We start from the raw sequence: 181,685 nt of genomic DNA on the forward strand, positions 1-181,685 counted from the left end.
CTGACCACCTTCGGCCGCCCCGGCTACTTGCGGGGGGCGATGGAGGCGGGCGCCTCCGCGTTCCTGGTCAAGGACGCGCCGGCCGCGCAGCTGGCGGCCGCCGTACGCAAGGTCCTGGCGGGGGAGCGCGTCATCGACCCGACGCTGGCGGCGGCGGCCCTGGCCGAGGGCGCGAATCCGCTGACGGAGCGGGAGCGGGAGGTTCTGCGGGCGGCGGAGTCGGGCGCGACCAACGCGGAGCTGGCGGCCCGTCTCCACCTGTCCCAGGGCACGGTCCGCAATTACCTCTCGACGGCGATCCAGAAACTGGCCTCCCGCAACCGAGCCGAAGCCATCCGCACGGCCCGCGAAAAGGGCTGGCTCTAACCGGTGCCCCGCGCCCCAAGCGCCGGCGGGGCTGAAGGATCGGGGCTCTGCCCCGTACCCCGCGCCTCAATCGCCGGCGGGGCTGGAATGGCTCTGCCCCGGGTCCCGCGCTGCCAGGGCCGGCGGGGCTGAAGGATCGGGGCTCTGCCTCGTGCCCCGCGCCTCAATCGCCGGCGGGGCTGGAATGGCTCTGCCCCGGGTCGCGCGCTGCCAGGGCCGGCGGGGCTGAAGGATCGGGGCTCTGCCCCGTGCCCCGCGCCTCAATCGCCGGCGGGGCTGGAAGACCGTGGCTCTGCCCCGCGCCCTGTGCCGCAAGGGCCGGCAGGGCTGAAGGACCGGGCTCTGCCCCGTACCCCGCGCCTCAATCGCCGGCGGGGCTGGAATGGCTCCGCTCCGCGCCCCGTGCCGGCGGGGCTGGGTGGCCGGGGCTCTGCCCGGCGCCCCGCGCCTCGAGCGCCGACGGGGGTGGGAGGAGCCTGGCGGTCGGCATCAGCGAAAATCAGCCCCGCCGGCGTTTGAGGCGCGGGGTCTGGGGCGGAGCCCCAGGTCTTTGAGCCGCGCCGGCGATCGAGGCTCGGCCCGGAGCCGGAGCCGGGCCCGAGCTGGGGGCGGGAGGCGGGGCACGGAGCCAGGGGCCGGGAGCTGGGGCCGGGCCCGAGCTGGGGGCCGGGAGGCGGGGCACGGAGCCAGGGGCCGGGAGCCGGAGCCGGGGCCGGGGCCGGGGCCGGGCCCGAGCGGGAGGCCCGGGCTCAGTTCAGCAGGGCGCGAGCGGAGACGGCCTCGGCGCGGATGCGGTCCGCCGCACCGGCATCCACCGCGGCCACCACATCGGCGTACGCCTCCAGTTCGGCCGCCCCCTCCCGAAACGCACCGCGTTCCACCAGCAGCCGCGCCCGCTCGAACCGCAGCGACGCCGGATGCGACGGCAGCAGCAGCGACAGGTCCAGCGCCCACAGCGCCACCCCCGACTGCTCCGGCCGGGCGGAGGCCCACGCCCGGATGTTGTTCAGGATCCGCAGCACGATGTCCAGCGTGCGGGCCGGCGTCCGCGGCCCCTCCGCCAGCTCCGCCGGCCCCGCTCCCAAGGACGCGCCGCCCGCGAACGGGTCGACCACCACTCCCTCCTCCGGGTCCCCGAACCCCACCACGAAGTGCCCCGGCAGCCCCAGCCCGTACACCGGCGCCCCCGCCCGCCGGGCGACCTCCAGCCACACCACCGACAACAGGATCGGCAAGCCCCGCCGACGCCGCAGCACCTCGTGCAGGAGCGAGGACGACAGCCGGTCGTAGTCCGCCGGAGTGCCGTGGAAACCGAGGCGGCCGCCAAGCAGTTCCGTGACCGCCGAGGCCCACGCCCGCCCGCCCCGCAGCCCGTACGGCAGCATCCCGGCCAGCCGGTCCAGCTCGATCTGCGCCCAGTCCATGGCGCGTTCGTCCAGGTCCGGGTCCGCCTCCGCCGCCAGCAGCAGGCACAGCAGCGCCAGGTCCGGCCGCTCCGACCGCGCCTCCGCCGCGAACTGCTCCCGCCGGGCCGCCGGACTCACGCCGCCGCCCGGTAGTGGTGGTACGCGTGGTGCGGCGCGAAGCCCAGCCCGTCGTACAGGGCCAGCGCCCCCGGATTGTCCGTCTCCACCTGGAGCCACGCCGCCGACGCGCCCTCCTCCAGCGCCCGCCTCGCCAGCGCCGCCATCACCGCCGTCGCCAGCCCCTCCCGCCGGTACGCGGGATCGACCGTCACCGCCGCGAAGCCCGCCCACCGGCCGTCCACCACGCACCGTCCTACGGCCCGGCCCCCGGGCAGCGCCGCGAACCACACCGAGGGGCCCTCGACCAGCACCCGCCGGGCCACCTCCGGGTCGCCGACCTTCCCGTAGCGCCCCAGCCACTCCTCGTCCGGGACCCGGGTCAGCCGTACGTCCCCGGCGGCGGGTGCGTCCACGTCGCCGACCGGCGCCAGCGCGCCGATCCGTACCTCCGCCGACACCTCGGCCGCCCAGCCCCGCCGTTCCAGCTCCGCGATCAGCAGCTCCTGGGTGCCGACCGCCCCCGTCGCGGCCTGCACGTACGCCGGAAGTCCTCGTTCCACGTACCAGGAGGTCACTCGCGCGAGTGCATCGTCCAGCGGTATCCCCGGATCGCCGAGCGGAAGCACCGAATTGGCCCGCCGGGTGAATCCGGCGGCCGCGCGCAGCGTCCACTCGCCCAGCTGCTCGCTCTCCAGGGGTTGCCAGGACCGCGCCGCGACCCGCGAGAGCTCCTCGAAGGAGGCCGCGGGACCCCGTCGGCGGGCCGGTGCGGGCGGCACGACCTTGCCCGCGACCAGCGAGGATTCCGCGATCCGGACGGTCTGGCCGTCCTTTCGTGTGATCAGCAGCACACCCTCGTTCCAGGATGTGAGAACCCCTACGGTGTCCGCGTACTCGGGAGCCCCGCTCCGCCCGCGCTCCACCCGTCGTACAGAGACTCGTTTACCCACGTCAGCCGGGGTAATACGGACTTCCAGCAGCCCACCGGCAGTGATTTCCACAGCTCTGTCCGCCCCTCCTGTTCGGATCGTGCCCGGGAACGGAGATACTAGGTGCGGGCATCGACGACGCCGCGCTCCCGCGCGATATGGAAAGCCCTACCGAGGAGGAACGAGAGCGTGACCTACGTCATCGCGGAGCCTTGTGTCGACGTCAAGGACAAGGCATGCATCGAAGAGTGCCCCGTCGACTGCATCTACGAGGGCCAGCGGTCCTTGTACATCCACCCGGACGAGTGCGTCGACTGTGGTGCCTGTGAGCCGGTCTGCCCGGTCGAGGCCATCTTCTACGAGGACGACACTCCGGAGGAGTGGAAGGACTACTACAAGGCGAACGTCGAGTTCTTCGACGAGCTCGGTTCGCCCGGCGGTGCTTCCAAGCTCGGTCTGATCGAGCGCGACCACCCCTTCATCGCGGCGCTGCCCGCCGGTATCAACGGCGAGCACTGACCTCTCACGGCAGAAGCGCCACTCGGTCCCGTACGGCCTGCCCGCCGCACGGGACCGAGGTGTTTTCCCGACCTCCGCGTCCAGCGCCCAGAGCGTCCAGCACCCAGAGAGAGCAGAGACCACCGTGGCCGCAGTATCCGACCGTCTTCCCGCCTTCCCCTGGGACAAGCTGGCGCCTTACAAGGCGACGGCGGCGGCCCACGCGGACGGCATCGTCGACCTGTCGGTCGGCACGCCGGTGGACCCGGTGCCGGAGCTGATCCAGCGCGCCCTGATCGGCGCCGCGGACTCCCCGGGCTACCCGACGGTGTGGGGTACGCCCGCCCTGCGCGACGCGATCACCGGCTGGGTGCGCGGGCGCCTCGGCGCGAGCGCCGCCGAGCACCGCAACGTCCTGCCGGTGGTCGGCTCCAAGGAGCTGGTGGCCTGGCTGCCGACGCAGCTGGGCCTCGGAGCCGGCGACAAGGTCGCGTACCCCCGGCTCGCCTACCCGACGTACGAGGTCGGCGCGCGGCTCTGCGGCGCCGAGGCGGTGCTCTACGACGACCCGACCGAGCTCGACCCGGCCGGCCTGAAGCTGCTGTGGCTCAACTCCCCGTCCAACCCCACCGGGCAGGTCCTCCCCAAGGAGGAGCTCATCCGGATCGTGGCCTGGGCGCGCGAGCACGGGATCCTGGTCTTCAGCGACGAGTGCTACCTGGAGCTGGGCTGGGAGGCCGAGCCCGTCTCCGTCCTCCACGACGACGTGTGCGGCGGCTCGTACGAGGGCCTCGTCGCCGTCCACTCGCTCTCCAAGCGGTCCAACCTGGCCGGCTACCGGGCGGCGTTCGTCGCCGGTGACGCGGACGTGCTCGGCGAGCTGCTGGAGATCCGCAAGCACAGCGGCATGATGACCCCCGCCCCGGTGCAGGCCGCCACCGTCGCCGCGCTCGGCGACGACGTGCACGTCGAGGAGCAGCGCGGCCGCTACGCCGCCCGCCGTGCGGCGCTGCGCGGCGCCCTGGAAGCGCACGGCTTCCGCGTCGAGCACAGCGAGGCGAGCCTCTACCTCTGGGTGACCCGGGACGAGCCGTGCTGGGAGACGGTCGCCTACCTCGCGGGGCTGGGCATCCTGGTCGCGCCCGGCGACTTCTACGGCGAGGCGGGCGCGCGGTTCGTGCGCGTGGCCTTCACCGCGACCGACGAGCGCGTGGAGGCGGCGGTCAAGCGTCTCGGCTGAGCCCCGCCCGCCGCGGGGGCCTGAACAGCCGGAAGCCGCGGGGGCCTGAACAGCCCGAAGGGGCCGGGAGTTCGTGCTCCCGGCCCCTTCGGTGTTCCCTCGGCGGATCAGCCGCCCAGCGGCAGCCCACCGGGCAGGCCGCCCGTCAGCCCACCGGGCAGGCCGCCGTCGGCCAGCGGCAGCTCCGGCGCGGCGGGCAGCCCACCGAGCAGGCCGGTCGCCTTGCCGGCCACGTCGGCGGCGGGGGCGGCGGCGGGCAGGGCCTCGGTGGCGGCGGCGGCGGTCTCCGTGGCGGCACCCGTCACGGCCGAGGCGTCGGCGGCGTCCGGGGCGGTGAGTGCGCCCAGCTGCGGCACGGACTCCAGACCTGCGGCGCTGGCCGTTCCGGCCGCACCGACCACGGGCGCTGCCCCGGCTGCGACGAGCAGCGCGGCACGGGCGATCCGACGGGTCAGGGGGAGAGACATGTTGCTCCTAAGCGGTAGCGGCTGAGTACGCCGTGTACAACCGCTCGGGGGGCGGGTGGAGTTGCGGATGCGATGGGTAAAGGATCGGTAACGCATCGTTTAATCGGCTTCCGCGACAAGAGCATTGGATGGGCGCTCACCAGGCGTTCTATGGGTCTGGGCCCCTCGCGGCCCGGTCGCCCGGCCACCCCCGTAGGAGTGATCACTCGTACGCCTGCACGGGCGCTCGGCGGGCCCCGGGCGGGGCTCGATCGGCCCTCGGCAGACCTCAGCGGCCTCAGCGAGCTCAGCGAGCTCAGCGCGCGATGAAGATCCGTACCTCGTCCGGCGCCGAGTCGTGCGGGTCCCCGGCACCGTCCTTCGCGCCGTTGCCGCCCGTGGACCGCCACAGGCCCCGGTCCTTGCCCCCGATCCAGGCGGACCGGTCGTACGACACCCGGGCGATGCCCAGCTCGTGCGACCGGGCCACCGCCCAGTGCGCCATCGCCCGGCCGCGCCGCGCCTCACCCGCGCCGCCGTCCCGCTTCAGCTGGAGGTTGACCTCGGACTCCTCGACCCGGTCCGGCACCGACCGGCCGCCCGGCGCACCGTTTCGGCCACCGCCCAGGGCCTCCTTGCCGAAGGCCCGTACCAGCTCCGCCTTCACCTTCTCCGGATCGCCGCGCAGCGGGGCCGGGCCCGAGCAGGACAGCGTGCCGCTCTCGCCGAAGGCCGCCGTCAGCACCGTGGCGTCCGACTCGTGCTTCGCGTACGCCTGCGGGAACCCGCTGCGCTGCACCTTCTGCGCCGCCACCGTCAGCGGCAGCCGCGAGTACCCCGGAACGTCCACGAGGTGCTCGTAGAAGATCCCGGCCGAGTACACCGGGTCCATGATCTGCTCCGCGGTGCCCCAGCCCTGCGAGGGCCGCTGCTGGAACAGGCCCAGCGAGTCCCGGTCGCCGTGATCGAGATTGCGCAGCGACGACTCCTGCATCGCGGTCGCCAGCGCGATGGTCACGGCCCGGTCCGGCAGCCCCTTGGAGATGCCGACGGCGGCTATCGTCGCCGCGTTCGCCGCCTGTTCCGGGGTCATCTCGTACTTCTGCCCGCTGCCGGCGGCCGCCGCGGCCGTGCAGTACGGGGCGCCCGCGCCGCCGTTGGAGTACCGCTGGACGACGAAATAGCCCACCACCGCGAGCAGGACGAGCAGACCCACGGCCGCACGGAGCGGCCTGCGGCGACGGGAGCGAGGATCACGGTTCTCGGGCACGCGGCCCACCGTACTTGAGGCATATGACGCGTCCAGCGGCCGGACGCCCAGGGCCCTGCCCCGGCCTGGGGCGTTAGGGTCGGTTCATGCCCGAATCCGAGCTGGACCTCACCCTGGACGCCGCCGAGCTGACCGCCCGGCTCGTCGACATCCCCTCCGTGAGCGGCGACGAGAAGGTACTCGCCGACCTCGTGGAACACGCGCTGCGGGCCCTCCCGCACCTCACCGTGGACCGCTTCGGCAACAACGTCGTCGCCCGCACGCACCTCGGCCGCGCCGAGCGAGTCGTGCTCGCCGGCCACCTCGACACCGTGCCGATCGCCGACAACGTCCCCTCCCGCCTCGACGAGAACGACGTCCTGTGGGGCTGCGGCACGACCGACATGAAGTCCGGTGTCGCCGTACAGCTGCGCATCGCGGCGACCGTCCCCGAGCCGAACCGCGACCTCACCTTCGTCTTCTACGACCAGGAGGAGGTCGCCGCCGACCTCAACGGCCTGGGCAAGGTCGCCGACGCCCACCCCGACTGGCTGACCGGCGACTTCGCGGTGCTGCTGGAGCCGTCGAACGCCGAGGTGGAGGGCGGCTGCCAGGGAACCCTGCGCGTCCTGCTCCGCACCGCCGGCGAGCGCGCCCACTCCGCGCGCAGCTGGATGGGCTCCAACGCCATCCACGCCGCGAGCCCGATCCTGGCCAGGCTCGCGGCGTACGAGCCGCGCAAGCCCGTCATCGACGGCCTGGAGTACCACGAGGGCCTCAACGCGGTGCGCATCGAGGGCGGCGTGGCCAACAACGTCATCCCGGACGCGTGCACGGTGACGGTCAACTTCCGCTTCGCCCCCGACCGCAGCATGGACGATGCGATCGCCCACGTCCGCGAGGTCTTCGCGGACTGCGGAGTCGAGGAGTTCGTGATCGACGACTTCTCCGGCGGCGCCCTCCCCGGCCTCTCCCACCCCGCGGCGGCGGCCTTCATGGAGGCGGTCGGCGGGCGCGCCATGCCGAAGTTCGGCTGGACGGACGTCTCCCGCTTCAGCGCGCTGGGCGTCCCGGCGGTCAACTACGGCCCGGGCGACGCCCTGCTGGCCCACAAGGTCGACGAGCGCGTGGAGACGAAGGCGATCCTGCACTGCGAGGAGCGACTCCGCGCCTGGCTGACCTCCTGAATTCCGCTTGTCGTCACCTTTGTGCGCCTACCCTGATCCAACGATCAGCAGGAGGGAGCACATCATGGGCAACCCCGAAGGAACCGCTCGTCGTCGGCCCGAGGAGCAGCAGCTCGGGCCGGTGCTGCGCAGGCGGAGCCAGGTCCAGGCGGGCAGTACGACGGACCAGCGGCTGCTGGATTCGGCCGGGCCCTCCGAGTGGGTGCACACCGATCCCTGGCGGGTCCTGCGCATCCAGTCGGAGTTCATCGAGGGCTTCGGCACGCTCGCCGAGCTGCCGCCGGCGATCAGCGTGTTCGGCTCGGCCCGTACCCCGGTGGACTCGCCGGAGTACGACGCGGGCGTACGGATCGGGCGCGCGCTCGTCGACGCGGGCTTCGCCGTGATCACGGGCGGCGGCCCGGGCGCCATGGAAGCCGCCAACAAGGGCGCGCGGGAGGCCAACGGCGTCTCCGTCGGCCTGGGCATCGAGCTGCCGTTCGAGCAGGGGCTGAACGAGCACGTCGACCTGGGGCTGAACTTCCGCTACTTCTTCGTCCGCAAGACGATGTTCGTGAAGTACAGCCAGGGCTTCGTGGTCCTCCCGGGCGGCCTCGGCACGCTGGACGAGCTGTTCGAGGCGCTGACCCTGGTCCAGACCCGGAAGATCACCCGCTTCCCGATCGTGCTGTTCGGCACGGAGTACTGGAGCGGGCTCGTCGACTGGCTGAAGAACACGGTGATCGCGCAGGGCAAGGCCTCCGAGTTCGACCTGCTCCTCTTCCACGTCACGGACGACGTGGAAGAGGCGGTGACGCTGGTCAGCAAGGAGGTCGGCGAGGGCTCGAACGAACGCGCCGCCCTCGGCGCCACCGAGGAGCTGGCCCGGGAGGCCGGCGACTAGGCGCCGGGCGGCCGGCCCGCCAGGGCCTGCGGCAGTGGCCCCGTCAGGGCCTTCGCGTCAGGCCAGGCCCCGGCGGGCGACCGCCGGGGGCCGGTGGCCCTGGATCGAGCGGACCATGTCGAGGATCTGCTTCGTCTCCGCCACCTCGTGGACGCGGTAGACCTGGGCACCCAGCCAGGCCGAGACGGCCGTCGTGGCCAGGGTGCCCAGCAGGCGTTCCTTGACCGGCTTGTCGAGGGTCTCTCCCACGAAGTCCTTGTTGGACAGGGAGACCAGGACCGGCCAGCCCGTCCCGGTCATCTCCGACAGGCGGCGGGTGACCTCCAGCGAGTGGCGGGTGTTCTTCCCGAAGTCGTGGCCCGGGTCGATCATGATCGCGTCCCGGCGGACGCCGAGGGCCGCGGCCCGCTCCGCCAGGCCGACCGTGACGCGCAGGATGTCGGCCATGACGTCCTCGTACTCGGTCCGGTGCGGCCGGGTCCGCGGCTCGACCCCGCCCGCGTGCGTGCAGACCAGCCCGGCCCCGTGGCGCGCCGCGACCTCCGCCAGCCGGGGGTCCACCCCGCCCCACGCGTCGTTCAGCACGTCCGCGCCGGCCTCGCACACGGCCTCGCCGACCTCGTGCCGCCAGGTGTCCACGCTGATCACCACGTCCGGATGGCGGCGCCGGACCTCGGCCACGAAGCCGACCGTGCGCCGGGCCTCCTCGGCCGTGTCCACGTGCTCGCCCGGGCCCGCCTTGACCCCGCCGATGTCGATGATCGCGGCGCCCTCGGCGACCGCCTGCTCGACCCGGTCCAGCGCCGGCTCGTCGCGGAACGTCGCCCCCTGGTCGTAGAAGGAGTCCGGAGTCCGGTTCACGATGGCCATGATCACCGGCTCGTGGGTGTCGAACTCGCGCCTGCCGAGTCGCAGCATCCTGGTCTTTCCTCCTTCGGCGGCCTTCGCGCCTCGCCTGCGACCTTAACCTGGTGGCCGGAGTCTCTCAGGGGAGTTGATCGTGTTCTTCTTCTTGATGATCGCGCTGGTCGTGGTCGTGGCAGCGGTCACCCTGGCGGTGATCGGAGGAGGCTCGGAGGCCGTCCTGCCGGAAGCGGAGCCGGACCGGGTGGCCGACGGGTTGCCGGAGACCCGGCCAGTCGTACGGGCGGACATCGACGCGCTGCGGCTGCCGGTCGCCCCGCGCGGCTACCGGATGGCCGAGGTGGACGACGTACTGGAGCGGCTGGCGGCCGAGCTGGCCGAGCGGGACGCGCGGATCGCGCAGCTGACGGCCGCGGCGGCCGGCCCGGCCGGTCCGGCGGAGGAGGCCGGGCACGTGGACCTCACCAAGGACGGTGAGCGATGACCGGCACGGTGGCGGGCACGGACGGGCTGCTGCGGTGCCCCTGGGCGCTGTCCACCGGGGAGTACGTCACGTACCACGACACCGAGTGGGGCCGTCCGGTCCACGGCGACGACGCGCTGTACGAGCGGCTGTGCCTGGAGGCGTTCCAGTCGGGGCTGTCCTGGCTGACGATCCTGCGGCGGCGGGAGGGGTTCCGTAAGGCCTTCTCGGACTTCGGGATCGCGGCGGTCGCCGCCTTCGACGAGCGGGACGCGGAGCGGCTGCTCGCCGACGAGGGGATCATCCGCAACCGGGCCAAGATCGAGGCCACCCTGGCCAACGCGAAGGTCCTGGCCGGCTGGGAGCCGGGCGAGCTGGACGCCCTGATCTGGTCCCACGCCCCCGAGGAGCCGGGCCCGGCCCCCCGCGCGCTCACCGAGGTGCCGGCGGTGACCCCGGAGTCCACCGCCCTGGCCAAGGCCCTGAAGAAGGCCGGCATCCGTTTCGTCGGCCCCACCACGGCCTACGCGCTGATGCAGGCCTGCGGCCTGGTCAACGACCACCTGATCGACTGCGCCTCCCGCGACCCGGCCTGAGCCGGGCCGCGGCGGGGCCGGGCGGCCTCAGCGGCCCAGGTACTCCGGGGGCTGCTTCGCGAGGAAGGCCTGGACGGCGATGGAGTGGTCCTCGGAGGCTCCCGCGCGGGTCTGCAGGACGTCCTCGCGCTCCAGGGCCTCGGCCAGGGAGTGGGAGGCCCCGTACGCCAGGGACTCCTTCAGCGCCGCGTAGGCGACCGTGGGGCCGGACGCCAGCGCGCGGGCCACGGTCTCGGCCTCGGCGTGCAGGGAGTCCGAGGGGACCAGGCGGTTGGCGATGCCGAGGTCGAACGCCTCCTGGGCCTTGAGGGAGCGCGGGAAGAGGAGCAGGTCGCCGGCGCGGGAAGCGCCGATCAGACGGGGCAGGGTCCACGAGACCCCGGAGTCGGCGGTCAGCGCCACCCCGGCGAACGAGGTGTTGAAGGACGCGGTGTCGGCGACGACCCGGAAGTCCGCCGCCAGCGCGAAACCGAAGCCCGCTCCGGCCGCGACGCCGTTCACCCCGGCCACCACCGGCTTCGGCATCTCCGTGAGCGCCCGGACGATCGGGTTGTAGTGTTCGGCGACCGTGCTCATCGTCAACGTGGAACCGGTCTCCCGGTCCGCCGCCAGGTTCCCGATGTGCTCCTTGAGGTCCTGGCCCACGCAGAAGGCCCGGTTGCCCGCCGCGGTGAGCAGGACGGCCCGTACCGCGGTGTCCGCGGCCGCCGCCGAGGCCGCGTCGCGCAGGGCGACCTTGGCCTCGGTGTTCATGGCGTTCATCGCGTCCGGGCGGTTGATCGTGATGGTCGCGAGTCCGTCGCTCACTTCGTAGAGCACGCAGTCGGCCATGGCAGGGGGTCCCCCTTCGTCGCGGGATGGCTACCGGCCGGTACCGGCCGGTGCAAGGGCCAGCATGGCGGACCGGAGCGCACGCGCACATGTGATGTGCGTCAAAGAAAGCGGAGCCGCTTCGCGGGGTGCGGCGGCGAAGTATCGCAGGCGGGTCCCCGAAATGAGTGGTTTTGGCCGAGCGCGTTGCCCAACCGTTCACGGGCGATGTTGGTCATCGGGTCCTGACATGCGGGATAATGGCTGGGAAGCAATGTGTTCGATGCCGGGTACTAGGCGCCTGAATGGGGCCGTCGGCTGACGATGAGCTGGTTTCAGGAAGGGGAACGAGCATGGCGGCCATGAAGCCGCGGACGGGCGACGGCCCGCTCGAGGTCACCAAGGAGGGGCGGGGCATCGTCATGCGCGTACCGCTCGAGGGCGGCGGTCGGCTTGTCGTCGAGCTGACGCCGGACGAGGCGGACGCCCTGGGTGACGCCCTGAAGAAGGTCGTCGGCTGAATCGTCGGCACCATCTGCGTTCTGCATTCTCTGCGCTGCCCCGTCCGCGATCAGCGGCCGGGGCAGCGTTGTGTCTTCTTCCGGGCCGCGCCCCGGCCCTTCCCCTTCCCGGAGCCACGCCGTGACCTTCTCCCCGCCCGCGCCGCCCGCCTTCGCCGAGTGCACACCGCGTGAGAAGGCGGCCCGGGTCCTTTCCGACGTCCTGGCGCCGGCGAACCTGGTGGTCGCCCTGCTCCTGCTGATCGGCTGGCACAGCACCACCTCGTGGTCCGGCCTCGGCTGGGGGCTGCTCGGCGCGCTGTTCTGCGGTGTGGTGCCGATCGGGATCATCGTGCTCGGCGTGCGGCGCGGGGCGCTGACCGACCAGCACATCCGCGTGCGGCGCCAGCGCGTGGTCCCGATGGCCCTGAGCCTGGTCTCCGTCGCCGCCGGGATCACCCTGCTGCACGTACTCGGCGCCCCCGAGGACGTCTTCGCCCTCGTCGTGGCGATGCTCGTCGGCCTCGTGTCGTCCCTGCTGGTCACCGTCGGCTGGCAGATATCCATCCACATGTCGGTGGCCGGCGGCACCGTGATGATCCTGGCGCTCGTCTTCGGTCCGTCCGTGCTTCCCGCGGCGCTGGCGGCCGCCGCCGTCGGCTGGTCGCGGCTGGTCCTGCGGGCGCACACGGCCGCCCAGTTGCTCGCCGGCACCGCCCTGGGCGGGACGGCCGCCCTCACCTTCGCCCTGCTGCGCTGAGGCGTAGGTACGCGGGTCCGCGAGGGGCGCGGCTGACGGCTCAGCGCCGCACGGCGCACAGCAGCCCGTCGCCCACCGGGAGCAGGGCGGCCTCCAGGGCGGGGCTCTCGCGGACGCTGCGCAGCAGTTCGCGGACGCGCAGCACCTCCACCGGCTGGGCCGCGGAGTCGACCGTACGGCCGTCGGAGAAGACTCCCTCGAAGCACACCAGCCCGCCGGGGCGCAGCAGGCGCAACGATTCAGCGAGGTAGTCGAGGGACTCGGCCGGGTCGCCGTCGCAGAAGACGAGGTCGTAACCGCCGTCGGCGAGGCGGGGGAGTACGTCGAGGGCGCGGCCCGGGATGAACCGTGCGCGGTTGCCCGCGAAGCCGGCGGCGCGGAAGGCCTGGCGGGCGAAGGCCTGCCGGTCCGCTTCGGGATCCACCGTGGTCAGCACCCCGTCGGGGCGCATTCCGTGGAGCAGGTGGATGCCGGAGACGCCCGTTCCGGTGCCGATCTCGGCGACCGCCTTGGCGTCCGCGGTGGCTGCCAGCAGGCGCAGCGCGGCCCCGGTGCCGGGAGAGACGGAGCGCAGGCCCGCTTCCCTGGACCGGTCGCGGGCCCATCGCAGAGCGTCGTCCTCGGCGACAAACGCGTCGGCGAACGCCCAGCTCGTCTGCCGGTTGCCGGTAATGACCCTCTCCTGTCCCCATAGTTGGCGCAACGGTGACTGTATCCGTTGACGTCGGGAACCCGCAGATGGGACCGGGCGTTGTGAAGGGTGTGGGCGGGATCAGAAGGGACGGCGCCGGGCAGATCGGCAGTCCGGGGCCGCTCCGGGGCTTAAGACTCGCGTAAAGATACTGCAAAAATGCTTATCCGGAGCTGACAGAGGGGGTGGCTATGGTAGGGACTCCACTGGACACCACCAGAGCCGACAGGGGAGGTGCGGCTGCGCCTGTGGATCGTGGAGGCGTATTCAGACGCCTCTTCTGGTCGGCGGGTGAGCCGAAATCCGTGACCGACATTGCTGACAGCTTCCACACCGCCACCGCAACCACCGCGACCTTCGCCGCCGATGCGGGCTCCCAGGCGTGGACCCCTCCCTCGTGGGAGGAGATCGTCAGCACGCACAGTGCGCGGGTCTACCGCCTCGCCTACCGTCTGACGGGTAACCAGCACGACGCCGAGGACCTGACCCAAGAGGTCTTCGTCCGCGTCTTCCGCTCGCTGTCCACGTACACGCCCGGCACGTTCGAGGGCTGGCTGCACCGCATCACCACGAACCTGTTCCTGGACATGGTCCGCCGCAAGCAGCGGATCCGCTTCGACGCGCTCGCAGACGACGCCGCCGAGCGGCTGCCCAGCCGCGAGCCCTCCCCGCAGCAGGTCCTGCACGACACGCACTTCGACGCGGATGTCCAGCAGGCACTGGACACCCTCGCGCCCGAGTTCCGCGCGGCAGTGGTGCTGTGCGACATCGAGGGCCTGTCGTACGAGGAGATCGCCGCCACGCTCGGCGTGAAGCTCGGCACCGTGCGCAGCCGTATCCACCGGGGCCGTTCGCACCTGCGCAAGGCGCTCAAGCACCGCTCTCCCCAGGCCCGCGCGGAACAGCGCGCGCTGGCCGGAGTGGCCGTGGGTGCGCCGGGCGCCGGAGGAGAGGGCGGAGCCGAGTGAGCGGAGTCAGTCCGTCCCCCGCCGAACAGCACCTGGGCGACCGGCTCGCCGCCCTGGTGGACGGCGAGCTGAAGCACGACGTGCGCGAGCGGGTCCTGGCCCACCTGGCCACCTGCGCCAAATGCAAGGCGGAGGCCGATGCCCAGCGCCGCCTGAAGACCATGTTCGTGGAGAGCGCGCCACCGCCGCTGTCCGCCGGGCTGCTGGCCCGGCTGCAGGGGCTGCCGGGTGGCGGCCTCGACGGGCCGTCCGGACCGCCGGGCTCCGCGGGTCCGCACGGTCCCTCCGGTCCGCACGGTCCCTCCGGTCTTTCCGCCAATGACCCGTTCGCCACGTTCGCGTACGCGCTGCCCACGGCCGCCGGGCCGCGGCAGGAGGGCTTCCGGATCCACGAGGTGGGCCGTCCGCGCCGCCGGTTCGCCTTCGTCGCCGCCGGGGCCGTGTCGCTGGCCGCGATCGCGCTGGGCGGCGCGATGCCGCTGGAGGGGGTGGACCCGAACGTGCGGGGCGAGTCGCCCGCACCCGCATCCAGGCCCGGCCCCGCCGTGTCCGCGGCCGACGCGTCCGTCCGAGACCGGCTGCCCACGCCGGCCGCCGTACCGTCCCTCCTGTCGACCGCCGTGACCCCGCTCCCGCCGCTCCACCCCTCCGCTCCGAGTTCGGCCCGCCCGGTCTCGCTGCTGCGCTGACCGGGGACCTGGTTGAATCTGCGGCACATGCGGATAGGTACGCGGGGAGCGCCCATGGCCGACAGGCAGCAGACCGATCCGGCTCCACAGTGGTGGAGCCGGCCCGAGGGCACGGCGCAGGGCCGTTCGGCCGGGCACCGCGAAGGGGTTCCCTCCCAGCGGGCCGAAGACGCGGGCGACGGCGCGGGTGAGGGCGAAGCCCAGGGCGAGGTCCAGGCCGCGCCCCCGTCCGCGGGCGTGTTCGCGGCTCCGGCACAGGCCCCCGGGCAGGCGGCGGTCCGCGCGGTGCGCTACGACCCCTGGGGCGACCAGCCGTTGCAGGCCGTGGACCGGGGCAGGCAGGGCCGCGGGTTCCGGCTCTGGCAGGTCGCGGCCCTCGCCGCGGGCACCGCCCTGCTGGCCGGCGGGATCGGCGGCTACGTCGGCGTGCTCGCCGAGCGGCAGAGCAGCACCCGCCTGGAGCTGCCCCAGGCCGGTGTCGCCGACAAGGGCCGCGCGCCCGAGAGCGTCGCGGGCATCGCGGCCACCGCGCTCCCCGGGGTGGTCACCCTGCACGTGCGGGGCGCGTCGAGCAGCGGCACGGGCACCGGCTTCGTACTCGACCAGCAGGGCCACATCCTGACCAACAACCACGTCGTCGCCGACGCCAAGGAGATAGCGGTCACCTTCAGCACCGGCGAGAGCGTCACCGCCGAGCTGGTCGGCCGGGACTCCGGGTACGACCTGGCCGTGGTCAAGGTCAGCGGCGTACGGGGGCTCCGGCCGCTGAGCCTCGGCAACTCCGAGAACGTGAAGGTCGGCGACCCGGTGGTGGCCATCGGGGCCCCGTTCGACCTGTCCAACACCGTCACCGCCGGCATCATCAGCGCCACCGGCCGGCCCGTCACCGCGGGCGGCGACAAGGGCGACGGCAGCGACATCAGCTACGTGGACGCCCTCCAGACCGACGCCCCCATCAACCCCGGGAACTCCGGCGGCCCCCTCCTCGACGCCAAGGCCCACGTGGTCGGCATCAACAGCGCGATCCGGGGCGCCGACAAGGACGATCCCGCCCGCCAGGGCGGCTCCATCGGACTCGGTTTCGCCATCCCGATCAACCAGGGCAAGCGCGTCGCCGAGGAGCTCATCCGCACCGGCCGCGCCACGCACCCCGTCATCGGGGTCACCCTGGACATGGACTACACCGGCGACGGCGCCCGGGTCGGGGACAAGGGCGAGGACGGCAAGCCGGCCGTGACCGCCGACGGACCGGCAGCCCGCGCCGGGGTCAAGGCGGGCGACGTGATCACCAAGGTGGACGGCCAGCGCGTGCGCGGCGGTGACGAGCTGATCATCAAGATCAGGGCCCACCGGCCGGGTGATCCACTGACCCTCACCGTGCTCCGCGAGGGCCGCGAGCGGACGCTGGAAGTGGTCCTCGGATCAGCGAACGGCTCTTAGGAGCACTGGGGTACCGTGTGTCGGGGCCCGCAGTGAAGAGAGCCGAGGAGCGGCAAGGTGTTCAACGACATAGGCGCACTCGAACTCGTCACGATCGTCGTGCTCGCCATTCTCATCTTCGGCCCGGAAAAGCTGCCCAAGGTCATTCAGGACGTGACGGGTGTCATCCGGAAGATCCGCGCGTTCTCGGACAGCGCGAAGCATGACATCCGCTCCGAACTGGGCCCGGAATTCAAGGACTTCGAGTTCGAGGACCTGAATCCGAAGACCTTCATCCGCAAGCAGCTGACCGAGAACGAGGACCTCAAGGAGATCCGCAGCAGCTTCGATCTCCGCAAGGAGCTGAACGACGTCACCGACGCCGTCAACAGCAAGGAGGCGGACCCCGCACCGGCCTCCGCCGGCCCCGCCGCCACCGGCCCGGACCTGCTGAAGAAGTCCGCCGCACCCGCTGCGGACCAGCGCGCGCGCTTCGACGCCGACGCCACCTGACGCGCGACCTGCCCGGCGATCCGGGGTCGGATGGCTATCCTCCATGAGTCCGGATCCAGGACGCCCGTGGGGGGCGGGCCGTTCCGGACCCCACGGAACGAGAGGCCGCTCAGATGGAGACGACGAGCAGTAGTCGGGTAGGGGCGCGGACCGCCGAAGCACCCGCCCCCGCCGCCGCACCCGCGCAGGAAACGCAGACCGCGCCGCAGACCGCCCCGCCGAGCGAAGCACAGCCGCAGGAGGCCGCCGCTCCCGTCCCGGCGGCCCGCCGGACGGCCGAGCGGTTCCTGGCGGCCGACTTCCCCTGGTACGGGCTGGACGGGGCCTTCACCGGCCCCCGCTGGCTCATGCAGGTCGGCACCGGAGCCGACGGCACGGTCGAGCACGGATCCACCGGGCACGGCGACGAGCCGTCCGCCCGCGGCGAGATCGCCACCGGCGAGAAGGAGCGCTTCGCGGTGGTCGTCACCGTCGCGAGCAACCCGGTCCGCCGCAGCGGCGACGGCACCGGAACCCTGGAGGCCACCTCGGTCTCCTCAGCGGCCTGGCTGGCCGGCTCTGGGCTGCTGGCCTACAGCTGGCCCGGGCAGATGGACCACTCCCTGCGCAGCGACTGGCTCGACCAGCAGACCGAGGCCGCGTGGGAGCTCGCGGACGATCTCGGGGGGCCGGACTGGTCGACGCTGTCGCTGCCGGTGGACGGGGAGCCGACGCAGTTCCACTACCGGGAGTCGGAGTTCGGCTGGGTGCTCGCCGGGTCCACCAGCAGCGGCGTGCACCTCGGGGCGTACGGGCGGGGCATGAGCGCGTACGGCCTCGGCTTCTCGGTCATCGGCGACCTGTCGGCGTACGAGTAGCGGCCGCGCCGGCGGCAGCCGGGCCGGACACGCGAAGGGGCGCCGCTCGTCGAGCGGCGCCCCTTCGCGTGCTTGCGGCAGATCAGAACTTGTTGCGCGGGGTGATGCCCAGCGACATGCCCGACAGGCCGCGCGCGCGGCCGCCCAGCTTGCCCGCGATCGCGCGCAGGGCCGCGCCCGCCGGGGAGTCCGGGTCGGACAGTACGACGGGCTTGCCCTCGTCGCCGCCCTCGCGCAGCCGGACGTCGATCGGGATCGAGCCCAGCACCGGCACCGTCGCGCCGACCGTCTTCGTCAGTCCGTCGGCCACCTTCTGACCGCCGCCCGAGCCGAAGACGTCCACCATCTCGTCGCAGTGCGGGCACGGCAGGCCCGACATGTTCTCGACGACGCCGACGATCTTCTGGTGGGTCTGCACGGCGATCGAGCCCGCCCGCTCCGCGACCTCGGCCGCCGCCTGCTGCGGCGTCGTGACGACCAGGATCTCGGCGTTGGGCACCAGCTGGGCCACCGAGATCGCGATGTCACCGGTGCCCGGCGGCAGGTCGAGCAGCAGCACGTCCAGGTCGCCCCAGTACACGTCCGCCAGGAACTGCTGGAGGGCGCGGTGCAGCATCGGCCCGCGCCAGACCACCGGCGCGTTGCCCGGGGTGAACATGCCGATGGAGATGACCTTCACGCCGTGCGCCGACGGCGGCATGATCATGTTTTCGACCTGGGTCGGGCGGCCGTCCACACCGAGCATGCGCGGCACGCTGTGGCCGTAGATGTCCGCGTCGACCACGCCGACCTTCAGGCCGTCCGCCGCCATCGCCGCGGCCAGGTTGACCGTGACCGAGGACTTGCCGACGCCGCCCTTGCCGGACGCGACCGCGTACACGCGGGTCAGCGAGCCCGGCTTGGCGAAGGGCACCTCGCGCTCGGCGGTACCGCCGCGCAGCGAGGCCGCCAGCTCCTTGCGCTGCTCGTCGCTCATCACGTCCAGGCTGACGGCGACCGAGGTGACGCCCGCGACCCGCTCGACGGCCTCGGTGACGTTCTTGGTGATGGTCTCGCGCATGGGACAGCCCGACACGGTGAGGTAGACGGTGACGGCGACGGCGCCGCCGTCGCCGATCTCCACCGATTTCACCATGCCGAGCTCGGTGATCGGCCGGTGGATCTCGGGGTCGTTCACCGTCGCCAGCGCGTCGAGGATCGCGTCCTGCTCAGGCACTGCGGCGGCGTCGGCGGAGCTTGTGTCGGTAGCCATGCCCCGATGGTACGGCTCGGTAGCACGGCTCAGGAAAGCCCGTCAGCGGTCGCCTTCGTCACGTTCCTGCGGGAATAGCCGCCGCTCGTCCATCTCCTTGATCAGGTCCTGGAACTCGGACCTGATCCAGTCGCGCGTGGCGACCTCTCCCAGGCCCATCCGCAGGGCCGCGATCTCCCGCGTCAGGTACTCGGTGTCGGCGATGGAGCGCTCGTTCTGCTTGCGGTCCTGCTCCAGGTTGACCCGGTCGCGGTCGTCCTGTCGGTTCTGCGCGAGCAGGATCAGCGGAGCGGCGTACGAGGCCTGCAGCGACAGCATCAGCGTCAGGAAGATGAACGGGTACTGGTCGAACCGCAGGTCGTCCGGCGCGAAGATGTTCCACAGCACCCAGACGATGATGACGACCGTCATCCAGACGATGAAGCGCCCCGTGCCGAGGAACCGCGCCACCCGCTCCGACAGCCGCCCGAACGCCTCCGGGTCGTACTCCGGCAGCAGCCGCCGGCGCGCCGAGCGCGGCAGGTCGAGGCGGGCCCGCGAACGCGTCAGCGCGCTCGAGCCGGTCGACGGGCCGAACTGGCCGGCCTTCGCCCGCTCGCCGCGCTCGAAGGACGAACGTTCCACCCGCTCCGCGGCCGCCTCCGCCAGCCCGTGCTCGCGCGCCTGCAGCCGCGCCTGCTCGCGCCGCTCCCGGATCTGCTCGCGCCGCCGCTCCCGTGACTGGTCGCCGCGCCCCCGTTCAGTGGCCACCCACGACCTCCTCCGAGTGGAAGTCCGTCTCGCGCCAGTCGTCCGGCAGCAGGTGGTCCAGTACGTCGTCCACCGTCACCGCGCCCAGCAGCGAACCGCTCTCGTCGACCACCGGCACGGCCACCATGTTGTACGCGGCCAGGTAGCTGGTCACCACCGGCAGCGACGCGTCCGGCCGCAGCGGCGCCAGGCCCGTGTCCACGATCGAGCTGACCAGCGTGAACGGCGGATCCCGCAGCAGCCGCTGGAAGTGCACCGTGCCCAGGTACTTGCCCGTCGGCGTCTCGTCCGGCGGCCGGCACACGTACACCTGCGCGGCCAGCGCCGGCGACAGGTCCGCCTGCCGTACGCGGGCCAGCGCGTCCGCGACCGTCGCGTCCGGCCGCAGCACGATCGGCTCGGTGGTCATCAGACCGCCCGCCGTCCGCTCCTCGTAGGACATCAGGCGCCGCACGTCCGCCGCGTCGTCCGGCTGCATCAGCGTGAGCAGCCGCTCCTTGTCGTCCTCCGGCAGCTCGGACAGGAGGTCGGCCGCGTCGTCCGGGTCCATCGCCTCCAGGACGTCGGCGGCGCGCTCCTCCTTCAGCTTGCCGAGGATCTCCACCTGCTCGTCCTCCGGCAGCTCCTCCATGACGTCCGCGAGCCGGTCGTCGTCGAGGGCGTTGGCCACCTCGGCGCGCCGCTTCGGCGACAGGTGGTGCAGGACGTTCGCCACGTCGGCCGGGCGCATCTGCTCGAAGGTGGCGACGAGGTTCTCGGCGCCCTGTCCGTGCTCCTCCAGCGAGAAGCCGGTGACCGCGGACCACTCCACGGTCAGGGTCTCGCCGCGGCGGCGCAGCGCGCCCCCCTTGCCCTTCCGTACGAAAATCTTGTCGATCTCCCAGTCCCGGCGGGCCGGCAGCTGCTGGATGGCCACGTCCAGGACGGTGACCTCCTCGCCGCCCGCGACCAGCTTCACGCGGCGGTCCAGCAGCTCGCCGAGGACCAGCCGCTCGGTGGGCCGCTGCTCGAAGCGCCGCATGTTCACGACACCGGTGGTGATGACCTGCCCGGACTCCACGCCCGTGACCCGGGTCATCGGCAGGAAGATCCGGCGCCGGCTGACGACCTCGACCACCAGCCCCAGCAGCCGCGGCGGGCGCCCGCCGACGCGCAGCATCGCCACGAGGTCGCGCACCCGGCCGACCTGGTCGCCGTTGGGGTCGAAGACGGGCACACCCGACAGATGCGAGACGAAGATCCGCGGGGCGCCTGCAGCCATCCGAGCGCCTCCTAGAGCGTCAATCAACAGTCCTGCCGCCCCTCAGGCTAGCCCGTGCCACCGGCAACCGTCCTGGTGGGGCAGTCCGCCCGGGGTCCCCCCGGGGGCCTGGTGGCTGTACGCCTACGGGCAGGTACGCTGCCTGCTGCTCGAAGAGGACCGACGAGAGGCACCCGCACGTGACCGCCTACTTCCCTGCCGCGCGGCTGCGCCGGGCCGCGTTCATCGGTGTGTTGTGCGCGGGCCTCGCCGTCACCGGTACGGGTTGCGGGGACGATCCCGACGAGGGGACGAACGGGGTCGGCAAGTTGTCCGCCGACAAGATCGAGGCGAAGGCGAAGGCGGCCGCCGGCGAAGCGGAGTCGGTGCACCTGTCCGGCACCCTGGTGAGCGGCGGCAAGTCCTTCACCGTCGACATGCGGCTGAAGTCCGACGGCGGCTCGGGCGAGGTCAAGTCCAAGGACGACACCTTCCAGCTGCTGCGGGTGGGGGAGCAGCTGTACCTGAAGGCGAGCGCGGCGTTCTGGGGCAAATCCGACTCGGCCGGCAAGCTCGGCGACAAGTACGTGAAGGTGCCCGAGGGCGACCCCTCGTACAAGCAGTTCCGCGGCTTCACCGACATGGACGTGCTGCTGGACGGCCTGCTCGGCCTCCAGGGCAAGCTCGCCAAGGGCTCCTACACCAAGATCGGGCACACCCGCGCGGTCCAGGTCACGGCGGACGCGGGCAAGGGCGGCAAGCTGTCGGTCTCCCTGGAGGGGACCCCGTACCCGCTGCTCATGGAGCGCGCGGGGGGCGCCGGCCGGGTGGAACTCGCGGAGTGGGGCAAGCCCTTCCCGCTCGTCGCGCCCGCCCAGGACCAGACCGTCGACTACGGGTCCCAGCTGCCGACGACCAAGGAGGGCGAGACCAAGGAAGGCGAGACCAAGGGCTCGGGCCAGGGTTCCAACCCGACCAAGCCCTAGGGAGGGCGGGGGTCGCGTCTAGCGCGCGGCCTTCTTCCGCTTCAGCAGCAGCTTCGGCAGGTGCGCCGGGATCGGTCGGCGGGTGATCGCCGGCGAGGCCAGCGGGGCTGCGGCCAGGGAGCCGCCCGGCAGGGCCGACACCGCCTCCGGCTCCAGCCGCAGCAGCCGGCACTCCCGCGCCCACCGCTCGGTCATCTCCTCGGAGTCGGGGGCGTTCAGCCGCTTCCCCTTGAGCTCGGCGACGGCCGCCGCCCACTCCTCGCCGCGCGGCGGGAGTTCCCGTACCGTCGCCGTCCAGGCCACCAGCCGGCCGCCCTTGTCCTTGCTCCGCACGGTCACCTCGACGGTCGCGCCGTCGGCCAGCCCCGGGAACGGCTGCTCGCCGGGCCCGTCGCCCAGTACGTGGGCCGCGCCGTCCACCCAGGCGTGCCACAGGGCGCGGTCGGCCCCGGCGCCGCGGACCCAGATCAGGCCGGACTTCTTGGTGGCCTCCTCGACGAGGGCCAGGTCGAGCGTGCTGAGAGTCATGCGGACAGGGTAGGGGGTGCTTCCCCCGGTGCTACAGCCAGCCGTGGCGGCGCAGGGCGCGGTGGATGGTGAAGCAGATCCCGACGATCGAGGCCATCACCATCGGGTAGCCGTACTTCCACTGGAGCTCGGGCATGTGCGTGAAGTTCATCCCGTAGACCCCGCAGATCATCGTGGGGACGGCGATGATGGCCGCCCAGGAGGTGATCTTGCGCATGTCCTCGTTCTGGGCGACCGTCGCCTGCGCGAGGTTCGCCTGGAGGATCGAGTTCAGCAGCTCGTCGAAGCCCACGACCTGCTCGTGAACCCGCGCCAGGTGGTCGGCGACGTCCCGGAAGTACTTCTGGATGTCGGGGTCCACCAGCCGCATCGGGCGCTCGCTCAGCAGCTCCATCGGCCGCAGCAGCGGCGACACGGCCCGCTTGAACTCCAGTACCTCGCGCTTGAGCTGGTAGATGCGCCCCGCGTCACCGCCGCGAGTACCGCCCTTCGCCGGCGCGGCGAAGACCTCGCTCTCCACCTCGTCGATGTCGTCCTGCACGGCCGCCGCGACCGCGATGTACCCGTCGACGACGTGGTCGGCGATGGAGTGCAGCACGGCCGACGGGCCCTTGGAGAGGAGGTCCGGGTCGTCCTGGAGGCGGTGGCGCAGCCCCTTGAGGGAGCCCTGACCGCCGTGCCGGACGGTGATGACGAAGTCGGGGCCGGTGAAGCACATCACCTCGCCGGTCTCCACCACCTCGCTGGTGGCGGTCAGTTCGGCGTGCTCGACGTAGTGGATCGTCTTGAAGACGGTGAAGAGCGTGTCGTCGTAGCGCTCCAGCTTCGGCCGCTGGTGCGCGTGCACCGCGTCCTCCACGGCCAGCGGGTGCAGGCCGAAGGTCGCCGCGATCCCCGCGAACTCCGCCTCGGTCGGCTCGTGCAGGCCGATCCAGGCGAAGCCGCCGTCCTCGCGGACCCGGCGGATCGCCTCACGGGGCGTCAGACAGGCCGGCCCCAGCACGCGTCGGCCGTCGCGGTACACGGCGCAGTCGACCACGGCGCTGCTCGCCGACGGGTCGCGGGTGGTGTCGTATCCGGGCTGGGCCGGGCTGGACTTGCGCAGTGCCGGACGGACGGCGGCACGGATGTAGGGCAGCATCGACATGGCAGGCTCCTTCGCGCGCACGGCTGCGGACCGTACGGGTGGGAGGCCTTCCGGAGCGCGGGCGGGCAGGCCCGGCGGACGGAAGGAAGCAGGACGGGAGGACAAAGTTCTGCCGTCGCTCTTCTACTGATCAGAAGATCAAAGGGGGCAGGAAGCGCCCGGCACAGAAGTGGAAGAGCGATTGGTACTGCACGATCGACTTCGATCCACCGCAGCCCCACCTCCTCCGGCCGGTCCCCCGTGAGAGACGTCCTGTCGTCCGGAGCCTTGAAACAACGCTTCTGCGTGCGGCCCGAACCAGCTGTCAACACTATCAGCCGACGGATGGTCAAGACCCGCCCTTTACCCGGCTGATAGGAGTTCTATGCTCGCTTCATGGCAGAAATTCTGGCCCTCGTGGAGGCTCGGCTGCGCACCGCGTTCGGCGTACCCGACGCACGCGCCGCCGTCACCTTCCTGGGCACCGACCGCATCGAGGTACTCCGCTTCACCGAGGGCGACCTCGTGCGGTACGCGACCCTCGGAATGTCCGCGCACCCGATGACCGACCCGACCGCCGTCGTCGCGGACCCCGTACGCGGGCCGCGCGCAGAGCTGGTCCTGACCGTACGGGGCGGACTCGCGCCCACCGACAAACTCCTCAGGCCGCTCGCGGTCCTGGCCGCCTCCCCGCAGGTGGAGGGGCTGATCGTGGCCCCCGGCGCCTCCCTCGACGTGGGCGAACCACTGTGGGACGGGGCCGCCTTCAGCTCCGTCCTGGTGGCGGAGCCCGGGGGTCTGGTGGAGGACCTGGAGCTCGACGAGCCCATGGACCCCGTGCAGTTCCTGCCGCTCCTGCCCATGACCGCGAACGAGGCAGCGTGGAAACGGGTGCACGGCGCGGCCGCCCTCCAGGAACGCTGGCTCGCGCGCGGCACGGATCTGCGGGATCCTCTGCGTACCGCAGTCGCACTGGACTGAGCCCGGACGGGTGATCGCGTCTTGACGGCGCGCCGGGCGGGGAGGAGCGTGGCTTCTTATGAGGGGCGAACCGAGTTGCCCGAAGTGCGGTGGCCGGGTCAGGGCGCCCGGTCTCTTCTCCGACTCCTGGCAGTGCGCCGTGCACGGCACTGTCCACCCCCTGCAACCCGTGATCCCACCCAGCGTCGAGGGACTGGGCGTGGTCGTCCACAGGACTCAGGTGCCGGTGTGGATGCCGTGGCCCCTGCCGGTGGGGTGGCTGTTCACCGGGGTGGCGTCGGCCGGTGACGACCGCAGCGGGGGGCGGGCGACGGCGGTGGCCTGCTCGGGCCCCGGTCCGCTCGGCGGCATCGGCGAGCTGCTGCTGGTCGCCGAGGAGCTGGGCGTGGGACTCGGCGCGCGGTTCGCGGGCATCGACGGCCCGGACCCCGGCTCGTACATCGACGTATCGGCTCCGCCGCACGCCAAGGTGGTCGCGGCCGGCCGCCCGACGCCGCTGTGGCACGTCAACGGAAGCCCCGACGACCGGGCCGTCTTCGCGGGCGAGGCGCGGGGCCTGTGGCTCTGGGCGATCGTCTGGCCGGAACAGTCCGGCCTCCTGATGTACGACGAGCTCGTCCTCACCGACCTCCGCGACGCGGGAGCCGAGGTCGAACTCCTTCCGTGCGGGGCCCTGAGCCCGCGCATCCTCGGCCCCTCGTAGGCACGCTGATCAGGGGGGACCTCCGGCCCGGTTATCCTGGAGTGCCCCCCGTCCGTACGTACGAACCCTGGAGCCCGGCTGTGCGCATCGACCTGCACGCCCACTCCACGGCTTCCGACGGTACGGACACCCCCGCCGAGCTGGTGCTGGGCGCCGCCGCCGCGGGACTGGACGTGGTCGCGCTGACCGACCACGACACCGTGGGCGGGTACGCCGAGGCCCTTGCCGCGCTGCCCGCCGGGCTGACGCTGGTGACCGGGGCCGAGCTGTCCTGCCGGCTCGACGGGGTCGGGATGCACATGCTCGCGTACCTCTTCGACCCCGAGGAGCCGGAACTCGCCCGGGAGCGCGAACTCGTACGGGACGACCGCACCCCCCGCGCCCAGGCCATGGTCGGCAAGCTCCGGGCGCTCGGCGTGGACGTCACCTGGGAGCAGGTGGCCCGGATCGCCGGCGAGGGTTCAGTGGGCCGGCCGCACATCGCGACCGCGCTCGTCGAGCTGGGCGTCGTACCCACCGTCTCGGGCGCCTTCACGCCCGACTGGCTCGCCGACGGCGGCCGCGCGTACGCACAGAAGCACGAACTCGACCCCTTCGACGCCATCCGCCTGGTCAAGGCGGCCGGCGGCGTCACCGTCTTCGCCCACCCCGCGGCCGTCAAGCGCGGCGAGTGCGTGCCGGAGTCCGCGATAGCCGAGCTGGCGGCGGCGGGCCTGGACGGCATCGAGGTGGACCACATGGACCACGACACCGCCACCCGCGCGCGTCTGCGCGGCCTGGCGGCGGACCTCGGGCTGCTGCCCACCGGGTCCAGCGACTACCACGGCAGCCGCAAGACCTGCCGTCTCGGGGACTTCACGACCGATCCCGAGGTCTACGGCGAGATCACGCGCCGCGCGACCGGGGCGTTCCCCGTGCCCGGCGCAGGCGGAGGCGTCCGCGCGTAAGCGCCGCTCCGCCCTTCCCGCTTTTTCTTCACACCCCTCACTGCAAGGCATCTCTGTGTTCGACTTCGCCGTCTTCGGATCCCTTTTTCTCACCCTTTTTGTGATTATGGACCCTCCGGGGATCACGCCGATCTTCCTCGCCCTGACCTCCGGCCGCCCCGCGAAGGTGCAGCGCCGGATGGCCTGGCAGGCCGTCTGCGTGGCCTTCGGCGTCATCGCGGTCTTCGGGGTCTGCGGCCAGCAGATCCTGGACTACCTGCACGTCTCCGTCCCGGCACTGATGATCGCCGGTGGTCTGCTGCTCCTGCTCATCGCGCTCGACCTGCTCACCGGCAAGACCGACGAGCCGAAGCAGACCAAGGACGTGAACGTCGCCCTCGTCCCGCTCGGCATGCCGCTGCTGGCCGGGCCCGGTGCGATCGTGTCCGTGATCCTGGCCGTGCAGAAGGCCGACGGCGTCAGCGGGCAGCTGTCCGTCTGGTGCGCGATCATCGCCATGCACGTGGTCCTGTGGATCACGATGCGCTACTCGCTGGTGATCATCCGCGTCATCAAGGACGGCGGCGTGGTCCTCGTGACGCGGCTCGCCGGCATGATGCTCTCCGCGATCGCCGTCCAGCAGATCATCAACGGTGTGCTCCAGGTGGTCCGGGGCTCCTGACCGCACGGCACAGGACGCGAGAACGCCCCCGCACCGGAATCGGTGTCGGGGGCGTCGACGTGCGTGCGGTGGGTGAGGCGTCAGCAGGACGCCGTCTCGGCCGGTCGGATCAGAATGCGCTGGCCGACAGCGGCGGCCTGCTGCACGATCCGGTTGACGGAGGCCGCGTCCACGACGGTGCTGTCCACGGCAGATCCGTCGACGTCGTCCAGGCGCAGAATCTCGAAGCGCACGGGGCTTCTCCCTTCGTCGGTGTTTCTCCTTGCAGAGGGTTCAACGAAGTGTAGGAGGAAAACATTCCCTACGCTAAGGAAATTTTTTCACTGGCTAACGACTGTGAGTGGTCCACAGGGTGCAGGAGTCCCAGAACGCGGCCAGCGCGCCAGCTGTGACCTGCTGATTCTCCGCGTTGGGAGAGTGTTCGGCCCCCTCGACGACCACCCGCGACGCACCCAAGCGGTCCGCCATGTCGTCCATCAGCGGCACCGGCCAGGCGTAGTCCACCGCGCCGGACAGCACCAGCTTGGGGAGCGGGACGACCGCCAGCTCCGCGACCCGGTCCGGCTCCGAGATCAGCGCCCGGCCCGTGGCGATCAGCTGCTCGGGGACGGTGGCCAGCCACCGCTCGCGCAGGAAGTCCGTCAGCTCCGCAGAGTCCGGGACGGCGTCCTCCGGATCCTGCGCCCGCATCGCCGCCCACACCGCCGGCATGTCCTCGCGCAGCGCCTCCAGGGCGGCCACCAGCAGCTTGGTGCGCGCTTGCTGCTCCTCCGAGATCGCGGCGGGCCCGCTGCTCATCAGGGTCAGCGAGGCGAAGGGCGCGGGATCGCGCAGTACGGCCGCGCGCGAGATCAGCCCGCCGAGCGAGTGGCCGAGCAGGTGCACGGGCCCGGCGTCCAGCGCGCGTGCCTGCGCGAGGAGGTCCAGCGCCAGCGCCTCCAGGGCGTACGCCGACTCCTCGCGCGGGCCCGGGGTCTCGTACTGGCCGCGCCCGTCCACGGCGACCACCCGGTAGCCGACGGCGGCCAGCGGCTCCAGGAGGGCGATGAAGTCCTCCTTGCTGCCCGTGAAACCGGGGACCAGCAGGGCGGTGCCGCGGGCGGCCTCCCCCGCCTCGTGCACGGCGAAGTCGCCGCGGTCGGTCGAGAGGCGGCGGGCGCGGGCGACGGACGGCAGGGTGAGGCGCGGCGGCTTGCTCATGGGCCCGAGGTTACCGGCCCGTACGAACGGGTGCGGAGGTGGATGCACCGATGGCCCGGCCCCCTGCGACAGGGGACCGGGCCATCGGGAGGTGCTCACGCCGCCGGGCTCACGCCGACGTACGAACGGCGGCGTGCTTGCGCCTCGGTGCCTACGCCTCGGGCGCGGCCGCGACCTTGCGGGTGCGGGTGCGCTTCGGCTTGGCCGGAGCGTCCTCGGCCACTGCGGCGGCCGGAGCCTCCGGGGCGGCCTCGGCGACCTTGCGGGTCCGGGTGGTACGGCGGGCCTTGACCGGCTCCACGGGCGGGGCCATCTGGAAGTCCGGCTCCGGGGCGGCCGGGGCGACCTTGCGGACGCGTGCCCGGCGGGGCTTCTCCGGGGCCTCCTCGACCACGGCGACCGGGGTCACCGGAGCGGCTTCGGCGACCTTGCGGACGCGGGTGCGCTTCGGCTTGACCGGGGCCTCCTCGGCCACCGCGACCGGGGCCTCGACCACGGCCGCCTCGGCGACCTCGGCGACGGCCTTGCGGGTGCGGGTGCGCTTCGGCTTGACCGGAGCCTCCTCGGCCACCGCGACGGCCCCCGGAGCCTCGACCACGGCGACCGCAGCCACCGGGGCGGCCTCGACCACGGAGACCGCGGTCACCGGGGCGGCCTCGGCCACCGCGCCGGCGGGGGCCGGGACGACCGCGGCACCGGCGGATACGCGGGTCCGGCGACGGCGCGGCCTGCGCGGCTCGTCGGCGGCCGGAGCCTCCGCAGCCTCGGCCGCGGGGGCGACGGCGGCGGACTCGGCGCCCAGTTCGGACCCGCCCCGGGTACGGCGGCGCTGGCGCGGCGTACGGGTCCGGGCCGGACGCTCCTCGGCCACGACGACGGCCGCGGCCGGGCCGGAGCGACCACCACGGCCACCACGGCCGCCGGTCTCGCCCAGGTCCTCCACGTCCTCGGCCTTCAGGCCGGCCCGCGTGCGCTCGGCGCGCGGCAGGACGCCCTTGGTGCCGGCCGGGATGTTCATCTCCTCGAACAGGTGCGGGGACGTGGAGTACGTCTCGACCGGGTCGTGGAAGTCCAGCTCCAGCGCCTTGTTGATCAGCTGCCAGCGCGGGATGTCGTCCCAGTCGACCAGGGTGACGGCGATGCCCTTGTTGCCCGCGCGGCCGGTGCGGCCCACGCGGTGCAGGAAGGTCTTCTCGTCCTCCGGCGTCTGGTAGTTGATGACGTGCGTGACACCCTCGACATCGATGCCGCGCGCGGCGACGTCGGTGCACACCAGCACGTCGACCTTGCCGTTGCGGAACGCGCGCAGAGCCTGCTCGCGCGCGCCCTGGCCCAGGTCGCCGTGGACGGCGCCGGACGCGAAACCGCGCTTCTCCAGCTGCTCGGCGATGTCGGCCGCCGTGCGCTTGGTACGGCAGAAGATCATGGCCAGGCCGCGGCCCTCGGCCTGCAGGATGCGGGAGACCAGCTCCGGCTTGTCCATGTTGTGCGCACGGAAGACGTGCTGCTTGATGTTGGCGACGGTCACGCCCTCGCCCTCGGGCGACGTGGCGCGGATGTGCGTCGGCTGCGTCATGTACCGGCGGGCCAGGCCGATGACCGCACCCGGCATGGTCGCCGAGAACAGCATGGTCTGACGCTTCGGCGGCAGGTAGTTGATGATCTTCTCGACGTCGGGCAGGAAGCCCAGGTCGAGCATCTCGTCGGCCTCGTCCAGGACCAGGGCACGGACGTGCGACAGGTCGAGCTTCTTCTGACCGGCCAGGTCGAGCAGGCGGCCCGGGGTGCCGACGATGATGTCGACGCCCTTCTTGAGCGCCTCGACCTGGGGCTCGTACGCGCGGCCGCCGTATATGGCGAGCACGCGGACGTTGCGGACCTTGCCCGCGGTCAGGAGGTCGTTGGTGACCTGGGTGCACAGCTCGCGGGTCGGAACCACCACGAGCGCCTGCGGGGCGTCGGTCAGCTGCTCGGGCTTGGCCCGGCCCGCCTCGACGTCCGCGGGGACGGTGACCCGCTCCAGCAGCGGAAGGCCGAAACCGAGCGTCTTGCCGGTTCCGGTCTTGGCCTGGCCGATGACGTCCGTGCCGGAAAGGGCGACGGGGAGGGTCATCTCCTGGATCGGGAAGGGGGACACGATGCCGACGGCCTCAAGGGCTTCGGCGGTCTCGGGGAGAATCCCGAGGTCTCGGAACGTAGTCAGGGTGCTGCCTCTTCTGTGAGACGCGGCGCGAGGCGGCGAGGGGGGTCGTACCGTGCCGGGCTTGCAGTACTGCGACGTACATACGAAGCTGCGCGGGACCACTAAGCCTTCGCTCAAGCGCTTGTGCCGCTGAGGGGGCCCCTCAAGGGTGGCGGCACATGAACGCACGCACCACGCAGAGGGCGGGTCGGTTGGAGCCGATCGGGCCACCGACCGGGCATCCTCATTCGGATGGCCCGCCGAGTATCCGGCAGGCGCATTACCACTGTACCCCGGAATCGCGCAGCTGTGTCGGGCGAATTCACCGGCTCGGCGCGTTTACGTGGACGGGCGGTGTGGATGTGTGGTGGCGTGGGCCGCCATGCGGACGGCTATTGTGCGGAGCATGTCGACCGTTGAAAACGCCTCGCCCGCCGACGACGGCGCCCCCGCCGAAACCGCGGGCATCGCCGCCCAGGACTGGGCGACCGCCTCTGCCTCGCCGCAGTACCGGGCCGCCGTCGTGGACCTGCTCGGCGCGCTCGCGTACGGCGAGCTCGCGGCCTTCGAGCGCCTCGCGGAGGACGCGAAGCTCGCGCCCACCCTCGACGACAAGGCCGAGCTCGCCGCCATGGCCTCCGCCGAGTTCCACCACTTCGAGCGGCTGCGCGACCGGCTCGCCGCGATCGACGCCGAGCCCACGGCCGCGATGCAGCCGTTCGCCAAGGGCGTGGACGACTTCCACCGCCAGACCGCGCCGTCGGACTGGCTGGAGGGCCTGGTCAAGGCGTACGTGGGCGACTCGATCGCCAGTGACTTCTACCGCGAGGTCGCCTCGCACCTGGACACCGACACCCGCGCCCTCGTGCTCGGCGTGCTCGACGACACCGGCCACGGCAACTTCGCCGTGGAGAAGGTGCGCGCCGCCATCGAGGCGGACCCGCGCTGCGGAGGCCGCCTCGCACTGTGGGCGCGCCGGCTGATGGGTGAGGCCCTTTCGCAGGCCCAGCGCGTGGTCGCCGAGCGCGACGCGCTGTCCACCATGCTGGTGGGCGGCGTCGACGGCATGGCCGCGGGCTTCGACCTCGCGGCCGTCGGCGAGATGTTCACCCGGATCACCAAGGCGCACACCAAGCGGATGGCGGCCCTCGGCCTCGCCGCGTAGAAGCCCGTACGTACGTCGGCCCCGGTGCGGAGGGTTCCGCGCCGGGGCCGACGTGCGTGAAGGGTCAAAGATCAGGGCTCAGGATCAGAGCGGGGCTCAGGATCAGAGCGGGGCTCAGGATCAGAGCGGGGCTCAGGATCAGAGCGGGGCTCAGGATCAGGACGGGGCTCAGGATCAGGGGTCAGCCCCGCGACGGGAGCGAAAACGGAGTCCTGTGCGAGGGCCTGCGGGGCCCGGCGGCCGGCCGGAGCAGCAGGGACAGGACCACGGCCGACACCAGCACTGCCCCGATGAAGGTCGCGGTCAGGGTGTTGTGCCCGGGGCCGAGCGCGAAGTGCGTCAGATACGCCCCGAACAGCGCCCCGAGCACCCCGCTGACCAGCACCACTCTCGGATCGGGCAGGCGGCTGGCGAGCACGCGCGCGGCTGTCGCGGACAGGGCGAGCCCCAGCAGAGCCGAACCGAACGTCTCCATCAGCAGCATGAAATCCCTCCCACACGTCGGGGCAAACCGAGTCACTGCGGTCCTACCCGAAGCGGAGGAAACGGAAACGGCCTGGTGGATTCAACCACCAGGCCGTTGCACGCAGTTCCCGGCACGTCACGTGCCGCCGCGTCAGAGCGCGCCGAAACCGACCTTGCGCGCGCTCGGCTCGCCCAGGTCGACATACGACAGGCGGTCGGACGGCACCAGGACCTTGCGGCCCTTTGTGTCGGTGAGGCTGAGCAGCGGCGCCGTACCGGACAGCGCGGCGGCGACGATGGTCTCCAGCTCCTCGGCGCTCAGGTCGCTCTCCAGCACGATCTCCCGGGGTGCGTGCTGCACGCCGATCTTGACCTCCACGGCTTTGTCCCTCCGACGATCCGGTTCGCGCGATCAGCCGCGCCGTACGCGGTCCACATTAGCCCGGAGAGGGGACGCGGACCGCTCAGAGCGGACACGCTGGCAGCGAACAGCAGCGAACGGCTGCTCAGCCCTCGGAGCCGTGCAGCGGGAATCCGGCGATACCGCGCCATGCGAGCGAGGTCAGCAGGCCGACCGCCGTGTCCCGGGCGACCGGGCTCTCGCTCGACAGCCAGTACCGGGCAACCACCTGCGAGACCCCGCCCAGACCCACGGCCAGCAGCATCGACTCGTCCTTGGACAGCCCGGTGTCCTCCGCGATGACGTCCGAGATGGCCTCCGCGCACTGGAGCGAGACCCGGTCGACGCGCTCGCGCACCGCCGGCTCGTTCGTCAGGTCGGACTCGAAGACCAGCCGGAAGGCGCCGCCCTCGTCCTCCACGTACGCGAAGTACGCGTCCATCGTGGCGGCCACACGCAGCTTGTTGTCGGTCGTCGACGCGAGCGCGGTGCGCACGGCGAGGAGCAGGGCCTCGCAGTGCTGGTCCAGCAGCGCCAGGTAGAGGTCGAGCTTGCCGGGGAAGTGCTGGTACAGCACCGGCTTGCTCACCCCGGCGCGCTCGGCGATGTCGTCCATGGCCGCGGCGTGGTAACCCTGCGCGACGAAAACCTCCTGCGCCGCGCCCAGGAGCTGATTGCGCCGGGCTCGGCGCGGCAGTCGCGTGCCCCGCGGACGCGCTGCCTCGGTCTGCTCGATGGCTGTCACGCCGCCTCCCACTTTCTCTAAGAACACAGTGCGCTCTGCGCCGCGCCGCCATCGTACTTTTCGGTAACCGAATCTGGTGGGTTCAAGCCGAGTTTTCTCGCGGTACGGACCGGTCGGATGCGCTGGTCAGCGGTAGTCGTCCTCGTCCAGTGGCACCACCCTCGCCTGCTCGACCGCGTCACCGTCATTGGCCTCGCCGCGCTCCACCCCGGTGACCCGGTCGTCGTCCTCCGACGGCCCCACCTCGGTCTGCTGCTCCGCCAGGTCCGCCTCCGGGGCCTCGGGGTCGATGGATTCGGGAAACGGCTCCCGGAAGGTGTCCGGCTCCGCAGGGTCGACAGTCATACCACTCCCCTCGCTTCCTTCTTCACCTATGAGCCTAGGAGGATCGCGGATACCCCGCTATGCGGATCCGTATGCCGCTGTGACGGCGAACACAAGAAGTGGAGTGTGATCGTCTCGTAACATTGCCCGCATGTCTTCGACCGAGCTGCCCGGCGTACGGTCCACCGACGAGGCGACCTCCCCGGCGGGAGCCGTCCGCGTGGCCGACGGGGAGCAGCTGCGCACCGTCGCGCTGCCCGGGCTGGAACTGGCCGTCCGGGTGCGTCCGCCCGTGCGCGCGGACCTGCCGCCCGCGCTGTTCGTCCACGGACTCGGCGGTTCCTCACAGAACTGGTCGGACCTCATGGCCCAGCTGGAGGACACCGTCGACGGCGAGGCCCTCGACCTGCCCGGCTTCGGCTGGTCCCCGCCACCCGCCGACCGGGACTACTCCCTCACCGCGTTCGCCCGCGTGGTCATCCGGCACCTCGACGCCGCCGGGCGCGGGCCGGTCCACCTGATCGGGAACTCCCTCGGCGGCGCCGTCTCCACCCGGGTCGCCGCCGTCCGGCCCGACCTCGTGCGCACGCTCACGCTGGTCTCACCCGCCCTGCCCGAGCTGCGCGTGCAGCGGGCGGCCGTACCGACCGCGCTCCTCGCCGTACCCGGGATGGGCGCGCTGCTGGGCCGGCTGGCGCAGGGGCTGACCGCCGAACAGCGCACCCGGGGAGTGACGGAGCTCTGCTACGGGGACCCCGCGCGGGTGACACCGGAAGGCTTCCTCCACGCCGTGGAGGAGATGGAGAGGCGGATGGCCCTCCCGTACTTCTGGGAGTCCCTGACCCGCTCCTCGCGCGGCATCGTCGACGCCTACACCCTCGGCGGGCAGCACGGACTGTGGCGCCAGGCGCAGCGGGTGCTCGCGCCGACGCTGCTGGTCTACGGTGGCAAGGACCAACTGGTCTCGTACCGTATGGCCCGCAAGGCCGCCGCCGCCTTCCGGGGTTCGCGGCTGCTGTGCCTGCCGCAGGCCGGGCACGTGGCGATGATGGAGTACCCCGAGGTGGTGGCATCCGCCTTCCGGGAGCTGCTCCTGGACACCGACGACGGCAGAGGCTGAGGACCGTGGGACGACATAGTCGCAAGGACCCCGCCCCCGCGCCCGCCCCTGCCCCGGCCCGTACGGCGCCGGTGTACGAGGAACCGGTGGCGTACGAACAGTCCTTCCCGTACGAGCAGCCCCCGTCGTACGAGCACTCCTTGCCCCGCGAGGACCCGTTCCCGTACGCGGATTCCTTCCCGTACGAGGAGCCGCGCACCCGGCGGTGGCCCGAACCCACCGTCACCCACCAGGGTTACGTGCGCCAGCAGCGGCCCGTTCCGGGCGGCCACCCCGAGCAGCACGAGTCCGGCGGCGCCTGGGGTGCCTCGCCCGACTCCGGCTCCGGCTCCGTGTACGGGGACTGGCGCGGGGTCCCGCGCGCCCGGACCGCGACCGCCCTGCTGCACGGCGACACCCCGGCCTCCGGCACCCCTGCGGTGGGCTTCCCGCAGGTCACCCTGCCGGAGCCCGCACCGGCGCCGGTGCCCGCGCGGACGCCCGCACCGACGCCCGACCCCGATCCCGTCACCTCCACCGGCTCGCACCGCCGCGTGCCCGGCCCGCGCAAGCCGGCCGACGCCGTTGCGGAGCAGCCCGGTTCCGATTCCGGCTCCGGCCGTGGTCGCAAGGTCCGCACCTACACCGTCACCGCCGCCGTGGCCGTCACCGCCGTCGTCGCCGTCGTCGTTGCGAGCCAGGTGCTCCACCACGGCGAGATCGCCCAGCACGGCACCCTCGCCGCCGGCGACGACGGCCGGGCCGAAGCCCCCACCTCCCGCTCCGACGGCCGTCCGACGCCGGACGCCCCCGCGGCCTCGCAGCCGGCCGCGCCGGAGCTGACGTACGAGCAGAAGATGGCGCAGCAGCTGCCGATCGACGAGAAGCTCGCCGGGCCCGGCACCTTCGACACCGTGCCCGGTGTGGCCAAGGCCCCCGGCAAGGGCAAACTCGTGCGCTACCGGGTCGATGTGGAGCAGGGCCTCGGCCTGGACCCGCAGCTGTTCGCCGAGGCCGTCCACCGCACCCTCAACGACGACCGCAGCTGGGGCCACGGCGGCACGAAGACCTTCGAGCGGGTGCCGGGCGGCGAGGCCGACTTCGTGATCACCCTGGCCAGCCCCGGGACCACCGGGACGTGGTGCGCGAAGTCCGGGCTGGACACCACCGTCGACAACGTCTCCTGCGACTCCGCGTCCACGGACCGGGTGATGATCAACGCGTTCCGCTGGGCCCAGGGCTCGGCCACGTACGGCCCCGGCCAGATGCTCGCCTACCGCCAGATGCTCATCAACCACGAGGTCGGCCACCGGCTCGGACACGGCCACGTGAACTGCCGGACGCCGGGAGCGCTCGCCCCGATCATGCAGCAGCAGACCAAGTCCCTCGACATCGACGGCATCCAGTGCCAGCCCAACCCATGGGTTTTCCCCGGTAGTTGACCCGGCCCGTCCCGATCTCCGTGCAGGGCACCCCCTTTTCCTAGCGTGCTCGAACGCGAACCGTACGGGAAAGTTACGACTCTTCACCCCTTCCGGTGGCGCGACGGACAACCGTCCGTCGCGCCTTCGGTATATCCGCTTGAGTTTCTTCCGCGGCGGGTCGCCGGACCGACGACGACCGCCTGAACGGGAGATCGGGGGTGCCACTCGTGCGGATCGGACTGCTCACGGAAGGTGGTTATCCGTATGCCACCGGAGAGGCGAGGCTGTGGTGCGACCGGCTCGTGCGCGGGCTCCCGCAGCACGAGTTCGAGCTCTACGCACTGAGCCGCAGCGCCGAGCAGGAACGCACCAGGGTCCTCCTGCCCGAGCACGTCACCCGCGTCCGGACCGCCCCCCTGTGGGCTCCGGCCGACGACGGGCGTACGTACAGCCGGCGTGAGCGCCGGCGTTTCGGCGACTGTTTCCGGGAGCTGGTCCACGGGATCTGCGCCGGCGAGGCATCCGCCTTCGCGGCCGGGCTCTACGGGCTCGCCGGACTCGCCCGCGACCAGGGCGGTCTGTGCGCGGCACTGCGCTCCGAGTCCGCGGTGCGGGCGGTCGAGTCCGCCTGCCGGGCACCCGGCGCGGGACGCACCGTACAGGCGGCACAGGTGCCGGACCTGCTGGAGTTCGTGGACGAACTGGAGCGCATGCTCCGGCCGTTGTCCCTCGACTGGTACGAGGAGCCCGGCGGTCTCGGCGCGGTCGACATCTGCCACGCGGCCGCGGGCGGGGTGGCGGCGCTCCCCGGACTGCTGGCCAAACGCTTCTTCGGGGTCCCGCTGCTGGTCACCGAGTACGGGGTCCAGCTGCGGGCCCACTACCTCGACCAGAGCCAGGAGGCCCGGCCCGCCGTACGGGCCCTGCTCGCGGCCTTCCACATCCGGCTGGCCGGCGAGATCTACGCCCAGGCCGACCTGCTCACCCCCGGGAACGCGCACGCCCGGCGCTGGCAGGAGCGGTGCGGGGCGACCCGGGACCGGCTGCGGACGGTCTACCCGGGGATGGAGGCGGACCGATTCGCCACCGTCGGGGAGGCCGCCGACTGCGGGGACCCCGAGACCCTCGTGTGGGTCGGCCGGATAGAGCCCGCCAAGGACCTCATCGCGTTGCTGCACGCATTAGCGGAGGTCCGCCGGACCGCGCCGCGGACCCGGCTGCGGATCTTCGCCACGGCCGTGGCCCCCGGCTACCTGGCCGACTGCCGGTCCCTGGCCGCGCAGTTGTTCCCCGACGAGGCCGCCGACGCCGTCACCGCCGGGGAGAACCCCGTCACCTTCGAGGAGATCGGCGGCCCCGAGGCGCCCTCCCCGGCCGAGGCGTACGGCGCGGGCCGCGTGGTCGTCCTGTCCTCCGTGATCGAGGGCTTCCCGATCACCCTGGCCGAGGCGATGTTCTGCGGCCGGGCCACCGTGTCCACCGACGTCGGCGCGGTCCGTGAGGTCATCGGGGGCACCGGTCTCGTCGTACCGCCGCGCAATCCGCGGGCCCTTGCCGAGGCCTGCCTCTCGCTGTTGCGGGATCCCGAGCGGGCGCAGCGGCTCGGGGCCGCCGCCCGGGCACGGGCCCTGGAACTCTTCACGGTCGAGCAGAACGTGGCCGCCTTCCAGGAGGTCTACCTGCGGCTGCTGGCCGGCGGATCCGCCCGGCCGGACGGGGAGATCCCCTTCGCGCAGCCCGCGGAGGCGCGTGTGCCGGGGCACTGGACCAGCCCGTCGTGGGCCGCGGCCCCGGCTGCCTCGGCCGCCTCGGCTTCGGAGGCCGCCGTATGACCACCGTCGACCCGCACGCCGTGGCGGGAGAGAGCGCGGGTGCGGCGCCGCTGCCGGGGCTCCGCCCCGGACCCCGCGCCTCACAGGCCGGCGAGGCCGGATGTGCCGGTCAGCGGCCCGGGACGGCCGGCGAGGGTGCATTTGCCGGCGGGGCCGAACGGGCCGGGGGTGAGGCTCCGGCCGAGAAGGTCCGGCGGCGAGGCGGCGGGGATCCCGTCAAGGCCTTGCTGCACCGGCATCGCGCGCTGTGCGAACGGGCCGTGGATCCGTTGGAGATCGCCGCTGGGCTGGAGGCCCACGGGATCACCGACCGGACCGCCGGGCGCTTCCGCCACCGGGACGTGTTCTCGCTCGCCGAGGAGTTGTACGCCCGGACCCCGCACGGAGAGGCTCCCGCCGCCGCGACCGCGCGGATCCCGGCCCGGGCCCCGGCGTTCCGGGGGTTCGGGTACGCCCTGCTGCCCGGCGCCCTCGCCTTCGCGGCGGCCGCCGCCGGGCAGCCCTGGGCCGGGCCCGCCGCCGTCGCCGCGGTCGTCGGCGCCCTGGTGTGGCCCGGGCGGGCAGCCGGGGGCCGGTTCCCCTACGCCGCGCACCTGCTGGCCGCGGCCGCCGCCGGCTGGGCCGCGCACCGGCACGGCGCCGCCCTCGCCGTCGGCCTCGCGCTGGCCGTCGCCCCCGGCCACCTGACCGCCGCCGCGTTCGCCGCGACGGCCCGGGCCCGGCTCGCCGGGAGCCGCGCGCTGGAGGACTTCGCCGACCGGGCCCGTCCGCTGCTGCTCGCTGCCGTCGCCGTGTTCACCGCGGCCGCCGCCGGAGCCGCCGCGCTCGCAGGAGCAGCGGTCACGGCAGCCCTGCCACTCGCCGTACTGCTCTTCCTGACCAGGCTCCTGCTCCGGCACGGAGCGCACCGCGGACCGGTCGCCGCCGCCCTGGCGCTCGCCCTGGTCCCGGTCCCCGCTGCGGCCCCCGCCGCAGCGGCGGGACTCCTCGTACACGCAGTCCTCGCGCTGTCCCGCGCATCCGCCCATGCGCGGCCCCATCCACCCACCCGCAAGGAGAAACAGAAGATGACCGGCCAGCCAACCGACCAAGGGGCCACGCGATGAGGGTGCTGCTGATCGGAGCCAACGGATACCTCGGCCGCTACGTCGCCGACCGCCTGCTCGCCGACCCCGCCGTCCAGCTCACCGCGCTCGGCCGCGGCGACGACGCCGACGTCCGCTTCGACCTCGCCACCGGCAGCCCCGGCGCGCTCACCCGCTTCCTCGACGCCGTCCACCCCGGCGTCGTCATCAACTGCGCCGGCGCCACCCGCGGCGGAGCCCGGGAGCTCACCCGGCACAACACCGTCGCCGTGGCCACCATCTGCGAGTCGCTGCGCCGCAGCGGCTGCGGGGCCCGCCTCGTCCAGCTCGGCTGCGCCGCCGAGTACGGACCCAGCCAGCCCGGATCGTCCACGGCCGAGGACGCCGTGCCGAGACCCGGCGGACCGTACGGAGTCAGCAAGCTGGCCGCCACCGAGCTGGTCCTGGGGTCCGGACTGGACGCCGTCGTACTACGGGTCTTCTCGCCCGTCGGGCCCGGCACCCCCGCCGGATCCCCGCTCGGCCGGCTCGCCGAGGCCATGCGCCGCGCGATGCAGTCCGGGGACGGCGAGCTCAAGCTCAGCGGGCTCGGCGTCCAGCGCGACTTCGTGGACGTAAGGGACGTGGCGCGGGCCGTGCACGCCGCCTCCCTCTCGGCCGCCCAAGGCGTGGTCAACATCGGCACCGGCCGTGCGGTCCGGCTGCGCGACGCGGCCGCCGTCCTGGCCCGGGTCGCCGGGTACGGGGGCGCCCTGCACGAGCTGGACGTACCGCACGGTGGGCCACAGCAGTCGCACGCGCACCCCGGCCGCCCGGCCGGGCTCGCCGCCATCGGCTCCCCCCGGTCCGAGGCGACGGCCGAACAGCTCGCGGCCGCGGCCCCGCAGCCGTACCCGTACCCCGACGGCTGCGGGGCCTGGCAGCAGGCCGACGTCCGTACCGCCCGCGACCGGCTCGGCTGGCGGCCCCGGATCAATCTGGAGGAGTCCCTCGCGGACATCTGGATGGAGGCGGCGTGCCGTATCTGACCACCCCGCCCGGGGCCCCGGCGGCCGCCGCGACCGAGGCCGGCCGGCTCGGCCTCGGGATCCCCGGCTACGCGCACCCGTTGCTCGCCCCCGTCGAATGGGCCGAACTGACCCGCCCCGGGACCCCGCTGCACTGGGCGGTGCTCAACGTCACGGACGGCCCGGGCGGGCGGCCCGACCCGCACTGCACGGAGGCGTCCGCGAAGCTGCGCGGGGCGGGCGGCACCGTCCTCGGCCATCTCGCGATGCGTGACGGCGAGCGGTCCTTCGGGGAGCTGATCTCCGACGCCCACCGCTTCCGCGACTGGTACGGGGTCGGCGGTTTCTACCTCGCCGGCGCGCCGGCGGACAAGGCGGAACTCGCCACGGTGCGCCGGGTCGCGGACACCCTGCGCGGCCTCGGCGAGGACATCCGTATCGTGCTCGGGCACGGCACGCACCCGTACGAGGGCTACGTGGAGGCCGCGGACCAGCTGGTCACCTTCTCCGGGACCTGGGCCGACTACCGCTGGTCGCAGGTGGCGGAGTGGACCACCGACCACCCGGCGGAGCGGTTCTGCCACCTCGTCCACGGGGTGCCGCGCACGCACCTGGAGGAGGCGATGCGGATCGCCCGCTGGCAAGGCGCGGGCACGATCTGGTTCACGGACCGGCGCGGGGCGGGGGACGCGGATCCATGGGCGTCAATGCCCGCGTACTGGGACGAAATCGTCTCACGGATCGGGACGGGTGTCTTGGAATGAAGACGGGCGTGGCAGTGTTACGGAGAGAACCACCGTTAAGACGTAACCATCTACGGAGTCCCCGTGTCGCTGCCACCCCTGGTCGAGCCAGCTGCTGAGCTCACCGTTGACGAGGTCCGTCGGTACTCCCGCCACCTGATCATCCCGGATGTCGGGATGGACGGCCAGAAGCGCCTCAAGAACGCCAAGGTGCTGGCCGTGGGCGCGGGCGGCCTCGGCTCGCCCGCCCTCATGTACCTGGCCGCGGCCGGTGTCGGCACGCTGGGCATCGTGGAGTTCGACGAGGTCGACGAGTCGAACCTGCAGCGCCAGATCATCCACAGCCAGGCGGACATCGGCCGTTCCAAGGCCGAGTCGGCCCGCGACAGCGTGCTGGGCATCAACCCGTACGTGAACGTGGTCCTTCACGAAGAGCGGCTCGAAGCCGAGAACGTGATGGAGATCTTCAGCCAGTACGACCTCATCGTCGACGGCACGGACAACTTCGCCACGCGCTACCTGGTCAACGACGCCTGCGTGCTGCTGAACAAGCCGTACGTGTGGGGTTCGATCTACCGCTTCGACGGCCAGGCCTCGGTCTTCTGGTCCGAGCACGGCCCTTGCTACCGCTGCCTGTACCCGGAGCCCCCGCCGCCGGGCATGGTCCCGAGCTGCGCCGAGGGCGGCGTACTGGGCGTGCTCTGCGCGTCCATCGGGTCCATCCAGGTCACCGAGGCCATCAAGGTCCTCACGGGCGTCGGCGAGCCGCTGGTCGGCCGCCTGATGATCTACGACGCCCTGGAGATGCAGTACCGCCAGGTCAAGGTCCGCAAGGACCCCGACTGTGCGGTCTGCGGTCCGAACGCGACCGTCACCGAGCTCATCGACTACGAGGCCTTCTGCGGCGTCGTGTCGGAGGAGGCCCAGGAGGCGGCCGCCGGCTCGACGATCACTCCCAAGCAGCTCAAGGAGTGGATCGACGCGGACGAGAAGATCGAGATCATCGACGTCCGTGAGAAGAACGAGTACGAGATCGTCTCGATCCCGGGCGCGAAGCTGATCCCCAAGGGCGAGTTCCTGATGGGCACGGCCCTCCAGGACCTGCCGCAGGACAAGCGCATCGTCTTGCACTGCAAGACGGGTGTCCGCAGTGCGGAAGTCCTCGCGGTCCTGAAGTCCGCCGGTTTCTCGGACGCGGTCCACGTCGGCGGCGGCGTGATCGGCTGGGTCCACCAGATCGAGCCCGAGAAGCCGGTCTACTAGTCACGCCCGGTCGTACCTGAGCACGCCCCGAAGGGGCCGCACCCGCGAGGCCGGGGCGGCCCCTTCGGCACGTCCGGGCCCGGAAGTGCCGGATTCGGCACTTCCGGGCGCGGCTCGTACCGGCGCGCGGGTCAGACGGGGGCACCGGTCGGGGCTCCGGTCGGGGCTCCGGTCGGGGGGCCGGTCGGGGTCGCGCCCGCCGTGCAGACCGCGCCGGCCGCGGGGGTCTTCCCCTCCAGCAGGTACGCGTTCACCACGTCCTGCACGCACGTGTCGCCGCTGTTGTAGGCGCCGTGCCCCTCGCCCTTGTAGGTGAGCTCCACACCCACGCCGGGGCCGAGCCGCTCGACCATCTTGCGGGCGCCCTCGTACGGGGTGGCCGGATCGCCGGTGTTGCCGATCACCAGGATCGGGGCGGCTCCCGGGGCGGAGACGTCCGGGGTCTCCCAGGCACCCGCGACGGGCCAGCCGGTGCAGGCCAGCATCGCCCAGCCGAGGAAGTCCCCGAAGACGGGCGAGGCCGAACGGAACTCCGACAGCTTCGCCTTGGTCTCCTCCACCGAGTAACGGTCCTTGGAGTCGGCGCAGTTGATCGCGGTGTTCGCCGCGCCGATGTTGCTGTAATGCCCCTGCTGGTCACGGCCGTTGAGCGCATCGGAGAGCGCGAGCAGCAACTGCCCCTGCCCGCCGTCCGCCTCGTCGAGGCCCTGTTCCAGCAGCGGCCACAGCTCCTGCGAGTACAGGGCCTGCGCGATGCCGTTGGTCGCGGAGCTCTCGGTGAGCTGCCGGTCGCCGATGCCCGGGATGGGCTTCGCGGCGAGGTCCTTCTGGAGCTGGATGACGCCCGCCTCGATCTCCTTGGCGGTGCTGCCCGGGAGGCGGCATTCGTCGCCGCGGTCCACGCAGTCCTGGGCGAAGTTGTTCAGGGCGAGCTGGAAGCCCTTCGCCTGACCCAGCGCCCCCTCCTCGGAGGTCTTGGTCGGGTCCACGACGGCGTCGAAGACGGCCCGCCCCACGTTCTTCGGGAAGAGGTGGGCGTAGACCCCGCCGAGTTCGGTTCCGTAGGAGATCCCGAAGTAGTTCAGCTTCTCGTCGCCGAGGGCCTGGCGGATGCGGTCCATGTCGCGGGCGGTGTTGGAGGTGCCGACGTAGGGGAGGACCTTCGCGGAGTTCTTCTGGCACGCCTGCTGGTACGTCCGGATGTTGTCGGCGTAGGCCTTCTCCTCCTGCGCGGTGTCGGGGGAGGAGTCCTGGGCGTAGTACGTGTCCAGCTGCTTGTCGTCCTCGCAGCGGACGGGGACGCTGCGGCCCACCCCGCGGGGGTCGAAGCTGACCAGGTCGTAGCGGGCGCGCAGGGCCTCGTACTCCTTGGCGGCGCCGGGGAGCGTGGTGATGCCGGAGCCGCCGGGGCCGCCGAAGTTGAAGACGAGCGAGCCGAGGCGCTTGTCCTTGTCGCGGGCCTTCGCGCGGATCAGGGCGATCGGGATGGTCTCGCCCTCGGGCTTCGCGTAGTCGAGGGGGACGTCGAGGGTGGCGCACTGCCAGTCCTTGGGCGGGGCCTGGCCGCCGCCCTCCAGGGGGGTGGGGGTCGGACACTCGCCCCACTTGAGGGGCCGCGCGCCCTTGGTGCCGTCGGCCTTCGGCTGATTCCCGTCGCCGTCACCGTCGTCGGAGCAGGCGCTGGTGGTGAGCAGCGCGGCGGCGAGCGCGGCGGTGGCGGTGACCCGCAGGACGTTTCTCGGCATGTCCCCATCCTCCGTGCCCTCCGCCACCCCCGCCCCCGCGCTGACCCATCCGGGGGTCCCCTCGGCCCGCCGGAGCAAACCCGCCTCAACCGGAGCCGAACTCAGCCCCGCCGGCCTTTGCGCGGGCGCGGAGCGCCGTAGGGGGTACGGCGCGCGCCCCACCGGGCAGCAGGACAGCCGGGCCCCACAGCCCCGGTGTGGGGCAGCGCCCCACGGGCGGACGGGGTCCCGGACCCCGTCCGCCGAGCCGGAGGCTAGATGGCTTCCTTGCGGGTCAGGAAGTTGAACGAGATCCACCCCGGCAGCACCGGCAGCCAGAACGTCATGAGCCGGAACAGCAGTACCGCCGAGATGGCGACCTCCTTCTCCAGCCCCGCCGCGATCAGGCCCAGCGTCAGCGTGGTCTCGACCGCGCCGATGCCGCCCGGCGTCGGCGCCGCCGACCCCAGAGCGTTGCCGGCCAGGAAGACCACCGCGATGCTCGCGTAGCTGATGGCCTGGCCGCCCCCGAAGGCGCGGATCGACGCGTCCAGGCACATCACGAAGCAGCCCGTCAGCAGCAGCATCCCGCCGATGCCCGTCATCAGCTTCTGCGGCCGCTGGAGCACGTCCAGCATGCGCGGGACCACGCCCGCGAACAGCGCCCGTACCCGCGTCGCCACGAACTTCCGCATGAACGGGACCGCCGTCACCACCAGCACCAGCACCGCCACCGTCAGCAGACCCGCGATCACGGTCCGGGACGGGGTCATCTCCGGGGTCTTCTCGGTCCCGGTCAGGTAGCCGAAGGACAACAGCAGCAGGATGTGGCTGGCCAGCCCGAACAGCTGCGAGGCGCCCACGCTCGCCACGGCGAGCCCCGGCCGGACCCCGGCCCGCTGGAGGAACCGCGTGTTCAGCGCGACACCACCCACCGCCGCCGGCGCCACCAGCTTCACGAAGGACCCGGCCACCTGCGCGACCACGGTCCGCAGGAACGACACCCGCTCCGGCACGAAGCCCAGCAGGCTCATCGCCGCCGCGAAGTAGCTCAGCGCCGAGAAGGCCAGCGCCGCGCCGACCCAGCCCCACTGCGCCTCGCCGACGATGGTCGCGAAGTCCACGTGCGCGAGCTGCGTCAGCAGGAAGTACGCGCCGAACGCGCCCGCGATGAACGACACCAGCGTGCGCGGCCGGATCCGCTCCAGCCGGGCCGGCTCCACCGGCGCCTGCGGGCGGATCAGCAGCACCTGCTGGCGGATCTGGCTCAGCAGGTCCTCCTCCCGGGCCCCTTCGAGCGCGTCGTCCAGCGCCTTCTTCTCCGCCTTGCGGTCGGCGGCGGGGCTGGCGGCGGCGTCCGCCTCGCGCGCCGCCTTCGCCGCCCGCGAGGACTCCAGTACGGCCTCCCGCTGGCGCTCCGCCCGCTCCCGCGCCAACCTGCGCAGCGTCGCCCGCGTCGAGCGGCTCAGCGCGATCGGCTGGAGCAGCGGCAGGCAGTCCGCCACCGCGTCCGGGCCGAGCACCGACACCGCCGAGGACACCGACCGCTCCGCGCCGACCCGCAGGCCGAGCGTGGTCAGCAGCTGCGCGATGTCCATCCGGAGCACCAGGTCGCCCGCGGCGATCTCGCCGCCCCGCAGGTCGGTGAGGATGACGTTGCCGGAACGATCCACCACCAGGGCGTCCCCGGTCAGCCGCCGGTGCGCGATCCGCCGCGACTGCAGGGCCCGTACCTGCTCCCACGCGTTGCGGCACAGCTCGTCGGTGATCTCCTCGTCGGAGAGCGTGTCCAGGGTCCGGCCGCCCAGGTGCTCGTACACGAGCATCACGGCGTCCGGTCCGAGCTCGGAGGTGGCGATCAGCTTAGGCGCGTTCGCGCCGGCCGCGATGGCGGCGTACGCGAGGAGCGCCTCCTGCTCCAGCGCCTGGCGCAGCGACTGGAGGCTGCGCCCGGTGGTGATGCCGCGCAGCGTGAGCCGGCGCCAGACCCGGTAGAAGAACCCGTGGGCCTGCTGCTCCCGGTCCACGACGGTGACGTCGAGCGGCGGGCCGTCCTCCAGGGTGACGTGGTAGCGCCGGCCCCGGTCGCTCACCTCGGTGGCCTCGGGGCCGTCGGGCGTCTCCGCGCGCATCGCGCTGACCGGCTGGAAGCCGACCCGGCGCAGTCCGGCGAGGAGGTGCTGCCCGGTGGGGCGCACATTGGGCGAGCCGACGGCGTACAGGGTCCCGTACGCGACGCTCCAGCCGATCAGCACGGTCAGGATGATCGAGAAGGGAGTGGTGTAGCCGCTGACGAGCATCGTGAACGCGTCGAGCAGCAGGACCACCCACAGGGCGACGCGCCAGTGCGGCCGCCGGGTCATCCCGACGGCCGTCATGTACGCGATCACGGGTGCGAGGTAGCCGTGCACCGGATCGGTGAGCGCCCCGTCGGCGCCGGCGGACCGGGTGAGGGCTTCCTGGATGGTGTCGGGGGCGGCCTGGGACACCCACAGGTCGGTGGCGAGGGTGACCCCGTGCGCGAGGACGGCGGCGAGCACGCCGTCGGCGATGCGCAGGCCGTCGCGCTTGATCAGCCGCTCGATGGCGAAGGCGACGGGCAGCAGGAGCACGGCGATGCTGGACACCAGTGCGGCGACCTTGACCAGCAGGTCCGGCGCCTGGCCGGTGCCCTTGTTGATGTCCTCCTCCAGGCCGACGGTGGTGCCGTGGGCGAAGGCGGCGATGGCGAGGACGACGGCGATGCCGAGCAGGCCGACGAGGAGGCGTACGAGGTCGGACGGGCGGTGTACGCGGGCGGCGAGCAGCGGTTCGTCGACCTCGACCTGGTCGGAGGCCGTGGGGGCGTGCCCGTGCGGGCCCTCGGTGCCGTCGCGGTCGCGGTCGCCGTTGCCGTCGCGGTTGGCATTGCCGGAGCCGTTGTCGGTGGCGCTGCCCTTGCCGGGGCCCCCGCTCCCGGCGTCAGGGTCACGGCGGCCGGTGCGGGCGTCCGTGCGGGCGTCCGGGACGGCTTCGGGCCGGGCTTCCGGGCGTGGGGCGGTGCCGTCGTCTGGGCGCGCGTCGTCGTCCGCCGCCGCGCCGTCCGGAGGGCTCACACCCTGCTCCTTCGTCGTCACATCCGTCTCTTCTTGATCACGTATCACCAGTCACCGCCCGGAAGATGGTGGCACGGACCGACGGGGGAGCGGGGCATCAGGGTGCGCGCCGGTGCGGAACCTCGTCTTCCGCCGGCGGAGGGCCGACGTGCTGCACCATGGGCCGAATGAGCGAGGAGCTGCCCGCCTACGCGGAGCACGTGCTGGAGCTGGCCGAGCGCATTCCGCCCGGCCGGGTGATGACGTACGGGGACGTGGCCGAGTGGCTCGGCGAGGGAGGGCCGCGCCAAGTCGGGCGCGTCATGGCCCTGTACGGAGGCGCCGTGCCCTGGTGGCGCGTGGTGCGGGCGGACGGCGTACCGCTGCCCGGCAGCGAGCGGCGCGCCCTGGAGCACTACCGGGCCGAGGCCACACCGCTGCGCCTGACGGCGGGCGGAGAGCCACGGCTGGACATGCGCCGGGCGCGCTGGGACGGAGCCGAGGGAGACAGTGACGCTGACGGGGACCGCGACGAGGCTCACATCTGACAGCTTCGGCCATGCGCGGCCCGCGCGGGCGGTCGAGCGCCCGTGCGAAGGCCCGTCCGAGGGACGGAGAGGAACTGCGCGGCGTCGGCCGGTTGCCGTAGCGTTGCCTCTTCGGCTCGGGCCGCAGCCGTCACGGCGGCATCCGGACCCACCGGAAACGCAGCAACACCCGCAGACCCACCAGGACCGGCAGCTCACGTGATCACCTCTTCCTCCGACCGCACCGAACGGCGGCGTACGCGGACCCCTGACGCGTACCGCCTCGTGCGCACCGGGCCGGAACGGGTGGATCCCCCTGTCCTGGACGCAGCGCAGCGCGCGGTGGTTGACCACACCGGCGGACCACTGCTGGTCCTCGCCGGACCGGGCACCGGGAAGACGACCACGCTGGTCGAGGCGGTGGCAGCGCGGGTCGAAGCGGGGACGGACCCCGGCCGCATCCTCATCCTCACCTTCAGCCGCAAGGCGGCCGTGGAACTGCGCGACCGGGCCGCCCTGCGGCTCGGCGGCGCGCGGGCTCCGCAGGCGACCACCTTCCACTCCTTCTGCTACGGCCTCGTCCGCGCCCACCAGGACACCGACCTCTTCGCCGATCCGCTGCGGCTGCTGTCGGGCCCGGAGCAGGACGTGATGGTCCGCACGCTCCTGGAGGGCCAGCGCCGGATCCGTTCCATCCGCTGGCCGGACGACCTGCGGGCCGCGCTGACCACGCGCGGGTTCGCGGACGAGGTCCGCGCCGTCCTGGCCCGCGCCCGCGAACTGGGCCTGGGCCCCGGGGCACTGTCCGACTTCGCCGGGCGGATCGGCCGCCCGGACTGGCAGGCGGCCGCGGCCTTCCTCTCCGAGTACCTGGACGTCCTGGACATGCAGGGCACCCTGGACTACGCGGAACTCCTCCACCGTGCCGTCCTGCTGGCGGAACGCACCCCGTCCCTCGCCTCCGCCTACGACGTGATCTACGTGGACGAGTACCAGGACACGGACGCCTCGCAGCTGCGGCTGCTGCGGGCGCTGACCGGCACCGGCGGCACGCTGGTCGCCTTCGGCGACCCGGACCAGTCGATCTACGCCTTCCGCGGCGCCGACATCAACAACATCCTGGACTTCGAGTCCTCCTTCCCCGGCGCGGCGGTCAAGGCCCTGACGGTGGGCCGCCGCTCGGGTGCGGCCCTGCTGGCCGCCACCAGGCTCCTGACGACCCGCATGCCGGTCCCCCGGCTCCCGGCCGCGGCGGTCCGCGCCCACCGGAACCTCGAACCGGTGCGGGAGGGCGGCGGGGTGGAGGTGTACACGTACCCCACGGCCGGGGCCGAGCTCGACAACATCGCCGACATCCTGCGCCGGGCCCACCTGGAGGACGGCGTGCCCTGGCAGGACATGGCCGTCCTGGTCCGCGCGGGCGGCCGTACCCTCCCGGCGATGCGCCGCGCCCTCATCACGGCGGGCGTCCCGGTCGAAACCGACGGCGCGGACACCCCCCTCCGCCACGAACCGGCCGTCTCCCCCCTCCTCACGGCCCTCCGCACCACAGCCACCTCCGCCGCCGGCCTGCCCGCCCCTTCCCCCGCCGACTCCGCAGCTGCCCCGGCCCCGGCGGCCGCGGCCTCAGCCGACCCCGCGTCGCCGGAGTCCGGCGACCCGGAGGTCCCGGCCGACGGCGCGGCAGACGCGGACCGGCCCGCCGTCGGCGAGCACCCGGCCGAGCCGCACTCCGTGGCGGCGTCCGCCCCGGCGGGCCAGCCGGCCGGATCTTCCGCCGACCCGGCGGTGCCGGACCCGGGCGAGCCGGTGCTCCCGGCCGACCGGCCCTCCGCGGCCGCGGCCGAGCCGGAGTTCGGCGACCCGGTGGTTCCGGCCGACGGCGCCGCGGGCGCGGACCCGGCCGGCCGGTCGGCCGCAGGCGAGCACCCGGCCGAGCCGCACCTCGTGGCGGCGTCCGCCCCGGCGGGCGGCGGCGACGTGGGCGAGTTCGCCCAGGAGTCCGGGGCGGGTGGGCCGGAGACGGCCCCCGGGCACGCCGAGCCCGACGCCGGGTGGATCGGCGTCGAGGCCGCCCTCGCGCTGCTCGCCTCCCCGCTCGGCGGGATGGACGCCGCCGACCTGCGCCGCCTCGGCCGCGCCCTGCGCGACGAGGAGCGCGCCGCCGGCGTCAAGGTGCCCGCCCCCTCCGACGTGCTGCTCGCCCGCGCCCTCGCCGAGCCGGAACGGCTCACCGCCCATGACCCCGCCTACGCCCGCGGCGCGCAGCGCCTCGGCCTGCTCCTGCGCAAGGCCCGCGAACTGCTCCAGGGCGGCGGCACCGCCGAAGAGGCCCTGTGGACCCTCTGGGACGGCACCCCCTGGCCCCAGCGCCTGGAGCGCTCCGCCCGCCGCGGCGGCACCGCCGGCCGCAACGCCGACCGCGACCTCGACGCCGTCTGCGCCCTCTTCGACACCGCCGCCCGCGCCGAAGAACGCACCGGCGGCCGCGGCGCCCTCAACTTCCTCGAACAACTGGAGGCGGAGGACATCGCCGCCGACACGTTGACGACCCGCGCCACCCGTCCCGACGCCGTCCGCCTCATGACCGCCCACCGCTCCAAGGGCCTGGAGTGGTCCCTCGTCGTCGTCGCCGGCGTCCAGGAGGGCCTGTGGCCCGACCTCCGCCGCCGCGGCTCCCTCCTGGAGGCCGACCGTATCGGCCGCGACGGCCTCGCCGAGCCCCTCACCCCCGGCGCGCTCCTGGCCGAGGAACGGCGGCTCTTCTACGTCGCCGCCACCCGCGCCCGCGACCGCCTCGTCGTCACCGCCGTCAAGGCCCCCGCCGACGACGGCGACCAGCCGTCCCGCTTCCTCACCGAACTCGGCGTACCCCCGCGCGACGTCACCGGCCGCCCCCGCCGCCCCCTCGCCGTCCCTGCCCTCGTCGCCGAGCTGCGCGCCACCACCGTCGACCCGGACGCCTCGCCCGCCCTGCGCGACGCGGCCGCCCGCCGTCTCGCCCGCCTCGCCGCGCTCACCGACGACGAGGACCGCCCGCTGGTCCCCGCCGCGCACCCGCAGCGCTGGTGGGGCCTGTACGAACCGACCCGCAGCAGCGTCCCGCTGCGCGACCGGGACCGGCCCGTCGCCCTCTCCGGCAGCGCCCTGGACCAGCTCGCCAACACCTGCTCCCTCCAGTGGTTCCTGGGCCGCGAGGTCAAGGCCGACGCCCCCTCCACCGCCGCCCAGGGCTTCGGCAACGTCGTCCACGTCCTCGCCGACGAGGTCGCCTCCGGCCGCACCCCCGCCGACCTGGCCGTCCTCATGGAACGCCTCGACTCCGTCTGGGACGCCCTCGCCTTCGACGCGCCCTGGAAGTCGGCCCAGGAGAAGGAGAACGCCCGCGCCGCCCTGGAACGCTTCCTGCGCTGGCACACCACCGACCGCGGCGGCCGGGCGGCCGTCGCCACCGAGCACGAGTTCGACGTCACGCTCGAAGCGGGCGAGTACGCCGTGCGGATCCGCGGCTCCATGGACCGGGTCGAATCGGACCCCCAGGGGCGCGCGTACGTCGTCGACTTCAAGACCGGCAAGTCCTCGCCCACCAAGGCCGAGGTCGACCGCCACCCCCAGCTCGCCGTCTACCAGCTCGCCGTGCGCGAAGGCGCCGTCGACGAGGTCTTCGACGGGCTGCGCCCCACGCCCGGCGGCGCCGAGCTCGTCCAGCTCCGCCAGCCCGCGCCCAAGAAGGAGGGCGGCGACGCCGTCCCGAAGATCCAGGCCCAGGAACCGCTGCCGGGCGGCTCCTCCGGCGAATGGGTCGGCGACCTGCTGGCCACCGCCGCCGGCCGCGTCCTGGACGAACGCTTCGCGCCCGCCGTCGGCAAGCACTGCGACCACTGCTCCTTCCGCAGCTCGTGCAGCGCCCGCCCCGAGGGCCGCCAGACGGTCGAGTGACGCGGGCGACGCCGCAGCGGGCCCGAGGCGTCCGGGAGTGTCAGCGGGGGCGGCTAGCCTCTTTACGTGTCCGCGCGTGCACCCGTCCTCACCGACCCCGAGCAGCTCAAAGAGCTCCTCGGGATCCCTTTCACGCCCGAACAGCTGGCCTGCGTCACCGCCCCGCCCGCCCCGCAGGTCATCGTCGCCGGCGCCGGGTCCGGCAAGACCACCGTCATGGCCGCCCGCGTGGTCTGGCTGGTGGGCACGGGCGCGGTCGCGCCCGAGCAGGTCCTCGGCCTGACCTTCACCAACAAGGCCGCCGGCGAGCTCTCCGAGCGCGTACGCAAGGCCCTCGCGCGGGCCGGCATCACCGACCCCGACCCTTCCCCGGCCGAGGCCGACGCGGCCGGCGGCGAGCCGCGCATCTCCACGTACCACGCCTTCGCCGGCCAGCTCCTCAAGGACCACGGCCTGCGCATCGGCCTGGAACCCAGCTCCCGCCTCCTCGCCGACGCCACCCGCTTCCAGCTCGCCGCCAAGGTGCTGCGCGAGGCCCCCGGCCCCTACCCCTCGCTCACCAAGTCCCTCCCCGACCTGGTCAGCGACCTGCTCGCACTCGACGCGGAGCTCTCCGAGCACCTGGTCGAACCGGAGCGGGTGCGTGCTTACGACACCGGTCTGCTCGGCGAGCTGGCCGACGCCAAGCTCACCAACGAGGACCTGCGCAAGATCCCCGAGGCCGTGCGCGGCCGTCTGGAACTGCTGGAGCTCGTCAGCCGCTACCGCGCCGCCAAACGCTCCCGCGACCTCTTCGACTTCAGCGACCAGATAGCCCTCTCCGCGCAGCTCGCCACCACCCGGCCCGAGGTGGGGGCTCTGCTGCGCGACGAGTTCCGGGTGGTCCTGCTCGACGAGTACCAGGACACTTCCGTCGCGCAGCGGCTGCTGCTGTCCGGCCTCTTCGGCGCCGGCAGCGGCCACGCCGTGACCGCCGTCGGCGACCCCTGCCAGGCCATCTACGGCTGGCGCGGCGCCTCCGTCGCCAACCTCGACGACTTCCCCGCGCACTTCCCGCACGCCGACGGGACCCCCGCCACCCGCCTCTCGCTCAGCGAGAACCGGCGCAGCGGCGGCCGCCTGCTCGACCTGGCCAACGGGCTCGCCGCCCCCCTGCGCGCCATGCACGAGGGGGTGGAGGCGCTGCGCCCGGGGCCGGGAGCCGAACGCGCCGGCCAGGTCCGCTGCGCCCTGCTGGAGACCCACGCCCAGGAACTCGACTGGCTCGCGGACTCAGTCGCGCACCTGGTCCGCACCGGGACGGAGCCGCGCGAGATCGCCGTACTGTGCCGGTCCGCCGGGGACTTCGCGCGGATCCAGGCCGTCCTGGTGGCCCGGGACGTGCCGGTGGAGGTCGTCGGCCTCTCCGGGCTCCTTCACCTGCCGGAGGTCGCGGACCTCGTCGCCGTCTGCGAGGTCCTCCAGGACCCGGGAGCCAACGCCTCCCTCGTGCGGCTGCTCATCGGGCCGCGCTGGCGGATCGGCGCGCGCGACCTGGCCCTGCTGGGGCGCCGTGCCCGGCTGCTGGTGGGCCGGGCCCCGTCCGAGGCCGACCCGGACGAACGGCTCGCGGCGGCCGTGGAAGGCGTGGACCCGGCGGAGATCGTGTCGCTGGCCGACGCCCTGGAGACGTTCCTCGACGGCGCCGGACAGGCCCCCGACGACCTGCCCTTCTCGGCGGAGGCACGGGTCCGCTTCGCGCACCTCGCCCAGGAGCTGCGCGACCTGCGCCGCTCCCTGGCCGACCCGCTGATGGACGTACTGCACCGCGTCCTGTCCGCGACCGGCCTGGAAGTGGAGCTGTCCGCCTCCCCGCACGCGCTGGCGGCCCGCCGTCGCGAGACGCTGTCGAACTTCATGGACGTGGCGGCGGGCTTCGCCGCGCTGGACGGCGAGGCGACCCTCCTGGCCTTCCTGGCCTTCCTGCGCACGGCCGCCCAGTACGAGAAGGGCCTGGACCACGCCCTGCCCGGCGGGGAGAACACCGTCAAGGTCCTGACGGCCCACAAGTCCAAGGGCCTGGAGTGGGACGTCGTCGTCGTCCCGGACCTGTGCGCGGGGTCCTTCCCCAAGGAGAAGGCGCCGGAGGCCTGGACCTCGTACGCGAAGGTGCTCCCGTACGCCCTGCGCGGCGACGCCCCCACCCTGCCGGCGGACCCGGCCTGGACCTCTGCCGGTCTGAAGTCGTTCAAGTCCGCGCTGAAGGACCACAAAGCGGTGGAGGAACTCCGCCTCGGCTACGTGACCTTCACCCGCCCGCGTTCCCTCCTGCTGGCCTCGGGCCACTGGTGGGGCCCGACCCAGAAGAAGCGGCGCGGCCCGTCCTCGTTCCTGTCCGCCCTGTACGAGCACTGCGCGGCCGGGTTCGGCGAGATCGAGGCCTGGGCGGAGGAACCGGAGGCGGACGCGGAGAACCCGGCCCTGTCCGCGGACTCCACCCCGGACCACTCGTGGCCGCTCCCGCTGGACCCGGCCTCCCTCGCCCTGCGCCGCGCCGCGGCAGCCCTGGTCGAGTCCTACCTGGCGACCCGGCCGTCAGGCGCCGCCCCGGCCGGGCCGGCCCGGGAGGTCCCCCCGCCGCGGTCGGCACCCGCCCGCGACGAGGAAGACTCCTACCTCTGGCCCCCGGACTGCGAGGACCCGTCCTACGAGGACGAACCGTGGCCTGACGACGGCGCCTGGCCGCTCGACGCCCCCTGGTCCGACGACGCCCCCTGGCCGGACGCCCCGGACCGGGCGGCCGGGGCACCGGCCGTGCCCTTCGCCGCCCCGACCCCCCACGCGGCGGAGCCGCACACCGGGACCGGGCCTGCCGGTCCCCACGACGACGACCTCTGGCCGGAGGCCGCCTCCCGGGTCCCCGCGGCCCGGGCGGGCCACGACGCCGCCGGGACGCAGGGATGGGGCGGCGACGCCGACGGGCTGGTGCCCGAGGAGGCGCGGGCCGTGGCCTCCTGGGACCGGGATCTCGACGCCCTGGAGGGCGAGCTCCGCCGTGCCCGGGCCGCCGTCCGCGACGTCGAGCTGCCCGCCGCGCTCTCCGCCAGCCAGCTGCTCCGGCTCGCCGCCGACGAGCAGGGCTTCGTCCGCGACCTCGCCCGGCCCATGCCCAAGCCCCCGCAGCCCGCCGCGCGCCAGGGCACGCGCTTCCACGCCTGGGTCGAGTCCCGCTTCGACGAACTCCCGCTCCCGCTCCTCGACGTCCTCGACCCCGTCACCGAGCTGCCCGGCTCCGATCAGGAGGTCGCCGACGAGGCCGACCTGGCCTCCCTCAAGGCCGCCTTCGAGCGCAGCCCGTACGCCGACCGGCCGCCCCACCGCATGGAGGCCCCGGTCCAGCTGACCCTCGCCGGCCGCGTGATCCGTGGCCGGATCGACGCCGTGTACAAGACCACCACTGCCGAGGACGGCGACTCGTACGAGATCGTCGACTGGAAGACCGGCCGCACCACCGAGGCCGACCCCCTCCAGCTCGCCGTCTACCGCCTGGCCTGGGCGGAAGCCACGGGCACCCCCCTCAGCCAGGTCACCGCCGCCTTCCTGCACGTCCGCAGCGGCCGCGTGATCCGCCCCCGCGACCTCCCCGACCGGGCCCGCCTTGAGCGGATCCTCCAAGGCAAATCGGGCACCGGCGGTGACCCTCAGGTGGACGGCTAGGCTCGGGGCATGAGCGACAGCCAGCCGGACAGCGTCGTCCGCACGTACATCGACACCCACCGCGCCGCCTTCCTCGACGACCTCGCCGAGTGGCTGCGCATCCCCTCCGTCTCGGCGCAGCCCGAGCACGCGGGCGACGTACGCCGCAGCGCCGAATGGCTCGCCGCGAAGCTCAAGGAGACCGGCTTCCCGACCGCCGACGTCTGGGAGACCCCCGGCGCCCCGGCCGTCTTCGCGCACTGGCCGAGCGAGGACCCGGCCGCCCCCACCGTCCTCGTCTACGGGCACCACGACGTGCAGCCCGCGGCCCTCGCGGACGGCTGGCACAGCGACCCGTTCGAGCCGGTGGTCCGCGACGGCCGGATGTACGCGCGCGGCGCCGCCGACGACAAGGGCCAGGTGTTCTTCCACACCCTGGGTGTACGGGCGCACCTGGCGGCCACCGGCGCCGCCGCCCCCGCCGTGAACCTCAAGCTCATCGTCGAGGGCGAGGAGGAGTCCGGCTCCCCGCACTTCCGCGCCCTCGTCGAGGAACGCGCCGCCGAGCTCGCCGCCGACGTCGTGATCGTCTCCGACACCGGCATGTGGTCCGAGACCACCCCCACCGTCTGCACCGGCATGCGCGGCGTCGCCGACTGCGAGATCGACTTCTACGGCCCGGACCAGGACATCCACTCCGGCGCCTTCGGCGGGGCCGTGCCCAACCCGGCCACCGTCGCCGCCCGCCTGGTCGCGGCCCTGCATGACGACGACGGGCGGGTCACGGTCCCCGGCTTCTACGACGGCATCGCCGAGCTCACCGACGCCGAGCGCGCGCTCATCGCCGAGCTGCCCTTCGACGAGTCCGAGTGGCTCCGTACGGCCAAGTCCCACGCGGCCTCCGGCGAGGCCGGGTACTCCACCCTGGAGCGCGTCTGGGCCCGCCCGACGGCCGAGGTCAACGGCATCGGCGGCGGCTACCAGGGCCCCGGCGGCAAGACCATCGTGCCGGCCTCCGCCCACCTGAAGCTGTCGTTCCGTCTGGTGTCCGGACAGGACCCGTACGACGTCGAGGCGGCGGTCACGGAGTGGGTCGCGGCCCGCGTCCCGGCCGGAATCCGCCACGCCATCACGTTCGGCGCCCCGACCCGCCCGTGCCTGACCCCGCTGGACCACCCCGCGCTGCAGTCGGTCGTACGGGCCATGGGCCGCGCCTTCGGCCAGAAGATCCGCTTCACCCGCGAGGGCGGCTCCGGACCCGCGGCGGACCTCCAGGACGTCCTGCACGCGCCCGTCCTCTTCCTCGGCATCTCCGTCCCGTCCGACGGCTGGCACTCGCCGAACGAGAAGGTCGAGCTGGACCTCCTCCTCAAGGGCGTCGAGACGACCGCCTACCTCTGGGGCGACCTGGCCGCGTCCCACCGCACACCCGCTGACGCGTGATGCCTGACGCCTAACGCCCGACCCACACGCCACCTGAGTCACTGAGCCTGCCTGTCCCACCACCGGGGGAGTTGGAAGTACCTGTGAGCATCCATACCGAGCGCCCTATCTCGCTCACCGCGCCCAGCGGGGTCGACCGCGCCGCGCACCACCGCCTCGACGAGGCCTGGCTCGCCGCCGCCTGGAGCCACCCGACGACCCGTGTGTTCGTCGTCTCCGGCGGCCAGGTCCTGATCGACGACACCCCCGACGGGGGCACCGGCATCGTGATGACCCCGGCCTTCGAGGCCCCGGTCACCGAGACCCACCGCTACTTCCTGGGGACCGACGAGGACGGCGTACGGTACTTCGCGCTCCAGAAGGACGCGCTGCCGGGCCGCATGGACCAGTCGGCCCGCGCGGCCGGCCTGCGCGAGGCCGGACTGCTGCTGAACCCGCGCGACGCCGGGCTGATGGTGCACGCGGTGGCGCTGGAGAACTGGCAGCGCATGCACCGCTTCTGCTCCCGCTGCGGCGAGCGCACCGTGGTCGCGGCCGCCGGGCACATCCGCCGCTGCCCGGGCTGCGGCGCCGAGCACTACCCGCGCACCGACCCGGCCGTGATCATGCTGGTCACGGACGACCAGGACCGCGCGCTGCTGGGCCGCCAGGTGCACTGGCCGGAGGGCCGCTTCTCCACCCTCGCCGGGTTCGTGGAGCCGGGCGAGTCGATCGAACAGTCCGTCGTCCGCGAGGTGTGGGAGGAGGCGGGCGTCAAGGTCGGCGAGGTCGAGTACGTGGCCAGCCAGCCGTGGCCGTTCCCGTACAGCCTGATGCTGGGCTTCACGGCCCGCGCCACCAGCTCCGAGATCACGGTGGACGGCGAGGAGATCGAGGAGGCCCGCTGGTTCTCCCGCGACGACCTGCGCGCGGCGATCGAGGCGGGCGAGGTGCACCCCCCGGCCGGCGGCATCTCCATCGCCGCCCGCCTGGTCGAGCTCTGGTACGGCCAGCCCCTCCCGAAGCCGCCGGCCGCCTGACGGGCCCGCGGGCGGGCAGGGCCTGCGACGCCGCGGAGACGCAGAGCCCGATGCCTCGGAGACGCAGAGGGCCTGATGCCTCGGAGACGCAGAGGGCCCGTCGCCCCGGAGACGCAGAAGGCCCCCGCCAGGGCGGGGGCCACTCCGATGCGCGGGGATCAGACGGCGAGGGCCTGCTTGACCTGGGCCAGGCTCGGGTTCGTCATGACGGACTCGTTGCCGGCGGCGGACTTCACGAGCACCGTGGGAACCGTCTGGTTGCCGCCGTTCGCCTTCTCCACGAACGCCGCGGACGCCGGGTCGAGCTCGATGTTGATCTCGTTGTACGCGATGCCTTCCCGGTCCAGCTGGGTCTTCAGCCGGCGGCAGTAGCCGCACCAGGTCGTGCTGTACATCGTGACGGTGCCCGTGTCCTGCATGCTGCGCGCTCCTTCGTGGGGTCTCGGTGGTCCGAGTACTCGAACGTACGCCACAGCGCGGCCATTCCCGGGCGGCAGGTGGGACACGTACCGATGTGACAAGTACTACGGATACGGGCGACCTGTGGACAACTTTCCCACCCGCCCCTCCGGACCTGGCAGCATGGCGGGGTGACAGCAGCAACGCACTCCCCCTCCTTCTCCGCCGCCGACTCGGCCGACTCGGCCGACTCGGTGCTCCTGGGCCTGGACCCGGAGCAGCGCGAGGTCGCGACGACCCTGCGCGGGCCGGTGTGCGTGCTGGCGGGCGCCGGCACCGGCAAGACCCGTGCGATCACCCACCGCATCGCCTACGGAGTCCGGTCCGGCCAGCTCGTACCGGCCAGTGTGCTCGCCGTCACCTTCACCAACCGCGCCGCCGGAGAGATGCGCGGCCGCCTGCGCGGGCTCGGCGCGGGCGGGGTCCAGGCCCGCACCTTCCACTCCGCCGCCCTGCGCCAGCTCCAGTACTTCTGGCCCAAGGCGGTCGGCGGGGACGTGCCCAGACTCCTGGAGCGCAAGATCCAGTTCGTCGCCGAGGCCGGCGCACGCTGCCGCATCCGCCTCGACCGCAACGAGCTGCGCGACGTCACCGGCGAGATCGAGTGGGCCAAGGTCACCCAGACCGTGCCCGCCGACTATCCGGCCGCCGCCCTCAAGTCGGACCGCGAAGCCCCCCGGGACCTGGCCGAGATCGCGCAGATCTACGGGACGTACGAACAGCTCAAGCGCGACCGCGGCATGATCGACTTCGAGGACGTGCTGCTCCTGACCGTCGGCATCCTCCAGGACCGCCACGACATCGCCGAACAGATCCGCGCCCAGTACCAGCACTTCGTCGTGGACGAGTACCAGGACGTCAGCCCGCTCCAGCAGCGGCTTCTCGACCTGTGGCTCGGCGAGCGCGACAGCCTCTGCGTCGTCGGCGACGCCAGCCAGACCATCTACTCCTTCACCGGCGCCACCCCCGACCACCTGCTGAACTTCCGCACCCGCTACCCGCAGGCCACCGTGGTCAAGCTGGTCCGCGACTACCGCTCCACCCCCCAGGTGGTCCACCTCGCCAACGGCCTCCTCAACCAGGCCAAGGGCCGGGCCGCCGAGCACCGCCTGGAGCTGATCTCGCAGCGCGAGACCGGCCCCGACCCGGTCTACGCCGAGTACCCGGACGAGCCCGCCGAGGCCGAGGGCGTCGCCGCGCGGATCCGGGACCTGATCGCGGCGGGCGTACCGGCCGGCGAGATCGCCGTGCTGTATCGCATCAACGCCCAGTCCGAGGTGTACGAGCAGGCCCTCGCCGACGCCGGGGTCCCGTACCAGCTGCGCGGGGCCGAGCGCTTCTTCGAGCGGAACGAGGTCCAGAAGGCGATCCTCGCGCTGCGCGGCGCCGCCCGGTCCGGCGGGAACGACCCGCTGCTCGACGATGTCGTCGAGCTCGGCTCCCAGGTCCGGGCCGTGCTCAGTTCCACCGGCTGGACCACCGAGCCGCCGGCCGGCTCCGGCGCGGTGCGCGACCAGTGGGAGTCGCTGGCCGCCCTGGTCCGGCTCGCCGAGGACTTCGCCCGGGCCCGGCCCGGAGCCACCCTGGCGGACCTCACCATCGAACTCGACGAGCGCAAGGCCGCCCAGCACGCCCCGACCGTGCAGGGCGTCACCCTGGCCTCGCTGCACGCGGCCAAGGGCCTGGAGTGGGACGCCGTGTTCCTCGTGGGCCTCACCGACGGCATGATGCCGATCACCTACGCCAAGACCGACGAGCAGGTCGAGGAGGAGCGCCGGCTGCTCTATGTCGGCGTCACCCGGGCGCGGTTGCACCTGAACCTCTCCTGGGCGCTCTCCCGGGCCCCGGGCGGCCGGGCCTCCCGTCGCCCCAGCCGCTTCCTGAACGGCCTGCGGCCGGGCTCTGCGGCCCCGGGAACGGGGCCGGGCGGCCCGGCCGACCGCGCGGCCCGCAAGCGCGGGCGCCGCGGGCCGGTGCTCTGCCGGGTCTGCGGCAAGACCCTGACCGACGCCGGCGAGCTGAAACTGATGCGCTGCGAGGACTGCCCGTCCGACATGGACGAAGGACTCTACGAGCGGCTGCGGGAGTGGCGCCGGGCCCAGGCGAAGGAGCAGGGCCTGCCCCCCTACTGCGTCTTCACGGACAAGACGCTGATGGCGATCGCGGAGGCCGCGCCGTCCGAGGAGGGTGAGCTCTCGATGATCTCCGGCGTGGGAGGACGTAAGCTCGAGCGGTACGGAGCCGACGTCCTGGCCATCTGCGCTGGTCAGGAGCCCGGGTCCGAGGATTCTGACGACGCGTAGAAACTCGTCGGAAAAATAGTTTGCACATGCCCAGCGAATCCCCATAGGTTCTTAGCAACGGAAACGGTGGCTTCTCCGAAGCCCTGGATCCGTGCTGTACTTATCCGAATACGCATGGGACAGGCCCCCGGGCCCCGTCCCCGAGACGCCGAGAGGAGGCGAGACCAGTGACCAGCTTCATGACCTTCACCAAAATGACCGATCGCTCGGTCGACGCTTCCTGCCTGCTCGGTTCCGTCTCCCTCCTGGGTACCGGTGTGTCCGCGATTTCCGCTGACAGCCCCGCCCTGCTGGCGACCCGTCCGGTCAGCGAGCGCAATGAGCGACCGACCCAGGCACCGGTGGCAGTACTGGCAGCAGAAGCTCAGGCGCATGGCGCCTATGGCTTCGCCGCCGCAGCCGGTGCCGGATCCCAGAACAAGCAGACGACGAAGCAGCAGCACCACCTGATGTGGGCCTTCCGTGGGCTCGAACCCTGGAGTGATCCAGCCTGATCGCACGATCAGGCCGGCGCCTTCAGGGCCGCGGAACCCCACCCGGGATCCGCGGCCCTTTTGTTTGTCCCCGAACGGGGACGGCACGCGAAGGGCCTCGGGACTGAAACGCAGCCCAGCCGGACCCGGCCGACCAGCCGGAACGACTAGCCGACCAAGACGAGGAAGAAACCACCGTGCAACTCGAAGCGCACGCCCCGTCCGTACCGCAGACCCAAACGATCTCCCCGCCCGCAGTCCCGGAGGACCACACCTTGACCCCGCTCACCGCGCTGACCGCGCTCGACGACGCCATCGAGAACCTCGGCGTACCCGTCCCGTGCCGCACCTTCGACCCCGAGGTCTTCTTCGCCGAGTCCCCGGCGGACGTCGAGTACGCCAAGTCCCTCTGCCGCACCTGCCCGCTGGTCGAGGCCTGCCTCGCCGGGGCGACCGAGCGCCGCGAGCCCTGGGGTGTCTGGGGTGGCGAGCTCTTCGTCCAGGGTGTCGTCGTCGCCCGCAAGCGGCCGCGTGGACGTCCGCGCAAGAACCCGGTTGCGGCATGACCGCCCACGGAACCATCGACCGCCCCCTCACGCACGACCCCCTGAAGCAGGCCCTCATGACCGCCCACTCCACGAGCGAGCAGCCGCACGGCTCCGCCACCGCAGACTTCATCACCGCAGGCGCGATCACCTCGCGTCAGAACAGGACCCGCGAAATGCAACTCATCCCAGAAGCCCTGGCCCGTGCCCATATGGGCGACCGCATGCGTGAGGCGGACGCCGAGCGTCACGCCGTGCGCCTGGTCACCGCCCGCCGCATGCAGCGGCGAGCCGAGCGCGTCTCGCTGCGCGCCCGGCGCGCCCTGGCCATGGCCGTCATGCACTAAAGAGCCCTGAGGCTCTGAAGAACAGTGAGAGAACCTCCCGGGGGGACCGGTCCGAACGGACCGGTCCCCCCGGTGCGTTGCGCAGGGCTGTCCGCCCCGTACGGGGATATCGTCTGGAGGTGGACCAGCCGACCCCCCACCCCGCCAAGCCGGGATCCGAGGCCCAGCCCGTCGTCTGCGCGCGCTGCGGTGCCCGGTCTCCGGACGGCGCTCCGATCACCTGGACCTGCTCCATGGAAAACGGCAGCAGGCACTACTTCTGCCACGACTGCGCCCGGGCCAACATCCGGGCGATCGAGGGCAGGCTCGACTCCTCCTGGTGGTGACCCGGCGCCGGACCGCCCGCCCCTACGTCACTCCGCGGACGGGAACCCCGGCAGCCAGGAATCCAGTTCGTCCCGCAGCCGTACCGTCGAACCCAGCTGGCACAGCACCCCGATCGTGCTCAGCGTGACCCGGTGGATCAGCAGGTACGAGGGCGGCAGGTTGATTTGCCGTCCCAACTGGTGCGCGGGGGACCGTGGATCGGCGATCCGCGCCGCCTGGCCGCGCAGCCACGCCCGCGTGAAGGTGAACTCCTCGGCCTCGGCGGGCTCGATGATCGGCTTCAGGTAGTCCAGTACCGCGTCGGGGTCCAGTTCGACGGAGTCCTTCACGAACCCCTCGGCACGCAGGTGCCCGTAGACCCCCTCGGCATCACCGTCCAGCGTCATCCGCAGGGACCTGCCGATGGGCTTGGGCCAGCCGCCCGGCAGCCGGTCGACCGTGCCGAAGTCCAGCACGCCCAACCGCAACCGGCCCTCCGGCCCCGATATCAGCCGGAAGTTGCCCGGGTGCGGATCCGCGTGCAGCAGCCCGGTGCGCGCGGGACCGGAGAAGAGGAACCGGGCCAGCAACTGCCCGGCGCGGTCGCGTTCCTCCTGAGTGCCGTCGGCTATCACCTCCGACAGCGGAGTCCCCTCCATCCACTCGGTCACCAGCACCTGGTCGCCCTGGTGCACGACATCCGGCACCACGACATCGGGGTCGCCCTCGAACGCGTCCGCGTGCGTCCGCTGCGCCTCCGCCTCCAGCTCGTAGTCGAGCTCCTCCGAGACCCGGTCGCGCAACTCCTTGATCAGCGGCTTGATGTCCATGCCCGGTACCAGCGGGCCCAGCAGACCCGCGAAGCGGCCCAGCTGCTTCAGGTCGGACAGCAGAGCCTCGCCGGCCCCCGGGTACTGGACCTTGACCGCCACCTGCCGGCCGTCGTGCCACACCGCCCGGTGCACCTGACCGATCGAGGCCGCCGCGGCCGGCTTGTCCTCGAACTCCTCGAACAGGTCCCGCCAGTCCGCGCCCAGCCGGTCCGCCAGCACCTGGTGCACCGTGGCCGCGGGCAGTGGCGGAGCCGCCTCCTGAAGCTTGGTCAGCGCCGCCCGGTACGGCCCCGCGACCTCCTCGGGCAGGGCCGACTCGAAGACCGACAGGGCCTGCCCGAACTTCATGGCACCGCCCTTCAGCTCCCCGAGGGTCCGGAACAGCTGCTCGGCGGTGCGCTGCTGGAGTTCGCGCGCCACTATCTCGGCCGACTTGCCACCGATCCGCTTGCCCAGCCCCCAGGTTGCCCGACCCGCTATGCCGAGCGGCAGCGCGGCCAGCTTGACGGTACGGGTGACTGCCTTCCGGGGAAGATCAGACATACGCCCCTCCATTTCCCAGACAGCTGCGCCGCAAGCGGCGGTTCGGGAAGACCCCTCCGACTCCACGCATCCTGTCATGGCCCCTCCGCGGGATCCCCGCCCGATCCTCCTCCTACGCGCTGGAGCAGAGCTGGACGACCGGCGCCCGCGCCGCAGGGGCAGTCGGGGTGCGGCCCGACCGGGTTGCGCTGCCAGTGCAGGGCCGGGAGCGCGGCCTCCCAGCGGGAGGCGGTGGAAGCGGGCAGCTGGCCGTCGAGGAAGGACAGCGCGTGGGCCGCGGCCAGGCCGGCCACCGCCGTGGCCAGGCCCAGATCACACGCTGCGCCCACCCGGCGGCGGTGGGCCGACCGCCACTGCACCAGCATCCTCGGCCAGGCCGGATCCAGGTCCACGCGCTCGCGCTCCATGCACCCCGCGCACGCCGTCGCACCCGGCAGCACCAGGGGCCCCACCAGCCCGGTGCCCTCCAGCACCCCCGCGTACAGGTGCGGGATGCCCGTCGCCACCCAGCCGGCCGCGGTGTCCGGATCGGGGGCCCAGGCCTGCAGCCCGTCGCGGGGCGCGACCACCACCAGGGCGAGCCCGGGCTCCGGGCCATCGTTCTCCCCGGCCCGCGGCGCGCGCCCCGGCGCCGACTCGCGCACCAGCCTGCCCGCGGCCTCTGCCCGCAGCCGCCCCACGCTCCCCGGCCCGAGCCCGCCCGGCGCCACGTCCCCCGGCTCCACCCGGCCACCGTCGAGCACGTCGACCCCGCCCACACCGGCTCCCGACAGGACCGCGGCGATCAACGCGCCGACCCGGCCGCCCCCGCGCACCTGGACCCGTATCGCCCGGCGCGCGGCGATACCCGCCAAGTCACCGCCCGGCTCCCGGCGGACCAGGGAGAGGGAGCCGAGATCGGGCGCCAGCCGCTCCAAGGTCTCCGGACGCTTGCGCACGGCCTGGGCGCGCGGGCCGCCCGCCGTGGCGTCGTCGAGCAGGCCGGCCCCCGCCAGCCGCCGGACCAGTTCGTCGGCCTGGCCGTCCGGCAACCCCATCCCCGAGGCCTCGGCCCGCAACAACTCCATCCGCCGCGTCCCGTCGATCCGGTCGATGAGCGCCCCCGTCGCCGTGTCGACGGGGCCGAGCACCACCGCGTGGGCGGGTGTCACCCCGAACTGAACCGTCTGAAGATCCCGCCAGGCCCGCGCCAGTGCCGGCTTCACCTTCGGATACACGGCAATCCCCCCTCGATTTCACGTGCGCAACCGCGCCGCTTCTTTCCGCTCTCCCGCAACACTGCCCGTCCTCCGCATTCCGTGCGGGAATTTGTCCACAGGCGAGGTGTATTAGGCATATGAGATGGAGAAATGGGGTGTTCCGGATGGCGGCTGTGACCCGATCACGTTCGACCCCCGGACGGGCGGGACTTCCGCCACGGCTACCGGGTACCGTCGTGGCGTGTCCGCCGACCCACCGCAGCGCGCCGTCGAAGTCCGCCGGAGCGCGCGCCGCCGCAGGACCGTATCCGCCTATCGCGAGGGTGACCGTACGGTCGTCCTCATCCCTGCCCGGATGTCGGAGGCCGAGGAGCAGCGCTGGGTGGGCGTCATGCTCGACAAGCTGGCCGCGCAGGAGAGCAAGCGCACCCTCGGCGACGCGGAACTGACCGAGCGCGCCGAGCGTTTGTCCGAGCAGTACTTCAGCGGCCGCGCCCGCCCCCGCTCGGTCCGCTGGGTCACCAACCAGAACACCCGCTGGGGCTCCTGCACCCCGGCCGAAGGCAGCATCCGGCTCTCCCACCGCCTCCAGGGGATGCCGGAGTACGTCGTCGACTACGTACTCCTGCACGAACTGGCCCACCTGCTCGTACCCGGCCACGGCCCCCGTTTCTGGGAGCTGCTGGAGGCCTACCCCCGGACCGAGCGCGCCCGCGGATATCTGGAGGGAATCGTCGCCGCCGAGCGCCTCCCGAAGGTCCCCGCCGCCCGCGACGAATAGCCCGGCTCCCACCGGCCCGTCACTCACGGTGATATGTACCGGGTCGGTACCGACTTGGCCGGATGTCGGCAGTTGCCGTTAGCCTGAGCGGCACGCAATCACAGTCGGGATGGGGGACGGTCGTTACGTATGGGCAGGGAATTCCAACGGGGCCACAAGGCCAAGATCAGTGATCTGACGGCGGGCACCGATCTGTACGTGGGCGTCAAGATCGCCGGGCCCGGTCTCACCTTCGACATCAGCTGTTTCGGTCTCGACGCGAACGAGCAGCTGTCCGACGACCGTTACTTCGTCTTCTTCAACCAGCCGAAGTCGCCCGAGGAGTCCATCCAGCAGCTCGGTGCGCAGGCCGGAGACACCGAATCCTTCCGGGTGACCCTGGACCGCGTGCCGGCGTCCATCCACAAGCTGTCGTTCACCGCCACCATCGACGGCGCCGGGCAGATGGCGCAGATCGGCCCGGGCTACATCCGGATCGTCGCGGGCGGCGAGGAAGTCGTCCGGTATGCGTTCACCGGTGCGGAGTTCACCACCGAGCGGGCCGTGATGCTCGGCGACTTCTACCTCAAGGACGTGTGGCGCTTCGCCGCCGTCGGCCAGGGCTTCGACGGCGGACTCGCCGCTCTGCTCAAGAACTTCGGCGGCGAGGTCGCCGAAGAGGAGCAGCCGCAGCAGCAGGCCCCGGCGCAGACGGGCGCCTCGCCCGGGTTCGCCCCGCCGCCGCAGGCGGCCGCGCCCGCCCCGCAGGTTCCGGCGCCGTCGTTCGGCGCCCCCGCGCAGGCCCCGCCGCCGCAGGCCCCGGCCCCCGCACCCTCCTTCGGCGCGCCGACCGCTCCCGCGCCCGCCCCGCAGCCGCAGGCGTACCCGCAGCACAGCGCGCCCACCATGGCCGCGCCGCTCGCCCCGCCCGCCCCCGCGCCGTACGGCCAGCCGCCGCAGCAGCCCTCGTACGGCCAGGTCCCCCCGCCCGCTCCGGCCCCCGCCCCTTACGGGCAGCAGCCCTCGTACGGGCAGATGCCGGGGCAGGTCCCGGGTCAGTTCCCCGGACAGGCTCCCGGCCAGTACCCCCCTGGCGGCCAGCAGCCCGGCTACGCACCGCAGGGCGCCGCCCCCGCCGCGGCCGGTCTCGCCGCCGCGCTCCAGCCGTACAAGGAAGCCCCCACGGGCGCCCGTTGGACCCCGCAGAACCAGCAGCTCATGCGCGTCGACCTGTCGATGGGCGGCCAGGCCGTCCTGGCCCGCCAGGGCAGCATGGTCCTGTACCAGGGCAAGGTCGACTTCAGCTACAAGGGCGCGGGCTTCGCCGGCCGCATCGTCGGCAACGCCACCGGCCAGGAGATGCAGCTGATGCGCTGCACCGGCCGCGGCCAGGTATTCCTCGCCGAGAACGGCGCCCACCTGCACGCCATCGAGCTCCAGGGCGACGGAATCTGCGTCTCCGCCGAGAGCGTCCTCGCCTTCGACGAGTCGCTCCAGCACGAGGTCCGCCGCATCGAGGGCCACGGCATCCCCGGCGGCGCCCTGTTCACCATGCAGTTCCAGGGGACCGGCACCGTGATCGTCAAGACGCACGGCGTCCCGGTCGTCCTCCCCGTCACCCCGACCACCTTCGCGGACAGCAACGCCATCGTGGCGTGGTCGGCCGCTTCACAGGTGATCATCTCCAGTCAGGTCCGGCTCCGGCGCAATGCCTACCCCGGCCACAGCGGGGAGACCGTGAACCTCCAGTTCCGCGGCGCTCCCGGCAACTTCATCGTCGTCCAGCCGTACGAGGTCTGAGGGAGCCCGACATGAACGCAATGAACCAGCAGCTCGCGGGCTACGCCCCGACCCCCGTCACGGCCCGCATGGAGAACCACGGCCGGGCCATGCTCAAGGTCGCCATGCAGAGCGGCCAGGACCTCTTCGCCCGCACCGGCTCGATGGTCGCGTACGAGGGCTTCGTGCAGTACGAGCCCAACCCGCCGGCCGTCCGCCAGATGGCCTCGCAATGGCTCACCGGCGAGGGCGCCCCGCTGATGAAGTGCACCGGCGACGGCCTGCTCTACCTCGCCGACTACGGCGCCGACGTGGTCGTCATCAACCTCAACAACGACGCCCTCTGCGTCAACGGCACCAACCTGCTCGCCTTCGACGCCCACCTCCAGTGGGGCGTCGAGCGGGTCAAGGGCATGGCGAAGTTCGCCGGTCAGGGCCTTTTCAACGTGCAGGTCGCCGGCTCCGGCTGGGTGGCGATCACCTCCCGCGGCACCCCGATCGTGGTCGACTGCGGCCGCGGCGAGGACGAGACCTACGTCGACCCGGACGCGCTCGTGGCCTGGTCGCCGAACCTCAAGGTCAAGGGGAAGCGCAGCTTCAAGGCCTCGTCGATGATCGGCCGGGGCAGCGGGGAGGCCTACCAGATGGCCTTCTCCGGCCAGGGAATCGTCGTCGTACAGCCCAGCGAGGACAGCACCGACCGGCTCCGGGCCCGGGGCTGAGGGGGAGCGGACACATCATGCAGAGCGCACTTTTCGCCCACGCCGAGGCGCAGTCCCAGGAGCGGTACGCCGTCCAGAACCCGCAGCTCCTGCGGGTCTCGCTGACCGGCCACGACGACGTGCTCGCCCGCAAGGGCGCGATGGTCGCCTACCAGGGGATCGTCGACTTCGACGGCGAGTACCAGAGCACCACCCAGCGCACCGCCCGCGCCCGCACCGGCGAGGGCCTCGACCTCATGCGCTGCTCCGGGCAGGGCACGGTCTACCTCGCCAACCTCGCCCAGTACGTGCACGTCGTGGACGTGGACCAGGACGGCCTCACGGTCGACAGCAGCTACGTGCTGGCGTTGGACTCCACCCTGCACACCGAGGCCATCGCGGTGGACAGCCAGTACGGAATCTCCGGGTCCGGCAAGTACCAGCTCAACATCACCGGCCGCGGCAAGGTCGCGCTGATGACCTCCGGGCAGCCGCTGATGATGCAGGTCACGCCGGACAAGTACGTCAACGCGGACGCGGACGCGATCGTCGCGTGGTCGACCTCGCTGCGGGTGCAGATGCAGGCCCAGACGCACTCCACCGGCGTCTGGCGCCGGCGCGGCAACACCGGCGAGGGCTGGGAGCTGAGCTTCCTCGGCACCGGGTTCGCCCTCGTGCAGCCCAGCGAGGTGCTGCCGCCGCAGAACGCCCAGCTCGGCCAGGGCGCCGCGGCGCAGTTCGGCATGGGCCAGCACGGCTCGCACGCGCAGAACCAGAACAACGCCTGGAACTAGCCGCACGGCGAAGGCCGGTGATGGTACGGAGAGGGGGCGGTCCCGGGCATCCGGGGCCGCCCCTTCCTCATGTCACGGTGTCGCGCGATGTCACGGTGACCCGCGCGATCTCACGCGCCGAGCCGCGCCAAGGTCGCCTCCAGCAGCCGCACGACCGAGGTGTCGGCCACCGCCGCCACCTCCTCGTACGGGAACCAGCGCAGGTCCAGGGACTCCTCGCTGATCGCCGCCTCCGCACCGGCCGGCGCCAGCGCCGCGTACTGCACGTCCAGGTGCCAGTTGCAGGGCGCCGGGATCGGATGCCGGTCGAGGCGGACCGGCCCGCCGGGCAGCAGGCTCAGCCCGGACACGATGCCCGACTCCTCGCGGGCCTCGCGCAGCGCCACCCCGGCGAGGGTGGCGTCGCCGGGCTCGCAGTGGCCGCCCATCTGCAGCCACATGCCCAGCTTCTTGTGCAGGGTCAGCAGGACGCGCTCCCGCTCAGGGTCGATCACCAGCGCGCTGCCGGTGATGTGCCCGGCCCCGCAGGGCTTGTAGACCCCGTCCGGATGGGCCGCCAGGTGCCCCAGGTAGACATCGCGGAGCTCGGGCTGGTCCTCGTAGCCCTTGAGTACGAGGACCGCGTCTTCGTGCAGGCTCACTTCTTCTCGTCGCCGTCCTCGTCGCGCTTCCGGGCGGCCTCGCCGAGCATCTTGTCGATCTCGGAGAAGTCGAGCTGCTCGCGGTGCACGAAGCCGTCCGGGTCGTCCAGATCGGAGGCCGTCGGCAGCATGTCCGGGTGCTCCCACAGCCCGTCGCGGCCGTCCACACCCCGCGCGTCGGTGAGCGAGGCCCACAGCCGCGAGGCGTCGCGCAGCCGGCGCGGGCGCAGCTCCAGGCCGATCAGCGTCGCGAAGGTCTGCTCCGCCGGGCCGCCCGAGGCGCGCCTCCGGCGCATGGTCTCGCGCATCGCGTCCGCCGAGGTCAGGCGCGGCTTCGCGGCTTCGTGCACCACCGCGTCGACCCAGCCCTCGACCAGCGCCAGCGCCGTCTCCAGGCGGGCCAGCGCGGCCTTCTGCTCGGGGGTGTCCTGCGGCTGGAACATGCCGCCCTGCAGCGCTTCCTGCAGCTGCTCCGGGTTCGACGGGTCCAGCTGGCCGACCACGTCCTCCAGCTTCGAGGTGTCGACCTTGATGCCGCGGGCGTAACCCTCGACCGCGCCGAACAGGTGCGAGCGCAGCCACGGCACGTGCGCGAAGAGCCGGGCGTGGGCCGCCTCGCGCAGGGCCAGGTACAGCCGCACCTCGTCCGCCGGGACGCCCAGGTCCTTGCCGAAGCTCTCGATGTTCAGCGGCAGCAGCGCGGCCTTGCCGGCCGGGCCCAGCGGCAGCCCGATGTCGGTCGAGCCGACGACCTCGCCCGCGAGCACGCCCACGGCCTGGCCGATCTGCTGGCCGAACATGGCCCCGCCCATGGAGCGCATCATCCCGAGCAGCGGGCCCGCCATGGCCTGCATCTCCTCGGGCAGCACGCCGCCCATGGCCGCGCCGACCCGCTCGGCTACCGGGTCCACGAGCTCCTTCCACACCGGGAGGGTCGCCTCGACCCACTCGGCGCGGCTCCACGCGACGGCCGTGGCGGCGCCCGAGGGCAGCGAGGTCACGCCGTCCAGCCAGTGGTCGGCGAGGCGCAGGGCCTCCTGGACGGCGGACTTCTCGGCGACGCCGACGCTGACGTCCTTCACGCCGTCCGCCGTGCCCTGGGCGACCGTCTGGCGGGCGATGTCCTTGGCCATGTCCCAGTTCACGGGACCGCCCTCGTAGCTGAGCATCTGGCCGAGCTGCTGGAAGGCCGCGCCGAGGTCGTTCGGGTTCATCGAGCCGAACATCGCCGCGAACGGGTTGTCCGCACCGCCGGGACCGCCCGCGCCTCCGGGCAGGCCCGTGCCGGCGAACCCGAACGGATTCGCCGGGCCGCCCTGGCCGCCCTGATTGCCCTTCTTCTTGCCCTCGTCGCCGTCTTCCGGCTCCTCCGGCGGAAGGCCGAATCCGAATGGGGTGTCGCTCACGGGTTTCCTCGGCTCGTAGGGCCGCCGGCGGGTGCCGACGGGCAATGGTCCGACAACACCACCCAGCGTAGACACCGGAGCCGCTTACGGGCTCGGTGCTCCGCCGACTCCTGGGCTGCGGCAGGATGGACATCACCTGGTGGGTACGCGTCACGGCGCGTCCCTACTGAAGACAACCGCTGGAGACGCCCGGTGAGTTCCCCAGATCCGCACCCTTTGGACAAGTACAGCTCGGATAAGGACAGCCGCGTGACGCCCGACCCCGAAAACCGCCCAGAGCGTGACAACGCGCACGACGTTCGCCAGCCGCGAAACCCGGCCGTGCGAGGCCCGGTGATCGCCGTGACCGGCGCCGCGTCGGGCGTCGGCGCGGCCCTGGTCAGCCGCCTGGTGACCTCCGCCGAGGTCAAGCAGGTCGTGGCGATCGACGAGCGGCGCGGGGACTGTGCGGCCGCGCAGTGGCACGTCCTGGACGTACGGGACCCGGCGATCGCCGAGAAGCTGCGCGGCGCCGACGTCGTCGTGCACCTGGCGCTGGACCTGGATCTGGAGACGGACCCGGCGGCCCGTACGGCGTACAACGTGCGCGGGACCCAGACCGTGCTGACGGCCGCCGCGGCGGCCGGGGTGCACCGGGTCGTGCTGTGCACTTCCGCGATGGTCTACGGGGCCCTGCCCGACAACGACATCCCGCTCTCCGAGGACTCCGAGCTGCGGGCGACGGCGGAGGCGACCGGCGTCGGGGACCTGCTGGAGATCGAACGGCTGGGCCGGCGGGCCCCGCGGGCGCACCCCGGCCTGAACGTCACCGTGATCCGCCCCGCGGTGCTGGTCGGCGGCACCGACACCGCCCTGACCCGGTACTTCGAATCCCCGCGCCTGCTCGTGGTCGCCGGATCCCGCCCCACCTGGCAGTTCTGCCACGTCGAGGACCTGGTCAGCGCGCTGGAGTACGCGGCGCTGGAGAAGGTCGAGGGAGAGCTCGCGGTGGGCTGCGAGGGCTGGCTGGAGCAGGAGGAGGTCGAGGAGCTGAGCGGGATCCGCCGCATGGAGCTTCCCTCGGCGGTCGCCCTGGGTGCCGCGGCCCGGCTGCACCGGATCGGTCTGACGCCCTCCCCGGCCGGGGACCTGGCGTACACGATGCACCCGTGGGTGGTCAGCGTCAGCGGGCTGCACGCGGCGGGCTGGCGGCCGCGGTGGACCAACGAGGAGGTGCTGGCCGAGCTCCTGCAGGAGGTCGCGGGTCGGCACACGGTCGCGGGTCGGCGGCTGGGGCGCAAGGACGCCACCGCCGCGGGTGCCGCGGGGGCGACGGTCGCGCTGCTGGGTGCCGCGGCGGTGGTCCGGGCGGCCCGTCGGCGCCGGGGGCTCTGACCCGGCCGCCGAGAGGCCGGGGCGGGTCCGGGCCCCTGCGGCGCGCTTCCCGGGCTGCGCCCGGGCTTCCGGGCCCCTGCGGCGCGCTTCCCGGGCTGCGCCCGGGCTTCCGGGCCCCTGCGGCGCGCTTCCCGGGCTGCGCCCGGGCTTCCGAGCCTCCGCCCCGTGCCCCGCGCCGAAATCGCCGGCGGGGCTGGAAGTGGCCCCGGTCGGGCTCAGGGCGGGCGGGTGGGAGCGGGCGGTACCAAGCGGGTTTCTGTAGGAGGCTCCCAAGCAGGCGGACGCGGCCCGGGCGAATCAGCTATTTCGCCTTGTCAGCGGCTAGGGCACGATGAAGGCATGGCACCGCACTTCGATCACCCCGGCGAGCAGGCCGCGCAGGACCCGATCCGGCTGCTCGCGATCCGTGACACCCCGCTCTCGATCGACGAGGTCTTCCAGGCCGTCGGCGACGACGCGACGGGCGGTACGACGCTCTTCGTCGGCACGGTGCGCAACCACGACAGCGGGGCGGACGTGGACTCGCTCGGCTACTCCTGCCACCCGACGGCCGAGGCCGAGATGCGCCGGGTCGCCGAGCGCGTCGTGGCCAAGTACCCGGTCCGTGCCCTGGCCGCCGTGCACCGCGTGGGCGACCTGGCCGTCGGTGATCTGGCCGTCGTCGTCGCCGTGTCCTGCCCGCACCGCGGCGAGGCCTTCGAGGCCTGCCGGATGCTGATCGACGACCTCAAGCACGAGGTCCCGATCTGGAAGCACCAAACCTTCGCCGACGGCACCGAGGAGTGGGTCGGCGCCTGCTGAGCCGCGCCCGAACCCCCGGTCGTGGAGCTGCCCCCGGAAGGGGGTAACCTCGCACCCGTCCGGCCGCGCAACACGCCCTCGATTTGCGTAACCCCTTTCCGGGCAGCAGCGTTGAAGCCACCAACGACACGTACTTCGGGGTAGGGAGGCACGCCCATGGCGTCACTGGCGTGGTTGCTGATTCCGCTGTTCGCCGCGATCGGAGCGGCGATATGGGGCAGCTGGGCGGCACGCGACCGCACGCAAGGCGACATATCCGAGCTCGCCGGCTACGCCCGCTTCCGCGAAGCCATGGGAAAGGCCGAAGAGGCCAGGCAAAAGGCAGACGCCCACTCCGGTTCCGACGCCGTCTGACGCGTCCCGTGAGGGGCCCCGGGACCACCGGGAGCCCGAGGGCTCCGCGCACGCCCCGTACGGACCGGCCCCACGGGCCGCCCGCCAGGACCGTCCCGTACTGTCGGATGCATGCCACGCCGCACTGCGACGATGCTCGCCTCCACCCTCATGCTGTTCGCGCTGCTCTGCGCAGGGGTGTTCATCAAGGTCCCGTACTCCGAGATGAGCCCCGGTCCGACCGTGAACACGCTCGGGGACTCGCACGGCGAGCCCGTCCTCAACATCTCGGGGCGCAAGACGTACCCGACGAGCGGGCACCTCAACATGACGACGGTCCGCGTCACCGGCGCGGACTACGACATGAACCTGGTGGAAGCGGTGTACGGGTGGCTGGCCGGCGACAACATCGTCGTGCCGCACGAGAACCTCTACCCGAACGGCAAGACGGACGCGGAGTCCACCCAGGAGAACGCCGAGGAGTTCAGCCAGTCGCAGCAGAGCGCCAAGGTGGCCGCTCTCAAGCAGCTCGGCGTCCCGGTCTCCGCCCGCGTCATCGTCTCCTCCGTGGTCAAGGCCAGCCCCGCCGACGGCACGCTGCACGCCGGTGACGTCATCAAGGCCGTGGACGGCGCCCCCGTCAACGCTCCCGAGGACGTGGCCAAGCTCGTCACCAAGCACAAGGCCGGCGAGCCGGTCGAGTTCACCATCGTGCCCGCCGCCGAGGCGGCCGAGGCGGCGAAGGCGAACCGGGAACCCGCCGGTTCCACCAAGGTCACCATCACCGCGGGCAAGGCGGAGGGCGACGGGCACGCCATCGTCGGCATCCGGGCCGGGACCGACCACACCTTCCCGTTCACGATCGACATCAAGCTCGCCGACGTCGGCGGCCCCAGCGCCGGGCTGATGTTCGCCCTCGGCATCGTCGACAAGCTCACCCCGGAGGACCTGACCGGCGGGAAGTTCGTCGCGGGAACCGGCACGATCGACGACGCGGGCAAGGTCGGGCCCATCGGCGGCATCCAGATGAAGACCATCGGCGCCCGCCAGGCCGGCGCCGAGTACTTCCTGACCCCGGCCGAGAACTGCGCCACCGCGGCCGCCCACGTGCCCGACGGGCTGACCCTGGTGAAGGTCTCCACCATCGGCGACGCCACGCAGTCACTGGAGAAGATCAGCAAGGGGGACACGGCCGGGCTGCCGCAGTGCAGCGCCAAGCCCTGACCGGCCCCCGGGCCCCCGCTACGAGAAGGTCGCCGCCAGCGCCTCGGCCAGTCCGGGCACCAGGTTCCCGCCGGTGAGGACCTCGGTCGAGGAGTCCTTCTCGCGCAGCCGTACGGCCGACTCGCGCGAGCCGTCGCGCAGTACGGCCACCGTCAGGCGCACCTCCTGCCGCTCCGGGTGCCCGGCGACCCACTTCGCCAGCTGCTTGTCGCTCAGCCCCTCCGGTACGGAGGCCTCGGCGGACGGCGGCAGCATCAGCCGCTCCACCGTCAGCGCGCAGCCGACGACGGCGTCGGGCCAGGCGATGGTGCCCAGGAACTTGTCGAGCGGGGTCCCGGCCGGAACCTCGTCCTGCTCGACCGGAGTGAGGGAGGACTTGCCTGCGTCGTCCTGATCGAGACCGAGCTGGCTCGCGAGGCGCGGCTCCTGCTTCTTGAGCCGGGCGGTGTCGACGAGCGCGAACAGCCGGGCGGGCTTGTCCCAGCCGAGGCCGGCCGCGTACTCGTCGATTTCGAGGCAGGCACGGGTCAGCGGGCTGGCCGCCATGGGCGTGCCGGGGGAGGGGGAAACGTTGGACATGGACAACATCCTGCCTCCTTTCCACCCGATAACGGGAACTGACTAAAGCCTCAGTAAGTTGCATGAGTGGGCTCTACGATCGGGGGCCCGTTCATTACCAGTAGCGACTTTCGAGGTGCGCACCTTGGCTTTCCAGATGCCGGACCGCGGCGGAGGCCCTTCCGGGCCACGGATGAGAGTCGGCCGCCCGTCCCGGCGAGCCCGCACTCTCCTCATGACCTTGGGCGTGCTGGCCGTCCTGGCCATGCTCTTCATCATGTTCGCGGGCTTCTGGACGGACTGGCTCTGGTTCCGCTCCGTGAAGTACTCCAGCGTCTTCACCACCACCCTGTGGACCAAGATCGGCCTCTTCGCCGTGTTCGGTCTGCTGATGGCGGGTGCCGTCGGGTTCAACATCTGGCTGGCGCACCGGCTGCGGCCGCCGCTCAGCGCGATGTCGATGGAGCAGCAGAGCCTCGACCGCTACCGGATGAGCATCGCGCCGTACAAGATGTGGCTGCTCCTGGGCATCGCCGTGATCGTCGGCCTCATCGCCGGCGCCTCGGCGGCCGGCCAGTGGAAGACCTGGCTGATGTACGTGAACGGGGTGCCCTTCGGGCAGAAGGACCCCGAATTCCACCTCGACGTGTCGTTCTACACCTTCGACCTGCCCTGGTACCGCTTCCTGCTCGGCTTCGGCTTCGCCGCGGTCGTGCTGTCGGTGATCGCCGCGGCCGTCGTGCACTACCTGTACGGCGGACTGCGCGTGACCAGCCCCGGCGCCCGGGCCACCGCCGCGGCGACCGGCCACCTGTCGGTGCTGCTCGGCCTCTTCGTCACGCTGAAGGCGGTCGCCTACTGGCTCGACCGGTACGGCCTCGCCGTGAAGTCCAGTGACTTCAAGGCCGCCGACAACTGGACCGGCCTGCGCTACGTCGACGCGAACGCGTACCTCCCGGCGAAGACGATCCTCGTGGCCATCGCCGCGATCTGCGCCGCGCTGTTCTTCGCGACGCTGTGGCGCCGCACCTGGCAGCTGCCGGTCATCGGCTTCGGCCTGATGGTGCTCTCGGCGATCCTGATCGGCGGCCTGTATCCGGCGATCGTGCAGAAGTTCCAGGTCCAGCCGAACGAGCAGGCCAAGGAATCCCCGTACGTCGAGAAGAACATCAAGGCGACGCGCGACGCGTACGGGATCGCCGGCTCCGAGGTCAAGGACTACCCGGGCGTACCGGCCGCGGGGACGGACAAGGGCCAGCTGCGCAAGGCGGCCGACACGACCGCCAGCGTCCGCCTCCTCGACCCGAACATCGTCTCGCCGGCCTTCCAGCAGCTCCAGCAGGTCAAGGGCTACTACGCCTTCCCGTCCACGCTCGCCGTGGACCGGTACAAGGGCCAGGACACCGTGATCGGGCTGCGCGAGCTGAACATCGGCGGCATCCCGAAGAACAACTGGATCAACGACCACTTCAAGTACACGCACGGCTACGGAGTGGTCGCGGCCAAGGGCACCACGGTCGGCGACCAGGGCGCGCCCGACTTCACCCAGTCCGACCTGCCCTCCAAGGGGATGTTCGGCACGGACTTCGAGCAGCGCGTCTACTACGGCGAGCAGACGAAGCAGTACTCGATCGTCGGCGGGCCGCAGAAGGAGCTCGACTACTCGGACGACCTCAAGGGCGAGAAGGAGACGAGCTACACCGGGAATTCCGGTGTCAGCCTCGACAACCCGGTCAACCGGGCGGCGTACGCGCTGACCTTCAACGAGCCGCAGATCCTGTACTCCGGGGCCATCGGCGATGGCTCGCGGATCCTGTACCACCGCACGCCCAAGGAGCGCGTCGAGGCCGTCGCGCCGTGGCTGACCATCGACGGCGCCCCGTACCCGGCGGTCGTCGACGGCCGGATCAAGTGGATCGTCGACGCCTACACGACGACCAACGGCTACCCGTACGCCTCGCGCACCACGCTGGGCCAGAGCACCGCGGACTCGCTGACCAACAGCCAGCGCGCGGTGGTGGCGCAGGAGAACCAGGTCAACTACATCCGCAACTCGGTGAAGGCCACCGTCGACGCGTACGACGGCACGGTCAGCCTGTACCAGTGGGACACCCAGGACCCGGTGCTGAAGACCTGGATGAAGGCGTTCCCGGGCACGGTGAAGCCCAAGAGCGAGATCTCCAAGCCGCTCATGGACCACCTGCGCTACCCGCAGGACCTGTTCAAGGTCCAGCGCGAGCTGCTGACCCGCTACCACGTCACCGACCCGCAGACCTTCCTCAGTGGCAGTGAGGCATGGGCCGTCCCCGACGACCCGACGACCAAGGCCGGCACGGCGGTCCCGCCGTACTACCTGTCGATGAAGCTGCCGGGCCAGACGGAGAAGGAGCAGGTCTTCTCGCTCACGACGACGTTCACGCCGAACGAGCGGGACAACCTGAGCGCCTTCATGGCGGTCAACGCCGATCCGGGCACCCCGGACTACGGCAAGATCAGCGTCCTGAAGCTGCCGACGAGCAAGCCGGTCGACGGCCCCAAGCAGGTCCAGAGCAAGTTCCAGTCCGAACCGAAGATCGCCGAGTCCATCCGCCTGCTGCGCGGTGGCGACTCGGAGGTCGAGTACGGAAACCTGCTCACGGTCCCGCTCGACGGCGGAATGCTCTACGTGGAGCCGGTGTACGTGCGCAGTTCGGGGCTGAAGTACCCGCTGCTGCGCAAGGTACTCGTGACCTACGGCGGCCAGACCGCGTTCGAGGACACCCTGGAGAAGGCGCTGAACGTGGTCTTCGGGGCCGAAGCTCCGACCACGCCCGTGCCTCCGGCGCAGCCGCCGGGCGACGGCACGACGCCACCGGCCGCGACGGACCCGACGGTGAAGGCCGCGCTCGCCGATGCGCAGAAGGCCATCGAGGAGGCCGAGAAGGCCAGGCAGTCCGGTGACTGGGCGGCCTTCGGCAAGGCGCAGGACGAGATCAAGGCGGCGTTGAAGCGGGCGATCGACGCGGAGGCGAAGCTGACCGCGCCCAAGCCGGGCGGCTAGCGATAAATCGGTAATGGCCCCGTCCCGCGTCGTGATACTGTGGTTTCACCGACGCGGGGTGGAGCAGCTCGGTAGCTCGCTGGGCTCATAACCCAGAGGTCGCAGGTTCAAATCCTGTCCCCGCTACTGAAGATGAAGGCCCGGATCCATGGGATCCGGGCCTTCGTCATGCCCGGGGGTGGACACGCGGTAACCAACAAGGGTGAGTTGGGGCGGGAGCGTGTTTGACTTGGCTCTCTATGGGCATGTCGACAAAACGCTGTAGTGACCTCACTGGCTGCGACATACCAGGTGTACGCGGGTAGCAGGTGATGCGACGATGGGATTTATGGGGGACAGGTCAACTCTGCTGGAGACAGGGCGGTTTGTGAGGGCGGAGGCCGAGCCGGGTACGGGAGCCGGTGAGTCGGCTCCCGTTGTCAACGCGCAGACCGCGCTGACCGATGCGGATTTCGTGGAGGAAGTGTTCGCCGAGACCGACACGGCGAGCGACGCCGAGCTGGAAGCCCGGCACCGGGTGGCCGCCGACAAGGGCGACCCGGGTGCCATGAGCGTGCTCGGGGCGCTGCTGCTGCGCCGCGGTGACCTCGCCGGCGCCGAGCCGTACCTGCGCGGCGCCACCGGCGAAGGGGACCGCGCCGCCGCGAACAACCTGGGCGTACTGCTGCACCAGCGGGGCTACCCCGAGGAGGCGGCCGGCTGGTGGCGGGTCGCCGCCGTGGCCGGATCCGCGCCGGCCGCACACGCCCTGGGCCGCCACTTCCGCGAGCGCGGGGACGAGCCCGCCGCCGAGTACTGGCTCCGCCAGGCGGCGGAGTCCGGCCACGCCCTGGGTGCGTACGGGCTGGCCGACCTGCTGGAGCACCGGGGGGACAAGGGCGTCGAGCGGTGGTTCCGCGCCGCCGCGGAACAGGGGCACCGCGAAGCCGCGTACCGGCTCGCGCGGCACCTGAGGAAGGGCGACCCCGCCGAGGCCGAGCAGTGGTACCGGCAGGCCGCAGCACGCGGCCACCGCCGTGCCGCGCTGCACCTGGGCGCCCTGCTGGAGGCGCGCGGGGAGCTCAAGGAGGCCGGGCGCTGGTACCTGACCTCCGCCAAGCAGGGCGAGGCCCGGGCGGCCTGCGCGCTCGGTTTCCTGCTGCGCGACGCCGGGGACGAGGACAGTGCGGCCGCCTGGTGGCACCGGGCGGCGCAGGACGGGGACGGCAACGCCGCGAACGCCCTGGGCGCGCTGCACGCCGCGCGCGGGGAGACGCAGACCGCGGAGCGCTGGTACCGGACCGCCATGGACGCGGGCGATCAAAACGGGGCGTACAACCTTGCTCTGCTGTGCGTCGCACAGGACCGGACCGCGCAGGCAGAGCAGTGGTACCGGCGCGCCGCGTACGCCGGACACCGCGAGGCGGCCAACGCGCTGGCCATCCTGCTGCTCCAGGGCGGCGACGCGGAGGGTGCCGAGCCGTGGTTCTCGAAGGCGGCCGAGGCGGGCAGCGTCGACGCCGCGTTCAACCTCGGCATCCTGTTCGCCAGCCGCGACGAGGACCGTACTGCGCTGAAGTGGTACGAGCGGGCGGCGTCGGCGGGACACACCGATGCCGCGCTCCAGGTCGGCATCGCGCTGGTCCGTGACGGCGAGGAGCGGGCCGCCGAGCGGCACCTGCGGTGCGCGGCGGGCGGCGGCAGCGCGGAGGCGGCCTTCCGGCTGGCCTCGCTGCTGGAGTCGCTGGCTCCGCCGCCGGAGCCCGTGGCGCTGGGCGAGCCGGTGGGCGGGGTGCCGCGGACCGAGAGCGAGGAGTGGTACGAGCGGGCCGCCGAGCTGGGGCACCGCCGGGCCCAGGTGCGGGTCGGCATGCTGGCCGCCGCCCGGGGCGACCTGGCGGTCGCCGCGCGCTGGTACCGGGAGGCGGCCGAGGCAGGGTCCCGGAACGGGGCGTTCAACCTGGGGCTGCTGCTGGCCCGCGAGGGGAGCGAGCCCGAGGCCGCCCTGTGGTGGACCCGTGCGGCGGTGGCGGGCCACGGGCGCGCCGCGCTGCGGCTGGGGTTGCTGGCGGCGCGGCACGGGGACCTGGCGGAGGGGCAGAAGTGGTGCGTGCGGGCCATGGAGTTGGGGCCGGAGGAGGTTTCCGAGCGGGCGGCCCGGCTCCGGGAGGCGCTGGCGGAGGAGCTCTCGGCCTGATCCCTGGCCGGGGGCTCGCCGTGGCTTCGGGTGCGGCGCCGTTGCTGGGGTTCGGCGGGCTGAGAGATCGGGGCTCCGCCCCGCGCCCCGCGCCTCAAGCGCCGGCGGGGCTGGGATGTGCCCGGCGGGGGTGGGTTGTCCGGCTGGGCTGAAGGATCGGGGCTCCGCCCCGGGTCCCGCGCCTCAAGCGCCGGCGGGGCTGGGATGTGCCCGGCGGGGGTGGGTTGTCCGGCTGGGCTGAAGGATCGGGGCTCCGCCCCGCGCCCCGCGCCTCAAGCGTCGGCGGGGCTGGGATGTGCCCGGCGGGCTGGGATGTGCCGGCGGGCTGGGTGTGCACGGTCGTGCTGGGATGTGCCGGCGGGGTGGGGTGTGGACGGTGGGGCTCAAGGATTCGGGCTTCGCTCCCGGGCCCGCGGCTCAGCGGTAGAGCCAGGACGTGGCGCGGGCGTAGGTGTGGCGGAAGACGAAGGGCATCAGCAGGTCGTTGACGCGGCGCTGGAGCGTGCCCGGGGTCTTGGAGTCGCGGTTGGTCGCGGCGGCCTTGGTCATGCGGGCCGCGCGGGGGCGGCGCAGGCGGGTGTACGCGGACAGGGCCGACGGGATGTCCGGCGCCTCGGCGACGCACCCGGCCAGGGCCACCGCGTCCTCGATCGCCATCGACGCGCCCTGACCGGCGCCCACCGGGTGGGCGGCGTCGCCGATGAGCACGGTGCGGTCGTCGTGCCAGACGGGCAGCTCCGCCAGCCGGTGCATCGGCATCGCGCGGTCGACCCGCGTCGCCGCCCGCAGTACGTCGAGCGGCGTCCGTGAGGTGCGGTACGAGTCCGTCAGCAGGCCCAGGGTGACCTCCGCCGGGTCCGGGGGCTCCGGTGAGGCCACCTGGGCCGACCACCACACCGTGCCGTCCGGCGCCGGGATGTACAGGAACGCGCCCCGGTGGCCGAAGACCATGTGGAAGGTGCCCGGGGCGAGATCCAGGCCCTCGGAGACCCCCGACACGCTGTAGAGGCCCGCGTACTCGACGGCCGGCGCCGCCGGGTCCAGCGCCGTGCGGGTCGCCGACCAGATGCCGTCCGCCGCCACGACCAGGTCTCCTTCCGGCGCCGCCGGATCCACCCGCTGCCCCGTCACGATCCGGGCCCCCGCCCGCTGCGCCTCCGCACGGAGCACCTCGACCAGCCGCCCGCGCAGCAACGTCGTGCTGTGCAGGGTGTCCGAGGCCAGCCGGCCGCGGGGCACCTTGCCGAGGAGCTTGCCCGACGCCGACCACATCAGCTGGTCTGCGACCGGGAACCCCGCCGCCTGGACCTGGGCCAGGCAGCCCAGCTCGTCCAGTCCGCGCAGCCCGTTGACGGCGAGGCTCAGGAACGAGCCCACCTGCCCCGCCGGGTCCTCGTACGCCTCGTAGACCGTGACCTCGGCGCCCGTACGCCGGCGCAACGCGATCGCGCTCGCCGCTCCGGCCACTCCGCCCCCGATGACTGATACGCGCATGCGATCCGGCCCCTTCCCCGTTCGGTGAATTCTTATTCACTGAATTTAGATTCAGTGAAACTGGGTTCAGTATGATGAAGCCGCCAGCACGGAGTCAAGAGGGAGCGGGGATCGCGGTGGGAGTGCGCAAGGAGCGGGCGGCCGGTACGGAGGCGGCGCTCAAGGAGGCGGCGCGGGCGCTCTTCCTGGAGCGCGGCTACACGCAGACGAAGATCACCGACATCACCAAGGCGGCCGGCCGCTCCACCGGGTCCTTCTACGAACACTTCGCGGGCAAGGACGAGCTGCTGAACGCACTGCTCGCGGACATGGGGGCCCAGGTGGACGCGGCGGTCGGGGCCGGCGGCCACCCCCGCGACCACGACCTCGCTGACCGCGCGCAGCTGCGTGCGCACGTGGCGGCCACCTGGGGGGTCTTCCGGGATCACCTGCCCGTCGTGGTCGCCCTGTTCCAGAAGTCCATGGCCGAACCGCCCCGGTCGGGGCGGGCCTGGGAGCGGCTCGTGGGGGACACCGCGCCGCTGCGGGAACACCTGGAGTACATGCGCGAACGCGGCCGGCGGGTGCCCGGTGACCCGGAGCTGGTCGCCGCGGCGATGGGGGCCATGGTCTCGATGCTGGGGTACGCGGCGATGACCAGCGGGGGCGCCTTCGACGACGACGAGGTGGTCGACACCCTCACCGCGCTGCTGCACCGGGGACTGGCCGGCTAGGGCCCGTACTCAACCGATTTGCATCTGCTGTGCGGCCTCACGTAAAGTCGTGTTTACCGACGCGGGGTGGAGCAGCTCGGTAGCTCGCTGGGCTCATAACCCAGAGGTCGCAGGTTCAAATCCTGTCCCCGCTACTGAAGACTGAAGGCCCGGATCCTCTGGATCCGGGCCTTCAGTCGTTTTGAGCCGTCAAGCAATGAAGGAGTACGGAGAAGGGGCCGGGAGCGTCAGCTCCCGGCCCCTTCTCCGCGTTTCGCGGTTCGCGGATGCTCGGCCCGGTCGGTCAGGCGCCCGCGCAGTTCGGGCACACCCCGCGGTACGTCACCTCGACCGCCGATACGACGAAGCCGAAGCGCTCCGTGTCCGGCAGGTCGGCCAGCGGGTTGCCCGCCGGGTGGACGTCGCGGATCGCGCCGCATTGGGCGCAGACCAGGTGCTGGTGCGGCCGGTGGGCGTTCGGGTCGTAGCGCTTGGCGCGGCGGTCCGTGGAGACCTCCAGGACCTCGCCCAGGGTCACGAGCTCACCCAGGGTGTTGTAGACCGTCGCCCGGGAGATCTCCGGCAGTTTGGCCACTGCGCGCGCGTGCACCTCGTCGGCCGTCAGGTGAACGTGGTCACCGTCGAGCACCTCGGCCACGACACGGCGCTGTGCAGTCATGCGCCATCCGCGTCCGCGAAGTCGTTCCAGCAGGTCACTCATGGGCACCAGCCTAACAGCGAGGGGGATTAGGTGTAACTCCCGAACCTGTATGGACTTGGATCCTTACTTGACTTAGACAAAGTCCATCGTAGGATCGAGTACGGCACAGGCCATGGACAGGACATGCAGGAATGACGCAGGAGGCGCACGTGACGCAGGGACCGCTCACCACGGAGGCCGGGGCTCCGGTCGCCGACAACCAGAACAGCGAGACCGCCGGCGCCGGCGGCCCCGTCCTGGTCCAGGACCAGCTCCTGCTGGAGAAGCTCGCGCACTTCAACCGCGAGCGCATCCCGGAGCGCGTGGTGCACGCCCGCGGCGCCGGTGCGTACGGCACCTTCACGCTGACCCGTGACGTCTCGCAGTGGACCCGCGCCAAGTTCCTGTCCGAGGTCGGCAAGCAGACCGAGACCTTCCTGCGCTTCTCCACCGTCGCGGGCAACCTCGGTTCGGCCGACGCGGTGCGCGACCCCCGCGGCTGGGCGCTGAAGTTCTACACCGAAGAGGGCAACTACGACCTCGTCGGCAACAACACGCCGGTGTTCTTCATCAAGGACGCCATCAAGTTCCCCGACTTCATCCACACCCAGAAGCGCGACCCGTACACGGGCTCGCAGGAGGCGGACAACGTCTGGGACTTCTGGGGTCTGTCGCCCGAGTCGACCCACCAGGTGACCTGGCTCTTCGGTGACCGCGGCATCCCGGCGTCCTACCGCCACATGAACGGCTACGGCTCGCACACGTTCCAGTGGAACAACGAGGCCGGCGAGGTCTTCTGGGTCAAGTACCACTTCAAGACCGACCAGGGCATCAAGAACCTCACCCAGGCCGAGGCCAACAAGCTCGCCGGTGAGGACCCCGACTCGCACCAGCGCGATCTGCGCGAGGCCATCGAGCGCGGCGACTTCCCGTCCTGGACCGTGCAGGTCCAGATCATGCCGGCGGCCGAGGCGGCCGAGTACCGCTTCAACCCGTTCGACCTCACCAAGGTGTGGCCGCACGAGGACTACCCGCCGATCGAGATCGGCAAGCTGGAGCTCAACCGCAACCCGGAGAACGTCTTCGCCGAGGTCGAGCAGAGCATATTCAGTCCGGCGCACTTCGTCCCCGGCATCGGTCCGTCCCCGGACAAGATGCTCCAGGGCCGCCTCTTCGGCTACGGCGACGCCCACCGCTACCGCGTCGGCATCAACGCCGACCACCTGCCGGTGAACCGTCCGCACGCCACCGAGGCCCGCACCAACTCCCGCGACGGCTACCTGTACGACGGCCGCCACAAGGGCGCGAAGAACTACGAGCCGAACAGTTTCGGCGGCCCGCACCAGACGGACCGTCCGCTGTGGCAGCCCGTCGCGCTGACCGGTGGCACCGGCAACCACGCCGCCCCCGTGCACCGGGAGGACAACGACTTCGTCCAGGCGGGCAACCTCTACCGCCTGTACTCCGAGGACGAGAAGTCCCGCCTGATCGAGAACCTGTCCCGGTTCATCGCCAAGGTCTCCCGCGACGACATCGTCGAGCGCGCGATCAACAACTTCCGCCAGGCGGACGGCGACTTCGGCAAGCGGCTGGAAGCCGCGGTCCAGGCCCTTCGCGGCTGAACCCCTCTCTGCGGCTGAACCGCCGCCGCTTCCGCGGAGGTGGTTGCCCGCCGTAGGGGCATCTCATCGATGGTTGCTCGCCGAAACAGGAGGGCCGGATTCCCCAGGGGATCCGGCCCTCCTGGCCGTTCAGCCGGCCAGCTGGGCCGTCCGCCGTGCCGGTACCCAGCAGCGGATGACATCGCGTACGGAGACGATGCCCACCGGGCCGCCGTTCTCCAGCACGATCAGGTGCCGGAAGCCGCCGTTGGCCATCGCCTCGGCGGCCTCCTCCACGGTGGCGTCGGGGGTGCAGAACACCACGTTGTTGGTGGTGTGCGCACCCACGGACTCGCGGTCGGGATCGTGGCCCGCACCGATCGAGTTGAGGATGTCGCGCTCGGTCAGGATGCCGATTCCGCTGTGTTCGGGGTCGAGGACGACGGCCGCGCCGACGCGCCGGCCGGACATCAGGCAGGCCGCCTGACGCAAGGTGTGTGCGGGTCCGAGGGTGAGGATCACGGTGCTCATTGCGTCACGGACGAGCATGAAGAGAGCCACCTCCTGGGTGAGTCCCGCCGCTCGGGTGGGTGCGACCCGGGATCCAAGAGAATGGATTCACAAGCGCACAAGCGGGCGGATTCCCAGATTCCCACGGACACGCACGGTCAACAAGGGGGCACGCTCAGGGGCTGGGGCGCAGGTGCTCCAGCATCTCCTCGTGGAGCAGCCCGTTCGAGGCCGCCGCGTTCCCCCCGTGGACCCCCTCCACCCCGTCCAGGCTGGTGAAACGGCCGCCCGCCTCCTGGACCACGACCGCGACGGCGGCCATGTCCCACAGGTTCAGCTCCGGTTCGGCGCACAGGTCCAGCGAGCCCTCCGCGACCATCATGTACGGCCAGAAGTCGCCGTAGCCGCGCGTGCGCCAGCAGGCGCGGGTCAGGTCCAGGAAGCCGGGGAGCCGGCCCTGCTCCTCCCAGCCGCTCAGCGAGGAGTAGGCGAACGAGGCGTCACCCAGGCCCGCGACCTTCGACACGCCGATCCGCGCGGCCTCGCCGAGCGCCCCGCCCGCGTACGCGCCGCCGCCCTGCGCCGCCCACCAGCGCCGGCCCAGCGCCGGCGCAGACACCACGCCGACCACCGGGCGGAAGACCCCGTCGGCGCCTTCGGCCATCAGGGAGATCAGCGTCGCCCAGACGGGCACCCCGCGCACGTAGTTCTTGGTGCCGTCGATCGGGTCCACGACCCAGCGCCGAGGGCCGCTGCCCTTCAGGCCGTACTCCTCGCCGAGGATCGCGTCATCGGGTCGCGCGGCCGCGATGCCGGCCCGGATGATCTCCTCGGCGGCCTTGTCCGCCTCGCTCACCGGCGTCATGTCCGGCTTCGTCTCGACCTTCAGGTCGAGGGCTCGGAACCGCTCCATCGTGGCGACGTCCGCCGCGTCGGCGAGTTCGAGGGCAAGGCGCAGGTCATCGTCATACTCGGACATGGCCGAACAGTATCGCGGCCGGTGGCGCGGCCGGGACGCCCCCTTGACAGGATCTGTCGCCCCGTCAACTCTGGCCGTGAAGCCAAACGGGGGAGGCGCACGTGCCGGCAGCCCGGGAAACCTTGCTGGAGGCGGCGGGAGCGGCGCTCTCGGCGCGGCCCTGGCCGGCCGTGCGGATGGTGGACGTGGCGGCGGCCGCCGGCGTGTCCCGACAGACCCTCTACAACGAGTTCGGCGGCAAGGGGGGCCTGGGCCGCGCCTTGATCCGACGCGAGGGGGAGCGCTACCTCGACGGTGTGGAGCGGGCCCTGGCCGCCCCCGGCCGGACCGCCGAGCGGCTCGCCGCCGTCGCGGAGTGGACCGTCCGGGCGGCCCGCGCCTATCCCCTCGTACGGGCCCTGCTGACCGGGTTCTGGGACCCGGACCTGCCCGCCCCGGGCCGGGCGCCCGGGCCCGGTGAGCTGGCCCGGGCCGTACGCGACCGGGCGGCCGCCGCGCTCATGCCCGCGGACGACGTCCAGCGGTGCGAACTCGCCGTACGGCTCGCCCTCTCCTACGTGGTGGCGCCCGGGGAGGAGCCGGGGGCGGGGGAGCTGCTCCGGCTGCTCAGTGCGCAGAACCGGACAGCTGGAGCCCGATGACCCCGAGGATCACCAGCGAGATCGAGACGAGCTTGAGGGTGGAGACCAGGTCGCCGAGGAAGACCATGCCGTAGATCGCCGTGCCCGCGGCGCCGATGCCCGTCCACACCGCGTACGCCGGGCCGACGTCCAGCTTCTTGAGCGCGAGGGTCAACAGGCCGAAGCTGCCGAGGGCGAAGCACGCGAAGGCGATGGTCGGCCACAGCCGGGTGAAGCCGTGGGACAGCTTGAGGCAGACCGCGAAGCCGGTCTCCAGGATTCCCGCGACCACCACGAGCAGCCACGCCATGTCGAATGCCTCCCCGCGTCACGTGCCCTCGCGCCACTCGGTGCGATTAAGCATTTATCCAGACGCGATCTTCGGCAAACCCCGCCGGACCCGCAGGCCCGGCCCCCCGCCGGACGGTCAGTCGCCCTCGCGGCGCTCCCGCGTCTCCAGCAGCCGCCGCAGCGAATACAGCCGCGCGGGGTCCGCGTGGCCGTCCTCCACCCACGTGTCGAGCGCGCAGTCCGGCTCGTCGTGGCTGCACGCGCGCGGGCACTCCTCGGTACCGGGCACCAGGTCCGGGAAGGCCAGGATCACCCGGGACGGATCCACGTGGTGCAGCCCGAAGGAGCGCACGCCGGGGGTGTCGATGACCCAGCCCTCCATCCCGGGCAGCGGCAGCGCCAGGGCCGAGGTGGTGGTGTGGCGGCCGCGCCCGGTGACCGCGTTGACCACGCCGGTCGCGCGCTTGCGGTCCGGCGCCACCAGGGAGTTGACCAGGGTGGTCTTACCGACGCCCGAGTGCCCCACGAACGCGGTGATCCGGCCCTCCAGGCGCTCGCGCACCTTGTCTGCGGCGTCGCCCGTCGCGAGCTCCTCGCGGTTGGTCACGACGTAGTTCACGCCGAGCGTCGAGTAGATCTCCAGGATCTTGTCGGCGGACGTCAGATCGGACTTCGTGAGCACCAGGAGCGGCTCCAGCCCGGCGTCGTACGCCGCCACCAGGCAGCGGTCGATCATCCGGGGCCGGGGCTCCGGGTCGGCCAGGGCCGTGACGATGGCCAGCTGGTCGGCGTTGGCGACGACCACGCGCTCGTACGGGTCGTCGTCGTCGGCGGTGCGCCGCAGAACGGACTTGCGCTCCTCGATCCGCACGATCCGGGCGAGGGTGTCCTTCTTGCCGGACAGGTCACCGACGATCCAGACCCGGTCGCCCACCACCGCCGCCTTGCGGCCCAGTTCCCTGGACTTCATCGCGTGGACCGTGCGGTCGCCGACCAGGCAGGTCAGCCGGCCGCGGTCGACGGTGAGGACGAAGCCCTCGGAGGCGTCCTCGTGCTTGGGACGGATGTTCGTCCGGGGCCGGTTGCCCTTGGGGTTGGGGCGCTGCCGGATGTCGTCCTCGTCGGTGTGCTTGCCGTACCTGCGCATGACGGGCCCTACGCTCCCGCACCAGCCGCGCGGGCCCCGGAGCCCCCGGCATCTCCCGCGAGCATGTCCGTCCACATCCGGGGGAAGTCCGGCAGGGTCTTCGCCGTCGTCGCCACGTTCTCGATCAGTACGCCCTCCACCGCCAGGCCGATCACCGCGCCGGCCGTGGCCATCCGGTGGTCGTCGTACGTGTGGAAGGTGCCGCCGTGCAGCGGGCGCGGCCGGATGTGCAGGCCGTCCTCGGTCTCGGTGACGTCGCCGCCGAGCGCGTTGATCTCCTTGGTCAGCGCGGCCAGCCGGTCCGTCTCGTGCAGCCGCAGGTGCGCGACCCCGCGCAGGACGGACTCCGAGTCGGCCAGGGCCGCCACCGCCGCGATGCCCGGGGTGAGCTCGCCGACCTCGCCCAGGTCCACGTCGATGCCGTGGATCTTGCCGGTGCCGGTGAAGACCAGGCCCGCGTCGGTCAGCTCGCAGGAGCCGCCCATCTCCGTGAAGATGCGGCGCAGCGCGTCACCGGGCTGCGTGGTGCGGCGCGGCCAGTCCGGGATGGTGACCGTACCGCCGGTGATCAGGGCCGCGGCCATGAACGGCTGCGCGTTGGAGAGGTCCGGCTCCACGACCATGTCGCGGCCCAGCAGTGCGCCGGGGGCCACCCGCCACACGTCCTTCTCGCCGCCCGCCTCGGGGGTGTCGACCTGCGCGCCCGCCGCGCGCAGCATCTCCACGGTCATCCGGATGTGCGGCATCGACGGCAGGGTGGTGCCCACGTGCCGGACCTCGACGCCCTGGTTGAAGCGCGGGGCGGAGAGCAGGAGCGCGGAGACGAACTGCGAGGAGTTGCTGGCGTCGATCTCGACGGTGCCGCCCTCCAGGGCTCCGCCGCCCTGGACGGTCATGGGCAGCGCGCCCCGGCCGTCGTCGTCGATCCGCGCGCCCAGCGTGCGCAGGGCGCTGATGACCTGGCCCAGCGGGCGCTCGTAGGAGCGCGGGTCGCCGTCGAAGCGGATGTCGCCGTCGGCGAGGGTGGCGACGGGCGGCAGGAAGCGCATGACCGTGCCCGCGTTGCCGACGTCCACGGTCGTCGGGCCGTGCAGGGCCGCCGGGATGATCCGCCAGGCCTCCCCGCCGACCACGCCGTTGGCGGACCCGGCGGAGCTGGAGGAGACGGTCTCCTCGATGCCGACGCCCATCGCGCGCAGGGCGTCCGACATCAGCTGGGAGTCGCGCGAGCGCAGCGGGCGGCGCACCCAGCCCGGTTCGGCGGCGAGCGCGGCGAGTACGAGGGCCCGGTTGGTGACCGACTTGGACCCCGGCACGGTGACGGTGGCGTGGACGGCCGAGTCGGCGATCGGGGCGGGCCAGAGGGCGGGCAGAGCGGGGGTCTCGGTCATGGCCCCCACTTTAGTGGCTTCCTCCGGTACCAGATCTTGATCGCTGCGCCGTCTCAGAGGCCGAGAAGCCAACGGCCGCCGCCCACCAGGGAGCACAGGGCGACAACATGGAAGAGGAGCAGCCACACCACCGGGTGCACGTGGGTGAGCCGTCCGAGCTGGTCGGCGTCGGAATCCGGAGCTCCGCCGTGCCGTCGCTTGGCCCCCAGCTCGAAGACCGGCCGGACGCCGCCGAGCAGCAGGAACCACACCGCCCCGTAGGCGAAGACGGCCTGCACCTCGGCCGGGGCCAGCCACGACACCAGCACGAAGGTGCCGCTCGTCAGCACCACGGTCAGGGCCCCGTACGCGTTGCGGATCATCACCAGCATCACCAGCAGCAGGGCGGTGGCCACCCACAGCAGCAGCGTGATCCGGTGCGCGGACAGCAGTGCCGCCCCGCCGAGCCCGAGCAGCGAGGGGGCGGTGTACCCGGCGGCGGCGGTCAGGATCATCCCGAGCCCGGTCGGCCGGCCCCGGCTGACGGTGACCCCGCTGGTGTCGGAGTGCAGCCGTATCCCGTCGAGCCGCCGCCCGGTCAGCAGCGCCAGCAGGCCGTGCCCGCCCTCGTGCGCGATGGTCACGGCGTTGCGCGACAGCCGCCACAGCGGGCCGGGGCCCACGGCGGCCAGCGCGGCCACGCCCGTCACGATCACCAGCCACAGCTCGGGCGGGGTCTGTATGCCCGTGAGCCGGTCCCACAGGCCGGCCGTCGTGGTGCTGTCCATAGGGTGGCGGACTCCTTGCGGTGGTTCTCGGGTGACATGGCAGTGTGGCAGCCATGTGCGGACGGTATGCAGCGAGTCGGAGCCCCGAGGACCTGGCGGAGGCCTTCGGGATCGAGAGGTGGGAGCCGGAGGAGACGCTGGCCCCCGACTGGAACGTGGCGCCGACGAAAGAGGTCCACGTCGTCCTCGACCGCCCCCTGAAAGACGCTCCGCACCCGCGTCCGGTTCGCCAGCTGCGCGTCCTGAAGTGGGGGCTGGTCCCCTCCTGGGCCCAGAACCCCGACGGCGCCGCCCGGATGATCAACGCCCGGTCCGAGACCCTGCACGAGAAGCCGTCCTTCCGGCGTCCCTTCGCGCAGCGCCGCTGCATCATCCCCGCCGACGGCTACTACGAGTGGGTCACCGCCCACGACGAGCGACAGCTGGAGGTGGAGGGGAAGAAGAAGCGGGCCCGCAAGCAGCCCTATTTCGTGCTCCCCGCCGACGGCTCCGTCTTCGCCATGGCCGGGATCTACGAGTTCTGGCGCGACCGGACGCTGCCCGACGAGCACCCGCTCTCCTGGTGGGTCACCTGCTCGGTCATCACCACCGAGGCCGAGACCGGGCCGCTGGCCGTGGCTCCCGCCGAAGGGCCGCGCTCGCTGTCCGACATCCACCCGCGGATGCCGCTGATGCTGGCCCCGGACCGCTGGGACGCCTGGCTGGACCCCGCGAACACCGACACCGAGGGCTCGCTGCGGCGGCTGCTGGAACCGCCGGCGGGCGGCCTGATGCGGGCCTATCCGGTCTCGACCGCGGCGAGCAACGTACGGAACAACGGGCCGGAGCTGCTGGAAGAACTCGCCGCGCCGGAGGAGGGCACGCTCTTCTAGCGCCAGACCGGGGCCCGTCCCCGTGCAGGATGGATCCATGACCACGCGTACCGAGAGCGTCGACACCCCGGCGGGCGAGGCCCGCATCACCTGGCACACCGCCCGCGAGGCCCGGCTCGTGCTCGCCGTGAGCCACGGCGCCGGCGGCGGCGTCGAGGCCCGCGACCTCCAGGCGCTGGCCGCCGCCCTGCCCCCGCGCGGGGTCACGGTGGCGCTGGTCGAACAGCCCTGGCGGGTCGCCGGGAAGAAGGTCGCAGCCGCGCCCAAGGTGCTCGACGAGGGATGGCGCGGGCTGTGGCCGGCCCTCGCCGGGCCCGGGCTGCCCGTGGTCGCGGGCGGCCGCAGCGCCGGGGCCCGGGTGGCCTGCCGGACCGGGGCCGGGCTGGGCGCGGCCGCCGTGCTGGCGCTGGCGTTCCCGCTGCACCCGCCGGGCCGCCCGGAGAAGTCGCGGGCCGAGGAGCTGCTCGGCGCAGGGCTGCCCACCCTGGTGGTCCAGGGCGGCCGGGACGCCTTCGGGCGTCCGGAGGAGTTCCCGGAGCCGTCCGAGGGGGACCCGTACACGCTGGTGGAGGTCCCGTACGCGGACCACGGCTTCGCCGTGCCGAAGAAGGCGGAGACCACCCAGGAGGAGGCCCTCGCGGTGATCACCGGGGCGGTGGCCGCATGGCTCGCGGCACTGGAAGTCTGACCGCGACCTGACACATTGCGCGGTGTCCGGGGTAATCCGGTGGTGATCCGGATCACCACCGGCCGCCCGGGCCCCGTACGGGGCCCGGATTCCCGGCCCCCGCCCGGGAATGCGCCGCCCGCACCTTCTGTTGTCCCGGATGTCGGTACGCACGGGATTTCGTCGGAGGAGAGGGAGCGCATGACCCAGGTCATCAGCCAGAACCGTCCGCAGGCCGCTGACCTGGACTGGACGGTGCTGCCCGGGCCAAAGCGCAGCTCGCTTCGGGCGGCGGAGGGCCGGGAAGGTCGACTATTCTCCGATTCGAGCGGATCCGCTTTCGGAGCCGCCACGCAGTCGGAGGAGGTGGGTCCTGTCGCTGGGACCGACGAAGGCCACGCGGAGGAGACGACCGCGGAGCGCAACGCGCGCTTCGAGCGGGACGCCCTCGGCTACCTCGACCAGATGTACTCGGCCGCGCTGCGCATGACGCGCAACCCGGCCGACGCCGAGGACCTGGTCCAGGAGACGTACGCGAAGGCGTACGCGTCCTTCCACCAGTTCCGCGAGGGCACCAACCTGAAGGCGTGGCTGTACCGCATCCTGACCAACACGTTCATCAACTCCTACCGCAAGAAGCAGCGCGAGCCCCAGCGCAGCGCCGCGGAGGAGATCGAGGACTGGCAGCTGGCACGCGCCGAGTCGCACATGTCGACCGGCCTGCGGTCCGCCGAGTCGCAGGCGCTCGACCACCTGCCCGATTCGGACGTGAAGGAAGCGCTCCAGGCCATTCCCGAGGAGTTCCGCATCGCGGTCTACCTTGCCGACGTAGAGGGCTTTGCGTACAAGGAGATCGCCGACATCATGGGTACACCCATCGGTACGGTCATGTCGCGACTGCACCGTGGCCGCCGTCAACTCCGTGGAATGCTGGAGGACTATGCCCGTGAGCGCGGGATGGTCCCTGCCGGCGCGGGAGAGTCGAACGACAGGAAAGGCTCGGGCTCATGAGTTGCGGAGAGCCGCACGAGACGGAGTGCTCTGAGGTCCTGGACCACCTTTACGAGTTCCTCGACCATGAGATGCCCGACAGCGACTGCACGAAGTTCGAGACACACTTCGGCGAGTGCAGCCCCTGTCTGGAGAAGTACGGCCTGGAGCAGGCCGTGAAGAAGCTGGTGAAGCGCTGCTGCGGTTCGGATGACGTGCCGACCGACCTGCGGTCGAAGGTGATGGGGCGGATCGAGCTCATCCGGTCGGGGCAGGCCGTCCCGGACCACGACATCACATCCGACGTCACCACCGACATCACGGCCGACGTCACGGCGGACAACCCGGCCGGCGGCTGACCCCGCCGTCGAGAGTTTGAACAACCGCCCCCGGAGGGGTACTTCGTTCACCCGAAGGTGCTAATCCGGGGGCGTCCGTATGGCCCAATGTGAAAATGTGGCCCACTTCGCTCCGGGCCCCACTTATTCTCCCCATTCGGTGCTGGTTCGATTCGGTACCTGGCTTGAAGTCACCGGGGAGGTGAGCGCCATGCGGGTACTTCCGCCGGGGGCGCGCGCGTACATCCTGTGCGCCGTCCTCGCGGCAATCGCCTGCGTCGCCCCCGCCCTCACGGATTCCGGTACGCCCTGGGCGACCGTGGCCCTGCTCGCCGTGCTCTACCTCGGCTGCGAGCTCGTGAAGAACTGCCCGCTGCCGGGCAGCCGTGTGCCCGAGGGCATCGGCTCCTTCTTTCCCGTGGTGCTCGCCGCCGTCTTCCTGCTGCCGCCCGCCGCCGCCGCGCTCGTGGCACTGCCCGGCGGCCTCGCGGGGACCGTGGTCCAGCGGCCCGCCCGGGTGCGCCGGGTGTGGCACTGCGCCCAGCAGTCCATGGCCGCCTGGGTCGCGGGGCAGACGTACCGGCTGCTGCGCGGCCCGGAGGCCCTGGGCTCCGGGGGCTCCGGGCCGCCCGGAGCTGCGGACCCGCCGGTCTGGGTGGCCGACTTCCCGTACGTGATGCTCCCCGCGGCGGCCGCGGCCGTCGCCTTCTGCCTGGTGCTCACCGCCCTCGACGGAGGCATCCTGGCCGTCGCGGAACGCCGCCCCGCCGCCACCGCCTGGCGCGGACTGCTCACCCGGTCCCTCGCCCCGCACTGTGTGCACGGCCTCGCCGGCCTGATGATGGCCGTCATGTGGCGCAGCCCGTACGGGCTCCCGGCCGCCCTGCTCGTCCTGCTGCCGATGTACATCTCCTGCTGGGTCTTCGCCCAGTACCACCGCGAGCGCGCCGCCCACCGGGCCACCATCCGCGCCCTCGTCCAGGCCGTCGACATCAAGGACCGCTACACGCGAGGCCACAGCGAACGGGTCGGCCAGGCCTCCGCGATGATCGCCCGCGAGCTGGGCATGGCCGAGGACCGCCTAGAAGTCGTACGCATCGCCGGGATCCTGCACGACGTCGGCAAGCTCGGCGTCCCGACGCGGCTGCTGCGCAAGGACGGGCCGCTCACCCCGGACGAGCGCCGGATCATCGAACTGCACCCCGAGTACGGGCACGAGATGGTCCGCGGCATCGGCTTCCTCGGGGAGGCCCGGTCCGCGATCCTGCACCACCACGAGCGGGTCGACGGCTCCGGCTATCCCTACGGGCTGACCGGCGACCAGATCCCGGTGCTGGCCCGGGTGGTGGCGGTGGCCGACGCCTTCGACGCGATGACCTCCACCCGCTCGTACAGCCGGGCCCGGCCGGTGGAGGTCGCCCTCGCGGAACTGGCCCGGTGCGCGGGGGCCCAGTTCGACCCGGCGATGGTGGGCGCCCTGACGGGCGCCATCGGACGGCACGGCTGGCACCCGGTGGTCACCTCCGACGACGACCTCCAGGTGATCAGCGGCGCCTCGCCCCCCGGGGGCGGGCAGGGGTCGCCGACCCTGGCCGCCCTGCCCGGCCAGGGCGCCCGCCCGACCGCGGCCACCCCCGCGTCTCCGGCTCCGCCGGGGGCCGGCACGTGAGGGCGACCGCAGTGTGGACCGTGCGGGGAGCGGCCGGGGTGCTCACCGCCGCCGGGCTCGGGCACACCCTGTGGAACGGGCTCGTCGAACCCGGCATCGCCCTGGCCTTCGGGATCCTGATCACCATCGGCGAGCTCGCCCGCCGCGAACCCACTGACCGCCGGCCCGCGCCGCTCGGCTCCGCCGGAGCCCTCGCCTACGCCCTGCTCGGCCAGAACGCCGGGCAGCCCACCCGCCACGGGGTGCTGCAGATCGTCGCGGTCGTCGTCGCGGCCGCCCTCGCCGGGATCGTCCCGCACGTCGCCAGGGGCCGCGGCCCGGCCGTCGACCACATCGCCCGCCGGGTCCTCACCGTCGCCTTCGCAGCCGTCTGTTTCCAGCCGCTCTACAACTCCGGCCGACTGGAGGAGCGGGTGGGCCAAGGCCCCTACCTCGTCCTCTTCCTGCTCCTCCTCCTCGGCCTCACCGCCCTGTGCGACGCCGTGCTCGCCGCCGCCCTCGCCGCGGCCCGGACCGGCTGGCCGTACGGGCCCCTGCTGCGCGACGAGCTGCGCGCCCAGCTCGGCATCGGGTCGGCGATCTGCGCCACCGGCGTCGTGATGGCCCTCGGCGTGGCCGGCGCCGGGCTGTGGGCCCTGCCCGTCTTCAGCGTTCCCCTGCTGCTGACCCAGCTGTCCTTCCACCGGATCACCGCGATCCGCACCACCTACCGCCAGACCATCACCTCCCTGGCCCGGGCCACGGAGATCGCCGGCTACACCCCGACCGGCCACTCCCGCAGGGTCGCCGCCCTGAGCTGCGCCGTCGGCCGGGAGCTCGGGCTGTCGGAGCGGGAGCTCACGGTGCTGGAGTACGCGGCGCTGATGCACGACATCGGGCAGCTCTCCCTCGTCGACCCGGTTCCGGACGGGGCCACCGCGGAGCTGCCCGCCGCCGAAGCCCGCCGGATCGCGCAGCTGGGCGGGGAGGTGGCCCGCCAGACCGGGGTGCCCGCCGAGGTCGCCGTGGTGGTGGAGCGGCAGGCCGATCCGTACCGGGAGCAGCCCGTCGCCGCCCGCATCGTGCGGGCGGTGAACGCGTACGACGACCTGGTCGGCGGGAACCGTCACCCGGGCAGCTCACTGGCCGCTCTGGAGCAGCTCCGCCTGGGCACCGGGCACGCGTACCAGCCGGAGGTCGTGGACGGCTTGGCGAGGGTTCTGGCCAGGGGCGGACGTGACAGAGTTGTTCCTGTCCAACCTGGGTAACCCATGGGTAATGAGCGGCCGTCCGAGTGGGCATGGTTGGATGCCAGTAAGAGGGACCGTAAGAGTGTCCGCAAGGCTGCACCTAGTCCCCCAGCTTCCGCTGGGAGGTGCCCCCAGGCAGGCGGGAATCGTGAGGATCTTCGGGAAGGTACGGCATCGGCCCTCCGCCTCGTGGCGGCAGGCCACCGACCGCGCGTTCACGCTGATCGGCGACGGGCGGTACGAGGACGCGGGGGCGCTGCTGACGAGAGCCGCGGACCTGGAGCCCTGGCTGTCCGAGTCCTGGTTCAACCTGGCTCTGCTGCACAAGTTCCGGCACGACTGGGAGCAGGCGCGGGCCGCCGGCCTGCGCGCCGTGGCCCTGCTGGACCGCGAGACCGGCGCCCCGGACTGGTGGAACGTGGGGATCGCCGCGACCGCGCTGCAGGACTGGCCGCTGGCCCGGCGGGCCTGGCAGGCGTACGGGCTCAAAGTGCCCGGCGACCCGCACGGCGCCGGAGGCAACGGTGAACCGGTCGGCATGGAGCTCGGCAGCGCCGCCGTGCGGCTGTCGCCCGAAGGCGAGGCCGAGGTGGTCTGGGGCCGTCGGCTGGACCCGGCCCGCATCGAGGTCCTGTCGATCCCGCTGCCGTCCTCGGGGCGCCGCTGGGGCGAGGTGGTGCTCCATGACGGGGTCCCGCACGGCGAGCGGGTCACCGCGGCCGGACCCTCGTACCCCGTCTTCGACGAGATCGAGCTGTGGGCGCCGTCGCCGGTGCCGACCTGGGTGGTGCTGCTGGAGGCGGCCGGCGAGGCGGACCGGGACGCGCTGGAGCAGCTGGCCGCGGACGCGGGCTTCGCCGCCGAGGACTGGTCCTCGTCGGTGCGGCTGCTGTGCCGGACCTGCTCGGAGAGCGAAATGCCGAGCGACGAGGGCGACGGGGAGCACCTGGACCCGCACGACCACAGCGAACCGGGGCATCCCGGACCGCTGGGTCACCGCACGGCCGGTTCCGGCTCGCTGTGGGTGCCGGAGCGGGAGTGCGGCATCGCGGCGCCGGCCGGGCTGGTGCGCGGACTGCTCGACGGATGGGTCGCCGACAGCCCGGACAGCCGGGAGTGGCGGGATCTCGAAGAAGTCTGCTGAGCCGGGCCGTAGGCTGTACGGGCACATCGGTGACTTACGGAAGGCGTACGGCGGATATGGCGCAGCAGGAGAACGAGGTTGTCGAGGCCGAGGTCGCGGTCGGCACCGAGGTGAACGACGGGTACGTCGTGGACACCGAGGACTGTGCGGAGCGCGAGCTGGCCCACCGCGAGCGGGGCACCGCCCGCCCGATCACGGTGGTCGGCAACCCGGTCCTGCACCGGGAGTGCAAGGACGTCACCGAGTTCGGCGACGAGCTGGCGCAGCTGATCGATGACATGTTCGCCAGCCAGAAGGCCGCGGAGGGCGTGGGCCTGGCCGCGAACCAGATCGGTGTGGACGCCAAGGTCTTCGTCTACGACTGCCCGGACGACGACGGCCTGCGGCACACCGGAGTCGTGGTCAACCCGAAGCTGGTCGAGCTGCCGGCCGGCGCGCGGGTGCTGGACGACTCCAACGAGGGGTGCCTCTCGGTCCCGACGGCGTACGCCTCGCTTGCCCGCCCGGACTACGCCGAGGTCGAGGGCCAGGACGCGCAGGGCAACCCGATCAAGGTGCGCGGTACCGGCTACTTCGCGCGCTGCCTCCAGCACGAGACCGACCACCTGTACGGGTACCTGTACATCGACCGGCTCTCGAAGCGGGACCGCAAGGACGCCCTGCGGCAGATGGAAGAGGGCACCCCGCGCTACGAGACCGTCCCGAACGACTGATTTCCCGCGGCGCGTACGCACACCTACGGCAGGCCCCCGCTCCCAAACCGGAGCGGGGGCCTGCCGTAGGTGCGCGTGGTGCGACGGCCTAGCTCTGGGCGAAACCCCAGCCGCTGTCGGCGGGAGCGGCGTGCTTCGCGGTCTCGGCGGGCACGGCGCCCCAGCCGCTGTCGGCCGGTGCGGCGCCCCAGCCGCTGTCCGCGGAGGCGGTCGCGGTCGCGCCGCCGGCGAGCAGGACGGCGAACACGGCGGCGGTGAGGATGCGGGCGGTACGGGACATTGGTGGCCCCCCTGGGCTGTGGTGAGCGGCGCGCGGCCGGGCGCTGTGCGGCGCGGCCAGGCCGGGCGTCCTCACCGTACGCCACTGGCCGACTACGTACCGAGCTGGTTCGGGCCAAAGGTTCTCTGGTTCTCGGCCAGGAGCACCCGCCCGGTGTGCCGGGAGTGCCTGCCCGGCGCTCGGCTCAGGCCGCGGCCTGCGGACCCCGGAAGGTACGCCTGAACGCGTTCGGTGTGGTGCCGAGCGTCCGCAGGAAGTGGTGCCGCAGAGCGGCCGCGTTGCCGAAGCCGCAGCGCCCCGCGACGGCGTCGACGGTCTCGTCGGTGGACTCCAGCAACTCCTGGGCCAGCAGGACCCGCTGGCGCAGGACCCACTGGTACGGCGTGGTGCCGGTCTCCTGGAGGAAGCGGCGGGCGAAGGTGCGCGGCGACATGTGCGCGCGCTCCGCGAGCTGCTCGACGGTGATCTCGTCGTCCAGGTGCCGGGCCATCCATCCGATGACCTCGCCGACCGTGTCACAGGACGTGCGGGTGAGCGGCCGCTGGATGAACTGCGCCTGCCCGCCGTCCCGGTGCGGCGGCACGACCATCCGCCTCGCGATGGTGTTGGCCACCTCCGCGCCCTGCTCCTGCCGGACCACGTGCAGGCAGGCGTCGATCCCGGAGGCGGTGCCCGCCGAGGTGATCACCTGACCCTCGTCCACGTACAGCACGTCGGGGTCGACCAGGGCGCGCGGGTAGCGGCGCGTCAGCGTCGGGGCGTGCATCCAGTGGGTGGTGCAGCGGCGGCCGTCGAGCAGGCCGGCCGCGCCCAGCGTGAAGGCTCCGCTGCACACGCTCAGCACGCGCGCGCCGCGGTCCACGGCCCGGTTCAGCGCGTCCAGCAGCGGCTGCGGATACGCGCGCGAGGGCGCCTCGCGGTCGGCCGGCAGGCAGATCAGGTCGGCCTCGTCCAGCCGCTCGATCCCGTACGGGAGGGTGAGGCCGAAGTGGCCGTCGCCGACGGACAGCGGATTGTCCTCGACCGCGCAGACGGCGAAGTCGTAGGCGGGCAGGCCGATCTCGCTGCGGTCGATCCCGAAGACCTCGCAGAAGATGGCGAGCTCGAAGGGGGCGACCCCGTTCACCACGGCCACGGCCACGTTCTTCAGCATGACTCCAGTGTGGCAGTAATTCGCACTTTCATGACAGTCCTGCCACTGTCCGGGTTTCGCCGGTCCCGCGACATTGGACGCATGAACGTTTTCCTCGACTACACCGTCGTCCTCGCCGTCGCCGCCCTCCTGCTCGCCCCGGCCCTCCACGGAATCGTCCGGGAACGCAGGATCGGCCGGCAGCTGCGCGAGGCAGCCACCGGCCGATCAGTGGTTCGGCGACGGACTCAGAAGTCCTCGTCCAGGTCGACCGTGCCCTCGACCGCGACCTGGTAGGCCGACGGACGGCGCTCGAAGAAGTTCGTCAGCTCCTGGACGCCCTGCAGCTCCATGAAGGAGAACGGGTTCTGCGAGCCGTACACCGGCGGGAAGCCGAGGCGGACCAGGCGCTGGTCCGCGACGCACTCCAGGTACTCGCGCATCGACTCGGTGTTCATGCCCGGCAGACCGTCGCCGCACAGGTCGCGGCCGAACTGCAGCTCCGCCTCCACGGCCTCCTTCAGCATGTCGGTGACCTGCTGCTGGAGCGCGTCGTCGAAGAGCTCCGGCTCCTCCTTGCGGACCGTGTCCACGACCTCGAAGGCGAAGTTCATGTGCATGGTCTCGTCGCGGAACACCCAGTTGGTGCCGGTGGCCAGGCCGTGCAGCAGGCCGCGGCTGCGGAACCAGTACACGTACGCGAAGGCGCCGTAGAAGAACAGGCCCTCGATGCACGCCGCGAAGCAGATCAGGTTCAGCAGGAAGCGCCGGCGGTCGGCCTGCGTCTCCAGCCGGTCGATCTTCTCGACCGAGTCCATCCACTTGAAGCAGAACTGCGCCTTCTCGCGGATCGACGGGATCTCCTCGACCGCGTCGAAGGCGGCCGCGCGGTCGTCCGGGTCGGGCAGGTAGGTGTCGAGCAGCGTCAGGTAGAACTGGACGTGCACGGCCTCCTCGAACAGCTGGCGCGACAGGTACAGGCGCGCCTCCGGGGAGTTGATGTGCTTGTACAGCGTCAGCACCAGGTTGTTCGAGACGATCGAGTCGCCCGTCGCGAAGAACGCGACGAGCCGGCCGATCATGTGCTGCTCGGCGGGCGTCAGCTTCGCGAGGTCGGCGACGTCCGAGTGGAGGTCGACCTCCTCGACGGTCCAGGTGTTCTTGATCGCGTCCCGGTAGCGCTCGTAGAAGTCCGGGTAGCGCATGGGGCGGAGCGTGAGCTCGAAGCCCGGGTCCAGGAGGTTCTTGTTGTCGTGGGAACTCATTACTGGCAGGCCTCGCAGGACTCGGGGTTCTCAAGGGAGCAGGCGAGCGCTTCCGCGTCGGCGACGGCCTGGGGGAGCGCTGCGGGGGTGGCGGCCTGCGCGGCGCGGGCGATCTTCGTCGCCGGGCGCGAGCGCAGGTAGTACGTGGTCTTCAGGCCCTGCTTCCAGGCGTACGCGTACATCGAGCTGAGCTTGCCGATGGTGGGCGTCTCCAGGAACAGGTTCAGCGACTGCGACTGGTCGAGGAACGGCGTACGGGCCGCCGCCATGTCGATCAGGCCGCGCTGCGGGATCTCCCACGCCGTGCGGTACAGCTCGCGCACCTCGGCCGGGATCCAGCCGAAGCCCTGCACCGAGCCGCTCGACTCGCGCAGCGCCTCGCGGGTCTGCGCGTCCCACACGCCGAGCTGCTTGAGCTCCTCCACCAGGTAGCCGTTGACCTGGAGGAACTCACCGCTGAGGGTCTCGCGCTTGAACAGGTTGGAGACCTGGGGCTCGATGCACTCGTACACGCCCGCGATCGAGGCGATCGTCGCCGTCGGGGCGATGGCGAGGAGCAGCGAGTTGCGCATGCCGGTCTTGGCGACCCGGGCGCGCAGCGCGTCCCAGCGCTCCGGCCAGTTCAGCTCGACGTCGTAGTGATCGGGATGCAGGACGCCGCGGGCGGTGCGGGTCTGCTCCCACGCGGGCAGCGGGCCGCTGCGCTCGGCGAGGTCGCAGGAGGCCTCGTACGCGGCCAGCATGATCCGCTCGGAGAGCTTGGTGGACAGGGCCTTCGCCTCGGGGGAGTCGAAGGGCATCCGCAGCTTGAAGAACACGTCCTGGAGGCCCATGGCGCCCAGACCCACCGGGCGCCAGCGGGCGTTGGAGCGGCCGGCCTGCTCGGTCGGGTAGAAGTTGATGTCCACCACGCGGTCGAGGAAGGTCACGGCGGTGCGGACGGTCTCGTCCAGCCGCTCCCAGTCGATCCCGCGACCGTCGGCCGTGTCGATGACGAAGGCGCCCATGTTGACCGAGCCGAGGTTGCAGACGGCCGTCTCGCCGTCGTTGGTGACCTCGATGATCTCGGTGCACAGGTTCGAGGAGTGGACGACCGAGCCCGGCTCGGCGGTCTGGTTCGCCGTGCGGTTGGAGGCGTCCTTGAAGGTCATCCAGCCCTGGCCGGTCTGCGCGAGGGTGCGCATCATCCGGCCGTACAGGTCGCGGGCGGGCATGGTCTTGCGGGCCAGGCCCGACTCCTCGGCCTTGCGGTAGGCGGCGTCGAACTCGTCGCCCCACAGGTCGACCAGCTCGGGCACGTCGGCCGGGGAGAACAGCGACCAGTCGGCGTCGGCGTTCACGCGGCGCATGAACTCGTCCGGGACCCAGTGGGCGAGGTTCAGGTTGTGCGTACGGCGCTGGTCCTCACCGGTGTTGTCGCGGAGCTCCAGGAACTCCTCGATGTCCGCGTGCCAGGTCTCCAGGTAGACGGCGGCGGCGCCCTTGCGGCGGCCGCCCTGGTTCACGGCGGCGACGGACGCGTCGAGGGTCTTCAGGAACGGCACGATGCCGTTGGAGTGGCCGTTGGTGCCGCGGATCAGCGAACCGCGGGCGCGGATGCGGGAGTACGACAGACCGATGCCGCCGGCGTGCTTGGAGAGGCGGGCGACCTGGTGGTAGCGGTCGTAGATCGAGTCGAGCTCGTCCAGCGGGGAGTCCAGCAGGTAGCAGGAGGACATCTGCGGGTGCCGGGTTCCGGAGTTGAAGAGCGTGGGGGAGGACGGCAGGTAGTCGAGGCGGCTCATCAGCCGGTACAGCGAGGCCACTTCCTCGACCGCGCGCATGCTCTCGTCCTCCGCGAGGCCGCAGGCCACGCGCAGCATGAAGAACTGCGGGGTCTCCACGACCTGACGGGTGATCGGGTGGCGCAGCAGGTAGCGGCTGTGCAGGGTGCGCAGGCCGAAGAAGCCGAAGCGGTCGTCGGCGCCCTCGGCGAGGGCGTGCTCCACGAGGGCGTCCAGGCGGCTCGCGTGGATGCGCACGAACTCGGCGGTGCGGTCGGCGATGAGCCCCTCGCGGTGCCCGACCGCGACGGACTCGGAGAAGGAGGTCGCGCCCTGGCCCGCGGCCTCGTCACGGACGGCGAGGGTCAGCAGCCGTGCGGCGAGGCGGGAGTACGCCGGGTCCTCGGAGATGAGCCCCGCGGCGGCCTCGGTGGCCAGCCCGCGCAGTTCGGCCTCGTCGGCGGCCAAGCTGCGGCCGCGCAGCGCGGCGGCGGCCACCCGTCCGGGGTCGGTGTCGGGGAGGTCGGCCGTCAGCTCGGTGAGGGTACGCAGCAGCGTGGCCCCCGGGCCCTCGGTGTTGTCGCCAGAAATGGACTCGGCGCGCGGTGCGGAAGGCGCGATGGTCACGGCGGGAGCTCTCCCTCGCTCGGCCCGGTCATCGGCGGGGCGGGGCGCGGGCGGGCGCATGCGGGCGTGGCAGTAACGCGTACACCGCATGGCGTCCACCGGCCCAACCGCGAGGCCCGGACGTATCGGCACCCGGTTCGGTCGAGCCGGGCGCGCTGTCGGCAGGTCCTCGGACTCGCGGATGCACCGATCGGTGCACTTCATACCGTTGCGGGACAGTTCCGGATTCGCACCGGATTCCCCTGCGGCGACAGCAGGCATGAGCATACATGTGGGGGCGGTCGGATGCGGCAGCCCCCACATGTTGTGTCCACGCGGCTACAGCTTCAACTCGTAAGTGAGCAGCCTCAAGCCCTCGATCGGCGCCCAGTCCCGCTCGGGCGTGCGTACGAAACCCAGCCGCGCGTAGATCCGGTGGGCGCCGGCCATGCTGTGCTGGGTGGAGAGCACCAGTCCCGTCACGCCCTCGATGGCCCGGGCCCGCTCGACACACGCCCGCACCAGCGCCTCGCCGGCGCCCTGCCCGCGCGCCTCGTGGGCCACGGCGAGCATCCGGAACTCGGCCTCGTCCGGGCCGGCGATGTCGGCCAGCGGGCTGCCGGGCGCGGCGAAGGTCACTCCGCCCAGGACCCGGCCGTCCTGTTCGGCGACCAGCACTTCGGCCTGGGCGGCGCGGCCGGCCACGTCGCGCAGCACGTGCAGGTACTCGTCGTCCTCGTTGAAGTCCAGGTGCCCGTCGGCGAGGTAGGCCCGGGCGGTGATCTCGCCCAGGTCCGCGTAGTCGGCGGGCCGCACCGGCCTGATCGTGATGTCCATGCCGTCGAGTGTGCCGCAGGCGTGCCGAAGGGCCCCACCCGTTTCGGGCGGGGCCCCTCGGCTGCCCTCAGCAGCAGCGGAAGCCCTCGCGGGGGTCCGCCTCGCGCGCGTCCGTACGGGCCCGCTCGAACTCCCGGCGCGTCGGGACCGGCGCGTCCGGGTCGTGGGAGCGGGCGTGGGCCACGTACCGGTCGTACGCCGCTTCGCCCGAGAACTCCCGTACGTAGAACCGGACCCGCGCCAGCGCGCCGCGCAGGCCCGCACGGCCGCTCATGACGCTGCTCACGAGGCCGCTCATGACGCCGCTCATGAGGACAGCGGCTCCTTGACCCGGCCGCCGCCCGAGTCGAGGCCGGAAGCGGCGAGCTCCGCCCTCTCCTCGGCGGTCGGGATCAGCCCCGCCGGGGCGATGATCTTCGACTCGGTCCACGGGACCTCGGAGAGCTTCACGGACTCCGGGCTGCTGATGGCCTTGAAGCAGGTCCGGGCCGCGTCCGCCAGCACGATGACGATCAGGATCGCGAACAGCGCCGACAGCGCACCGTCCACCGTGGCGTTGGTGACGACGGTGTGCATGTCGCCCATGTTCTTGGCGGGAGGCAGGACCTTGCCCGCGTCGATGCCGGTCTGGTACTTGTCGCGCTGCGCGAAGAACCCGATCTTCACGTCGTCCGAGAAGATCTTCTGGTAGCTCGCGGTGAGCGTGACGGCCACGTCCCACGCCAGCGGAACACCGGTGACCCAGGCCCACTTCAGCCGGCCGGACTTGACCAGCAGCGTGGTGCAGACGGCCAGGGCGACCGCCGCGAGCAGCTGGTTCGCGATGCCGAACAACGGGAAGAGCTGGTTGATGCCGCCCAGCGGGTCCTTGACGCCGACCCACAGGAAGTAGCCCCAGCCGCCGACGACGATCGCGCTCGCCAGCCAGACGCCCGGCTTCCAGCTCACGTTCCGGAAGGACTTGTGCACGTTGCCGAGGGTGTCCTGGAGCATGAACCGGCCGACGCGGGTGCCCGCGTCTACCGTCGTCAGGATGAACAACGCCTCGAACATGATGGCGAAGTGGTACCAGAAGGCCTTCATCCCGGCGCCGCCGATGACGGCCGAGAAGATCTCCGACATTCCGAGTGCGAATGTCGGCGCGCCGCCCGTGCGGGACAGCAGGCTGGTCTCCTCGACGTCCTTCGCGGCCTGCGCGAGGGCGTCCGGGGAGATGGCGAAGCCGAAGTTGGTCACCGCCGCCGAGGCGGTCTCGACCGTGGTGCCGATGACTCCGCCGGGGGAGTTCACGGCGAAGAACAGACCGGGATCGATGATCGAGGCGGCGATCATCGCCATGACGGCGACGAAGGACTCGGTCAGCATCGCGCCGTAGCCGATGACCCGGACCTGGGTCTCCTTCTGGATCATCTTCGGGGTGGTGCCCGAGGAGACCAGCGAGTGGAAGCCGGACAGGGCCCCGCAGGCGATGGTGATGAAGACGAACGGGAACATCGAGCCGGCGAAGACCGGGCCGTCGCCGCGGGTCGCGAAGTCGGTGACCGCGGGCATCTTCAGGGTCGGCATCGCGATGACCACGCCGAGGGCGAGCAGCGCGATGGTGCCGACCTTCATGAAGGTGGAGAGGTAGTCGCGGGGCGCGAGCAGCATCCACACCGGCAGCACCGAGGCGACGAAGCCGTACACGACCATCCAGACGACCAGCGTCTCCTTCTCCAGCGTGAAGGTGGAGGCGAAGGAGGACTCGGCGACCCAGCCGCCCGCCACGATGGCGAGCAGCAGCAGCGCGACGCCTATGGCGGAGACCTCGGTGACCCGGCCCGGCCGCAGCACGCGCAGGTAGAAGCCCATGAAGAGGGCGATCGGGAGGGTCATGCCGATGGAGAAGACGCCCCACGGGGAGTGCGCCAGCGCGTTCACGATGACGAGTGCGAGCACGGCCAGCAGGATGATCATGATCGCGAACACGGCGACCAGGGCGGCGGCACCGCCCACGGGGCCGATCTCGTCCCGGGCCATCTGGCCGAGCGAGCGGCCGTCGCGGCGGGTGGAGAAGAACAGCGTGACCATGTCCTGGACGGCGCCCGCGAAGATGACGCCCGCGACGATCCAGATGGTGCCCGGCAGATAGCCCATCTGGGCGGCGAGCACGGGTCCGACGAGCGGTCCGGCGCCGGCGACGGCCGCGAAGTGGTGGCCGAAGAGGACCCGCCGGTCGGTGGGGTGGAAGTCGACACCGTTGTCGAGGCGTTCGGCGGGGGTGGCCCGCGTCTTGTCCACCTTCAGCACGCGGTGCGCGATGAACCGGGAGTAGAACCGGTAGCCGATCGCGTACGAGCCCAGCGCGGCCGCGAGCAGCCAGGCGGCCGAGATTTCCTCGCCGCGCGAGAGGGCGAGCACGGCCCAGCCGAGGGCGCCGACGAGACCGACGAGCACCCACACGGCGATGGACCTCGGCGAAGGCGAGCCCGGAGTGCCGCCCGGACTCGCCACGTCCCGTTCTGTACCAGTAGCTTGCGGTTCCGGCATGGCTCTCGTCCCCTCGTCGATCACTGCGTGAGCGCAGGGAATCTACGGGGGAATGCCCGGTGAACGTAAGACCCCGTCCGTATTCCGGTATAGGGGAACGGGTGCTAGACCGCAGGTCGCTTGAGCCTGGCCACGAACTTGTACCGGTCGCCGCGGTACACCGACCGCACCCATTCCACCGGCTCGCCGTCCGCGTCCAGGGAGTGCCGGGAGAGCATCAGCATCGGCAGCCCGACGTCGGTGCCGAGCAGGCCGGCCTCGCGCGGCGTGGCCAGCGAGGTCTCGATGGTCTCCTCGGCCTCGGCGAGATGGACGTCGTACACCTCGGCGAGTGCGGTGTAGAGGGAGGTGTACTTCACGAGTGAACGGCGCAGGGCGGGGAAACGCTTGGCCGAGAGGTGGGTGGTCTCGATGGCCATCGGCTCGCCGCTGGCCAGCCGCAGGCGCTCGATGCGCAGGACCCGTCCGCCGGTGTTGATCTTGAGCAGTCCGGCGAGGGTGTCGTCGGCGGTCACGTAGCCGATGTCGAGGAGCTGGGAGGTCGGTTCCAGTCCCTGGGCGCGCATGTCCTCGGTGTACGAGGTGAGTTGGAGCGCCTGGGAGACCTTGGGCTTGGCGACGAAGGTCCCCTTGCCCTGGATGCGTTCCAGTCGTCCCTCGACGACGAGTTCCTGGAGGGCCTGGCGGACGGTGGTCCGCGAGGTGTCGAACTCGGCCGCGAGCGTGCGTTCCGGCGGCACGGGCGTGCCGGGGGGCAGCGTTTCGGTCATGTCGAGCAAGTGCCGCTTGAGTCGGTAGTACTTGGGTACGCGCGCCGTGCGGGTGGCCGCCCCGCCTTCCGGCTCCGTGATCGCCCCTTCGGTGGCCATCGCCGCCCGCCTTCCCGACTCCAGTTTCGCTGCCGTCACCGGCTCCTCCGATATGTGCGGTCACATCGTGACACGTAAGGGGGGACAGGCCTTCTCTCTCCCCAGGTGTCGGTCCGATAACGGACCGAGCACCCGCTCATTAGACCCTTGACACCCCTAAAGGTCTAGGCCAAGCTCCAGCTACTGGTCTAAACCAATAATGGATCAGATCCCGGCCCCACGGGCAGTACTTGGTACGTACGTCACCGCGGCGGGCGAGGGAAGTTGCAGGCAGCATCCCTGAGGAGGGTGGCGTGAAGCGCAAGCTCATCGCGGCGGTCAGTGTCGCGGGCATGATGGCCGGAGTCGCGGCGTGCGGCAACGGCGGCGACGACAAGGGCAAGACCGACGCGGGTGGCGCCAAGGAGATCACCGTCTGGGTGATGGACGGCTCCGCGCCGAAGGCCTGGATCGACGAGGTCAACAAGGAGTTCTCGGCCAAGCACCCCGGTGTCACGGTCAAGGTCGAGGAGCAGAAGTGGACCGGCATTCAGGAGAAGGTCACCACCGCCCTCTCCGAGAACACCCCTCCGGACGTGCTTGAGCTCGGCAACACCCAGACCGCCGGCTACGCGGTCACCGGCGGCCTCGCCGACCTGACGAAGGACAAGGCCAAGCTCGGCGCCGACGCCTGGCAGAAGAGCATGCTCGCCTCGGCCGAGGTCGACGGCAAGCTCTACTCCGCCCCGTGGTACGCCGCCAACCGCGTCGTCATCTACGACAAGAAGGCCTTCGAGAAGGCCGGCGTCACCCCGCCGAAGACCCGCGACGAGTGGATCGCCGGTCTGGAGAAGCTGAAGGCGGCCGACCCGGCCTCGCAGCCGATCTACCTGCCCGGCCAGAGCTGGTACGTCCTCGCGGGCCTCATCTGGGACGAGGGCGGCGACCTGGCCGTCAAGGACGGCGGCAAGTGGAAGGGCGGGCTCGGCACTCCGCAGGCCGCCTCCGCGATGGAGTTCTACAAGAAGCTCCAGTCCTTCTCCACCGCCCCCAAGGACAAGGACGAGGCCAACCCGCAGCAGTCCACCGACATCGTGCCCAAGGGCGGCGTCTCGTCCTGGATCGGCCTCGGCTGGGAGGCCGGCGGCGCTGAGAAGGCCCTGAAGGAGGCGGGCAAGGAAGCCGACTTCGGCTACTTCCCGATCCCGGGCAAGACCGCCGACAAGACCAGCACCGTCTTCCTCGGCGGCTCGAACCTCGCGGTCGCCGAGCGCTCCAAGAACAAGGAGCTCGCCAAGGAGTGGCTGGCCCTCGCCGCCGGCAAGGACCAGATGACCAAGTACGCCGCCGAGACCAAGGGCGCGCTGCTCCCGAACCAGGCCGGCGCGAACTTCACCCCCGACGCGGGCTCCTTCGCCGAGGCCATGGGCAAGGCCGGCGTCAACGGCAAGATCACCCCGGTCACCCCGGGCTGGGCGAACGTCGAGACCGAGCCGAACCCCGTCAAGGAGTTCATGACCAAGGTCCTCAAGGGTGAGGACGCCGCCAAGGCGGGCGCGGACGCGGACAAGGAAATCGCGAGCCGCATCAACAAGTAGTCCCACCCCGCAGTACCCGCACTACCCAGCAGTGTGAACGCACCGGGGGGTGCGGCAGGCGCCCAGCCGCCTGCCGTGCCCCCGGTCGCGCATTTGACTCCACAGTCAACCGCGAGGAAGCCAGACATGACCGTGCATTCCCAGGGAGCGATGACCAGCGCTCCAGAGGACGCACCACTGAAGTCCGCCGGGCGGCCCGAGCGGCCCACCACCGCAACCGGCCCCCGTCATACGCCTCCTCGCGGGGGCAGAAAGCCGCTCCCCTCGGGGTGGCTGCCCTATCTGCTGGTCGGGCCGGCCGTGCTCGCCCTCGCGACGCTCCTGCTGTACCCGCTGGTCAAGAACGTGATCCTGTCCTTCCAGGACATCAACAAGATCGAGTTCATCCAGCGGAAGTACCCGTTCACGGGGCTCGACAACTACACCGAGCTGCTCGGTGACGCGAACTTCTGGACCGTCGTCGTACGGAGCTTCGCCTTCACCCTGGCCAACGTGGCGCTGATCATGACGCTCGGCAGCCTCATCGGCATCCTGCTGAACAGGCTCGGCAAGAAGATGCGCCTGGTCCTGTCGATGGCGCTGGTGATGGCCTGGGCCATGCCGATCGTCGCCTCCGTGCAGGTCTTCAAGTGGCTGTTCGACGAGCAGTTCGGCGTCATGAACTGGGTCATGCGCACCGCCGGCTTCGCCGGCTACGACCAGCACAACTGGATGGAGACCGGCCTCTCCACCCTCGTGATCGTCACGATCCTGGTGGTCTGGGGCTCCATCCCCTTCGTGGCCCTCAACATGTACGCCGGCCTCACCACGGTCAGCGCCGAGCTGTACGAAGCCGCCCGGATGGACGGGGCCAACGGCTGGCAGACCTTCTGGAAGATCGTCTTCCCGAACCTCAAGCCCTTCTTCCTCATCACCACGTTCCTCGAGGTGATCTGGGTCTTCAAGGCCTTCACCCAGGTCTACGCGATGAACAAGGGCGGCCCCGACCGCGCCTCCGAGATCCTGCCGGTCTTCGCCTACGTCGAGGGCCAGAGCCAGGCCCACTACGGCCTCGCCGCCGCGATCTCCGTCCTGACGATCCTGATCCTCGTGATCGTCATGTCCTTCTACTTCCGCCTGATCCTGAAGCAGGAGGAGGAGCAGTGAGCACGACCACCGCCCCGAAGGCCGCCGCCCCGACGCGCGGGCAGCAGCCCGGCCAGAAGCTCCGCACGCGCCGGCCGGTCCGCCCCGGAGCCGTCGCCAAGAACCTCGGCGCGCTCCTGCTGGCCCTCGTCTTCGTCTTCCCCGTGTACTGGATGTTCTCCTCGGCGCTCAAGCCGTCCAGCGAGATCCTCACCAAGGACCCGGTCTTCGTCTTCACCCCGACGCTGGACAACTTCACCAAGGCCACCGGGGTCGCCAACTTCTGGACCTACGTCACCAACAGCGTCCTGGTCACCGTCGGCGCCGTCCTGCTGGCCCTTCTCGTCGCCCTCGCCGCGAGCTTCGCCATCGCCCGTATGAAGTTCAAGGGCCGCAAGGGCCTCGTCCTCGCCGTGATGATGGCCCAGATGGCCCCCTGGGAGGTCATGGTCATCGCGATGTACATGATCGCCCGCGACGCCGAGGTCCTGAACAGCCTCCCGCTGCTCACCGCGATCTACTTCGTGATGGTCCTCCCCTTCACCATCTGGACCCTTCGCGGCTTCATAGCCGCCGTCCCGGTGACCCTGGAGGAGGCCGCCCAGATCGACGGCTGCACCCGCGGCCAGGCCTTCCGCAAGGTGATCTTCCCGCTGCTGGCCCCCGGTCTGATGTCCACCTCGCTCTTCGGCTTCATCACCGCATGGAACGAGTTCGCGATGGTCCTGATCCTGAACAAGGACAAGACCGCGCAGACCCTGCCGCTCTGGCTGACCGAGTTCCAGAGCGCCTTCGGCAACGACTGGGGCGCCACCATGGCCGCGTCCTCGCTGTTCGCGGTCCCGGTCCTGCTGATCTTCGTCTTCCTCCAGCGCAAGGCCGTCGGCGGCATGACCGCCGGGGCCGTGAAGGGATAACGGCCCCATGACTGTCCTTGCGCACCGCTCCACTGCGTCCGATGCGAACGACGCCGTGACGAGGGACGCCCTCGCGGTCCTCCAGCCCGGCTTCGAAGGCACCACCGCCCCCTCGTGGCTGCTGCGCCAGGTCGGCGAAGGCCTCACCGCCGTCGGCCTCTTCGGCCGCAACATCGCCTCGCCCGAGCAGCTCGCCGCGCTGACCGCGCAGCTGCGTACCGAGCGCGACGACGTCCTGGTCGCCATCGACGAGGAGGGCGGCGACGTCACCCGCCTGGAGGTCCGGGGCGGCTCGTCCTTCCCCGGCAACCTGGCCCTCGGCACCGTCGACGACACCGCCCTGACCCGGGACGTCGCGCGCGAACTGGGCCGGCGCCTCGCCGAGTGCGGGGTCAATCTCAACTGGGCCCCGTCCGCGGACGTGAACTCCAACCCGGACAACCCGGTGATCGGCGTACGGTCCTTCGGCGCCGACACCGACCTGACGGCCCGGCACACCGCCGCGTACGTGGAAGGCCTCCAGGCCGCCGGCGTCGCCGCGTGCACCAAGCACTTCCCCGGCCACGGCGACACCAACGTCGACTCGCACCACGCGCTGCCGCGCATCGACGTGGACCTGGACACCCTCCAGGCCCGCGAACTCGTCCCCTTCAGGGCGGCCATCGAGGCTGGTACGAAGGCCGTGATGAGCGCGCACATCCTGGTGCCCGCCCTCGACCCGACCCGCCCGGCCACCCTCAGCCCGCAGATCCTGACCGGTCTGCTGCGCAAGGAACTCGGCTACGAGGGGCTGATCGTCACCGACGGCATGGAGATGAACGCCATCGCCGGGACGTACGGGATCGAGCGCGGCTCGGTCCTGGCCATCGCGGCCGGCGCCGACGCGATCTGCGTCGGCGGGGGCCTCGCCGACGAGGCGACCGTGCTGCGGCTGCGCGACGCGCTCGTCGCGGCCGTACACGAGGGCTCGCTCCCGGAGGAGCGGCTCGCCGAAGCCGCTGCCCGCGTCCGCGCGCTGGCCGCGTGGACCCGCCGGGCCCGGCCGGACGCGCGGCCGGAGGGGAGCCGCGCGTCCGGCATCGGCTTGACGGCTGCCCGCCGGGCGCTGGTGATCACCGGCTCGATCACCCCGCTGTCCGCGCCGTACGTGGCCACGCTCGCGCCCGTCGCGAACATCGCGGTGGGCGAGGAGACCCCGTGGGGCGTGGCCGGGGCACTGGCCTCGCTGCTGCCGGGCACGGAGGCGGGCGTGTACCTGGAGGGCGCCTCGGCCGCGGACATCCTGACGGCGGCGGGGGACCGGCGAACGGTGGTCGCGGTGGTGCGCGACGCGCACCGGCATCCGTGGATGACGGCGGCCCTGGACGCGCTGGTCGCTGCGCGGCCGGACACGGTCGTGGTCGAGATGGGCCTCCCGCAGGCGGCGCCGCGCGGTGCGCTGCACATCGCGACGCACGGCGCCTCCCCGGTCTGCGGCCGGGCCGCCGCCGAACTCCTGGCGGGCCGCTAGCCCCCGGCCCCGCCCGCGCCTCGAGCGCCGGCGGGGCTGTGTCGGTGCGCCCAGCTACCGCTGGGAGACGCCCCCAGGCGGGACTGCACGGCGCGGCGCCGCTGCCGGGGGCCGGCCCCCGGGTCCCTGCGCCTCAAGCGGGCGGGGCTGAAGAGGGTGGCTCCGCCCCGGGTCCCTGCGCCTCAAGCGGGCGGGGCTGAAGAGGGTGGCTCCGCCCCCGGGTCCCCGCGTCTCAAGCCGGCGGAGCTGGAGGTGGGGGCTTCGCCCCTGGGCACCCACGCCTCAACGCCGGGGCTGGGTTGCCCGGAGGGCAATTCCAGCCCGCCCGGCGTTTGAGGGCGTGCCCGGGCCGGAGGCGCGGAGTCCGGGGCGGAGCCGTACCTTCGAGCCCGCCCGGCGTTTGAGGGCGTGCCCGGGCCGGAGGCGCGGAGTCCGGGGCGGAGCCGTACCTTCGAGGCCGCCCGGCGATTGAGGGCGTACCCGGCCGGAGCCCCATCTTCAGCCCCGCCGGCGATTGAGGCGCGGGGTCCGGGCCCGGAGTCCGGGGCTTCGAGCGGCTCGGGCGGCAGCGCGAAGGGCCGGGGTCCCCGCGAGGGGGAGCCCGGCCCTTCGGCGGTGGGGGTGCGGCTACAGGCCCTGCCAGACGGGCTTGTTGGCGTAGGTGTGACGGAAGTACTCGGCCAGCTTCAGCTTCGACGCGGCGGCCTCGTCGACGACGACGGTCGCATGCGGATGCAGCTGCAGCGCAGAGGCCGGCACCAGCGCCGACAGCGGTCCCTCGACCGTCTGCGCGACGGCCTCGGCCTTGCCCTCGCCCGTGGCCAGCAGGACCAGGTGGCGGGCGTCGAGGATGGTGCCGATGCCCTGGGTGATGACGTGGTGCGGCACCTGGTCCATGTCGTTGTCGAAGAACCGCGCGTTGTCCACGCGGGTCTGCTTCGTCAGCGTCTTGATCCGGGTGCGGGAGGCCAGCGAGGAGCAGGGCTCGTTGAAGCCGATGTGGCCGTCCGTGCCGATGCCCAGCAGCTGGAGGTCGACGCCACCGGCCGCGGCCAGGGCCTGGTCGTAGGCCGCGCAGGCGGCGACGATGTCCGCCGCCGAGCCGTCGGGGCCCATGAACGAGGCCTCGGACAGGCCGAGCGGCTCGACGACCTCGCGCAGTACGACGGCCCGGTAGGACTCCGGGTGCCCGGCAGGCAGGCCCACATACTCGTCGAGCTGGCAGATCCGCGCCTTGGAGGCGTCGACCTGCCCCGCCTTCACCTTGGCGGCGAGGGCCTCGTAGATGGGCAGCGGGGTGGAGCCGGTCGCCACCCCGAGCAGGGCGTCGGGCTTGCGGCGGACCAAGGCGGCCATGGCCTCCGCGATGAGCTCGCCGCCTGCCTTGGCGTCCGGGACGATGACAACTTCCACGCGGGGCCTGCCGATCTGGAGTGGGTGATGTGGTATAGACCAATCTAGCAGAGGTGGCCGCCCGTGGCGGGGGTTCCGCCGTTATCCATGGTGATCCGGATCCCTGCGCCCGGCCTCTCGGACGCCAGGGCCCCGGGGGGCGTCGACCCTCCCACCGCCGCCCCGCCGCCCCGCCGCCCCGCCGCCCCGCCGCCCCGCCGCCCCGCCGCCCCGCCGCCCGCCGCCCCGCCGAACGGCTCCGAACGGCTCCGAACGGCTAGAGCAGCGCGAGCTGGAGACCCCCCGTGGCGTCCAGGTGCTGCCCCGTCATCCAGCGGGAGTCCGGCGAGGCCAGGAAGGCCACCACGTCGGCGACCTCCCGCGCAGTGCCGACCCGGTGGAACACCGAACGGGCGGCCAGGTGGGCCCGGGTGCCGGGGTCCGCGAGCAGACCCGCGTTCAGGTCGGTCTCGATGATGCCGGGGCCCACCGAGTTCACCGTGATCCCGCGCGGGGCCAGCTCGGCGGCCAGCGACCGGGTCAGCGCGTTCGCCGCGCCCTTGGCCATGATCGTGGCCAGGATGGCCGGCAGGGCGAGGTCCGGGGTGCCGGTCACGTTCACGATCCGGCCCCCGTCCCGCAGCCGGGCCAGCCCGTGCTGGATCACGAAGAACGGCGCCTTGGCGTTGAGCGCGTGGACCCGGTCGTACGTCTCCTCGTCCGTGTCCGAGATTCCGGCGAAGGTCGCGCCCCCCGCGTTGTTGACCAGGATGTCCACGCCGTCGGTGTGCGCCGGGTGTGCCCCGTACGCCGCCCACAGGGCCTGCGCGTCGCCCGGGACCCCGAGTTCGGACCCTATGGCGAAGGCCAGTCCGCCGGCCGCCTCGATGGCGGACACGGTCTCCTTCGCCGCGGCCTCGTTGCGGCCGTAGTGCACCGCGACCAACGCCCCGTCCCGCGCCAGCCGCTCCGCCACGGCCCGCCCGATGCCCCGGCTGCCGCCCGTGACCAGGGCCGTCTTCCCCTTGAGCACGCCCATGACGCGCCCCCCTCCATTATTTGCTAGTGATCGCTACAGAAAGGAACGTATCAGATTCCCTAACGCCCGCTATAGAATCTGGGCATGGTGACCGGACAGCGCGGCAGACCCCGTTCCTTCGACCGCGACGCCGCCCTGGACAAGGCCATGCTCGCCTTCTGGGAGCGCGGCTACGAGGCGACCTCCATCGCCGACCTGACCGCCTCGCTCGGGATCGGCGCGCCCAGCCTCTACGCGGCCTTCGGGGACAAGCGCAAGCTCTTCGACGAGGTCGTCGTGGTGTACGGGGGCCGCTACGGGGACTTCGCGAACGTGGCGCTGGCCGAGGAGCCCACCGCGCGGGCGGCGGTCGGCCGCATCCTGCGCGAGGCCGCCGAGGTCTACACCGACCCGGCCCATCCGCGCGGCTGCCTGGTGATCAGCGCGGCTGCCAACACGACCTCGGACGAGGTGGCCGGGGCCCTGCGCGAGCGGCGCAACGCGAATCTGGAGCTGTTCGAGAGCCGGATCCGGGCCGACATGGCGACCGGGGTACTGCCCGCCGACACGGACGCCCGGGCGCTGGCCCGGTACGCCGGAGCCGTGCTTCAGGGGATGTCCCAGCAGTCGCGCGACGGGGCGAGCCGGGAGGAGCTGGAGGCGGTTGCGGCGCGGGCCCTGCTGGCCTGGCCCGAGGAGCTCCGCCGGTGAGCCGGCCGGGCTGACCGCTCGCGAAAACGAAAAGGCCCCAGAAATTCCTCTGGGCCACGGTGCAGGACGGGACCCTCAACCCGTCCGGCACCGTAGCCCGGAGTACTTACGGCCGACGGGTGTGCGGTTCCCGCGGCCGGTGGGAGGTGCCGGCGCAGTCAGGGCAGAGTGCGCGGCTTACCTCGATCCGTCCTCCTGTGCGGGGAGGGCGGAAGCTATACACAATTGTGGACTAGACCATTCTGTTCTGTCCATCCAATGACGGGCCGTGGAATCCCGTCAGTTCCTCCAACAGTACGCGGCCATCGGCCCTCCTGGATACTCCTGGGTATTCCCGTGGGGAAAGTCATGCCGCGTACCCGGGGTACGCTCGCAACGTGCCCTCCATGAACGACCTCGTACGCCAGCACACCGCTCTCAGTGAAACCGAACTGGAGTGGCTCCACCTGCTGGTCTCGGAGTGGCAACTGCTCTCCGACCTGTCCTTCGCCGACCTCGTGCTGTGGGTGCCCACCCTCGACGGCACCCGATACGTCTCGGTCGCCCAGATGCGCCCGAACACCGGCCCCACGTCGTACCAGGACGACATGGTCGGCCACCTGGTTCCGCGCGGCCGCCGCCCGCTGCTCGACGCCGCGCTCGACGAGGGCCGGATCGTGCGCGAGGGGGACCCGGAGTGGCGCGAGGAGGTGCCGGTGCGCGTCGAGTCCATCCCCGTGCGCCGCGAGGGCCGGGTGCTGGGCGTGATCGCCCGCAACACCAACCTGCTCACTGTGCGTACACCCAGCCGGCTGGAGCTCACCTACCTCCAGTCCGCCTCCGACCTCGCCCAGATGATCGCGGCGGGCTCCTTCCCGTTCCCCGGCCAGCAGGTCGACATGGACGCCTCCCCGCGCGTCGGGGACGGCCTGATCCGGCTCGACGCCGACGGCGTGGTCACCTACGCCTCCCCGAACGCGCTCTCCGCGTACCACCGGCTCGGCCTCGCCTCCGACCTGGTCGGCCAGGACCTGGGCACCACCACCGCCGAACTCGCCCCCTCCCGCGGTCCGGTGGACGAGGCACTGGTCAAGCTCGCCAGCGGCTGGGCTCCGAGGGAGACCGAGGTCGAGGGCAACGGCGGGGTCATCCAGCTGCGCGCCATCCCGCTCAAGCCCAAGGGGGTCCGGATCGGCTCGCTGGTGCTCTGCCGCGACGTCACCGAACTGCGCCGTCGCGAACGTGAACTGATCACCAAGGACGCCACCATCCGGGAGATCCACCACCGGGTGAAGAACAACCTCCAGACCGTGGCCGCGCTGCTCAGGCTCCAGGCCCGCCGGATGGATTCCGAGACCGGCCGCGAGGCGCTCAACGAGGCCGTGCGCCGGGTCGGTTCGATCGCGATCGTGCACGAGACGCTGTCTCAGAACCTCGACGAGCGCGTCGAGTTCGACGAGATCGCCGACCGGGTGATCGCGATGGTCTCCGAAATCTCGCCGGGCAAGGTCGCCTGCCGGCGCACCGGCCGGTTCGGGATCCTGGACGCCGAGGTCGCCACCCCGCTGTCGATGGTGCTGACCGAGATCCTGCAGAACGCCCTGGAGCACGCCTTCACCCAGGGGGAGCGGGGCACGGTGGAGGTGGCCGCGACCCGCACCGGGACCGGCCGCACCGACGGGCGACTGCTGATCACCGTGCTCGACGACGGCAGCGGTCTGCCCGAGGGGTTCGACCCCCAGCGGGCCGGCAACCTCGGGCTGCAGATCGTACGGACCCTCGTGGAGGGTGAACTCGGCGGCACGTTCGACATGCTCCGGGCGCAGCCGCGCGGGACCAAGGTCGTCCTCGACATTCCGTCCAGCTCGCAGAAGTAGCGGCGGGGGCGTCACTCAGCGTGACGCCCTCGACCGGGCGTGCACCCCGGACAGCACTGAGCCCCGGACCGAATGGTTCTCGGTCCGGGGCTCAAGAGCACGTTGCTGAGCGCTTATACGGTTCTACGCGCTGCGCGTCGAGGCTCGAAAGTCGTTGTCAGGCGCTGGCGTTGCGCGCCCGGTTGCGAGCGGCGCGGCGCTTCATCGCGCGGCGCTCGTCCTCGCTGAGACCGCCCCAGACACCGGAGTCCTGACCGGACTCCAGCGCCCACTGCAGGCACTGCTCCATGACGGGGCAGCGGCGGCAGACGGCCTTGGCTTCCTCGATCTGCAGCAGCGCAGGACCGGTGTTGCCGATGGGGAAGAACAGCTCGGGGTCTTCCTCACGACAAACGGCGTTGTGACGCCAGTCCATGGCTGCTACCTCTCTTGTGTGACATGCACGTTGCTTGTGAATGTGAACGCTTTCACGAATCCCCCCGTGAGGGAAGGGCCGACGCCCAGTCGCCCGGTGCGGTCCAGAGATTCGTTGGGGGGTTCTGGCGGTCTGTGTGGGTGCCGGTTCTGCGGGCTGTCCCGATCGCCATGTAGAGATTCGCAAACCTCGGACGGGGATACAACCCCTTCCGGAAAGTTTTTTTTGATTCGTCGGTGTCTACTAGGTCACAGCCCTACATCGTGGGGGTGGACCAGCGTGTAAACGTTCGAGTGAAAGGACTTCGGGCCCTTCCGCTCACACAATCACACGCAGTGCACGGCGTACGCCTGTGAACCGAACGCTGGTGCGCAGGCCGAGGTGGTCTCCGTCCATCTGGAACGGAAGGGGAACCTTCGAATGCAAGGTGAAGTCCGTCAGATCGTGCAGAGACACCGCGTGCTTGCCGTGCGGACCTCGCTCAGGAGTCGAGGTCAGGAGCTGTGTCGCGTAGCGCGCGACCGCCGGAGTTGACAAACGGTTGAGAGCCAATACGTCAAGTGCGGTATCGAACGACGCCTCCGGAGAGGCGTAAAGCGGGCGATTCCCCAGATACGTCCAGGGGGAGGTGTTGCAGACTATCGAGAGCACCAGGTCCGTCACCGGATCCGCGCCGGGGCGCTCCAGTGTGACCGTCCCGTGCCGGCGGTTCGGTTCCTCCAGGAACTGCCGCATCAGCTGTCGTACATACAGGGCGTGCGTCGAACGCTTGCCGCGCTCGCGCTGCTGCTCGACCCGCCCCACTACGCCCGCGTCGAAACCGAAGCCCGCGCAGAAGGTGAACCAGCGCGCCGGGACCGACTCGTCCTCCGTGCCCGGGGTGCCCGCCGCCAGACCCAGGCCCACCGTCCGTTCGCGCCGCTCCCGCAGCGCGTCGAGCAGGGCGCCGGTCGCCTCGACCGCGTCGTTGGGCAGACCGAGGGCGCGGGCGAACACATTGGTGGAGCCGCCGGGCACCACGGCCAGCCGGGGCAGCCGCTCCGGATCGGGCCCGTCGTGCAGCAGCCCGTTGACCACCTCGTTGACCGTGCCGTCGCCGCCGAGGGCGACGACGAGGTCGAGTCCCTCGTGTGCAGCCCTGCGGCCCAGGTCCCGGGCGTGGCCCCGGTATTCGGTGGTGACCGCCTCCAGCTTCATTTCGCTGGCCAGGGCGTGGGTCAGGACGTCACGCGTGCGCGCACTGGTGGTCGTCGCTGCTGGGTTGGCCACGAGAAGTGCACGCATGAGCGCCAGCCTACCCACCCCCTCGGAGGCGGACCCTACTGCCCGTCCCCTCCGGCCTCCGGGGGCCCGCGGCTACCCTGCTGGGGTGAGCAAGAAGCAGCCCCCGAAAGCCGCCGCCCCCGCCGTGTCCGCCGAGACTCCCGCCGCCGCCGGGCGCGCCGCGCTGCCCCGCCGGCTGACCGCCGCCGCCGTGCTGACGGCGCTGGAAGGTCTGGCGCTGGCCGGCCTCGGCGTCTACATGCTGTTCGTGGGCATCGCCGGCGACCCCGACTCCCCGCAGCAGGCTGAGACGGGCGGCATCACGCTGCTCGCGCTCGCCGCGCTGCCGCTGATCGCGGCCCGCGGGCTGCGCCTGGGCCGCCGCTGGAGCCGCGGCCCGGCCCTGATCACCCAGCTGATGGCGCTGCCGGTGGCCTGGACCCTCTACTCCACGGGCGGCGCGATGATCGCGGCCGCCGGGGCCCTGGCCGTGACCGCGGTGGCCGTCGTGGTCCTGCTGGTGAACCCGACGGCGACCGAGGCGCTCGGAATCGGGCCTCGCGAAGAGGCCCGATAACCGCTGCGGCCGTTGTTTCTCGGCCCGGTTGTTTCTCGGCCCGGCTGCTCCTCGGGCCGGCTACTCCTCGACGAGGAGCTTCTCCCGGAGCTGGGCCAGGGTGCGGGCCAGCAGCCGGGAGACGTGCATCTGGGAGATGCCGACCTCCTGTGCGATCTGTGACTGGGTCATGTTGCCGAAGAACCGCAGCAGCAGGATCCGCTTCTCCCGCGGCGGCAGCCCCTCCAGCAGCGGCTTGAGGGACTCGCGGTACTCGACGCCCTCCAGGGCCTCGTCCTCCGCGCCCAGGGTGTCCGCGACCGCCGGCGACTCGTCGTCGGTGTCCGGGACGTCCAGCGAGAGCGTGCTGTAGGCATTGGCCGACTCCAGCCCCTCCAGCACCTCCTCCTCGGAGATCCCGAGCCGCTCCGCCAGCTCGTGCACCGTGGGCGAGCGGCCGTGCTGCTGGGACAGCTCGGCCGTGGCCGTCGTCAGCGAGAGCCGCAGCTCCTGCAGGCGCCGGGGTACGCGGACCGCCCAGCCCTTGTCGCGGAAGTGGCGCTTGATCTCCCCGACCACCGTGGGCGTGGCGTACGTGGAGAACTCGACCCCGCGGTCCGGGTCGAACCGGTCCACGGACTTGATCAGCCCGATCGTCGCGACCTGCGTCAGGTCGTCGAGCGGTTCGCCGCGGTTGCGGAAGCGCCGCGCCAGGTGCTCGACGAGCGGCAGGTGCATCCGTACGAGCCGGTTGCGCAGCTCCGCCTTCTCCGGCGAGCCGTCGGGCAGCGCCCGCAGCTCGATGAACAGGGCCCGCGCGCCACTGCGGTCGCGCGGATCCGGCAGCGCCGGCGTCACCGGGAACACCGGCACCGGAGCCACCAGGGGCTCCGCCGGTGCCACCGGAACCGCCGGGGCCTCCGGTGGCTGTGGTTGGTCGTGCTGGTTCTCGCTCATAGGGCCCGCCCGTCGCTCCGCCGAGTCCAAAAAGCCGTCTTCCGCATCCGCGTCAGCCGGGTGCGGCCGGGCGTGCTGCTGCTCCGGGATGCCGCCGTCGACCTCGTGCCGTACCCGGGGCCGATCCCCGCCCCGCACCGGGATCTCCCCGCCGCTCACGCCGGGCCTGGTCCCGCGCCGCGCTGTTTGTAGAGACTGATGCTCACCGTCCGGTCCTCCTCGACCGCCGACTCGACCTTGCCGGCCAGCGCCGACAGTACGGTCCAGGCGAACGTGTCGCGCTCCGGCGCACGTCCGTCCGTGGTCGGCGCCGAGACGGTCACCTCCAGCGAGTCGTCCACCAGCCGGAAGACGCAGCTGAGGACGGAGCCGGGCACGGCCTGCTGGAGCAGGATCGCGCAGGCCTCGTCCACCGCGATGCGGAGGTCCTCGATCTCGTCGAGAGTGAAGTCCAAACGTGCCGCGAGGCCGGCCGTGGCCGTCCGCAGCACCGACAGGTAGGCACCCGCAGCGGGCAGCCGGACTTCCACGAAGTCCTGGGTCCCGGGCTCGCCTGCGATCTGGGACACCCTCACCTCCAAGGTGGTACGAGCTGTGTTCGCCGGTGACGCTATCGCGATCCGGGCGATCGTGTCGCGGCACCCCTCGTGGCGCCCGCGGGGGACACCCCTTCCCACGGCCAGTGACTGATGGTAAGCCCACGGGTACGCACAGTGGCTAGGGGTCTGCGGGCTCAAATCTGGGGAACCGGCGGAGGGTTGACCTACCCCGACTCAGACGATCGAACCGTCGACAAAACACCACCGCCAGATCTCGCCCGGTTCGAAGCTCCGCATCACGGGATGGCCGGTCTGCTCGTGGTGCGCGGTGGCGTGCCGGTGGGGCGAGGAGTCGCAGCAGGCCACGTACCCGCACTCCAGGCACATCCGCAGTTGCACGGGGTGGCTGCCGAGCGCCAGACATTCGGGGCAGGTCTGGTCAGACGGGACCGGCTCGGGGCGCGGCAGTTCGGCAACATGGGTGCACTCGCTCATGATGGCCAGCGTACGGCCAGGGTGCGGTTGCGCGATGGCTCCGACGACACGGATGGGATCTTCGATGGAGGTCTTGCCGCTGGTGGCACTGGTCGCGGGGAGCGCGGTCGTCGCGGGGGCGGCCCGCCGGACCCCGGTCCCGGCGCCGCTGCTGCTGGTCGCCGCCGGGCTCCTGGCCGGGTACCTGCCGGGGGTGCCCGCCTACACCCTCGACCCGCACATCGTCCTGCCGCTGCTGCTCCCGCCGCTGCTGTACACGGCCGCCGTGGACAGCTCGTACCTGGACCTGCGGACGAACATCCGGCCGATCGCGCTGTTGTCGGTGGGCTACGTGCTCTTCGCGACGATCGCCGTGGGGTACGCGGCCTACCTCGTGGTGCCGGGACTCTCGCTGCCGGTCGCGCTGGTCCTGGGCGCGGTGATCGCGCCGCCGGACGCGGTCGCCGCCACCGCGATCGCCCGCAAGCTCCGGCTGCCGAACCGGATCACCACCATCCTGCAGGGCGAGTCCCTGGTGAACGACGCCACCGCGATCACCGCATACAAGGTGGCCCTGGCGGCGGCGGTCGGGGTGAGCGCCGGCTGGGCGGGCGGCATCGCGGAGTTCCTGCTGGCCTCGGTGGGCGGGATCGGCGTCGGCCTGCTGCTGATGGTGCCGATCCACCAGCTGCGCACGCGGCTGAAGGAGCCCCTGCTCCAGAACACCCTCTCGCTGCTCATCCCCTTCGTGGCGTACGCGGCGGCGGAGCGGGTGCACGCCTCCGGGGTGCTCGCCGTGGTCGTCGTGGCGCTGTACCTCGGACACCGCAACTGGCAGGTCGACTTCGCCACCCGGCTCCAGGAGGGAGCCGTGTGGAAGATGATCGCCTTCGTGCTGGAGTCGGTGGTCTTCGCGCTGATCGGACTCCAGCTGCCGGTGGTCCTCAAGGGGCTCGGGGAGTACGAGGGCCTCCACGCGGCCTGGTACGCGGTCGTGGTGTTCCTCGCGGTGGTGGTGGCCCGGTTCCTGTGGGTGTTCCCGGCGACCTTCATGCCGCGGTGGGTGTCGGAACGGATCCGCGAGCGGGAGCCGGAGACCAACTGGAAGGCCCCAGTGATCGTGGGGTGGGCCGGGATGCGGGGCGTGGTCTCGCTGGCCATCGCCTTCTCCGTGCCGATGTCGGTGCCGCACCGGAACCTGATCCTGTTCCTCACCTTCACGACGGTCATCGGGACACTGGTGGTCCAGGGGCTGACGCTGCCGCCGCTGATCAGGCTGCTGAAGCTGCCGCCGCGCGACGCGCAGGCCGACACACTGGCGGAGGCGCAGGCGCAGAGCGAGGCCTCGCGGGCGGCGGAGGAGCGGCTGGCGGAGCTGCTGGAGGAACCGGAGAACAGCACGCTGCCGCCGCCGCTGGCGGACCGGCTGCGGACGGTGCTGGAGCGGCGGCGCAACGCGGTGTGGGAGCGGCTGGGCGAGGTCAATCCGCTGACGGGGGAGTCGGCGGACGACATCTACCGGCGGCTGGCGCGGGAGATGATCGAGGCGGAGCGGGAGGTCTTCGTGTCCCTGCGCGACCGCCGCCGGATCGACGACGAGATGCTGCGGGCGCTGCTGCGCCGCCTGGACCTGGAGGAGGCGGCGGCCTACCGCGAGGAGGCCTGACCCCGGCCGGGCCCGGCGTCGCGCCCGGCGTCCCCAACCCCGGGGAGCAGGATCGGCCCGCGGACGGACGTCGTCGGCCGGGGCGGCCGCGAGGCTCGTCCCATGACGCTCACTTCTGCTGCTGCTTGTGGATTCTGGGCCGCCGGTACGGGCTTCCTCGCCCTCGGGGCCGGACTGCTGGGGGCGGGCCCCCCGCTGCTCGCGTGGGGCCTGGCCGGGGCGGCCGCGGTGGCCGGGGTGGGGCTGGCCACGCGGCGGCGGGCGCTGCTGTGGGTGGCCTGCGGGCTGTCCGCGGCCGCGGGGTTCAGCCTGCTGATGGACGTGGTGGGGCTGCTGTTCGTGCAAGGGGTTGACGACCCCGCGGCGGCGGTGCTGCACGGGCTCGGCCTGCTGGGGGCGGTGCTGCCGGCGGGCGCCGCACGGCCCCGCAGGACCGGACCCGTGGTGGCGCGGGCGCCGGCTGCGGCTTCCCGGCGGGTGCACCTCGCCGCGTACGGCGGGGCGCTCGCCTTCGTGCCGTACGCGGTGATGAAGCTGACGTGGGCACTGGGCGGCACCTTCGCGGGGACCGGCGGAGCGGAGATGCTGGCCGCGTACGAGCGCAACGGGGCCTCCAGGCTCTGGCTCACCCTGGCGCGCTGGGGGCTGGACGCCACGGTGCTCCTGGCCGCGCTCGGGGTCTTCCTGCTCTTCGGCCTGGTCAGGCCCTGGGGGCAGGTCTTCCCGCGGTGGACCCTGCGCCTGCGCGGCCGCCGCGTGCCGCGCCGGCTGCCGCTCGGGCCCGCCCTGATCGGCGTGGGCACGCTGGTGCAGTACGGCCTGTTCGGCGTCGGCCATCTGATGCTGGCCTCGTCCGGGGCGGTGCGTGTCCGGGCGGGCGATTTCCACTCCACGGCGGACGCGGTGCTGGTCGGCTGGATCGGCTTCTCGGCCTTCGCCGGGTACGGGCCGGCCCTGCTGGTGGCGGCGCGTTCCTACTGGCTGCGGACGCGCCCGGTCACGGCCGGCCCGTGACGACCGCGGCCAGGACGGTGCCGCGCGGGAAGGCGCCGCAGGCGGTGAGTTCGGCGAGGGCCCAGAGCAGCTTGGCCACGTAGATCCGCTCGACCGGAAGGCCGTGGCGGGACTCGAAGTCGGCGGCGAAGGCGTCGAGGGCGGCCGGGACGCGGGCGTAGCCGCCGTGGTGGAAGCCCTCGGCCAGGGTCCAGTCGCCGGCCGGGCCATCGAAGGCCTGGTGCTGGAGGGAACGTATCTCCGCTTGCAGGAACCCGCCCGCCAGGACCGGCACGCCGAGCGCCCGCTGCCCGGGCTCCAGCCCGGCGGCCAGCCCCGCCAGGGTGCCGCCCGTCCCGCAGGCCACCGCGACCACGTCGGCCCGCCCGCGCAGCTCCCGGCCGAGCTCGGCGCAACCCGCCAGGGCGAGGCCGTTGCTGCCGCCTTCCGGCACGACGTACGCCGCCTGCGCACCGGCCCCGTCCAGCAGGCGGTCCAGCGTCCGCGGCTCGGCCTTGCGGCGGTAGTCGGCCCGGGACACGAAGTGCAGCCGCATGCCGTCCGCCACGCACCGGGCGAGGGAGTCGTTGAGCGGCCGCCCGGCCAGCTCGTCGCCGCGTACGACGCCGACCGTGCGCAGCCCGAGCAGCCGCCCGGCGGCCGCCGTGGCCCGCAGGTGGTTGGAGTACGCCCCGCCGAAGGTGACGAGCGTGTCGTGCCCGGCCGCCACGGCGGCCCGCAGATTCGGCGCGAGCTTGCGCCACTTGTTCCCGGGCAGCTCGGGGTGCACCAGATCGTCCCGCTTGAGCAGCAGCCGGACCCCGTACGCGGTGAACCGGTCGTCCGCCGCCTCGACGAGCGGGGACGGCGGACGCGGGCGCAGTTCGGGGTGGGTCACCAGGCCATTGTCACTTGAGGCGTTCGGTCACGCGTTCGCGCAGGGAGTTCATCGTGAACCCCTTGGGGTCGATCTTGCCGGGCTGCCATTCGAGGTGGCCGATCACCGAGCGGGCCGTCCAGGCGTGGACCCGGCAGACGGCCGCCGCCGCGCGGGTGATCGCGTCGAGCTGGACCGCCGGCCAGGGGTCCTTGCCGTCGCCGAGGTTCTCGCACTCGAAGCCGTAGAAGTGGCGGTTGCCGTCGGTTGTGGCCTCGTTGTCGGGCGGGAGCCGCTTCTCCGCGATCACCGCCGCCAGGACGTCGGCGTCCCCGGCGCCCGCGTGGTTGGCGCGGCCGTAGCCGACCAGGTGGACGCGGCCGTCCTTGGCGATCACGCCGTGGCAGAGCGGGCCGGGCAGGGCGGAGTCGCCGTCGCGGCAGAGCTGGACGGTGTGCGCGGTGCCCTGTGTGACGGTGTGGTGGATCATCACCCCGTGCACCGGCCCCCAGGGGCCCTTGTGGTTGCGGTTGTGGGTGCGCCAGGCGCCGACTTCGACGACGGTCAGACCCTCGCGCCGCAATGCGTTGACGAACCGGTCCGCGGACATGGGTGCGGCCATGGCCGCCTCCTTTACGGTGCGTGACGGACACGCAGTGTGCGCGTCTCGTTACACACCGGTTTAGCGGAGGCGGCGCTTCCGGGGCTAGGGCGTGATCCGGCCAGCCGTCATCGAGGTCCATCAGGCCCTCGCCGTCACCCGGCTCCGCCGCTTCCTCGTACCAGAACCGCGCCGACGCGTCGGCCGGCTTGTGCGTCAGGGCCCGGTGGTCGGTCCGGAGTCGGGACGCCGTCGGCCGGGGCGATGCGGAAGGTGGTGCAGTCCGCGGTCTCCTCCGCCCGGCCGGTGACGGTCCACTCGCGCCACACGTCCCCGGCGGCCACCCGCTGTCCGGCGTAGGCGCTCCTCGATGGTGATGAGGGCGCCCGCCATCAGCCAGTAGACCTCGGTGTGCAAATCAAGCCCCGTGCGCCGTCGGCGTGGCCGAAATGTGTGGGCCCAGAGGGGCTCGCGGGGAGGAGGTGGCCCGAGAGAGTGCCCCGTCCCCGGAGGGAGTAGTCCCACTCTTTTGTGTAATGGTCCCACCACGTTCCGTACTGAAAAGCTGACCCCGCAGATCCATGGAGTGATCGAAAGGGAAACAGATGTCGGTCCAGGCAGGTTCCGAGTCCGAGACCCAGACACCGCAGCGCAGTCTTGGGACATCGGCCGCGCGGAACTTGGCAACCACGACCAAGTCCGCGCCGCAGATGCAGGAGATCACCTCGCGGTGGCTGCTGAAGATGCTGCCGTGGGTCCCGGTGCAGGGCGGCACGTACCGGGTCAACCGCCGGCTGAGCTACACGGTCGGCGACGGACGCGTGGAGTTCATCAAGACCGGGACCCAGGTACAGGTGATCCCGGCCGAACTCGGTGAGCTCCGGCTGCTGCGCGACTACGAGGACCTCGACGTCCTCGGCGAACTCGCCCAGCGGTTCCAGCAGATCGACTTCGAGGCCGGCCAGGAGCTGACCTCCTTCGGCAGCCCTTCCGACCAGGTGTTCCTGCTCGCCCACGGCCGCATCGAACAGATCGGCCCGGGCCCCTACGGCGAGGACGCCGTGCTGCGGACCGTCGCCGACGGCGCCCACTTCGGCGAGGACGCCCTCGTCGACGAAGAGGCGATCTGGGAGTACACCGCCCGCGCCGCCACCTCCGGCACCGCGCTCGTCCTGTCCCGGCAGGACTTCCAGCTGCTCGCCGACCGTGCCGACTCGCTGCGCGCGCACGTGGAGCACGTACGGACGCAGCCCGCCCGGAACACCAACAAGTACGGCGAGGCCGCGATCGACCTCTCCGCCGGCCACCAGGGCGAGGCCGTGCTCCCCGGCACCTTCGTGGACTACGAGGCCCACCCGCGCGAGTACGAACTCTCCATTGCACAAACGGTCCTGCGGGTGCACACGCGCGTCGCCGACCTCTACAACCAGCCGATGAACCAGACCGAGCAGCAGTTGCGGCTCACGGTCGAGGCGCTGCGCGAGCGCCAGGAGCACGAGATGCTCAACAACCGCGACTTCGGCCTGCTCCACAACGCCGACTACGACCAGCGCATCCAGCCGCACGACGGCGCTCCCAGCCCCGACGACATGGACCAGCTGCTCAGCATGCGGCGCGGCTCCAAGCTCTTCCTCGCACACCCCAAGGCCATCGCCGCCTTCGGCCGCGAGTGCAACAAGCGCGGGCTGTACCCGGAGTCGGTGGACATCGGCGGCAACCGGGTGCCGGCCTGGCGCGGAGTGCCGATCTTCCCGAGCAACAAGATCCCGGTCAGTGACGCCCGCACCACGTCAATCCTGTGCATGCGTACGGGCGAGGACGAGCAGGGCGTGATCGGCCTGCACCAGCCCGGCATCCCGGACGAGATCGAGCCGAGCCTGTCGGTCCGCTTCATGGGGATCAGCGAGCAGGCGATCATCTCGTACCTGGTCACCGCCTACTTCTCCGCCGCGGTGCTGGTGCCGGACGCGCTCGGCGTGCTGGAGAACGTCGAGATCGGCCGCTGGCGCTGAGCGCGCTGAACGCCGCCCTGGCGACCGGAGAGGGCCAGGAGGCCGCGGCCCTGCTGGAACGAACGAGAGAAACGGTTTACCCGGAACTGCGCCGGACCGTCGAGAGCCTGCCCGGTTCGATGCGGCGCGTGGCGATGTACCACTTCGGCTGGGAGCAGGCCGACGGCACCCCGGCCTCGGGCAGTGCCGGGAAGGCCATCCGGCCGGCACTGGTGCTGGCCGCGGCCCAGGCGATGCGGGGGCCGGGCGGGCCGGTGGACGACACCGTCCGGGCGGCGGCCGCAGTGGAGCTGGCCCACAACTTCACGCTGCTGCACGACGACGTCATCGACAAGGACGTCCGGCGGCGCGGCCGGGCCACCGCCTGGACCGTCTTCGGGATACCGGACGCGATCATCACGGGCGACGCCATGATGGCGCTCGCTCTGCGGCTGCTCGCGGAGGACCCGCACCCGGCCTCGGCGGCGGCGTCGGCAAGGCTCGCGGCCTGTGTCATCGAGCTCTGCGCGGGCCAGCAGGCGGACTGCGCGTTCGAGCAGCGCCCGGACGTCCCGCTCGACGAGTGCCTGACCATGGCGACGGCCAAGACCGGGGCCCTGCTGGGCTGCGCCTGCGCGCTGGGCGCGCTGTACGCGGGCGCCGGACCGGACGAGGTCGACGCCATGGACGCCTTCGGGCGGGAGGCCGGCCTCGCCTTCCAGCTGATCGACGACCTGATCGGCATCTGGGGAGATCCGGGACACACCGGCAAGCCGGCCGGGGCCGATCTGCTCGCCCGCAAGAAGTCACTCCCGGTCGTGGCGGCCCTCACGTCGGGTACCGCGGCGGGGGAGGAGCTGGCGGCCCTGTATGCGGGTCCCATGACCGGGGACGACGTACACAAGGCGGCCGGGGCGGTGGACCGGGCGGGCGGTCGCGACTGGGCGCAGGCCCACGCCGCGGACCGGATGGGCCGGGCCGTGCAGCACCTGTCCCGGGCCGTACCGGACCTCGGGGCGGCGGGCGGACTGCTGGCGCTCGCGGAGTTCGTGACGCGCCGTACGCGGTGAACGCGTAGGGGGCGGGTAAGGCCTGTTCCGGCACCGGATGGTGCCGGAACAGGCCTTACCGCTTTCCCGGCCCAACTCTAAGATCACTCACGGTCGTTGACGCGAGTGAAGGGTGTGGACCAGTGGCGCTGGAGATACGTCAGGCGGATCAGTCGGACCGGGACGCGGTGGCGCGGCTCCTCGACGACGCCTTCCGCACCGACCCGGTGAGCAGCTGGGTCTTCCCGGACCCGGAGCACCGGGCCGCGGTGCACGGCAAGTTCCTGGGCGTGTTCGTGGACGTGGCGCTGGCCGAGGGCCGGATCGACTACGCCGTGGACGGCTCGGCGGCCGCGCTGTGGCTGCGGATCCCGGCGGGTGAGCCGGAGGGCGAGGACGAGATCCCGGCGAAGATGCGGGCGGTGGCCGACCCCGACAACGAGCGCTGCGAACTGGTGGGCCGACTCACGGGCGCCGTGCACCCGACGGCGGAGGAGCACGAGTACCTGCTGATGATCGCGGTGGCCCCGGGCAGGCAGGGGGAGGGGCTCGGCGGCGAGCTGATCCGGCCGGTGCTGGAGCGCTGCGACCGGGAGGGCGTGCCGGCGTACCTGGAGGCGAGCAGCGAGCGCAGCGGCCGTCTGTACGAGCGCCTCGGATTCGCGCACACGGGGACGCCGGTGCGGCTTCCCGACGGGCCGCTGATGTGGCCGATGTGGCGCAAGCCGCAGGGGATCGCGTAACCACTACACCGGAAGTGCTTTGTGTGACGCTCGCCGGACGGCTGGTCGATGGGATCGACGAGTTCGCTGCCGAGCAGTATCCGGTCTTCGCGGGCTCGGGCATCCCGATGTCCCGCCGGCTTGGCGATCCGCGAGCTGGAGCTGACCGACGTCAAGAGCTACGGCGGTGGCCGGGTCCTGACGACGTACACGCGGAAGCGCTGAGCGCGCAGAAAATGCTGAACGCCGGGGGCTGACCCCGCCGGGAGGGCGAAAGCGGCCTACCGTGTACGTATGGCCAGTGAAGAGCAGGAGCAGGCGCAGGAGACGGTCGCCCCGCAGGCCGGGCGCGAGCAGCGGATGTGCCCGGCCTGCGGGAGCCCCGTCGACACGGTGGTCAGGCGGCGCAAGTCCCTCGGTATCTTCGTACCGGAGTGGGCGCCGGGTCCCTGCCGGAACCCGGACTGCCCGCGGTACACACCTCCGGCGGGCTAGCCGGACCTAGCCCTTCGTCCCCAGGCCGGAGGCGACGAGACCGTTGGCCCACAGCTGGTTCACGCGCGCCCGCTCGGTGCTGTTCGGGGTCGCGTTCTGGCAGGAGGTGCCCGGACCGCCGCCCGACATCAGCTCGCTGCACGGGCCCGAGTAGTGGTCCGGCAGGCCCAGCACGTGGCCCGTCTCGTGCGCGGTCACCCGGGTGGAGTTGTACTGCTGGTTCTGCCGGTAGTCGAGGAAGATGTAACCCCGGCCGTGGCCGTCCGTGCTCGCGTACGAACCGCGGGAGTCGTTGCCCTCGCGGTACGAGAAGTTGCCGCCGGAGGACACCTCCTGCAGCTTGACGTTGCTCACCGAGCTGTTCCATATCTGCGTGGAGCGGGCTATCTGGGTGCGGAAGCTCGGCGCGTTGCGGGTGTTGTAGGTGACGGTGACGGCCAGGACGCCCGGGTTGGCGGCGCGCTGCTCGGCGACCGAGCGCTGCACGGCGTCGAAGAAGGCCTTGTTGGCGGCCTGGTTCTCCTGCGAGTTCTCGTACGCCGCGTAGCTCGAGGGACTGCCGGCGGGGGCGGTGGCGGCACTGGCGGTGGGGACGACGCCGCCGAGGGCGGCGGCCAGGCCGAGGCCGAGCGTGGTGGCCAGAACGGCCTTACGGGAGTGGCGCATGTGGGGGAGCTCCTACTCGTCCGGTGCGGTGGGGGGTGGGTCGTTCGTGACCGGAGTCTGCGGGAGCGGAAGTGGCCGGCGGATGATGTCATTCAGCGATAGCGCGGGCCTATCGGGAAGATTTCGACAGATCAACTGATGTGAGAATGGCGGGATTCGGGGGGCTATCGGCGGCTGGTGCGGTCCACGGGCCGCGGCCTACCCTCTGGGCATGGAGCTTGAGGTCAGGCACCTGCGCGCGCTGTGCGCCATCGCCGACGCCGGCAGCCTGCACAAGGCCGCCCGGCAGCTCGGCGTGAGCCAGCCCTCCCTGACGACCCAGCTGCGCCGCATCGAACGGGCCCTGGAAGGCGAGCTGTTCCTGCGTGAGCGGACCGGCTGCCGGCCCACACCTTTCGGCCGCACCGTCCTGGGCCGGGCCCGCCCGCTGCTCGCCGAGATGGCCGCGCTGGTGGCGGAGGCGCGGGCGCTGGCCCACGGGCCGCGGCTGCGGATCGGCTCCACGGCCAGCCGCGCGCTGCCGGGATGGCTCCGGCGGATCCACCGGCGGCTGCCCGACACCGAGACCTCGCTGGTGGTGGACGTGTCCGCAAACGCGCTGTTGCGGATGGTGGATTCCGGCCAGCTGGACGTGGCCTTCGTGCACGAGGTGGAGGGCAGCCCGCTGCGGGTGCCGGCCGGGCTTCAGCTGCACGTGCTGATGGAGCGGGAGCCGCAGTTCGTGTCGATGTCCCGGGACCATCCGGCTGCCGGGCAGTCGGTGGTGTCCTTACGGGACCTGGCCGCAGACCGCTGGATGGTGGACCCCTCGGTCGACGGCGAATGGGACGGTCTGCGGCGGGTCTTCGCCGGGGCCGGGCTGGACCCGCCGGTGCTGCACGCCGATTACCACACGGCGACCTCGCTGATCGTCTCCGGCGAGGCGGTGGCGCCCTGCCAGCCGACGTCCGGGCCGCGGGAAGACATGGCGATCCGGCCGCTGTCGGGGGACCCGCTGGCCGTACGGCTCCTCCTGGCGACCAGGCCGGGTGCGCATGCGGAGGTGTACGAGGACCTCCGCGCCGCCTATCGCGAGGCGGCCATGCGGACGCCGCCGTACCGGGCGTGGCTCCGGCACCATGCGAGCCCGCTGCTCGAAGCGGCGTAACCCGCGCGCATCCGTCTGCGCCGCCGGGGCTCCGCCCCGGGCCCCGCGCCTCAAGCGCCGGGGGGGCTGGGTTGCCCGGTGGGGCTGGGTTTGCCTGGTGGGGCTGAGGGATCGGCGCGCCGCCCCGGGCCCCGCGCCTCAAGCGCCGGCGGGTCTGGGTGGGCCCGGTGGGGCTGGAGTTGCGTGGCGGGGCTGAAAGATCGGGGCTCCGCCCCGGGCCTCACGCCTCAAGTGCCGGCGGGGCTGGGTTGCCCGGTGGGGCTGGGGTTGCGTGGTGGGGCTGAGGGATCGGGCGCTGTCCCGGGCCTCGCGCCTCAAGTGCCGGCGGGGCTGGGTTGCCCGGTGGGCTGGGTTTGCCCAGTGGGGCGGAAGGATCGGGGCTCCGACCCGTGTGCCGTGCCTCGGACTCCCCGGCTAGCGCTGGGAGGTGCCCCCGGACGTGGCTGGATTTGGTCGGGCCTGGATTGCCGCGCAGCGGCAATTTCAGCCTCGCCGGCGTTTGAGGCGCGGGTCCGGGCGGAGCCCGGGGAACGGAGGAAGGGCGGGGCGGGGAGAGGCTCCGCGCAGCGGCCCCGGCCCGGCCGGCACGACATGCGCGTTCGGTCGCAGGCCGGAGTCAGCGCGCCCTGGGCCACCGGAACGGTGCCGGCCGAGTCGGCGTGCCCTGGTTCCTCGGAACCGCCCCCGGCGGCGGCGGGCGCGGCCCCGGGCCCCGGTCCCGCGGCCGCCGCCGAGCCCCCGGTCCCGCGGCAGCGGCGGCGGGCCCGGAACCGCGCCCCCCGCCGCCCGGCCGATCCGCCTGGCCCCGCGCAAGCGGCGCGCCCGCTGCGAGGGCGAGCCGCCCGGTCCCGCGGCAGCGGCGCGGCCCCCGGCGGGGAACCGGCCGGCCCCACGCTGAGGCACGACACCGCGCACGGCCGATTTCGCTGGCGCGCTTGACTTCGCTCGACCGCGATATATCGTGTTCATCAGAAGACGCGATATGTTGCGTGCGTCGAGACCCGTCCGTGAGCGCACGAGGAGGATCAGCCCCATGGCAGAGCAGGCGTCCCAGTCGACGTGGCACATCGCCGAACCGCAGAAGCTCACCTTCGAGCAGCCGGTGACGGAGCTCTGCGTCCGCCTCGTGAGCGGCACGGTCAACGTGGTCGCCGCCGAGGAGGGACCGGCCCGGCTGGAGGTGACCGAGGTCGACGGACCGCCCCTGTACGTGGTGCAGGAGGGCGGCACCCTCACCCTCTCCTACGAGGACCTGCCCTGGAACGGCTCCCAGGGCTTCAAGAAGTGGTGGGAGACCAAGCCGTGGAAGGCCTGGTCCGGCAGTTCCCCCTTCGGCCGCAAGGCATGGGAGCGCAGCGCCGCCGTCACCCTGACCGTCCCGGCCGCCACCCAGGTGCAGCTGGCCACGGTCGACGCCACCTCCTTCGTCTCCGGGATCTCCGGCGGCACCGACGTCAACGGGGTCGCCGGCGACGCCACGCTGGTCGGCCTGTCGGGCAGGGTCAAGGCCCACACCGTCTCCGGCAGCGTCGAGGCCCAGTCCGTCACCGGCGACCTAGGCTTCCATTCGGTGTCCGGCGACCTGACTGTGGTCGACGGCGCGGGCGTGAGCGTACGGGCCGACTCGGTCAGCGGCGACATGCTCATCGACCTGGACCTCGGCCCAGAGGCTCCGCGCCCGGTGGACATCGCGCTGAACTCCGTCTCCGGTCAGGTCGCCATCCGGCTGCCCCACCCCGCCGATGCCCGCGTGGAGGCCAACACCGCCACCGGCGGCGTCTCCAACGCCTTCGAGGACCTGCGGGTCTCCGGTCAGCTGGGCGCCAAGCGGATCACCGGAACCCTCGGCTCCGGCACCGGCACCCTGAGGGCCACCACGGTCTCGGGCGCGATCGCACTGCTGCGCCGCCCGCAGGCCGACGCCGGTGCCGACGCCCCCCTCGACCTCGACAAGAAGGTGCTCTGACATGCCGCCCGTCTTTGCCCACGGCCGCCTCCGCCTCTACCTCCTCAAACTGCTGGACGAGGCTCCGCGCCACGGGTACGAGGTGATCCGTCTGCTGGAGGAGCGCTTCCAGGGGCTGTACGCGCCCTCCGCGGGCACGGTGTACCCGCGCCTGGCCAAGCTGGAGGCCGAGGGTCTGGTCACGTACGCGACCGAGGGCGGCCGCAAGGTGTACTCGATCACCGAGGCGGGCCGGGCCGAACTGGCCGACCGCAGCGGTGAACTCGCGGACCTGGAGCTGGAGATCCGCGACTCGGTCACCGAACTGGCCGCCGAGATCCGCGACGACGTCCGGGGCGCGGCGGGTGACCTGCGACGTGAGATGCGGGCGGCGGCCTCCGCGTCCTCGACCCGGGTCGAGGACGAGTCCTGGGCGGTGGCCAAGGAAGAGCTGCGCAAGGCGCGGAATGAGTGGAAGGAGCAGGCGCGGCGGGCGAAGGACGAGAGCCGCCGGGCCCGCGAGGAGGCTCAGCAGGCCCGCCGCCAGGCCAAGGAGGCCCAGGAGCGGGCGCGCGAGGAGGTCCAGCGCATAGCGAGCCAGCTCCAGGAGCAGTTCGCCAAGTCGGGCGGCGTGCTGAGCAGTCTGGCCGGAGCCTGGCTCGGCGGTTCCACCCCGGCCGAACCCACCACGTCCGGCACGCCCCTGATCGTGGACACGGACTGGGCCGAGGACCTGACGCCCTCGGGCGACGCGGCCCGCGACCTGGACCGGCTGCTGGACCGCTTCCGCGACGACGTCCGCGACGCGGCCCGTGACCACGGCGTGTCCCCGGCCCAGCTGGCCGAGGCGCGCGCCCACCTCGCGGCGGCGGCCTCCCGCCTCACCAGCACGCTCCACACGTCGTAAACCCTGCCGTCGAGTCCCGCCCGCCCCGCGACGCCCGCCGCCGCGCCCCGCCGCGTCGTCGGGGCACCCGAGTACGTTCAGTAGCCGGGAGCTCCTCCGCCTTGCGATGCGCGGCACCAGCCGCCGCGGGGCTCGGCCGGCAAGACCCGAAAGGGAAACGCCCGGCCTAGGCGGCCAGGCCCGACTCGGCCGTCCGGTAGGTGACTCCGTGGTCCGCCAGGACCTCGGAGACCGTCCCGGGGCGGGAGAGCAGGGCCAGCAGCAGGTGCAGGGTGCCGATGTGGCGGTCCTTGCGGCCCAGGGCGATGCGGAGGGACTGTTCCAGGGTCTTCTTCGAGCCCCGGGTGAAGGGCACGTGCCGGTTGTCCGGCTCCGGGCGGCCGAGGGCCGAACGGAGGGAGGCGCCCAGCGTGCGCTTGCGCGGGGCGGGGGCCGACAGGGCGCCTTCTCCGTGGGTCTCCTCGATGCGCGAAACGATCTCCGTGAGGTCGATGCCGAGTCCGGCCAGCGCCTCCTCGTCGGCCTTCGAAATTCCGCCCCGGCGACGGGCCGCCGCGAGGTCGGCGGTGACCGCGGCGCGGTCGGCGCCCAGGGGATCCAGGGCGCCCCGGGACAGCAGGGCGAGGACGAGGTGCTCCTCGGTGACCGTGGCGGCCCCGGCACGCCGGGCCTCGGCGACGGCGCCCGTCACGGTGGCGCGGGCCTCGGTCGTGAAACGTTCGAACATCAAAGCCTCCCGTGCTTCTTGTGCACGGCCTGCCGGCTGACGCCCAGCTGGGCCGCGATCTCCTGCCACGACCACCCCTGCGCGCGGGCACTGCGTACCTGTACGGCCTCCAGCTGCTCCAGCAGTCTCCGGAGGGCGGCCACGGCACGCAGGCCCACACGCGGGTCGCGGTCACCGGCCCGCTCGGCGAGATCGGTAGCTTCCGTCATGCGTGTCAATGTAGGTTGACGCGGGAGGGGTTGTCAACCTTTATTGACGTCAGCGGCGGAGCCTACGGAGTGAGCACGATCTTGCCGAAGAGGTCGCCCGACGCGAGCTTCTCGAAGCCCTCGCGCGCCCGGTCCAGCGGCAGCACCTCGTCGATGACCGGCCGCACCCCGGTGGTCGCGCAGAACGACAGCAGGTCCTCCAGTTCGTCCTTCGAGCCCATCGTCGAACCGACCACCTTCAGCTCCAGGAAGAAGATCCGGGTCAGCTCGGCGTGCGCCGGGCGGTCGCCGCTCGTGGCACCGGAGATGACCAGGGTCCCGCCCGGGCGCAGGGACTTCACCGAGTGCGACCAGGTGGCCGCACCGACCGTCTCGATCACCGCGTCGACCCGGTGCGGGAGCCGCGCGCCCGGCTCGTACGCCTCCACCGCGCCCAGCTCCACGGCGCGCTTGCGCTTGGCCTCGTCCCGGCTGGTGGCGAAGACGCGCAGGCCCGCCGCCTTGCCGAGGACGATGGCCGCGGTCGCGACCCCGCCGCCGGCGCCCTGGACGAGGACGGAGTCGCCGGGGCGGACCCCGGCGTTGGTGAACAGCATCCGGTACGCCGTCAGCCAGGCCGTCGGCAGACAGGCGGCCTCCTCGAACGAGAGCTCGGCGGGCTTGCGCAGGACGTTCCAGGCGGGGACGGTCACCTGCTCGGCGAAGGTCCCCTGGTAGCGCTCGGTCAGGATCGAGCGGGGCTCGTCCGGGCCGACCCCGTGGCCGCTCTGGCCGATCACGGAGTGCAGGACGACCTCGTTGCCGTCCTGGTCGATCCCGGCGGCGTCGCAGCCGAGGATCATCGGGAGTCTTTCCTGGCCGAGGCCGACCCCCCGCAGCGACCACAGGTCGTGGTGGTTGAGGGAGGCGGCCTTGACGTTCACGGTCACCCAGCCGGGCCGGACCTCGGGCGCCGGGCGCTCGCCCAGCTCAAGGCCGTTCAGGGGGTGGTCACGGTCGATTCGGGCGGCGTAGGCAGCGAACATGCCGCGACGCTACCGCTCGGTAGGGCAGGGTTCCAGCCCTTCCCTGACCACGGTGGTGAGGCCTTCGTCGCACCGGGGCCGAAGAAAGAGCAGGGGCCCGGCCGGATCGCTCCGGCCGGGCCCCTGCCCGTACAGCTCAGCGCAGCACAGCGGTCAGGCCAGGCGGGCCACGCCGTCGGCCTTCGCCGCCGCGGCGACGGCCGACGCCACGGCCTCGGCCACGCGCTCGTCGAACGGCGACGGGATCACGTAGTCCGCGGAGAGCTCGTCACCCACGACACCGGCGATGGCGTCGGCGGCGGCGATCTTCATGCCCTCGGTGATCCGGGTGGCGCGCACCTTGAGGGCGCCCGCGAAGATGCCGGGGAACGCCAGCACGTTGTTGATCTGGTTCGGGAAGTCCGAACGGCCCGTGGCCACGACCGCCGCGTACTTGTGCGCGACGTCCGGGTGGACCTCCGGGTTCGGGTTGGCCATGGCGAAGACGAACGCGTCCTTCGCCATCGAGGCCACCGCCTCCTCGGGGACCGTACCGCCGGAGACGCCGATGAAGACGTCCGCGCCCGCGAGGGCCTGCTCCAGCGAACCGGTCTGGCCCGTCTTGTTGGTGAGACCCGCGATCTCCGCCTTGACGTCCGTCAGGTCGGAGCGGTCGGCGGACACGACGCCCTTGCGGTCCGTCACGCACACGTCGCCGATGCCGGCGTCCACCAGGATCTTGGCGATGGCGATGCCCGCCGCGCCCGCGCCCGAGATGACGGCACGCAGGTCGCCGAGGGTGCGACCCGTGAGCTTCGCGGCGTTGCGCAGCGCGGCCAGCGTCACGATGGCCGTGCCGTGCTGGTCGTCGTGGAAGATCGGGATGTCGAGCGCCTCCTGCAGGCGGCGCTCGATCTCGAAGCAGCGGGGAGCGGAGATGTCCTCCAGGTTCACCCCGCCGAAGGACGGCGCGAGACGGATGACCGTCTCGATGATCTCGTCCGTGTCCTTGGTGGCGAGCGCGATCGGAACCGCGTCCACGCCGCCGAACTGCTTGAACAGGATCGCCTTGCCCTCCATCACGGGGAGGGAGGCCTCGGGGCCGATGTCACCGAGTCCGAGCACGGCCGTGCCGTCGGTGACGACGGCGACCACGTTCGACTTCCAGGTGTACTCGTTCACCAGCTCCGGCTGCTCGGCGATGGCGGTGCACACCTTCGCCACGCCGGGGGTGTACGCGAGGGAAAGGTCGTCCTTGTTGGTGACCGGCACCGTGGCCTGGATGGCCATCTTGCCGCCCCGGTGCAGCGCGAACACCGCGTCCGGGTTGTTGTCCGTCACGCTGTCACTGCGAGGGTTGAAGATCTCCGCTGCCACTGTGTGTGACCCCTTAAGTCCTTTGAATCGTTGAGGGTGGCCACTCCTGGTTAAGGGGTGGGCGGGCACCGCGTCCGTACTCCGCATCGACGGTTGGCCCGTCTCCGCGAAGGGGAGGTTCGTACGCGCGGGCGCGCCGCACGCGCGCCCTGAGCCCCGGATGAGGGGTGTAAGGATCTGTTCTACCGGATGAACGCTCACCCAGACGAGTCGATTCCTGCTCGACCATAGGCTGCATGTCCTGGTTTTGGCTAAAAGTCCAAACGTCTCTGTCCAATGGGCGAGACGTGCCGCAAATAGTGAGCCCAAAGTGCCTGGTCGCAGCGTTTTCTGCGGTCCAGAAGGCCCGCGCCCGCAGTCCTGTTGGGCAGCCGGGGGTGTCCGTTATCTGATTTTGACCTGACGGGCACCCTGAATGCGCCAGTCCGAATGGCAAGATGCCGTAATCACACAAGGTCGCGACACTCGATGGTGCGTGCCCGACCGTTTTTCGGTGCTTTTCCACCAGCCGGAGGAACCAGCTCATGACCGCAAGCATCACCCGTCGTTCGACCGCCGCCCGGTCCCGGATCGCCGCGGTCGGCGCGATCGCGGTCGCCGGCGCCCTGGTCCTCACCGGCTGTGGCGACCAGACGGACAAGGCCTCCACGACCCCTTCGGGGCAGGCGAACAACAGCAGCGCGCCGCTCTTCTCGAAGCTTCCGAAGAAGATCCAGGATGCGGGTGTCATCAAGGTCGGTACCGACGCGACCTACGCGCCGATGGAGTTCACCGAGGGCGGCAAGATCGTCGGTGTCGACCCCGACGTGGCGGCGGCCCTGGCCAAGCAGCTCGGTGTCCAGTTCAAGTTCGAGTCCGGAACCTTCGACACCCTGATCGGCAGCATGCAGACGGGCCGCAGCGACCTGGTCATGTCCTCGCTCACCGACACCAAGGCCCGTCAGGAGGGCCTGGACGACAAGGGCGCCAAGACCGGTGCCGGCGTCGACTTCGTCGACTACTTCTCGGCCTCGACCGGCATCCTGGTCAAGAAGGGCAACCCGGAGGGCATCAAGACCCTCGACGACCTGTGCGGCAAGAAGGTCGCCGTCCAGCGCGGCACGACGTACGAGCAGTCCGCCAAGGACCAGTCCGAGAAGTGCAAGGCGGCCGGCAAGAGCGAGGTCGCCATCGAGTCCTTCCCGACCGACGCCGAGGCCCAGACCCGCGTGAAGGCCGGCGGCGCCGTCGCCGACCTGAACGACTCCCCGGTCGCCGCGTACATCGCGCAGACCGCGGGCGGCGGCAACGACTTCGAGGCCATCGCCAACCCGACCGACGCCGGCCTCTTCGGCATCGCCGTGGACAAGAAGAACACCGAGCTGCGCGACGCGCTCAAGGAAGCCCTCGACGCGGTCATCAAGGACGGCACCTACAAGGCCGCCCTGGACAAGTGGAACGCGGGCTCCGGCGCCGTGACCGAGGCCAAGATCAACGCAGGCCAGTGACCTCCGCGCAGACCGCAGCACACTGAAGGGCAGTCACTGTGACTGACAAGCTCGACAAGGTCCCGGACCCGGCGGACACCCCGCCGGCCGGAGCCGTTCCCCCCGAGGAGATCCGCGCCATTCCGGTGCGCCACTACGGCCGCTGGATCAGCGCCGTGGTCGTGATCGGCCTGGTCGCGGCGCTCGTCATCGCCTTCTCGCAGGGCAACGTGCGCTGGGCGACCGTGCCGGAGAAGCTGTTCGACCCCACCATCCTCCGTGGTGTCGGCAACACGATCTGGATCAGCGTCGCCTCGATGGCCCTGGGCCTGGTGCTCGGTGTCCTCTTCGCCGTGATGCGCCTCTCGAAGAATCCGGTGACGAGCACCATCGCCTGGTTCTACATCTGGCTCTTCCGCGGCACCCCGGTGTACGTGCAGCTCCTCATCTGGTTCAACCTCGCCCTGATCTTCCCGATCCTGAACCTCGGGTTCTACAAGGACGAGATGACCCAGGTCATGACGCCCTTCCTGGCCGCCCTGCTGGGTCTCGGCCTCAACGAGGGCGCGTACATGGCGGAGATCGTCCGGGCCGGCATCCAGTCGGTCGACGAGGGCCAGACCGAGGCCTCGCACGCGCTCGGCATGACCCGGATGCAGACCATGCGCCGTGTCGTGCTGCCCCAGGCCATGCGGGTGATCGTGCCGCCGTCGGGCAACGAGTTCATCAACATGCTCAAGACCTCGTCGCTCGTCGTGGCGGTGCAGTACTTCGACCTGCTGCGCGCGGCCCAGGACATCGCGTCCACGTCGTTCGCGGTGATGGAGATGTTCTTCGTCGCGTCGATCTGGTACCTCGCCCTGACCAGCGTGTTCAGCGTCGGCCAGTACTACCTGGAGCGCCGCTACGCCCGCGGCTCGCTCCGCTCGCTGCCGCCCACGCCGTTGCAGAAGATCAAGGCGAAACTGTCCAGCTTCTCGAACCGCAAGGCGGTGGCCTGATGACGACTGCCATGGTGAAGGCCGAGGGCGTCCACAAGTCCTACGGTGCGGCGCACATCCTCAAGGGCATCGACCTGGAGGTCGCCCCGCGTGAGGTCTTCTGCCTGGTCGGCCCGTCCGGCTCCGGCAAGTCGACCTTCCTGCGGTGCATCAACCACCTGGAGCAGGTCAACGCCGGACGGCTGTACGTCGACGGGACCCTCGTCGGCTACCGCCAGAAGGGCGACAAGCTGTACGAGCTCAAGGACAGCGAGGTCGCGGCCCAGCGCCGGGACATCGGCATGGTCTTCCAGCGCTTCAACCTCTTCCCGCACATGACGGCGATAGAGAACGTCATGGAAGCCCCGGTCATGGTCAAGGGCGAGTCCAAGGCGGTGGCGCGCGAGCGCGCCGTACGCCTCCTGGACCGCGTGGGCCTCGGCGACAAGGGCGGGAACTACCCCACCCAGCTCTCCGGCGGCCAGCAGCAGCGCGTGGCGATCGCCCGCGCGCTCGCCATGGAGCCGAAGCTGATGCTCTTCGACGAGCCCACCTCGGCGCTCGACCCGGAGCTGGTGGGTGACGTCCTGGACGTCATGCGGGACCTGGCCGAGTCGGGCATGACCATGATCGTGGTCACCCACGAGATGGGCTTCGCGCGCGAGGTCGGCGACAACCTCGTCTTCATGGACGGCGGCGTGGTCGTCGAGTCGGGTCACCCCCGCGACGTACTGGGCAACCCCCAGCACGACCGGACGAAGGCGTTCCTCTCCAAGGTGCTGTAGTCGCACCCGCGGACGGCTGAGGGGCGGTACGGGTTTCCCGTACCGCCCCTCTCGCATGAGTGTTCAGGTCCCTACTTGAGACCTAGGACCAGTGCGTCCGAGGGCGAGCGCCAGACCGTACGGGCCTCCGCGAACCCGGCGTCCAGCAGGGTGCCGGCGTGCCAGGCCTCGGTGGGGGTGTCGCCGTCGGCGTGCTCCCCGTAGATCTCGAAGCGCCGCTCCACCGGCCCGGCGAGCGCCGGGTCCGCAGCCGCCAGGGCCCACCACTCGCGCCAGTCCACCGCCCCGGCCGCCTTGGCCCGGTCCATGCCGGCGTGCCGGTGGGCGTGCTCGGCCGCGTCGATGCGCGGAGTGGCCGGGTCGGGCATGTGGTCGGCGTTCATGAACACCCCGCCCGGCCGGACCAGCGGCGCGAGCTGCCCGTACAGGACGGCGAGCTCCTTGCCCGGCAGCCAGTGCAGGGCCGTGGCCGTCAGGATCGCGTCATACGTGTCGTGGGGCAGCGCCGCGCGCCAGTCGGGGTCCTTGAGGTCCGCGGTGACGAAGGTGACCCGCCCGTCCCCGGCGAAGTAGCCCTCGGCGATGGTCAGCAGTGCCGGGTCGAGGTCGAGGCCCGTACTGGTGGCCTCCGGGAACCTCTTGAGCACGCGGTCCGTGATACTTCCCGTACCGCACGCGAGGTCCAGCACCCGGGGGGCGGGGCCGACCAGGGCCTCGACCATGTCGAGCATCACCCGGAACCGTTCCTCGCGGTCGGGCATGTACCACTCCTGCTGCCGGTCCCAGCTGTCCTGCCACGCCTGCCAGGCCTGTCGGCCGGTGCCGGTTTCCGCCCTGCCCGCCATCACGAACCCCTCCATACGTAATACCCTCGAAGACGTCTCAGCCGTTACGGGAGACACTAATCCGCAGCCGTAAGGACTACAAGTGGAACTGGCCCATTACTCGGACTTCGCCGTGCGCCTGGTCAACACCGAGGAGCCGGCCCGCAACAAGGACTCACTGACCTCGGTGGACGCTGTCCGCGCCCTCTTCGGTGCCAGCGTGCAGATGGCCCGCAGGGTCACCGACACCGACGTCACCCGTTTCCGCAACGTCCGCGGCCGGCTGCGTGCCGTCTTCGAGGCCGCCGACAGCGGCGACCACGTCCTCGCCGTCGACCTGCTGAACTCGCTGCTCATGGAGTTCCCGGTCAGCCCCCAGGTCTCCGGCCACGAGACCGTCGGCGACGACGGCCGCCCCGACTGGCACATCCACCTCGCCGAGCACCCCTCGAACGCCTCCGCGGGCTACGCCGCCATGGCGTCCATGGGGCTGGCCTTCGCCCTCACCGAGCACGGCCCCGACCGCCTCGGCCTGTGCCAGGCCGCGCCCTGCCGCAACGCCTACCTCGACACCTCCACCAACCGCTCCCGGCGCTACTGCTCCGACCGGTGCGCCACCCGGGCCAACGTGGCCGCCTACCGCGCCCGCAAGCGGCTGGAGGCCGACGCGTCCGCCCAGAGCGGGCGCAGCGCCGAGGCCGCCCAGGAGAGCCGGGCCCTGAGCGAACGCTGATCCCCGCCGAGCGGCCGGATGCGCAGGACCGCCGTCGCCAGCACCAGTTCGTCGGGCACCGGCCCGTAGACGGTGCTGTCGCCGGTCTCGTTGTACGGGTTGTCGCCGAGCACCCACCAACAGCCGCCCGGCCGCCGCTCCACCGCCCGCTTGATGACCAGCAGGTCCTGCTGGAACGGATGGCGCAGCACCACCACGTCGCCGGGGCGGACGGCCGCCCCGTAGCGGACCAGCACCTGGTCCCCGTGGACCAGCGTGGGCACCATCGACGGCCCGCTCACGTCGACCAGCCCGAACCGCCTCCGCGGCCGCCCGCTCTCCACCATGCCCGACCTCCTCGTCACCCTCCGCATGCTGCCGTACGGCCCCGTACATTCGCTCACCGGTCCGCCCACGGCGCTGGACTTTTGTCCTAAGCCCATGGGGGCGGCCGCGAAAACAGCATTCCGAGCGAGTAATCTCCCCCTTGAGAAGACGATCACGAGGAGGACACACTCCATGCTTTCCCGCCTCTTCGCCCCCAAGGCGAAGGTCTCCGCCCACTGCGATCTTCCGTGCGGCGTGTACGACCCTGCCCAGGCCCGCATCGAGGCCGAGTCCGTCAAGGCCGTGCAGGAGAAGTACCAGGCCAACGACGACGCCGACTTCCGCGCGCGCGCCATCACCATCAAGGAGCAGCGCGCCGAGCTCGCCAAGCACCACGTCTCGGTGCTGTGGAGCGACTACTTCAAGCCGCCGCACTTCGAGAAGTACCCGCAGCTGCACCAGCTGGTCAACGACACCCTGAAGGCCCTCTCGGCCGCCAAGGCCTCGAACGACCCGGCCACCGGCGCGAAGGCCCTCGAGCTCATCGCCGAGATCGACCGCATCTTCTGGGAGACCAAGGCCGCCTGATCCGGCGCCTCGCCCACCCGGTGCACCCCGACGACAACGGCCCGACTGCTTCGCGCAGCCGGGCCGTTCTCGTGTCCCGTCAGTCCTCGGTGTCGTCGTCCTCGTCGTCCAGCCGGGCCAGCCAGGTGGCCAGGCGTTCCACCGGGACCTCGAAGTCCGGGTTCAGGTCGACGAACGTGCGCAGCTGCTCGGCGAGCCACTCGAAGGTGACCTCCTCCTCGCCGCGCCGCTTCTCCAGCTCCTCGATGCCGCGATCGGTGAAGTACAAGTCGGGCTCCGTGCCGTGATGTGGATGTGCAGGGGGGTGTTTCCCGCCAGGATAATCCGCTCTGCGGCGAGACCTCCCGCCCACGGCGCCTCCGGCGCTACGGTGGACGCCCAACGAGCGGGGGCGCGAATGACGGAAGGGCGCACGGCCGGCTCCGCGCGCGCCTTCGAGCTCCTGGAGCCCCTCGTCCAGGCGGCGACCGTACGCGTCCACGCCCCGCCGAACGGGTATGAAGCCCCCGGCAGCTACTCGTCCGGCCCCACGTGGGGGAGCGGGTTCTTCATCGCCCCCGGCTGGGTCCTGACGTGCGCGCACGTCGTCGGCGAAGGGGGTGCTGCGGTGCGTCTGACGGGGCGCGAGGTCGGCATCACCTTCTCCTCCGGGGGCAACGGCTCCACCGGGACCGTCACCGGGCGCGTGGAGTGCGTACTTCCCGAGCGGCTCGAGGAGCGGCGCCCGGGCCGGGGGGTCTTGTGGGACCTGCCCGACCTGGCGCTCGTCCGGGTCCTGGCCCCCGTCTCGCACGCCTGCGTCTGGCTGACCGACCGCTCCCGGCCCCGTTTCGACGAAGTCGCGTACTTCGGCTGCACCGAGGACCTCGGGACACCCGAGATCACCGGCCGCACCACCCGGCTGCGCGGCACCGCGGGCAACGGCGCGGCCATCCGGCTCGGCGACGACGACGAGATCGAACCCGGCATGTCAGGCGGTCCCGTGGTGGACCTGGCCCGCGGCGAGGTCGTCGGCGTGGTCAAGGCCCGCCGTCACACCGGCGCCGGCGGGCTCGCCGTCTCGGTCGCGCAGCTGCGCACCCTGCCGATGCCCGCGCGCGGCCAGACCGGGCTCTACCGCCGGGTCATGCAGGCCCACGACCTGCACCACTACGACCAGCACCTCAGCGACCTCAACAGCCGACGGACCTGGACGGACGCGCACGACGAACTCCCGCCCGAGGACGGGGACGCGTACGGCGGGCGCGGCCGGCTCACGCCCGGCGAGCGCACCACCCTGTGCGGACTGCTCGCCGAACTGCCCCCGCCGGGCTCCTCCGAGGTCGTACGGGCCCTGGTGGAGGCGGCGCGCGGGGAGGAGCCGGACCCGCACCCGCTCGCCCCGCTGAGCTGGCGCGACGGGCTGGGGCTGCTGCACGACCCGCCGGGCGGGGCGGGGGAGGCCGCAGCCATGCTCCGGTACGCGACGGACGTGAGCGTCGCCGACTACCGCGAGCCGCCGACGCCCGGCGCCGACGAGGAACTGTGGGACTGGGTACGGGCCACGGCCGAGCGGCTGTGGCGGCCGCTGCGCCGGGAACTCGGCGAGCGCCACGAGCGGGGCCTGGCCGAGCGCGAGCGGCGCCGGCGGGCCTCGGCCGGGCGGGCGGTGCGCGGTCCCGCCCGGCCGGCCGGCGGACTGCCGACCGGGGCCTCGGCCCTGCTGCAGCTGTGGGCGCACGGCTGGGAGGACGTCTACGACTGGAAGGTCTCGGTGCTGGCGGGCCCGGCACACCCCGGGCGGGTGCGGGCGGTGGACTCGGGCGTACGGGCCACCCTGCGGGAGCTGCCCGAGGTGTTACGGGCCCCGCTCGCCGAGGCCTTCCGGGCGTCAGACACCCACGAGGCGCCGGCCCTGCTCGAAGTGGCCGTGGACCCGGAGCTGTTCGGGGTGCCGGTGGACGAGTGGGTGCTGGTGGGTGGAGTGCCGCTGGGGGTGCAGCGGCCGGTGGTGTTCCGCTACCCCGCCGGACGGCGCGGGCCCGCCGCGGCCGCCCGTTGGGCCCGGGCGCAGACGGGACCGGTGCTGGACGAACGGGCCGACTGCGTACGGGGGCGCCCGCGCAGCCCCGCACCGGGCTGGCTGGCCGGACTCCCGGACAACACCGTGCCGGTGCACTGCCGGGCCGCGGCGCTGGAGCCCACGCTCGGAGCGCTGCATGCGGTGCGGGACGCCGGGTACGGGGTGGTGGTGGGCCGCCGGCCCCCGGCGGACCCCGGGATTTCGTGCGCCCCGTTCCACCGCGGGCTGCGGGAGGAACTGGCCGAGGCGGGCCGTGCGGAGGTGCTGCCGTTGCGGCTGCAGGCGCTGCGGGGGCGGGCGTACGGCGCCGACCCGGACGCCTACTGGGCGGCGGGGGCGGCGCTCGTCTGGGACGACCCCGCGCGTGCCCTGCCCGAGGACGAGCCGCTCCAGGGGGACCTGTGACCGGCAGGAGGGAACAGCACCCATGAACGACGAATGGCTCATCTACCGAGGTGTCGGCGAGCCCCACGACGGGATCGACGCCCTGCCCGATCCGCCGCCGTGGCGGGACTTCGACGGCGGCCCCGTGGGGGAGGCCGGCGGTGCCGGGGCGGACGCGGCCGACGGCAACATCGCCCGGCGGCTCGGCGCGCACCGGCAGGCCGCCGAGCTGCACCGGCCCGAACCCGAGGAGCTGGAGGCCATCAACGCCGCGCTGTACCTGCGGCGCCCGCTGCTGGTCACGGGCTTCCCCGGAACGGGCAAGTCCACCCTCGCGCACGCCGTGGCGCACGAGTTGAAGCTGGGGCGGGTGCTGCGCTGGCCGGTGGTGTCGCGGACCGTGCTCCAGGACGGCCTGTACCGCTACGACGCCCTCGCCCGGCTCCAGGACGTGCAGATCGCCGCGAGCGGCGGGGCCCCGGGCGGGGCGCCCGGCATCGGGAAGTACATCCGGCTCGGGCCGCTGGGCACCGCCCTGCTGCCCACCGGGCGGCCGCGGGTGCTGCTCATCGACGAGCTCGACAAGAGCGACATCGACCTTCCCAACGACCTGCTGAACGTGCTGGAGGAAGGGGAGTTCGCCCTCCCCGAACTGGAGCGGGTCGCCGACACCGAGCCCGAGGTGCAGGTGCTCACCGACGACGGGTCGAAGGTGACCGTCCAGGGCGGCCGGGTGCGCTGCCGGGCCTTCCCGTTCATCATCCTGACCAGCAACGGGGAGCGGGACTTCCCCGCGGCCCTGCTGCGGCGCTGCATCCAGCTCAAGCTCGGACAGCCCGGGGAGAAGCGGCTCGCCACCATGGTCCGCGCCCACCTCGGCGAGGAGGCCGCCCAGCTAGGGGCCGACCTGATCCGGGAGTTCCTCAGCCGGTCGCAGTCCGAGCTGGTCGCGGCCGACCAACTGCTCAACGCCGTCTACCTGACCCACTACGCCGCACCGCCCACCCGGGAGGACCTCGCGGACCTGCTCATCCAGCGCCTCGACCGACCGAGGTGACGGGCCGTGCCGCCACGCGCCGAACCCCCGCCCCCTGGAACCCCGCCCCCGGGGCACCCGCCTGACGGACCCGCACCTGACGGACCCGCACCTGACGGACGCCGGCCCGCCACGGGCCCACCGGCCGGACCGTCCGGCATCCGCGAACTGGCCGTGCTGCTGCGCCGCGCCGGGCTCGATCCGTCGGCGGAGGAGCTCGCCGACGCGCTGTGGCTGGCCGGGAGGATCAGCGGGCCCGGGCGGCCCGCGCCGGGTGCGGAGGCGCTCGTACCGGAGCCGGAGGCCGAGGATCCGGTCAGTCTGCCCGTGGATCCCGGCCGAGTGGATCCGGAACCTGAGGATCCGGTCAGGCTGTATCCGCCCGGGACCCGCCGCGGCGGCGAGGCCGAGGCGGATCTCGCGGGGGAGCCGCCCGGCGAACGCGGGGTGCCCGTACGGGTCCCCAGGGCGGCCGCGCTGCCGCGCATCCTGGAGATACAGCGGGCCCTGCGCGCCCTCCAGCGGCACCGGCCGCCGGCCCCGCCCACCCGGATGGTCCTCGACGAACCGGCCACCGCCGAGGCCAGCGCCCGGGCCCTCGGGCTGGTCATCCCGGTGCTCCGGCCCGAGAGCAGGCGCGAGGCCACCGCCCGCCTGGTGATGGACGCCTCGCCCTCGATGGCGGTGTGGCAGGACATGTTCGAGGAACTGCGTTCCGTGTGCGAGCGGTTGGGCGCCTTCCGGGACGTCCAGGTGCACTACCTGCACCGGCTCGCCGACGGTACGGCGGCGCTCGGGCGCGGCGCCGTGCCCGGCCCCGGCCTGCGCTCCGGGGACCAGTTGCGCGACCCCACCGGGCGGGCCCTGACCATGCTGGTCTCCGACTGCGCCGGACCGCTGTGGCGCGAGGGCGCGGCGCAGCGGCTCCTGCACCGGTGGGCCGAGTGCACCCCGTGCGTGGTCGTGCAGCCGCTGCCGCAGCGGCTGTGGGGCCGCAGCTGGCTGCCGACCGAGCGGGGCACGCTCACCCGGGTCGAGGGCAGCGGCGGGAAGCTGAAATTCCGGTCGGACCGGCCGCCGCTGCCCGGACGGCCCGTGGGAGGGCTGACCGTGCCCGTGCTGCCGCCCGGCGCGACCGCCCTCGGGGCGTGGGCCCGGCTCGTCGCCGGGCTGGGCACCGGCCCGGTACCGGCCGAGGTGGGCCGGGTGCTGGCCGCCCACCCGGCGGCGCCCCCGCCGCCGCCCCGTGCGGTACGGCCGCCGCGCGAGCTGGTGGCGCGGTTCCGGTCCTCGGCCGCGCCCCGGGCCGTACAACTGGCCGTGTACCTGTCGGCGGCCCCGCTGACACTGCCCGTCATGCGCCTGGTGCAACGCACGATGCTGCCGGACTCCGAGCCCTCGGACCTGGCCGAGGTGCTGCTGAGCGGGCTGCTGCGGCGCAGCCCGGAGGCGCCGGGGCAGTGGTACGAGTTCGCGCCCGGGGTGCAGGACGTACTGCTGGGGCCGCTGGGGCGGGACGAGGCCGCCCTCGTGCTCAAGCACTGCTCGGAGTACGTGCAGGCCCACTTCGGGCGGGGGGTACGGAACTTCCCCGCACTCGCGGTCTCGCAGCTGACCGGGGCGCCGGCCACGGAGACCGCGTCCGCGCCGGGGGACGCCGAGCGGGCGCCCGCCGGGCGGCTCCCGCAGGCCTTCGCCCAGGTCTCGGCCAAGGTCGTACGGCGGTACCTGCCCGGGGTGCCGGAGGAGGGGGACCCGCCGGTGCGCGAGCCCGCCCCGCCCCCGGCGCACGGCCGGGCCGGTGCGGTGCGCGCCGCGCGAGACCGGCTCGCGGACGGGGACGCGCGCGCCCTGTACGAGGCCGTGGCGGTCCTGCGCCGCGCGGTGACGGCCCCGGCCGGGCCCGGCGATCCGCCGGAGGAGGCGGAGACCGAACTGGCGGACGCGCTGCTGCGGCTGTGGGCGGCCCAGCGGGACCCCGAACTCCTCGCCGAGGCCGAGCGGGCCGTGAGCGGCCTGCGGACCGCGCCGGCCCGGTTCGTGCGCGGCCGGGTGCTGTACGAGCGGGCGCTGGCGGCCACCCGCACGACCTCCTCGGGCGACGCGGAGCTGCTGGCCGCCGCGGACCGGGAGTTCGCGGCCGCGGGCGCCTCGGGCGAGCCCGGCCTGCGACGGGACTGCGCGGTGCGCCGGGCCGAGACGCTGATCCGGCTGAGCGCGCTGCGGGAGGACCCCGGCGCGCTGCGCGAGGCGCGGGCCGCCCTGGAGCCGCTGGCCGGGCCCACCCCCGCCCCCGCGCCCGGCGGCGCCGTGGACGCGCCGCCGCACCCCGGACTCGAGCGGGCCCTGGGCCGCGTCCTGCTGGCCCTGCTGCCCCACACCCCGGACCCGGCCGAGCGCACGGCCCTGGCCGAACAGGCCGCGGCCCGGCTGGCCGCGACCGCCCTGACCGCGGACGGGACGGACGGGCCGGAAGCGGGCGCACGGGTGCGGGTGGAGCTGGCCGGCGCCCTGCGCTACCTGCCAGGGCGGCTGGAGGAGGCGACCGTGGAGCTGGACGCGGCCCTGGCGGAGGCCGGCGGGGACGCCGAGCAACGGGTGGCGGCCCTGGTGTGCCTGGCGCGGGTGCACCGGGCGCGCTACGAGCGGGACGCCGACCCGGCGGCCCTGGAGGACGCCGCCGAGGCGTACGGCCGCGCCCGGCGGCTGATCCCGCGGGACGCGGAGGCCTTCGGCGAGCTGCTGCCCGAGTGGGGCGACGTACTGCTGGAGCGGGCCCGGGCCGCCGACGGGCGCCGGTTCACCGGGGCCGCCGTACGCGTGCTGCGCGAGAGCCGGGCCGCGGTGCCGCAGTCCGACCCCGGGGCGGCGCACCGGCTGCTGAGACTGGCCGCCGGGCTCCGGCTGCGGCACACCTACGAAGGGGACCCGGTCGACCTGCGGGAGGCCGAGTACCTGCTGGAACTGGCGGTCCGGCACAGCCGCAGCCCCCTGGAGCGGGCCCGCGCGTGGCGGGACCACGGAGACGTGCAGCAGGAGATCCACGCCCACACCCGCGCCCTGGACCGCCTGGACCGGGCGGCGGACTCCTACCGGCGGGCCTGGCGGGCCGCGCTGGAGGCCGACCGCGAGGAGCGCCGGGCCGCAGGTACCGCCGTCCAGCTGGCCGCCCGCGTACAGGAGCTGCGCGGGGAGGTGCTGGAGCGCCTGGCCCGGCCCAGGGCGGCCCTGGACGCGTACCGCTCCGCCCTGGAGCTGTGGATGAGGCTCGGCGGCGGGGCGGGGCCGGAGGCGGGGCCCGGCGCGGGGCTCGAAGCGGGGCCCGAGGCGGAGTCCGGGGGACGGCACGGGGTGCGGTCCGAGACGGGAGCGGAGGGGCGGTCCGAGGCGCTCGCCGCGCGGATCAGCGCCCTGGAGGCGGCCCTCTGAGCCGCCCTGCGCCCCCGGCAGCGCCGTTTCCGGGCGCCGGGGGAGGGGAAAGGGCAGTGGACCATCGAACGCGCGACGCAAAAAAGGGGGACGGCCAGCCCATGGTGACGAAGGATCAGGACGTGGCAGTGGCGGTCCAGCGGTGTCCCGGGGGGCTGCCGGACCTCTCCGGCCTGGATCTGGCGGCGCTGCGGGGGATCGACCATCCCGTGCTCGCCCAGGTGATCGAGGGCATGGTCGAGCGGGTGACCAATCCGGCCGAGATCCTGAACGCCTTCGACTCGGGCGTCGTCTGACGACTGTCCGGCCGTCCGGCCCACTGACCGTCTGACCGGATACCGCGCCTGAGCCGCACACCACTTGACCGCTTTCCGCCGTTAGCCGGGGCCGTCCGAAGGGCAGGGATGGACAGTCGCTGGGGGGTACCTCCCAGCAGCCGCCGGGGGAGGGAGGCGCAGGTGATGAGGCACACCGACACGAGCGACGCCGTGCTGCCCGCTCGGGACGCCCACGCCCGCCACGCACCCTGGCCCTACACCCGGCTCGACGTCCCCGCCCAGCGGGCCGTCGGCCACCGGCCGCATCCGATAAGGCAGTTCGTGCTCAAGACGCGCAGCCGCTGCAATCTCGCCTGCACCTACTGCTACGTCTACGAGATGGCCGACCAGGGCTGGCGCGGCCAGCCCGCCGTCATGGCCCCGGCCACCGCCGACCGCGCCGCCGCGCGGATAGCCGAGCACGCCGCCGCCCACGGCCTGCCGCGCGTCGACCTCGTGCTGCACGGCGGCGAACCGCTGCTCACCGCGCCCGGCCGGCTGGCCGCGCCCGTCGAGGCCGTACGGGCCGCCGTGGCAAGGGCCGCCCCGCGCACCCGGGTCACCGCCACCGTCCAGACCAACGGCACCCTCCTCACCCGCGGCCGGCTCGCCGCGCTGGCCGCCGCCGGGATACGCATCGGCGTCAGCCTCGACGGGGGGCTCCCCGCGCACAACACCCGGCGCGTGGACCACGCCGGGCGCCCCGGATTCGGCGCCGCCGCCCGCGGCCTGCGGCTGCTGGCCCGGCATCCGGACAGCTACGCCGGGGTGCTCTGCGTCATCGACCTCGCCCAGGACCCGGTGGAGACGTACGAGTCCCTGCTCGCCTTCGCCCCGCCCAGCGTCGGGCTGCTGCTGCCGCTCGCCAACTGGAGCTCCCCGCCGCCCGGCCACCACCCCGGCCGGACCCCGTACGCCGACTGGCTCCTCGCGGTCTTCGAACGCTGGTGGCACGACGGGGTGCGGCGCACCCGGCTCCGGATCTTCGAGGAGATCATCGCCCTGCTGCTCGGCCTGCCCGCCGCCACCGAAACCCTCGGGCTCGCGCCCGCCGCCACCGCCGTCATCGAGACCGACGGCTCGATCGAACAGGCCGATTCGCTGAAGTCCGCGTACGAGGGCGCCGCCGCCACCGGGATGACCCTCGCCACCCACAGCTTCGACCAGCTCCTCGACCACCCCGGCTTCGCCGCCCGCCAGCTCGGACGGGACGCGCTCGCCGCCGGGTGCCGTGCCTGCGAGCTGGTGGAGGTGTGCGGCGGCGGCCACTACCCGCACCGCTACCGCGCCGGCGAGGGCTTCCGGCAGCCGTCCGTGTACTGCGCGGACCTCCAGGTCCTGATCCGGCACATCGCCGCGGCCCTCCAGCAGGCCGCGGCCACGGCCACGGCCACCACCGCGGCCGCCACCACCACGGCTGCCACCACGGTCACCGCCCGGTCCGCCACCGCCGTCCGCCCCCCGGCGGTCGCCTCATGACCGCTGCCCTCGCCTCCTTCACCGTCACCTCCCGCACCCTGCGCGCCCTCGCCTCCACCGAGCCCTCCCCGGACGGCACCCGCCTGGTACGCGACGTGCGCCGCTCCAAGCGCCTGGTCCTGCTGCGCGGCGTCCTCGACGCGGCCCCCGGCGGCCGGTCCGGAGAGACCGCCGGCCACTGGGCCCTGCTGGAGGAGGCCGAGCGCCAGGACCCCGGCGCCGTGCGCGACGTCCTGCACTACCCGGCCACCGGAGTGTGGGCCGAGGAGACCCTGCGCCGACTGCACGCCCCGTACGGGCCCGCGCCCGACCTCGGCCACCTCGGGGCCCTCGCCGTCGCCGCCGCCCTGCGCGCGGGGATCGCCTTCACCCACACCCTGCGCCCCCAGCACGGCCGCCTCCTCCTGCCCACCCTCGGACTCCTGCGCCCGGACCGCCCGGGCCCGCTCGCCCTCACCGAACGCTCCTGGGATCCCGAGGACCCGGCCGCCCTCCCCCTGCACACCCTCCCCGGCGGCCGGACCGCCCTCGACGACCTCGACCCCTACCGGGCACCCGGCCCCGCGCAGCAGGCCCCCGTACGCGCCGCCCGCCGGCTCACCCCCAAGGGGCACCGGCGCTGGGACACCCAGTGGTCCGGCGCACTCACCCTGCTCCAGCGGTACGACACCGCCCGCGCCGAGGAGACCGTCCAACTGCTGCGCTCCGTCGTACCGCTGGCCGGCGGCTCCCGCTCCAGCGGCGCCACCCTGCCCGCGGCCGCCGGCTCCGTACTGGCCCGCGCCCAGGCCCCGCCCGCGCTGGCCGCCACCCTCGTGCACGAGGTCCAGCACGGCAAGCTCACCGCCCTCGCGGACGTCCTGACCCTGCACACCGCCGACCGCACCCCCCGGTACTGGGCCCCCTGGCGCGCCGACCCCCGCCCGCTGGAGGGACTCCTGCACGGCGCCTACGCCCACCTGGCCCTGGCCGGCTACTGGCAGCGCGCCGCCCTCTACGGGGCCCGCGGCGCCTGGGCCCAGCACGCCCGGATCCGCGCCCAGGTCGCCGCCGTCCTGCCCGTCCTGCGGGCGAACGACCGACTGACGTCCGCCGGAAAGGAGTTCATCGACACCATGAGGGCCGCCGAGCGTGCCATGGACGAACTCCCGCCGCCCGGGGACCAGCACGCCACCGCCCGCCGGGCCGTCGACCGCGAACGCCGCGCCTGGTGCGCGGAACACCCCGAATTGGCGCCGTTCGCACAAGGCTGACGGACCGTCCGCTGCGGTACCTTTTCAACCCCGTCCACTGCCCGGATCTCAGGGAGACGGCCGCATGACCGGTAGTCGGCAGGAACAGACCACCTCAGCCGCTGGGCCGCAGCGCTTCGTCATCAGCTTCGCGGGGTTCAACCGGCCCTGGGCCGTGTGGATCGCCCACCGGCTGGAGGAGCACGGCCACCGCGTCGCCCTCCAGCGCTGGGACCCGCAGAACAGCCCCGGCCTCGCCCAGGCCCTCGACGACCTCGCGCGCTCCGGCAGCAGGGTCCTCCTCGTCCTCAGCGAACGCTACTTCTCCGCCGGCACCCACACTGACGAGGAGTGGAACACCGCCCTGCGCACGGTCACCGACCGCCACCCCGACCGGTTCGCGGCCGTCTGCCTCACCGACGCCCCGCTGCCCAGCGCCGTCGCCGTCCTGGAGAAGACCGACCTGTGGGGCCTGGACGCGTACGAGGCGGAGTACCGCGTGCTGCGCCGCCTGGAGCTGCCCACCGACCGGATCGGCACCGAGACCGGCCGCCGGGGCCCCCGCTTCCCCAACGACCCGCCCGAGATCTGGGGCCGGGTCCCGCGCCGCAACCCCCGTTTCACCGGCCGCAACGACGTCATCGGCACCCTGCGCGCCGCGCTCGCCGAAGCCCCGGCCGGCGCCTCCACCGTCACCCTCCTGGGGCTCTCCGGCGTCGGCAAGACCCAGGTCGCCACCGAATACGCCTACCGCTTCGCCTCCGAGTACGACGTGGTGTGGTGGGTGCCCGCCGAGGACCGGCCCACCCTGCGCGAGCGCCTCGCCGACCTGGCCCCCGCCCTCGGCCTGCCGCGCGGCGCCGGAAGCTACGGCGAGCAGATCCGGGCCGTCCTGGAGGCGCTGCGCCGCGGATCCCCGTACGGCCGCTGGCTGATGGTCTTCGACGGCTGCGACAACCCCGACGACCTCACCGACCTGCTGCCCACCGGCGCGGGCGATGTCATCATCACCTCCCGCAACCGCGAATGGGCCTCCCGGCACACCAGCCTCGTCGAAGTGCCGCTCTACGCCCGCCCCGAGTCCATCACCTTCATCCGCCGCCGCGCGCTGCGGCTCACCGCCGTGGAAGCCGACCAGCTCGCGGAGGCCCTGGAGGACTACCCGCTCGCCCTCGACCAGACCGCCGGCTGGCTCGCCGACTCCCCGCTGACCGTCGGCGACTACCTGGCGCTGCTCCAGCGCCGGCTGGACTCCCGCGAGGCCGTCACCGTCTCCGACGACTACCCGCTGCCCTTCCCCACGGCCCTGGCCATACTGCTCAACAACGTCCGGGAGAACTTCCCCGACGCGCTCTCCCTGCTGCGGCTGTTCGTCTTCTTCGCCCCCGGGCCGGTGCCGCTGCGCCTGCTGCGCGAGTTCCCCGCCGACGAGGTGCCCGAGGAACTGGCCGGGCTGATCAACGACCAGATCCGGTGGAACGCGGCCCTCAACAAGCTCGTCCAGTTCTCCGTGGTCCGCCTGGAGTACTCCGACCTGCCCGTGGAGGAGGGCGGCGGCGGGCTGGAGACCGTACAGCTGCACCGCATGGTCCACGGCATCGTCCGCGACAACCTCTCCGAGGACGAGGCCGAACCGCTCTCCCGCGCCGTCCGCCAGGTCCTCGCCGCCGCCGACCCCGGCCGGCCCTCCGACTCCCGGCTGTGGCCCCGCTACGCCGAACTCATCCCGCACCTGGCCACCGCCGGGGTGCTGACCAGCAGCAACCCGCGCATCCAGAACTTCCTGCTGCACTGCCTGCGCTACCTGATCCTCGCCGGGGAGTACCGCACCTGCCTGCGGCTCTGCGAGGAGACCGACCAGGCCTGGCGCGCCATGCTCGGCGAGGACCACCCGAAGGTCCGCGAACTCAGCTACCAGTACGGCGGAGCCCTGCGCAACCTGGGCCTCTTCCGCCGCGCCGAGACCCTCACCAAGGCCGTCGCCGACCGGCTCACCTCGGAACGCGGCGAGCGCGACCTGGAGACGCTGCGCGCCAGCAGCGCCTACGGCGGAGTCCTGCTGTGCATCGCCAAGTTCGAGCAGGCCCGCCAGATCTTCGAGCACTGCCTGGCCACGTACCGCGAGCTGCTCGGCGAGGACGACTCGACCACCCTCGGCGCCCAGAACAACCTGGCCGCCACCTACCGGCTGCTGGGCCGCTACCAGGACGCGTACGACCTCGACCTGGACACCCTGCGCCGCCGCGAACGGGTCCTGCGGGCCCAGCACATCTCCACCCTCTCCTCCGGCATCGCCTGCGCCATGGGGCTGCGGATGATGGGCCGCTACCGGGAGGCGCAGACCCGGCAGGAACAGGGGCTCAAGCTCAACACCCAGGTGCTGGGGCTGGGCCACCCGCAGACCCTGCGCGCCGAGCACAACCTCGGGCTGTGCCTGCGGCGTTCAGGCGACATCGCCGGTGCGGGCATGCGGCTGCGGGCCGTGTGGGAGCGGGCCACGCGCGTCTTCGGGGTCGACTACCCGTGGACGCTGATGGTGGCCTCCGACTACGCCACCTACCTCAGGGAGTACGGGGACATCGGCGAGGCCCGCCGGATCTCCGAGGACGTGGTCCGCGGCTACCAGTCCCAGCTGGGCCTCGCCCACCCGTACAGCATCGGCACGGTCGGCAACCTCGGCCTGGTGCTGCGGGCGCAGGGCGAGCGGGTGGAGGCCCTGTCGCTCGCGGAGCAGGCGCTGGTCGGCATGCGGGGCGCGCTGGGGGACCGGCACCCCTGGACGCTGGGCTGCGCCCTGAACGCCACCGGGCACCGCAACATCACGGGGCGCCTGGAGGACGCGCTGGACCTGAGCCGGGAGACCCTGCGCACCGCCGAGCAGGTGCTGGGCCCGGACCACCCGATGACGCTGAGCGCGCAGATCGCGCTGGCCGCGGACCTCAGGTCCGTACGAGAGGACGCGGAGGCGGGCAAGCACGAGGAGGCGGGCATCAAGGGCCTCATCCGCACGCTGGGCCCCCAGCACGTCCACACGGTCTCGGCCCGCCAGCAAACCCGCCCGTACTGGGACTTCGAGCCCCAGCCGTAGCCCCCGGCCCTGCGGGCGGCATCAGCCGATGCCAGCCCCGGCGCAGCCCGAAACGGCCGGAAGGCCCGGCTCCCCCGAGGGGGCCGGGCCTTCCGTACTGCTGAGCCGCGCAGCGACTAGGCCTCGAAGACCTCGTTCAGCAGGAGCTGCTGCTCCGCCTGGTGGCGCTTCGCCGAGCCGACGGCCGGCGACGAGCCGTGCGGCCGCGAGATGCGCCGCAGGCGCTCGCCCGCCGGAACCTCCGCGCCGACCGCCAGGTCGAGGTGGTCGATCAGGTTCAGGGCGATGAACGGCCACGCACCCTGGTTCGCCGGCTCCTCCTGGGCCCAGATGTACTTCGCCGCGTTCGGGAACTTGGCGATCTCCGCCTGGAGCTCCGCGCCCGCGAGCGGGTACAGCCGCTCGATGCGGACGATCGCGGTGTCCGTGATGCCGCGCTTCTCGCGCTCGGCTTCCAGGTCGTAGTAGAACTTGCCGGCGCAGAAGACGACCTTGCGGACCGCGTTCGCGTCCACCGTGGTGTCACCGATGACCGGACGGAACGAACCGGTCGTGAACTCCTCCGCCTTCGACGCCGCCGCCTTCAGACGCAGCATCGACTTCGGGGTGAAGACGATGAGCGGCTTGTGGTGCGGGTTGTGGACCTGCCAGCGCAGCAGGTGGAAGTAGTTCGACGGCAGGGTCGGCATCGCGACCGTCATGTTGTCCTGCGCGCACATCTGGAGGAAGCGCTCGGGACGCGCGGACGAGTGGTCCGGGCCCTGGCCCTCGTAGCCGTGCGGCAGGAGCAGCGTGACGCCGGAGGTCTGGCCCCACTTCTGCTCGGCCGAGGAGATGAACTCGTCGACGACGGTCTGCGCGCCGTTGACGAAGTCACCGAACTGGGCCTCCCAGAGGACCAGCGCGTCCGGGCGGGCCAGCGAGTAGCCGTACTCGAAGCCCATGGCCGCGTACTCGGAGAGCAGCGAGTCGTAGACGTTGTAGCGGGCCTGGTCGTCCGACAGGTACTGCAGCGGGGTGTAGTCCTCGCCGGTCTCCCGGTCGATGAGGACCGCGTGGCGCTGGCCGAACGTGCCGCGGCGGGAGTCCTGGCCGGACAGCCGGACCGGGGTGCCCTCCATCAGCAGCGAGCCGAAGGCGAGGGTCTCGCCCATGCCCCAGTCGATGGTGCCCTCGTCGATCATCGCCGCGCGGCGCTGCAGCTGCGGCAGCAGACGCGGGTGGACGGTGACGTGGTCGGGGATGTTGACCTGGGACTCGGCGATCCGCTTGACGACCTCCTGGGAGACCGCGGTGTTCACGGCGACCGGGAACTCCTGCGCGACCTGCGCGGGCGGCACCGGGGCGCCGGCGGGAGCCGTGGCGGCCTCGCGGACCTCCGCGAAGACCTTCTCCAGCTGGCCCTGGAAGTCCTGGAGCGCCTGCTCGGCCTCTTCGAGGGTGATGTCGCCGCGACCGATGAGGGACTCGGTGTACAGCTTGCGCACCGAGCGCTTCTTGTCGATCAGGTCGTACATCAGCGGCTGCGTGAACGCCGGGTTGTCGGACTCGTTGTGGCCGCGACGGCGGTAGCAGATGAGGTCGATGACCACGTCCTTGTTGAACGCCTGACGGAACTCGAAGGCGAGCCGCGCCACGCGGACCACGGCCTCCGGGTCGTCGCCGTTCACGTGGAAGATCGGCGCCTCGATCATGCGGGCCACGTCGGTCGCGTACATCGACGAACGCGAGGACTCCGGGGCGGCGGTGAAGCCGACCTGGTTGTTGATGACCACGTGCACGGTGCCGCCGGTGCGGTAGCCGCGCAGCTGCGACATGTTCAGCGTCTCGGCGACCACGCCCTGGCCCGCGAAGGCCGCGTCGCCGTGCAGGGCCAGCGGCAGGACGGTGAAGTCCGTGCCGCCCTTGTTGATGACGTCCTGCTTGGCGCGGGCGACACCCTCCAGGACCGGGTCCACGGCCTCCAGGTGGGAGGGGTTCGCGACGAGCGAGACCTTGATCTGCTCGCCGTCGAGGCCCGTGAAGGTGCCCTCGGCGCCCAGGTGGTACTTGACGTCGCCGGAGCCGTGCATCGACTTCGGGTCGAGGTTGCCCTCGAACTCGCGGAAGATCTGCGCGTACGACTTGCCGACGATGTTCGCGAGCACGTTCAGGCGGCCGCGGTGGGCCATGCCGATGACGACCTCTTCGAGGCGGGCCTCGGCGGCCGAGTCGATGACGGCGTCGAGCAGCGGGATGACGGACTCGCCGCCCTCCAGGGAGAAGCGCTTCTGGCCGACGTACTTCGTCTGCAGGAAGGTCTCGAAGGCCTCCGCCGCGTTCAGGCGGCGCAGGATGCGCAGCTGCTCCTCGCGCTCCGGCTTGGAGTGCGGGCGCTCGATGCGGTCCTGGATCCAGCGGCGCTGCTTCGGGTCCTGGATGTGCATGAACTCGACGCCGGTGGTGCGGCAGTACGAGTCGCGCAGCACGCCGAGGATGTCGCGGAGCTTCATCATCGACTTGCCGGAGAAGCCGCCGACCGCGAACTCGCGCTCCAGGTCCCACAGGGTGAGGCCGTGCTCGGTGATGTCGAGGTCGGGGTGCTTGCGCTGCTTGTACTCCAGCGGGTCGGTGTCGGCCATGACGTGGCCGCGGACCCGGTAGGAGTGGATCAGCTCGAAGACGCGGGCGGCCTTCGTGACGTCGTCGTCGTGAGAGGCGTCGATGTCGCGGTTCCAGCGGACCGGCTCGTACGGGATGCGCAGCGACTCGAAGACGCTGTCGTAGAAGCCGTCCTCGCCGAGCAGCAGGTTCGAGACGATGCGCAGGAACTCGCCGGAGGCCGCGCCCTGGATGACCCGGTGGTCGTAAGTCGAGGTCAGGGTCATGACCTTGGAGATGCCCAGCTTGTTCAGGGTGTCCTGCGAGGTGCCCTGGAACTCGGCGGGGTAGTCCATGGAGCCGACGCCCATGATGACCGACTGTCCGGGCATCAGGCGGGGCACGGAGTGCACGGTGCCCAGGCCGCCGGGGTTGGTCAGCGAGACGGTGACGCCGGTGAAGTCGTCCATCGTCAGCTTGCCGACACGGGCGCGGCGGACGATGTCCTCGTAGGCCTGCCAGAACTCGAAGAAGTTGAGGGTCTCGGCCTTCTTGATGCCGGCGACGACCAGCTGGCGGTCGCCGTTCGGCTTCACCAGGTCGATCGCGAGACCGAAGTTGATGTGCTCCGGCTTGACCAGGGTGGGCTTGCCGTCCTTCTCCGCGAAGGAGTAGTTCATCGACGGCATGGCCTTGATGGCCTGCACCATCGCGTAGCCGATGAGGTGGGTGAAGGAGATCTTCCCGCCCCGGGCGCGCTTCAGGTGGTTGTTGATGACGATGCGGTTGTCGAACAGCAGCTTCACCGGGACGGCGCGGACGGACGTGGCCGTCGGCACATCGAGGGAGGCGTTCATGTTCTTCGCCACAGCGGCAGCCGGGCCGCGGAGCGTCACCAGCTCGGGGCCCGCGGGGGCCTCGGTGGCGGGCGCGGCCTGCTTGGGGGCTGCGGGAGTGGAGGGGGCGGGCGCGGCCGGTGCGGCGGCCGGGGCCTGGGAGGTGACAGTCACAGCAGGGGCACCAGAGGGGGTGGCAGGAGCAGGGGCAGGAGCTGACACAGGCGGAGAGGTCGGCGCGGCGCCGGCCGCTCCGGTGGAGCCGGTGCGCGCACCGGGCGCGGCGCTCGCCGCCCCCGTGGCGGCGGCGTCGGCGGCCTGCGGGGCTGCGGTGACGGTGGCGGCGGCCTGTGCGGAGGCGCCGTCCGTCGTCGCAGGGGACTTCTTCGGCTCTTCGGCCTTCACCGGAGCGACAGGGCCCCCCGGCTTGTAGTCGGCGAAGAAGTCCCACCAGGCCCGGTCGACCGAGTTCGGGTCCTGGAGGTACTGCTGATAGATCTCGTCGACGAGCCACTCATTGGCACCGAAGCCTGAGGCGGGGTTCTTCCCGCCCTCTCCTGCTTCGGTCGTGGTGCTCGAGTTACTGGGGGACTGTGGCGACACGGCGGCAACCGCCCTCTTCCGCTTCACAAGGTATGGACAGCGGGAATAAAGGCTACGCCTCCTGGGCCGTGAGATGCAGACCGGGCGGGACTTACGTCATGCAGGTCACATCGAACGGCGGGTTTCACCGCCTGGAATGGCGGGAAACACGTGTGGTTCGGGTAGGGGGCACCGAGGTTGCGGCCTCCTGGCTTCGCACCCCTGACGGACCCCGGGCACGTGTGGCCGAGATCATGTCCTTCCCACTCGAACCCTACGTCAACTCGGCGCCTGCGAGCTGCCCGGAAGCGTGACGAGGATGCGGCAGCCCCGTGACGATTCGGCCACTCCGATCCGCCCCCCGTGCAGTTCCACCGCCCAGCGGGCGATCGCCAGGCCCAGTCCCGTGCCGCCGTCGCCGCCGCGCGCGCTGCCGCGGTTGAACCGCTCGAAGACCCGGTGCCGCTCCGCCTCGGGGATGCCGGGACCTTCGTCCCGTACCTCCAGCGCCAGGCTGCCGGGCGTCTCGCCGGTCCGCGCGCGGACCGTGACCCGGCCGTGCGGGGGGCTGTGCTTGACCGCGTTGTCGATCAGGTTCGCCACCACCTGGTGCAGCCGCTCGGCGTCCGCGTAGGCCGTCAGTTCGGGGGGGAACACGTCCAGGTGCAGGTGCACGTCGTTGCGGGTGTGCCCGCCGGACCCGGTGGACAGCCCCGGTCTGCCCGCTGCCGCCAGCGCCGACTCCTTCAGCACCCCCGACAGGTACGGCCACACCTCGAAGCGCCGGGCACGCAGCGGGACCACCCCGTTGTCCACCCGGGACAGGTCCAGCAGCGTCTCCACGAGCCGGCCGAGGCGCTCGGTCTGCTTCAGCATCGTGCGCATGGTCTCCGGATCGGCTGCCGAGACCCCGTCCACCACGTTCTCCAGCACCGCCCGCAGCGCCGCGATCGGCGTGCGCAGCTCGTGCGAGACGTTGGCGACCAGCAGCTTGCGGTGCCGGTCCACCGCCTCCAGGTCGTCCGCCATCAGGTTGATCGTTGAGGCCAGGTCGCCCAGCTCGTCGCGGCGCCCGGCGCCGCGCACCCGGCGGGTGTAGTCGCCCTGGGATATCGCCCGGGCCACCGTCGTCATGTCGTCCAGCGGCGAGGTCAGGCTGTGCGCCACGAACTGGGTGATCAGCATCGAGGCGATCACCGAGAAGACCGTGATGAACCGCAGCTCGGTGTCGGTGCGCAGGGCCACCAGCAGCAAGCCCGTCGTGATGAAGACCGAGACCACCACCAGGGTGCCCAGCTTGGTCTTGATCGAGAACGGCGAGAAGGGCCGCAGGGCCCCGGCGGACCGCTGCCTCGGTGCGCTGTTCACGCCTGCGCCGGGGTCTCCAGGGCGTACCCGACGCCGTGGACCGTACGGATCCGCTCTGCGCCGATCTTGCGGCGCAGGGCCTTGATGTGGCTGTCGACCGTCCGGGTCCCGGACGCGTCGGCCCAGTCCCACACCTCGGCCAGCAGCTGCTCCCGCGAGAGCACCGCACGCGGGGTACCGGCCAGGCACACCAGCAGGTCGAACTCGGTCGGCGTCAGGTGCACGTCCTCGGCCTGCACCCGGACCCGGCGCTGCGCGTGGTCGATCTCCAGGTCACCCAGGCGCAGCGTGGCCCCGCGGGGGGCGTGCGCGGCCAGGGTGGCCCGCTCCACGCGCCGCAGCAGTACGTGGACGCGCGCGGCCAGCTCGCGCATCGAGAACGGCTTGGTCATGTAGTCGTCGGCGCCCACCCCGAGCCCGACCAGCAGGTCGGTCTCGTCGTCCCGGGCGGTGAGCATCAGCACCGGCACCGGCCGCTGGGCCTGGACCCGGCGGCACACCTCCAGGCCGTCGAAGCCCGGCAGCATGATGTCGAGGACCAACAGCTCGGGCAGCCAGCTCTCGGCCGCGGCGACGGCGGCCGGGCCGTCCGAGGCCGTCTGCACCTGGAAGCCCTCGGCCCGCAGGCGGGCCGCGATCGCCTCCGCGATGGTGTGGTCGTCCTCGACGACGAGTACGCGCCGCTGGGCGCCGGGGGTCGCCGATGCGCCGTTGTGGGTGGTGTGTGTCTGTTCCATGTCCCGGTCCCGCCCCATGAAGATCTGCGTGGTGGGGTGCAGCGTAGAGGAGGCACCGGCCTGCGGCTATGCGGGGTTCGGACAGGGCATTTGTGCTGATCATCCTGGTACTGGGGGGGATGTACCGGGTGCCGGACCCCCCACTGGACCGGCACCCGGCGGGCGAGGAGGCGACGCCGCCTCGCTGTCCGTGTGCCCTACAGCGACAGTCCGTATCCGTGGGGGAAGACCGGGTTCTGCGTGTCGTTCGGGACGTCGGGGCGCGAGGCCTCGACGGCCCGCATCGAGCGGGGGAGCTCGAAGGGGAGGCGGCCCTCGGGGACGGCGCGGCCGAAGGCCACGTCCAGCAGGGCGGCGTCGGAGGCGCCGTAGTCGGCGATCAGGGCCGCCGCGCGCCCGGCGATCTCCGGGATGACGGCGGGGCGTTCCAGGTTGATGCAGACCAGGGTCGGGACCTGGTCCAGCAGGCTCAGGATCTCGGCGAGTTCGGTTTCGGGGAAGGCGAGGGAGCCCGAGTGGAAGAAGGACTCGAAGATGTTCTCGCGCGGCTCGTACGGGGTCCGCAGGCGCAGCACGGCCACATCGGCCTCGGCCGGGTCGGTGACGACCTCGCCGTACTCGGCGGCGACGGCCTCGTCCACGTTCCTCACGTACAGCCTCGGTTTCGCGGATCGCACGGGTGGCGCGGATCGCGCAGATCGCACGGAGAGTTTCGCGGAGAGCGGAAGGAATCCTTCCGGATTTGTCAGGACAGTGAGCGAGCGGCGCTGCGCCGCGGCGCCCCGCGCCGTGAAATCGGCCCGGCCCACCGTCTCGGCCGCCGCGTCCGGGTCCACGTACGGGTTCTCGAACAGGCCGAGCCGGAACTTCTCGCGCAGCAGGCGGCGTACGGAGTCGTCGATGCGGGACTCGGCGGTCCGGCCCGAGCGGACCAGCTCCACGATCACCTCCGGACACTGCTCGCCGCCGAACTGGTCGGAGCCGGCGTCCAGGACGCGGGCCGCGCGCTCGGCGACGCTCAGGTGCTCCAGTCCCCAGGCGCGCGCCGGATGCGTCTGGCCGAAGATCGCCGCGTCCGTGAGCAGGCCCCAGTCGGTGCAGACGATGCCGTCGAAGCCCAGCTCTTCGCGCAGCAGGCCGGTGACGACGCCCTTGCTGAAGCCGAAGCCGACCTCCTCCCAGTCGGTGCCGACCGGCTGGCCGTAGTACGGCATCATCTGCGCGCAGCCGGCGGCGATGGCGGCCTTGAAGGGCTCCAGGTGGTGCTCGCGCATGCCGCCCGGATAGACCTGCTCCTTGCCGTGGGCGAAGTGCGGGTCCTCGCCGTCCTTCTGGGGGCCGCCGCCCGGGAAGTGCTTGACCATGGCTGACACCGACGCGGGGCCGAGGGACGGGCCCTGGAGGCCGCGTACGTACGCCCGGACGAGCTCACCGGTCAGGCGGGCGTCGGAGCCGAAGGTGCCGGACTGGCGGGCCCAGCGGGGCTCGGTGGCCAGGTCGATCTGGGGGTGCAGGGCGACGCGGAAGCCGACGGCCAGGTACTCGCGGCGGACGGTGTCGGCGAACTCGAAGACCAGCTCGGGGTCACCGATGGCCGCCAGGCCCAGGGCCTCGGGCCAGGCGGAGAACGCCCCGGCGTTGAAGGAGGCGCCGACGTTGTCGGTGAAGGCGTGCCGCGGGTCGGTCGAGAGGGTGACCGGGATGCCGAGGCGGGTGGCCGCGGCCATCTCCTGGACGGCGTTCTGCCACAGGGCCATCTCGCGGGCCCCGTAGGTCCCCAGCAGGTTGAAGTGACTGAGGAGGCGGTCCCCGATCAGCTCGGGCGTGGTGAACGGGAGCATCGAGCCGTCGGTCTCGGTGACCGGGGTGCCGTCCGCGTTCATCATCAGCATGGAGTGGAAGAGCTGGCCGGCCTTCTCCTCCAGCGTCATCCGGGACAGCAGGTCCTCGACGCGCCGGTCCACGGGGAGAGTGGCGTCCAGATAGGGAAGACGACGCGCGGCGGGGATGGCGTTCATGGCCGTACTCCTCAGGGCGGTGGCGCGGACGCCCCAAGGTAGACGCGAAAACCATGCACCCACTAGGTTTTCAAAAAGTGACGTGGATCACTCTCCGAGGGGGGCCGGAACGGGCCGTCTAGGGTGGACGGCATGGCACAGCACAAGGGGCGCACGAGCCCGGGGGCCACCCCGGGGCCCACGGGCCGGGGGACCTACGCGGTGGGTGACGCCCGCCGGCAGAAGATCCTCGACACCGCGGTCGCGCACTTCGCCCGGTGGGGCTTCCATGCCTCCTCGCTGGCCCGGATCGCCGCCGACTGCGGGATCACCCAGGGCGGGCTGCTGCACCACTTCCGCGGCAAGGAGGACCTGCTGCTCTCGGTACTGGCGCACAGCGAACAGCACGACGTCGAACGGCTGTTCGGCGAGCCTGCCGAGTCGGTCGCCGCACACTTCGCCACCGTCGTCGCCCTCGCCGCCGACAACGAACGGCGGCCCGGCATCGTCCGGATGTTCACCACCCTGGTCGGCGAATCCGGAAACCCCGGGCATCCCGCGCACGAGTACTTCCAGCAGCGCTACGCCCGCGTGCTCGGCTACACCGTCGACCTGCTGGAAGCCGGCGTAGCGCGCGGCGAACTGCGCCCCGGCACCGACTGCGAGGCCGTCGGCCGGGAGATCCTGGCCGTGATGGACGGACTGCAGATCCAGTGGGGCCTGGCCCCCGGAAGCGTGGACATGCCGGCCAGGCTGCACGCCTTCCTCGACCGGCAGCTGCGGGTGCTCTCGGCCGCCGGGACGGGCCTGCCTAGCTCGGATTGAACGGCGGGAGGGCGTCCAGCACCTTCTGCAGGGCCGGGGCCAGGGCCTCCTGGGCGGCGGTCACCTCGTAGCCACCGTGCACGAAGGCGTACGTGAACCCGTCGAAGACGTTGCCCTCGCCCGTCGAAATCCGGGGCAGCCCGGCGAAGTCCGCGTCACGGAGGGCGGTGCGCAGCGCGGCCAGCCCGGCTTCCGAGAGCTTTCCGGTGCCCTCCGGCTTGGCCTTGCCGTCCAGCCGGGTCCACGAGCCGTCGCCCTTGACGACGAGCGTGTGGGTCTGGCCCGCGTAGCCACCGCTGCGGCTCACCCGGACGAGGGTCTCGTCAGCGGCGGGGGGCTTGCCGGCCGTCGGGCTCGCGGCGCCGCTCGGCAGCGGGGCCGTCGAGGCTGTGGGGGCTGTCGGGTCTGTCGGGCCAGGTGTGGCCGCCGTAGCGGTCTGCCGGGGCGTCGGAGGCGCGTCGTCGCCCCCACCGGATGCGGACGCCCCGCATCCCGCCAGGACCACCGCGCCCAGCACCGCTCCCGCCACCGCTCGGAACGCTCGCACACCCACCTCCGCAGGTACTCCCCCGAACCCCGAGTATGGAGTCCCCACGCCCGTTGCGACAGCACCCGGAGGCAGCCATCACCCGCATCGCCCCCTGGTCCCGGCGCGCCCTGCCCCCGCTGCTCGCCGTCCTCCTCGGTCTCTGGGGTCTGGAGCGGCGCGGCAGCATGTGGCGCGACGAGTCGGTCACCTGGCAGGTGGCCCACCGGCCGCTCGGCGGGCTCTGGGAGCTGCTGGGCCAGGTGGACGCGGTCCATGGTCTGCACTACCTGCTCATGCACGGCGTGTTCCTGGCCTGGGACGGCGGCCTGTGGGCCCTGCGGCTGCCCTCCGTGGCCGCCACCGCCCTCGCGTGCGCCGGGGTGGCCACGATCGGCCGCCGGCTGGCGGGGGAGCGGGCCGGGCTGATCGCCGGGCTCGGCTACGCCGTGCTGCCGCCCGTACAGATGTACGCCCAGGAGGGCCGCTCCTACGCCCTGGTCGCCGCGGCCGTGGTGTGGGCGACGTACCTGATGCTGCGCGAGCGGTGGGCGGCGTACGGGGTGGTGCTGCTGCTCGGCTGCTGGCTGCACGAGTTCGCGGTACTGGCCCTCCTCGCGCACGGTTTCACCGCCTGGCGCTCGCGCGGCTGGCGCCTCGCCGCCGGGGCCGTGGTGGCCCTGCTGCTGCCGCTCGCCGTGGTGAGCGCGCGGCAGGCGCAGCAGCAGCTCGGCTGGCTCGGGCGGCCGGCCTGGCAGGACTGGGTGGCGTACGGGGTTCTCGCGGCGGCCGCCCTGCTGCTCGCGCGGGGAGCGCCGGGAGAGCTCGTACGGGTGGCGCTGCCGCTCGCGCTGCTGCCGCCCGGCCTGCTGATGGCGGTCTCCCTGTTCGACCCCTGGTACGTCGACCGGTACGTGCTCTACGCGCTGGCCGGGCTCGCCCTGCTGGCGGGCGCCCGCCTGGCACCCGTCCGCGACTGGTGGCCTTGGCTCGCGGCCGCCGCCCTCCTCGTGTCCTTCGGCTTCTGGTCGGCGTGGCTGCGTACGCCCGAGAGCCGCAAGGACGACGTCCTCGCGGTGGCCGCCGCGGTCCGGGAGCAGGCACGGCCGGGGGACGCGGTGGTCTTCCTGCCGTCGCGGCGGCGCGAGTGGCTGCTGTCCTCGCCGGGCGTCTACGCGGGGCTGCGCGACGTCGCCCTGGACCGCACCCCGGCGGCATCGCACAGCCTGCAGGGCACCGAGCTGCCGTCACCGGCCCTCCGGGAGGCGCTGATCGAATCCCCGCGGGTGGTCGCCCTGCTGGACCCGGCCGGCCAGCCGCTGGATCCGTACCCGCGGGAGGCGGTGAAACGGCAGACGCTGGCGGCCTGGTTCGACCGGTGCTCGGTCACGGAGGTACGAGGGGCGCGGGTCGCCGTGTACGCCAGGCCGGGAGGCTGCGGCGGACCGTGAGCTGTGAGCTGTGAGCTGTGAGCTGTGAGCTGTGAGCTGTGAGCTGTGAGCCGTGAGGCCGTGACGCCGTGGGGCCGTGGGGCCGTGAGCCGGGCCGTGGGCCCTGTTCCCTGAATCTTGGTCCGGCCCGGACGCGTGCGCGCGCCGGGCCGTTGCGAGGATGGGGCGACCCGGTTCGCACAGGAGGCGCCGTATGCCCACGTCCCAGAACTCCCCGTCCCGAGGGGCCGATTCCGGGAACCCCGGACCGCTGGTCGGCGCGGACTGGCTCGCGGAGCGGCTCGCCGCGCCCGGGCTGGTGCTCTTCGACGCCTCCGTCGGCGTCCACCGCGGCGCCGCCCACCGGATTCCGGGCGCCCGCCCCTTCGACCTCGACGGGGAGCTGTCGGACCACGATGCCCCCGCCCCGCACACCATGCCGGATGCCGCCCGGTTCACCGAGGCGATGCGGGCCCTCGGCGTCGACGACACCTCCACCGTGGTCGTCTACGACGGCGCGGGCATCTACTCCAGCGCCCGCGCCTGGTGGATGCTGCGCGCCATGGGCTTCGACCGGGCCGCCGTGCTCGACGGCGGACTGCCGGCCTGGACGGCCGCGGGACTGCCCGTGGAGGCCACCGGCCCGGCGTACGAGGGCCCGCGCGGCTCCTTCACCGCCCGCCCCCGGCCCGGGCTGCTGGTCGACGGTGCCACCGTCGCCGCGGCCCTGGCCGACCCGGCGGCGGCCGTCCTCGACGCCCGCACCCGCGAGCGCTTCGCCGGCACCGCCCCCGAACCCCGCCCGGGCCTGCGCGGCGGCCACATGCCGGGCGCGTTCAACCTGCCCTTCGCCGAACTCCAGCGCCCCGACGGCCGGATGCGCCCGGCCGCCGAACTCCGCGCGGGCATCGGCGCGCTGACCGGTGACCGGGAGCGCCTTTACTTCAGCTGCGGATCGGGAGTGACGGCCTGCGTCCTCGCGCTCGGCGCCACCCTCGCCGGCTACCGCGACCTCGCCGTGTACGACGGCTCCTGGAGCGAGTGGGGCACCCCCTCGGACCAGCGGCCGGTGGTCACGGGCTGAGGGCGGCAGGGCGCGGGTTGGCCGGGCCGGTCGGGGCGGCCGGAGTGGTCGGGGGGCGCCCGGGGCCGGACCGGGGGTTAACCCCACCACCGGTCCGGGGACCGGCCCCATCGGCCGCGGGCGCTTCCCGCCCGAGACTCGTGACCATGACCTCTTACGCCGTGTCACCTCGCCCCGCCCGTACCGCTGTCGTCGTCCTCGGGGCGGGACTCCTCCTGGCGGGCTGCTCGTTCGGGGACGGCCCGCGGAAGACGGCGACCGCCGACGCCACGGTCACCGAGGCCGTCTCCGCGGTGGAGGTCAGCGGCGCCCGGGCGGGCTCGATCGAGGTCACCCCCGGATCCGGCCCCGGAGTCACAGTGCGCCGAACCGTCCACTACCGGGGCGACACCGTTCCCACGCCCGGACAACGGGTCACTTCGGGCGTGCTCACCTTCTCCGATGGCTGCACCGCCACCTGCTTCATCGACTACCGCCTGGAGGTTCCGGCCTCCGCCACGGTCAAGCTGGAGAGCAGCGGCGGCCGCATCACGGTGACGGGCGTGGCCGCGGCCGAGCTGAGGGCCGACTCCGGCGAGGTCCGGGCCGAGCGCATCGCGGGCCCGCTGAAGGCCCGTACCTCCTCGGGCGGGATCACCGCCTCCGGTCTGGCCGGCCCCACCGCCGAGATCCGCTCCGACTCGGGCGACGCCCACCTGGACTTCGCGCAGGCCCCGTCCTCGGTGCTCGCCGAAACCAGCTCGGGCGACGTCACCCTGAAGGTTCCCCGGGCCCCCTACCGGCTCGCGGTCACCACGACCTCCGGCGCCCGCGACGTCTCCCTCCCCGCGGACCCCTCGGCTTCCTCCCAGCTCTCGGCGAAGACCACCTCGGGCGACGTCCGCATCTCCGCGCCGACCGGGTGATCCCCCTCCGTTCGCCCCGGGCGAACGGAGGTTGGGGAACAATGGGCGGCGCACATGCATTGAGTCGGCATAGCTCAACTTCACTGCCGGAGGGAAGATCATGGCTTCGACGTCCGTAACGCTCACTCTGCCCGTGCTGCCGCTCGATGACGAGGTCGTGCTGCCTGGGATGGTCGTTCCGCTGGACCTGTCCGACGCCGAGGTACGCGGGGCCGTCGAGGCGGCCCAGGCGGCGGCGGGCAGCGGGAAGCCCCGGGTGCTGCTCGTGCCGCGGATCGACGGGAAGTACGCCGGCACCGGTGTGCTCGGGACCGTCGAACAGGTGGGGCGGCTCTCCGACGGGGACCCCGGCGCGCTCATCCGCGGCCGCGGGCGGATCCGTATCGGCGCCGGGACGACCGGGCCCGGGGCCGCGCTCTGGGTCGAGGGCGAGACCGTCGACGAGCACGTGCCGGACCCGCTCCCGGGTGCGGTCACCGAGCTCGTCAAGGAGTACAAGGCGCTCGCCACCAGCTGGCTGAAGAAGCGCGGGGCCTGGCAGGTGGTCGACCGGGTCCAGCAGATCGAAGGGGTGTCTGCCCTCGCCGACAACTCCGGGTACTCGCCGTTCCTGACGGTCGAGCAGAAGGTCGAACTGCTGGAGACCGCCGACCCGGTCGCCCGGCTCAAGCTGGCCGTCAAGGCACTCAGCGACCACCTCGCCGAGCAGGACGTCGCCGAGTCCATCGCCAAGGACGTCCAGGACGGCGTCGACAAGCAGCAGCGCGAGTTCCTGCTGCGCCGGCAGCTGGAGGCGGTCCGCAAGGAACTGCGCGAGCTGAACGGGGAGAATGAGGGCGAGGAGTCCGACGACTACCGCAGCCGCGTCGAGGCCGCCGACCTCCCAGAGAAGGTCCGCGAGGCCGCGCTCAAGGAAGTCGACAAGCTGGAGCGGGCCAGCGACCAGAGCCCGGAGGGCTCCTGGATCCGCACCTGGCTGGACACCGTCCTGGAGCTGCCCTGGAACGAGCGGACCGAGGACCGGTACGACATCCAGGGAGCGCGTGCCGTCCTCGACGCCGAACACGCCGGGCTGAGCGACGTGAAGGACCGCATCACCGAATACCTCGCCGTGCGCAAGCGGCGCACCGAGCGCGGCATGGGCGTGATCGGCGGCCGCCGCGGCGGGGCCGTGCTGGCCCTCGTCGGGCCCCCCGGCGTCGGCAAGACCTCCCTGGGCGAGTCCGTGGCGCACGCCATGGGCCGCAAGTTCGTCCGGGTCGCGCTCGGCGGCGTACGCGACGAGGCGGAGGTACGAGGACACCGCCGGACCTACGTCGGCGCCCTGCCGGGCCGCATCGTCCGGGCCGTCAAGGAGGCCGGGTCGATGAACCCGGTCGTCCTGCTCGACGAGATCGACAAGGTGGGCTCCGACTTCCGCGGCGACCCGGCCGCGGCCCTGCTGGAGGTCCTGGACCCGGCGCAGAACCACACCTTCCGGGACCACTACCTGGAGGTGGAGCTCGACCTCAGCGACGTGGTGTTCCTGGCCACCGCCAACGTCCTGGAGGCCATCCCCGAGGCCCTGGCCGACCGCATGGAGCTGGTCCGCCTCGACGGGTACACCGAGGACGAGAAGGTCGTCATCGCCCGCGACCACCTGCTGCCCCGCCAGCTGGAGCGCGCCGGCCTCGGCGCCGACGAGGTGGTCCTGGAGGAGGAGGCGCTCAGGAAGCTCGCCGGGGAGTACACCCGCGAAGCGGGCGTACGCACCCTGGAGCGGTCCATCGCGCGGCTGCTGCGCAAGGTGGCCTCGCAGCACGAACTGGGCGAGCGCGAGCTGCCCTTCAGCATCGGCGCCGACGACCTGCGCGGCCTGATCGGACGCCCGCACCACGTGCCGGAGTCCGCCCAGGACCCGGCGGAGCGGCGGACCGCGGTCCCCGGCGTGGCCACCGGCCTGGCGGTGACCGGCGCGGGCGGCGACGTGCTGTTCGTGGAGGCCTCGCTGGCCGATCCCGAGACGGGCGCGGCCGGCCTGACCCTCACCGGCCAGCTCGGCGACGTCATGAAGGAGTCGGCGCAGATCGCGCTCAGCTTCCTGCGCTCGCACGGCGCCGAACTGGAACTCCCGGTGGCCGACCTGAAGGACCGGGGCGTGCACATCCACTTCCCGGCGGGCGCGGTCCCCAAGGACGGCCCGAGCGCGGGCATCACCATGACGACGGCGCTCGCCTCGCTGCTCTCCGGACGTCAGGTGCGCACGGACGTGGCCATGACCGGCGAGGTCTCGCTGACCGGGCGGGTCCTGCCGATCGGCGGGGTCAAGCAGAAGCTGCTCGCCGCGCACCGTGCCGGGCTGACCACCGTCATCATCCCCAAGCGCAACGAGGCCGACCTGGACGAGGTCCCGGCCGAGGTGCTGGAGGGGCTGGAGGTGCACCCGGTGACCGATGTGCGCCAGGTCCTGGAGCTCGCCCTTGCACAGGCCCGGGCCGGGGCGGAGGTGCCGTTCACCACCGCCGCGTAGCGGAGCGGCACGGCGCCCGGGTCCCCGCTCCGGCGGGGCCCCGGGCCGTCGGTGTGCCCGCTGCGAAATACTGGCGGCCCACACACCACCGAAGGAGCCGTACGTGCACGGGAGCGAAGACCAGGAGTTCCTTGCCCTGGAGCGGGAGCTGTCCGTCTTCCTCAGGCGCGCCCGCGCCTCCTCCGGCGAGATGGCCCGCGAGCTGCACCCCGAGCTGGAGCCCGCCGCGTACGGACTCCTCACCCGCCTGGAGGCGGCGGGCCGGCAGCGGGCCACCGAGCTCGCCGCGTACTTCGGCGTCGGCAAGGCCACCATGAGCCGCCAGTTGCGGGCCCTGGAGGTGCTGGGACTGGTCGCGCGCGAGCCGGACCCCGCCGACGGCCGGGCCTTCCTGGTCGGCCTCACCGACGAGGGCCGCGAGCGGTTCCTGCGGGTACGGGACGCACGGCGCGAGCAGTACATGCGCAAGCTCGCCGGCTGGGACCGCGGCGAGGTCGCGGAACTGGCCCGGCTGCTCAACCAGCTGAACGCGGGCGCGGAGTAGGCCCGGAGCAGAGCCCCGGCGGCTGTCCCGGCGAGCAGTCCCGGAGCCGGCCCTCACAACTCCGCGTAGACCGCCGACGCGTCGTCGTGCCGCTTGTACCGGGCCGACGGGCGCGCCGGGTCGGACTCGATGGCGCGGACCCGGCCGATCAGCCCCTCCGCCCCCTCCTTCCGCAGCACCGCCAGGCACTGCCCCCAGTCACCCTCCCCGAACGTGTCCGTCCACCGGCTCGCCCCGTCCGTGAGCGCGGCCACCGCCCGGACCCGCCCGCGCGGGGTACGGCCCGTCACCGCCCGGCCCGCCACCTCCGGATCCGCCGCCGCCGTGAAGAAGCCGCCCTCCGCGTTCCGCAGCGTGTCCGCCGACTCCGGCGACCGCAGCATCTGGGGCGGGACCCGGTCCAGCCGGTCGTCGAGCACGGCCGTGACCTCACCGCCGGGCGCCTGCAGGAGGAGTACGGAATCCGAGAGCACGAGGTGCTCCACGTACTCCTCGTCCCAGCGGACGACGACCACCGTCGCCTGCGGCGTACGGACGTGAGAAAGGTCACAGGTGTCCCCGTGTGCCTCGGCCGTGGAGCGGACGGCCTCCGCCAGGATCCGGTCCAGCGGCATGTCCCGTCGCGATCCGGACAGTTCGGTCAATCGGCCGCCGAGCCGGGTCGCGAACCACGGCACTCCGTGCACGCACCCGTCGTCGCCGCGCGGCGGGGTGACCCCGTCCAGAGCCACCAGGACGCCGCCGCCCGAAGCGGGGATCGCGGCCGACACCCAGTCCTCATTGGGGCGTTCCGGGTTGCCGGGGGCGGAGGCGAGGTCGATGCGCATGCGGTGATTCTGCCGGGCGAGGGGTCCCGGAGCGCGACAGGTCCGTACCAATGGGGGAGGGGTGGGCGAGGGCGGCGGCCCGCGGGGCGCCCGAGGCCCCGGCCGGGGCCCCCGGGGGTGTGGGCGGGCATCCTGCCAAAGCCCGCGTGGATCTTTCAACCGCCTGTCCACGGACGCGCCCTGGCACCGGATGTCCGAGTTGGTCGCCAACTCATCCGTGATGTTCACTCGTTCGAGTGGCCGGGTGGGTGATGTGCGGCTCTCTTCCCATCACACTGCAAAGGTCTGAGGCGGTACGAGGGGGCGGGGCACGTTTACTTGTTGACCGGCCGTTACCTCGGCCACACGAGTAGACGAGCAAGAGCACACGTACAGGATTGCGAGCACCGGTGCAGAAGAAGCGGTCTCGGAAGAACGGCACCGCCACCGACGGCCCGGCCCCCGCAGGACGCCGCGTCCGCGTGCGCCGCAGGCTGGTCGTCAGCGTGGCCGTCGCCGGTCTCACCGTCCTCGCGGCAGGCAGCCCAGCCGTCGTCTCCGCCACGAGGGAACTGGGCGACTCCCAGCGCCTGGTCACCCTCGCGGACCGGACCCGGCAGACCCTCACCCTCGCGCACCTCCTCGGAGACGAGCGCGACGCCGTCGTCGAGTACGCCGCCAAGGGACGCCCCGGCGGGGCCAAGGGCCCCGTCCAGGAACGCACCGCCCGCACCGACCGGCAGCTCGCGGAGGTCCAGGCCGACGCCGACGAGCCGACCGCCCTCGCCATCGCCCGCGTCCAGGCCGTCCGCACCGAGGCCGTCGACGGCAAGGGCAGCGCCCTCGCCGCCCAGCAGGCCTACGCCGGAGTCATCGCGGAACTGCTCGCCCCCGGCGACCGGCTCGCCGAACTGACCCCGCCGCGCGCCGTGGCCGCCCTCGCCACCACCCGCCCCATGGCCCCGCTGGGCCAGGCGGTCGAACAGGCCTCCGCCACCCGTGGACTGCTGCTCGCCGCACTGGCCGTCCCCCGCGGCGAGCAGCTCCCCAACTCGGCCGTGGTCGACGAACTCACCACCGCCGCCCAGCGCTCGCGCGTACGGGAACAGGCCGCCCTGGACGACTTCGCCCGCGCCGCGCGGCCCGACGTACGCCAGACCCTCGCCGCCACCGTCACCGGACCCGAGGTCAAGGCGGCCGACGACTACCTCAAGCGGCTCACCGAGCGGCCCACCCTGTCCTCCGCCGACCGCAGGACCGACGCGGCCGCCGTCGGCTCCGCGCTCACCGCCCGCATCGACCGGATGCGGTCCGTCGAGTCCACCCTCGCCGGACAGCGCGCCTCCGCGCTCGCCGCCCTGCGCGACGACGACGTGACCCGGCTCGAAACCCTGATCGCCGTGCTGGGCGTGCTGTTCCTGATCGTCGTGGGCGTCTCGACCGCCGTGGCCCGCTCGCTGACCCGGCCGCTGTCCGTCCTGCGCCGCGGCGCCGAGCGGCTGGCGACGCCGGAGGGCTCGGTGGAACCGGTCCGGTTCACGGGCCGCAACGACGAGTTCGCCGAGGTCGTACGGCACCTGAACGCGGTCCGCGACCAGACCGTCTCCCTGCACACCCGGATCGCCGGACTCGACGCCGACCGACGCCGGATCATCGGCCGCAACGAGGCACTGACCTCGGGCCGCGAGGTGCTGGAGGAGGAGCTGTCGACGCTTCGGGCCGGGCTCGAAGAGCACCGCCGCATCATGTCGACGACCTCCGTCTCGCTGTCGCTGCGGACCCTGGGCCTGGTGGAGCGCCAGCTCGCGGTCATCGAGGAGCTGGAGTCCAAGGAACAGGACCCCGACCGGCTGGCGACCCTGTTCAAGCTCGACCACCTGGCGACCGTGATGCGCCGCCACAACGAGAACCTGCTGGTCCTCGCCGGGCAGGAACACGGCCACGGCCAGGGGCTGCCGGTACCGCTGGTCGACGTCATGCGGGCGGCGGTGAGCGAGATCGAGCGCTACGAGCGCGTCGACCTCGCCGCGCTGCCCTCGCACACCCAGGTCGCCGGGCACGCGGCCGACGACATCTCGCACGTCCTGGCCGAACTGCTGGAGAACGCGACGACGTTCTCGCCGCCGGACGCCAAGGTCAGGGTTTCCGGGTGGCTGCTGGACTCCGGCGACGTGGTGCTGTCCGTCGTCGACGAGGGCATCGGGGTCACCGAGGACCGGCTGGAGGCACTGAACGCCCGGCTGTCCACGCCCGAGGCCTACGACGAGGAGCCCGAGGCGGAACACGGGCTGGGCCTCGGCCTGTACGTGGCCGGACGCCTCGCGGCGCGCCACGGCGTCACCGCGGAGCTGCGTGCCCCGCGGCACGGCGGCACCGAGGCCCTGGTGGTCGTCCCGGCCGCGCTGCTGCCCGCGACCCCGCCGGCCTCCCCGGTGCACACCCTGGCCACGCCGGGCGCGCCCGCGCTCCGCCTGCCGGGCGTGGTCGCGGAGGCGAACGAGAACACCCTGCCGAGCCGCCTGCGCGGCGAGGCGGCACCGGCGGAACCGCAGCCGGGCCTGGAGCCCGGCCCGGACGGTGCCGTCCTGCCGGACGAGGCCCCGGCGGCGATGCCGGACCCCGCCGTGCCCTCGGCCGCCGCTGGGGAGCCGGAGCCGGAGCCGGTCCTGGACAGCGCCGGCTTGCCGGACGAGGCCCTGGCAGACGAGGCCCTGGCGGCCGCTGGCGCGGAGCCACAGGCGCAGACGGTTTCCGACCCGGCGGTTCCGGCGCAGCGGGTCTCGGCCGGGCCGCACCCGGCCGTCGAGCCGCAGTCCGCGTCCGTGGCCGAGCCTGCCGAGGAGCTTTTGGCCCGGGTCGTGCCCGAAGCCGACGCCGCGGCGCCGACGGCGCCCACGGTCTCGGACCCGGCGGCTCCGGCGCAGCCGGTCTCGCCCGGGCCCGTGGCCCCGTCGGCGGACCGGCTGCCGCCCGCAGAGCAGGTCTTCACCGTCCCCACGCCGGCAGCAGCCCCCGCGGAAGCCCCCGCGGCGGAGGTCCCGGCCGGGCCCGGTCCCGAGGAGCAGTTGCTCGCGCGGGTCGTCCCCGACGCGGACGGGGGAGCCTTCGGGGGGCCGGACCCCGAGCCGGGGATCCCGACCGCGGCGCACGATGCCGGGCAAGGTGCCGACGTACGGGAAACACCGACCGAGCCGGATCCGCACAGCCACGCGACCGCCGAGGCCGACTGGATCCCCCGGCAGGGCAGCCACCCCGCCGACCCCGGCGAGGCGGAGCCCGTCACCGACAAGGGCCTGCCGAAGCGGACCCCGCGGTCCGTCGCCACCCCTCGCACGGCCGGCACACGGCCCGAGCCGCCGCGCCGCGTCGACGCCGACGAACTGCGCCGCCGCCTCGGCGGGTTCTACCAGGGCGCCCAGGACGGGCGGCGCGTGGCCGCCGCCGAACTCGCCCGCGACCCGGGGCGCGAGCACGCGTGGGACCGGGAGCAAGGACACGGACACACCGACCAGGGGGACACCGCACAGGAGGCACGCACATGACCGCGCCCAGTACGTACGGACTGAGCACCCAGGCCCGCAACCTGCAATGGCTGCTGACCGACCTGGTCAAGGAGGTACCCGGCGTCAACTCCGTCGCCGTCGTGTCCTCGGACGGGCTCCTGCTCCTGTCCTCGGACCCCGCGACGGACGGCGCCGCCGCAGCCCCGCAGGCCACGAGCAAGGGCAAGGCCAAGGGCCCGCGGGGCGCGTCCGCCGACCTGGCGACCATCGTCTCCGGCCTCGGCAGCCTCACCAGCGGCGCGGCCGCCCTGATGGAGGGCGGTTCCGTCAAGCAGACCATGGTGGCGATGGAGCACGGCTCCGTCTTCGTCATGGCCATCAGCGACGGCTCACTGCTGGGCGTGCACGCCACCCCCGACTGCGACATGAGCGTCGTCGCCTACCACATGGCCTTGTTCGTCGGCCGCGCCGGCCACGTCCTGACCCCCGAAGTCCGCAGTGAGCTGCGCCAGTCGATGGAGAAAACCCCGTGAGGAGTCCGGCCTCCGACCGGCTGCCGATACGCGGCGCCGACCGCCGCCCCGCCCGCGTACGCCCGTACTCCCTCACGGGAGGCCGCACCCGGTTCACGCAGGTCCTGCTGGTGGAGACCTTCGTCGCCGCCCTGGACACCAAGGTGTCCGAGCCGCAGAAGCCCGACCGCATGCCCGAGCTGCCCGCCATCGTCGAAGTCTGCCGCCGCATGCGCACGATCGCCGAGATCGCCGCGCTGCTGAAGCTGCCGCTCGGTGTGGTCCGCGTCCTGGTCAGCGACCTCGCCGACCAGGGCCGGATCCGCGTCTACGGAACGGGCCACGGCACGGGCCGGCCCGAACGCGCGCTGCTCGAAAGGGTGCTCAGTGGTCTTCGCCGTCTCTGACCCTCCGGTGCCGGACGTGTCGGGCGTGGCGGACGACGAGGCCGTCCAGCCCTGGCAGTACGACCGCTCCCGCGCGCCCGTCGCCGTCAAGGTGCTGGTCGCAGGCGGTTTCGGCGTCGGCAAGACCACCTTCGTGTCCTCCGTCTCCGAGATCACCCCGCTGCGCACCGAGGCGGTGATGACCCAGGCCAGCGTCCCGACCGACGACCTGTCCGCGACCCCGGACAAGAACACCACCACCGTCGCGATGGACTTCGGCCGCGTCACCCTCGACGACGACCTCGTCCTCTACGTGTACGGGACCCCCGGCCAGGAGCGGTTCTGGTTCATGTGGGACGACCTGGTGCGCGGAGCCATCGGCGGCATCGTGCTGGCCGACACCCGCCGGCTGCGCGACTGCTTCCCCGCCCTCGACTACTTCGAGAGCTGCGGGCTGCCGTACGCCGTCGCCGTCAACCACTTCGAGGGCACCGCGTCGTACGAGCCCGAGGACGTGCGCGAGGCGCTCACCGTCCCGCCGGACGTCCCCGTCGTGATCATGGACGCGCGGCGCCGCTCCACGGTCGTCGAATCCCTGCTGACCCTGGTGGGCCACGCCCTCGACACCACTCCCGAATAGAGCACCCCCGAACAGAGAACGTGAGAGATGCGCAAGATACTTGTCGTCGGAGCCGGGCAGTCCGGCCTCCAGCTCGCCCTCGGACTCCAGTCGAAGGGGTACGAGGTCACCCTCATGTCCAACCGGACGGCGGACGAGATCCGCACCGGGCGGGTGATGTCCACGCAGGTCATGTTCGACACGGCACTCCAGCACGAGCGTGATCTCCAGCTCAACTTCTGGGAGCAGCAGGCCCCCAGGATCGAGGGCCTCGGCGTTTCCGTCGCCGCCCCCGACGGCAGCCGCCCCATCGACTGGCTGGGCGACCTCAAGGCGTACGCGCAGTCCGTCGACCAGCGCGTGAAGATGGCCGGCTGGCTCGACACCTTCGTGGAGCGCGGCGGGCAGCTGGTCATCCACGGTGCGTCCGTCGCCGACCTCGACTACTTCTCCCGTACGTACGACCTGGTGCTGGTGGCCGCCGGCAAGGGCGAGCTGGTGTCGATGTTCGGCCGGGACGCGGCCCGCTCCCCGTACGACGCCCCGCAGCGCGCGCTGGCCGTCAGCTACGTGCACGGGCTCGGCCCGCGCCCGGAGCACCCGGAGACCGAGGCCGTGCGGTGCAACCTGGTCCCCGGTGTCGGCGAGCTGTTCGTCATGCCGACGCTCACCGTCTCGGGGCGGGCGGACATCCTGTTCTGGGAAGGCATCCCGGGCGGGCCGCTGGACGTCTTCAAGGGCGTCACGGACCCGGCGGAGCACCTGACGCTCACGCTGGAACTGATGGAGAAGTACACGCCGTGGGAGTACGCGCGTGCCACGAAGGTGGAGCTGACGGACGCGAACGCCACGCTCGCCGGCCGGTACGCGCCGGTGGTCCGCGAGCCCATCGGGCGGCTGCCGGGCGGCGGGCTGGTACTGGGCGTCGCGGACGTGGTCGTCGCCAACGACCCGATCACGGGCCAGGGCTCGAACTCCGCCGCCAAGTGCGCGGCCTCGTACCTCTCGTCGATCCTGATGCACGGGGACAGCCCGTTCGACGAGGCGTGGATGAAGGCGACGTTCGACAAGTACTGGTTCACCACGGGCAAGCCGGTGACGCAGTGGACGAACGCGATGCTGGGCGTCCCGCCGGAGCACGTGCTGAACCTGATCGGCGCGGCCGGGCAGCTCCAGCCGGTGGCGAATCGATTCGCCAACGGCTTCGACAACCCGGCCGACTTCGACGCGTACTTCTACGACCCGCAGGACACCGCGGACTACGTGGCGGAGGTCGCGTCGTCGGTCTCCGGCGCTTCCGGCGCCTCCTCTTCCGAGTAACCGGTGTCGTCCCCCGCCGTCGCGTCCTCGGGCAGTGGCGGCGGGGTGAACTCCGCGAGCGGCTTCCCGTCCGGATCGGGTCGCACGGCCCCGAGCAGCGGGTTCGCGGCGATCGGTGACACCTTGACCTTCGCTCCCGGTCGCGGCGCCTGGATGACCTTCCCCTCACCCACATACAGGCCCACGTGGGTGGCCTTGGGGAAGTAGACCACCAGATCCCCGGGCCGCAGCTGGTCCAGCGGCACCCTCGGCAGCCGCGCCCACTGTTCCTGGCTGGTACGGGGGATGGCGCGGCCGGCGTGTGCCCACGCCTGCGAGGTCAGCCCGGAACAGTCGAAGGACCCCGGGCCCTCGGCGCCCCACACGTACGGCTTGCCGATCTGGGCAGCCGCGTAGGTGAGGGCCGCGCCGCCCGCGGCCGTGGGGGTACCGGCGCGGGTGGGGAGCCGGCCGGAGTCCACGAGCTCCCGCTGCGCGACGGCGGTGTCACGGGCCTCCCGCGCGCCGAGCTGCGCGAGCTGCTCGGCGGTCAGCGAGGCCAGCACCCGCTCGACCTCCTTGAGCTGCACCGCCACCTCGTCCTTCTGCTGCCTGCGCCGCGCGGCCAGCTCCTGCTGGGAGTCCAGCGCCTTGCGCGCCCGGGCGGCGAGGGCGTCCGCCACCCGCTCACCACGGGTGAGCCGCTTCAGTACGGCGGCCCGCCGGGCGCCCTCGCGGGCGACGAGGCGGCGCTGGTCCAACACGGCCTGCGGGTCCCCGGCGAGCAGCATCCGGGCGTACGGGGAGAGGCCGCGGCTGCCCTGGTACTGCTCCCGGGCGAGCTGTCCGAGCAGCGCCCTCTCGGATCCGAGGGCGCTACGGGCCCTGCCGGACTCGGCGGCGAGCCGCCGCTCCTCATCCTGGCTGGACTTGAGGGCGACTTCGGTGGCGTTGTAGGCCTCGCTGGCTTCCTCGGCCTTCTGGTAGAGCCCTTGCAGACGGGCGAGCAGCACCCCGACGTTCTCACCGGCCGTCGGTTCGGCCCGGACGGCGGGGGCGCCGGGGGCGGCCCGGTCGGCGGGGACGGTGGGGACAGGGCGGGCGGTGGGGACGGCCGGGACAGCATGGGCGGTGGGGGCGGTGGGGGCGGTGGGGTCGGCCGGGACAGGGGGGTCGGCCAGGGTGGCCGGGGCGGCGGGGTCGGCGGGGACAGTGGGGAGCGGCCCGGCGTGAACGACGGGCAGCGGCCCGGCCGTGACGAGCACCGCGGCGATGCAGGCGGCACGAAGCAGCCGATAAGACAATGTGATCACCTCCGAGTCCGCTGATGCTGCCACGCCTGGTACGACAAATCCCCCAACGGTGTCGGCAGGCCCGGGCAGCTCACCCGGTTGGGGGCCTCAGCTGGGTGGTGTCAGGAAGGTGGGCCGGAGGCTTCGGGTCGACGGGTAGGGCTGACTCGGCATCAGGTGGCGGGCGGAGGCTGCAAGAGGGCGGAGTAGCTGACCCGGAATCAGGTGGGGCGGGTCGGTGGCTTCGGGTTGTCGGGAGCCGCTTACTCCGGATCAGGGTGGGGCTGGGGGTTTCCCGTCCGTCCCATCGTCTTCCGGGTCGGGCCGGTCCCTCAAGGGCGCTCCTTCGTCGCGTCGCTTCGCGATGTCGCTGCGCTCCACCCTTGACCGACCGGCCCGACCCGGAACATTCGAGGACAGACGGGAAGCCCCCAAAAGAACGGTCACCAGTGTTCGAGAGGGGAGCGAGGGTCATCAGGGATGCGGGGGCACGGTTCCCCGCAGGGCCGGCCAAGCCCCGTCACCGCCCCCGGTCAGCGGTGGGGGCGCGGGCACCAGCCCCATCTACACCAGACAGCGACCAGCAGCCGATCGGGAGCGGGGGCGCGGCAAATCGCTACGCGCTCCTCACGTCTCGGCGTCCAACGGCCGTCTGGGGCTGGGAACAGGCCGCCACCAATCGCTACACAGCTGAGGTGACCCGGCGGCGACCACCCCGGCATATGGCTGGTCATAAGCCGCCCGACCCCTCACCTGAGCACTCCCGTCAGGCGCCTGTAGGTAGTTGGGGGCGCGGACGACGTCTGCCGGCACCACAAAAGAGCAGAAGAGGCCGGTGGTGGGCGCCGGGCGGGTGCCGGGCGGGCGCGCTGGCGGGGCGCCTTGCGGGCACGCTGGCGGGCGCCGTGCGGGTAGTGCGGGGCAAAAAGGACGGCTGGCGGAGTGTGGTGCCGGATTTTTCGGTCTCCCGCTCCGGGAAGTGATCCACTCACTCTCAACTCGCATCCAAATGGGGGCAAACTGCCCGCTGTCGCGTCCCTGGGGACGTCTGCAGTGATCGTGGGCGGCTTTTGTCCAGCCCCGGACGGCCGCCGGACGCTTGGGCGTGAGAAGCGCGTAGCGATCTGACGCGTCTGCCCGCTGCCGCGTGCCGGGAGACGTCTGCTGTGATCGTGGGCGGCTTATGTCCAGCCCCGGACGGGCGCCGGACGCTTGGGCGTGAGAAGCGCGTAGCGATCTGACGCGTCTGCCCGCTGCCGCGTGCCGGGAGACGTCTGCTGTGATCGTGGGCGGCTTA

Annotated in this window: 165 protein-coding genes, 2 tRNA genes, 1 pseudogene and 1 riboswitch (1 of these 169 only partly in view); of the genes and pseudogenes, 100 read left to right on the top strand and 68 right to left on the bottom strand. The window is 72.5% G+C overall.

Annotated features, from left to right (window positions below; all coding sequences use genetic code 11):
* On the top strand, positions 1-366 hold the 3' portion of the coding sequence (locus AB0D48_RS08990; RefSeq protein WP_362392481.1) for a response regulator transcription factor. Its footprint begins 252 nt before the window's first position; 366 of the gene's 618 nt are visible here — the last part of the coding sequence; the start codon falls outside the window, past its left edge; the stop codon is at positions 364-366.
* A 749-nt stretch (positions 367-1,115) separates the two neighbouring features.
* On the opposite strand, the gene AB0D48_RS08995 is transcribed toward AB0D48_RS08990, so the two are convergent.
* A complete protein-coding gene (locus AB0D48_RS08995) occupies positions 1,116-1,910 on the bottom strand; it encodes a transglutaminase-like domain-containing protein (RefSeq protein ID WP_362392484.1) in 795 nt (264 codons plus the stop codon).
* Positions 1,907-2,893, bottom strand: coding sequence for a GNAT family N-acetyltransferase (locus AB0D48_RS09000; protein ID WP_362392487.1), 987 nt, complete (start codon positions 2,891-2,893; stop codon positions 1,907-1,909). Before AB0D48_RS09000 ends, AB0D48_RS08995 begins: the two co-directional genes overlap by 4 nt.
* 117 nt (positions 2,894-3,010) lie before the next feature.
* On the opposite strand from AB0D48_RS09000, the gene fdxA reads away from it, so the two are divergent.
* On the top strand, positions 3,011-3,340 hold the full coding sequence (gene fdxA, locus AB0D48_RS09005; RefSeq protein WP_030713714.1) for a ferredoxin: 330 nt from the start codon (positions 3,011-3,013) through the stop codon (positions 3,338-3,340).
* A gap of 124 nt (positions 3,341-3,464) precedes the next feature.
* Positions 3,465-4,559 carry a succinyldiaminopimelate transaminase gene (gene dapC / locus AB0D48_RS09010; protein ID WP_362392490.1) on the top strand — a complete coding sequence of 365 codons (1,095 nt, stop codon included), beginning with the start codon at positions 3,465-3,467 and terminating at the stop codon, positions 4,557-4,559.
* 107 nt (positions 4,560-4,666) lie between these two features.
* Here dapC and AB0D48_RS09015 read toward each other — a convergent pair whose 3' ends face one another.
* Together AB0D48_RS09015 and AB0D48_RS09020 are read right to left on the bottom strand one after the other, a co-directional pair.
* A complete protein-coding gene (locus tag AB0D48_RS09015) occupies positions 4,667-5,026 on the bottom strand; it encodes an ATP-binding protein (RefSeq protein ID WP_362392493.1) in 360 nt (119 codons plus the stop codon).
* Positions 5,027-5,321: 295 nt separating this feature from the next.
* On the bottom strand, positions 5,322-6,221 hold the full coding sequence (locus AB0D48_RS09020; RefSeq protein WP_362393033.1) for a hypothetical protein: 900 nt from the start codon (positions 6,219-6,221) through the stop codon (positions 5,322-5,324).
* 140 nt (positions 6,222-6,361) lie between these two features.
* Here AB0D48_RS09020 and dapE point away from each other — a divergent pair, with 140 nt between their 5' ends.
* Together dapE and AB0D48_RS09030 are read left to right on the top strand one after the other, a co-directional pair.
* The gene (gene dapE / locus AB0D48_RS09025; protein ID WP_362392496.1) at positions 6,362-7,441 is read left to right on the top strand and encodes a succinyl-diaminopimelate desuccinylase; all 1,080 of its coding nucleotides are present in this window, start codon (positions 6,362-6,364) and stop codon (positions 7,439-7,441) included.
* Positions 7,442-7,505: 64 nt separating this feature from the next.
* Entirely contained in the window at positions 7,506-8,324 is an 819-nt protein-coding gene (locus AB0D48_RS09030; protein ID WP_362392499.1) for a TIGR00730 family Rossman fold protein, read from the top strand.
* Between the two features lie 57 nt (positions 8,325-8,381).
* Here AB0D48_RS09030 and folP read toward each other — a convergent pair whose 3' ends face one another.
* A complete protein-coding gene (folP, locus tag AB0D48_RS09035) occupies positions 8,382-9,242 on the bottom strand; it encodes a dihydropteroate synthase (protein WP_362392502.1) in 861 nt (286 codons plus the stop codon).
* A 76-nt stretch (positions 9,243-9,318) separates the two neighbouring features.
* On the opposite strand from folP, the gene AB0D48_RS09040 reads away from it, so the two are divergent.
* Both AB0D48_RS09040 and AB0D48_RS09045 read left to right on the top strand, forming a co-directional pair.
* The gene (locus AB0D48_RS09040) at positions 9,319-9,672 is read left to right on the top strand and encodes a DivIVA domain-containing protein (RefSeq protein ID WP_362392505.1); all 354 of its coding nucleotides are present in this window, start codon (positions 9,319-9,321) and stop codon (positions 9,670-9,672) included.
* Complete coding sequence (locus AB0D48_RS09045; protein WP_362392508.1) at positions 9,669-10,247, top strand: DNA-3-methyladenine glycosylase I; 579 nt, start codon at positions 9,669-9,671, stop codon at positions 10,245-10,247. The genes AB0D48_RS09040 and AB0D48_RS09045 overlap by 4 nt, the downstream gene beginning before the upstream one ends.
* Positions 10,248-10,274: 27 nt before the next feature.
* Here the strand turns inward: AB0D48_RS09045 and AB0D48_RS09050 are convergent, their stop codons facing one another.
* Positions 10,275-11,078 carry an enoyl-CoA hydratase-related protein gene (locus AB0D48_RS09050; RefSeq protein ID WP_362392511.1) on the bottom strand — a complete coding sequence of 268 codons (804 nt, stop codon included), beginning with the start codon at positions 11,076-11,078 and terminating at the stop codon, positions 10,275-10,277.
* Positions 11,079-11,410: 332 nt separating this feature from the next.
* On the opposite strand from AB0D48_RS09050, the gene AB0D48_RS09055 reads away from it, so the two are divergent.
* Positions 11,411-11,578, top strand: a complete 168-nt coding sequence (locus AB0D48_RS09055) for a DUF3117 domain-containing protein (protein ID WP_003966491.1) — start codon at positions 11,411-11,413, stop codon at positions 11,576-11,578.
* 121 nt (positions 11,579-11,699) lie between these two features.
* Positions 11,700-12,317 carry a hypothetical protein gene (locus tag AB0D48_RS09060; protein WP_362392514.1) on the top strand — a complete coding sequence of 206 codons (618 nt, stop codon included), beginning with the start codon at positions 11,700-11,702 and terminating at the stop codon, positions 12,315-12,317.
* A 40-nt stretch (positions 12,318-12,357) separates the two neighbouring features.
* Here the strand turns inward: AB0D48_RS09060 and AB0D48_RS09065 are convergent, their stop codons facing one another.
* Complete coding sequence (locus AB0D48_RS09065; RefSeq protein WP_037919526.1) at positions 12,358-13,020, bottom strand: class I SAM-dependent methyltransferase; 663 nt, start codon at positions 13,018-13,020, stop codon at positions 12,358-12,360.
* A 179-nt stretch (positions 13,021-13,199) separates the two neighbouring features.
* Here AB0D48_RS09065 and sigE point away from each other — a divergent pair, with 179 nt between their 5' ends.
* The 5 genes from sigE (at position 13,200) to AB0D48_RS09090 (ending at position 17,454) form a co-directional block, all read left to right on the top strand.
* The gene (sigE, locus tag AB0D48_RS09070; RefSeq protein ID WP_362392517.1) at positions 13,200-13,976 is read left to right on the top strand and encodes an RNA polymerase sigma factor SigE; all 777 of its coding nucleotides are present in this window, start codon (positions 13,200-13,202) and stop codon (positions 13,974-13,976) included.
* A complete protein-coding gene (locus AB0D48_RS09075; RefSeq protein ID WP_362392521.1) occupies positions 13,973-14,665 on the top strand; it encodes a zf-HC2 domain-containing protein in 693 nt (230 codons plus the stop codon). Before sigE ends, AB0D48_RS09075 begins: the two co-directional genes overlap by 4 nt.
* 27 nt (positions 14,666-14,692) lie before the next feature.
* The gene (locus tag AB0D48_RS09080; protein ID WP_362392524.1) at positions 14,693-16,105 is read left to right on the top strand and encodes a trypsin-like peptidase domain-containing protein; all 1,413 of its coding nucleotides are present in this window, start codon (positions 14,693-14,695) and stop codon (positions 16,103-16,105) included.
* 57 nt (positions 16,106-16,162) lie between these two features.
* On the top strand, positions 16,163-16,597 hold the full coding sequence (locus tag AB0D48_RS09085) for a sec-independent translocase (protein WP_362392527.1): 435 nt from the start codon (positions 16,163-16,165) through the stop codon (positions 16,595-16,597).
* A 113-nt stretch (positions 16,598-16,710) separates the two neighbouring features.
* The gene (locus AB0D48_RS09090; protein WP_362392530.1) at positions 16,711-17,454 is read left to right on the top strand and encodes a hypothetical protein; all 744 of its coding nucleotides are present in this window, start codon (positions 16,711-16,713) and stop codon (positions 17,452-17,454) included.
* Positions 17,455-17,536: 82 nt separating this feature from the next.
* Here AB0D48_RS09090 and AB0D48_RS09095 read toward each other — a convergent pair whose 3' ends face one another.
* From AB0D48_RS09095 to AB0D48_RS09105, 3 genes are all read right to left on the bottom strand, one after another.
* A complete protein-coding gene (locus AB0D48_RS09095; protein ID WP_362393036.1) occupies positions 17,537-18,652 on the bottom strand; it encodes a P-loop NTPase in 1,116 nt (371 codons plus the stop codon).
* Positions 18,653-18,748: 96 nt separating this feature from the next.
* Positions 18,749-19,330, bottom strand: a complete 582-nt coding sequence (locus AB0D48_RS09100) for a DUF1003 domain-containing protein (protein WP_362393039.1) — start codon at positions 19,328-19,330, stop codon at positions 18,749-18,751.
* Between the two features lie 115 nt (positions 19,331-19,445).
* Positions 19,446-20,717, bottom strand: coding sequence for a CBS domain-containing protein (locus AB0D48_RS09105; RefSeq protein ID WP_362392533.1), 1,272 nt, complete (start codon positions 20,715-20,717; stop codon positions 19,446-19,448).
* 179 nt (positions 20,718-20,896) lie between these two features.
* Here AB0D48_RS09105 and AB0D48_RS09110 point away from each other — a divergent pair, with 179 nt between their 5' ends.
* Positions 20,897-21,682 carry a hypothetical protein gene (locus AB0D48_RS09110; protein ID WP_362392536.1) on the top strand — a complete coding sequence of 262 codons (786 nt, stop codon included), beginning with the start codon at positions 20,897-20,899 and terminating at the stop codon, positions 21,680-21,682.
* Positions 21,683-21,700: 18 nt separating this feature from the next.
* Here the strand turns inward: AB0D48_RS09110 and AB0D48_RS09115 are convergent, their stop codons facing one another.
* Positions 21,701-22,210 (bottom strand): hypothetical protein, encoded by a 510-nt coding sequence (locus AB0D48_RS09115; protein ID WP_362392538.1) that lies wholly within the window; start codon positions 22,208-22,210, stop codon positions 21,701-21,703.
* Between the two features lie 31 nt (positions 22,211-22,241).
* On the bottom strand, positions 22,242-23,357 hold the full coding sequence (locus AB0D48_RS09120; RefSeq protein ID WP_362392541.1) for a magnesium and cobalt transport protein CorA: 1,116 nt from the start codon (positions 23,355-23,357) through the stop codon (positions 22,242-22,244).
* Between the two features lie 375 nt (positions 23,358-23,732).
* Between AB0D48_RS09120 and AB0D48_RS09125 the strand changes: the two genes are divergently transcribed.
* From AB0D48_RS09125 to AB0D48_RS09140, 4 genes are all read left to right on the top strand, one after another.
* The gene (locus AB0D48_RS09125; RefSeq protein ID WP_362392544.1) at positions 23,733-24,317 is read left to right on the top strand and encodes a suppressor of fused domain protein; all 585 of its coding nucleotides are present in this window, start codon (positions 23,733-23,735) and stop codon (positions 24,315-24,317) included.
* 58 nt (positions 24,318-24,375) lie between these two features.
* Positions 24,376-25,020, top strand: a complete 645-nt coding sequence (locus tag AB0D48_RS09130) for a DUF6758 family protein (RefSeq protein WP_362392547.1) — start codon at positions 24,376-24,378, stop codon at positions 25,018-25,020.
* An 80-nt stretch (positions 25,021-25,100) separates the two neighbouring features.
* The gene (locus AB0D48_RS09135; protein WP_362392550.1) at positions 25,101-25,967 is read left to right on the top strand and encodes a PHP domain-containing protein; all 867 of its coding nucleotides are present in this window, start codon (positions 25,101-25,103) and stop codon (positions 25,965-25,967) included.
* 55 nt (positions 25,968-26,022) lie between these two features.
* Complete coding sequence (locus AB0D48_RS09140) at positions 26,023-26,628, top strand: MarC family protein (RefSeq protein WP_362392553.1); 606 nt, start codon at positions 26,023-26,025, stop codon at positions 26,626-26,628.
* Between the two features lie 80 nt (positions 26,629-26,708).
* On the opposite strand, the gene AB0D48_RS09145 is transcribed toward AB0D48_RS09140, so the two are convergent.
* The 3 genes from AB0D48_RS09145 to AB0D48_RS09155 all read right to left on the bottom strand — a co-directional run bounded on the left by AB0D48_RS09145 (position 26,709) and on the right by AB0D48_RS09155 (position 29,965).
* Positions 26,709-26,861 (bottom strand): hypothetical protein, encoded by a 153-nt coding sequence (locus tag AB0D48_RS09145; RefSeq protein WP_215149874.1) that lies wholly within the window; start codon positions 26,859-26,861, stop codon positions 26,709-26,711.
* Positions 26,862-26,955: 94 nt separating this feature from the next.
* Positions 26,956-27,828 (bottom strand): alpha/beta hydrolase, encoded by an 873-nt coding sequence (locus tag AB0D48_RS09150; RefSeq protein ID WP_362392557.1) that lies wholly within the window; start codon positions 27,826-27,828, stop codon positions 26,956-26,958.
* A gap of 151 nt (positions 27,829-27,979) precedes the next feature.
* A complete protein-coding gene (locus AB0D48_RS09155; RefSeq protein WP_362392560.1) occupies positions 27,980-29,965 on the bottom strand; it encodes a DEAD/DEAH box helicase in 1,986 nt (661 codons plus the stop codon).
* Positions 29,966-30,416: 451 nt separating this feature from the next.
* Here AB0D48_RS09155 and AB0D48_RS09160 point away from each other — a divergent pair, with 451 nt between their 5' ends.
* Positions 30,417-31,175, top strand: a complete 759-nt coding sequence (locus AB0D48_RS09160; RefSeq protein WP_362392563.1) for a ferritin-like fold-containing protein — start codon at positions 30,417-30,419, stop codon at positions 31,173-31,175.
* A 181-nt stretch (positions 31,176-31,356) separates the two neighbouring features.
* Here AB0D48_RS09160 and AB0D48_RS09165 read toward each other — a convergent pair whose 3' ends face one another.
* The 4 genes from AB0D48_RS09165 to AB0D48_RS09180 all read right to left on the bottom strand — a co-directional run bounded on the left by AB0D48_RS09165 (position 31,357) and on the right by AB0D48_RS09180 (position 33,130).
* On the bottom strand, positions 31,357-31,656 hold the full coding sequence (locus tag AB0D48_RS09165; RefSeq protein WP_362393042.1) for a hypothetical protein: 300 nt from the start codon (positions 31,654-31,656) through the stop codon (positions 31,357-31,359).
* A gap of 135 nt (positions 31,657-31,791) precedes the next feature.
* Positions 31,792-32,019 carry a DUF3107 domain-containing protein gene (locus AB0D48_RS09170; RefSeq protein ID WP_215149754.1) on the bottom strand — a complete coding sequence of 76 codons (228 nt, stop codon included), beginning with the start codon at positions 32,017-32,019 and terminating at the stop codon, positions 31,792-31,794.
* A 127-nt stretch (positions 32,020-32,146) separates the two neighbouring features.
* Positions 32,147-32,785, bottom strand: coding sequence for a TetR/AcrR family transcriptional regulator (locus AB0D48_RS09175; protein WP_215011841.1), 639 nt, complete (start codon positions 32,783-32,785; stop codon positions 32,147-32,149).
* A 126-nt stretch (positions 32,786-32,911) separates the two neighbouring features.
* Entirely contained in the window at positions 32,912-33,130 is a 219-nt protein-coding gene (locus AB0D48_RS09180; RefSeq protein WP_362392567.1) for a hypothetical protein, read from the bottom strand.
* A 130-nt stretch (positions 33,131-33,260) separates the two neighbouring features.
* Here AB0D48_RS09180 and AB0D48_RS09185 point away from each other — a divergent pair, with 130 nt between their 5' ends.
* The 7 genes from AB0D48_RS09185 to moeZ all read left to right on the top strand — a co-directional run bounded on the left by AB0D48_RS09185 (position 33,261) and on the right by moeZ (position 41,562).
* Positions 33,261-34,229: an alpha/beta hydrolase gene (locus tag AB0D48_RS09185; RefSeq protein WP_362392570.1), complete on the top strand. Its 969-nt coding sequence runs from the start codon at positions 33,261-33,263 to the stop codon at positions 34,227-34,229.
* Positions 34,230-34,234: 5 nt separating this feature from the next.
* Positions 34,235-35,650 (top strand): DUF3152 domain-containing protein, encoded by a 1,416-nt coding sequence (locus tag AB0D48_RS09190; protein ID WP_362392572.1) that lies wholly within the window; start codon positions 34,235-34,237, stop codon positions 35,648-35,650.
* A 209-nt stretch (positions 35,651-35,859) separates the two neighbouring features.
* Positions 35,860-37,464 (top strand): GT4 family glycosyltransferase PelF, encoded by a 1,605-nt coding sequence (pelF, locus tag AB0D48_RS09195; protein ID WP_362392575.1) that lies wholly within the window; start codon positions 35,860-35,862, stop codon positions 37,462-37,464.
* Positions 37,461-38,570 carry a hypothetical protein gene (locus AB0D48_RS09200; RefSeq protein WP_362392578.1) on the top strand — a complete coding sequence of 370 codons (1,110 nt, stop codon included), beginning with the start codon at positions 37,461-37,463 and terminating at the stop codon, positions 38,568-38,570. The genes pelF and AB0D48_RS09200 overlap by 4 nt, the downstream gene beginning before the upstream one ends.
* On the top strand, positions 38,567-39,577 hold the full coding sequence (locus AB0D48_RS09205) for an NAD-dependent epimerase/dehydratase (RefSeq protein WP_362392581.1): 1,011 nt from the start codon (positions 38,567-38,569) through the stop codon (positions 39,575-39,577). Before AB0D48_RS09200 ends, AB0D48_RS09205 begins: the two co-directional genes overlap by 4 nt.
* Positions 39,565-40,320: a spherulation-specific family 4 protein gene (locus tag AB0D48_RS09210; protein ID WP_362392583.1), complete on the top strand. Its 756-nt coding sequence runs from the start codon at positions 39,565-39,567 to the stop codon at positions 40,318-40,320. Before AB0D48_RS09205 ends, AB0D48_RS09210 begins: the two co-directional genes overlap by 13 nt.
* A 63-nt stretch (positions 40,321-40,383) precedes the next feature.
* Positions 40,384-41,562, top strand: a complete 1,179-nt coding sequence (moeZ, locus tag AB0D48_RS09215) for an adenylyltransferase/sulfurtransferase MoeZ (protein ID WP_361601446.1) — start codon at positions 40,384-40,386, stop codon at positions 41,560-41,562.
* 131 nt (positions 41,563-41,693) lie between these two features.
* On the opposite strand, the gene AB0D48_RS09220 is transcribed toward moeZ, so the two are convergent.
* Together AB0D48_RS09220 and AB0D48_RS09225 are read right to left on the bottom strand one after the other, a co-directional pair.
* The gene (locus tag AB0D48_RS09220) at positions 41,694-43,307 is read right to left on the bottom strand and encodes an alpha/beta hydrolase (RefSeq protein WP_362392587.1); all 1,614 of its coding nucleotides are present in this window, start codon (positions 43,305-43,307) and stop codon (positions 41,694-41,696) included.
* Positions 43,308-43,561: 254 nt separating this feature from the next.
* Positions 43,562-46,381 (bottom strand): lysylphosphatidylglycerol synthase transmembrane domain-containing protein, encoded by a 2,820-nt coding sequence (locus AB0D48_RS09225; protein ID WP_362392590.1) that lies wholly within the window; start codon positions 46,379-46,381, stop codon positions 43,562-43,564.
* Between the two features lie 158 nt (positions 46,382-46,539).
* Between AB0D48_RS09225 and AB0D48_RS09230 the strand changes: the two genes are divergently transcribed.
* From AB0D48_RS09230 to nudC, 5 genes are all read left to right on the top strand, one after another.
* Positions 46,540-46,908: an MGMT family protein gene (locus AB0D48_RS09230; protein WP_362392593.1), complete on the top strand. Its 369-nt coding sequence runs from the start codon at positions 46,540-46,542 to the stop codon at positions 46,906-46,908.
* 198 nt (positions 46,909-47,106) lie between these two features.
* Positions 47,107-50,826, top strand: a complete 3,720-nt coding sequence (locus AB0D48_RS09235; RefSeq protein ID WP_362392597.1) for a UvrD-helicase domain-containing protein — start codon at positions 47,107-47,109, stop codon at positions 50,824-50,826.
* A 66-nt stretch (positions 50,827-50,892) separates the two neighbouring features.
* Positions 50,893-54,522: a UvrD-helicase domain-containing protein gene (locus tag AB0D48_RS09240; protein WP_362392600.1), complete on the top strand. Its 3,630-nt coding sequence runs from the start codon at positions 50,893-50,895 to the stop codon at positions 54,520-54,522.
* A 9-nt stretch (positions 54,523-54,531) separates the two neighbouring features.
* Positions 54,532-55,944 (top strand): dipeptidase, encoded by a 1,413-nt coding sequence (locus AB0D48_RS09245; RefSeq protein ID WP_362392603.1) that lies wholly within the window; start codon positions 54,532-54,534, stop codon positions 55,942-55,944.
* 71 nt (positions 55,945-56,015) lie between these two features.
* Positions 56,016-56,963 (top strand): NAD(+) diphosphatase, encoded by a 948-nt coding sequence (gene nudC, locus AB0D48_RS09250; protein WP_362392606.1) that lies wholly within the window; start codon positions 56,016-56,018, stop codon positions 56,961-56,963.
* Positions 56,964-57,121: 158 nt separating this feature from the next.
* Here the strand turns inward: nudC and AB0D48_RS09255 are convergent, their stop codons facing one another.
* On the bottom strand, positions 57,122-57,382 hold the full coding sequence (locus tag AB0D48_RS09255; RefSeq protein WP_030029876.1) for a mycoredoxin: 261 nt from the start codon (positions 57,380-57,382) through the stop codon (positions 57,122-57,124).
* A gap of 111 nt (positions 57,383-57,493) precedes the next feature.
* Between AB0D48_RS09255 and AB0D48_RS09260 the strand changes: the two genes are divergently transcribed.
* The 5 genes from AB0D48_RS09260 to AB0D48_RS09280 all read left to right on the top strand — a co-directional run bounded on the left by AB0D48_RS09260 (position 57,494) and on the right by AB0D48_RS09280 (position 61,416).
* The gene (locus AB0D48_RS09260) at positions 57,494-59,725 is read left to right on the top strand and encodes an ATP-dependent DNA helicase UvrD2 (RefSeq protein WP_362393045.1); all 2,232 of its coding nucleotides are present in this window, start codon (positions 57,494-57,496) and stop codon (positions 59,723-59,725) included.
* A 179-nt stretch (positions 59,726-59,904) separates the two neighbouring features.
* The gene (locus AB0D48_RS09265) at positions 59,905-60,219 is read left to right on the top strand and encodes a hypothetical protein (protein WP_362393048.1); all 315 of its coding nucleotides are present in this window, start codon (positions 59,905-59,907) and stop codon (positions 60,217-60,219) included.
* Positions 60,220-60,395: 176 nt separating this feature from the next.
* A complete protein-coding gene (locus AB0D48_RS09270) occupies positions 60,396-60,764 on the top strand; it encodes a WhiB family transcriptional regulator (protein WP_362051434.1) in 369 nt (122 codons plus the stop codon).
* Positions 60,761-61,090 (top strand): hypothetical protein, encoded by a 330-nt coding sequence (locus tag AB0D48_RS09275; protein WP_362392610.1) that lies wholly within the window; start codon positions 60,761-60,763, stop codon positions 61,088-61,090. The genes AB0D48_RS09270 and AB0D48_RS09275 overlap by 4 nt, the downstream gene beginning before the upstream one ends.
* A gap of 119 nt (positions 61,091-61,209) precedes the next feature.
* The gene (locus AB0D48_RS09280; RefSeq protein ID WP_328927529.1) at positions 61,210-61,416 is read left to right on the top strand and encodes a hypothetical protein; all 207 of its coding nucleotides are present in this window, start codon (positions 61,210-61,212) and stop codon (positions 61,414-61,416) included.
* Positions 61,417-61,443: 27 nt separating this feature from the next.
* Here the strand turns inward: AB0D48_RS09280 and AB0D48_RS09285 are convergent, their stop codons facing one another.
* Entirely contained in the window at positions 61,444-62,772 is a 1,329-nt protein-coding gene (locus AB0D48_RS09285; RefSeq protein WP_362392613.1) for an AarF/ABC1/UbiB kinase family protein, read from the bottom strand.
* A gap of 74 nt (positions 62,773-62,846) precedes the next feature.
* Complete coding sequence (locus AB0D48_RS09290) at positions 62,847-63,989, bottom strand: ThiF family adenylyltransferase (protein WP_362392616.1); 1,143 nt, start codon at positions 63,987-63,989, stop codon at positions 62,847-62,849.
* A 223-nt stretch (positions 63,990-64,212) separates the two neighbouring features.
* On the opposite strand from AB0D48_RS09290, the gene AB0D48_RS09295 reads away from it, so the two are divergent.
* From AB0D48_RS09295 to AB0D48_RS09310, 4 genes are all read left to right on the top strand, one after another.
* Entirely contained in the window at positions 64,213-64,752 is a 540-nt protein-coding gene (locus AB0D48_RS09295) for a M48 family metallopeptidase (RefSeq protein WP_362392619.1), read from the top strand.
* Between the two features lie 129 nt (positions 64,753-64,881).
* Positions 64,882-66,531: a TerD family protein gene (locus AB0D48_RS09300; RefSeq protein ID WP_362392621.1), complete on the top strand. Its 1,650-nt coding sequence runs from the start codon at positions 64,882-64,884 to the stop codon at positions 66,529-66,531.
* A gap of 20 nt (positions 66,532-66,551) precedes the next feature.
* Positions 66,552-67,232 (top strand): AIM24 family protein, encoded by a 681-nt coding sequence (locus AB0D48_RS09305; protein ID WP_362393050.1) that lies wholly within the window; start codon positions 66,552-66,554, stop codon positions 67,230-67,232.
* Between the two features lie 17 nt (positions 67,233-67,249).
* Positions 67,250-68,005 carry an AIM24 family protein gene (locus AB0D48_RS09310; RefSeq protein WP_362392623.1) on the top strand — a complete coding sequence of 252 codons (756 nt, stop codon included), beginning with the start codon at positions 67,250-67,252 and terminating at the stop codon, positions 68,003-68,005.
* Positions 68,006-68,115: 110 nt separating this feature from the next.
* On the opposite strand, the gene AB0D48_RS09315 is transcribed toward AB0D48_RS09310, so the two are convergent.
* Together AB0D48_RS09315 and AB0D48_RS09320 are read right to left on the bottom strand one after the other, a co-directional pair.
* Positions 68,116-68,646, bottom strand: coding sequence for an NUDIX hydrolase (locus AB0D48_RS09315; protein WP_362392626.1), 531 nt, complete (start codon positions 68,644-68,646; stop codon positions 68,116-68,118).
* Positions 68,643-70,052, bottom strand: a complete 1,410-nt coding sequence (locus AB0D48_RS09320) for a zinc-dependent metalloprotease (RefSeq protein ID WP_362392629.1) — start codon at positions 70,050-70,052, stop codon at positions 68,643-68,645. The genes AB0D48_RS09315 and AB0D48_RS09320 overlap by 4 nt, the downstream gene beginning before the upstream one ends.
* A gap of 321 nt (positions 70,053-70,373) precedes the next feature.
* Here AB0D48_RS09320 and AB0D48_RS09325 point away from each other — a divergent pair, with 321 nt between their 5' ends.
* The 4 genes from AB0D48_RS09325 (at position 70,374) to AB0D48_RS09340 (ending at position 73,784) form a co-directional block, all read left to right on the top strand.
* Positions 70,374-71,426, top strand: a complete 1,053-nt coding sequence (locus AB0D48_RS09325; protein WP_362393053.1) for an SDR family oxidoreductase — start codon at positions 70,374-70,376, stop codon at positions 71,424-71,426.
* Positions 71,427-71,765: 339 nt separating this feature from the next.
* Positions 71,766-72,227, top strand: a complete 462-nt coding sequence (locus AB0D48_RS09330; RefSeq protein WP_328927537.1) for a molybdenum cofactor biosynthesis protein MoaE — start codon at positions 71,766-71,768, stop codon at positions 72,225-72,227.
* A gap of 156 nt (positions 72,228-72,383) precedes the next feature.
* Entirely contained in the window at positions 72,384-72,581 is a 198-nt protein-coding gene (locus tag AB0D48_RS09335; protein WP_362392633.1) for a hypothetical protein, read from the top strand.
* A gap of 111 nt (positions 72,582-72,692) precedes the next feature.
* On the top strand, positions 72,693-73,784 hold the full coding sequence (locus AB0D48_RS09340) for a PDZ domain-containing protein (RefSeq protein ID WP_362392636.1): 1,092 nt from the start codon (positions 72,693-72,695) through the stop codon (positions 73,782-73,784).
* An 18-nt stretch (positions 73,785-73,802) separates the two neighbouring features.
* Here the strand turns inward: AB0D48_RS09340 and AB0D48_RS09345 are convergent, their stop codons facing one another.
* Positions 73,803-74,372, bottom strand: a complete 570-nt coding sequence (locus tag AB0D48_RS09345; RefSeq protein ID WP_362392638.1) for a PPA1309 family protein — start codon at positions 74,370-74,372, stop codon at positions 73,803-73,805.
* A 127-nt stretch (positions 74,373-74,499) separates the two neighbouring features.
* Between AB0D48_RS09345 and AB0D48_RS09350 the strand changes: the two genes are divergently transcribed.
* The 3 genes from AB0D48_RS09350 to AB0D48_RS09360 all read left to right on the top strand — a co-directional run bounded on the left by AB0D48_RS09350 (position 74,500) and on the right by AB0D48_RS09360 (position 79,558).
* Positions 74,500-77,382 (top strand): UPF0182 family protein, encoded by a 2,883-nt coding sequence (locus AB0D48_RS09350; protein ID WP_362393056.1) that lies wholly within the window; start codon positions 74,500-74,502, stop codon positions 77,380-77,382.
* Positions 77,383-77,434: 52 nt separating this feature from the next.
* Positions 77,435-77,508: transfer RNA gene (locus AB0D48_RS09355), tRNA-Met, on the top strand.
* Between the two features lie 193 nt (positions 77,509-77,701).
* Positions 77,702-79,558: a tetratricopeptide repeat protein gene (locus AB0D48_RS09360; protein ID WP_362392641.1), complete on the top strand. Its 1,857-nt coding sequence runs from the start codon at positions 77,702-77,704 to the stop codon at positions 79,556-79,558.
* A 417-nt stretch (positions 79,559-79,975) separates the two neighbouring features.
* Here the strand turns inward: AB0D48_RS09360 and AB0D48_RS09365 are convergent, their stop codons facing one another.
* Entirely contained in the window at positions 79,976-81,052 is a 1,077-nt protein-coding gene (locus AB0D48_RS09365) for an NAD(P)/FAD-dependent oxidoreductase (RefSeq protein WP_362392644.1), read from the bottom strand.
* Between the two features lie 116 nt (positions 81,053-81,168).
* On the opposite strand from AB0D48_RS09365, the gene AB0D48_RS09370 reads away from it, so the two are divergent.
* Together AB0D48_RS09370 and AB0D48_RS09375 are read left to right on the top strand one after the other, a co-directional pair.
* The gene (locus AB0D48_RS09370; protein ID WP_362392646.1) at positions 81,169-81,765 is read left to right on the top strand and encodes a TetR/AcrR family transcriptional regulator; all 597 of its coding nucleotides are present in this window, start codon (positions 81,169-81,171) and stop codon (positions 81,763-81,765) included.
* A gap of 60 nt (positions 81,766-81,825) precedes the next feature.
* Positions 81,826-81,899: transfer RNA gene (locus AB0D48_RS09375), tRNA-Met, on the top strand.
* A gap of 149 nt (positions 81,900-82,048) precedes the next feature.
* On the opposite strand, the gene AB0D48_RS09380 is transcribed toward AB0D48_RS09375, so the two are convergent.
* A complete protein-coding gene (locus AB0D48_RS09380; RefSeq protein WP_069921860.1) occupies positions 82,049-82,465 on the bottom strand; it encodes a Fur family transcriptional regulator in 417 nt (138 codons plus the stop codon).
* 131 nt (positions 82,466-82,596) lie between these two features.
* Here AB0D48_RS09380 and AB0D48_RS09385 point away from each other — a divergent pair, with 131 nt between their 5' ends.
* Positions 82,597-84,066: a catalase gene (locus AB0D48_RS09385; protein ID WP_362392650.1), complete on the top strand. Its 1,470-nt coding sequence runs from the start codon at positions 82,597-82,599 to the stop codon at positions 84,064-84,066.
* A gap of 129 nt (positions 84,067-84,195) precedes the next feature.
* Here AB0D48_RS09385 and AB0D48_RS09390 read toward each other — a convergent pair whose 3' ends face one another.
* Positions 84,196-84,594, bottom strand: a complete 399-nt coding sequence (locus tag AB0D48_RS09390) for a CBS domain-containing protein (protein ID WP_362392653.1) — start codon at positions 84,592-84,594, stop codon at positions 84,196-84,198.
* 136 nt (positions 84,595-84,730) lie between these two features.
* Positions 84,731-85,534 (bottom strand): histidinol-phosphatase, encoded by an 804-nt coding sequence (gene hisN, locus AB0D48_RS09395; protein WP_362392656.1) that lies wholly within the window; start codon positions 85,532-85,534, stop codon positions 84,731-84,733.
* 101 nt (positions 85,535-85,635) lie between these two features.
* Between hisN and AB0D48_RS09400 the strand changes: the two genes are divergently transcribed.
* The gene (locus AB0D48_RS09400; protein WP_362392659.1) at positions 85,636-86,175 is read left to right on the top strand and encodes a TetR/AcrR family transcriptional regulator; all 540 of its coding nucleotides are present in this window, start codon (positions 85,636-85,638) and stop codon (positions 86,173-86,175) included.
* Here AB0D48_RS09400 and AB0D48_RS09405 read toward each other — a convergent pair.
* From AB0D48_RS09405 to AB0D48_RS09420, 4 genes are all read right to left on the bottom strand, one after another.
* Positions 86,141-86,464: a multidrug efflux SMR transporter gene (locus AB0D48_RS09405; protein ID WP_030225858.1), complete on the bottom strand. Its 324-nt coding sequence runs from the start codon at positions 86,462-86,464 to the stop codon at positions 86,141-86,143. The two genes, AB0D48_RS09400 and AB0D48_RS09405, sit on opposite strands and share 35 nt — an antisense overlap.
* Positions 86,465-86,581: 117 nt before the next feature.
* Positions 86,582-87,592, bottom strand: a complete 1,011-nt coding sequence (gene rsgA, locus AB0D48_RS09410; RefSeq protein WP_362392663.1) for a ribosome small subunit-dependent GTPase A — start codon at positions 87,590-87,592, stop codon at positions 86,582-86,584.
* Between the two features lie 8 nt (positions 87,593-87,600).
* Positions 87,601-88,983: a 3-phosphoshikimate 1-carboxyvinyltransferase gene (gene aroA, locus AB0D48_RS09415; protein ID WP_362392665.1), complete on the bottom strand. Its 1,383-nt coding sequence runs from the start codon at positions 88,981-88,983 to the stop codon at positions 87,601-87,603.
* A gap of 53 nt (positions 88,984-89,036) precedes the next feature.
* Entirely contained in the window at positions 89,037-89,750 is a 714-nt protein-coding gene (locus AB0D48_RS09420; protein ID WP_362392668.1) for a M50 family metallopeptidase, read from the bottom strand.
* Positions 89,751-89,803: 53 nt separating this feature from the next.
* Here AB0D48_RS09420 and AB0D48_RS09425 point away from each other — a divergent pair, with 53 nt between their 5' ends.
* From AB0D48_RS09425 to def, 8 genes are all read left to right on the top strand, one after another.
* Positions 89,804-90,622 carry an SOS response-associated peptidase gene (locus AB0D48_RS09425; protein ID WP_362392671.1) on the top strand — a complete coding sequence of 273 codons (819 nt, stop codon included), beginning with the start codon at positions 89,804-89,806 and terminating at the stop codon, positions 90,620-90,622.
* Between the two features lie 37 nt (positions 90,623-90,659).
* Positions 90,660-91,310, top strand: a complete 651-nt coding sequence (locus AB0D48_RS09430) for an alpha/beta family hydrolase (RefSeq protein WP_362392674.1) — start codon at positions 90,660-90,662, stop codon at positions 91,308-91,310.
* Between the two features lie 345 nt (positions 91,311-91,655).
* Positions 91,656-92,300, top strand: coding sequence for a sigma-70 family RNA polymerase sigma factor (locus AB0D48_RS09435; protein ID WP_362392677.1), 645 nt, complete (start codon positions 91,656-91,658; stop codon positions 92,298-92,300).
* The gene (rsrA, locus tag AB0D48_RS09440; protein ID WP_362392680.1) at positions 92,297-92,638 is read left to right on the top strand and encodes a mycothiol system anti-sigma-R factor; all 342 of its coding nucleotides are present in this window, start codon (positions 92,297-92,299) and stop codon (positions 92,636-92,638) included. The genes AB0D48_RS09435 and rsrA overlap by 4 nt, the downstream gene beginning before the upstream one ends.
* A 190-nt stretch (positions 92,639-92,828) precedes the next feature.
* Positions 92,829-94,286 carry an HD-GYP domain-containing protein gene (locus tag AB0D48_RS09445; RefSeq protein WP_362392682.1) on the top strand — a complete coding sequence of 486 codons (1,458 nt, stop codon included), beginning with the start codon at positions 92,829-92,831 and terminating at the stop codon, positions 94,284-94,286.
* Positions 94,283-95,533 carry an HD domain-containing protein gene (locus tag AB0D48_RS09450; RefSeq protein ID WP_362392685.1) on the top strand — a complete coding sequence of 417 codons (1,251 nt, stop codon included), beginning with the start codon at positions 94,283-94,285 and terminating at the stop codon, positions 95,531-95,533. The genes AB0D48_RS09445 and AB0D48_RS09450 overlap by 4 nt, the downstream gene beginning before the upstream one ends.
* 130 nt (positions 95,534-95,663) lie before the next feature.
* Positions 95,664-96,659: a hypothetical protein gene (locus AB0D48_RS09455; RefSeq protein WP_362392688.1), complete on the top strand. Its 996-nt coding sequence runs from the start codon at positions 95,664-95,666 to the stop codon at positions 96,657-96,659.
* A gap of 56 nt (positions 96,660-96,715) precedes the next feature.
* A complete protein-coding gene (def, locus tag AB0D48_RS09460; protein WP_362392691.1) occupies positions 96,716-97,372 on the top strand; it encodes a peptide deformylase in 657 nt (218 codons plus the stop codon).
* Between the two features lie 88 nt (positions 97,373-97,460).
* Here def and AB0D48_RS09465 read toward each other — a convergent pair whose 3' ends face one another.
* Together AB0D48_RS09465 and AB0D48_RS09470 are read right to left on the bottom strand one after the other, a co-directional pair.
* Positions 97,461-97,652 (bottom strand): hypothetical protein, encoded by a 192-nt coding sequence (locus AB0D48_RS09465; RefSeq protein ID WP_362392694.1) that lies wholly within the window; start codon positions 97,650-97,652, stop codon positions 97,461-97,463.
* A 184-nt stretch (positions 97,653-97,836) separates the two neighbouring features.
* Positions 97,837-98,805, bottom strand: coding sequence for a helix-turn-helix domain-containing protein (locus tag AB0D48_RS09470; protein WP_362392697.1), 969 nt, complete (start codon positions 98,803-98,805; stop codon positions 97,837-97,839).
* Between the two features lie 81 nt (positions 98,806-98,886).
* Here AB0D48_RS09470 and AB0D48_RS09475 point away from each other — a divergent pair, with 81 nt between their 5' ends.
* Positions 98,887-99,081: a hypothetical protein gene (locus AB0D48_RS09475; RefSeq protein WP_362392700.1), complete on the top strand. Its 195-nt coding sequence runs from the start codon at positions 98,887-98,889 to the stop codon at positions 99,079-99,081.
* Here the strand turns inward: AB0D48_RS09475 and AB0D48_RS09480 are convergent.
* The 6 genes from AB0D48_RS09480 to AB0D48_RS09505 all read right to left on the bottom strand — a co-directional run bounded on the left by AB0D48_RS09480 (position 99,033) and on the right by AB0D48_RS09505 (position 106,653).
* Positions 99,033-100,049: a ribonucleotide-diphosphate reductase subunit beta gene (locus AB0D48_RS09480; RefSeq protein ID WP_362392703.1), complete on the bottom strand. Its 1,017-nt coding sequence runs from the start codon at positions 100,047-100,049 to the stop codon at positions 99,033-99,035. The genes AB0D48_RS09475 and AB0D48_RS09480 overlap by 49 nt on opposite strands.
* Complete coding sequence (locus AB0D48_RS09485; RefSeq protein WP_362392706.1) at positions 100,049-102,439, bottom strand: ribonucleoside-diphosphate reductase subunit alpha; 2,391 nt, start codon at positions 102,437-102,439, stop codon at positions 100,049-100,051. The genes AB0D48_RS09480 and AB0D48_RS09485 overlap by 1 nt, the downstream gene beginning before the upstream one ends.
* A 142-nt stretch (positions 102,440-102,581) precedes the next feature.
* A riboswitch (cobalamin riboswitch) is annotated at positions 102,582-102,713 on the bottom strand.
* Positions 102,714-102,757: 44 nt separating this feature from the next.
* Positions 102,758-103,255 (bottom strand): GNAT family N-acetyltransferase, encoded by a 498-nt coding sequence (locus AB0D48_RS09490; RefSeq protein WP_362392709.1) that lies wholly within the window; start codon positions 103,253-103,255, stop codon positions 102,758-102,760.
* 67 nt (positions 103,256-103,322) lie between these two features.
* On the bottom strand, positions 103,323-103,529 hold the full coding sequence (locus tag AB0D48_RS09495) for a YbdD/YjiX family protein (protein ID WP_362393059.1): 207 nt from the start codon (positions 103,527-103,529) through the stop codon (positions 103,323-103,325).
* Positions 103,530-103,561: 32 nt separating this feature from the next.
* Positions 103,562-105,784, bottom strand: coding sequence for a carbon starvation CstA family protein (locus tag AB0D48_RS09500; RefSeq protein ID WP_362392712.1), 2,223 nt, complete (start codon positions 105,782-105,784; stop codon positions 103,562-103,564).
* 104 nt (positions 105,785-105,888) lie between these two features.
* Entirely contained in the window at positions 105,889-106,653 is a 765-nt protein-coding gene (locus AB0D48_RS09505) for a GntR family transcriptional regulator (RefSeq protein WP_362393062.1), read from the bottom strand.
* Between the two features lie 293 nt (positions 106,654-106,946).
* Between AB0D48_RS09505 and AB0D48_RS09510 the strand changes: the two genes are divergently transcribed.
* From AB0D48_RS09510 to AB0D48_RS09525, 4 genes are all read left to right on the top strand, one after another.
* On the top strand, positions 106,947-108,230 hold the full coding sequence (locus AB0D48_RS09510) for an extracellular solute-binding protein (protein ID WP_362392715.1): 1,284 nt from the start codon (positions 106,947-106,949) through the stop codon (positions 108,228-108,230).
* A 126-nt stretch (positions 108,231-108,356) separates the two neighbouring features.
* The gene (locus AB0D48_RS09515; RefSeq protein ID WP_362392718.1) at positions 108,357-109,376 is read left to right on the top strand and encodes a sugar ABC transporter permease; all 1,020 of its coding nucleotides are present in this window, start codon (positions 108,357-108,359) and stop codon (positions 109,374-109,376) included.
* Between the two features lie 116 nt (positions 109,377-109,492).
* Positions 109,493-110,272: a carbohydrate ABC transporter permease gene (locus AB0D48_RS09520; protein ID WP_362393065.1), complete on the top strand. Its 780-nt coding sequence runs from the start codon at positions 109,493-109,495 to the stop codon at positions 110,270-110,272.
* A gap of 7 nt (positions 110,273-110,279) precedes the next feature.
* The gene (locus AB0D48_RS09525) at positions 110,280-111,782 is read left to right on the top strand and encodes a glycoside hydrolase family 3 protein (RefSeq protein WP_362392721.1); all 1,503 of its coding nucleotides are present in this window, start codon (positions 110,280-110,282) and stop codon (positions 111,780-111,782) included.
* A gap of 627 nt (positions 111,783-112,409) precedes the next feature.
* Here the strand turns inward: AB0D48_RS09525 and nagB are convergent.
* On the bottom strand, positions 112,410-113,195 hold the full coding sequence (gene nagB / locus AB0D48_RS09530; RefSeq protein ID WP_362392724.1) for a glucosamine-6-phosphate deaminase: 786 nt from the start codon (positions 113,193-113,195) through the stop codon (positions 112,410-112,412).
* 256 nt (positions 113,196-113,451) lie between these two features.
* Positions 113,452-114,213: an SDR family oxidoreductase gene (locus tag AB0D48_RS09535; RefSeq protein WP_362392727.1), complete on the bottom strand. Its 762-nt coding sequence runs from the start codon at positions 114,211-114,213 to the stop codon at positions 113,452-113,454.
* An 84-nt stretch (positions 114,214-114,297) separates the two neighbouring features.
* Here AB0D48_RS09535 and AB0D48_RS09540 point away from each other — a divergent pair, with 84 nt between their 5' ends.
* Together AB0D48_RS09540 and AB0D48_RS09545 are read left to right on the top strand one after the other, a co-directional pair.
* Complete coding sequence (locus AB0D48_RS09540; protein WP_362392730.1) at positions 114,298-114,903, top strand: TetR/AcrR family transcriptional regulator; 606 nt, start codon at positions 114,298-114,300, stop codon at positions 114,901-114,903.
* Positions 114,904-115,289: 386 nt separating this feature from the next.
* Entirely contained in the window at positions 115,290-116,759 is a 1,470-nt protein-coding gene (locus tag AB0D48_RS09545; RefSeq protein WP_362393068.1) for a PAS domain-containing sensor histidine kinase, read from the top strand.
* 157 nt (positions 116,760-116,916) lie between these two features.
* Here the strand turns inward: AB0D48_RS09545 and AB0D48_RS09550 are convergent, their stop codons facing one another.
* Positions 116,917-117,174, bottom strand: coding sequence for a WhiB family transcriptional regulator (locus AB0D48_RS09550; RefSeq protein ID WP_003953983.1), 258 nt, complete (start codon positions 117,172-117,174; stop codon positions 116,917-116,919).
* Between the two features lie 318 nt (positions 117,175-117,492).
* The gene (locus AB0D48_RS09555; protein WP_362392733.1) at positions 117,493-118,458 is read right to left on the bottom strand and encodes a diacylglycerol kinase family protein; all 966 of its coding nucleotides are present in this window, start codon (positions 118,456-118,458) and stop codon (positions 117,493-117,495) included.
* An 85-nt stretch (positions 118,459-118,543) separates the two neighbouring features.
* Between AB0D48_RS09555 and AB0D48_RS09560 the strand changes: the two genes are divergently transcribed.
* Entirely contained in the window at positions 118,544-119,014 is a 471-nt protein-coding gene (locus AB0D48_RS09560) for a hypothetical protein (protein ID WP_362392736.1), read from the top strand.
* Between the two features lie 60 nt (positions 119,015-119,074).
* On the opposite strand, the gene AB0D48_RS09565 is transcribed toward AB0D48_RS09560, so the two are convergent.
* The 3 genes from AB0D48_RS09565 to AB0D48_RS09575 all read right to left on the bottom strand — a co-directional run bounded on the left by AB0D48_RS09565 (position 119,075) and on the right by AB0D48_RS09575 (position 120,984).
* Positions 119,075-120,109, bottom strand: a complete 1,035-nt coding sequence (locus tag AB0D48_RS09565; RefSeq protein WP_362392739.1) for a SigB/SigF/SigG family RNA polymerase sigma factor — start codon at positions 120,107-120,109, stop codon at positions 119,075-119,077.
* Positions 120,106-120,519 carry an anti-sigma regulatory factor gene (locus AB0D48_RS09570; RefSeq protein ID WP_362392742.1) on the bottom strand — a complete coding sequence of 138 codons (414 nt, stop codon included), beginning with the start codon at positions 120,517-120,519 and terminating at the stop codon, positions 120,106-120,108. The genes AB0D48_RS09565 and AB0D48_RS09570 overlap by 4 nt, the downstream gene beginning before the upstream one ends.
* 204 nt (positions 120,520-120,723) lie before the next feature.
* A complete protein-coding gene (locus AB0D48_RS09575; protein ID WP_362392745.1) occupies positions 120,724-120,984 on the bottom strand; it encodes a UBP-type zinc finger domain-containing protein in 261 nt (86 codons plus the stop codon).
* Positions 120,985-121,048: 64 nt separating this feature from the next.
* On the opposite strand from AB0D48_RS09575, the gene AB0D48_RS09580 reads away from it, so the two are divergent.
* The gene (locus AB0D48_RS09580) at positions 121,049-122,629 is read left to right on the top strand and encodes a Na+/H+ antiporter (RefSeq protein WP_362392748.1); all 1,581 of its coding nucleotides are present in this window, start codon (positions 121,049-121,051) and stop codon (positions 122,627-122,629) included.
* 102 nt (positions 122,630-122,731) lie between these two features.
* Entirely contained in the window at positions 122,732-123,643 is a 912-nt protein-coding gene (locus AB0D48_RS09585) for a hypothetical protein (RefSeq protein ID WP_362392751.1), read from the top strand.
* Here AB0D48_RS09585 and AB0D48_RS09590 read toward each other — a convergent pair.
* From AB0D48_RS09590 to AB0D48_RS09600, 3 genes and pseudogenes are all read right to left on the bottom strand, one after another.
* The gene (locus AB0D48_RS09590) at positions 123,627-124,520 is read right to left on the bottom strand and encodes a pyridoxal-phosphate dependent enzyme (protein ID WP_362392754.1); all 894 of its coding nucleotides are present in this window, start codon (positions 124,518-124,520) and stop codon (positions 123,627-123,629) included. The genes AB0D48_RS09585 and AB0D48_RS09590 overlap by 17 nt on opposite strands.
* Before the next feature lie 10 nt (positions 124,521-124,530).
* On the bottom strand, positions 124,531-125,121 hold the full coding sequence (locus AB0D48_RS09595; protein WP_362392757.1) for an N-acetylmuramoyl-L-alanine amidase: 591 nt from the start codon (positions 125,119-125,121) through the stop codon (positions 124,531-124,533).
* A gap of 215 nt (positions 125,122-125,336) precedes the next feature.
* Positions 125,337-125,508: pseudogene (locus tag AB0D48_RS09600) on the bottom strand (hemin transporter); the annotation flags it as partial.
* Between the two features lie 197 nt (positions 125,509-125,705).
* Here AB0D48_RS09600 and AB0D48_RS09605 point away from each other — a divergent pair.
* The 4 genes from AB0D48_RS09605 to AB0D48_RS09620 all read left to right on the top strand — a co-directional run bounded on the left by AB0D48_RS09605 (position 125,706) and on the right by AB0D48_RS09620 (position 129,357).
* Positions 125,706-127,112: a family 2B encapsulin nanocompartment shell protein gene (locus AB0D48_RS09605; protein ID WP_362392760.1), complete on the top strand. Its 1,407-nt coding sequence runs from the start codon at positions 125,706-125,708 to the stop codon at positions 127,110-127,112.
* A 5-nt stretch (positions 127,113-127,117) separates the two neighbouring features.
* Positions 127,118-128,161 (top strand): family 2 encapsulin nanocompartment cargo protein polyprenyl transferase, encoded by a 1,044-nt coding sequence (locus tag AB0D48_RS09610; RefSeq protein ID WP_362393071.1) that lies wholly within the window; start codon positions 127,118-127,120, stop codon positions 128,159-128,161.
* A gap of 122 nt (positions 128,162-128,283) precedes the next feature.
* Positions 128,284-128,883 (top strand): GNAT family N-acetyltransferase, encoded by a 600-nt coding sequence (locus AB0D48_RS09615; RefSeq protein WP_362392763.1) that lies wholly within the window; start codon positions 128,284-128,286, stop codon positions 128,881-128,883.
* A gap of 273 nt (positions 128,884-129,156) precedes the next feature.
* Entirely contained in the window at positions 129,157-129,357 is a 201-nt protein-coding gene (locus tag AB0D48_RS09620; RefSeq protein WP_362392766.1) for a hypothetical protein, read from the top strand.
* A gap of 6 nt (positions 129,358-129,363) precedes the next feature.
* Here AB0D48_RS09620 and snpA read toward each other — a convergent pair whose 3' ends face one another.
* Complete coding sequence (snpA, locus tag AB0D48_RS09625; RefSeq protein WP_362392769.1) at positions 129,364-130,023, bottom strand: snapalysin; 660 nt, start codon at positions 130,021-130,023, stop codon at positions 129,364-129,366.
* Between the two features lie 211 nt (positions 130,024-130,234).
* On the opposite strand from snpA, the gene AB0D48_RS09630 reads away from it, so the two are divergent.
* The 3 genes from AB0D48_RS09630 to AB0D48_RS09640 all read left to right on the top strand — a co-directional run bounded on the left by AB0D48_RS09630 (position 130,235) and on the right by AB0D48_RS09640 (position 134,022).
* Entirely contained in the window at positions 130,235-131,170 is a 936-nt protein-coding gene (locus AB0D48_RS09630; protein ID WP_362392772.1) for a LysR family transcriptional regulator, read from the top strand.
* A 1,033-nt stretch (positions 131,171-132,203) separates the two neighbouring features.
* Positions 132,204-133,136 carry a hypothetical protein gene (locus AB0D48_RS09635; protein ID WP_362392775.1) on the top strand — a complete coding sequence of 311 codons (933 nt, stop codon included), beginning with the start codon at positions 132,204-132,206 and terminating at the stop codon, positions 133,134-133,136.
* Between the two features lies 1 nt (position 133,137).
* Entirely contained in the window at positions 133,138-134,022 is an 885-nt protein-coding gene (locus AB0D48_RS09640) for a helix-turn-helix transcriptional regulator (RefSeq protein ID WP_362392778.1), read from the top strand.
* Positions 134,023-134,188: 166 nt separating this feature from the next.
* Here AB0D48_RS09640 and AB0D48_RS09645 read toward each other — a convergent pair whose 3' ends face one another.
* The 4 genes from AB0D48_RS09645 to AB0D48_RS09660 all read right to left on the bottom strand — a co-directional run bounded on the left by AB0D48_RS09645 (position 134,189) and on the right by AB0D48_RS09660 (position 137,339).
* Entirely contained in the window at positions 134,189-134,749 is a 561-nt protein-coding gene (locus tag AB0D48_RS09645; protein WP_362392781.1) for a Clp protease N-terminal domain-containing protein, read from the bottom strand.
* Positions 134,749-134,958, bottom strand: coding sequence for a helix-turn-helix domain-containing protein (locus AB0D48_RS09650; protein ID WP_362392784.1), 210 nt, complete (start codon positions 134,956-134,958; stop codon positions 134,749-134,751). Before AB0D48_RS09650 ends, AB0D48_RS09645 begins: the two co-directional genes overlap by 1 nt.
* 62 nt (positions 134,959-135,020) lie before the next feature.
* Positions 135,021-135,983 carry a zinc-binding dehydrogenase gene (locus AB0D48_RS09655; RefSeq protein WP_362392787.1) on the bottom strand — a complete coding sequence of 321 codons (963 nt, stop codon included), beginning with the start codon at positions 135,981-135,983 and terminating at the stop codon, positions 135,021-135,023.
* Positions 135,984-136,136: 153 nt separating this feature from the next.
* Complete coding sequence (locus tag AB0D48_RS09660) at positions 136,137-137,339, bottom strand: NADP-dependent malic enzyme (RefSeq protein WP_362392790.1); 1,203 nt, start codon at positions 137,337-137,339, stop codon at positions 136,137-136,139.
* Positions 137,340-137,863: 524 nt separating this feature from the next.
* On the opposite strand from AB0D48_RS09660, the gene AB0D48_RS09665 reads away from it, so the two are divergent.
* From AB0D48_RS09665 to AB0D48_RS09675, 3 genes are all read left to right on the top strand, one after another.
* On the top strand, positions 137,864-138,826 hold the full coding sequence (locus AB0D48_RS09665) for an ABC transporter substrate-binding protein (protein ID WP_362392793.1): 963 nt from the start codon (positions 137,864-137,866) through the stop codon (positions 138,824-138,826).
* A gap of 110 nt (positions 138,827-138,936) precedes the next feature.
* A complete protein-coding gene (locus AB0D48_RS09670; protein WP_362393074.1) occupies positions 138,937-139,806 on the top strand; it encodes an amino acid ABC transporter permease in 870 nt (289 codons plus the stop codon).
* Entirely contained in the window at positions 139,806-140,570 is a 765-nt protein-coding gene (locus AB0D48_RS09675) for an amino acid ABC transporter ATP-binding protein (protein WP_362392796.1), read from the top strand. The genes AB0D48_RS09670 and AB0D48_RS09675 overlap by 1 nt, the downstream gene beginning before the upstream one ends.
* Positions 140,571-140,641: 71 nt before the next feature.
* Here the strand turns inward: AB0D48_RS09675 and AB0D48_RS09680 are convergent, their stop codons facing one another.
* Positions 140,642-141,430, bottom strand: coding sequence for a class I SAM-dependent methyltransferase (locus tag AB0D48_RS09680; protein ID WP_362392799.1), 789 nt, complete (start codon positions 141,428-141,430; stop codon positions 140,642-140,644).
* A 67-nt stretch (positions 141,431-141,497) separates the two neighbouring features.
* On the opposite strand from AB0D48_RS09680, the gene AB0D48_RS09685 reads away from it, so the two are divergent.
* A complete protein-coding gene (locus AB0D48_RS09685; RefSeq protein ID WP_362392801.1) occupies positions 141,498-142,127 on the top strand; it encodes a CGNR zinc finger domain-containing protein in 630 nt (209 codons plus the stop codon).
* Here the strand turns inward: AB0D48_RS09685 and sodX are convergent.
* Positions 142,031-142,453 carry a nickel-type superoxide dismutase maturation protease gene (gene sodX / locus AB0D48_RS09690; protein ID WP_362392804.1) on the bottom strand — a complete coding sequence of 141 codons (423 nt, stop codon included), beginning with the start codon at positions 142,451-142,453 and terminating at the stop codon, positions 142,031-142,033. The two genes, AB0D48_RS09685 and sodX, sit on opposite strands and share 97 nt — an antisense overlap.
* A 172-nt stretch (positions 142,454-142,625) precedes the next feature.
* Between sodX and sodN the strand changes: the two genes are divergently transcribed.
* Entirely contained in the window at positions 142,626-143,021 is a 396-nt protein-coding gene (gene sodN / locus AB0D48_RS09695) for a superoxide dismutase, Ni (RefSeq protein ID WP_362392807.1), read from the top strand.
* A gap of 79 nt (positions 143,022-143,100) precedes the next feature.
* Here the strand turns inward: sodN and AB0D48_RS09700 are convergent, their stop codons facing one another.
* The gene (locus AB0D48_RS09700; protein ID WP_328927598.1) at positions 143,101-143,289 is read right to left on the bottom strand and encodes a DUF6104 family protein; all 189 of its coding nucleotides are present in this window, start codon (positions 143,287-143,289) and stop codon (positions 143,101-143,103) included.
* 129 nt (positions 143,290-143,418) lie between these two features.
* On the opposite strand from AB0D48_RS09700, the gene AB0D48_RS09705 reads away from it, so the two are divergent.
* The 7 genes from AB0D48_RS09705 (at position 143,419) to fxsT (ending at position 156,048) form a co-directional block, all read left to right on the top strand.
* Positions 143,419-145,488 (top strand): trypsin-like peptidase domain-containing protein, encoded by a 2,070-nt coding sequence (locus AB0D48_RS09705; protein ID WP_362392811.1) that lies wholly within the window; start codon positions 143,419-143,421, stop codon positions 145,486-145,488.
* A gap of 22 nt (positions 145,489-145,510) precedes the next feature.
* On the top strand, positions 145,511-146,524 hold the full coding sequence (locus AB0D48_RS09710) for a MoxR family ATPase (protein WP_362392814.1): 1,014 nt from the start codon (positions 145,511-145,513) through the stop codon (positions 146,522-146,524).
* A gap of 153 nt (positions 146,525-146,677) precedes the next feature.
* Positions 146,678-149,932, top strand: coding sequence for an SAV_2336 N-terminal domain-related protein (locus tag AB0D48_RS09715; protein ID WP_362392817.1), 3,255 nt, complete (start codon positions 146,678-146,680; stop codon positions 149,930-149,932).
* A 101-nt stretch (positions 149,933-150,033) separates the two neighbouring features.
* On the top strand, positions 150,034-150,228 hold the full coding sequence (fxsA, locus tag AB0D48_RS09720) for an FxSxx-COOH cyclophane-containing RiPP peptide (RefSeq protein WP_362392821.1): 195 nt from the start codon (positions 150,034-150,036) through the stop codon (positions 150,226-150,228).
* 165 nt (positions 150,229-150,393) lie between these two features.
* Positions 150,394-151,728, top strand: coding sequence for an FxsB family cyclophane-forming radical SAM/SPASM peptide maturase (locus AB0D48_RS09725; protein WP_362392824.1), 1,335 nt, complete (start codon positions 150,394-150,396; stop codon positions 151,726-151,728).
* Complete coding sequence (locus AB0D48_RS09730; protein WP_362392827.1) at positions 151,725-152,981, top strand: HEXXH motif-containing putative peptide modification protein; 1,257 nt, start codon at positions 151,725-151,727, stop codon at positions 152,979-152,981. The genes AB0D48_RS09725 and AB0D48_RS09730 overlap by 4 nt, the downstream gene beginning before the upstream one ends.
* Positions 152,982-153,045: 64 nt before the next feature.
* Positions 153,046-156,048, top strand: a complete 3,003-nt coding sequence (gene fxsT / locus AB0D48_RS09735) for an FxSxx-COOH system tetratricopeptide repeat protein (protein WP_362392830.1) — start codon at positions 153,046-153,048, stop codon at positions 156,046-156,048.
* Positions 156,049-156,164: 116 nt separating this feature from the next.
* Here the strand turns inward: fxsT and AB0D48_RS09740 are convergent, their stop codons facing one another.
* From AB0D48_RS09740 to AB0D48_RS09755, 4 genes are all read right to left on the bottom strand, one after another.
* Positions 156,165-160,067, bottom strand: a complete 3,903-nt coding sequence (locus AB0D48_RS09740) for a multifunctional oxoglutarate decarboxylase/oxoglutarate dehydrogenase thiamine pyrophosphate-binding subunit/dihydrolipoyllysine-residue succinyltransferase subunit (protein ID WP_362392833.1) — start codon at positions 160,065-160,067, stop codon at positions 156,165-156,167.
* 258 nt (positions 160,068-160,325) lie between these two features.
* A complete protein-coding gene (locus AB0D48_RS09745) occupies positions 160,326-161,414 on the bottom strand; it encodes a HAMP domain-containing sensor histidine kinase (RefSeq protein WP_362392836.1) in 1,089 nt (362 codons plus the stop codon).
* Entirely contained in the window at positions 161,411-162,151 is a 741-nt protein-coding gene (locus AB0D48_RS09750; RefSeq protein WP_362392839.1) for a response regulator transcription factor, read from the bottom strand. The genes AB0D48_RS09745 and AB0D48_RS09750 overlap by 4 nt, the downstream gene beginning before the upstream one ends.
* 197 nt (positions 162,152-162,348) lie before the next feature.
* The gene (locus AB0D48_RS09755; RefSeq protein ID WP_362392842.1) at positions 162,349-164,169 is read right to left on the bottom strand and encodes a glycoside hydrolase family 3 N-terminal domain-containing protein; all 1,821 of its coding nucleotides are present in this window, start codon (positions 164,167-164,169) and stop codon (positions 162,349-162,351) included.
* A gap of 132 nt (positions 164,170-164,301) precedes the next feature.
* Here AB0D48_RS09755 and AB0D48_RS09760 point away from each other — a divergent pair, with 132 nt between their 5' ends.
* A complete protein-coding gene (locus AB0D48_RS09760) occupies positions 164,302-164,973 on the top strand; it encodes a TetR/AcrR family transcriptional regulator (RefSeq protein ID WP_362392845.1) in 672 nt (223 codons plus the stop codon).
* Here AB0D48_RS09760 and AB0D48_RS09765 read toward each other — a convergent pair.
* Positions 164,960-165,280, bottom strand: a complete 321-nt coding sequence (locus tag AB0D48_RS09765; RefSeq protein ID WP_362392848.1) for a hypothetical protein — start codon at positions 165,278-165,280, stop codon at positions 164,960-164,962. The genes AB0D48_RS09760 and AB0D48_RS09765 overlap by 14 nt on opposite strands.
* A gap of 293 nt (positions 165,281-165,573) precedes the next feature.
* On the opposite strand from AB0D48_RS09765, the gene AB0D48_RS09770 reads away from it, so the two are divergent.
* The 5 genes from AB0D48_RS09770 to AB0D48_RS09790 all read left to right on the top strand — a co-directional run bounded on the left by AB0D48_RS09770 (position 165,574) and on the right by AB0D48_RS09790 (position 171,971).
* Positions 165,574-166,950 carry a glycosyltransferase family 39 protein gene (locus AB0D48_RS09770; RefSeq protein WP_362392850.1) on the top strand — a complete coding sequence of 459 codons (1,377 nt, stop codon included), beginning with the start codon at positions 165,574-165,576 and terminating at the stop codon, positions 166,948-166,950.
* Between the two features lie 193 nt (positions 166,951-167,143).
* Positions 167,144-168,013, top strand: a complete 870-nt coding sequence (locus AB0D48_RS09775) for a sulfurtransferase (RefSeq protein ID WP_362392853.1) — start codon at positions 167,144-167,146, stop codon at positions 168,011-168,013.
* Between the two features lie 146 nt (positions 168,014-168,159).
* Positions 168,160-168,918 carry a DUF4097 family beta strand repeat-containing protein gene (locus AB0D48_RS09780; RefSeq protein ID WP_362392856.1) on the top strand — a complete coding sequence of 253 codons (759 nt, stop codon included), beginning with the start codon at positions 168,160-168,162 and terminating at the stop codon, positions 168,916-168,918.
* Positions 168,919-169,018: 100 nt separating this feature from the next.
* Positions 169,019-171,427 (top strand): endopeptidase La, encoded by a 2,409-nt coding sequence (gene lon, locus AB0D48_RS09785; RefSeq protein WP_362392859.1) that lies wholly within the window; start codon positions 169,019-169,021, stop codon positions 171,425-171,427.
* Positions 171,428-171,530: 103 nt separating this feature from the next.
* On the top strand, positions 171,531-171,971 hold the full coding sequence (locus AB0D48_RS09790; RefSeq protein ID WP_362392862.1) for a MarR family transcriptional regulator: 441 nt from the start codon (positions 171,531-171,533) through the stop codon (positions 171,969-171,971).
* A 53-nt stretch (positions 171,972-172,024) separates the two neighbouring features.
* On the opposite strand, the gene AB0D48_RS09795 is transcribed toward AB0D48_RS09790, so the two are convergent.
* Entirely contained in the window at positions 172,025-172,798 is a 774-nt protein-coding gene (locus AB0D48_RS09795; RefSeq protein ID WP_362392864.1) for a hypothetical protein, read from the bottom strand.
* Positions 172,799-173,187: 389 nt separating this feature from the next.
* On the opposite strand from AB0D48_RS09795, the gene AB0D48_RS09800 reads away from it, so the two are divergent.
* Genes AB0D48_RS09800 through AB0D48_RS09820 form a run of 5 tightly spaced genes read left to right on the top strand, consistent with a single transcriptional unit; the run spans position 173,188 to position 179,117 of the window.
* Positions 173,188-176,319: a nitrate- and nitrite sensing domain-containing protein gene (locus AB0D48_RS09800; RefSeq protein WP_362392867.1), complete on the top strand. Its 3,132-nt coding sequence runs from the start codon at positions 173,188-173,190 to the stop codon at positions 176,317-176,319.
* Positions 176,316-176,813, top strand: coding sequence for a roadblock/LC7 domain-containing protein (locus AB0D48_RS09805; protein WP_362392870.1), 498 nt, complete (start codon positions 176,316-176,318; stop codon positions 176,811-176,813). The genes AB0D48_RS09800 and AB0D48_RS09805 overlap by 4 nt, the downstream gene beginning before the upstream one ends.
* Complete coding sequence (locus tag AB0D48_RS09810; protein ID WP_362392873.1) at positions 176,810-177,199, top strand: DUF742 domain-containing protein; 390 nt, start codon at positions 176,810-176,812, stop codon at positions 177,197-177,199. The genes AB0D48_RS09805 and AB0D48_RS09810 overlap by 4 nt, the downstream gene beginning before the upstream one ends.
* 16 nt (positions 177,200-177,215) lie before the next feature.
* Positions 177,216-177,818, top strand: a complete 603-nt coding sequence (locus AB0D48_RS09815) for an ATP/GTP-binding protein (RefSeq protein ID WP_362392876.1) — start codon at positions 177,216-177,218, stop codon at positions 177,816-177,818.
* Between the two features lie 27 nt (positions 177,819-177,845).
* Positions 177,846-179,117, top strand: coding sequence for a styrene monooxygenase/indole monooxygenase family protein (locus AB0D48_RS09820; protein ID WP_362392879.1), 1,272 nt, complete (start codon positions 177,846-177,848; stop codon positions 179,115-179,117).
* Here AB0D48_RS09820 and AB0D48_RS09825 read toward each other — a convergent pair.
* The gene (locus AB0D48_RS09825; protein WP_362392881.1) at positions 179,057-180,433 is read right to left on the bottom strand and encodes an NlpC/P60 family protein; all 1,377 of its coding nucleotides are present in this window, start codon (positions 180,431-180,433) and stop codon (positions 179,057-179,059) included. The genes AB0D48_RS09820 and AB0D48_RS09825 overlap by 61 nt on opposite strands.
* Positions 180,434-181,685: the final 1,252 nt, after the last annotated feature.

Source organism: Streptomyces sp. NPDC048269, from assembly GCF_040652395.1.
GTDB lineage: Bacteria > Actinomycetota > Actinomycetes > Streptomycetales > Streptomycetaceae > Streptomyces.

Coding starts and splice junctions, on each gene's coding strand:
- AB0D48_RS09015 (WP_362392493.1), bottom strand. CDS start 5,026: ATGTCTCTCCCCCTGACCCGTCGGATCGCCCGTGCCGCGCTGCTCGTC.
- dapE (WP_362392496.1), top strand. CDS start 6,362: ATGCCCGAATCCGAGCTGGACCTCACCCTGGACGCCGCCGAGCTGACC.
- AB0D48_RS09030 (WP_362392499.1), top strand. CDS start 7,506: ATGGGCAACCCCGAAGGAACCGCTCGTCGTCGGCCCGAGGAGCAGCAG.
- folP (WP_362392502.1), bottom strand. CDS start 9,242: ATGCTGCGACTCGGCAGGCGCGAGTTCGACACCCACGAGCCGGTGATC.
- AB0D48_RS09045 (WP_362392508.1), top strand. CDS start 9,669: ATGACCGGCACGGTGGCGGGCACGGACGGGCTGCTGCGGTGCCCCTGG.
- AB0D48_RS09050 (WP_362392511.1), bottom strand. CDS start 11,078: ATGGCCGACTGCGTGCTCTACGAAGTGAGCGACGGACTCGCGACCATC.
- AB0D48_RS09055 (WP_003966491.1), top strand. CDS start 11,411: ATGGCGGCCATGAAGCCGCGGACGGGCGACGGCCCGCTCGAGGTCACC.
- sigE (WP_362392517.1), top strand. CDS start 13,200: ATGGTAGGGACTCCACTGGACACCACCAGAGCCGACAGGGGAGGTGCG.
- AB0D48_RS09080 (WP_362392524.1), top strand. CDS start 14,693: ATGCGGATAGGTACGCGGGGAGCGCCCATGGCCGACAGGCAGCAGACC.
- AB0D48_RS09090 (WP_362392530.1), top strand. CDS start 16,711: ATGGAGACGACGAGCAGTAGTCGGGTAGGGGCGCGGACCGCCGAAGCA.
- AB0D48_RS09105 (WP_362392533.1), bottom strand. CDS start 20,717: ATGGCTGCAGGCGCCCCGCGGATCTTCGTCTCGCATCTGTCGGGTGTG.
- AB0D48_RS09115 (WP_362392538.1), bottom strand. CDS start 22,210: ATGACTCTCAGCACGCTCGACCTGGCCCTCGTCGAGGAGGCCACCAAG.
- AB0D48_RS09120 (WP_362392541.1), bottom strand. CDS start 23,357: ATGTCGATGCTGCCCTACATCCGTGCCGCCGTCCGTCCGGCACTGCGC.
- AB0D48_RS09125 (WP_362392544.1), top strand. CDS start 23,733: ATGGCAGAAATTCTGGCCCTCGTGGAGGCTCGGCTGCGCACCGCGTTC.
- AB0D48_RS09130 (WP_362392547.1), top strand. CDS start 24,376: ATGAGGGGCGAACCGAGTTGCCCGAAGTGCGGTGGCCGGGTCAGGGCG.
- AB0D48_RS09150 (WP_362392557.1), bottom strand. CDS start 27,828: ATGAGCAAGCCGCCGCGCCTCACCCTGCCGTCCGTCGCCCGCGCCCGC.
- AB0D48_RS09160 (WP_362392563.1), top strand. CDS start 30,417: ATGTCGACCGTTGAAAACGCCTCGCCCGCCGACGACGGCGCCCCCGCC.
- AB0D48_RS09180 (WP_362392567.1), bottom strand. CDS start 33,130: ATGACTGTCGACCCTGCGGAGCCGGACACCTTCCGGGAGCCGTTTCCC.
- AB0D48_RS09185 (WP_362392570.1), top strand. CDS start 33,261: ATGTCTTCGACCGAGCTGCCCGGCGTACGGTCCACCGACGAGGCGACC.
- AB0D48_RS09200 (WP_362392578.1), top strand. CDS start 37,461: ATGACCACCGTCGACCCGCACGCCGTGGCGGGAGAGAGCGCGGGTGCG.
- AB0D48_RS09205 (WP_362392581.1), top strand. CDS start 38,567: ATGAGGGTGCTGCTGATCGGAGCCAACGGATACCTCGGCCGCTACGTC.
- AB0D48_RS09220 (WP_362392587.1), bottom strand. CDS start 43,307: ATGCCGAGAAACGTCCTGCGGGTCACCGCCACCGCCGCGCTCGCCGCC.
- AB0D48_RS09230 (WP_362392593.1), top strand. CDS start 46,540: ATGGGCCGAATGAGCGAGGAGCTGCCCGCCTACGCGGAGCACGTGCTG.
- AB0D48_RS09245 (WP_362392603.1), top strand. CDS start 54,532: ATGAGCGACAGCCAGCCGGACAGCGTCGTCCGCACGTACATCGACACC.
- AB0D48_RS09255 (WP_030029876.1), bottom strand. CDS start 57,382: ATGCAGGACACGGGCACCGTCACGATGTACAGCACGACCTGGTGCGGC.
- AB0D48_RS09265 (WP_362393048.1), top strand. CDS start 59,905: ATGACCTTCACCAAAATGACCGATCGCTCGGTCGACGCTTCCTGCCTG.
- AB0D48_RS09275 (WP_362392610.1), top strand. CDS start 60,761: ATGACCGCCCACGGAACCATCGACCGCCCCCTCACGCACGACCCCCTG.
- AB0D48_RS09285 (WP_362392613.1), bottom strand. CDS start 62,772: ATGTCTGATCTTCCCCGGAAGGCAGTCACCCGTACCGTCAAGCTGGCC.
- AB0D48_RS09300 (WP_362392621.1), top strand. CDS start 64,882: ATGGGCAGGGAATTCCAACGGGGCCACAAGGCCAAGATCAGTGATCTG.
- AB0D48_RS09305 (WP_362393050.1), top strand. CDS start 66,552: ATGAACCAGCAGCTCGCGGGCTACGCCCCGACCCCCGTCACGGCCCGC.
- AB0D48_RS09310 (WP_362392623.1), top strand. CDS start 67,250: ATGCAGAGCGCACTTTTCGCCCACGCCGAGGCGCAGTCCCAGGAGCGG.
- AB0D48_RS09330 (WP_328927537.1), top strand. CDS start 71,766: ATGGCACCGCACTTCGATCACCCCGGCGAGCAGGCCGCGCAGGACCCG.
- AB0D48_RS09335 (WP_362392633.1), top strand. CDS start 72,384: ATGGCGTCACTGGCGTGGTTGCTGATTCCGCTGTTCGCCGCGATCGGA.
- AB0D48_RS09340 (WP_362392636.1), top strand. CDS start 72,693: ATGCCACGCCGCACTGCGACGATGCTCGCCTCCACCCTCATGCTGTTC.
- AB0D48_RS09345 (WP_362392638.1), bottom strand. CDS start 74,372: ATGTTGTCCATGTCCAACGTTTCCCCCTCCCCCGGCACGCCCATGGCG.
- AB0D48_RS09350 (WP_362393056.1), top strand. CDS start 74,500: ATGCCGGACCGCGGCGGAGGCCCTTCCGGGCCACGGATGAGAGTCGGC.
- AB0D48_RS09360 (WP_362392641.1), top strand. CDS start 77,702: ATGGGATTTATGGGGGACAGGTCAACTCTGCTGGAGACAGGGCGGTTT.
- AB0D48_RS09365 (WP_362392644.1), bottom strand. CDS start 81,052: ATGCGCGTATCAGTCATCGGGGGCGGAGTGGCCGGAGCGGCGAGCGCG.
- AB0D48_RS09380 (WP_069921860.1), bottom strand. CDS start 82,465: ATGAGTGACCTGCTGGAACGACTTCGCGGACGCGGATGGCGCATGACT.
- AB0D48_RS09385 (WP_362392650.1), top strand. CDS start 82,597: ATGACGCAGGAGGCGCACGTGACGCAGGGACCGCTCACCACGGAGGCC.
- AB0D48_RS09390 (WP_362392653.1), bottom strand. CDS start 84,594: ATGCTCGTCCGTGACGCAATGAGCACCGTGATCCTCACCCTCGGACCC.
- hisN (WP_362392656.1), bottom strand. CDS start 85,534: ATGTCCGAGTATGACGATGACCTGCGCCTTGCCCTCGAACTCGCCGAC.
- AB0D48_RS09405 (WP_030225858.1), bottom strand. CDS start 86,464: ATGGCGTGGCTGCTCGTGGTGGTCGCGGGAATCCTGGAGACCGGCTTC.
- rsgA (WP_362392663.1), bottom strand. CDS start 87,592: ATGCGCAGGTACGGCAAGCACACCGACGAGGACGACATCCGGCAGCGC.
- aroA (WP_362392665.1), bottom strand. CDS start 88,983: ATGACCGAGACCCCCGCTCTGCCCGCCCTCTGGCCCGCCCCGATCGCC.
- AB0D48_RS09420 (WP_362392668.1), bottom strand. CDS start 89,750: ATGGACAGCACCACGACGGCCGGCCTGTGGGACCGGCTCACGGGCATA.
- AB0D48_RS09425 (WP_362392671.1), top strand. CDS start 89,804: ATGTGCGGACGGTATGCAGCGAGTCGGAGCCCCGAGGACCTGGCGGAG.
- AB0D48_RS09430 (WP_362392674.1), top strand. CDS start 90,660: ATGACCACGCGTACCGAGAGCGTCGACACCCCGGCGGGCGAGGCCCGC.
- rsrA (WP_362392680.1), top strand. CDS start 92,297: ATGAGTTGCGGAGAGCCGCACGAGACGGAGTGCTCTGAGGTCCTGGAC.
- AB0D48_RS09445 (WP_362392682.1), top strand. CDS start 92,829: ATGCGGGTACTTCCGCCGGGGGCGCGCGCGTACATCCTGTGCGCCGTC.
- def (WP_362392691.1), top strand. CDS start 96,716: ATGGCGCAGCAGGAGAACGAGGTTGTCGAGGCCGAGGTCGCGGTCGGC.
- AB0D48_RS09465 (WP_362392694.1), bottom strand. CDS start 97,652: ATGTCCCGTACCGCCCGCATCCTCACCGCCGCCGTGTTCGCCGTCCTG.
- AB0D48_RS09470 (WP_362392697.1), bottom strand. CDS start 98,805: ATGCTGAAGAACGTGGCCGTGGCCGTGGTGAACGGGGTCGCCCCCTTC.
- AB0D48_RS09475 (WP_362392700.1), top strand. CDS start 98,887: ATGAACGTTTTCCTCGACTACACCGTCGTCCTCGCCGTCGCCGCCCTC.
- AB0D48_RS09480 (WP_362392703.1), bottom strand. CDS start 100,049: ATGAGTTCCCACGACAACAAGAACCTCCTGGACCCGGGCTTCGAGCTC.
- AB0D48_RS09490 (WP_362392709.1), bottom strand. CDS start 103,255: ATGGACATCACGATCAGGCCGGTGCGGCCCGCCGACTACGCGGACCTG.
- AB0D48_RS09495 (WP_362393059.1), bottom strand. CDS start 103,529: ATGAGCGGCCGTGCGGGCCTGCGCGGCGCGCTGGCGCGGGTCCGGTTC.
- AB0D48_RS09500 (WP_362392712.1), bottom strand. CDS start 105,784: ATGCCGGAACCGCAAGCTACTGGTACAGAACGGGACGTGGCGAGTCCG.
- AB0D48_RS09505 (WP_362393062.1), bottom strand. CDS start 106,653: ATGGCCACCGAAGGGGCGATCACGGAGCCGGAAGGCGGGGCGGCCACC.
- AB0D48_RS09515 (WP_362392718.1), top strand. CDS start 108,357: ATGACCGTGCATTCCCAGGGAGCGATGACCAGCGCTCCAGAGGACGCA.
- AB0D48_RS09525 (WP_362392721.1), top strand. CDS start 110,280: ATGACTGTCCTTGCGCACCGCTCCACTGCGTCCGATGCGAACGACGCC.
- AB0D48_RS09535 (WP_362392727.1), bottom strand. CDS start 114,213: ATGGGCGTGCTCAAGGGGAAGACGGCCCTGGTCACGGGCGGCAGCCGG.
- AB0D48_RS09540 (WP_362392730.1), top strand. CDS start 114,298: ATGGTGACCGGACAGCGCGGCAGACCCCGTTCCTTCGACCGCGACGCC.
- AB0D48_RS09545 (WP_362393068.1), top strand. CDS start 115,290: ATGAACGACCTCGTACGCCAGCACACCGCTCTCAGTGAAACCGAACTG.
- AB0D48_RS09550 (WP_003953983.1), bottom strand. CDS start 117,174: ATGGACTGGCGTCACAACGCCGTTTGTCGTGAGGAAGACCCCGAGCTG.
- AB0D48_RS09555 (WP_362392733.1), bottom strand. CDS start 118,458: ATGCGTGCACTTCTCGTGGCCAACCCAGCAGCGACGACCACCAGTGCG.
- AB0D48_RS09575 (WP_362392745.1), bottom strand. CDS start 120,984: ATGAGCGAGTGCACCCATGTTGCCGAACTGCCGCGCCCCGAGCCGGTC.
- AB0D48_RS09580 (WP_362392748.1), top strand. CDS start 121,049: ATGGAGGTCTTGCCGCTGGTGGCACTGGTCGCGGGGAGCGCGGTCGTC.
- AB0D48_RS09585 (WP_362392751.1), top strand. CDS start 122,732: ATGACGCTCACTTCTGCTGCTGCTTGTGGATTCTGGGCCGCCGGTACG.
- AB0D48_RS09595 (WP_362392757.1), bottom strand. CDS start 125,121: ATGGCCGCACCCATGTCCGCGGACCGGTTCGTCAACGCATTGCGGCGC.
- AB0D48_RS09605 (WP_362392760.1), top strand. CDS start 125,706: ATGTCGGTCCAGGCAGGTTCCGAGTCCGAGACCCAGACACCGCAGCGC.
- AB0D48_RS09620 (WP_362392766.1), top strand. CDS start 129,157: ATGGCCAGTGAAGAGCAGGAGCAGGCGCAGGAGACGGTCGCCCCGCAG.
- snpA (WP_362392769.1), bottom strand. CDS start 130,023: ATGCGCCACTCCCGTAAGGCCGTTCTGGCCACCACGCTCGGCCTCGGC.
- AB0D48_RS09630 (WP_362392772.1), top strand. CDS start 130,235: ATGGAGCTTGAGGTCAGGCACCTGCGCGCGCTGTGCGCCATCGCCGAC.
- AB0D48_RS09635 (WP_362392775.1), top strand. CDS start 132,204: ATGGCAGAGCAGGCGTCCCAGTCGACGTGGCACATCGCCGAACCGCAG.
- AB0D48_RS09640 (WP_362392778.1), top strand. CDS start 133,138: ATGCCGCCCGTCTTTGCCCACGGCCGCCTCCGCCTCTACCTCCTCAAA.
- AB0D48_RS09645 (WP_362392781.1), bottom strand. CDS start 134,749: ATGTTCGAACGTTTCACGACCGAGGCCCGCGCCACCGTGACGGGCGCC.
- AB0D48_RS09650 (WP_362392784.1), bottom strand. CDS start 134,958: ATGACGGAAGCTACCGATCTCGCCGAGCGGGCCGGTGACCGCGACCCG.
- AB0D48_RS09655 (WP_362392787.1), bottom strand. CDS start 135,983: ATGTTCGCTGCCTACGCCGCCCGAATCGACCGTGACCACCCCCTGAAC.
- AB0D48_RS09665 (WP_362392793.1), top strand. CDS start 137,864: ATGACCGCAAGCATCACCCGTCGTTCGACCGCCGCCCGGTCCCGGATC.
- AB0D48_RS09675 (WP_362392796.1), top strand. CDS start 139,806: ATGACGACTGCCATGGTGAAGGCCGAGGGCGTCCACAAGTCCTACGGT.
- AB0D48_RS09680 (WP_362392799.1), bottom strand. CDS start 141,430: ATGGAGGGGTTCGTGATGGCGGGCAGGGCGGAAACCGGCACCGGCCGA.
- sodX (WP_362392804.1), bottom strand. CDS start 142,453: ATGGTGGAGAGCGGGCGGCCGCGGAGGCGGTTCGGGCTGGTCGACGTG.
- sodN (WP_362392807.1), top strand. CDS start 142,626: ATGCTTTCCCGCCTCTTCGCCCCCAAGGCGAAGGTCTCCGCCCACTGC.
- AB0D48_RS09705 (WP_362392811.1), top strand. CDS start 143,419: ATGACGGAAGGGCGCACGGCCGGCTCCGCGCGCGCCTTCGAGCTCCTG.
- AB0D48_RS09710 (WP_362392814.1), top strand. CDS start 145,511: ATGAACGACGAATGGCTCATCTACCGAGGTGTCGGCGAGCCCCACGAC.
- fxsA (WP_362392821.1), top strand. CDS start 150,034: ATGGTGACGAAGGATCAGGACGTGGCAGTGGCGGTCCAGCGGTGTCCC.
- AB0D48_RS09725 (WP_362392824.1), top strand. CDS start 150,394: ATGAGGCACACCGACACGAGCGACGCCGTGCTGCCCGCTCGGGACGCC.
- AB0D48_RS09730 (WP_362392827.1), top strand. CDS start 151,725: ATGACCGCTGCCCTCGCCTCCTTCACCGTCACCTCCCGCACCCTGCGC.
- fxsT (WP_362392830.1), top strand. CDS start 153,046: ATGACCGGTAGTCGGCAGGAACAGACCACCTCAGCCGCTGGGCCGCAG.
- AB0D48_RS09750 (WP_362392839.1), bottom strand. CDS start 162,151: ATGGAACAGACACACACCACCCACAACGGCGCATCGGCGACCCCCGGC.
- AB0D48_RS09755 (WP_362392842.1), bottom strand. CDS start 164,169: ATGAACGCCATCCCCGCCGCGCGTCGTCTTCCCTATCTGGACGCCACT.
- AB0D48_RS09760 (WP_362392845.1), top strand. CDS start 164,302: ATGGCACAGCACAAGGGGCGCACGAGCCCGGGGGCCACCCCGGGGCCC.
- AB0D48_RS09775 (WP_362392853.1), top strand. CDS start 167,144: ATGCCCACGTCCCAGAACTCCCCGTCCCGAGGGGCCGATTCCGGGAAC.
- AB0D48_RS09780 (WP_362392856.1), top strand. CDS start 168,160: ATGACCTCTTACGCCGTGTCACCTCGCCCCGCCCGTACCGCTGTCGTC.
- lon (WP_362392859.1), top strand. CDS start 169,019: ATGGCTTCGACGTCCGTAACGCTCACTCTGCCCGTGCTGCCGCTCGAT.
- AB0D48_RS09795 (WP_362392864.1), bottom strand. CDS start 172,798: ATGCGCATCGACCTCGCCTCCGCCCCCGGCAACCCGGAACGCCCCAAT.
- AB0D48_RS09805 (WP_362392870.1), top strand. CDS start 176,316: ATGACCGCGCCCAGTACGTACGGACTGAGCACCCAGGCCCGCAACCTG.
- AB0D48_RS09820 (WP_362392879.1), top strand. CDS start 177,846: ATGCGCAAGATACTTGTCGTCGGAGCCGGGCAGTCCGGCCTCCAGCTC.